General features: G+C 66.7%; 201 protein-coding genes and 4 pseudogenes (2 of these 205 running past the window's edge). 88 read left to right on the plus strand and 117 right to left on the minus strand.

The features are described from left to right. The 3 genes from CAL13_RS10005 to arsC all read left to right on the plus strand — a co-directional run. Positions 1–47: the 3' portion of a tetratricopeptide repeat protein gene (locus tag CAL13_RS10005; RefSeq protein ID WP_086072267.1), read on the plus strand. Its footprint begins 274 nt before the window's first position; only the last 47 of its 321 coding nucleotides appear in the window; its start codon lies off the left edge, out of view; the stop codon is at positions 45–47. Positions 48–465: 418 nt separating this feature from the next. Beyond that, entirely contained in the window at positions 466–1,824 is a 1,359-nt protein-coding gene (locus tag CAL13_RS10010) for a CoA transferase (RefSeq protein WP_420042426.1), read from the plus strand. A gap of 107 nt (positions 1,825–1,931) precedes the next feature. Further along, the gene (gene arsC, locus CAL13_RS10015; RefSeq protein WP_086057277.1) at positions 1,932–2,279 is read left to right on the plus strand and encodes an arsenate reductase (glutaredoxin); all 348 of its coding nucleotides are present in this window, start codon (positions 1,932–1,934) and stop codon (positions 2,277–2,279) included. Between the two features lie 7 nt (positions 2,280–2,286). On the opposite strand, the gene CAL13_RS10020 is transcribed toward arsC, so the two are convergent. The 5 genes from CAL13_RS10020 to rocF all read right to left on the minus strand — a co-directional run bounded on the left by CAL13_RS10020 (position 2,287) and on the right by rocF (position 6,612). Continuing rightward, the gene (locus CAL13_RS10020) at positions 2,287–2,808 is read right to left on the minus strand and encodes a peroxiredoxin (RefSeq protein ID WP_420042444.1); all 522 of its coding nucleotides are present in this window, start codon (positions 2,806–2,808) and stop codon (positions 2,287–2,289) included. A 91-nt stretch (positions 2,809–2,899) separates the two neighbouring features. Beyond that, complete coding sequence (locus CAL13_RS21325) at positions 2,900–4,603, minus strand: adenylate cyclase (RefSeq protein WP_232467803.1); 1,704 nt, start codon at positions 4,601–4,603, stop codon at positions 2,900–2,902. Between the two features lie 29 nt (positions 4,604–4,632). Continuing rightward, the gene (locus CAL13_RS21330) at positions 4,633–4,773 is read right to left on the minus strand and encodes a hypothetical protein (protein WP_198297759.1); all 141 of its coding nucleotides are present in this window, start codon (positions 4,771–4,773) and stop codon (positions 4,633–4,635) included. Between the two features lie 298 nt (positions 4,774–5,071). After that, a complete protein-coding gene (locus CAL13_RS10030) occupies positions 5,072–5,476 on the minus strand; it encodes a DoxX family protein (RefSeq protein ID WP_086057280.1) in 405 nt (134 codons plus the stop codon). A 218-nt stretch (positions 5,477–5,694) separates the two neighbouring features. Continuing rightward, on the minus strand, positions 5,695–6,612 hold the full coding sequence (rocF, locus tag CAL13_RS10035) for an arginase (protein WP_086072269.1): 918 nt from the start codon (positions 6,610–6,612) through the stop codon (positions 5,695–5,697). Positions 6,613–6,688: 76 nt separating this feature from the next. Between rocF and kefF the strand changes: the two genes are divergently transcribed. Together kefF and kefC are read left to right on the plus strand one after the other, a co-directional pair. After that, positions 6,689–7,243, plus strand: a complete 555-nt coding sequence (gene kefF, locus CAL13_RS10040; RefSeq protein WP_086072270.1) for a glutathione-regulated potassium-efflux system oxidoreductase KefF — start codon at positions 6,689–6,691, stop codon at positions 7,241–7,243. Next, positions 7,236–9,074 (plus strand): glutathione-regulated potassium-efflux system protein KefC, encoded by a 1,839-nt coding sequence (gene kefC, locus CAL13_RS10045; protein ID WP_086072271.1) that lies wholly within the window; start codon positions 7,236–7,238, stop codon positions 9,072–9,074. Before kefF ends, kefC begins: the two co-directional genes overlap by 8 nt. A gap of 148 nt (positions 9,075–9,222) precedes the next feature. Here kefC and CAL13_RS10050 read toward each other — a convergent pair whose 3' ends face one another. The 4 genes from CAL13_RS10050 to ugpB all read right to left on the minus strand — a co-directional run bounded on the left by CAL13_RS10050 (position 9,223) and on the right by ugpB (position 13,879). Continuing rightward, positions 9,223–10,311, minus strand: coding sequence for a sn-glycerol-3-phosphate import ATP-binding protein UgpC (locus CAL13_RS10050; protein ID WP_086057284.1), 1,089 nt, complete (start codon positions 10,309–10,311; stop codon positions 9,223–9,225). A 28-nt stretch (positions 10,312–10,339) separates the two neighbouring features. After that, positions 10,340–11,191, minus strand: a complete 852-nt coding sequence (gene ugpE, locus CAL13_RS10055) for a sn-glycerol-3-phosphate ABC transporter permease UgpE (protein ID WP_086057285.1) — start codon at positions 11,189–11,191, stop codon at positions 10,340–10,342. 281 nt (positions 11,192–11,472) lie between these two features. Beyond that, positions 11,473–12,354 (minus strand): sn-glycerol-3-phosphate ABC transporter permease UgpA, encoded by an 882-nt coding sequence (ugpA, locus tag CAL13_RS10060; protein WP_086057286.1) that lies wholly within the window; start codon positions 12,352–12,354, stop codon positions 11,473–11,475. Between the two features lie 211 nt (positions 12,355–12,565). Beyond that, complete coding sequence (gene ugpB, locus CAL13_RS10065) at positions 12,566–13,879, minus strand: sn-glycerol-3-phosphate ABC transporter substrate-binding protein UgpB (RefSeq protein ID WP_086057287.1); 1,314 nt, start codon at positions 13,877–13,879, stop codon at positions 12,566–12,568. 221 nt (positions 13,880–14,100) lie between these two features. Here ugpB and proC point away from each other — a divergent pair, with 221 nt between their 5' ends. Further along, complete coding sequence (proC, locus tag CAL13_RS10070) at positions 14,101–14,937, plus strand: pyrroline-5-carboxylate reductase (protein ID WP_086057288.1); 837 nt, start codon at positions 14,101–14,103, stop codon at positions 14,935–14,937. Positions 14,938–14,987: 50 nt separating this feature from the next. On the opposite strand, the gene ygfZ is transcribed toward proC, so the two are convergent. After that, positions 14,988–16,040 carry a CAF17-like 4Fe-4S cluster assembly/insertion protein YgfZ gene (gene ygfZ, locus CAL13_RS10075; protein ID WP_086072272.1) on the minus strand — a complete coding sequence of 351 codons (1,053 nt, stop codon included), beginning with the start codon at positions 16,038–16,040 and terminating at the stop codon, positions 14,988–14,990. A gap of 141 nt (positions 16,041–16,181) precedes the next feature. Here ygfZ and mltG point away from each other — a divergent pair, with 141 nt between their 5' ends. The 11 genes from mltG (at position 16,182) to glnQ (ending at position 28,747) form a co-directional block, all read left to right on the plus strand. After that, positions 16,182–17,204 (plus strand): endolytic transglycosylase MltG, encoded by a 1,023-nt coding sequence (mltG, locus tag CAL13_RS10080; RefSeq protein WP_086072273.1) that lies wholly within the window; start codon positions 16,182–16,184, stop codon positions 17,202–17,204. Continuing rightward, positions 17,201–17,827 carry a dTMP kinase gene (tmk, locus tag CAL13_RS10085; protein WP_086072274.1) on the plus strand — a complete coding sequence of 209 codons (627 nt, stop codon included), beginning with the start codon at positions 17,201–17,203 and terminating at the stop codon, positions 17,825–17,827. The genes mltG and tmk overlap by 4 nt, the downstream gene beginning before the upstream one ends. Beyond that, positions 17,824–18,882 (plus strand): DNA polymerase III subunit delta', encoded by a 1,059-nt coding sequence (holB, locus tag CAL13_RS10090; protein WP_086057292.1) that lies wholly within the window; start codon positions 17,824–17,826, stop codon positions 18,880–18,882. Before tmk ends, holB begins: the two co-directional genes overlap by 4 nt. A 43-nt stretch (positions 18,883–18,925) precedes the next feature. Next, a complete protein-coding gene (locus CAL13_RS10095; protein ID WP_086072275.1) occupies positions 18,926–19,696 on the plus strand; it encodes a TatD family hydrolase in 771 nt (256 codons plus the stop codon). A 133-nt stretch (positions 19,697–19,829) separates the two neighbouring features. Then, a complete protein-coding gene (locus CAL13_RS10100; RefSeq protein ID WP_086072276.1) occupies positions 19,830–20,759 on the plus strand; it encodes an ankyrin repeat domain-containing protein in 930 nt (309 codons plus the stop codon). A gap of 59 nt (positions 20,760–20,818) precedes the next feature. After that, positions 20,819–21,136 carry a YnfA family protein gene (locus CAL13_RS10105; protein ID WP_086072277.1) on the plus strand — a complete coding sequence of 106 codons (318 nt, stop codon included), beginning with the start codon at positions 20,819–20,821 and terminating at the stop codon, positions 21,134–21,136. Between the two features lie 906 nt (positions 21,137–22,042). Then, the gene (locus CAL13_RS10110; protein ID WP_086072278.1) at positions 22,043–22,564 is read left to right on the plus strand and encodes a winged helix DNA-binding protein; all 522 of its coding nucleotides are present in this window, start codon (positions 22,043–22,045) and stop codon (positions 22,562–22,564) included. A gap of 124 nt (positions 22,565–22,688) precedes the next feature. After that, on the plus strand, positions 22,689–26,312 hold the full coding sequence (locus tag CAL13_RS10115; protein WP_086072279.1) for a hydantoinase B/oxoprolinase family protein: 3,624 nt from the start codon (positions 22,689–22,691) through the stop codon (positions 26,310–26,312). Positions 26,313–26,442: 130 nt separating this feature from the next. After that, complete coding sequence (gene glnH / locus CAL13_RS10120; RefSeq protein WP_086072280.1) at positions 26,443–27,207, plus strand: glutamine ABC transporter substrate-binding protein GlnH; 765 nt, start codon at positions 26,443–26,445, stop codon at positions 27,205–27,207. A 155-nt stretch (positions 27,208–27,362) separates the two neighbouring features. Continuing rightward, the gene (gene glnP / locus CAL13_RS10125) at positions 27,363–28,022 is read left to right on the plus strand and encodes a glutamine ABC transporter permease GlnP (protein WP_086057299.1); all 660 of its coding nucleotides are present in this window, start codon (positions 27,363–27,365) and stop codon (positions 28,020–28,022) included. Continuing rightward, entirely contained in the window at positions 28,019–28,747 is a 729-nt protein-coding gene (glnQ, locus tag CAL13_RS10130) for a glutamine ABC transporter ATP-binding protein GlnQ (protein WP_086072281.1), read from the plus strand. The genes glnP and glnQ overlap by 4 nt, the downstream gene beginning before the upstream one ends. Before the next feature lie 117 nt (positions 28,748–28,864). Here glnQ and CAL13_RS10135 read toward each other — a convergent pair whose 3' ends face one another. Genes CAL13_RS10135 through gmk form a run of 3 tightly spaced genes read right to left on the minus strand, consistent with a single transcriptional unit; the run spans position 28,865 to position 32,099 of the window. Then, positions 28,865–31,165, minus strand: a complete 2,301-nt coding sequence (locus tag CAL13_RS10135; RefSeq protein ID WP_086057301.1) for a RelA/SpoT family protein — start codon at positions 31,163–31,165, stop codon at positions 28,865–28,867. 22 nt (positions 31,166–31,187) lie between these two features. Next, the gene (gene rpoZ, locus CAL13_RS10140; protein WP_086057302.1) at positions 31,188–31,391 is read right to left on the minus strand and encodes a DNA-directed RNA polymerase subunit omega; all 204 of its coding nucleotides are present in this window, start codon (positions 31,389–31,391) and stop codon (positions 31,188–31,190) included. A gap of 57 nt (positions 31,392–31,448) precedes the next feature. Further along, positions 31,449–32,099, minus strand: coding sequence for a guanylate kinase (gene gmk / locus CAL13_RS10145; RefSeq protein ID WP_086057303.1), 651 nt, complete (start codon positions 32,097–32,099; stop codon positions 31,449–31,451). Between the two features lie 166 nt (positions 32,100–32,265). Here gmk and CAL13_RS10150 point away from each other — a divergent pair, with 166 nt between their 5' ends. Beyond that, the gene (locus CAL13_RS10150) at positions 32,266–33,039 is read left to right on the plus strand and encodes an SDR family oxidoreductase (RefSeq protein WP_086072282.1); all 774 of its coding nucleotides are present in this window, start codon (positions 32,266–32,268) and stop codon (positions 33,037–33,039) included. 26 nt (positions 33,040–33,065) lie between these two features. Here the strand turns inward: CAL13_RS10150 and CAL13_RS10155 are convergent, their stop codons facing one another. The 3 genes from CAL13_RS10155 to CAL13_RS10170 form a co-directional block, all read right to left on the minus strand. Next, complete coding sequence (locus CAL13_RS10155) at positions 33,066–33,653, minus strand: C40 family peptidase (RefSeq protein ID WP_086057305.1); 588 nt, start codon at positions 33,651–33,653, stop codon at positions 33,066–33,068. A gap of 289 nt (positions 33,654–33,942) precedes the next feature. Further along, positions 33,943–36,069 carry a TonB-dependent receptor gene (locus CAL13_RS10160; RefSeq protein ID WP_086072283.1) on the minus strand — a complete coding sequence of 709 codons (2,127 nt, stop codon included), beginning with the start codon at positions 36,067–36,069 and terminating at the stop codon, positions 33,943–33,945. Positions 36,070–36,293: 224 nt separating this feature from the next. Then, positions 36,294–36,698 carry a hypothetical protein gene (locus CAL13_RS10170; RefSeq protein WP_157664840.1) on the minus strand — a complete coding sequence of 135 codons (405 nt, stop codon included), beginning with the start codon at positions 36,696–36,698 and terminating at the stop codon, positions 36,294–36,296. Between the two features lie 237 nt (positions 36,699–36,935). Here CAL13_RS10170 and CAL13_RS10175 point away from each other — a divergent pair, with 237 nt between their 5' ends. Next, complete coding sequence (locus CAL13_RS10175) at positions 36,936–37,604, plus strand: bestrophin family protein (RefSeq protein WP_086072286.1); 669 nt, start codon at positions 36,936–36,938, stop codon at positions 37,602–37,604. On the opposite strand, the gene CAL13_RS10180 is transcribed toward CAL13_RS10175, so the two are convergent. After that, positions 37,601–38,668: a VWA domain-containing protein gene (locus tag CAL13_RS10180; protein WP_086057309.1), complete on the minus strand. Its 1,068-nt coding sequence runs from the start codon at positions 38,666–38,668 to the stop codon at positions 37,601–37,603. The genes CAL13_RS10175 and CAL13_RS10180 overlap by 4 nt on opposite strands. Positions 38,669–38,741: 73 nt before the next feature. Here CAL13_RS10180 and CAL13_RS10185 point away from each other — a divergent pair, with 73 nt between their 5' ends. From CAL13_RS10185 to CAL13_RS10200, 4 genes are read left to right on the plus strand one after another with little or no spacing between them, the layout of a single operon-like run. Further along, a complete protein-coding gene (locus CAL13_RS10185; protein WP_086072287.1) occupies positions 38,742–39,809 on the plus strand; it encodes a S1C family serine protease in 1,068 nt (355 codons plus the stop codon). A gap of 28 nt (positions 39,810–39,837) precedes the next feature. Beyond that, positions 39,838–40,851 (plus strand): AAA family ATPase, encoded by a 1,014-nt coding sequence (locus CAL13_RS10190; protein ID WP_086057310.1) that lies wholly within the window; start codon positions 39,838–39,840, stop codon positions 40,849–40,851. Continuing rightward, the gene (locus CAL13_RS10195) at positions 40,829–41,857 is read left to right on the plus strand and encodes a DUF58 domain-containing protein (RefSeq protein WP_086072288.1); all 1,029 of its coding nucleotides are present in this window, start codon (positions 40,829–40,831) and stop codon (positions 41,855–41,857) included. Before CAL13_RS10190 ends, CAL13_RS10195 begins: the two co-directional genes overlap by 23 nt. Next, the gene (locus CAL13_RS10200; protein ID WP_086072289.1) at positions 41,854–42,966 is read left to right on the plus strand and encodes a VWA domain-containing protein; all 1,113 of its coding nucleotides are present in this window, start codon (positions 41,854–41,856) and stop codon (positions 42,964–42,966) included. The genes CAL13_RS10195 and CAL13_RS10200 overlap by 4 nt, the downstream gene beginning before the upstream one ends. Before the next feature lie 75 nt (positions 42,967–43,041). Here the strand turns inward: CAL13_RS10200 and CAL13_RS10205 are convergent, their stop codons facing one another. Further along, on the minus strand, positions 43,042–43,974 hold the full coding sequence (locus CAL13_RS10205; protein ID WP_086073592.1) for a YicC/YloC family endoribonuclease: 933 nt from the start codon (positions 43,972–43,974) through the stop codon (positions 43,042–43,044). Positions 43,975–44,224: 250 nt separating this feature from the next. Between CAL13_RS10205 and rph the strand changes: the two genes are divergently transcribed. Both rph and CAL13_RS10215 read left to right on the plus strand, forming a co-directional pair. Continuing rightward, a complete protein-coding gene (gene rph / locus CAL13_RS10210; RefSeq protein ID WP_086057313.1) occupies positions 44,225–44,968 on the plus strand; it encodes a ribonuclease PH in 744 nt (247 codons plus the stop codon). Between the two features lie 115 nt (positions 44,969–45,083). Continuing rightward, a complete protein-coding gene (locus CAL13_RS10215; protein WP_086072290.1) occupies positions 45,084–46,808 on the plus strand; it encodes a methyl-accepting chemotaxis protein in 1,725 nt (574 codons plus the stop codon). Here CAL13_RS10215 and CAL13_RS10220 read toward each other — a convergent pair. Then, a pseudogene (locus CAL13_RS10220) lies at positions 46,710–46,946 on the minus strand (EAL domain-containing protein); the annotation flags it as partial. The gene CAL13_RS10215 and the pseudogene CAL13_RS10220 overlap by 99 nt on opposite strands. Positions 46,947–47,297: 351 nt before the next feature. Here CAL13_RS10220 and CAL13_RS10225 point away from each other — a divergent pair. Then, the gene (locus CAL13_RS10225) at positions 47,298–50,297 is read left to right on the plus strand and encodes an autotransporter family protein (RefSeq protein ID WP_157664841.1); all 3,000 of its coding nucleotides are present in this window, start codon (positions 47,298–47,300) and stop codon (positions 50,295–50,297) included. Between the two features lie 138 nt (positions 50,298–50,435). Here the strand turns inward: CAL13_RS10225 and CAL13_RS10230 are convergent, their stop codons facing one another. Next, positions 50,436–52,271, minus strand: a complete 1,836-nt coding sequence (locus CAL13_RS10230; RefSeq protein ID WP_086072292.1) for an EAL domain-containing protein — start codon at positions 52,269–52,271, stop codon at positions 50,436–50,438. Between the two features lie 149 nt (positions 52,272–52,420). Here CAL13_RS10230 and rdgB point away from each other — a divergent pair, with 149 nt between their 5' ends. From rdgB to ntrC, 5 genes are all read left to right on the plus strand, one after another. Beyond that, entirely contained in the window at positions 52,421–53,047 is a 627-nt protein-coding gene (gene rdgB, locus CAL13_RS10235; protein WP_086072293.1) for an RdgB/HAM1 family non-canonical purine NTP pyrophosphatase, read from the plus strand. Between the two features lie 21 nt (positions 53,048–53,068). Further along, on the plus strand, positions 53,069–54,283 hold the full coding sequence (hemW, locus tag CAL13_RS10240) for a radical SAM family heme chaperone HemW (RefSeq protein ID WP_086072294.1): 1,215 nt from the start codon (positions 53,069–53,071) through the stop codon (positions 54,281–54,283). A gap of 162 nt (positions 54,284–54,445) precedes the next feature. Then, complete coding sequence (gene glnA, locus CAL13_RS10245; RefSeq protein ID WP_086057317.1) at positions 54,446–55,858, plus strand: type I glutamate--ammonia ligase; 1,413 nt, start codon at positions 54,446–54,448, stop codon at positions 55,856–55,858. 130 nt (positions 55,859–55,988) lie between these two features. Beyond that, positions 55,989–57,050, plus strand: a complete 1,062-nt coding sequence (gene glnL / locus CAL13_RS10250) for a nitrogen regulation protein NR(II) (protein WP_086057318.1) — start codon at positions 55,989–55,991, stop codon at positions 57,048–57,050. Continuing rightward, positions 57,047–58,525 (plus strand): nitrogen regulation protein NR(I), encoded by a 1,479-nt coding sequence (gene ntrC, locus CAL13_RS10255; RefSeq protein WP_086072295.1) that lies wholly within the window; start codon positions 57,047–57,049, stop codon positions 58,523–58,525. The genes glnL and ntrC overlap by 4 nt, the downstream gene beginning before the upstream one ends. Before the next feature lie 25 nt (positions 58,526–58,550). Here ntrC and CAL13_RS10260 read toward each other — a convergent pair whose 3' ends face one another. After that, positions 58,551–59,573, minus strand: a complete 1,023-nt coding sequence (locus tag CAL13_RS10260; protein WP_086072296.1) for a LysR substrate-binding domain-containing protein — start codon at positions 59,571–59,573, stop codon at positions 58,551–58,553. Positions 59,574–59,690: 117 nt separating this feature from the next. Between CAL13_RS10260 and CAL13_RS10265 the strand changes: the two genes are divergently transcribed. Both CAL13_RS10265 and CAL13_RS10270 read left to right on the plus strand, forming a co-directional pair. Beyond that, positions 59,691–60,389, plus strand: a complete 699-nt coding sequence (locus CAL13_RS10265; RefSeq protein ID WP_086072297.1) for a pirin family protein — start codon at positions 59,691–59,693, stop codon at positions 60,387–60,389. A 122-nt stretch (positions 60,390–60,511) separates the two neighbouring features. After that, positions 60,512–61,438, plus strand: coding sequence for a pirin family protein (locus CAL13_RS10270; protein WP_086073593.1), 927 nt, complete (start codon positions 60,512–60,514; stop codon positions 61,436–61,438). 98 nt (positions 61,439–61,536) lie between these two features. On the opposite strand, the gene CAL13_RS10275 is transcribed toward CAL13_RS10270, so the two are convergent. From CAL13_RS10275 to CAL13_RS10345, 15 genes are all read right to left on the minus strand, one after another. Beyond that, positions 61,537–62,490, minus strand: coding sequence for a Bug family tripartite tricarboxylate transporter substrate binding protein (locus tag CAL13_RS10275; RefSeq protein WP_157664842.1), 954 nt, complete (start codon positions 62,488–62,490; stop codon positions 61,537–61,539). 202 nt (positions 62,491–62,692) lie between these two features. Further along, complete coding sequence (locus CAL13_RS10280; RefSeq protein WP_086072299.1) at positions 62,693–63,625, minus strand: NAD(P)-dependent oxidoreductase; 933 nt, start codon at positions 63,623–63,625, stop codon at positions 62,693–62,695. A 98-nt stretch (positions 63,626–63,723) separates the two neighbouring features. Next, positions 63,724–64,767: a Bug family tripartite tricarboxylate transporter substrate binding protein gene (locus tag CAL13_RS10285; RefSeq protein WP_086072300.1), complete on the minus strand. Its 1,044-nt coding sequence runs from the start codon at positions 64,765–64,767 to the stop codon at positions 63,724–63,726. 39 nt (positions 64,768–64,806) lie between these two features. Further along, positions 64,807–66,285, minus strand: a complete 1,479-nt coding sequence (locus CAL13_RS10290; RefSeq protein WP_332459904.1) for an aldehyde dehydrogenase — start codon at positions 66,283–66,285, stop codon at positions 64,807–64,809. A 107-nt stretch (positions 66,286–66,392) separates the two neighbouring features. Next, entirely contained in the window at positions 66,393–67,346 is a 954-nt protein-coding gene (locus tag CAL13_RS10295; protein ID WP_232467804.1) for a LysR substrate-binding domain-containing protein, read from the minus strand. Between the two features lie 109 nt (positions 67,347–67,455). After that, on the minus strand, positions 67,456–68,859 hold the full coding sequence (locus CAL13_RS10300; RefSeq protein ID WP_086072303.1) for an MmgE/PrpD family protein: 1,404 nt from the start codon (positions 68,857–68,859) through the stop codon (positions 67,456–67,458). 40 nt (positions 68,860–68,899) lie between these two features. Next, the gene (locus CAL13_RS10305; protein ID WP_086072304.1) at positions 68,900–69,706 is read right to left on the minus strand and encodes an N-acyl homoserine lactonase family protein; all 807 of its coding nucleotides are present in this window, start codon (positions 69,704–69,706) and stop codon (positions 68,900–68,902) included. A 22-nt stretch (positions 69,707–69,728) separates the two neighbouring features. Further along, a complete protein-coding gene (locus tag CAL13_RS10310; protein ID WP_086072305.1) occupies positions 69,729–70,442 on the minus strand; it encodes an ABC transporter ATP-binding protein in 714 nt (237 codons plus the stop codon). Then, on the minus strand, positions 70,429–71,208 hold the full coding sequence (locus CAL13_RS10315) for an ABC transporter ATP-binding protein (protein WP_086072306.1): 780 nt from the start codon (positions 71,206–71,208) through the stop codon (positions 70,429–70,431). Before CAL13_RS10315 ends, CAL13_RS10310 begins: the two co-directional genes overlap by 14 nt. After that, positions 71,205–72,200, minus strand: coding sequence for a branched-chain amino acid ABC transporter permease (locus tag CAL13_RS10320; protein ID WP_086072307.1), 996 nt, complete (start codon positions 72,198–72,200; stop codon positions 71,205–71,207). The genes CAL13_RS10315 and CAL13_RS10320 overlap by 4 nt, the downstream gene beginning before the upstream one ends. A gap of 2 nt (positions 72,201–72,202) precedes the next feature. Then, positions 72,203–73,072: a branched-chain amino acid ABC transporter permease gene (locus tag CAL13_RS10325; protein ID WP_086072308.1), complete on the minus strand. Its 870-nt coding sequence runs from the start codon at positions 73,070–73,072 to the stop codon at positions 72,203–72,205. A gap of 7 nt (positions 73,073–73,079) precedes the next feature. After that, a complete protein-coding gene (locus CAL13_RS10330; protein WP_086072309.1) occupies positions 73,080–74,273 on the minus strand; it encodes an ABC transporter substrate-binding protein in 1,194 nt (397 codons plus the stop codon). Between the two features lie 70 nt (positions 74,274–74,343). Next, positions 74,344–74,667 carry a DUF4387 domain-containing protein gene (locus CAL13_RS10335; RefSeq protein WP_086072310.1) on the minus strand — a complete coding sequence of 108 codons (324 nt, stop codon included), beginning with the start codon at positions 74,665–74,667 and terminating at the stop codon, positions 74,344–74,346. Positions 74,668–74,675: 8 nt separating this feature from the next. Beyond that, positions 74,676–76,040 (minus strand): acyclic terpene utilization AtuA family protein, encoded by a 1,365-nt coding sequence (locus CAL13_RS10340; protein WP_232467805.1) that lies wholly within the window; start codon positions 76,038–76,040, stop codon positions 74,676–74,678. A 9-nt stretch (positions 76,041–76,049) separates the two neighbouring features. Beyond that, positions 76,050–77,411: an LLM class flavin-dependent oxidoreductase gene (locus tag CAL13_RS10345; RefSeq protein WP_086072311.1), complete on the minus strand. Its 1,362-nt coding sequence runs from the start codon at positions 77,409–77,411 to the stop codon at positions 76,050–76,052. A gap of 106 nt (positions 77,412–77,517) precedes the next feature. On the opposite strand from CAL13_RS10345, the gene CAL13_RS10350 reads away from it, so the two are divergent. Continuing rightward, on the plus strand, positions 77,518–78,453 hold the full coding sequence (locus CAL13_RS10350) for a LysR family transcriptional regulator (RefSeq protein ID WP_086072312.1): 936 nt from the start codon (positions 77,518–77,520) through the stop codon (positions 78,451–78,453). Between the two features lie 180 nt (positions 78,454–78,633). Continuing rightward, positions 78,634–79,707 carry a flavin reductase gene (locus CAL13_RS10355; RefSeq protein WP_086072313.1) on the plus strand — a complete coding sequence of 358 codons (1,074 nt, stop codon included), beginning with the start codon at positions 78,634–78,636 and terminating at the stop codon, positions 79,705–79,707. A gap of 74 nt (positions 79,708–79,781) precedes the next feature. Here CAL13_RS10355 and CAL13_RS10360 read toward each other — a convergent pair whose 3' ends face one another. From CAL13_RS10360 to CAL13_RS10370, 3 genes and pseudogenes are all read right to left on the minus strand, one after another. After that, on the minus strand, positions 79,782–80,579 hold the full coding sequence (locus tag CAL13_RS10360; RefSeq protein ID WP_086072314.1) for an ABC transporter ATP-binding protein: 798 nt from the start codon (positions 80,577–80,579) through the stop codon (positions 79,782–79,784). A gap of 79 nt (positions 80,580–80,658) precedes the next feature. Continuing rightward, positions 80,659–82,251, minus strand: a pseudogene (locus CAL13_RS10365) (ABC transporter permease); the annotation flags it as partial. Further along, on the minus strand, positions 82,251–83,291 hold the full coding sequence (locus tag CAL13_RS10370) for a Fe(3+) ABC transporter substrate-binding protein (protein ID WP_086072316.1): 1,041 nt from the start codon (positions 83,289–83,291) through the stop codon (positions 82,251–82,253). The gene CAL13_RS10370 and the pseudogene CAL13_RS10365, both read right to left, overlap by 1 nt. A 446-nt stretch (positions 83,292–83,737) precedes the next feature. On the opposite strand from CAL13_RS10370, the gene CAL13_RS10375 reads away from it, so the two are divergent. After that, positions 83,738–84,514, plus strand: a complete 777-nt coding sequence (locus CAL13_RS10375) for a ferredoxin--NADP reductase (RefSeq protein ID WP_086057325.1) — start codon at positions 83,738–83,740, stop codon at positions 84,512–84,514. Positions 84,515–84,724: 210 nt separating this feature from the next. Here the strand turns inward: CAL13_RS10375 and CAL13_RS10380 are convergent, their stop codons facing one another. From CAL13_RS10380 to CAL13_RS10390, 3 genes are all read right to left on the minus strand, one after another. Continuing rightward, on the minus strand, positions 84,725–85,693 hold the full coding sequence (locus CAL13_RS10380) for a Bug family tripartite tricarboxylate transporter substrate binding protein (RefSeq protein WP_086057326.1): 969 nt from the start codon (positions 85,691–85,693) through the stop codon (positions 84,725–84,727). Between the two features lie 95 nt (positions 85,694–85,788). Further along, positions 85,789–86,253 carry an AtuA-related protein gene (locus tag CAL13_RS10385; RefSeq protein WP_232467806.1) on the minus strand — a complete coding sequence of 155 codons (465 nt, stop codon included), beginning with the start codon at positions 86,251–86,253 and terminating at the stop codon, positions 85,789–85,791. Next, positions 86,250–87,674 carry an acyclic terpene utilization AtuA family protein gene (locus CAL13_RS10390; RefSeq protein ID WP_086072317.1) on the minus strand — a complete coding sequence of 475 codons (1,425 nt, stop codon included), beginning with the start codon at positions 87,672–87,674 and terminating at the stop codon, positions 86,250–86,252. The genes CAL13_RS10385 and CAL13_RS10390 overlap by 4 nt, the downstream gene beginning before the upstream one ends. 93 nt (positions 87,675–87,767) lie before the next feature. Here CAL13_RS10390 and CAL13_RS10395 point away from each other — a divergent pair, with 93 nt between their 5' ends. The 4 genes from CAL13_RS10395 (at position 87,768) to CAL13_RS10410 (ending at position 92,269) form a co-directional block, all read left to right on the plus strand. Then, positions 87,768–88,703, plus strand: coding sequence for a LysR family transcriptional regulator (locus CAL13_RS10395; RefSeq protein WP_086057328.1), 936 nt, complete (start codon positions 87,768–87,770; stop codon positions 88,701–88,703). A 40-nt stretch (positions 88,704–88,743) separates the two neighbouring features. Continuing rightward, positions 88,744–89,130, plus strand: a complete 387-nt coding sequence (locus CAL13_RS10400) for a Rid family detoxifying hydrolase (protein WP_086057329.1) — start codon at positions 88,744–88,746, stop codon at positions 89,128–89,130. 117 nt (positions 89,131–89,247) lie between these two features. Then, the gene (recG, locus tag CAL13_RS10405) at positions 89,248–91,254 is read left to right on the plus strand and encodes an ATP-dependent DNA helicase RecG (protein WP_232467834.1); all 2,007 of its coding nucleotides are present in this window, start codon (positions 89,248–89,250) and stop codon (positions 91,252–91,254) included. Positions 91,255–91,318: 64 nt separating this feature from the next. Next, positions 91,319–92,269 (plus strand): LysR substrate-binding domain-containing protein, encoded by a 951-nt coding sequence (locus CAL13_RS10410; protein WP_086057331.1) that lies wholly within the window; start codon positions 91,319–91,321, stop codon positions 92,267–92,269. Here the strand turns inward: CAL13_RS10410 and CAL13_RS10415 are convergent. Beyond that, positions 92,260–95,346, minus strand: coding sequence for a hypothetical protein (locus CAL13_RS10415; RefSeq protein WP_086072319.1), 3,087 nt, complete (start codon positions 95,344–95,346; stop codon positions 92,260–92,262). The two genes, CAL13_RS10410 and CAL13_RS10415, sit on opposite strands and share 10 nt — an antisense overlap. Positions 95,347–95,588: 242 nt before the next feature. Here CAL13_RS10415 and CAL13_RS10420 point away from each other — a divergent pair, with 242 nt between their 5' ends. After that, positions 95,589–96,086, plus strand: a complete 498-nt coding sequence (locus CAL13_RS10420; RefSeq protein WP_086072320.1) for a Dps family protein — start codon at positions 95,589–95,591, stop codon at positions 96,084–96,086. Positions 96,087–96,133: 47 nt separating this feature from the next. Here the strand turns inward: CAL13_RS10420 and CAL13_RS10425 are convergent, their stop codons facing one another. Continuing rightward, on the minus strand, positions 96,134–96,730 hold the full coding sequence (locus CAL13_RS10425; protein ID WP_086059377.1) for an RBBP9/YdeN family alpha/beta hydrolase: 597 nt from the start codon (positions 96,728–96,730) through the stop codon (positions 96,134–96,136). 60 nt (positions 96,731–96,790) lie between these two features. Between CAL13_RS10425 and CAL13_RS21600 the strand changes: the two genes are divergently transcribed. The 3 genes from CAL13_RS21600 to CAL13_RS10435 all read left to right on the plus strand — a co-directional run bounded on the left by CAL13_RS21600 (position 96,791) and on the right by CAL13_RS10435 (position 99,722). Beyond that, positions 96,791–96,925, plus strand: coding sequence for a hypothetical protein (locus CAL13_RS21600; RefSeq protein ID WP_269768196.1), 135 nt, complete (start codon positions 96,791–96,793; stop codon positions 96,923–96,925). Positions 96,926–97,010: 85 nt separating this feature from the next. Next, entirely contained in the window at positions 97,011–98,135 is a 1,125-nt protein-coding gene (locus CAL13_RS10430) for a branched-chain amino acid ABC transporter substrate-binding protein (RefSeq protein ID WP_086057334.1), read from the plus strand. A gap of 138 nt (positions 98,136–98,273) precedes the next feature. After that, the gene (locus tag CAL13_RS10435) at positions 98,274–99,722 is read left to right on the plus strand and encodes an AMP nucleosidase (protein ID WP_420042445.1); all 1,449 of its coding nucleotides are present in this window, start codon (positions 98,274–98,276) and stop codon (positions 99,720–99,722) included. A 38-nt stretch (positions 99,723–99,760) separates the two neighbouring features. On the opposite strand, the gene CAL13_RS10440 is transcribed toward CAL13_RS10435, so the two are convergent. Together CAL13_RS10440 and CAL13_RS10445 are read right to left on the minus strand one after the other, a co-directional pair. Then, positions 99,761–100,204 (minus strand): aconitase X swivel domain-containing protein, encoded by a 444-nt coding sequence (locus CAL13_RS10440; RefSeq protein ID WP_086072322.1) that lies wholly within the window; start codon positions 100,202–100,204, stop codon positions 99,761–99,763. Beyond that, positions 100,194–101,471, minus strand: a complete 1,278-nt coding sequence (locus CAL13_RS10445) for an aconitase X (RefSeq protein WP_086057337.1) — start codon at positions 101,469–101,471, stop codon at positions 100,194–100,196. The genes CAL13_RS10440 and CAL13_RS10445 overlap by 11 nt, the downstream gene beginning before the upstream one ends. A gap of 345 nt (positions 101,472–101,816) precedes the next feature. Between CAL13_RS10445 and CAL13_RS10450 the strand changes: the two genes are divergently transcribed. The 3 genes from CAL13_RS10450 (at position 101,817) to CAL13_RS10460 (ending at position 105,282) form a co-directional block, all read left to right on the plus strand. After that, positions 101,817–102,968: an iron-containing alcohol dehydrogenase gene (locus CAL13_RS10450; protein WP_086072323.1), complete on the plus strand. Its 1,152-nt coding sequence runs from the start codon at positions 101,817–101,819 to the stop codon at positions 102,966–102,968. Positions 102,969–103,164: 196 nt separating this feature from the next. Beyond that, positions 103,165–104,052 carry a LysR family transcriptional regulator gene (locus tag CAL13_RS10455; RefSeq protein ID WP_086072324.1) on the plus strand — a complete coding sequence of 296 codons (888 nt, stop codon included), beginning with the start codon at positions 103,165–103,167 and terminating at the stop codon, positions 104,050–104,052. Between the two features lie 117 nt (positions 104,053–104,169). Further along, positions 104,170–105,282, plus strand: a complete 1,113-nt coding sequence (locus tag CAL13_RS10460) for an NAD(P)H-dependent flavin oxidoreductase (protein WP_086072325.1) — start codon at positions 104,170–104,172, stop codon at positions 105,280–105,282. Here the strand turns inward: CAL13_RS10460 and CAL13_RS10465 are convergent. The 7 genes from CAL13_RS10465 to CAL13_RS10495 form a co-directional block, all read right to left on the minus strand. Beyond that, on the minus strand, positions 105,225–107,072 hold the full coding sequence (locus tag CAL13_RS10465; protein WP_086072326.1) for a chloride channel protein: 1,848 nt from the start codon (positions 107,070–107,072) through the stop codon (positions 105,225–105,227). The genes CAL13_RS10460 and CAL13_RS10465 overlap by 58 nt on opposite strands. A 236-nt stretch (positions 107,073–107,308) precedes the next feature. After that, positions 107,309–107,818, minus strand: coding sequence for a MarR family winged helix-turn-helix transcriptional regulator (locus CAL13_RS10470; protein ID WP_086072327.1), 510 nt, complete (start codon positions 107,816–107,818; stop codon positions 107,309–107,311). A 53-nt stretch (positions 107,819–107,871) separates the two neighbouring features. After that, positions 107,872–109,014 carry a mandelate racemase/muconate lactonizing enzyme family protein gene (locus CAL13_RS10475; RefSeq protein ID WP_086057342.1) on the minus strand — a complete coding sequence of 381 codons (1,143 nt, stop codon included), beginning with the start codon at positions 109,012–109,014 and terminating at the stop codon, positions 107,872–107,874. Positions 109,015–109,078: 64 nt separating this feature from the next. Beyond that, positions 109,079–110,053, minus strand: coding sequence for an NAD(P)-dependent oxidoreductase (locus CAL13_RS10480; RefSeq protein ID WP_086072328.1), 975 nt, complete (start codon positions 110,051–110,053; stop codon positions 109,079–109,081). After that, complete coding sequence (locus CAL13_RS10485) at positions 110,050–110,961, minus strand: fumarylacetoacetate hydrolase family protein (protein ID WP_086057344.1); 912 nt, start codon at positions 110,959–110,961, stop codon at positions 110,050–110,052. Before CAL13_RS10485 ends, CAL13_RS10480 begins: the two co-directional genes overlap by 4 nt. 10 nt (positions 110,962–110,971) lie before the next feature. Further along, entirely contained in the window at positions 110,972–112,114 is a 1,143-nt protein-coding gene (locus CAL13_RS10490; protein ID WP_086072329.1) for a mandelate racemase/muconate lactonizing enzyme family protein, read from the minus strand. A gap of 54 nt (positions 112,115–112,168) precedes the next feature. After that, positions 112,169–113,131: a Bug family tripartite tricarboxylate transporter substrate binding protein gene (locus tag CAL13_RS10495; protein ID WP_086072330.1), complete on the minus strand. Its 963-nt coding sequence runs from the start codon at positions 113,129–113,131 to the stop codon at positions 112,169–112,171. Positions 113,132–113,397: 266 nt separating this feature from the next. On the opposite strand from CAL13_RS10495, the gene CAL13_RS10500 reads away from it, so the two are divergent. Then, positions 113,398–114,117 carry a GntR family transcriptional regulator gene (locus tag CAL13_RS10500; RefSeq protein WP_086057347.1) on the plus strand — a complete coding sequence of 240 codons (720 nt, stop codon included), beginning with the start codon at positions 113,398–113,400 and terminating at the stop codon, positions 114,115–114,117. A gap of 28 nt (positions 114,118–114,145) precedes the next feature. Here the strand turns inward: CAL13_RS10500 and CAL13_RS10505 are convergent, their stop codons facing one another. The 9 genes from CAL13_RS10505 to CAL13_RS10545 all read right to left on the minus strand — a co-directional run bounded on the left by CAL13_RS10505 (position 114,146) and on the right by CAL13_RS10545 (position 123,383). After that, complete coding sequence (locus CAL13_RS10505) at positions 114,146–115,300, minus strand: mandelate racemase/muconate lactonizing enzyme family protein (RefSeq protein WP_086072331.1); 1,155 nt, start codon at positions 115,298–115,300, stop codon at positions 114,146–114,148. A gap of 28 nt (positions 115,301–115,328) precedes the next feature. Further along, positions 115,329–116,951: a GMC family oxidoreductase gene (locus CAL13_RS10510; protein WP_086072332.1), complete on the minus strand. Its 1,623-nt coding sequence runs from the start codon at positions 116,949–116,951 to the stop codon at positions 115,329–115,331. Continuing rightward, the gene (locus CAL13_RS10515) at positions 116,948–117,952 is read right to left on the minus strand and encodes an ABC transporter substrate-binding protein (RefSeq protein ID WP_086072333.1); all 1,005 of its coding nucleotides are present in this window, start codon (positions 117,950–117,952) and stop codon (positions 116,948–116,950) included. The genes CAL13_RS10510 and CAL13_RS10515 overlap by 4 nt, the downstream gene beginning before the upstream one ends. 58 nt (positions 117,953–118,010) lie before the next feature. Continuing rightward, the gene (locus tag CAL13_RS10520) at positions 118,011–118,853 is read right to left on the minus strand and encodes an ABC transporter ATP-binding protein (protein ID WP_086072334.1); all 843 of its coding nucleotides are present in this window, start codon (positions 118,851–118,853) and stop codon (positions 118,011–118,013) included. 3 nt (positions 118,854–118,856) lie between these two features. Beyond that, complete coding sequence (locus CAL13_RS10525; RefSeq protein ID WP_086072335.1) at positions 118,857–119,636, minus strand: ABC transporter permease; 780 nt, start codon at positions 119,634–119,636, stop codon at positions 118,857–118,859. A gap of 22 nt (positions 119,637–119,658) precedes the next feature. Then, a complete protein-coding gene (locus CAL13_RS10530) occupies positions 119,659–120,414 on the minus strand; it encodes a GntR family transcriptional regulator (protein ID WP_086072336.1) in 756 nt (251 codons plus the stop codon). 83 nt (positions 120,415–120,497) lie between these two features. Continuing rightward, complete coding sequence (locus CAL13_RS10535; protein WP_086059379.1) at positions 120,498–120,866, minus strand: TraR/DksA family transcriptional regulator; 369 nt, start codon at positions 120,864–120,866, stop codon at positions 120,498–120,500. 57 nt (positions 120,867–120,923) lie between these two features. Continuing rightward, entirely contained in the window at positions 120,924–121,112 is a 189-nt protein-coding gene (locus CAL13_RS10540) for a hypothetical protein (protein ID WP_157664448.1), read from the minus strand. 465 nt (positions 121,113–121,577) lie between these two features. Next, positions 121,578–123,383 (minus strand): PHA/PHB synthase family protein, encoded by a 1,806-nt coding sequence (locus tag CAL13_RS10545; RefSeq protein WP_086072337.1) that lies wholly within the window; start codon positions 123,381–123,383, stop codon positions 121,578–121,580. A 276-nt stretch (positions 123,384–123,659) separates the two neighbouring features. On the opposite strand from CAL13_RS10545, the gene phbB reads away from it, so the two are divergent. The 5 genes from phbB (at position 123,660) to CAL13_RS10570 (ending at position 129,095) form a co-directional block, all read left to right on the plus strand. Beyond that, on the plus strand, positions 123,660–124,403 hold the full coding sequence (phbB, locus tag CAL13_RS10550; protein ID WP_086072338.1) for an acetoacetyl-CoA reductase: 744 nt from the start codon (positions 123,660–123,662) through the stop codon (positions 124,401–124,403). A 139-nt stretch (positions 124,404–124,542) separates the two neighbouring features. Next, positions 124,543–126,021, plus strand: a complete 1,479-nt coding sequence (locus CAL13_RS10555; RefSeq protein ID WP_086072339.1) for a hybrid sensor histidine kinase/response regulator — start codon at positions 124,543–124,545, stop codon at positions 126,019–126,021. Beyond that, positions 126,011–126,652 carry a response regulator gene (locus CAL13_RS10560; RefSeq protein ID WP_086072340.1) on the plus strand — a complete coding sequence of 214 codons (642 nt, stop codon included), beginning with the start codon at positions 126,011–126,013 and terminating at the stop codon, positions 126,650–126,652. The genes CAL13_RS10555 and CAL13_RS10560 overlap by 11 nt, the downstream gene beginning before the upstream one ends. Before the next feature lie 150 nt (positions 126,653–126,802). Next, positions 126,803–127,576: a helix-turn-helix domain-containing protein gene (locus CAL13_RS10565; protein WP_198297948.1), complete on the plus strand. Its 774-nt coding sequence runs from the start codon at positions 126,803–126,805 to the stop codon at positions 127,574–127,576. 88 nt (positions 127,577–127,664) lie between these two features. Further along, on the plus strand, positions 127,665–129,095 hold the full coding sequence (locus CAL13_RS10570) for a tetratricopeptide repeat protein (RefSeq protein ID WP_157664843.1): 1,431 nt from the start codon (positions 127,665–127,667) through the stop codon (positions 129,093–129,095). Here CAL13_RS10570 and CAL13_RS10575 read toward each other — a convergent pair. Together CAL13_RS10575 and CAL13_RS10580 are read right to left on the minus strand one after the other, a co-directional pair. Continuing rightward, the gene (locus CAL13_RS10575; RefSeq protein ID WP_232462563.1) at positions 129,073–129,741 is read right to left on the minus strand and encodes a phosphoribosyltransferase; all 669 of its coding nucleotides are present in this window, start codon (positions 129,739–129,741) and stop codon (positions 129,073–129,075) included. The two genes, CAL13_RS10570 and CAL13_RS10575, sit on opposite strands and share 23 nt — an antisense overlap. A 142-nt stretch (positions 129,742–129,883) precedes the next feature. Continuing rightward, on the minus strand, positions 129,884–130,588 hold the full coding sequence (locus CAL13_RS10580; RefSeq protein ID WP_086072344.1) for a GntR family transcriptional regulator: 705 nt from the start codon (positions 130,586–130,588) through the stop codon (positions 129,884–129,886). 138 nt (positions 130,589–130,726) lie between these two features. On the opposite strand from CAL13_RS10580, the gene araD reads away from it, so the two are divergent. The 3 genes from araD (at position 130,727) to CAL13_RS10595 (ending at position 134,319) form a co-directional block, all read left to right on the plus strand. Next, entirely contained in the window at positions 130,727–132,457 is a 1,731-nt protein-coding gene (gene araD, locus CAL13_RS10585) for an L-arabinonate dehydratase (protein WP_086072345.1), read from the plus strand. A 94-nt stretch (positions 132,458–132,551) separates the two neighbouring features. Then, positions 132,552–133,271, plus strand: coding sequence for a ribonuclease activity regulator RraA (locus tag CAL13_RS10590; protein ID WP_420042427.1), 720 nt, complete (start codon positions 132,552–132,554; stop codon positions 133,269–133,271). A 49-nt stretch (positions 133,272–133,320) separates the two neighbouring features. Beyond that, a complete protein-coding gene (locus CAL13_RS10595) occupies positions 133,321–134,319 on the plus strand; it encodes a Bug family tripartite tricarboxylate transporter substrate binding protein (RefSeq protein ID WP_086072346.1) in 999 nt (332 codons plus the stop codon). 119 nt (positions 134,320–134,438) lie between these two features. Here the strand turns inward: CAL13_RS10595 and CAL13_RS10600 are convergent. Then, positions 134,439–135,545, minus strand: a pseudogene (locus CAL13_RS10600) (NADH:flavin oxidoreductase/NADH oxidase); the annotation flags it as partial. Between the two features lie 186 nt (positions 135,546–135,731). On the opposite strand from CAL13_RS10600, the gene CAL13_RS10605 reads away from it, so the two are divergent. After that, on the plus strand, positions 135,732–136,757 hold the full coding sequence (locus tag CAL13_RS10605; protein WP_086072347.1) for an L-dopachrome tautomerase-related protein: 1,026 nt from the start codon (positions 135,732–135,734) through the stop codon (positions 136,755–136,757). A 735-nt stretch (positions 136,758–137,492) separates the two neighbouring features. Then, positions 137,493–139,850, plus strand: a complete 2,358-nt coding sequence (locus tag CAL13_RS10610) for an ATP-dependent DNA helicase (RefSeq protein WP_086072348.1) — start codon at positions 137,493–137,495, stop codon at positions 139,848–139,850. Between the two features lie 56 nt (positions 139,851–139,906). On the opposite strand, the gene CAL13_RS10615 is transcribed toward CAL13_RS10610, so the two are convergent. Next, positions 139,907–141,031, minus strand: a complete 1,125-nt coding sequence (locus CAL13_RS10615) for a porin (protein ID WP_086073595.1) — start codon at positions 141,029–141,031, stop codon at positions 139,907–139,909. A 207-nt stretch (positions 141,032–141,238) separates the two neighbouring features. Beyond that, positions 141,239–141,631 (minus strand): DUF4148 domain-containing protein, encoded by a 393-nt coding sequence (locus CAL13_RS10620; RefSeq protein WP_086072349.1) that lies wholly within the window; start codon positions 141,629–141,631, stop codon positions 141,239–141,241. Between the two features lie 203 nt (positions 141,632–141,834). Here CAL13_RS10620 and CAL13_RS10625 point away from each other — a divergent pair, with 203 nt between their 5' ends. Further along, the gene (locus tag CAL13_RS10625) at positions 141,835–142,737 is read left to right on the plus strand and encodes a LysR family transcriptional regulator (RefSeq protein WP_086073596.1); all 903 of its coding nucleotides are present in this window, start codon (positions 141,835–141,837) and stop codon (positions 142,735–142,737) included. A gap of 30 nt (positions 142,738–142,767) precedes the next feature. Here the strand turns inward: CAL13_RS10625 and CAL13_RS10630 are convergent, their stop codons facing one another. The 10 genes from CAL13_RS10630 to CAL13_RS10675 are packed head-to-tail and all read right to left on the minus strand — an operon-like array spanning position 142,768 to position 153,461. Then, the gene (locus tag CAL13_RS10630; protein ID WP_086072350.1) at positions 142,768–143,952 is read right to left on the minus strand and encodes a CMD domain protein; all 1,185 of its coding nucleotides are present in this window, start codon (positions 143,950–143,952) and stop codon (positions 142,768–142,770) included. 9 nt (positions 143,953–143,961) lie between these two features. Further along, entirely contained in the window at positions 143,962–145,266 is a 1,305-nt protein-coding gene (locus CAL13_RS10635) for an acyl-CoA thioesterase/bile acid-CoA:amino acid N-acyltransferase family protein (protein WP_086073597.1), read from the minus strand. A gap of 28 nt (positions 145,267–145,294) precedes the next feature. Next, positions 145,295–146,866 carry an ABC transporter substrate-binding protein gene (locus CAL13_RS10640; protein WP_086057372.1) on the minus strand — a complete coding sequence of 524 codons (1,572 nt, stop codon included), beginning with the start codon at positions 146,864–146,866 and terminating at the stop codon, positions 145,295–145,297. Positions 146,867–146,894: 28 nt separating this feature from the next. Further along, a complete protein-coding gene (locus tag CAL13_RS10645) occupies positions 146,895–147,896 on the minus strand; it encodes an ABC transporter ATP-binding protein (protein WP_086057373.1) in 1,002 nt (333 codons plus the stop codon). Continuing rightward, positions 147,893–148,912 carry an ABC transporter ATP-binding protein gene (locus CAL13_RS10650; protein ID WP_086072351.1) on the minus strand — a complete coding sequence of 340 codons (1,020 nt, stop codon included), beginning with the start codon at positions 148,910–148,912 and terminating at the stop codon, positions 147,893–147,895. Before CAL13_RS10650 ends, CAL13_RS10645 begins: the two co-directional genes overlap by 4 nt. Beyond that, positions 148,909–149,817: an ABC transporter permease gene (locus CAL13_RS10655; protein WP_086057375.1), complete on the minus strand. Its 909-nt coding sequence runs from the start codon at positions 149,815–149,817 to the stop codon at positions 148,909–148,911. Before CAL13_RS10655 ends, CAL13_RS10650 begins: the two co-directional genes overlap by 4 nt. Next, positions 149,814–150,788 (minus strand): ABC transporter permease, encoded by a 975-nt coding sequence (locus CAL13_RS10660; protein WP_086073598.1) that lies wholly within the window; start codon positions 150,786–150,788, stop codon positions 149,814–149,816. The genes CAL13_RS10655 and CAL13_RS10660 overlap by 4 nt, the downstream gene beginning before the upstream one ends. Continuing rightward, positions 150,785–152,251, minus strand: a complete 1,467-nt coding sequence (locus tag CAL13_RS10665) for a SidA/IucD/PvdA family monooxygenase (RefSeq protein WP_198297827.1) — start codon at positions 152,249–152,251, stop codon at positions 150,785–150,787. The genes CAL13_RS10660 and CAL13_RS10665 overlap by 4 nt, the downstream gene beginning before the upstream one ends. Then, positions 152,248–153,231, minus strand: a complete 984-nt coding sequence (locus CAL13_RS10670; RefSeq protein ID WP_086057377.1) for a LysR family transcriptional regulator — start codon at positions 153,229–153,231, stop codon at positions 152,248–152,250. The genes CAL13_RS10665 and CAL13_RS10670 overlap by 4 nt, the downstream gene beginning before the upstream one ends. A gap of 38 nt (positions 153,232–153,269) precedes the next feature. Beyond that, complete coding sequence (locus tag CAL13_RS10675; RefSeq protein ID WP_157664844.1) at positions 153,270–153,461, minus strand: hypothetical protein; 192 nt, start codon at positions 153,459–153,461, stop codon at positions 153,270–153,272. Between the two features lie 119 nt (positions 153,462–153,580). Between CAL13_RS10675 and CAL13_RS10680 the strand changes: the two genes are divergently transcribed. From CAL13_RS10680 to nadS, 3 genes are all read left to right on the plus strand, one after another. After that, positions 153,581–154,804: an HPP family protein gene (locus tag CAL13_RS10680; RefSeq protein ID WP_086072353.1), complete on the plus strand. Its 1,224-nt coding sequence runs from the start codon at positions 153,581–153,583 to the stop codon at positions 154,802–154,804. A gap of 351 nt (positions 154,805–155,155) precedes the next feature. Then, positions 155,156–155,467: a type II toxin-antitoxin system RelE/ParE family toxin gene (locus tag CAL13_RS10685; protein WP_086072354.1), complete on the plus strand. Its 312-nt coding sequence runs from the start codon at positions 155,156–155,158 to the stop codon at positions 155,465–155,467. A 2-nt stretch (positions 155,468–155,469) separates the two neighbouring features. Further along, positions 155,470–155,766 (plus strand): NadS family protein, encoded by a 297-nt coding sequence (gene nadS / locus CAL13_RS10690; RefSeq protein ID WP_086072355.1) that lies wholly within the window; start codon positions 155,470–155,472, stop codon positions 155,764–155,766. 13 nt (positions 155,767–155,779) lie between these two features. Here nadS and dkgB read toward each other — a convergent pair whose 3' ends face one another. Beyond that, positions 155,780–156,583, minus strand: coding sequence for a 2,5-didehydrogluconate reductase DkgB (gene dkgB, locus CAL13_RS10695; protein WP_086072356.1), 804 nt, complete (start codon positions 156,581–156,583; stop codon positions 155,780–155,782). A gap of 329 nt (positions 156,584–156,912) precedes the next feature. On the opposite strand from dkgB, the gene CAL13_RS10700 reads away from it, so the two are divergent. After that, entirely contained in the window at positions 156,913–158,541 is a 1,629-nt protein-coding gene (locus tag CAL13_RS10700; protein ID WP_086072357.1) for a methyl-accepting chemotaxis protein, read from the plus strand. Positions 158,542–158,553: 12 nt separating this feature from the next. On the opposite strand, the gene CAL13_RS10705 is transcribed toward CAL13_RS10700, so the two are convergent. The 5 genes from CAL13_RS10705 to CAL13_RS10725 all read right to left on the minus strand — a co-directional run bounded on the left by CAL13_RS10705 (position 158,554) and on the right by CAL13_RS10725 (position 163,075). Beyond that, entirely contained in the window at positions 158,554–159,936 is a 1,383-nt protein-coding gene (locus tag CAL13_RS10705) for a sulfite reductase subunit alpha (RefSeq protein ID WP_086072358.1), read from the minus strand. Next, entirely contained in the window at positions 159,933–160,838 is a 906-nt protein-coding gene (locus CAL13_RS10710) for an FAD:protein FMN transferase (RefSeq protein ID WP_420042446.1), read from the minus strand. The genes CAL13_RS10705 and CAL13_RS10710 overlap by 4 nt, the downstream gene beginning before the upstream one ends. A gap of 203 nt (positions 160,839–161,041) precedes the next feature. Further along, entirely contained in the window at positions 161,042–161,839 is a 798-nt protein-coding gene (locus CAL13_RS10715; protein WP_086072360.1) for a DUF4198 domain-containing protein, read from the minus strand. Between the two features lie 74 nt (positions 161,840–161,913). Beyond that, positions 161,914–162,429, minus strand: a complete 516-nt coding sequence (locus CAL13_RS10720; RefSeq protein ID WP_086072361.1) for a DUF2271 domain-containing protein — start codon at positions 162,427–162,429, stop codon at positions 161,914–161,916. A gap of 16 nt (positions 162,430–162,445) precedes the next feature. Then, on the minus strand, positions 162,446–163,075 hold the full coding sequence (locus tag CAL13_RS10725) for a PepSY-associated TM helix domain-containing protein (RefSeq protein ID WP_086057387.1): 630 nt from the start codon (positions 163,073–163,075) through the stop codon (positions 162,446–162,448). A 233-nt stretch (positions 163,076–163,308) separates the two neighbouring features. Here CAL13_RS10725 and CAL13_RS10730 point away from each other — a divergent pair, with 233 nt between their 5' ends. Together CAL13_RS10730 and amaB are read left to right on the plus strand one after the other, a co-directional pair. After that, complete coding sequence (locus CAL13_RS10730; RefSeq protein ID WP_086057388.1) at positions 163,309–164,187, plus strand: isocitrate lyase/PEP mutase family protein; 879 nt, start codon at positions 163,309–163,311, stop codon at positions 164,185–164,187. Between the two features lie 54 nt (positions 164,188–164,241). Beyond that, a complete protein-coding gene (gene amaB, locus CAL13_RS10735) occupies positions 164,242–165,756 on the plus strand; it encodes an L-piperidine-6-carboxylate dehydrogenase (RefSeq protein WP_086072362.1) in 1,515 nt (504 codons plus the stop codon). A 7-nt stretch (positions 165,757–165,763) separates the two neighbouring features. Here amaB and CAL13_RS10740 read toward each other — a convergent pair whose 3' ends face one another. From CAL13_RS10740 to CAL13_RS10765, 6 genes are read right to left on the minus strand one after another with little or no spacing between them, the layout of a single operon-like run. Beyond that, the gene (locus CAL13_RS10740; protein ID WP_086072363.1) at positions 165,764–166,735 is read right to left on the minus strand and encodes a Bug family tripartite tricarboxylate transporter substrate binding protein; all 972 of its coding nucleotides are present in this window, start codon (positions 166,733–166,735) and stop codon (positions 165,764–165,766) included. A 46-nt stretch (positions 166,736–166,781) separates the two neighbouring features. Continuing rightward, the gene (locus tag CAL13_RS10745) at positions 166,782–167,711 is read right to left on the minus strand and encodes an SMP-30/gluconolactonase/LRE family protein (protein ID WP_086072364.1); all 930 of its coding nucleotides are present in this window, start codon (positions 167,709–167,711) and stop codon (positions 166,782–166,784) included. Between the two features lie 7 nt (positions 167,712–167,718). Continuing rightward, positions 167,719–168,519, minus strand: a complete 801-nt coding sequence (locus CAL13_RS10750; RefSeq protein WP_086072365.1) for an SDR family NAD(P)-dependent oxidoreductase — start codon at positions 168,517–168,519, stop codon at positions 167,719–167,721. A gap of 31 nt (positions 168,520–168,550) precedes the next feature. Next, entirely contained in the window at positions 168,551–169,102 is a 552-nt protein-coding gene (locus tag CAL13_RS10755; RefSeq protein WP_086057393.1) for a carboxymuconolactone decarboxylase family protein, read from the minus strand. A gap of 2 nt (positions 169,103–169,104) precedes the next feature. Beyond that, the gene (locus CAL13_RS10760) at positions 169,105–169,659 is read right to left on the minus strand and encodes a DUF4286 family protein (RefSeq protein WP_086057394.1); all 555 of its coding nucleotides are present in this window, start codon (positions 169,657–169,659) and stop codon (positions 169,105–169,107) included. Positions 169,660–169,669: 10 nt separating this feature from the next. Then, positions 169,670–170,548: an amidohydrolase family protein gene (locus CAL13_RS10765; protein ID WP_086072366.1), complete on the minus strand. Its 879-nt coding sequence runs from the start codon at positions 170,546–170,548 to the stop codon at positions 169,670–169,672. 107 nt (positions 170,549–170,655) lie between these two features. Between CAL13_RS10765 and CAL13_RS10770 the strand changes: the two genes are divergently transcribed. Then, on the plus strand, positions 170,656–171,555 hold the full coding sequence (locus CAL13_RS10770) for a LysR family transcriptional regulator (RefSeq protein ID WP_086057396.1): 900 nt from the start codon (positions 170,656–170,658) through the stop codon (positions 171,553–171,555). 65 nt (positions 171,556–171,620) lie between these two features. Here the strand turns inward: CAL13_RS10770 and ggt are convergent, their stop codons facing one another. After that, positions 171,621–173,222 carry a gamma-glutamyltransferase gene (gene ggt / locus CAL13_RS10775; protein WP_086072367.1) on the minus strand — a complete coding sequence of 534 codons (1,602 nt, stop codon included), beginning with the start codon at positions 173,220–173,222 and terminating at the stop codon, positions 171,621–171,623. Between the two features lie 39 nt (positions 173,223–173,261). Then, positions 173,262–174,287, minus strand: a complete 1,026-nt coding sequence (locus tag CAL13_RS10780) for a Bug family tripartite tricarboxylate transporter substrate binding protein (RefSeq protein WP_157664845.1) — start codon at positions 174,285–174,287, stop codon at positions 173,262–173,264. Positions 174,288–174,432: 145 nt separating this feature from the next. Between CAL13_RS10780 and CAL13_RS10785 the strand changes: the two genes are divergently transcribed. Then, positions 174,433–175,332 (plus strand): LysR family transcriptional regulator, encoded by a 900-nt coding sequence (locus CAL13_RS10785; RefSeq protein ID WP_086072369.1) that lies wholly within the window; start codon positions 174,433–174,435, stop codon positions 175,330–175,332. 142 nt (positions 175,333–175,474) lie between these two features. On the opposite strand, the gene CAL13_RS21335 is transcribed toward CAL13_RS10785, so the two are convergent. The 5 genes from CAL13_RS21335 to CAL13_RS10805 all read right to left on the minus strand — a co-directional run bounded on the left by CAL13_RS21335 (position 175,475) and on the right by CAL13_RS10805 (position 179,056). Beyond that, positions 175,475–175,639 carry a hypothetical protein gene (locus CAL13_RS21335; protein ID WP_198297828.1) on the minus strand — a complete coding sequence of 55 codons (165 nt, stop codon included), beginning with the start codon at positions 175,637–175,639 and terminating at the stop codon, positions 175,475–175,477. Between the two features lie 81 nt (positions 175,640–175,720). Then, positions 175,721–176,401 (minus strand): acetoacetate decarboxylase family protein, encoded by a 681-nt coding sequence (locus CAL13_RS10790; protein ID WP_157664846.1) that lies wholly within the window; start codon positions 176,399–176,401, stop codon positions 175,721–175,723. Continuing rightward, on the minus strand, positions 176,398–177,822 hold the full coding sequence (locus CAL13_RS10795; protein WP_086072371.1) for a hydroxysqualene dehydroxylase: 1,425 nt from the start codon (positions 177,820–177,822) through the stop codon (positions 176,398–176,400). Before CAL13_RS10795 ends, CAL13_RS10790 begins: the two co-directional genes overlap by 4 nt. Positions 177,823–177,870: 48 nt before the next feature. Next, positions 177,871–178,359 carry a GlcG/HbpS family heme-binding protein gene (locus CAL13_RS10800; protein WP_232462564.1) on the minus strand — a complete coding sequence of 163 codons (489 nt, stop codon included), beginning with the start codon at positions 178,357–178,359 and terminating at the stop codon, positions 177,871–177,873. Positions 178,360–178,393: 34 nt separating this feature from the next. Beyond that, positions 178,394–179,056 (minus strand): N-acetyltransferase, encoded by a 663-nt coding sequence (locus CAL13_RS10805; RefSeq protein ID WP_198297829.1) that lies wholly within the window; start codon positions 179,054–179,056, stop codon positions 178,394–178,396. Positions 179,057–179,653: 597 nt separating this feature from the next. On the opposite strand from CAL13_RS10805, the gene CAL13_RS10810 reads away from it, so the two are divergent. Both CAL13_RS10810 and CAL13_RS10815 read left to right on the plus strand, forming a co-directional pair. After that, positions 179,654–180,457, plus strand: a complete 804-nt coding sequence (locus CAL13_RS10810) for an alpha/beta fold hydrolase (RefSeq protein WP_086072372.1) — start codon at positions 179,654–179,656, stop codon at positions 180,455–180,457. Continuing rightward, a complete protein-coding gene (locus CAL13_RS10815; protein WP_198297830.1) occupies positions 180,454–182,127 on the plus strand; it encodes a PAS domain-containing hybrid sensor histidine kinase/response regulator in 1,674 nt (557 codons plus the stop codon). The genes CAL13_RS10810 and CAL13_RS10815 overlap by 4 nt, the downstream gene beginning before the upstream one ends. Positions 182,128–182,158: 31 nt before the next feature. Here the strand turns inward: CAL13_RS10815 and CAL13_RS10820 are convergent, their stop codons facing one another. Beyond that, a complete protein-coding gene (locus CAL13_RS10820) occupies positions 182,159–183,733 on the minus strand; it encodes an MFS transporter (protein ID WP_157664847.1) in 1,575 nt (524 codons plus the stop codon). A gap of 306 nt (positions 183,734–184,039) precedes the next feature. On the opposite strand from CAL13_RS10820, the gene CAL13_RS10825 reads away from it, so the two are divergent. Further along, complete coding sequence (locus tag CAL13_RS10825; RefSeq protein WP_157664848.1) at positions 184,040–184,831, plus strand: hypothetical protein; 792 nt, start codon at positions 184,040–184,042, stop codon at positions 184,829–184,831. Positions 184,832–185,136: 305 nt separating this feature from the next. On the opposite strand, the gene CAL13_RS10830 is transcribed toward CAL13_RS10825, so the two are convergent. From CAL13_RS10830 to CAL13_RS21700, 5 genes are all read right to left on the minus strand, one after another. Further along, a complete protein-coding gene (locus tag CAL13_RS10830; RefSeq protein WP_086072375.1) occupies positions 185,137–185,718 on the minus strand; it encodes an SLATT domain-containing protein in 582 nt (193 codons plus the stop codon). Then, positions 185,696–186,574, minus strand: a complete 879-nt coding sequence (locus tag CAL13_RS10835) for an SMODS domain-containing nucleotidyltransferase (protein ID WP_086072376.1) — start codon at positions 186,572–186,574, stop codon at positions 185,696–185,698. Before CAL13_RS10835 ends, CAL13_RS10830 begins: the two co-directional genes overlap by 23 nt. 33 nt (positions 186,575–186,607) lie before the next feature. Beyond that, positions 186,608–189,262, minus strand: a complete 2,655-nt coding sequence (locus CAL13_RS10840; protein ID WP_086072377.1) for a DUF2726 domain-containing protein — start codon at positions 189,260–189,262, stop codon at positions 186,608–186,610. 367 nt (positions 189,263–189,629) lie between these two features. Next, positions 189,630–189,821 (minus strand): hypothetical protein, encoded by a 192-nt coding sequence (locus CAL13_RS10845; RefSeq protein ID WP_198297831.1) that lies wholly within the window; start codon positions 189,819–189,821, stop codon positions 189,630–189,632. Positions 189,822–190,010: 189 nt separating this feature from the next. Beyond that, the gene (locus CAL13_RS21700; RefSeq protein WP_086072379.1) at positions 190,011–190,598 is read right to left on the minus strand and encodes a DNA-binding protein; all 588 of its coding nucleotides are present in this window, start codon (positions 190,596–190,598) and stop codon (positions 190,011–190,013) included. A gap of 245 nt (positions 190,599–190,843) precedes the next feature. Between CAL13_RS21700 and CAL13_RS10855 the strand changes: the two genes are divergently transcribed. Beyond that, positions 190,844–191,842 carry a site-specific integrase gene (locus CAL13_RS10855; protein ID WP_086073601.1) on the plus strand — a complete coding sequence of 333 codons (999 nt, stop codon included), beginning with the start codon at positions 190,844–190,846 and terminating at the stop codon, positions 191,840–191,842. 45 nt (positions 191,843–191,887) lie between these two features. On the opposite strand, the gene CAL13_RS10860 is transcribed toward CAL13_RS10855, so the two are convergent. Beyond that, on the minus strand, positions 191,888–192,880 hold the full coding sequence (locus CAL13_RS10860) for a hypothetical protein (RefSeq protein ID WP_157664849.1): 993 nt from the start codon (positions 192,878–192,880) through the stop codon (positions 191,888–191,890). Between the two features lie 377 nt (positions 192,881–193,257). Here CAL13_RS10860 and CAL13_RS10865 point away from each other — a divergent pair. Continuing rightward, positions 193,258–193,605, plus strand: a pseudogene (locus CAL13_RS10865) (ArsR/SmtB family transcription factor). Between the two features lie 52 nt (positions 193,606–193,657). Here the strand turns inward: CAL13_RS10865 and CAL13_RS21215 are convergent. Genes CAL13_RS21215 through CAL13_RS10875 form a run of 3 tightly spaced genes read right to left on the minus strand, consistent with a single transcriptional unit; the run spans position 193,658 to position 198,184 of the window. After that, positions 193,658–195,160, minus strand: coding sequence for a hypothetical protein (locus CAL13_RS21215; protein ID WP_157664850.1), 1,503 nt, complete (start codon positions 195,158–195,160; stop codon positions 193,658–193,660). Between the two features lies 1 nt (position 195,161). Further along, entirely contained in the window at positions 195,162–196,145 is a 984-nt protein-coding gene (locus CAL13_RS10870) for an ATP-binding protein (protein WP_086072381.1), read from the minus strand. A 2-nt stretch (positions 196,146–196,147) separates the two neighbouring features. Next, complete coding sequence (locus CAL13_RS10875; RefSeq protein ID WP_086072382.1) at positions 196,148–198,184, minus strand: hypothetical protein; 2,037 nt, start codon at positions 198,182–198,184, stop codon at positions 196,148–196,150. 242 nt (positions 198,185–198,426) lie between these two features. On the opposite strand from CAL13_RS10875, the gene CAL13_RS21220 reads away from it, so the two are divergent. The 4 genes from CAL13_RS21220 (at position 198,427) to arsH (ending at position 201,171) form a co-directional block, all read left to right on the plus strand. After that, positions 198,427–198,831 (plus strand): hypothetical protein, encoded by a 405-nt coding sequence (locus tag CAL13_RS21220; RefSeq protein WP_157664851.1) that lies wholly within the window; start codon positions 198,427–198,429, stop codon positions 198,829–198,831. A gap of 527 nt (positions 198,832–199,358) precedes the next feature. After that, positions 199,359–199,700, plus strand: a complete 342-nt coding sequence (locus CAL13_RS10885) for an ArsR/SmtB family transcription factor (protein WP_086072384.1) — start codon at positions 199,359–199,361, stop codon at positions 199,698–199,700. 72 nt (positions 199,701–199,772) lie between these two features. Further along, a complete protein-coding gene (locus CAL13_RS10890) occupies positions 199,773–200,267 on the plus strand; it encodes an arsenate reductase ArsC (protein WP_086072385.1) in 495 nt (164 codons plus the stop codon). Positions 200,268–200,454: 187 nt separating this feature from the next. Beyond that, entirely contained in the window at positions 200,455–201,171 is a 717-nt protein-coding gene (gene arsH, locus CAL13_RS10895) for an arsenical resistance protein ArsH (protein WP_086057407.1), read from the plus strand. Between the two features lie 604 nt (positions 201,172–201,775). Here arsH and CAL13_RS10905 read toward each other — a convergent pair. Both CAL13_RS10905 and CAL13_RS10910 read right to left on the minus strand, forming a co-directional pair. Beyond that, positions 201,776–202,228, minus strand: a complete 453-nt coding sequence (locus CAL13_RS10905; protein WP_086072386.1) for an SRPBCC family protein — start codon at positions 202,226–202,228, stop codon at positions 201,776–201,778. Further along, complete coding sequence (locus CAL13_RS10910) at positions 202,221–202,556, minus strand: ArsR/SmtB family transcription factor (protein WP_086072387.1); 336 nt, start codon at positions 202,554–202,556, stop codon at positions 202,221–202,223. The genes CAL13_RS10905 and CAL13_RS10910 overlap by 8 nt, the downstream gene beginning before the upstream one ends. 439 nt (positions 202,557–202,995) lie before the next feature. Here CAL13_RS10910 and CAL13_RS10915 point away from each other — a divergent pair, with 439 nt between their 5' ends. Further along, complete coding sequence (locus CAL13_RS10915) at positions 202,996–205,845, plus strand: autotransporter family protein (RefSeq protein WP_420042392.1); 2,850 nt, start codon at positions 202,996–202,998, stop codon at positions 205,843–205,845. A gap of 75 nt (positions 205,846–205,920) precedes the next feature. On the opposite strand, the gene CAL13_RS10920 is transcribed toward CAL13_RS10915, so the two are convergent. From CAL13_RS10920 to CAL13_RS10945, 6 genes are all read right to left on the minus strand, one after another. After that, positions 205,921–206,787, minus strand: a complete 867-nt coding sequence (locus CAL13_RS10920; protein ID WP_086072388.1) for an HpcH/HpaI aldolase/citrate lyase family protein — start codon at positions 206,785–206,787, stop codon at positions 205,921–205,923. Beyond that, positions 206,787–207,983, minus strand: coding sequence for a CaiB/BaiF CoA transferase family protein (locus CAL13_RS10925; protein ID WP_086072389.1), 1,197 nt, complete (start codon positions 207,981–207,983; stop codon positions 206,787–206,789). Before CAL13_RS10925 ends, CAL13_RS10920 begins: the two co-directional genes overlap by 1 nt. Beyond that, complete coding sequence (locus tag CAL13_RS10930) at positions 207,980–208,810, minus strand: FAS1-like dehydratase domain-containing protein (RefSeq protein WP_086057418.1); 831 nt, start codon at positions 208,808–208,810, stop codon at positions 207,980–207,982. The genes CAL13_RS10925 and CAL13_RS10930 overlap by 4 nt, the downstream gene beginning before the upstream one ends. A gap of 123 nt (positions 208,811–208,933) precedes the next feature. After that, the gene (locus CAL13_RS10935; protein WP_086072390.1) at positions 208,934–209,725 is read right to left on the minus strand and encodes an enoyl-CoA hydratase-related protein; all 792 of its coding nucleotides are present in this window, start codon (positions 209,723–209,725) and stop codon (positions 208,934–208,936) included. After that, positions 209,722–210,822, minus strand: coding sequence for an acyl-CoA dehydrogenase family protein (locus CAL13_RS10940; protein ID WP_086072391.1), 1,101 nt, complete (start codon positions 210,820–210,822; stop codon positions 209,722–209,724). Before CAL13_RS10940 ends, CAL13_RS10935 begins: the two co-directional genes overlap by 4 nt. 52 nt (positions 210,823–210,874) lie before the next feature. Then, complete coding sequence (locus CAL13_RS10945; RefSeq protein WP_086072392.1) at positions 210,875–212,083, minus strand: acyl-CoA dehydrogenase family protein; 1,209 nt, start codon at positions 212,081–212,083, stop codon at positions 210,875–210,877. Between the two features lie 240 nt (positions 212,084–212,323). On the opposite strand from CAL13_RS10945, the gene CAL13_RS10950 reads away from it, so the two are divergent. Further along, entirely contained in the window at positions 212,324–212,722 is a 399-nt protein-coding gene (locus tag CAL13_RS10950) for a Zn-ribbon domain-containing OB-fold protein (RefSeq protein ID WP_086057422.1), read from the plus strand. Beyond that, positions 212,719–213,891 carry a thiolase gene (locus CAL13_RS10955; protein ID WP_086072393.1) on the plus strand — a complete coding sequence of 391 codons (1,173 nt, stop codon included), beginning with the start codon at positions 212,719–212,721 and terminating at the stop codon, positions 213,889–213,891. Before CAL13_RS10950 ends, CAL13_RS10955 begins: the two co-directional genes overlap by 4 nt. A 20-nt stretch (positions 213,892–213,911) precedes the next feature. On the opposite strand, the gene CAL13_RS10960 is transcribed toward CAL13_RS10955, so the two are convergent. Beyond that, entirely contained in the window at positions 213,912–214,910 is a 999-nt protein-coding gene (locus CAL13_RS10960; RefSeq protein WP_157664852.1) for a DUF3626 domain-containing protein, read from the minus strand. Between the two features lie 303 nt (positions 214,911–215,213). Here CAL13_RS10960 and CAL13_RS10965 point away from each other — a divergent pair, with 303 nt between their 5' ends. Continuing rightward, a complete protein-coding gene (locus tag CAL13_RS10965; protein ID WP_086072395.1) occupies positions 215,214–216,182 on the plus strand; it encodes a Bug family tripartite tricarboxylate transporter substrate binding protein in 969 nt (322 codons plus the stop codon). A 180-nt stretch (positions 216,183–216,362) separates the two neighbouring features. Then, the gene (locus tag CAL13_RS10970) at positions 216,363–217,343 is read left to right on the plus strand and encodes an NAD(P)H-dependent flavin oxidoreductase (protein ID WP_086072396.1); all 981 of its coding nucleotides are present in this window, start codon (positions 216,363–216,365) and stop codon (positions 217,341–217,343) included. Here CAL13_RS10970 and CAL13_RS10975 read toward each other — a convergent pair. Together CAL13_RS10975 and CAL13_RS10980 are read right to left on the minus strand one after the other, a co-directional pair. Then, entirely contained in the window at positions 217,324–218,316 is a 993-nt protein-coding gene (locus tag CAL13_RS10975; protein ID WP_086072397.1) for a Bug family tripartite tricarboxylate transporter substrate binding protein, read from the minus strand. The genes CAL13_RS10970 and CAL13_RS10975 overlap by 20 nt on opposite strands. Positions 218,317–218,504: 188 nt before the next feature. Beyond that, a complete protein-coding gene (locus CAL13_RS10980) occupies positions 218,505–219,407 on the minus strand; it encodes a LysR family transcriptional regulator (protein WP_086072398.1) in 903 nt (300 codons plus the stop codon). Between the two features lie 171 nt (positions 219,408–219,578). Between CAL13_RS10980 and CAL13_RS10985 the strand changes: the two genes are divergently transcribed. The 7 genes from CAL13_RS10985 to CAL13_RS11015 all read left to right on the plus strand — a co-directional run. Further along, entirely contained in the window at positions 219,579–220,490 is a 912-nt protein-coding gene (locus CAL13_RS10985) for an SDR family NAD(P)-dependent oxidoreductase (RefSeq protein ID WP_086072399.1), read from the plus strand. 10 nt (positions 220,491–220,500) lie between these two features. Continuing rightward, positions 220,501–221,355, plus strand: a complete 855-nt coding sequence (locus tag CAL13_RS10990) for a MaoC/PaaZ C-terminal domain-containing protein (protein WP_086072400.1) — start codon at positions 220,501–220,503, stop codon at positions 221,353–221,355. Next, on the plus strand, positions 221,356–222,567 hold the full coding sequence (locus CAL13_RS10995) for a CaiB/BaiF CoA transferase family protein (RefSeq protein WP_086072401.1): 1,212 nt from the start codon (positions 221,356–221,358) through the stop codon (positions 222,565–222,567). 55 nt (positions 222,568–222,622) lie between these two features. Then, positions 222,623–223,783 carry an acyl-CoA dehydrogenase family protein gene (locus CAL13_RS11000; protein ID WP_086072402.1) on the plus strand — a complete coding sequence of 387 codons (1,161 nt, stop codon included), beginning with the start codon at positions 222,623–222,625 and terminating at the stop codon, positions 223,781–223,783. Beyond that, positions 223,784–225,148: an MmgE/PrpD family protein gene (locus CAL13_RS11005; protein WP_086072403.1), complete on the plus strand. Its 1,365-nt coding sequence runs from the start codon at positions 223,784–223,786 to the stop codon at positions 225,146–225,148. A 120-nt stretch (positions 225,149–225,268) separates the two neighbouring features. After that, on the plus strand, positions 225,269–226,237 hold the full coding sequence (locus CAL13_RS11010; protein ID WP_086057433.1) for a Bug family tripartite tricarboxylate transporter substrate binding protein: 969 nt from the start codon (positions 225,269–225,271) through the stop codon (positions 226,235–226,237). 2 nt (positions 226,238–226,239) lie between these two features. Beyond that, positions 226,240–226,884: the 5' portion of a 3-oxoacid CoA-transferase subunit A gene (locus tag CAL13_RS11015; protein WP_086057434.1), read on the plus strand. It continues 60 nt past the right edge of the window; only the first 645 of its 705 coding nucleotides appear in the window; it begins with the start codon at positions 226,240–226,242; the stop codon falls past the right edge of the window.

Raw genomic sequence — 226,884 nt, forward strand, 5'->3', positions numbered from 1 at the left:
AGGTGGTCAAAGAGGTCGCCGTGTTCTTGCGGCGTCTCGATCGTTGATGGTGGATCGTCAAGGGTCAAGGAAGCTCGGATTCCGGTCCGGTTTCAATGTTGAACTGGCCGAATGGCGGCGGCGTTTGCGGGCAGGGCGCCATTGCACTGTTGGCCCGACGACACAAGTAGGGCGGCACATAAGTAGGACTAAGCGACTAAAGGAAAACATATGTGTCGCGTGAGGCGGTGTCCCGTGCGCGCGTACCCCGGCGCAACGCCACACAGCGCGATGCGGCGTCAAACAGTGAAACACGCGGTGCGCCGTATGATGTTGACGCTGCCGTTGCCGCGGATTTGTAATGCGCTGGGATAAGTACGGCCAGCCGCAATGGGATATTTGATGGATCTACGTCCGCCCTTCTTCAGAGGGGCTTCCTCTGCTCGTAAATCGACGCACGGCGCGCTGACTGCTTTATGGCAATCGATGGACATGCCCGAGGAAGCCCTTGGCTACATCGATCTGCCGGGAACCGATCCCGTCCTTCCATCTTCCTTCTCCGTCGGCATGGCGGCGCAATGCAGCATCGCCGCGGCCGCGCTTGCCGCAGCGGAGATATGGGCCATGCGGGGCGGCAAGCGCCAGCGCGTATCCGTCGATATGCGGCATGCGGCGCAGGAGACCCGCGGCTATTTCACCCTGGATGGCACGCAGCCCAATATCTGGGACAAGATCACTGGCGTGTACCGCTGCGGCGACGGCAACTGGGTACGCATACACGCCAACTTCGCGCATCACCGCGATGGCGCACTGGCTTTGCTGGGCTGTCCAACGGGCGCCACGGTCGACCGGGGCGCCGTCGAAAGAGCGCTGGCGCGCTGGAATGCGCTGGAATTCGAACAGGCCGCGGCGGAAGCAGGGGTGGTGGTGGCCGCGCTTCGCAGCTTCGATGAATGGGATCGCCACCCGCAGGGTGTCGCGGTCTCGCAGTTGCCGCTCCTTACCGTCGAACGCATCGGCGATGCCGCGCCGCGCCCCCTGCCGCGCTATGGCACCAACGCGCGTCCGCTGCAGGACATCCGCGTTCTGGACCTGACCCGCATCATCGCGGGACCGGTGTGCGGCCGCACACTGGCTGCCTACGGTGCGGATGTGATGCTGCTGAATTCGCCCAATCTGCCGAACATCGCGGCCATCGCGGAAACCAGCCGGGGGAAATTGTCGGTGCTGGCGGACCTGGACACGGCGACCGGCCGCATCACGCTTGGCAACCTGCTGCGCAGCGCGCACGTCTTCGTGCAGGGATACCGTCCAGGCGCGCTGGACGCGCAAGGATTCGGGCCGGAAGACGTGGCGCGCCTGCGGCCCGGCATCGTGTACGTTTCCTTATCCGCTTATGGACACGTCGGTCCCTGGGCGCGCCGGCGCGGGTTCGATTCGCTGGTGCAGACGGCCAGCGGTTTCAATCACGCGGAGGCGCAGGCCGCCGGACAGGAAGCCCCGCGCCCGATGCCGGTGCAGATTCTGGACTACGCCACCGGGTACCTGATGGCGTTTGGCGCGCAGGTGGCCTTGGCAAGGCAAGCCACCGAAGGCGGCAGTTGGCATGTGCGGGTGTCGCTGGCGCAGACTGCCCGGTGGCTGCGCAGCCTGCCGCGCGTACCGAATGGCTTGTCCTGCCCCATGCCGTCCCTGGACGGGTATCTGGAAGAGACGAACTCCGGCTTCGGCAAGCTTGCGGCGGTGCGCCACGCGGCGCGCTTCTCCGCAACACCCGCTGCGTGGTCGCGGCCGTCGGTGCCGCCCGGCACCAATCCGACCGTCTGGCCATTCAATCAGAACTAGGCCCTGTCAACGTCAGCAGGGGCGTTGCGCGGCCCGCCGCGCCAATTCCGGTAGACTTCGGGCTCGCGGCCGAACGGGCGCCCGCCAACATCGCCATCGAACTCGCCATGTCCACCACCATCTATCACAATCCCCGCTGCGGGACGTCGCGCAATGTGCTCGAACAACTGCGTCAGGCCGGCATCGAGCCTGCCATCGTCGAATATTTGAAGACGCCCCCTTCGCGGGAGACGCTGCAGGCCATGATCGCCAGGGCCGGGCTGACGGTGCGCGACGCGGTGCGGGTCAAGGAGCCGCTGTACCAGGAACTGGGGCTGGACGCGCCGGACGTCGGCGACGACCGCCTGCTCGACGCCATGATGGCGCATCCCATCCTGATCAACCGTCCCTTCGTCGTCACGCCCAAGGGCGTGCGGCTTTGCCGGCCTTCCGACGTGGTGCGCGAGATCCTGTAGCCGCTGCTCAGTCCCGCCGGTGCTGTTCACGCCACGTGCGCAGCGCGTTCAGCGTGTTGGCGACGTGATGGTCCGGGTTGCTGTCGGTATAGGAATAGATGACCCGGCCGGGCGGCACGATCACATACGAGATGCGTTGCGCGCGCTGCGGGTTCCGGTCGTGAACCGCGTCGTAGGCGCGCATGATGCGCTGGTCGGCGTCCGCCGCCACCGCGAATTTGCTCTGGCAGGCGCTTACCGAAAAGCGCTGGAGCACATCGATGTCGTCGGCCGATACGCCGACGACGCGCGCACCGAGCGCGCGATACTGGTCCGTGGCTTCCGCAAAGTCGTGCGCTTCGATCGTGCAGCCCTGCGTGAATGCGGCTGGGTAGAAATACAGCACCACCGGTCCGTCGCGCAGGGCATCCGCGAGTTTGAAGGGATAGACCTCGCCGCCCATCGCGGCCTGGGTCGAGAAGTCGGGCGCCGGCGCGCCGATGGGCAATGCGCTCCAGGCGTGCTGAGCAGCGAACAAGGCAGCAACCATAGACAAGGCAACGACGGCTTTCCTCATGGCGACCTCGCAAGGGGATGAACGGCTGGCCGCCGGGGGCCGCCACGCCGCAGGTTCGCCGATTTTAGCGCCGCGCTTCCTGCATGCGCCGCGACGGCTCGAATTGCCTCTGGAAGCTTTGTCTTTCGCGGGCCTGCCGTTGCTGCGCCTGTTGCCGCGCGATCTGCTGCTGTTGAGCGTTGTGCTGTCGATAAAGCTCCTGCCGCGACTGTTGCAGTTCCGATTGCCACTGCCGGCGCGCCTGCTGCTGCTCGCGTTGGCGGTATTGCTGTTGTTGCTGCAAGTGCCGCTCGCGCGCTTCACGCTGCTGCGATTCCGCGAGCTGACGCCTCAGCGATTCCTGACGCAGCGCCTGCTGGCGCGCATCGCTTTCGCGCTGGTTCAACCGCTGCTGCTGTTGCCGCAATTGCTGCTGGCGCAACTGCTGCTGGAATTGCTGCTGCTGTAGCTGCTGCTGTTGGAATTCCTGTTGCTGCTGACGTTGCTGGAATTGCTGCCGCTGCAGCTCCTGCTGACGCGCGCGCATGTCTTGCTGCTGTTCCAGGCGCTGGCGTTGTTGGAGCTGTTGCTGGCGCAACAGCTCCTGCTGCTGAAACTGCTGTTGCTGCAACAGCTGCTGTTGCTGCTGCTGTTGTTGTTGCTGGCGCAGCTGCTGCTGGAACTGGGTTTCCGCCTGCGATTGCGGCAGTTGGGGGGAAAGCGGCGGCCGCTGCAGCTGGCGTTGCTGCAGTTGCTCCTGTTGGATCCGCTGTTGAAACTGCTGTTGCTGGAGCTGTTGCTGCTGCTGCAGTTGCTGTTGCCGCAACTGCTGTTGGAATTGCTGTTGCCTTCCCGGTTGCACGGACTGGGAGGGCGCGGGCTGCGGCCGCAGCGCGCCGTTGGCGCGTTGCGCAAGTTCCTGGCGGCGCTGCTGGGCTTGGACCGATTGGCGTTGCCGCCGCTCCTCCAATTCCCGTTGCTGTGCCTGCATTTGCGGCCAGGGGCCGCTTCGGCGTTCCCAGCCGCCAGGCCCGCTGTCATAGCTGATCCGCGCGCGCGGCGGAGGCCGGAACTGCGCCGGCTGCCCGTATACGTATCGCGAGCGGCCGGTATCGACCCGGGTGACCGATCGGTTGTAATGAAAATGCCGGTCTCGCCAATAGCCGCCGGCATAGCCGGCGCCGGTGTAGCCGAATCCGTAGTCGATGCCGCCGTAATAGCCGACTGCCGGTCCCCAGTATCCCGGTTTCCAGCGGTACACCGGCGCCGCATAAAGCCAGTAGCCCGGTGTCCACAGCGCGCCTGCGTAAGGCGGGCGGACCCACGCACCGGGCGCCCAATAGAAGCCATAGGCATTGCGCGCCCAGTAACCCGGCATCCAGATATAGTCGTCGCCGGGCGCCGGCGGCTGATCGTAGTCCGGCAGGGCAGGTGGCGGTTCGGCGGAGGTGTATATCGGCGTGGCGCTGCCGTTCTGCTCGCTGGTCTTTGCGTCGGCATCCGTGTCGGCGTCGTCTTCCTCCACGGCATCCGCGGGCGGGGATCCGTATAGCGGCGCTTCAGGCGCTTCAGGCGCTTCAGGCGCTTCAGGCGCTTCAGGCGCCTCTGGCGTCACGGAGTTTGGAAGCGTGGCGCCGCCGCCCGATGGCATTGACCCGGGCGCCGGGACGGCCGCCGGCTCGGGGGAGGCGGTCTGGGCGCACACCGGCGCCATGCAGGCGCAGCCCGCCGAAAAAAGGAGCGCGCCGATGGCCGCCTTGCGCACGCGTCCCGGAATGTTCGCTTCCATGGGATCTCCCACTTCCGCTCATCGCCGCTTCAGTAGCCGTAGTAGTGATAGTGGTAGGGCGCGGGGTAGTAATACACGGGTGCCGGCCGATAATGCACCGGACGGGCCGGAACGATCACGCAACCACTCAACGTACTGGTAACCGCCAAGACTGCAATGAGCTTCTTCATGCCTGACTCCTTTCGTGCGTTCACGGATGCGGCGCACGAAGTCAGTGTAGGTATGCTGTCCCGAAGCGGCTGACTTTGAAATCGTTTTGAAATGCCTGCAGCGTTACCAATTCCTACTCGGCGCACAGGCTGTGTCCGGGAAGCTCGGATGTGCTTCCATGCGTTAGCGCAATGACAGGAACGTTAAAAAGCCGGCGGACTCCGGCTGCGGTGGCCGGCATGGCGCCGGCCGGTATCGGCACGCGGCACGCGGCAAGCCGCCGGCCCGTGCGCGGGCCGCTTGCGGCCCGCCTTCTGGTCAATTGAAGCGTCCGCTCGTGCCGCCCACGCTGAAGCGGCCCGCGCCCATCAAGGCCACGGCAAGCGCGGTGAAAAGGAACATTCCCTGCAGTTCCAGCTGCCATCCGCCCTGGCCATTGAGCATGAAAAGCTGGTTTTGATGGACCAGCACGATCGCAACGATCATGTTGATGAATATCAATAGCGCGCCCAGGCGGGTGAAAAGACCGGCGATGACCAGGATCGGCGCGACGACTTCGCCGATATAGACAAAATACGCCATGAAGGCCGGCCAACCGTGCGCCTGCACCATGCCGACGATATTGCCCACGCCGTGGGTCATTTTCGATATGCCGTGCAGCAGGATCAGGAGGCCCAGAACCAGGCGTAGTATCAATTTGGCTGCGTCATCGTGTCGATTCATTGTCTTCTTCTCTTAGGTTCGGTTTGAGAGGGCGGTGGTGCGGACCATCCGCCGCCATGGCGGCGATGTTCGGGGCGGAGCAGCTTCGCGTCCCGCGATTATTGCAAATCTTCCCCGCCGCGCCGTCATCGTGCCTGGCGGATATTACATGGCGCGGGCGACCCCGGGCGCCATCCGCGCAAGCGGCCGCCATACGGATGTTCCCATCGTACGCCGGCCTATGCGCGGATCAGAGTGGACTTGCCGAACAGGCTTTCGACCAGATCGACCACGACTTCCGCTGTTTGATTGCGCATGTCCCGCGCGGGGTTGAGCTCCATGAGATCGAGCGATCCCAGGCGCCCGGTATCCGCGATCATTTCCATGCAAAGCTGGGCCTCGCGGTAGGTCGGGCCGCCCAGCACGGGCGTGCCGACGCCCGGTGCCACGACCGGGTCCAGGAAATCGGCGTCGAAGCTGACATGCAGGTGGGTGTTTTGCGTCATGCCCGACAGGGCGGCCTCCATGGTGAAGCGCATCCCGTTCTCGTCGATATAGCGCATGTCGAAGACCTTGATGCCCAATTCGCGGAGCTGGCGTTTTTCCTCGGCGTCGACGCTGCGGATGCCGACCTGCCGGATCGCTCCGGGGTCCGGGACGGCGGGATAGGCGTCCCCCAGGCGGGTCAGCGCGTCGGGCCCGTCGCCGCACAGGCATGCCACGGGCATGCCGTGGATGTTGCCGCTGGGCGTAATGACATGGGTATTCGCATCCGCGTGCGCGTCCAGCCATAAAACCACGAGGTCGGCGCCTGCTTCGCGGCAATGTTGCGCGATGGCGGTGATGGACCCGATCGCCAGGCAATGGTCCCCGCCCATCAGGATGGGAAAGCGGTTGCCGTGGCGCGAGGCGAGTACGGCTTCATAGACGGCCCGGTTCCATTGGACGACTTCATCCAAATGACGAAAGCCCTGTTGCGGCGGGTGCGAGGGATTGGGCGGCCCCGATAGATTCGCCGCGTCGGTCACCTGCAGGCCATGGCGTTCCAGGGCCGTCTGCAAGCCGGCGACACGCAAGGCTTCCGGGCCCATCGACGCGCCCCTGATACTGGCGCCCACGTCGGTGGGCGCGCCGATGAGGTCGATTGCTTGCTTCATGCCGTGTTCTCCCAAAGCGCCGGCTGGCGGCTAACATCCCGTTGACGAAGCCGCATCGCGGCAAACCGGACACCCCATGATCCTAATCGTATACGCACACCCTTATCCCGCACATTCCCGCGCCAACCGGGCACTGCTCGATGCGTTGGCCGGCATGCCCGATCTGCAGGTCCGCTCGCTCTACGACCTGTACCCGGACTTCCACATCGATGCGGCGGCCGAGCAGGCGGCGCTGGCCCAGGCCGGCATGATCGTGTGGCAACACCCCATGCACTGGTACGGCGCGCCGCCCTTGTTCAAGCTTTGGATGGACAAGGTCCTGCAGCACGGCTGGGCGTATGGCGCCGGCGGCACGGCGCTGCGTGACAAGGCGGTGATGTGGTCGGTGACCACGGGCGGCGCCGCGGACGATTTCATGCGCTGCGCCGATACGGATCTGGCCGTGCTGGCGCAGCCACTGCGCAGCGCCGCCGAACTGTGCGGCATGCGCTGGCTCGCCCCTTTCGCCGTGCACGGCGCGGCCACGCTGGATGCGGCGGCCCTGCAATCGGCGGCCGCCCGCTACCGCGAACGCCTGGCCAGCCACGACGCAGGCGCACGTCCCGCGATGATGGAGGCCGCCCATGGATAAGAACCTGCTGTTGCAGGGGCTGGTCTATCTGGCCGCCGCCGTGGTCTTCGTTCCCTTGGCCATGCGCGTGCGCATGGGCTCGGTGCTGGGCTATCTGATCGCGGGCGCGGTCATCGGGCCGTGGGGGCTGCGACTGGTGGAAGACCCGGCGCAAATCCTCGACTTCGCCGAGATCGGCGTGGTGCTGATGCTGTTCCTGATCGGGCTCGAACTGGACCCGCGGCGGCTGTGGCGCATGCGGATCCCCGTGTTCGGCGGTGGCGCCCTGCAGGTGGCGCTGTGCGGCGTGGCGCTGGCGGCCGGCATGGCGTGGCTGGGCCTATCCTGGCCAGTGGCGGCGCTGGTCGGCGTGACGCTGGCCTTGTCGTCTACCGCGGTGGCCGTCCAGGCAATGAGCGAGCGCGGCCTGCAGCAGACCGCCCTGGGCGAACGGGCGTTCTCCATCCTGCTTTTCCAGGATCTGGCAGCCATTCCGCTCATCGCCATGATTCCGCTGCTCGCCGGCGGGGAGGCGGGCGAGGGCGGCGATACGCTGGGGCTGGCGACGCTGAAAGTGGCGGGCGCCCTGACCGTCGCGGTGCTGGTGGGCCGCTACCTGGCGCGTCCGCTGTTGCGCTTCGTTGCGCGGTCCGGCTTGCGCGAGGTATTCAGCGCCGTGGCGCTGCTGCTGGTCATCGGCGTCGGAGAACTCATCGAGCATGCCGGCCTGTCCATGGCGATGGGCGCGTTTCTGGCGGGCGTCCTGTTGGCCAGCTCCGAATACCGCCATGCCCTGGAAAGCGACATCCAGCCGTTCAAGGGACTGCTGCTCGGCCTGTTCTTCATGGGTGTGGGCATGTCGGTGGACTTCGGCACGCTGCTGGGCCGCCCTCTGTTGGTGCTGGCGGTCCTGGGCGGCTTCCTGCTCATCAAATTCGCGATCCTGTATGGGCTGGGCCGATTGTTCGGCGCGCAGTCGGGCCGCTGCGCGCTGTTTGCGACCCTGCTGGGGCAGGGCAGCGAATTCGCCTTCGTCGTGTTTTCCACCGCGCGCGCGGCCGACGTGCTGCCGGAAGACTGGGCGCGCGTACTGACGCTGGCGGTCGCGCTGTCCATGGCGGCCACGCCCGTGGTGCTGGCCGTCATCGACGGGCTCGAGCGGCGCCGCCCGCAACGCTCGCGTGCCGCCGACCGCATCGAGGACGATGGCGCCCAGGTCATCATCGCCGGCTTCGGCCGCTTCGGCCAGATCGCCGGCCGCCTGCTGCTGGCCAACGGCGTGCGGGTCGTCGTGCTGGATCACGATCCCGACAACATCGATACCCTGCGCAAGTTCGGCATGAAGGTGTTCTACGGCGATGCCACGCGCGGCGACCTGCTCGAAACCGCGGGCGCCGCGCGCGCGCAGGTGCTCGTGAATGCGATCGACGACGTGTCGGACAACCTGCGCCTGGTGGACCTGGTGCAGCGCGATTTTCCGAATCTGCGGGTGGTGGCGCGCGCCCGGGACGCCGTGCATTACTTCCAGCTGCGCAAACGCGGCGTCGAAGTGGTGGAGCGCGAGTTGTTCGAGTCGTCGCTGCGCGCGGGGCGCAAGGCGCTGGAGGCTCTGGGCATGGGCGCTTACGAGGCAAGGGAAATCGCCGATGCCTTCCGCCGCAACAACATCGACATGCTGGAAGAGACCATGCCGCGCTTCGAGGACGACGGCTTCCGCATCACCGTCGCGCGACGGGCGCAGCAGACGCTGGAGACGTCCATCGCGCGCGACCGCGCGCTTTCGATATCGGCGCATCGCGATGGCTGGGGCGGCGAAGCGGTCAAGCGGGAGGAAGCGGACCAGGCTGCCTAGGGGCGGGCGGGCAGGGCGGACGCCCGCTGCGACCGGCACGGCGGCCGCGCCCGTTCAATGCCGCAGCAGGATGCGGCGGTGGCATGCGGAGGCATGCGGAGGCATGCGGAGGCACGCCACCCCGCGCTGGGCGGGTGGGGCGCCCTGCTTAGATGCCTTGGACGCGCTTGCCGCTATCGGTTTCGAACCAATGCAGCGGATGGCGGCCGTCCGAGCCGATGCTCAGCTGGTCGCCCGGCCGGATCGTGGCTTCCTGCAATTGCCGCGTCGTGCAGCGCACGACCAGTTCCGCGTCGCCGCAGCGGCCGTGGACCAATTGCTCCGAGCCCAGCGTTTCCACCATTTCGACTTCCACCCGGATGCCGGGGGCATTGAGCACCATGTGTTCCGGCCGGATGCCCAGCATGACGGCACGGCCGCGTACCGCCGCCGGCACCTCGGTGGGCGGGATCGCCAGGTCGATGCCGCCGGCCGTCTTCATCGTGCCGTCTCCCTGCACCTGGACCTGGATCAGGTTCATCGGCGGCGATCCGATGAAGCCGGCGACGAAGGTGGACGCTGGACGCTCGAACACTTCCATGGGCGTGCCGATCTGCTCGGGCACGCCTTTGTTCATGACGATCATGCGGTGGGCCAGCGTCATCGCTTCCACCTGGTCGTGCGTCACGTACAGGCTGGTGGTGCCCAGGCGGCGGTGCAGCTTGAGCAGTTCCAGCCGCATGGCCACGCGCAGCTTGGCGTCCAGGTTGGACAGCGGTTCGTCGAACAGGAAGACCTTGGGTTCGCGCACGATGGCACGCCCCATGGCGACCCGCTGCCGCTGGCCGCCGGACAACTGGCGCGGGCGACGCTCCAGCAGCGGGCCCAGTTCCAGGATCTCCGCCGCCGCTTCCACGCGCCGTCGGATCTCGTCCTTGGGCATCTTGCGGATCTTCAGGCCGTACGCCATGTTCTGGAACACGCTCATGTGCGGATAGAGCGCGTAGTTCTGGAACACCATCGCGATATCGCGCTCGGCGGGTTCCAGGTCGTTGACGGTGCGCCCATCGATCGCGATCTCGCCGCTGGTGATCGTCTCCAGGCCAGCCACCATGCGCATCAGCGTGGATTTGCCGCAGCCGGAAGGCCCGACGATGACGACGAACTCGCCGTCGGCGATGTCCACGTCAATGCCATGGATGACGGGGATATTCCCCGCGTAGGTTTTCTTGACGTTGCGAAAGCTCAGAGTAGCCATACGGAGTATCGGTGAGTTGCGGCCGCGCTTATTTCTCGCTGTCCACGAGGCCTTTGACGAACCATTTCTGCATCAGGATGACGACCAGCGCGGGCGGCAGCATGGCCAGCATCGCGGTGGCCATGGTGATATTCCATTCGGTCACGCTGTCGCCGCCGCTGACCATGCGCTTGATGCCGATGACGACGGGGTACATGTCTTCCTGCGTCGTGATGAGCAGCGGCCACAGATACTGGTTCCAGCCGTAGATGAACTGGATCACGAACAGCGCGGCGATGCTGGTGCGCGACAGGGGCAGCAGCACGTCGCGGAAAAAGCGCATGGGACCCGCGCCGTCGATGCGCGCCGCTTCGACCAGTTCGTCAGGCACGGTCAGGAAGAACTGCCGGAACAGGAAGGTCGCGGTGGCCGACGCGATGAGCGGCAGCGTCAGGCCGGCATAGCTGTTGAGCAGTCCCAGATCGGCAACCACCTTGTACGTGGGCGCGATGCGGACTTCCACCGGCAGCATCAGGGTGACGAAAATCATCCAGAAGAAGAACATGCGGCCGCGAAAGCGGAAGTACACCACCGCGAACGCAGACAGCAGCGAAATCGCAATCTTGCCGATGGAGATGCACAGCGCCATGACGAGGCTGACCCACATCATGCGGCCCACCGGCGTACCGCTGGAGCCGCCGCCCGACCCGGCGAACAGCGCCTGCAGATAGTTGTCGACGAAGTGCGATCCCGGGATCAGCGACATCGGCGCGTTGGCCACTTCCTGCGCAGTCTGCGTCGACGCCACGAAGGTGACGTACAACGGAAATGCCACCACGGCAATGCCGCAGAGCAGTATCACGTGGGCCAGGACATCCAGCCAGGGACGGCGTTCAACCATTGCCTAAAGCCTATAAAAAACGTACACGAGTCCCCCCATCGGGAACGCCCCACACCACCACCGGCTCCGCCGGTCCACCAGCGCCCCCCTGGCCGCACACGGCTGCCCGCCGACCGGGGCGCCGCGGATCCGGCTTTGCCGGTCCGCCGGCGCGCCCCCTTGAGGGGGAAGCGCGTAGCGCTTCGGGGGTGGGCCTTCCCCCCACCGCGGATCCGGCTTCGCCGGTCCGCAGGCGCGCCCCCTTGAGGGGGAAGCGCGAAGCGCTTCGGGGGTGGGCCCCATCAATACTGCACCTTCCGGTCGATATACCGGAACTGGATCACCGTCAGCGCCACGACGATGGCCATCAGCACCACCGATTGCGCGGCCGACGATCCCAGGTCCAGCCCGCGGAAACCGTCGCTGTACACCTTGTAGACCAGGATGGCGGTGGACGTGCCGGGGCCGCCCTGCGTCGTGGTATCGATGACGGCGAACGTATCGAAGAAGGCGTAGATGACGTTGACTACCAGCAGGAAAAAGGTCGTCGGCGAGAGCAGCGGAAAAACGATGGTCCAGAAGCGCCGCGCCGGGCTGGCGCCATCGATCGCCGCCGCTTCGATCAGCGAGCGGGGGATGGACTGCAGTCCGGCCAGGAAAAACAGGAAGTTGTAGGAAATCTGCTTCCATACCGAGGCGATCAGCACCAGGGTCATGGCCTGCGCGCCGTCCAGCCGCGGATTCCAATCCACGCCCAGGTTGCGCAGCAGAACGGCCAGGATCCCGACCGCCGGAGAAAACAGGAACAGCCAAAGCACGCCCACCACCGCGGGCGCCACCGCGTACGGCCAGATCAGCAGCGTCTTGTAGATGCCTGCGCCGCGCATCACGCGGTCGGCCATGACGGCCAGCAGCAGCGACACCGACAGGCCCACCACGGCCACCAGCAGTGAGAACACCGCGGTGACCTTGAACGACTCGAGATAGGTCTGTTGATGGAAGAGGTCGATAAAGTTCGACAGCCCGGCGAACTGGGAGGACAGTCCGAACGGATCCTCCACGTGCAGCGACTGCCACATCGCCTGCCCCGCCGGCAGGAAGAAAAACACTACCGTTATCACCAGCTGGGGGAGCAGCAGAAGATAAGGCAGGACTTTGTGGCCGAAGACGACGCGTTTTTCCATGTTCGGGAGCCATCGCCGCGCGGTATGCCGCGAGCGTAAAAAACCTGAAATATTCGGGCGCCGATACGGCGCCCCGGTCGTCCCGGGCGCCCTCTATGGGCGGCCCGGCCGGCCTGGACGGACCCACGGCATAGGCCCCGGGTATACCGGGGCCTATGCACCGATACCCCAAAAACCGGGGATCGGTCCTACGTCGGTCCAAAAAAGGCCGCTACTTTACACTCTTTTCGAACTTCTCGAGGAGGTCGTTACCGCGCTTGACGGCGTTGCTCAGGCCTTCCTTGGCGCCGACCTTGCCCGAAACGATCTGTTCGATGGTAGCGTCTTCGATCTCGCGGATCTGCGGCAGATAGCCCAGCCGGACGCCGCGCGATTGCGCGGTGGTTTCCACGTTCAGCTGCTTCACGCCCACGTCCGTGCCGGGATTCTTTTCATAGAAACCCTGCTTCTGCGTCAACTCGTACGCGGCCTTGGTCACCGGCACATAGCCGGTCTGCTGGTGCCATTTGGCGGCCACTTCGGGGCTGGACAGGTACTTGAAGAACTTCGTCACTCCCTTGTAGACCTCGGGCTTCTTGTTGGCGAAGACCCACAGCGAGGCGCCGCCGATGATGGTGTTCTGGGGAGCGCCCTTGACGTCCGAGTAGTAGGGCAGGGTGGAGGTGCCGAACTCGAACTTGGCGTTCTTCATGATGTTGGCGCGCAGGCCGCTGGAGCCGGTGATCATCGCGCACTTGCCCGAGATGAACAGCGCGTTGGGGTCGTCGCCGCGGCCGCCGTACATGAATTCGCCGTCCTTGGCCAGCTTGGCCAGGAACTCCAGATGGCGCACATGCAGCGGGGAATCGATGGCCAGGCGGGCGTTCAGCCCCTTGAAGCCGTTGTCCTGCGTGGCGTACGGCACGTTATGCCAGGCCGAGAACGTTTCCAGCTGGACCCAGGAAGGCCAGGAGGTCGTATAGCCGCATTCCTGTCCCGCCGCTTTCAGCTTCTGCGTCGCCTCTGCCAGTTCCTGCCAGGTCTTGGGCGGCTTGTCGGCATCCAGCCCGGCTTTCTTGAAGGCGTCCTTGTTGTAGTAGAACACCACGGTCGAGCTGTTGAACGGCATCGAAACGAGCTTGCCGTCCGCGGAGGAGTAGTAGCCGGCCACCGCGCCGATGAAGTCCTTGGGGTTGATCGGGTCGCCCGCTTCCTCGGACATTTGCTGGACAGGCTTGATGGCGCCCTTGGCGTACATCATGGTGGCCGTGCCCACCTCGAAGACCTGGAGGATTTCGGGGGCGTTGCCGGCGCGGAAGGCCGCGATGCCGGCGTTCATGGACTCGCCGTAGTTGCCCTTGTAGACGGCCTTGACCTGATAGTCGGACTGGGTCTTGTTGAAATCGTTGACGATTTCGTTGACACGGTCGCCCAAAGCACCTTCCATGGAGTGCCAGAACTGGATTTCGGTGGCCGCATTGGCCGAAGCGGCGCTGAAGGCCGTCAGCAGGGATGCCGCGACGAGCGCGAGGCGGGGGGATCGCATGGATGGTTCCTCCTGGGTTGGAATGCCGCAGTCCCCCGGGGGCGGGGAACAAACAGCCCGACACCATATGACTTGTTTGTGACGAATCCGTGACTGTTACATCGCGTTCCGTCCCTGTCAAATAGGACTTCTCCTAGCCTGCCAGGCGGATCGGCCCTGCGCCGCGGGCAGTGGCGCGCGGATCGCGCGGGTGATGCGCCGCCCCGTTTACAATTCCTGCCATGGACACGAACCTGCGTATCGCATTCATCGGCGGCGGCAATATGGCCTCCGCGCTCGGCGCCGGCATGGCGGACAAGATCGCTCCGGCCGGCAATTTCCACGTCATCGATATCAATCGGGACGCCCATGCCGGCTGGCTGCAGCGGGGCGCGTCGGCCGCCACGGCCGCCGACGACAGACTGGCGGGCTGCAACGTCTGGTTCTACGCGGTGAAGCCGCAATTCATGCACGACGCGGTCCGGGCCACGCAGCCGTTTCTCCGGGACGGGACCTTGGTCATCAGCGTGGCGGCAGGCATCCGCGGCGATGTGCTGGCGGCATGGCTGGGCGGCGATAAGGGCCCCTGGCCGAAGCTGGTGCGTTGCATGCCGAATACGCCGGCGCTGGTGGGCGAAGGGGTGACGGGCATGTTTGCCCTGCCGGGCGTTGCGCAAGCCGAGCGCGACCTGGCGCAAGCAATGCTGGCGTCGGTGGGCAAGGTCGTCTGGGTCGAAAACGATGCCGCCATCGATGCGGTGACGGCCTTGTCAGGCAGCGGCCCTGCCTACGTGTTCCGATTCATCGAGGCCCTGATCGAAGGCGGCATGAAGGTAGGGTTGGACGCTGCGCAGGCGCGCGAACTGGCGCTTGGCACCTTGTCCGGCGCCACGCGTCTGGCGCGGGAATCCGACGATCCGCCAGCCGTGCTGAGAGAACGGGTGACCTCCAGGGGCGGCACCACGGCCGCCGCTTTGAAGGTGCTGGAGGACGGCCACTTCATGGAGCTGATCGCGCATGCCATGCAGGCCGCCGCGCATCGTTCCCGTGAGCTGTCGGACGAATTCGGCCAGGTTTGAGCCGCCGCCGGGCGGACGCCGCAACGGCGGCGCCACGGCCGGTCTTGCGTTTATTCCTGGTCCTGGCGCAGCGGATAGGGCAGGGGGCGGACGTCAATGGCGGGGCCGTCCGCACTGCCCAGCCGCAACTGTCCGGAAGACAGCGCGCTGAGCGTGGTTTCGAACAGAACGGCCGTATCCCCGGCGCCAGCCGCGTCGACGATGCGTCCGCAGGGTTCGTTCGGATCCGTGGCGTCGAACACATCGGTGCCGGCCGGGATGTCGCCGCCCGAGCGGCCCGCCACGATGCCGTAGGCCATCCGGCGCTTCACGGTCCCGCGATAGTGGCTGCGGGCCACCACTTCCTGACCCGGGTAGCAGCCCTTGGTGAAGCTGACGCCGCCGATCAGGTCCAGGTTCACCGTCTGCGGAATGAAAAGGTCCTGGGTGGGCGTGCCAACCCAGGGCAACCCTGCCGCCAGGTCGGCGGCCAGCCAGGCGTCGGGGCTGCCCTCGCTCAGCACCGGGCGCAAGGCGGCTTCCGCCGCCCGGATCTGCGCGTCCGTGGCGATCCACCACCAGCGCAGGCCTTGCGCCGCCGGCGCGGCGATCCAGGCGCCGCTGGCGAGCTCGGCGCGGCGCCAGGGCTGGCGCGGCAGCGCGCCGCCTGCGGCGGCTTCCAAAGCCGTGCCGTCGCCCTGCGTCCAGACACCGGCGACACGCAGCGGCGCAGCCGCCAGTTTGACCTTGGCGCGCAGCACGAACATCCGCAGCCGCTTCAGCAAGGGTTCGGCGACATCGGCGCGGACCAGGGCGTGCAATCGAGGGGTATCGGCATCATCCGGGCGATCGGGGGCCTCCGTGGCCGGCCGCCACATGACCAGGGTGGCGAGCAGGCGACCCTTGGCCGTGCAGTAGCCCGCCAGCGCAGCGCTATCGGCGGCCAGGCCCCGCACGTCCTGCGTCAATTGCCCGTGCAGGAATTCGATGGCGTCTGCGCCGCTGGCGGCGATGACGTGGAAGGCCGGCAGGACGGCGCAATAAGCCGGTGCGCGGCCCGCCGTAACGGGCGCGGCGTCGGCGCCGGCGGAATCAGGGGTAAGTGCGGTGTGCGAGTCAGTCATAAGCAAACCGGTTGCGGCAAAGCTTTGCGAAACAGGGATGATACCGCCCGGCCTGCCGTTGGGGCTCCTTCCAGCGTTGACAGGGCGAGGCCCGACCGCGCTCAGGGTTGAGCGGCTTTCTCCTTTAAACTGCGTGGTCTCATGAAGAAGCGTTCGTTTTCCTACTTTCTGCTTGCCGCGCTGCTCGTCCTGATCGTCGCCGCGGCTGCTGCCTGCGGCGCGGCCTGGCTGTGGATGCATCACACCGTGCGGCTGCCGGCCGAGCGCGTCGATTTCGTCGTCGATCCCGGCAGCAGTCCGCGCAGCGTCGCCCGAACCTTGAACGCGGCCGGCGTGTCGGTATGGGAAGACGGTTTTGTCTGGATGGCGCGGCTGAGCGGGCGCGACAAACTGATCAAGGCGGGGGGATATCAGGCGCTGCAGGGCGACACGCCGTGGCGCCTGCTGGAACGGCTGGCGCGCGGCGACATGACTCAACGCCAGATCACTTTCGTCGAAGGCTGGACCTACAAGCAGATCCGCCAGGCGCTGCGCGAGAATCCCGACGTGAAACAGACACTGGGCGACGTCGACGACGCGACATTGCTGCGCCGCCTGGGGTCGGACGCGCCCAGCATGGAAGGACTCATCTTTCCCGATACCTACGTTTTCACCCCCGGCAGCACCGATTTCGATCTGCTGCGCAGGGCCTATGAAGAGGGGCAGCGCATCCTGGCGCAGATCTGGGCCGGCCGCGATCCGGACCTTCCCGTCGCCACGCCCTACGAGGCGCTGATACTCGCTTCGATCATCGAAAAGGAGACCGGCGACGCGGGCGATCGCGCGCGGGTGGCGGGCGTGTTCGTCAACCGGCTGCGCGAAGGCATGCCGCTGCAGACCGACCCCACGGTCGTTTATGGCATGGGCGACGCCTACCAGGGCCGCATCCGCAAGCGCGACCTGCAGGCCGATACCCCATGGAACACCTATACGCGTCCGGGCTTGCCGCCCACGCCCATCGCAAGCCCGGGACGGGCTGCGCTGCACGCGGCGGTCCACCCGGCGCATCACAATTACCTGTACTTCGTCTCGCGCGGCAACGGCACCAGCGAATTTTCCTCGACGCTGTCCGACCACAATCGCAACGTATCGCGCTACATACTCGGCCGGGAGCGGAATCCATGACGACACGCGGGAAATTCATCACCCTCGAAGGTGTGGACGGCGCCGGCAAGAGCACGCATACGGCGTGGATTGCCGACGCCCTGCGGGGCCATGGCGTCCGTGTCGTCGCGACGCGCGAACCGGGGGGCACGCCCTTGGGCGAACAACTGCGCGACCTGGTGCTGAGCCAGCCGATGACGCTGGAAACCGAAACCCTGGTGATGTTCGCCGCGCGCTGCGAGCACGTGCGCCAGGTGATCGAGCCGGCGCTGGCCCGGGGCGACTGGGTCGTGTGCGACCGCTTCACCGATGCCACCTATGCCTACCAGGGCGGCGGCCGGCGACTCGGCGCGGAGCGGGTCGCCGCGCTGGAGGCCTGGGTCCACCCGGGCCTGCAGCCCGACCGAACGTGGCTGTTCGATGTGCCGTTGGATGTCGCGCGGGCCCGTCTGGCCGATGCCCGCACCCCAGACCGCTTCGAAAGCGAGGGCGCAGCCTTTTTCGAGCGCACCCGCGACGCCTACCGGGCCCGCGCCCACGCGCACCCGCAGCGCATCCGCGTCGTGGACGGCGCGCAAGACATCGCCGCCATCCGCGCCCAGCTGCAGGCCGATATCCAGGAACTGGTGGAAGGCGCCCGATGAGCCTGGCGCAATTCCTTCCGTGGCAGGTCGACACCGCACGCGGCTGGCTTGAAAACCGGGACCGTTTCGCGCACGCATGGCTGATCCATGGCCTTGCCGGCATCGGCAAGCTGCAGTTCGCCGCCGCCGCCGCCGCCAGCCTGCTTTGCGAGTCGCCGAGGCAAGGCCTTGCCTGCGGCCAGTGCGCCGCCTGCACCTGGGTGGCCGGCGGCAATCATCCGGATCTGCGGCGTATCCGCCCGGAAGCCGTCGCGCTGGAAGAGGGCGCCGACGCAACCGGCGAAGCGGAGGATGGAGAGTCGGCTTCCGGTGGCGGCGCATCGGCCAAGCGCGCGCCGTCCAAGGACATCCGTGTGGACCAGATCCGCGCGCTGGAGTCCTGGTTCAACACGGCGACGCACCGGGGCGGTTGGCGCGTGGCGCTGCTGTATCCGGCGCAGGCGCTGAACGTGATCTCGGCCAACGCGCTGCTGAAGGTGCTCGAGGAGCCGCCGGCCCATACCGTATTCCTGCTGGTCGCCGACGCGCCGGATCGCCTGCTGCCGACGCTGCTCTCGCGCTGCCGCCGCCTGCCGCTGGCGACGCCGGCGCCGGAAGCCGCGTTGCAATGGCTTCAATCCCAGGGCGTGCAGGACCCGGGCTCCTGGCTGGCCGCCGCTGGCGGCGCGCCGCTGGCGGCGCTGCGGCTGGCCCAGTCCGAGGAAAGCGCCTGTCCGGCCTGGCTGGACCAGTTGGCCGCGCCCCTGGCCCAGGGTCAGCCGCCGGACATCGGCGCGCTGGCGGACCAGCTGGAAAAAATGCCGGCGGTCCAATGGATCGACGCGCTGCAGCGCTTCTTCGTCGACCTGATGCTGGCGGGCGCGGGCGCATCGCCGCGCTATTTTCCGTCCCTGGCACAGGCCATGGCCCGCACCGCGGCACGCGCGGACGCCGCCCGTGTCGCCGAAGCCGCGCGCTGGCTTACCCGCCAGCGCGCGGTGGCGGGCCATCCCCTGAACGGCAAACTGTTCGCGCATGCGGCGCTGCAGCGCGTGGTGCTATCCTGCCAAGCTTGACTCCCGGGCGGGCCGCGCGGCGGCGCCCATCGCATAAAGAACCATGTACGTCGATTCCCACTGTCATCTGAACTTTCTCGAGCTTGCGGAAAACCTGCCCGACATCCTGGATCGCATGGCCCAAAACCAGGTCACGCATGCCCTGGTGGTCAGCGTCGCGATGCCCGACTGGCCCGGCCTGATGGCGCTGGTCCGGCCGCATCGCAACCTGTGGGCGTCCGTCGGGGTACATCCCGACTACGAAGACACCCAGGTGCCCACGGCCGATGAACTCGTGGAACTGGCGGCCGATCACAAAGTCGTGGCCATCGGCGAAACGGGACTCGACTACTACCGCTTGAGCGAGCCCCTGGACTGGCAGCGCGACCGTTTCCGCACCCACATCCGCGCCGCCCGGGATGCGGGATTGCCGTTGATCATCCACACCCGCGCCTCGGCGGAAGACACCCTGAAGATCCTGCGCGAAGAAAAGGCGGAAGAAGTGGGCGGCGTCATGCACTGCTTCACCGAATCGTGGGAGGTTGCGCAGGCGGCCATGGATTTGAACTTCCACATCTCCATGTCCGGCATCGTCACCTTCAAGAACGCCAGCGTCCTGCAGGACGTGGCCGCGCGCCTGCCGCTGGACCGGCTCCTGATCGAAACGGATTCTCCTTACCTGGCGCCGGTGCCGCACCGGGGCAAGCTGAACGACCCCTCAAAGGTCATCCACGTCGCCGAAAAGATCGCCGAGCTGCGTGGCGTCCCCGTGGCGGAAGTAGCGGCCGCCTCAACCGAAAATTTCTTCCGTCTCTTCAGCAAGATAGAGCGTTAACCCAGAAATTACTTTACATCTGACCGAGCAGTGTTCGCGGGGGCTGCGCCTGCTGCCCACGGGTCCGCCGACCCCAGCGCCGCTCCCCGGTATGTTCGGAAGTCACTGCAGCTAGCTCCTCCAAGAGGCTGATATGAAAAGGAAATCTATATTCAGACCGCACGTCGCCGCCCTCGGCGCGGCGCCTATCCTCGCCTGGAGCCCGCTGTTGCCGGCCTTTGCCGCCGATCTTGGCAGTGCCCCCGTCTATGTCGCCAATGACCGCGCGAGCGACGTGCGCGAGCTGTTGGCCCGCGGCTGGGATCCCAATACCCGCATCAACGGCCAGCCGGCGATCATGCAGGCCGTCCGGGACGGCGCGTGGGCGGTCTTCGACGTCCTGGCCGCCGACCCGCGGACCGACGTCAATGCCGCCAACCCGCACGACGAAACCCCGCTCATGTACCTGGCCATCCAGGGCCAGACCCAACGCGCCAAGGCGCTCATCGCCCGCGGCGCCCAGGTCAACCGTCTGGGCTGGACCCCCTTGCATTACGCCGCATCCAAGGGACAGCTCGACGTCGCCAAACTCCTGCTCTCGAATCGGGCCATCGTCAATGCGCCCGGCCCGGATGGCACGACGCCTCTCATGATGGCCGGCCTGTCCGGCAGCGCCGACATGGTCAAGCTGCTGCTCGATGCCGGCGCCGATCCCGCCATGCGCAACCTCCAGGGCCTGGACGCCGCCGCTTGGGCGCACTCCGCCAGACACGAGACCCTGGCCGCCGAGCTCGAGCGTGCCGCTGCCGCGCGGCAGAGCCAGCTGACGGGCCAAAGCCCGCCCGCCGGCGCGCACCCAGAGCGGGACGCCGCGCCTGTGTCCGTCCCCGGCGGCGCCGCTGCGGCTTCCCCGGCCAATGGCGCCACGCACCCCACCATTTCGCCGCCTGCGTCCACCGGTCCGACCGGCGCAAGCCCTCCCACGTCGCAGGGCGGCCAGCCCGGCAGAGGGGAAGATCAGCCGATGCTCAAGGGCGTGGAAGGCGTGCGCCTTGGCACGCCCGGCAGCGGCGCCACGGACTGATCCGCAAAACCGGCAGGCCGCCGCCCAGCACGGCGCCGTCGCGACTCCCCGAAGCCGCCATGAACACGCTGCTCCTCTACATCGCCACGGCCATTGCAGAAATCGTCGGCTCCTATCTCCCCTACCTTTGGCTCAAGGAGGGCAAATCCCCCTTGCTCCTCCTGCCCGCGGCCGCGGCGCTCGGGCTCTTCGCCTGGCTCCTCACCCTGCATCCCGCCGCGGCCGGCCGCGTCTACGCCGCCTATGGCGGCGTCTACATCGCCACCGCCCTGGCCTGGCTATGGTTCATCCAAGGCATCAAACCTTCCCCCTGGGATTGGGCCGGCGTCGCGCTCTCCCTGACCGGCATGGCCGTCATCGCATTCCAGCCACGCTAAGAAGCCCCGTACGCCGAAGCCTGGAAGCCCGGAACCTCGAAAGCCTCAAAGCCCGAATCTCGGAAGTCCCAAAGCGCGGACCCTCGGAAGCCTCAGAGCGCGGACCCTCGGAAGCCCCAAAGCGCGGGACCTCGGAAGCCTCAAAGCCTGAAAGCCTTAAAGCTCGCACCTCCCAAAAACAGCCGCCGTCGCACACCGCGTATGCCGCTCCAGGCCCCCCGCGGGGCCTGGAGCGGCGGGCACCGCAAGACCTTCCAACCGACCCCGAGGCCCCATCCGAAGCGCCAAGCACCCAACCCGTCCCAGATGTCCGCGGCTGAGATATCCCGGAGTCCGGTGGGGGCGGCCTCTGCCGGGGGCGGCCCGTCGGAGGCCGAGCAAGCGACGCTGAGGAAGGCGTGCCGCCCCGCTTTCCAGAGGAACGCGCACCGTCAACGGCCGCCGGACGAAGCAAGCGATGCGGTGTCCGGCGCGCAGGGCGCCGGACCGGCCGACCGGGCCGCCCGCGGCAGAGGCCGCCCCCGCCGGACGCCCCCTCGGCAGAGCCGCCCCCGCCGGACGGCCCCTCGGCAGAGCCGCCCCCGCCGGACGGCCCCTCGGCAGAGCCGCCCCCACCGGACGGCCCCTCGGCAGAGGCTGCCCCACCGGACGGCCCCCCGGCAGAGCCGCCCCCACCGGACGGCCCCCGGGCAGAGGCCGACCCCCACCAGACGGCCCACGGGCAGAGGCCGCCTCCACCGGACGGCCCCCGGCAGAGGCCGTCCCCGCCGGACGCCCCCCACACCACCACCCACCCCCACAACCGGCAACCCCAGGGAAAACCCCATATCATCAACAATTCGTTGATAAATTATCAACGAAACGCTAGCATCCAACCCGACATGACCTAAACCCAAGGCCCTCGCGATGCCACCCCCCGACAGCCCCAAGCCGACAATCGCCGCTTCCGCCCATCTGGTCTCCGACCGCGCCCCCGACCTGTCGGCCGTCGAATTCGGCCTGATGATCGCGAGCCACGCCTTCAACCGCTGGATCGTCCGCTGCATGGCCGCCGCCGGCCTTCCTGACCTGACCGCCATCGACGTCATCGTCCTGCATCACGTCCACCATCGCCAGCGCGGCAAAAAACTCGCGGACATCTGCTTTACCCTGAACATCGAAGACACCCACATCGTCAACTACTCCCTCAAGAAGCTGGAACGCCTGGGCGTCGTCCAAGGTCAGCGCAGCGGCAAGGAAGTCGTCTATTCCGTCACCGCCAAGGGCAGCGAAATCATCACCCGCTACGTCCAGGTGCGGGAACGGTGTCTCATCGACGGTTTGCCGGCCGCGAGCAACGGCCTGGAGTTCTCGCAACAACTCGCCAACCTCCTGCGCGGCCTGTCCGGCGTCTATGACCAGGCCGCGCGCGCGGCCACCTCGCTGTAGCGGCATCGTCTTCCCGCCGGCCGCGGCCAGTGTGGACGCCGGCCGGCAGCAGTCTCGGCAGTTTCTTCGTCTTCCATCCGCCGCCGGCTTTCCGCCGTCCCGGCGACACAGCATAGGAATCGGTATGAAGTGGCAATTCTGGGTTGACCGTGGCGGCACGTTCACGGATATCGTCGGCCGCCGGCCCGATGGCACGACAACCACCATCAAAATGCTTTCCGAGAACCCCGAACAGTATCGCGATGCCGCCGTTGCCGGCATCCGCAAGCTGCTCGGGCTGGCGCCGGGCGAACCGGTGCCGGCGGACCGCGTCGATTGCGTCAAAATGGGCACCACGGTGGCCACCAATGCGCTGCTCGAACGCAAGGGCGAGCGCACCGTCCTCGTCACCACGCGTGGTTTCCGGGACGCGCTGCGCATTGCTTACCAGAACCGGCCGCGCCTTTTCGACCGCAACGTCGTGCTGCCCGAAATGCTTTACGACGGCGTCATCGAGGCCCAGGAACGGCTGGATGCCGACGGCCGCGTCGTGACGCCCTTGGACGAAGCTGCCTTGCGCCGCGACCTGCAAACGCAGTTCGACCGCGGCGTGCGCGCCGTCGCCATCGTCTTCATGCACGCCTGGCGCGAGCCGCGGCACGAACAATCGGCCGCCGAGATCGCGCGGCAGATCGGCTTCACGCAGGTGTCGGTGTCGCACGAAGTCAGCCCGCTCATCAAGTTCGTCTCGCGCGGCGACACCACGGTGGTCGATGCGTACCTGTCTCCCATCCTGCGGCGCTATGTGGACCAGGTGGCCGGCGAGCTGCCCGGAATCCGCCTGATGTTCATGCAGTCCAGCGGCGGCCTCACGGACGCGCATCGCTTCCGCGGCAAGGACGCCATCCTGTCAGGACCGGCCGGCGGCATCGTCGGCATGGTCCGCACCAGCGAGCTGGCGGGGTTCAGGCAGGTCATCGGTTTCGACATGGGCGGCACGTCCACCGACGTCTCGCATTACGCCGGCGAATTCGAGCGCGAATTCGAAACGCAGGTGGCAGGGGTGCGGATGCGCGCTCCCATGATGAGCATTCATACCGTGGCGGCCGGCGGCGGCTCCATCCTGCACTTCGACGGCGCGCGGCTGCGCGTCGGTCCCGATTCGGCGGGCGCCAACCCTGGGCCGGCTTGCTATCGCCGGGGCGGTCCGCTGGCGGTGACCGACTGCAATGTGCTGCTTGGCAAGATCCAGCCCGACTTTTTCCCGCGCGTTTTCGGGCCCCACGCCGATCAGCCGCTGGATCGCGATGCAGCCGAGCAGGGCTTCCGCGACATGGCCGCGCGCGTGAAGGCCGAAACGGGCAAGGACATGACGCCGGAGCAACTGGCCGAAGGCTTTCTGGAAATCGCGGTCGGCAACATGGCCGAAGCCATCAAGCGCATTTCGGTCCAGCGGGGCCATGACGTCACGGAATATGCGCTGACGGTGTTCGGCGGAGCAGGTGGCCAGCACGCCTGCCTGGTCGCCGACGCTCTCGGCATGACGACGGTATTCGCGCACCCCCTGGCGGGCGTGCTGTCGGCCTACGGCATGGGTCTGGCCGACCAGACCGAGATGCGGCAGAAAACCGTGGAAAAGGTGCTGGACGACACGCTGGTTCCCGAACTTGGGGCCGAACTCGACGCCCTGGCGGCGGACGCGGTGTCGGAACTGCGGCGCCAGCATGTCGCCGAATCGGCGATTTCCGTGCAGCGCCGCCTGCATCTGAAGTATCGCGGCACGGACACGGCGCTGGAAGTGCCATTCGGTTCGGCCGCGCAGGCGCGCGCCGATTTCGAGGCAGCGTATCGTCAGCGCTATTCCTTCCTGATGCCCGGCCGCGAGCTGGTCGTTGAAACGATCTCCGTCGAAGCGACCGGCGGTGGCGAGCCGGTGTCGGAAGCCCCCGTCTCCGCGCGCCGGGATGGTCCGCTGCAGGCGCGCCGAACGGTGCGCATGTACAGCGGCGGCCAATGGCGCGACACGCCGCTTTACGTTCGCGACGACATGACCCCTGGCGACCAGATCGACGGCCCGGCCATCATTTCGGAGCAGAACCAGACCACTGTGGTCGAGCCGGGCTGGCGCGCGGAGCTGACGCCGCGCGACCACCTGGTTCTGCGCCGCGTCGCCGTCCGGCCGCAGCGCCGTGCCGTGGGCACCGAGGCCGATCCGGTCATGCTGGAGGTCTTCAACAATCTCTTCATGTCCATCGCCGAGCAGATGGGCTACCGGCTGCAGAACACCGCCTACTCGGTGAACATCAAGGAAAGGCTGGATTTCTCCTGCGCCATTTTTGACGACCAGGGCAATCTGATCGCCAACGCGCCGCACATGCCCGTACACCTGGGCTCCATGGGCGAATCGATCCGCACCGTGATGATGGCGAACGCGGGCAAGATGAAGCCCGGCGATGCCTACGTGGTGAACGACCCCTATCACGGCGGTACGCATTTGCCCGACGTCACCATCATTACCCCCGTCTTCGACCGCGAAGGCCGAAACATCCTGTTCTATGTCGGATCGCGCGGCCATCATGCGGACATCGGCGGCACCACGCCCGGCTCCATGCCGCCCGACTCCCGCACCGTGGAAGACGAGGGCGTGCTATTCACGAACTTCCAGCTCGTTCGGGATGGGGAATTCCGCGAGCAGGCGGCGCGCGACATCCTGAGGTCCGGCAAGTGGCCGGCCCGCAATCCGGACCAGAACATTGCCGACATGCGGGCGCAGATCGCCGCCAACGAAAAGGGCGTGCAGGAGCTGCTGCGCATGTGCGATCACTTCGGGCTGGATGTGGTGCGCGCATACATGGGGCACGTGCAGGACAACGCCGAAGAGGCGGTGCGCAGGGTCATTTCGGTGCTGAAGGACGGCAGCTATGAGTACCCGCTGGACAACGGCGCGGTGATACGCGTGGCGGTCCGAGTCAATCACGCCGAACGCAGCGCCGTGGTCGATTTCACCGGCACGTCGCCCCAGTTGGACAACAACTTCAACGCGCCCGGGGCCATTGCCGTTGCGGCGGTTCTGTATGTTTTCCGGACCCTCGTGGACGATGAAATCCCGTTGAATGCAGGGGGGCTGAAGCCGCTGGAGATTATTCTGCCGCAGGGCTCGATGCTGCGCCCGAATCCTCCGGCATCCGTGGTGGCCGGCAATGTGGAAACGTCCATGTGCATCGTCAACGCCCTCTATGGGGCGCTTGGCGTGCTCGCCGCGAGCCAGGGCACGATGAACAACCTGACCTTCGGCAATGCGCGGTACCAGTATTACGAAACCATCTCCGGCGGAACCGGGGCCGGGCCGCTGCGCGTCGATGCGCCCACCGACATTTCACAGGGTTTCAACGGCCAGTCGGTTGTCCAGGCGCACATGACCAATTCGCGCCTGACGGACCCGGAAGTTTTGGAGCTGCGATTCCCGGTGCGCCTGGAGTCCTATGAAATCCGTCACGGTTCGGGCGGGAAGGGCAGGTTCCGCGGCGGCGACGGCGGCATCCGGCGTTTGCGATTCCTGGAACCCATGACGGCGGCCATTCTGTCCAACAACCGCCGCTACGCGCCCTTCGGCCTGCACGGCGGCGAACCGGGTCAGGTGGGCCGCAACTATGTGGAGCGCGCGGACGGCCGCATCGAAGAGCTGGGTCCGCAGGACAGCACGGAACTGCAAGCTGGCGATATCTTTGTGGTGGAAACACCGGGCGGCGGAGGTTTCGGCAAAATTTAACGGTGCCGCACCCTCCGACGGGGGGCGGGCCGGGGCGCTGTGGGGTAACATCCCTCCCGTTCCGGCCGCCACCCCGCGGTCGGGCTTGCCGCCTGTACCCCAGGCGCAGTTCAACCAAGGAGAGTCGAACATGCTCAATAAAAAACTCGCAGCGGCGATTGCCGGCGTATCAATGGCGTGGTTCGCCATCGCATCACCGGCATCGGCCCAAAGCAGCAGCGGCAAGGAGCTGGTGGTCGCGACGGATACGGCCTTCGTGCCGTTCGAGTTCAAGCAAGGCAACACCTACACCGGCTTCGACATTGACCTGTGGACGGCGATTGCCAAGGAATTGAACCTGAAGTTCAGGTTCCAGCCGATGGATTTCAACGGCATCATTCCTGGCCTGCAGACGCGCAATATCGATGCAGCGCTGGCCGGCATCACCATCCGCGACGACCGCAAGAAGGTCATCGACTTCTCCGACCCCTATTACGAAAGCGGTCTGTCCATCCTCGTCAACAACGCCAACAACGACATCAAGGGCGCGAAGGACCTGGAAGGCAAGACGGTGGCGGTGAAGACCGGCACGGCCACGGTCGACTACATGCAGAAGAACGTGCCGTCCGCCAAGCTGAAGCTGTTCCCCAACATCGACAACGCCTATCTGGAGCTGGCGACCAACCGCGTCGATGCGACCGTGCACGATACGCCGAACGTGCAGTACTACGCCAACACGGCCGGCAAGGGCCGCGTCAAGGTGGTCGGCAGCGTCAAGAGCGGCGACTTCTATGGCATCGCGTTCCCGAAAGGCAGCCCGTTGGTCGCCGACGTGAACAAGGCCCTGGCCACGCTGAAGTCCAACGGCCAGTACGACGCCATCTACGCCAAGTGGTTCGGCAAGCAGCCGCAATAAACCACTTGCCTTGCGGCCGCCGCGCTGCTCATATCGCCGATATGGGCGGCCGGCCGGCGGCCCGCTGATCTTTCGTCCGAGCCCGCCGCGGCAGCGCCGCATTTCCCGGATTGCCGCGCCAATCCGGGCGCGGGTCTTTTCCACAGGGGAAACATGTGAATTTCGATTGGTCCGTAATCGGGGCCGCCTTGCCCAATCTGCTCGATGGGACGCTGATGACCATCAAGATCACCTTGTGGGGCTTGGCGGGCGGCTTCCTGCTGGGCGCACTGGCCGGCGTGACGCGCGCGTATGCGCCACGCTTCCTGGCTTCCATTGCGCTGATCTATGTCGCCGTCATCCGGGGCACGCCCATCGTGGTGCAGGTGATGTTCATCTATTTCGCACTGCCGCTGATGGCCCAGGGCCTGCGCATCGACGCCGAGCTCGCCGCAATCATTACCCTCATGATCAATTCGGGCGCGTATATCGCCGAAATCGTGCGGGGCGCGCTGCTATCCGTGCCGAAGGGACTGAAAGAAGCCGGCCAGGCCATGGGGTTGCCCTTCTACAAGATTCTGCTGCACATCATCGGCCCGGTGGCCGTGCGGCGCATGATTCCGCCGCTGGGCAACCAGTGCATCATCAGTCTGAAGGACTCGTCCTTGTTCATCGTCATCGGAGTGGCCGAACTCACCCGCCAGGGGCAGGAGATCATGGCCAGCAACTTCCGCGCGGTCGAAATCTGGTCCGCCGTCGCAATCATCTATCTGGTTATCACCGGCCTCATGGCCACGGCCCTGCGGATGGCCGAGAAAAGGATGCGAATTCTATGAGCATGGTCGAATTCAAAAACGTCATCAAGCGCTTCGGTGATTCCACGGTGCTGAACGGCATCACCCTGAGCATCGAGGCTGGGGAAGTCGTGGTCGTGGTGGGCCCGTCCGGTTCCGGCAAATCGACGTTTCTGCGCTGTATCAATGTTCTGGAATCGATCCAGGAAGGCGACCTGCTGGTCGATGGCCTGAGCGTGAAGGGCGACGCCACACAGGTCCGAGAAATCCGCCGCGAGGCGGGCATGGTGTTCCAGCAGTTCAACCTGTTTCCCCAGATGACGGCGCTGGAAAACGTCATGTTCGGGCCGATACACACGCGCGGCACGGCGCGCGCCACGGCTCGCGCCGAGGCGGAAGCGCTGCTCGCCAAGGTGGGCCTGGCCGAGCGGATGAACCACTATCCTTCGGAGCTGTCGGGCGGTCAGCAGCAACGCGTGGCGATTGCCCGCGCGCTGGCGATCAAGCCCAAGCTGATGCTGTTCGATGAGCCGACCTCGGCGCTGGATCCGGAGTTGCGCCACGAGGTGCTGAAAGTCATGCGCGACCTGGCCGAAGAGGGCATGACCATGGTCGTGGTCACCCACGAGATGGAATTCGCGCGTCGCGTCGGCAGCCGCTTGATCTTCATCGATGGCGGCAAAGTGGCGCACGATGGTCCCCCGGAAGCGCTGCTGTCGAACCCGCCGAGCCAACGCCTGAAGGATTTTCTCCAGCACGTGGCTTGATCGCCGACGCGGGCGGGGCCCGGGCGTGGAGGCTTCCGCCTTGGTCGGGCCCAGGCGTCGCGGGGCCAGAACGAGGGGGCGGGCCCCGGAGTCGCGTGGCCCGGGGGCCGGCCGCGCTCAGCCTTTCACGCGGACGATTTTCTGTACTTGCGGCACGTGGCGGATCGCGCGGATCACCTGCGCCAGATGCTTGCGGCTGTCCACTTGCACCGTCACATGCAGCGCGACGGTGGATGCGGCGTCGTCGTGCATCGACACATGGACGATATTGGCGTCGGTGGCGGTGATTTCCGCCGCCAGGCGCCCCAGCACCCCGCGTTCGTTGCGCGTGACGATGTCCAGCCGGGTCGACAGGTGCTTGGCGGTCTGCGTGTCCCAGGCGACATTGATCCAGCGTTCGGGTTCGCGGGTGCGTTGCCGCAGCGCCACCGGGCAATCCGCCGTATGCACGACCAGACCGTGGCCCAGCCGCATGCCGGCAATGATCGGGTCGCCGGGTAGCGGCCCGCAGCAGGGGGCTAGCTGCACGGCCTGGCCTTCATTGCCCTGGATCAGGATGGGCGCGCTGCGCGCCGCGGTAATTTCGTCGACGTCGGCCGCGGTGGTGGCGATGAGCTCATGCTCCGGCGCGAAGCGCCGCGCGACCACTGCCGCCAGGCGCTTGCCCAGCCCGATGTCGGCCAGGATCTCGTCGCGCGAGCTGGCGCCCGAACTGCGCGCCAGTTTCTCCCATGCCGGATCGTCGGCCGGCGGCAGCGAAAGATGCAGTTCCTGCAGGGCCTGGGTGAGCAGCCGTTCTCCGAAAGCGACGGATTCCGCGTATTTGACCGTGCGCAGGTAATGGCGGATCTCGGAGCGGGCTCGCCCCGTCCGCACATAGTTGAGCCACTGCGCGTTGGGCCGTGAAGCCGGCGAGGTGATGATTTCCACCGTATCGCCGCTGGACAGCTCGGTGCGCAGCGGGATGAACTCGTTGTTGACCTTGGCCGCCACCGCATGATTGCCGATGTCCGTATGGATGGCGTAGGCGAAATCGACCGGAGTGGCGCCGCGCGGCAGCGAGATGATTTTGCCGTGCGGGGTGAACACGTAGACCGCATCGGGGAACAGGTCCACCTTGACGTGTTCCAGGAATTCGCTGGAGTCGCCGGTCTGGCTCTGAATGTCCAGCAGCGATTGCAGCCACTGGTGCGTGCGCTTCTGCAGGTCGTTCAGCGACACGTCGGCGCTCTTGTACAGCCAGTGCGACGCCACGCCTTCTTCCGCCACATGGTGCATGTCCCGCGTGCGGAACTGGAACTCCACGGGTGTGCCGTAGGGCCCTACCAGCGTCGTATGCAGCGACTGGTAGCCGTTCACCTTCGGAATGGCGATGTAGTCCTTGAACTTGCCCGGCACGGGCCGGTAGAGCTGATGCAGCGTGCCCAGGGCAAGATAGCATTCCGGCAAAGTATGGACGATGACCCGGAATCCGTAGATGTCGAGCACTTCCGAGAAGGATTTCTTCTGGTCGACCATCTTGCGGTAAATGCCGTACAGCGTTTTCTCCCGGCCGCTCACTTCCGCTTCGATACCGGCGGCCGGCAGCGCGGCACGCACCGCGTCTTCGATCTTTGTAATGACTTCCCGCCGGTTGCCGCGCGCCGCAAGCACCGCCTTGTACAGCACCTGGTAGCGGTTCGGATACATGGCCGCGAAGCAGAGATCCTGCAGTTCGCGGAACAGGACGTTCAAACCGAGACGGTGCGCGATGGGCGCGTAGATTTCCAGGGTCTCGCGGGCGACGCGCCGCCGCTTTTCCGGCGTGACGGCGTCCAGCGTGCGCATGTTGTGGACGCGGTCGGCCAGCTTGATCAGGATGACGCGCACGTCGCGCGCCATTGCCAGCAGCATCTTTCGGAAGCTTTCGGCCTGCTGCTCCGCCTTGGTGGCGAAGTCCAGACGGTCCAGCTTGGACAGGCCGTCCACCAGCTCCGCGACTTCGGGACTGAAGCGTTCGGCCAGTTCGTGCTTGGTGACGCCCTGGTCCTCCATCACGTCGTGGAGCAGGGCGGCCGACAGGGCGTTGGCGTCGAGCTTCCAGCCGGCGCAGATTTCCGTGACGGCGATCGGGTGGGAGATATAGGGTGCGCCGCTGGCGCGGAACTGGCCCAGGTGCGCCTGGTCGGCGAAACGATAAGCTTCGCGGACCCGTTCGACGTCCTTCGGGTCCAGATACTTGCTGATGATCTCAGTGAGCGGGGCGAGCGACGCGATTGGGGTGGAAGCGGGCGCTTCCGCGGCCTGCTGGACGGCCGCCGCGATGGGAGAGGGCGCTGTCTTGCTGCGTTTTTTCGCTGGCCGCCTGCCCAGGCGGGAGCCGGCCCGCAGCGCGGCCAGCAAACCCGAGGAGGCGTATTTGAGTGCGGGGAAGGCCATGCGCGACACCGCCCGGCCGGGATCAGGTCGGTACTTTACGCAGCATCTCGGAGCCGGTCAGACCGGCGGCGATCTCGCGCAATGCGGTCACCGTGGGCTTGTCCTTGCTATCGAGCCGGGGGGCATGGCCCTGGGCCAGTTCCCGGGCGCGATAGGTGGCGGCCAAAGTCAGCGTGAAGCGGTTGGGAATGTTGTTCAGACAATCTTCAACGGTAATTCGGGCCATAGTGGACTCAGATGATGACGACGGTGGAAGGAAAACAGACCGGGTTGCGCCCTGTGCTCAGTGGGGCGCCGAGATACCCAATTGGGAGAACAGCTGGGCGTGGCGGACGGCTTGAGAGGAAAAACGCAACCGGGCTGCATTGACGATTTGCGTAAGTTCGTCCAATGCGACGCTAAATTCTTGATTAATAATAACATATTCGCACTCTGGCGCGTGCGCGATCTCGCCGCCCGCAGCCAGCAGCCGGCGCGCGATCACCGACTCGGGATCCTGGCCGCGCGCCCGCAGCCGGCTTTCCAGTTCGTCGATGGACGGCGGCAGGATGAAGATGCCGATCGCGCCGGGAAAGCGCTGGCGGACCTGGCGCGCGCCCTGCCAGTCGATCTCCAGCAGCACGTCATGGCCTTCCCGGGTCGCCTGGGCGATGCCGTCGACCGGGGTCCCGTAGTAATTGCCGTGCACCTCCGCCCATTCCAGCAGGGCGTCCTGCTCCCGCAGGCGCTCGAATTCCGCCACGCTGACGAAGCGGTAGTCCCGGCCGTCCACTTCGCCTGGCCGGGGCGGGCGGGTGGTGCACGAAATGGAAAGCCGTATGGCGGCATCACGCTGCAAAAGGGCGCGCACCAGGCTGGATTTGCCGGCGCCGCTGGGCGCGACAACCATAAAGACGTTTCCCGGCGAGGCGGGACTTCCGGCGGAAGCAGGCATGGGGGTCGATGAAACGTTGTCTAGACAAAAGGCGCCGCGATGGCGGCGGCTTCTTGAGCCGACTCGGACCAGAAGCGAAACTTGTACAAGACAGGAAGGATAACAAAATACCGCCATGTGCCGATCTTGGGAGTAGCATGCGCGGTACTTTTTCAAGGAGACAGGCATGAACCAGATCGGCAGGCGAGGCGACGGCAAGGTGGCGGTGGTGACCGGCGCGGGCAGCGGTATCGGGCGCGCGGTGGCGTTGCAGCTGCTGGCGGAAGGGTATCGTGTCGTGCTGGCCGGCCGCCGCGCCGATGCGCTGGAGGAAACCCGCACGGCCGCGGGCGACGATGCGGTCCGTGCGATGGCGGTGCCTACGGACGTGTGCAGCGAGAATTCCGTGCGGGCGCTCTTCGACGAGACGCAGCGCGCCTACGGACGGCTCGACGTCCTGTTCAATAACGCCGGCCGGGGCGCGCCCGCGGTGCCCATCGAGGAACTGCCCGTGGACGTCTGGCGCAGTGTCGTGGATACGAACCTGACCGGCATGTTCCTATGCGCGCAGGCCGCCATCCGCATCATGAAGGATCAGCAACCCAGGGGCGGACGGATCATCAACAATGGCTCGATTTCCGCCCATGCGCCGCGCCCGTATTCCATCGCCTACACGGCAACCAAGCATGCCGTCACAGGCCTGACGAAGTCGATCTCGCTGGATTGCCGGGAGTACGACATCGCTTGCGGACAGATCGATATCGGCAACGCCGCCACGCCCATGACCGAACGCATGGTTGCCGGTGTGCTGCAGCCCGACCATACGGTGCGTCCCGAGCCGCGCATGGACGTGGCTCACGTGGCGGAAGCCGTCGCCGCGATGGCGGCGCTGCCGTTGGACGCCAACGTGCAGTTCATGACCATCATGGCCACGAAGATGCCGTTCCTGGGCCGCGGCTGAGCGGCCGTGCCCGCCGGGAGCGGGCTTCAGCGGTCGTTCGAAGCGACGGCGATGCCGGTATCGCGGCCCGGGCCGATATATCGCCGCGCGCCATTGAAGCGCTTGGCCCAATAGGCGCTGTCGAGCGTATCGATGCGCACGCGCTCGCCGCGCGTGGGCGCGTGGATGAATTCGTTGTTGCCGATGTAGATGCCTACATGCGACGTCTGGTTGCGGCGGTGGATGCCGAAGAACACCAAGTCGCCCGGCTGCAGCTGGCTTGCCTTGACGGGCTTGCCTTCCCCGCGTTGTTCCCGGGCGCGGCGGGGCAGGTCCAGCCCGGCGACTTCCTTGTAGATGAAGCTGACCAGCCCGCTGCAGTCGAACCCCGTGTCGGGGTCGTCGCCGCCCCAGCGGTAACGCGTGCCCAGCGCGTCCAGCCCGGCCGCCACCACGCGTTCGCGCAAGGTGGGGACGGTGGGCAGATCGGTGGGGGAAAGGCCGTTCAGGGAGCCGACCGCGTCGGAGGAAACCATCGCACCGGCGGTGCCGGGCGCGGCGGTCAGGGCAAGGGTGAGGAGGGCGGTCGATAGGAAAAAGCGAGGAGAAAGGCTGCGTCTCGTCGGCGGCGTCATAACTTCACTTCGAATGCGGAGTGGAATGGCGCGGCTTCAACTGGGTTCAAGCCGGCGGGCGTTTAATTCGGATCGGCAGGATTATATACCCGAAATATTTCTTACATCTTTGGGGATCCCGCCGGCATCCTTCGTCATCTTGCGTTCAATTTGCAATCCTGTATAGAGAGCGGCCCTCGTAGGGGGCGCCCGGCGGCGCTGGCCATGATGCCGTCGAACGGGTGGCCAGGGTTGCCACCGGGCGGTTCCGGCGCGCCGGAAGAGACGGCGCGCAGGGCCGGGCCACGGGTCAGAAATTGGCGCGGACGCCCACCATCACCGCGCGGCCGCCTTCGGGCGCGACGTCGCGCAGGATGGAGGTCGCGTAGCGAATCTCCTGGTTGGTCAGGTTGATGCCGCGCACATAGGCCTGCCACCGGGTGCTATCCAGGCGGAAGGCATAGGTCAGATCCGCATCCAGCCTGTAGTACCCGGCGGTGCTGTCGTCATTCTCCGGATGACGATGTTGGGAGAAAGCCTTGGTGAAGGACACGCCCGCGCCCCAGGGGCCCTTCGCATAGGCCAGGCCGATGCCAAGCCGCAGGGGCGGTATGCGCGGCAGCGGTTCTCCCGTGCCGCGGTTGCGCGCGTAGGTGTAGTCGCCCGAAAGCAGGAGATCCAGCTTATTGCCGCCACGTTCCAGGACCCGGAAGCTGCCGTCCGCTTCGAAGCCATAAAACTCCGCGGGTACGGCGCGGTAGACGGCCTGCGACAAGGCATCGTCCGTGCCGCTGTCCACGATTTCGCCGCTGTCGTCGGTGAAAAGGCCGGTGTTCATTTCGGTGATGTAGTTGCGGAAACGGCTGTAGAAGACGCCGAAGCTGCCGTGGTTGTCGCCATCCTTGAAGCGCAGGCCCAGATCGCCGGAGAACGCGCGCTCTTTCGATAGAGACGGGTCGCCGATCAGGAACTGGCCCGTCGCTTCGTGCGGACCGTTCGCGTACAGTTCGTAGAAGGTCGGGGCCCGCTCGGTGTAGGAGAGGTTGGCCGCCACGGACCAGACGCCGTCGAGCCTGTACAGCGAACCCAGGGCCAGGCTGCCGGCGGTGAAGTCGCGTTTCCTGGCGTCGGCGAACTTCGTGTCGCCGTGCGCGGAAGGCGCGAGCCGACTGTACTCCAGCCGCCCGCCGGCGGTCAACGTCAGCCGGTCGGTGACTTCCCACTGCTCCAGGTCGAACAGCGCGAAGGAGTCCGTCTCCGTGGTAGGGACCAGCGTCTCGTCGCCAAGGGCGGAAAACCGGGTTTGGCTGACCTGCAGGCCCGAGGTGCCCCGCAATGGGCCGATGTCGCGGTGCGTCGCTTCGACCCGTGCTTCGTAGCCGTGGTTCTTGAACGTGGTGCCGGTTACGCCCTCATCGACCTCGCGGTGCCGGTAGTCGGTGTAGGCGAAGTCGAACTTCAGGCTTTTGAACGCGCCGTCCAGGTTGTCGATCCTGCCGGCCGCGCCGAAGCGCTCCTGCCGCATCTTCAGGCGGACGCTGTCTTCCGCCACCGAGCCGTAGTCCGAGTCGTAGCCGCTGTAGGAAAGGCCCGCATAACCGTCGGCCCCCGTCCAGGCCATGCCGACGCCGCCTCCGCGCACGGAGCCGTCGCTGTTGGGCAAGCGATCGCGCGGCTGATCCATGTCGGCAGGATCCTGGGCGCGCAGCCCCGAAGCGCGCGCATAACCCGGGATGCGCAGTGTGTCGGTAAAGCGCGCATAGCCGTCCGCGCGGATGGCGAACCTGCCGTCGCCGCCCTCCACCCGCAAGGCCCCGGACCGGCTGTTGTTTGCGCCGCCCCAGTCGCCCTGCATGCTGCCATGGATGCCATTGATCGGCTCTTCGGGGATGCGGTCGTCGATGACGTTGACCACGCCCCCCACCGCATTGCCGCCGTAGAGCAGGGCCGCCGGGCCGCGCACGATCTCGATGCGGTCGGCGGCCATGGGGTCGAGCGGAAGCCCGTGGTCGAAAGACAGCGAGGACGCATCGACCGAGCCGAGGCCGTTGTTCATGATGCGGATGCGGTCGCCGTCCATGCCGCGAATGATCGGCCGTCCCACCATGGGACCGTAGGTCGTCGTGGAAATACCGGGCAGCCCGTTCAGGGTCTGTCCGAGGGTGTCCGCCCGCCGCAGGTCAAGGGCGGTTCCCTGCAGGACCGTGGTGGGCGATGCAAGCTCGGTGCTGCCCAGGGGATTGGCCGTGGTAATGACCGTGGGAAGGGTCACGGCGCGGGCAGCGGCGGCCGGTTCGTCGGCTGCATCCGGGGCCGCCTGGGACTGGACGGGCGCCGCAAAGGCGGCGCTCAGCCCGAGCGCGATGGAGGACAGGCGTGCAAAGGCGGTAGAGCGTGGTGCGCGCGATGGGGGCGCGAAAAGAGAAGAGGCTGGCATGGATGAGGTGAATATCGTCGTCTGCCGTCCGCGGAAGCGGCAGCGGCAAGAATTGGGGAATGCACGAGGAAGCACGCAGATTCCGCACGGCGCAGCGCGGCGCGGCAACGCCGGGGCAAGCGCCGGCGTCATGCATGCACCGCGTCATGCACGCACGGCGTCATGTGCGGAAATCGCGGGCGCGGCGTTGCGCCGGGACGCAAGCCCGGCCCGCGTCAGTGCGGTCAGCCGCTGAAAGCAGCGTGCGCGGCAGGCGGGGCGCGCGGCAGGATCCACGGAACGTCCGTGTCCGATCGCCATCCGGCATGCGCGACGCGCAGGGGTGCGGCATCGGGTCCGGCGTCGCCCGGGATGAAGACGTGGGGGAGGGCGTGGTCCAGGAACTGCCATTCGTCGCACAGATGGCAGTGATCTGCCGCGGTGTGCTGCAGCCCGCCGGTCTGGTTATCGGCAGGCGCATCCGCGTGCGTTCGCTGGGGGCCGCCAAGGGCCGGCCCCAGGTGCGACATGGCGTGCAGCGTCGCGCCGGCCGGCGCCAGCGCGGCGACCAGGCAAAGCCATATCAATGCGGCAAGGCGCGCCGCGCGCCGCAAAGTGCGGCTACCGGAAGCGCGATGGATACGCGGCAAGGAATTCCCCTTCTGGCCCGGGACGGCCTTCCGTTACGTCGGGCCTGCTCATTTTTGTAATGATATATTATTCTAAATCGGAGTTGGTACGGGATATTGGCCAAGGGGCTGCGCGGTACCGGCGCGTTGCTATGATGCGCCCCGTTTCTACGTCGCCCGCACGTTCGCCGCCATGATCGTAGTTTTCGCAACAACGCGTGCTACGACCGCTATTGGGAAGGCCGCAAACTATGGGGCGTGATCGGCGCGTGCGCCCGCGACCTGACCCGATATGTGGTGACGATGCCGGCGCTCGGCGCCGGCGATCCCGATCCTGAAGCGCGCCGCGTCGTGAACCTGCTGTTGGGCTTCGTCCATGCCCTGAAGCACCAGCTGCGCGGCTCCGATCCGGCCGCCGCGCTGCGCGCCCTTTTGGGCGAGCCTGACGCGCGGGAAGCGCTGCGGCACGCCTACCGGCCGCATTTCTTTTTGGTGCAGGTGCAGCGGCAACTCGCCGAGTGGCGCCATCGCGGCCGTATCGGTGAAGTGGCCGCCGTCGCCGCCCTTGAGCACCTTGATACGTTGAACCGGTCGGCCGGCGCCTGCGAGCGGATACGGACGACGCCCGTGCCCTATCCGTACGAGGTGCTGCTGCACCGGACGACTTACTTCTACTGCGCGCTGCTGCCCTTCGGCCTGGTCGAAAGCGTCGGATGGGCGACGCCCATCGTGGCGGTGTTCATCGCGTATGCTTTTCTGGCCTTGCACATCATTGCGGGCGAATTGGAGGATCCTTTCGGCTGCGACGCCAACGATCTGCCGCTGGATGCGCTGACCGTCCATATCGAGCGGTCTGTCCTTGAAACGGCCGGGGCAACCGACCTGCCTCCCGTGCCGGTGCCCGATGCCCGCTATCGGCTGGACTAACGCCTGAACCACAGCGCCGACAGGATGGACGCCGCCGCGATCAGGACGGCGGCCAGCGCCGCCAGCAGCCCGCCGATTTCGGTATTGCGGCGCTCCAGGGAAAAGCGCGTACTCAGGTTGCGGTAGACCTGGCTCAGATCGCCGGCGGAACCGGCCTGGAAGTACTCGCCTCCAGTCAGCTTGGCGACTGCGCGCAGCGTGGTCTCGTCGAGCTGCATGAAATACGACCAGCCTTCCTCTCCGGGCGGCACGCCGCCTTGGCGTGTACCAAAGCCCACCGTGTAGATGCGCACGCCTCGCTTGGCCGCCATTCGCGCGACGTCCAGCGGATCCGGCCCCGTCGTCCTGCGTCCATCGCTGAGCAGAATGATTGCGCCGTTGCGATAAGAGCCTGGCTGCACGGATGGCCGTTCCTGTTCGCGTTTGCGCGCCGCATCGGCTTGCCCGGCGTTGCCAAGCGCGGCGGCGGGCGCTCCGAAGCGCGACGAGGGGTCGTTGAGCAGCAGCGCCTCCAGGTCGGCGCGGTCTTCGGGGAACAGCGTGCCGAGCGCCACGATAAGACCGCTTCCCGTCGCGGTCCCGCGTTGCAGTTCGAAGCGGTCGATCGCGTCCAGCGTGTCCTGGCGGTTGTCGGTGGGCGGCTGCACCACGGCGGCAGAGGCGGCGAAGGCGACGATGCCGAGCCGCACGCTGGGAGGCAAGTCGGCGACGAAATTGCGCGCCGCCTGTTGCGCCGCGCTCAGGCGCGTGGGTGGCACGTCGGCGGCTTCCATGCTGCGCGATACATCCATCGCAAGGATGACGGTCAGCGTGTCGGCGGGCAGGGTCACCGTCGCGCTGGGACGCGCGCAGGCCAGCAGCGCGGCGGCCAGGCCGAGCAGGAAGAGGGCGGGCGGGACATGGCGACGCAACCGCTGCCTGGGACCCAGCGCGCTGCGGGCAAGCGCAAGGCTGGGATAGCGGACGGCGTTCTTTTTGCGCCGGACCAGCAGATAAATGTAGGCCCCGGCCAGAAGCGGCAGCGCAAGCAGCAGCCAGAGCATTTCCGGCCAGAGAAACCGCATACCGTTCTCCTTGGCGCGTCGATGCGACGATGGTACTGTACTCCCACGGCGAGACGGGACTCCGGTGGCAACCATGAAACGAGTTGCGATCTACGGATGGGCGGCGACGGCGCTTGCGCTGGTCTTCGCCGCAGGCTTGGCGTCCGCCTGGCTCATGCAGCCGAAGCTGCGCGTCCTGACGCAGGACGACATCGACCAAGCCGTACTCCATACCCTGCAAACCCAAAGCCTGCCGTCCCGCGCGGCGCGTGTCGCGGATGCCGTGCATGCCTCCGTGGTGGAGATTCGCGGCTACCCGGACGACGACAGGCCGGACGCGTCGCGTACGCCGCGTCCTTCCGATCCGAAAGCCGGCCCGGACAGCGCGCCGAAGCCTGACGATCCTTCCGGCCAGACCCGCCCGGACGGCGTTGCGCCTGACCGCCAGGCCGATGCGAAGCCGCCGGATGGCAGCCAGCCTGATGCCAGAACGCCGACTCCGGGACAGCCGGACGCCACGCCCAAGGGCAATGGGCCGGGCAATCCGCCTGACGGCAAGCGGCCCGATGCGCAAATGCCGGGTGCGCCGCAGCCGGACGGCAAAGCGCCGGAAAACCGCCACGTATCGGTCAATATCGGATCGGGCGTCGTCGTCACGGACAAGGGCATCATCCTGACGAACTACCACGTCATCGCCGGCGCGCGCCGTTTGCGCGTGACGTTCTACGACGGGCATGAATCGGAGGCATCGGTGGTCGGCGTGCAGCCGGAGAAAGACCTGGCCGTCATCCGCGCGTTTTCCCTGCCCGACGACCTGCCCGCCGCCACGCTGGGATCGAGCCGCGATCTCGCGCCAGGCGATGAAGTGGTAGCCGTGGGATTTCCGTTTGGCGTCGGCCCCTCGGTATCGGCGGGCGTGGTGTCCGGCCTGGACCGGGAATTCGTGTCTCCCGACAACAAGCAGGACCTGGACCATCTGATCCAGTTCGACGCGGCGGCGAACCCCGGCAACTCCGGCGGTCCGCTGGTCAACATGGATGGCGAAGTGGTCGGCATCGTCACGGCCATCCTGAATCCCACGCAAAGCAAGACCTTCATCGGCATCGGCTTTGCCACCACCATCGAAAGCGCGGGCGGGGCGGTGGGCATCTCACCTTTCTGACGTCATTCCCCTTGCGGGCAGGAGGCGTATGAACGACCAAGCTTTGAGCGCCACGGATAGCGCCAATCTGATGGAACGCCTGCTGTACGAGGTGAAACGGGTCGTCGTGGGGCAGGACCGCTTCCTGGAACGGGTGCTGGTGGCCATTCTGGCGCGCGGACATCTTCTGGTGGAAGGGGTGCCGGGGCTGGCCAAGACCTTGACGGTGAACACGCTCGCCAAGACCATGCGGGGCACCTTCAAGCGGATCCAGTTCACGCCAGATCTGCTGCCGGCGGATCTGGTCGGCACCCGCATGTACAACCAGCGCAGCGGGGAGTTCTCCACGGTGCTGGGGCCGGTGTTCGCCAACCTTCTGCTCGCCGACGAGATCAACCGTGCGCCGGCCAAGGTGCAGAGCGCATTGCTGGAAGTCATGCAGGAAAGACAGGTCACCATCGCCGGCGAGACGCATCCCGTGCCGACGCCGTTCCTTGTGATGGCGACGCAGAATCCGATCGAGACGGAAGGCACGTATCCGCTGCCCGAGGCGCAAGTCGACCGCTTCATGATGAAGGTGCTGGTCGGCTATCCCAGCGAGGAAGAAGAGGTCGTGATCGTGAATCGGGTGACCGGTCCGAAGATCGCCGTCAATCCCGTCGCGATGCCGGAACAGCTCGCCCTGCTGCAGGACGAGTGCCGCAAGGTGTACGTGGATCCGGGGCTGATCCAGTACGCGGTGCGCGTGGTCGCCGCCACGCGAGCGCCGGCGCTGTGCGGCTTGTCGGACCTGGCGCGTTATGTGTCGTTCGGCGCAAGTCCGCGCGCGACCATCGGACTGATCGAAGGCGCGCGGGCGCTGGCCTACCTGCGCGGGCGCGACTATGCCTTGCCCGAAGATCTGATCGACCTGGTGCCCGATGTGTTGCGCCACCGCCTGGTGTTGTCGTACGAAGCGCTGTCCGATGGCATCGACGCGGACCAGCTCATCGGCAAAATCCTGCGCGCCGTGCCCGCGCCCGAACGTCCGCTGGAATCCCATGTTCGCGTGGCGGCGGGATAGGGCGCGCCGAAGCGGCGTCGCAGCCCTCGGCGAAGCGGCGCCGACGCCGGCGGCCGAGCGCGCCCGCGCCGCCCGCGATCGCACCGAAGCGCTGGTGCGCCGCCTCGAGTGGACGGTGATCCGCCGCCTGGATGGTCTGCTGCAAGGCGACTACCGCACGCTGTTCCGCGGCTTCGGACTGGACTTCGCCGACCTGCGCGAGTACCGGCCCGGCGACGACGTGAGATATATGGACTGGAACGTAACCGCGCGGCTGCAGACGCCCTATGTGCGCGAATTCCAGGAAGACCGCGAGATGTCCGCCTGGTTCCTGCTGGATCTGAGCGCGTCCGTGGACTTCGGCTCCGGCGGCGTAACCAAGCGCGAATTGTTGAACGACTTCACAGCGGTGATGGCGCGCCTGCTTACCGGTCACGGCAATCGCGTTGGCGCCATGCTTTACACCGGCGCGGACGAAGCCTTCGCGACGGTGGTGCCCGCGCGCGCCGGACGCCGCCATATGCTGCATCTGCTTGAACGTGCGAACGCCGTATCGGCCGCCCCGCGCGGCGAAACGCGCCTGCGGCAACTGCTGGACCTTGCGCGGGTGTCGGTGGGGCGGCGTTCCGCCATGTTCGTGGTTTCCGATTTCATCAGCGCGCCCGGATGGGAGACCTCGCTCGGGATGCTCGGCAGGCGTCACGAAGTCGTGGCCGTACGCCTCGCCGATCCTCTGGAAATCGCCTTGCCCGATCTGGGGCTGGTCGTATTGCAGGACGCCGAAACCGGCGAGCAGATGTTCGTCGATACGCACGACGCTTCATTCCGCCAGCGTTTCGCCGAGGCTGCGCAGGCGCGGGAAGCCGGACTGCGGCACGCCCTGCAAGGCGCCGGCGTAACATGCCTGGAGCTGCGCACCGATCAGCGGCTGGATCTGGCGCTGCTGGCCTTTGCGCGGCGCCGCAGCCACCGGGGTGGCGCCGGCGGAAGGGCGCAGGACCCGACCGCGCGGGCCTTGCCGTCATGAACGGCGTGCCCGCACTCGATTTCCTGTGGCCCAGAATGCTCTGGCTGCTGACGCTCGTGCCGGTGCTGGCGGTGTTTTATGTCTGGCACGACCGGCGGCGCCGGCGCGTGGCGGTGGCGTATCCAACCTTGCAATTGGCGGGCGCGGCCAGCGGCGCGCGCTGGCGCCGCCATGTGGCGCCGGTGCTGATGCTGTTCGCCCTGACCGCTTTGACCGTTGCCATTGCACGGCCGCAGGCCATGATGATGCTGCCGTCGCGGATCCAGACGGTCATGCTGGCCATGGACACGTCCGGCAGCATGCGGGCGGAAGACATCAAACCCAATCGCATCGAGGCCGCGCGGCAGGCAGCCAAAATATTTCTGGACGATCAGCCGGAAACCGTGAGCGTGGGCGTAGTGTCGGTGGCGGGCACGGCGGCCGTGGCGCAGGCCCCGACGCGCCGCAAGGAGGAAGTCATCGCGGCGCTGGACCGTTTGCAGCCGCAGCGTGGCACCGCCTTGGGCAACGGGCTGATCATCGCGCTGGCGACCCTGTTGCCGCAGGCCGGCATCGACGTCGACAAGTTCATGAACGAGGGCGTGGGCCAGTCGCCGGACAAGCGCGCCAGCGCCGGCAAGGCAGGGGCGAACGGATCGCCGGGCCCGGCGCGCGATGCACCGCCCGCGCTGGGCCGTCCCTTGCCTGGTCCGGACGAGGCCGCGCCGGGATCGGAGGCTTCGGTCGCGATCGTGTTGCTGTCCGATGGCCAAAGCAATACCGGACCGGAGGCCATGGAGGCCGCGCGCGTGGCGGCGGCCCACGGCGTGCGTATCTATACGGTGGGAATCGGTACGCCGCAGGGTGTGGTGATTTCCGTCGAAGGCTGGTCGGCGCGGGTCCGGCTGGATGAGACCGTCTTGAAGAAGGTGGCCGACGTCACAGGCGGCGAATACTTTCGTGCGCAGGACGCTCCGGAGCTGAAAAAGGTGTACCGGCAGCTCAGCGCGAAGCTGGCGTTCGACAGGCGCGACCACGTGGAAATCACGGCGCTTTTCGCGGCGCTGGGCGCGCTGCTGGCGGCGTTTGCCGCCATCCTGTCATTGGCTTGGTACGGGCGGGTGCTGTGAGCCGGTCTGCGCCGGAGCTTCCATCACCCCTTGGGGATTCCCGTCGATGATGTCGAGCAGTGCGAATGCCGGTCCTTACTCCAGGTTCTGCGCCTGCTCGCGCATTTGCTCGATCAGCAGCTTCAGGTCCATGGCGGCGCGCGTCACTTCGACGCTGCCGGCCTTGGATCCCAGCGTATTGGCCTCGCGGTTCATCTCCTGGAACAGGAAGTCCAGGCGCTTGCCGGCGCTGCCGCCGCCGCGCTTGGCCGGCTTCGGCGCCGCATCGCCGTCGCTCAGGATGTGGGTCAGTTCGGCCAGATGCGAGCGTAGCCGCGACAGTTCTTCGGCGACGTCGATGCGCAGCGCGAACAGATTTGCTTCCTGAGCCAGGCGTTCGGTGAGTTCGGGGCCGGAGATGTGGCTGAAGCCGCCGGGGAAGGCCGCCTCGACGGTCTCCCGCAGCTTGGCGGCCAGCTTCTCGCGATGATCGGCCAGAAGCTGCGGCAGCAACTGTTCGACATCCGTCACGATCTTCCCGATACTGACCGCGCACTCGCGCATCATTGCGGCCAGCCGTTCGCCTTCGCGCACGCGCGCCTCCTGCAATTGCGTCAGGGCCTCCTGAGCGGCCTGCATGCCGGCCGCTCCCCAGGCTTGCGGATCGAGCGCGTCGTTATTGCGCTGGCCGGGCCAATTGAAGAGTTCGACCAGCCGGGGCGATTCGGTTTCCGGCAGGATCCTGCGGGCGGTTTCGAGCTGCTCGGCCAGCATTTGCAGCCATTGCGTGTCCAGCCGATCCAGGCCGGCGGCGGCGTTGCGCGTGTAGGTGACGCGCACTTCGATCTTGCCGCGGCCAAGGTTGGCGGTGAGCAGTTCGCGCAACGGCGATTCCAGGTGCCGCAGATCGTCGGGCAACCGGAAATACAGGTCCAGGAAACGGCTGTTGACGCTGCGCAGTTCGAGCGTCAGCGATCCTTGTTCCAAATCGGCGCGGGCGCTGCCGAATGCCGTCATGCTTCGTATCATCGTGATGGTCCTGAAAAAAGGCGCCCCGCAGGCGCGCATCGACGCAGAATAACCGAAGGACCCGTGCGGCGCGACGCCGCACCGGCTCGCGCATTGGCTGCCGGGCGGGCAGCCGCATTGCCCCCGCGCTCGTTGGTATCGACGCCCAGCGTTCGGCAGTGCTTGAAATTCGGCATGCCGTTCGCGCCGGCCGAAGGTTCATGCGCATGCGGCCCGTACAATCCGCCGACGAGCCCAACAGGAGAGTCCCGTGAATGCTTCCCCCTCCCAGTCCGCCCGGCCTTCCGGCCGTGCGCCCGATGAATTGCGTCCGTTGTCCCTGACGCGCGGCTTTACGCGCTATGCGGAAGGTTCGGTACTGATCAAGGCCGGCAATACCCATGTGCTGTGCACGGCCAGCGTGCTGGACAAGGTGCCGCCGTTCCTGAAGGGGCAGGGACAGGGCTGGGTGACCGCGGAATACGGCATGCTGCCGCGCGCCACGCATACGCGCGGCGACCGCGAGGCGGCCCGGGGCAAGCAGTCCGGCCGCACGCAGGAAATCCAGCGCCTGATCGGCCGCAGCCTGCGCGCGGTCATCGACATGACGGCGCTGGGCGAACGCACCTTGCATATCGACTGCGACGTGCTGCAGGCCGACGGCGGCACGCGCTGCGCCAGTATCACGGGCGCGTGGGTCGCCATGGCCGACGCCATCGCGTTGCTGATGAAGCGCGGCGACCTGGCGGCCAATCCCCTGCGCGATCACGTTGCCGCCGTATCGGTCGGCATGGTGGGCGGACGCCCCGTGCTGGATCTGGATTACGAGGAAGATTCCGGCTGCGACGCCGACGTGAACGTCGTCATGACCGGATCGAACGCCTTCGTCGAGGTGCAGGGCACCGCGGAAGGCGTCACGTTCAGCCGCGCCGAACTCGACGCCATGCTGGCGCTGGCCGAAAGCGGCATCGCGCGTCTGGTGCAGGCGCAGAAGGACGCTCTGGCGGCAAGCTGATTCCCGCCGGGCCGGACTCATCGGTCCGCGCCCGGGGGATGTCACGAAAAAGCCAAGTTTTCGCAACATAATCCCTGCCGCATGCAAGGCGCGTCGAAGCGCACATAGGGATGTGATGCGGAATAGATTCAGTGTAAGTGCGGCCCTGTCCATCGTGCTGGCGGTGTTCGTCGTCCTGTTCGCGGGCGCCGGCGCGGCGGCGATCAAGCTGCTGCGCGACAACCAGGAATGGATCGAGCAGTTGGGGCGCGACAACATCGAGCGGGCCAGCGAGCTCGGCAATGTCAGCAGCGCGGTGTTCCAGGCGCGCGCGGCCCTGGTCGATGCGAAAACCTATATGGAGGGCGGGCGCATCCCGGACCGCGACCAGATGCTCACGGTGGTGGACCGGTTCCTGGCCGATGCGGAAAAAGGCGCCGCCCGCCTGCGCGCCATGCCTTATGCCGATGGCGCCGGCAGGCCGCTGTACGACGCGGTCATGGCGGCCTACGGGAAACTGGTGGGCGATACCCTCATTCCCATGCGCAAGGCCATCCAGGGATGGAACGGCGTCGAAGTGAACCGCCTGAGCGATCAGGTGCTGCCCGCGGCCGCCGCGGCCTATGTGAAGGCGGAAGGGGATTTCCAGCGCTATACCCGCGCGCAAGGCTCGGCGGCCATCGCCGAGGTGGCCCATATGCAGGGTGTGGCGGTCTACACGGCGATCGGGCTGGCAGCCTTCGTCCTGTTGCTCGCCGTGGGGATACGGATGGCGCTGCGGCGCGCGTTGCTCGATCCCTTGCGCGATGCGGGCGGGCACTTCGACCGCATCGCCGACGGCGACCTGACGCGTCCCATCGATACGCGCGGCGACAACGAAATCGGTGTGCTGTTTTCCGCGATGAGCCGCATGCAATCCGGCCTGGCCGGCGCCGTGGACGCGGTGCGCACGGCGGTGGACGATATCCATGGCGATATGCGCGCCCTGGCCGCGGGCGGAGTGCAGTTGTCCGACCGCACCGCGGAACAGGCCGGCATGCTGCAGGAGACCGCGGCCGGCATGTCGGCGTTGGCCCAGACCGTTCAGGCCACCTCCGATAACGCGGACGAAGCCCGGGTCCAGGCGCAGTGCGCCGAAGCTTTGGCCGAGGAGGGCGCGCAGGCCGTGGACCGCGTGGTGCGCCGCATGCGGGATATCTCGGACAGCGCGCGCCGCATCGGCGACATCGTCGGCGTGGTCGACGGCATCGCCTTCCAAACCAATCTGCTCGCGTTGAACGCGGCCGTGGAAGCCGCGCGTGCAGGCGCCGCGGGCCGGGGTTTCGCCGTGGTGGCCGGCGAGGTGCGGACGCTCGCGCAGCGCAGCGCCGCCGCGGCGCGCGAGATCCAGGCCTTGATCGCCGATTCGGCGAGTCACGTGCAGGCGGGCGTGCAGGAAGTCGGATCGGCCGGCCAGACCATCGGTGCGATGCGCCAGGCCGTGGCCCGGGTGGCGACACTGGTGGAGGAGATCTCCCACGCCGCGGCCGAACAGGCAGGCGGGATAGGCGCCATGCACGAAGCCATGTCGGGCCTGGACCGCAACACCCAGGAGAACGCCGCCCTGGCGGAGGAAACGGCCGCCGCGGTGGCGTCGCTTGAAGGACGCGCCGAGCGGCTGCGGCAGGCCGTCGCGGTCTTCCGCCTGCGCCGCGACGCCGAGGCCGGCGTGCAAGGCGAAACGCCGGCTACCGCACCGTCAGCCGCTGTTCCCGTCCGGCAGGTAGGGTTCGACGGCGAGCGGAACGTTTCCGTGCTTGACCTGGTGCTTGACGCGGGCGGCCGCCGAGGCAATGTCCTCGGGGCGGATGCGCACGCCTGATACCGGCGCCACGTGCAGGGCGCCGATACTCAGCGTGACGAAGGGAAAGGCGCGCATGACGCCATAGCGGTCCTCGGCTTCGATGCCGCCGCGGGCGCGTCCCGCGTCGTCGTACAGGGCGATGGCATCGCGATTCCAGATCACGTCGAGGTGCCCGCCTTGCTGGCTTGGCTCGGACCTCTCCATGTTGTGATTAAACAACCCTGCCCCTCTTTTTGCCGCGCCGTGGTAACTTCCGCAACGTTCTATTGCTTTATTGCAAATAGAAAGTAATTTGCCGTCCAAAAGTAACGTTTGCTTTCAAAACTTGGGCGCTTGCCGGTCGTTGTAGTGGGTGCCGGGTGCTCCGGCCTATCGCTGCAGCAATCTGTTTCTCAGTAACCAACATCAATGGAGCGACCTGTGTCTCAGTTGTACGCCCGCGCTCGCCGTGGGACCCCCCCTGCGCAAAACAAACGGCCCGGTGCGCGCACTTTCCGCCTCACGCCCTTGCTTACCGCGCTCGTGGGTACCTGGTTTGCATTGCCTGCTCACGCCCTCATCACAGCCGGCGCTGGCGAAAATATTCAGGTGGGCGGTCCCATAGTGACTACGGGGCAGGCCTTGCGCGCTGAGGATGGCGGAGTCATCAACGGGGATGCCACATTGGCGGTGCAAGTTTCGAGCACGGCCATGTATGCCCATGGAGCAATAGCATTGAACGGAGGGGCCATCAACCTGACGGGAGGGGCGGTCGCTACTGACGGGCCGATGGCTTTTGCAATGGACGCGGTAGCCGGCACATTGAACGCGACAGGCACAACCATCACCACATTGGGGAATAACAGCCACGGCGCGTACCTTTCCAGCGGTTCGACCGGCGCGTTTTCCAACGTCGTCGTGGATACGAGCGGCCGATACAGCAATGGGATCGATATATCCAGCGGATCGACCGCGGCGATTGCAAGTTCCGGGATTACTATCCGCGGGCTAGAGTCCTACGGTGTCGTTGCGCAAGGCGCGGGTTCGACAGCCACCATGACGCAAGGCAGCATCATGCAGCTTGGCGAGCGAGGCGTCGTATATGGCGCAGGGGCGGGCGCGATCGCGGGCGGAAGTCTGGCGTTGATTGGAACCACCGTCACGACCTCGAACAATGTGGACGCGGGGCAGGTCTCCGATCCCGGTTCGACGCTCCGTCTGGATGGGGCCGCACTCACGACGCAGGGCGACAATGGCCGGGGCGTTCACGCGTCGTCGGGCGGCGTTGCAACGCTTTCGGCGGCCAGCGTGAAGACTTCTGGCGCCAACGCCTTCGCCCTGTACTCGGAAGGCTCCGGTGGCGGCGTATCCAGTGCGATCAAAGGCGATGCGCTGGTTAGCACTGCCGGAGCCGGTGCAAGCGCACTGGCCGTCTCCAATGGCGGTGCGATCGACCTCACCGGCTCGACCGTGACGGCAGCAGCCGCCGACGCGCACGGCGTGTATGCATTTGGAGGAACCGGCGCTCCGAATGCAGTCACGTTAACCGGCTCTGAATTGCACGCAGGCGGCGATCTCGTACGAGCGGATGGGGCGGCCCTTTCCGTTACGTTGAATGCGATGAACGATACTTCCTCGGGAAGCGGCCTCGTGTTGAATGCGTTGAATGGCGCCAACGTGAATTTGATCGTTGACGCCACTGCCTTGACCGGAGATATAAAGGCGGACAGCGGCAGCACGGCATCCGTAGTCTTGAACCGGGGTTCCGTTCTGACAGGGAGTATTGATCCGGTCTCTCTATCGATAGACGGCACGAGCACCTGGAACGTGACGGCAAACTCGAGTTTGACGTCCCTGAGCAATGCCGGCACCATCGCTTTCCAGGCGCCTACCTCGGCCGGCTACAAAACCATTACGACCAACAACTATGTGGGCTCGGGCGGCACAATCGCCATCCATACCTTTCTTGGCGCTGATGCCTCGCCGACGGACAAGCTGATCATCGATGGAGGGGCAGCCACCGGCGCGACTACGCTGCGCGTCATGCCAACGGGCGGCGGTGGTGCCGCCACCACGGGCGATGGCATTCAGGTGGTCGCTGCGATAAACAATGCGACGACCGCGCCGACGGCATTCGCCCTTGGCAACCGCGTTGCTGCGGGAGCGTACGAATACACTTTGCAGCGCGGTGGCAGTTCAAACGCCGAGAGCTGGTATTTGCGGTCGACATATCAGGCGCCGAGTGTGCCACCGGAAGTTCCTTCCACGCCTCCGACCGAACCTCCGGGCGGTACCCCCTCCACGCCGCCAGCCGACCCGCCCGGTGGTACCCCCTCCACGCCGCCAGCCGAGCCGCCCGGCGGTGCCCCATCCGTGCCGCCAGCCGACCCGCCCGGCGGTGCCCCATCCGTGCCGCCAGCCGACCCGCCCGGCGGTACCCCGTCCGTACCCCCTGCCACGTCGGCACAGCCGGCGGAGCTGCCCAATCTGCGTCCGGAGGTGGCGGTTGACATGGCTGTACCTGCGCTCGCCAGCCGACTGGGGCTCGCCATGCTGGGAACATACTGCGATCGTTATGCCGATGCACGGGACAGCAGCGGGGCAGCCTCCCTCAACTCAGCTTGCATGCCGTTTGCGGCCGACACGGACGCTGGCCGCGGGAAGGCGGTGTGGGCACGCGGATTCTACGAGAACGGATCCACGGGCAGCCGGAACGGAAGCGCCCAGCAGCGTTGGAGCTCCTTCCGCGACGACGGTCCCTCTTACGACTACGACCTATCAGGGGTGCAAGTAGGCGGCGATTTGTACCGCCTGCAACGGGACGACGGCAGTCGCGAAGTAGCCGGTCTTTATCTCGGGGCGGCTCACATTGACGGCAAGGTAGACGCGGTTTACAGCGGTTCCGCCGGCAAGACATCCATGGACGGCTATGCGCTCGGTGCGTACTGGACGCATCATGGCGCGAGTGGTTGGTATGCCGATACTGTGCTACAGGGTGTCCGATTCGAAAGCATCAGAGCAAGGTCGAGTCTGGGACAGACCTTGAAGTCGCAAGGATGGGGCGTAACAGGTTCAGCTGAAGGCGGGAGGGCGTTCCAACTCGGCTCCGGTTGGTCAGCTGAGCCCCAGGCGCAGTTGATCTATCAGTGGATTTCGATTGATGGCGGCAAGGACGATTATGGCCAGGTCGACTTCCGATCTGTGAGCAGTGTGTTTGGCCGAGTGGGGGCACGCTTGGTCAAGTCCGCGCACACGAGTAGTGGCCGGCCCGTGAACGCGTGGCTCCGTGCCAACCTCTGGCACGGCTTCGGTTCCGATGCGAAGACGGTTTTTCGGGCCCCCGACGGAAGCAACGGCGTCGCACTCGAGTCACGCCTTGGGGGCAGTTGGACCCAAGTGGGTCTCGGCGTATCGGCGCAGGTCGCACGCAATGTAAGTGTGTTCGGCAGCGGCGACTACAGTTTCTCGGTGGATAGCGGTCGCGGCCACGCCGTGCAGGGTCTGTTGGGAGTGAAAGTCGTGTGGTAGGACTCCGAGCGGGCCGCAGTCGTCTTCTTTAACTCGCCGGTCCGGGCGGTCTGTTCATGATCAAGGGAAGCTTCAAATGAAAGCTCACCCTCGACAGCATACTGCCCGGCCCAAGCGCTGGCAGCCGTTACCGCACCGTCAGCGGCTGTTCCCGTCCGGCAGGTAGGGTTCGACGACGAGCGGAACGTTTCCGTGCTTGACCTGGTGCTTGACGCGGGCGGCCGCCGAGGCAATGTCCTCGGGGCGGATGCGCACGCCTGATACCGGCGCCACGTGCAGGGCGCCGATACTCAGCGTGACGAAGGGAAAGGCGCGCATGACGCCATAGCGGTCCTCGGCCTCGATGCCGCCGCGGGCGCGTCCCGCGTCGTCGTACAGCGCGATGGCATCGCGGTTGAATTCGGCGATGATGCGTTCTGCGCGTTCGCGCCAATCGGCGCTGCGAAAAAGGATGACGAAGTCGTCGCCGCCAACGTGGCCGACGAAATCCCGTTGCGGATCGCAATGGGCGCGGATCACCGTGGCGCACAACTGGATCATGTCGTCGCCGCGCCAGTAGCCGTAGACGTCGTTGAACGGCTTGAAGTAGTTCAGGTCGCAATAGCAGGTGACGAAATCGATCCCGCCATCGAGCAGGGTGGCGATGTGCTGGCTGATCGGGATGTTGCCGGGCAGGGACGTGAGCGGATTGGCATAGCGGGCGGCCTCGATGCGCATCTCCGTCACCGACCGGACCAGCGCTTCGCCGGTGCCCAGCCCATGGTAGAAGCCGTCGCGCGTAATGATGAAGCCGTCCACCAGGTAGCGTTGATCCTCCGACACCAGGACGTGGCTCAACTGGTCGATGGAGGCGTGCACGTCCACCAGCACGGGCTGGTTGTTCATGAAGGTGGTGCAGGGGTCGCGGCCGAACAGCTCCCGCGAGTAGCGTTGCGCATAGTGCTCGGTGAAGTCGCGCCGGTTGATGATGCCCAGAGGCCGGTTGTCCTCGTCCACCACGGCTACGGCATGCAGGCTTTTGCGCTCGTCGAACAGCCGGTGCACATCGTCGTTGGTGTGGCGTCCGGGCGAAACGGGCGGAGCATCCACCCGCAGCGAGGCCGCGGTGGCCCCCGTCATGCGCGCCGGCGTGCGGGACGGCGCACGCTGGCTGAGCACCTGCCGCACGGCAACCGGCAGTTCGGCGGCCAGGACTTCGCCGGGACGGCCCAGGAACCAGCCCTGGGCATACCGGATCCCCAGGTCGCGCACGACCGCCAGGTCCTCGGCCGTTTCGATCCCTTCGGCGATGGTCGGCGTTCCCAGGCACTGGGCGACCGACAGCACCGCGCGCACCAGCTTCTGCCGGCGCTCGTCATGGGCGATGCCTTGGAAAAAGTAGCGGTCGATCTTGACCAGATCCGGTTGCGCTTCGGACCACAGCTGCAGGCTGGCATGGCCGACACCATAGTCGTCCAGCGCCAGACGCACGCCGTGCGCGCGCAGCGCACCGAAGATTTCGGTCAGAACGCGCAGGTCCGGACAGACGGGATCGTGTTCGGTCAATTCGATGACGATACGGGCGGGCTCGATGTCGGCGCCGTCCAGCAGGCGCATCGGCATCGAGGGGCCCCATTTGGCCCAGAAATGCAGCAGGGCCGACGCGGACATGTTCAGGAAAAGATAGGCGCCCTCGGCCGCAACGCTATCCTGGAAACCGCGCAGTCCGCGCGCCACGCTGGCATGTTCCAGCAGGGGATGGACGCCCCGGCGCCGCGCTTCGCCGAACAACGCATCGGGCATGTGAAGCTGGGTGTCGATCGGGCCGCGGATCAGACTCTCGTAGCCATGAACCCGGCCTTGCGCCAGGTCGACCACGGGCTGAAAAAGGGGAGTCAGACGCCTCGCGCGCAGAATGTCGTCCAACAGCCCGGGCGGGGAGGGAGGCGCGTCCCGGCCGGCGGGCGGGACGGCGAGATGGTCAGACGCGTGCATGACTCGAGCATCGAATGAAGACCCGGTATGGTGAGGGCCGCATATTGCGGAACTGTGTCAATCTGTGACTCGCGCGCGGGCGATACACTAGCGGTTTGCGTCCGGCCTCAGCGGTTTGCGCCTGGCGCGGCATCCTTCGTTACACCGTCATGAATGTTTCCTCCCGCCGGCCTCTGGGCCGCGTCGTGCTTGCCTCCGGCAACGCCGGCAAGCTGCGCGAGTTCGCCGCGCTTTTCGATCCATTGGAGATTGAACTGATTCCGCAGGGCCAGCTCGGCGTCCCCGAGGCGCCCGAGCCCCATGGAACGTTTGTCGAGAATGCGCTGGAAAAAGCCCGTCATGCCAGCCGCCTGACCGGGCTGCCCGCGCTGGCCGACGATTCCGGGCTGTGCGTCGATGCGCTGGGCGGCGCCCCGGGGGTCTATTCGGCCCGCTACGCCAGCCTGAAGGGGGGCGAGAAATCGGACGCCGCGAACAATGCGCGCCTGATCGCCGAGCTGCGGGACCATGCAGACCGGCGCGCGTGCTACGTGGCCGTGCTGGTGCTGGTCCGGTCGGCCGACGATCCGCGCCCCCTGATCGGCGAAGGCGTGTGGGATGGCGAGATCGTGGACACGCCGCGCGGCGAGCACGGTTTCGGCTACGACCCGTATTTCCTGTTGCCGGATCTGGGCCGCACTGCCGCCGAACTGGCGCCAGCGGAGAAGAATGCCGTCAGCCATCGCGCCCGCGCCCTGCGCGAACTGCTGGCAAAACTGGACGGCGGGGCGCGCTGACGGCCTGGGCCGGGGTTCATCATGCCGATCACCATTCCTATCCGGCACGCCGCGGCCTCGGCGGTCCCGGCGCCGCGCGGCGCTTCCGGCCTGGCCAGCCTGCCGCCGCTGTCGCTCTATGTGCACGTGCCGTGGTGCGTGCGCAAGTGTCCGTACTGCGACTTCAATTCGCACGCCGCCGCCGGCGAAATTCCCGAACGGGCCTATCTTGACGCGCTGCGCGCCGATCTTGAACAGGCGCTGCCCGCCATCTGGGGGCGTCAGGTCTTCACGGTATTCATCGGCGGCGGTACGCCGAGCCTGCTGTCCGCAGCAGGCCTGGACGAGCTGCTCGCCATGCTGCGCGCCTACCTGAATCTGTGGCCGGACGCCGAGATCACGATGGAGGCCAATCCCGGCACCGCGGAAGCCGGCCGTTTCCGCGACTACGCCGCGAGCGGGGTGAACCGCTTGTCGCTCGGCATCCAGAGCTTCGACGATGCGCAGTTGCGCGCGCTGGGGCGGATCCACGACGCCGGCCAGGCCCGGCGCGCGATCGCCATGGCGCAGGCCGCCGTCCCGCGCGTCAACCTGGATCTGATGTTCGCCTTGCCCGGCCAGTCGCTGGAGGCGTGCGAGGCGGACGTGCGGGAAGCCTTGTCATACGGCACCGAGCATCTGTCGCTGTATCACCTGACGCTGGAGCCGAACACGGTCTTTGCCAAGTACCCGCCCGAGGTGCCCGATGACGACACGGCGGCGTCCATGCAGGACCGGGTAGAGGCGCTGGCCGCGGAAGCCGGCCTGCTGCGCTACGAAGTCTCGGCCTACGCACGCGCCGGCGCGCGCTGCCGCCACAACCTGAACTACTGGGAATTCGGCGACTACCTGGGCATCGGTCCTGGCGCCCACGGCAAGCTTTCGTTCCACGACCGCATCGTGCGCGAGGCGCGCACCCGCAACCCCGAGCGCTGGATGGCCGCGGCCCTGGCCCGGGACGGTTCGCACATTGCCGAATCGCGCCAGGTCGGCGCCGATGAGCTGCCTTTCGAATTCATGCTCAATGCGCTGCGCCTGAAGGACGGGGTTCCGGCGACGCATTTCGCCGAGCGCACGGGGCTGTCGCTGGCCACGATCGCGCACCAATTGGAGGCGGCGGTCAACAAGGGCCTGCTGGATCCGGACCCGACCCGGCTGCGCGCCACGCCCCAGGGTTGGGCGTTCCTGAACGACCTGCAAGCACTGTTTCTGCGCTGATGCACCAAGTTGGAACGGCGCAGCCCCAGAAAATGCACTATAACGGTGCGCAAGCGCGTATTCACCCTTCGGGATTCCCAGGGGAAAATGTGGCATGGATGTTGCTTCTAATGCCAGTGCCAGTCGAGTTGCAGCACTCGACCTTTATTCAACGGAGATGACATGGCAAGCCCACAAGAAGTCCTGAAACAGATTGCTGAGAACGAGGTCAAGTTCGTCGACTTCCGGTTCACCGATACCGCCGGCCGCGAGCACCACGTCTCGGTGCCGGCCCGCACGGTCGATGAAGACAAGTTCGAAAGCGGCCATGCTTTCGACGGTTCGTCGATCCCTGGCTGGAAGGGCATCGAAGCGTCCGACATGCTGCTGATTCCCGACGCCGACACCGCCCGTATCGATCCGTTCATGGAAGAGACGACGCTGGTCATCACCTGCGACGTCGTCGAACCCTCGGACATGAAGGGCTATTCCCGCGATCCCCGTTCGCTCGCCAAGCGCGCCGAGGCCTATCTGAAGTCCTCCGGTATCGGCGACACCGCCTACTTCGGTCCGGAGCCCGAATTCTTCGTGTTCGACGGCGTGACGTGGAACACCGACATGTCGGGCACCTTCGTGAAGATCAAGTCGGAAGAGGCCCCCTGGTCCACCGGCACGGAATTCGAAGGCGGCAACATGGGCCACCGCCCCCTGATCAAGGGCGGGTACTTCCCCGTGCCGCCGGTCGATTCCTTCCAGGACATGCGTTCGGAAATGTGCCTGCTGCTGGAGCAGCAGGGCGTGCCCGTCGAAGTGCACCACCATGAGGTGGCCGCCCCGGGCCAGCTCGAGATCGGCACCCAGTTCAGCACGCTGGTCAAGCGCGCCGACTGGAACCAGATCATGAAGTACGTGATCCGCAACGTGGCGCATGCCTACGGCAAGACGGCGACCTTCATGCCCAAGCCCGTGGTCGGCGACAACGGTTCCGGCATGCACGTGCACCAGTCGATCTGGAAGGACGGCCAGAACCTGTTCGCGGGCAACGGCTACGCCGGCCTGTCGGAGTTCGCGCTGTACTACATCGGCGGCATCATCAAGCACGCCCGCGCCCTGAACGCCATCACCAACCCCGGCACGAACTCGTACAAGCGCCTGGTGCCGCACTTCGAGGCGCCGGTCAAGCTGGCGTACTCGGCGCGCAACCGCTCGGCGTCGATCCGCATTCCGTACGTCGGCAACCCCAAGGCCCGCCGTATCGAGACCCGCTTCCCGGATCCCCTGGCCAACCCGTACCTGTGTTTCTCGGCCCTGATGATGGCCGGCCTGGACGGCGTGCAGAACAAGATCCATCCGGGCGACCCGGCCGACAAGAACCTGTACGACCTGCCGCCGGAAGAGGACGCCAAGATCCCGACCGTCTGCGCGTCGCTCGAGCAGGCCCTGGAAGCGCTGGACAAGGATCGCGAGTTCCTGACCCGCGGCGGCGTCTTCACCGACGACATGCTCGATGGCTACCTGGCCCTGAAGGAGCAGGAAGTGCAGCGTCTGCGCATGACGACGCACCCGGTCGAGTTCGACATGTATTACAGCCTGTGATTCACGGCTGATTTCCCGGGTGCAGCGGGGGCTTGCCGGCGGTGAAGGAAGCTTTGCTTCCTTTGCGCCGGCGGGTCCCACGGGCGGACCGGGTTGCCGGTCCGCCTACCAACCGCCCCGGGTGACAACGATGAATGTGGATGCCTTCGATCTGCTCGCGACAGCGGTTCTACTGGTCAACGAGCAGGGGTTTGTCGTACATGCCAACGCGGCGGCCGAAGATTTGTTCAGCCGGTCGCGCCGCCAGTTGATGGGGCAGGCGGCCGCTGGCTTGTTCGACGACCGCGAGGCGCTGCAGTCTTCCATCGACCAGGCCAACGCCGGCAACTTCGCCGACGCCCGCCAGCTCGCTTCGCTGCGGCGGGGCGCGGAATCGGTCAGCGTGGCAGTCACCACCGTCGCGCTGATGGGCCAGGAATGGCCGGTTCTGATCGAAGCCCGCGAAATCGAGCAGCGCGTGCTGGCCGATCGCAATCACCGTCTGTTCGACGAGATCGAAACCCATCGGCAATTGCTGCGCAATCTGGCCCACGAGGTCAAGAATCCGCTCGGCGGACTGCGCGGAGCGGCCCAACTGCTGGAAGGCGAGCTGCCTGACCCGGCGCTGGCCGAATACACCCAGGTCATCATTTCGGAGGCCGATCGCCTGCAGGCGCTGGTCGACCGCCTGATCGGACCGCAGCGCGTGCCGCTGCACGCGCGACCGGTCAATATCCATGAAATCTGCGAACGCGTCGGCGCGCTGATCCAGGCCGAATTCCGCGACGCCGTAGCGATCGTGCGCGACTACGACGCCTCGATGCCGGACCTTCAGGGGGACGCTGCGCGCCTCATGCAGGCCGTCCTCAACGTCGCACGCAACGCGGCGCAGGAACTGTCCATGCAAGGCGCGGGCGAAGACGTGCCGCCGCCGCAGATCGTGCTGCGCACCCGTGTCGCGCGGCGCGTGATGCTGGCGCACCGGCAGCATCGCCTGGCGGCTGTGCTTTCCATTATCGACAACGGACCCGGCGTGCCGGAACATATCCGGGACCGCATCTTCCATCCGCTGGTTACCGCGCGCCCCGGCGGCACGGGTCTGGGCCTGAGCCTGGCGCAGGACTTCGTGCAACAGCACGGCGGCATCATCGAATTCGAATCACGACCCAGGCACACCGAGTTCCGCCTGGTATTGCCGATGGACACCGCATGAAACCCGTATGGATCGTAGACGACGACCAGGCCATCCGCTGGGTGCTTGAAAAAGCCCTGGCGCGGGCCGGCATGAATACGCGAAGCTTCTCCGAGGCCGGCGACGTAATGGCCGCGCTGCAGACGGAGACGCCGGCGGTGCTGGTTTCCGATATCCGGATGCCGGGCGGCAACGGCCTGGACCTGCTGCGCCAGATCAAGGAGCGTCATGCGGCCTTGCCGGTCATCGTGATGACGGCCTTCGCCGACCTGGACAGCACGGTTTCCGCCTTTCAGGGCGGGGCCTTCGATTACCTGGCCAAGCCGTTCGACGTCAACGAGGCGGTAGCCCTGATCCAGCGCGCCGCTCATGAGTCGGCTGATTCGCAGGCCGGCGAGGCGGCGGCCGCCCCGGGCGAAAACGGCTCCGAGCGCTGGATGATGACCCAGTCCGCATCGCCGGCGATGCAGGAGATTTTCCGCGCGATCGGCCGGCTGGCGCAGTCCAAGGTGACGGTGCTCATTACGGGCGAGTCGGGCACCGGCAAGGAGCTGGTGGCCCGCGCGCTGCATGGTCACGGCGCGCGCGCCAACGGCCCCTTCGTCGCCCTGAACGCGGCGGCGATACCGCGCGATCTGCTGGAAGCGGAATTGTTCGGCCACGAGCGGGGCGCATTCACGGGCGCCAATACCTTGCGGCGCGGCCGCTTCGAGGAAGCCCACGGCGGTACGTTGTTCCTGGACGAAATCGGCGATATGCCGATCGAATTGCAGACGCGCCTGCTGCGCGTGCTGGCCGAAGGCAGCTTCTACCGCGTGGGCGGCGCGCAGCCCGTGCGGGTGGACGTGCGCATCGTGGCGGCTACGCACCAGCCGCTGGAGCAACGCGTGGAGCAGGGGCTGTTCCGCGAAGACCTGTTCCACCGCCTGAACGTGATCCGTCTGCGCTTGCCGCCGCTGCGCGAGCGCGTGGAAGACATTCCCGCCCTGGCGCAGCATTTCCTGACGCAGAGCGCGCGGCAGCTGGGCGTGCCGGTCAAGCGGCTGACGCCCGAGGCGCTGGCGGCGCTGACGCGCTTCGACTTTCCGGGCAATGTGCGCCAGCTGGAGAACTTCTGCCACTGGCTGACGGTGATGGCGCCGGGCCAGACCATCGAACCCGCCGATCTGCCGCCCGAAATCCGCGCCATGGATCACCAGGGCAGCCAGGCCGTCGCGCGCCCGTCCGGACAATCGGCGGGGCCGGCGGGGGAATCGGGCACGGCGGCTTCGCCCGGCGAGAACTGGCAGGAGTCGCTACTGCGCGACGCGCAGCACCGGCTGGACCGCGGCGAGCCCGCCATTATGGCGACGCTGACGCGGCAATTCGAGCGCATCCTGCTGCAGAGCGCGCTGGAGGCCAGCCGCGGCCGGCGCGTGGAGGCCGCTTCCCGTCTGGGTATCGGCCGCAATACCATTACGCGCAAGCTGCGCGACCTGGGCATCGACGACGAGTGACGCAGCGCGGCCGGCAGCCGCGCGTTCAGGCGCCTTGACGCCGCCGGTCGGCGCCGCGCCCGCGCGACCGGTCCGCCGGCAGGCTGTCCGCTCGCGCTTCCTCGGCCCACGGGCTGTCCGTCAGGCAGGCGCGCAGGCGCTCGGATTCCAGCTTCCTGATCCACCACTTCAGCGCTTCGCCGCGTGCGGGCGCGCGCCAGGCACAGACCTGCCGCTCGCAGATTTCGCCATCGCGGGTGGCCTTTTCCACCAGCAGGCCCTGGTCCAGATAGGGCCTGGCCAGAATGCGAGGCACGTACCCGCAACCGACGCCGCGGATCTGCGCATCGATCTTGGCCTGCATCGTCGGCATGACCACGCGCTCCTGCATGTCGAGCAGGCCGCGCGTCAACGGTGCCAGGGCGCGCGAGGTGTCGGCCACCACGACCGCGCAGTACGCGCCGATGTCCTCGGGCGTCAGCGGGCGGTCGATGGACGCCAGGGGGTGGTGCGGCGCCACGCAAAAGGCCAGCCGCACTTCGCCGAGCGGCCTGGCGGCAAAGCGGCCGCCCGGCGCGTGGGCGGCGTCGCCGCCGATCAGCAGGTCGGCCCGCCCGCTGGTCAGCGCGTCCCAGGCCCCGCTCAGCACCTCATGCGAGAAACGCAGCTTGGTGCCGCTGCCCAGCTGCTGGAATTCTTCGATCAGGTCATGCAGCGGCGGCCAGGGCAGCACGCCGTTCACGGCGATGCGCAGTTCCGGCTCCCAGCCCGTGGCGATGCGGCGCACGCGCCGGGTCAGGTCCTCCAGCGACTTGAGCAGGATCCGTCCGTCCTCCAGCAGCGCCTCGCCCGCGGGCGTCAGCACGGCGCGATGGCCGCTGCGGTCGAAAAGCAGCACGTCCAGCCGGTCTTCCAGGTTGCGTATGGTGTAGGTGACCGCCGAGGGCACCTTGCCGAGTTCGCGCGCCGCCTTGGCGAAGCTGCCGTGGCGCGCGATCGCGTCCACGAGCAGGAGCAATTCGGGGGTCAGCAATGCGTCGGTGGCCGACGCCGGGTGGGATTTGGGCATGGGTACGCGGCGGGCATTCAAATTTCTTGAATGATGTCTTCAATACGGCGGGTCCGCAAGGGCGGCGCGCCGGCGCAGAATGACGTTCATCGACAACATCGACCGGGAGCCAACAACATGCTTACCCTGCGCCGCAGTGAAGAACGCGGATACGCCGACCACGGCTGGCTCAAGAGCCACCATACGTTTTCCTTCGCCAACTACTACGATCCCCGCCACATGGGTTTCGGTCCGCTGCGCGTGATCAACGACGACCTGATCGCCGCCGGCCGCGGCTTCGGCACGCACGGCCATCGGGATATGGAAATCATTACCTATGTGTTGGACGGCGCGGTCGCGCACAAGGACAGCATGGGCAATGGCTCGACCATCCGCCCGGGCGACGTGCAGCGGATGAGCGCGGGACGCGGCGTGCTGCATTCGGAGTTCAACCCTCAGCCGGACCACGGCACGCACCTGCTGCAAATCTGGATCGAGCCCAATGTGACGGGTATCGATCCCAGCTACGAAGAGAAGCGCTTCGAGGAAGCCGACAAGCGCGGCCGCCTGCGCCTGGTGGCGTCGCCGGATGCGCGGGACGGTTCGGTCCTGATCCATCAGGATGCGCGCCTGTATGCGGGCTTGTTCGACGGCGATGAAAGGGCGGCGCTCGCGCTGGATGCCGGCCGGCGTGCGTGGATCCATGTCGCCCGCGGCAAGGTGACCGTAAACGGCAAGGCGCTGGTGGCCGGCGACGCGGTGGCCGTGGAAGAGGAAAAGGAAATCGTGCTGGAACAAGGCGAAGGCGCCGAAGTCCTGGTTTTCGATTTACCGTGATGATTGGTCTGCGTCCGCCTGCATTCGCGGGCGGGCGCCGGGCGCCTGCGCCGCCGTCGCCGAACGCCCAGGCCGATTGAAAACGTCCCATGCTCGTCCACCGCAATCCCAGGGAGCACACCATGTCCCAGCTCACACCGCCGCTTCCTTCGTCCGTCGAATCCGTGGTGATTCCGCGCACCAGCGATATCGGCAACTTCGAGGTGCGGCGCGCGTTGCCGTCGCGCGAACGCCGTACCGTGGGACCGTTCGTTTTCCTGGATGAAATGGGCCCGGCCATGCTTGCGGCCGGCGCCGGCATCGACGTGCGTCCGCATCCGCACATCGGCCTATCCACTGTGACGTACCTGTATGAAGGCGCCATCGTGCACCGCGACGGCGCGGGCAATGTGCGCACCATTCTGCCAGGCGAGGTCAACTGGATGACGGCGGGCCGCGGCATCGTGCATTCCGAGCGTTCGTCAGTCGAGAGCCGCACCCGGGCGCAGCCGCTGGCCGGATTGCAGTCCTGGGTGGCGCTGCCGGCCAGCCACGAGGAAACCGATCCCGGCTTCGTGCACTACGACCGCGACGCGCAGGCGGTGATGGAAGGCGAGGGTGTCCGGGCGCAGATCGTGGCGGGTTCGCTGTTCGGACGAACGTCGTCCGTGCGCACGCTGTCGCCGCTGTTCCTGGGCGACGTCGCGCTGAACGCCGGCGCGCGCCTGCAGCTGGACGCGGAATATGAGGAACGGGCCGCTTATATCGCGCGCGGCGAAGTGGAGATCGACGGCCAGCGCTTCGGATCCGGCCGTTTGATCGTGTTCGCACCGCGCAAGCCGGTGACGCTGAAGGCCTCGTCGGCAGCGCGCGTGGCGGTACTGGGCGGCGAACCGCTGGATGGTCCCCGCTACCTGTGGTGGAATTTCGTATCGAGCCGCCGCGACCGCATCGAGCAGGCGCGCGAGGACTGGGTGCGCAACCGTTTCGGCCAGACCGTGCCGGAAGACACCACGGAGTTCATTCCCGCACCCGCATGGGCGCCACTTGCGCCCATGCCCGCGCGCTAGAACGCCGCGGATGTAAGCCATATCGGACGCGCCGCCACAAAGATGCGCCAGCAGAAAAGCCCCGCGCCGGTTGATCCGGGCGGGGCTGCTTGGTTTTGTCACTCCGGTTGTATGCCGGCGGCCTTTACCATGCGCGCCCACTTGTCGGTTTCCAGCTGGCCGAAGCGGGCCAGTTCTTCCGGACCGGCAGGATAGGGAATCAGGCCGGCCTTTGCCAGGCGGGCCTTGGTTTCTGGGCTGTCCATGCCTTTGATCAATACCTTGGCCAGGGTGTCGACAATCTGCGGCGGCGTCTTCGCGGGCGCGTACACGCCATACCAGCCGAGCAGCTCATAGCCTTGCAGGGTATCGCCCAAGGGCGGTACGCCGGGGAATTGCTGCAACGGTTGGCCGCTGGTCACGGCAAGTGCGCGCAGCTTGCCGGCCGCGACCTGGGGCCCGGCATTGGTTGTGTCGATAATGCCGAAGTCCAGCCGGTGGCCCAGCATGTCGACGACCATCTGCGGCACGCTGGTGTAGGGCACGGCCACGGTGTCCATCTTCGAGGTGTACGTCATCATCGCCGCCGCGGCCTGGTTCGCGGCGTTGGCGTAGCCCCAGTTCAACTTGCCGGGATGCTGGTGGCCGTAGTCGATCAAGGCTTGCGGCGTATCGACGGGCAGGTCCGCCCGGGCGACCAGAACAAAGGGCACCGCCCCGATGCGCGCCACTGCCTGCAGGTCGGTCAAGGGCTTGTACGGGACCGATTTCAGCAGAAAGGGCGCCGCGGCGATCGACGTATTGCTGCCGATCAGCAAGGTATAGCCGTCGGGCTTGGCGCGGGCCACCTCGGAGGCGCCGATGGTGGATTGCGCTCCCGGACGGTTTTCGACCACGAAGGACTGGTGCAGGCCTTCGCTGAGCACCCGCGCGGCCTCGCGGCCGATCAGGTCCGTGGAAGAGCCGGCCGCGAAGGGGACGACCACCTTCACCGGCCCGGCGGGATAGGTCTGGGCTTGGACGGCGGGCGCAATAGCCAGCGCCAGCACACAGAACAGGGTTTTCATACGCATCGTTGTCTCCATCTTCGTCGCCGAAAAAATGCGCGAGCTGTCCCTGGCCTTCGTCGTCGGAAGACCCATTGCGGCGTTTTCTTGAGCCGCGAGACCGGGTTATTTGTTCGGTTTGCCTATCCGGCTTGGCTTATCCGCTCGCTACTTATGCCGCTGCGTGCCCGGCGCCACGCTTATGCCGGCCAGCGCTTGGCGCGCAAATTCATGCCGCGGCCGCCGTGCCGCTCGCCGCTACCGTGGGGCCCGTCGCCGCGACCTTGACCCGGCCGTCGATCAGCTGGATGACGGCCGGATGGTAGTTCTGCGCGTAGCCCGCATCGCGCGTGTGGCACAGCATGTCGTACGTGTATTGCGCAATGCGCGGCTGGAAGCCGCCTTCCTTGGCCAGCGCCAGCGCCAGGCTGGCGTCCTTGATCGCATAGACCGTCGGGAAGACCTTTTCGGGGAACTGGTCTTTCACCAGCGATTTCATGCCATGGTTGCGCAGCGCGAAGCTGTCGCCCGATCCCTGGGACAGCAGCTGCAGCAGCTTCTCGCCATCCATGCCGGCGCGGCGGCCGATGGTCAAGACTTCCGACAAGGCATTCACCGTCATGAAGACCATCATGTTGTTCAGGATCTTCAGAATCTGTCCGCTGCCCAGCGGGCCGCAATGCAGCACGTCCGAACCCATGCAGTCCAGCAAGGGCTTGAGCGCCGTGAAATCCCGCTCATCGCCGCCGACGCTGATCATCAGCGTACCTTTCTGCGCGGCTTCCGCGGTTCGCGCCACCGGCGCGTCCACATAGGCCACGCCCGCCGCGTTGACTTCGCGCGCCAGTGCGCGCGTCCTGGCCACGTCGCTGGTGCTCATGTCCACGATCATGCGCGGCTTGGCGGATGCGCCCAGCATCTGCCGCGTCACCGTTTCGACCTGATCTATGGACGGCAGCGACAGGAAGACCACGTCGGCGTTCTCGGCCACGCTGCGCGCGGACTTCGCGGCGATGCCGCCGGTTTCGACCACGCGGCCGACCGCGTCGTTGTTCATGTCGAAGACGTGCACCGGCAGCGCGGATTTGCGCACGAGGTTCTTGCACATGGGCTCGCCCATCACTCCCAGGCCGACAAAGCCGAGACTCTTGTAGTCATGCATGATTGACCTTCCGTTCTATGGATATGGATCGCTGTGCGGCGATTGCCGAGTACGCGTCCCCCAGGGATCCCGATGCCGGGATCGCCCCGGGATGACGTTCAGTCATCGACCTTGATGTTGGCCTTGGATATCAGGTTGCGGTACTGGGCCAATTGGCCGGCCTGAAACTTGGCGAATTCGGCGGGGGTGGAGGCAATCGGCATGAAGGAGATTGCCGCCAGCCGCTTGGCCACAGCGGGATCTTTCAAGGCCTGGTCCACCGCCTGATACAGCCGATCGACGATGGGTTGCGGCGTGCCGGCCGGCGCCCAAAGGCCATACCAGCTGGGCATGTCGTAGTCCGGGAATCCGCTTTCGGCCACGGTCGGCAGGTCTGGCAGCGAGGGCAGACGCTGCGCGCTGGTTACGGCCAGCGCGCGCAGGCGGCCCGATTCGACGTGGGGATAGGCCGAAGCCATCGGTTCGATCATGGCGGTGACGTGGCCGCCCATCACGTCCACCAGGGCCGGTCCGCCGCCCTTGTACGGGATGACCGGCATTTTGATATCGGCCTGGACGTTGACGAGTTCGCAGGCCAGGTGTCCGGCCGCGCCGAAGGCGGCGGTCGCCCAGGTCAGTTCGCCCGGACGCTTGCGCGCGTCATTGACCAGGTCCGCCACGGTCTTGTATGGGCTGTCTTTTTTCACCACCACGATCTGCGGCAGCGCGCCGATCTCGCTGATGGGAACGAAGTCCTTGATCGGGTCGTAGGTGGCGGTGCGCAGCAGCACCGGATTGGCGACCTGCAGCGAGGCGTTCAGCAGAATGGTATAGCCGTTCGGCTTGGCCTGCCTGACGTGCTGCGCCCCGATCACGCTGTTGGCTCCACCGCGGTTCTCGACCACGAGGCGTTGGCCCAGCGATGCTTCGAGCCGTGGCGCGATGACGCGCGCGACGGTGTCCACCGATCCGCCCGGCGGGAAGGGAACCACCAGATAGATGGGCTCGGACGGGTAATCGGCCGGGGCAGCGGCGGCGGCGCCGGTGCCCACCACCGCCGCCATGCAAGCCGCGGCGATCAGGGCGCGCCGTGTCGCGCCGGGCCTTGCCGCGCCGTCGCGGCCGCGCCGCACGGATTCGCGGCCGTTTCGTTCCTGCTTCATGTTTGTCTCCTCTCGTCTTGTTATGGACCTCTGCCGGGGTCAGGTCCGGATCGCGAAGGGATCGCGAACCTCGGTGGAATAGTCGATCATCACGTTGCGCGTGGTCAGGTATTCGCGCAGCCCGGCCTCGCCGCGCTCGCGCCCGATGCCGGATTCCTTGAAGCCCCCAAATGGCGCCTGTGCAGCCAACGCGCGATAGGTGTTTACCCAGACGGAGCCCGCCTGCATGGCGCGCGATACTCGCATGGCGCGCGACAGGTCGCGCGTCCACAGGCCCGCGGCCAGGCCATAGCGGCTGGCGTTCGCCAGCCGGATGGCTTCATCCTCGGTGTCGAAAGGGATGATGGCCAGCACCGGCCCGAATATCTCTTCCTGGGCGAGCTGGCTGGCGTTGTCCACGTCGGTGAAGATGGTGGGCTGAATGAAATAGCCGGATTGCAGCCCAGGCCCTTCGGCGCGGGCGCCGCCGGTGACCAGCCGCGCACCCTGCGACCGGGCCTGTTCGATGGCCGCCAGGATGCGGCGGAATTGCGGTTCGTTGGCGACGGTGCCCATTTCGGTCGCCGGATCCAGCGGATCGCCCATGCGTATTTGCGCGGCGCGCGCCGACAAGCGTTGCGTGACCTCGTCCAGCACCCCGCGCTGCACCAGCAAGCGCGAGCCCGCCACGCAGGTCTGGCCGGTGGCGCCAAAGATGCCCGCCAGGGCGCCGACCACGGCGCGGTCCAGATCCGCGTCATCGAAAACAATGTTGGGAGACTTGCCGCCCAGTTCGAGCTTGACGGGGACCAGGCGCCGGCCGGCCATGGCCGCGATCTCCCGTCCCACCCCAGGACTGCCGGTGAAGCTGACGAGGTTGACGCCTGGATCCTCGACCAAGGCGCGCCCGGTTTCGGCGCCGCCGGTCACGACGTTGAAGACGCCTGGGGGAAACCCGGCTTCTTCCACCAGGGAGGCGAATTCCAGCGTGGACGCGGATGCGTGCTCCGACGGCTTGACCACGACGCAATTGCCGGCCGCCAGTGCCGGGGCCAACTTGTTGGCCAGCAAGGCCAGGGGCGAATTCCATGCGGTGATGAGGGCCGCGACGCCGTAGGGTTCCAGGGACAGGTAGTCCAGCACATCGGCCTGGTCCACCGGCACCTGCTGTCCGAAAAGCTTGTCGGCATAGCCCGCGAAATAGCGCAGCTGGCGTCCCACCCACAGCATTTGCGGGCGGGTTTCGCGGATGATCTTGCCGTTGTCGGTGCTTTCGATGCGCGACATGCGGTCCGCATCGCGCTCGATCAGCCCGGCCAGCTTGATCATCAGCGCGGCGCGCTTGATGCCGGCGGTATGGCGCCATTCATGTTCGAAGGCGCGGTTGGCGGCGGCGACGGCCCGCGCCACATCGTGCTGGTCCGCATCGGGGATTTCGGCCCACACTTCACCGGTATAGGGATTGGTGCTGGGCAGCATGCGGCCGGCGGCGGGCGCGACGCGGCGCCCCTCCATGTACAGCTGGTACTTCTGGATCACATTCGTCTCCTGATATTGAGGCGGCTTGGCGTGGCGCTTGCGCCTTGGCCACCGGCCTTGCCGCATCGAGGCAGCCCAGGAAGTGTAGGGATCCGGAATTCGTGGGTCTAATACTGTTTCTGACCTTCAGTTATAGGGAAACGCCGCGCTTCAGGCGCCGTGCCGCAAGCCCGGGCGGCGCCGTCGGGATGCAGCTTGGGAAAGATCTGGCGGGCGATTTTCAGCGTCAGTTCGGAAGCATGCTTCTCGCTCCAGATCGCTTCCATATGCACCTTGCCGGCGGTGGGCGGAAGGTCGCGGAAGCACACGCCGGGATAGGCGCTGGCGGCATACGAGCGCGGCACCAGGGCGACGCCGAATCCCAGCCGCACCATCTGGAAAATCGTCAACGGGCTGCGCGCCGTGTGCTTGAAGGATGGGCTGAATCCGGCTTCGTAGCACGACGCCACGATGGCGTCGAACACGGCGGGACCGTGTTCGCGCGACAGCGCGATCATGGGCTCGTCAGCCAGCGCGGCCAACTGGAAGTCGGGCAAGCCCGCAAGGCGATGGCCTTCAGGCAGTACGGCCATATAGTGCTCGCGGAACAGGGGCGCATGCATCAGCTTGTCACGGTCGGGCTGGCGATGCACCAGGCCGATGTCCAGCAACCCATGGCTGACCGCGGACACCTGGTCCTGGGACTGCATGTCGCGCACCGATACTTCCACGTTCGGAAACGACGCCTTCACCATGGACATCAGGACAGGCAGCACATGGAAGAGGGCGGAGGTCGCGACACCCAGGCGCAGGGTGCCGGCGTCGCTTTGCGCGGCGCGCATCGTGGCCCCTACGGCCGTGCGCATCTGGTTCAGGATGAGCCGGCTCTCGCGCAGGAACACGGCGCCCGCGTCGGTCAGCGTTACTTCGCGGCGCGTCCGGTTGAACAGCCGCGTGCCGAGCTCTTCTTCGAGTAGTTTGATGTGCTGCGAGAGCGGTGGCTGCGATATGTGCAGGCGCTCGGCCGCGCGGCTGAAACTGAGTTCTTCCGCCACCATGACGAAGTAGCGGAGTTGCTTCATGTCCATGTTGTCTCGCTTCCAGTCCCTGTCCGGCCGGGCGCGGGCGGCATCCCTGCCGTCTTATCGTTGTCGTGAGGACCGCAGGATAGCCGGACTGGCACCGGCCCTGTCAAGCCAGCGCACGGGCGATTTCGCGTACCGGCGTATCGGGCCGGGCCGAGAGCAACGCGTCCAATACCTGTTGGGTGCGGGACTCGGAAAGCACCAGGGCCGTATTGCCGCGGAACTTGGCCAGGATGTCGTCCAGGTCCAGGGCGCGCTCGCCGCTGCCCAGGTTCATCGGGATGTGGTGATGCACGCGGCCGCCGTCGGTCTTGTGCACCGTCACCGCGCCGGAAAAATACTTCGGGAAGCTGGTGTCGGCCTGTTTCACGCAGTCCACCTTGGCCGCCAGGGCCAGGATTTGCGGATCGGCAAGGCTGGCGTCCTCCAGCTCCAGCAGCGTGAAGCGGCCCCGTGCGAGGCAGGCGGCCACCACGAAGTGCGCGCTGAACTTGGCCTCGTAGTCGGATCGGGGTATCCGTTTGGCGGAGGGGGGTTCCGCGACGATGGGCAGGGTGGCTTCGGGCAGCTCGCAGACGATGCGTTCGATCCGGTCCGGGTCGGGCAGCTGCGCGCGCAGGGAGAGCGCGGCTTCGGCGCAGCCGTGGATGAAGTGGCATACCGGATATGGCTTGATGGACGTGTCCAGCAGCGTCCAATCCTGGCCCAATCCCAGCAGCACGGATTCGGGATCCACCTGGCCCGCCCGTTCCTGCATATGTGTGTCGAACAAGGCAAACTTGCCCTCATAGGGCCGGTCCGGACCGTGGAAGCCGGCCTGCGCCAGTTGTGCCGCGGTGATGCCCGCCAGCGCGCCCCAACCGGGATGCATGCGCTTGGTCCAGGCTCCGGTTTCCAGGAAGACCTGCACGCCCGACGCGGTGCTGGCGGCGATGCCCTGGGCCGCCACGATCTGGTCGACGGACAGTCCGAGCAGCTTGCCCGCGATCACGGCAGAGCTGAAATGCGACACGATGCCGGTGGCGTGGAAACCCGTGTGGTGAAAGCCGCCCTTGACGGCGCGGCCGATGCGGATGGCGGTTTCCATCCCGGCCGCATACGCCGCCAGCAGTTCTCCCCAGGTCGCGCCGGCGGACTCGCCCACCGCCAGGGCGGCGGGCAGGCAAGCCACGGTCGGGTGCACGATGCTGCCCGGGTGCGTGTCATCGAAGTCCAGGCCATGGATGAGGTAGCCATTGGACAGTGCGGCATCGCGCGGCTGCAGTCCTTCCGCGCTACCGATTACGGTGGACGCGCCGGGCGCGCCGGCGGCGCGGAATCCCGCCAGGCCCGGCGCCGCGAAAGGGAAGTGGCGGGATGCGAAAGCCAGGCCGATGGCGTCCACGATGTGGTGTTGCGATTTGCGTTTCACCGCGTCGGGCAGGTCTTGGTGGCGCAGGCCGTGGGCGAATTGGGCGATGGCGCGGGCCAGGTTGGCGGAAGGCTGCGGCAGGACGGAGGCGCTATGCATGGATTTCTCTACTATGCGGGGCAGATGTCAGGACGGACGATCAGGCGGGTGTCGGTTCGCGGTGCAGGCAGGCGATTTCCACGGGAAGATCCGGCAGGCGGGGGTAGCGCGCCAGCACCAGCGGGTCATGACCGGGGACGAAGTGGTCGACGGATGCGGCGCTCTTGAGCAACCTGGCATGGCCGGTCAGCATCGCTTCGACGTCGACCACGACCGGGAAGGGGATGCGGCGCGTCACGTTGGCGTAGTAGTGCGCCGCGTCGGAAGCCAATACCACCCAGCCTCTTGCGGTGTGCACGCGTACCGCCTGCAGGCCCTTGGTGTGGCCGCCCACGTGCAGCAGCTCGATGCCGGGCGCCAGGACGTCGTCGCCATCGTGGAAGCAGACGCGCTCTTCGTACACGCGGCGCACGAAGTCGCATACGTCTTCGACGGCGAAGGCCCGGCGCAGCGCCGGCTGGCACATGCACCGGCCGGTGGCGAACGATGCTTCGGCATCCTGGACATGGAAGGTGGCGTTCGGCAATTTGTCCAGATTGCCGGCATGGTCCCAGTGCAGGTGCGTGATCACCACGTCGCGGATGTCGGCCGGATCGACATCGAGATGCCGCAGGGCTTCGATGGGGCAGATGTCCAGCGGGCGCCTGCGTTCGGTGGCGCTGCGGTCGCCGAAGCCGGTGTCCACCAGGATGGCCTTGCGCCCGTCGCGGATGAGCCAGACGAAGAAATCCATATCGACGGCGCCGTCGTGTTCATCGCGGAAGATGAAGTTTTCCGACGCGCGGCGCTGCATGCGGGCGAAGCGCAGCGCATAGACCTCGTATTGGGGTAGCTGGTTGGTTTGCATGGAGTGTCCTGCGGATAAGGGTTCAGGCGCCAAGATAGGACTTGCGCACAAGATCGTCGGCCAGCAGTTCCGCGCCCGTCCCGTGACGGACGACGCGGCCCTGCTCCAGCACATAGGCGTGGTGCGACAGTTGCAAGGCCAGGTTGGCGTTCTGTTCGACCAGGATGATGGACAGGCCGGTCTCGCGGTTCAGCTTCTGTATGGCGTGGGCGATCTCGGCGATGATCTTCGGCGCCAGGCCCAGCGAGGGCTCGTCCAGCATCAAGAGTTTGGGCCGCGCCATCAGCGCGCGGCCGATGGCCACCATCTGCTGTTCGCCGCCAGACAGCGAGCCTGCCAGCTGACGGCGGCGTTCCGCCACGCGCGGGAAGAGGGCATAGACTTCGTCCACGGCGCGCTGGCGTGTCGTGGCGCATCGTATGGTGTGCGCGCCCACCTGCAGGTTTTCCAGCACGGTCATGCGCGGGAACAGGCGCCGTCCTTCCGGCGAGAGCGAGATGCCCCGCGCCACGCGCGCGGCCGCCGGCATGTGAGTCACGGCCTCGCCGTTCCAGGCCAGCGTGCCGCGTTCCAGCTGCTTCAACCCCATCAGTCCCTTCAGCGTGGAAGTCTTGCCCGCGCCGTTCGAACCGACCAGCGCGACGATCTCGCCCTTGCCGACCGTGAGCGAAACATCGTGCACTGCCTGCAGTGGCCCGTACCGCACGGCGATTCCCTTGGCCTCAAGAGTGTGCATAGTCAGGCGCTCCAAGATAGGCTTCGATGACGTCCGGGTTGGCGCGGATTTCGTCGGGCGTGCCTTCGGCGATCTTGCGACCCTGCACCAGAACGACGATGCGATGGCACAGCCCCATGACGAGCGCCATGTGGTGTTCGACCAGCAGCATGGGCAGCTTGCGCTGCTGCTGCAGCTGCTTGAGCATGCGGCCGAATTCGGCGCATTCCTCTCCGTTCAATCCGGCGGCCGGCTCGTCCATCAGCAGCAGGGCGGGCCGCGTGGCGATGCCGATGGCCACGCCCAGCTTCTTCTGGTATCCGTAGGCCAGGCTGCCGGCGGGCGTGTCGCGGTACGCGGACAAGCCGGTCAGTTCGAGGATTTCCTCGACATGCCGGGCGATGCCGGCCAGCGAGCGGCGCAGCCCGGGCGTCACGAGGCCATGGGTCCAAATGCTGCCCGGCAGGGTCGACAGCGCGCCGCGATACAGGTTTTCCGCGACGGTGGCGGCCGGATAGACCGAGGTCGACTGGAAAGTTCGCGCCAGGCCGTGACGGACCACCTCGCTGGGCGGCAGGCCGGTGATGTCGCGGTCCCGCAGTACGACGCTGCCCGCGCTGGGCCGCGTCGCGCCGCTGATCAGGTTGAAGGCGGTACTTTTGCCGGCGCCGTTCGGCCCGATGATGCCGACCACTTCATCGGGGCCGACGTCGAAGGAGAGATCCGAGACGGCGCTGAGACCGCCGAAGCGCTTGCTCAATCCGCGCACCTGCAGGATGGGTTTCATGGGCGCTCCCCGGCTTTGTTCGCGCGCCCGGCCAGGCTGGCCAGGCCGCCCGGCAGGAAGCGCAGCATGAGTATGAGCGCGACGCCGTAGAAGATGTTCTGGCTTTCGACTGCCCCGCGGAACAGCTCCGGCAATGGCGTCATGACGAGTGCGCCGATCAGCGGTCCCAGCAACGCCTTGCGGCCGCCCACCACCATGATGATGATCAGCGTCACCGACAGGTGCATGTTGAAGGACTCGGGCGAGATGAAGCCCTGGTAATGGGCCGTCAGGGCGCCGCCCAGGCCCGCCAGGGCGCTGGCCAGCGTGAAGGCGAAGAGCTGGGTGCCGCGTACGCTGATGCCGCTCGCCTCTGCCAGCTTGGCGTTTTCGCCGACAGAGTCGATGGCATGGCCGGCCGGCGACCGGTACAGCGCGTGCAGCAGCATCAGCACGATTGCGACCGCTGTCAGCGCCAGGCCGTAGAAGGCGTATTTCTCGTTCAGGTCCACGCCGAACAGCCGGGCGGGGACGATATCGGGGATGCCGTTGGCGCCGCCGGTGATATCGGCCCACTCCAGCAGCACCAGGCGGACGAGTTCGCCGAACGCGAAGGTCACCAGTACGAAGTAGACGCCGGTCAAGCGCAGCATGATGGCGCCCAGCAGCCATGCCGTCAGGCCCGCCGTCGCCATGGCGGCCAGCACGCCCACCGGAAAGGGCAGGCCCAGGCCCATCACCGCCAGCACCGCCATATACGCGCCCACGCCGACGAAGGCGCCATGGCACAGGGAGAGCTGGCCGGCACGGGCCAGCAGCGACAGTCCGCTGACCGTGATCGTGTTGATGCAGACCATGATCGCAAGGTGCAGATAGAAGGGGTCGCGCAGCGCCAGCGGCGCGATCGCCAGCACGGCAAGCGCCAGGCCGCCCGCCCAGGTCCTGGCGGCCGTGCGGGCGCAGGCGCCGCGCTGGGGCCGCAACGGCGGAACGAAGACTTTGGTGTCGTTCATGGTCAGGCCTCCGCGCGTCCGAGCAGGCCGGAAGGCCGCACCAGCAGCATGGCGATCACCAGGGCGAAGACCAGGATGTCCGCGATGCTGTTGCTCATGAAGGTGCCGGCCACGCTTTCGACGATGCCCAGCATCAGGCTGGCCAGCGCCGCGCCCGGGATACTGCCCAGCCCGCCGAGGATGACCACGATGAAAGCCTTCAGCAAGGGCGTGGCGCCCACGAAGGGCGACACCGAAAACAGCGGCGCCATCAGCGCCCCCGCGACGGCGGCCAGTCCGACCCCGATGCCGAAGCCCAGCGGGTACATGACGCGAGCGCGTATGCCCTGCGCGGTGGCGATCTCCATATCCTGCACGACCGCGCGCAGCGCGCGGCCGGTTCGGGAGTGGCCGATGAACAGATAGAGCCCCAGCAACACGAGCACCGAGAAGACCACCACATAAAGCCGCGACATCGGCAGGGCGACGCCGCCCAGGAAGACCGCGCCCTCCGCGACCGACGGCATGACCTGCGTTTCCGGCCCGTACAGCATGAGGGCGCCGGTCTGCAGGACCATGGCCAGGCCGATGGTGGCGATCATGCCGTTCAGCTCGTCATGGCGGAAGGGCTTGAGCACGACCTCCTCGACCAGCCACCCCAGGATGAGGGCCACCACGAAGGCCAGCCCCACCGCCGCGACGAAGGGCAGCTCCCATCGGGTCACGAAGAAATAGGACGCGAAGGCGCCCACCATGTAGAACTCCCCATGGGCGAAATTGACGATACGCATTACGCCGAAAACCATGGTGAAGCCCACCGCCATCAGCAGATACAGCAGGCCGATGATGACGCCGTTGACCAGCGCCTGGATAAGAAGGGTCGAGAGGCTCATACAGGGCTCACTGCTTGGCGTCTTCGCAAGCCTGGACATTGCAGACGGCGCGCACGACTTCCACGCCGTTCCTGATTTCCGAGACGAAGAAGGGCGCATCCATTTGATGGTTGATGCCGTACTTGTCCTTGCCGGTCCAGTTCAGGGTGCCCTGGATGCCCTTGTAGTCCTTGATGCGTTCGAGTTCCTCTCGGACGCGCTGCGTGTCGGTGACGGTGCCTGCCTTCTGCATGGCGACGAACAGCATGTGCGTGCCGTCATAGAAGGCGGGGCTGAACCCGTTCATCTTCCTTTTGTACTTGTCCTGGTAGCGCTTGGCGTAGGCGTTCACCGCTTGGTTGCCGGAGTCGGTCAGCGAGCTGACCATGACGCCCTCTGCCGCCTTGCCGGCCACCGCGACGATTTCCGGCGTGCCCGGACCGCCATTGCGTACGATGGGGCCCTTGAAGCCGAGTTCGCGCGCCTGCTTGACGATCAGGCCGGCCATGTCCGGCGGGTCGCCGTTCAGGTCGATGGCGTCGATGCCGGAAGCCATCATGCGGGTCAGCAGGGGCACCATATCCACCCGTCCGCGTTCGAAGGTTTCCTTAGACGACAGCGCGGCGCCCGCCTTGGTGTAGGCCCTGTCCAGGTCGCCGGACATCTGCTGTCCGGTTTCATCGTTGGGGAACATGGCGCCGACTTTCTTCAGCTTGAAATGCTTCACCATCCAGGCGACGGCGGGATACGAGGTTTCCTCGGTGGTCAGGTTGGGGCGGAAGGAATAGGGCTTTTCCGGGCTCAGGGCCTTGGCGGTAAAGCCGAGCGCCAGGACGATGATCTTGTTGCGCTCGGTGATGGGCTGCACGGCCAGCGTGGGCGCCGAGCCCATGGGGCCGATGATGTACTTGACCTTGTCGTCCGTGACCAGGCGGTTGGCCGCGGTGACGGCCTCGCCGGACTGGTATTTGTCGTCGTAGGGGATGACGACGACCTTGTAGCGCTTGCCGCCGACCTCCAGGCCGCCCTGACTGTTGACGTCGTCCGCGGCGAACTGCGCGGCGTAGAGCATGGCCTGGCCCCATGCCGCGCCGGGGCCCGAAAGCGTCACCAGGGCGCCTATCTTCAGCTCGTCCTGGGCCTGCGCCTGGGCGGTGAAGGGGAAGAGCAGGGCAGCGGGCAGTATTGCGGCGGGCAGCAGGGCCCGGATGATGCGTTTCATCGTTGTCTCCTCGGTTTATGTAGGTATTGAGGCCGCCGCTCACGTGGGCGGCTCTTGGCGCCTGGCGCCGCTATGCCGCGATGTCCAGCGGAATTTCGATATCGAGCAGGGGCGCGTGCTGCTGGGCGCCGTAGATGTCGGTGTCGCCCACCGCGCCCGATGGAATGCGACGGGCAAAGGTGGCCTTCCATGCCAATGCCGGCGGGTACTCGGTGAACAACACGTCCTTCGGATCCACGCCATAGAGCGACGCGATCAGTTCGGCGGTGATCACGCCGGTTTCCCGCACCCGCTCGAATAGCGCGGCGTTGTCGAACATGATGTCCAGCGTGATGTAGAAGGGTCCCGCGTTCTTGCTCTTGCAGGCCTTGGCGATGTGCTTGAGTTTGACCATGGCGGCTCCTAGACCTGTTCGTAGCGGATGGGGAACATGCGCAACGGATCGTCGATTTCGATGACGTGATGCAGCATGAACTCGTAGATGGGACCGCGTTCGATATCCGACGGCGAGAAGGGGAAGGCCATGTTTCCTTCGCGGCACATGCGCCCGGGGAAATCGGAATGCAGCAGCGTCACCCGTGCCAGCGCCAGCGCCGCATTGGCGACGTCCTGGCTGCGGGCCACGACCTCCGCAATGATCGCGACCTCGGTCGGTGCGTCGTCCGGGTGCGGTTCCCAGTCACCCATGACGCCGTCGCGGCCATACAGGCGCAGCACCAGCTGATAGTCTTCCGGCGCGATGCCCAGCGCCCTGACCTTGGTGGCAGTCGACTCGCGCACGAAGGCCATGAAACTGTCGAGCTGGCCGATCAAGCCGGGGTCGCGGGTGGCGGCGATGGCGATGGCGCTGTAGCCGGCCTGCCGTGCGCCTTCCAGCTTGATGGTGTAGGGCCGTTCGAGCCAGCGCATGCCCGTGATTCGCACGCGGCGGTCGGTCAAGGCTTCGATGCGGCATTCGCTGGAATCGACCACGCCGCCCGGCTCGTGGCGGATGACGGGGCTGGCGTTTTCGTGCAGCGCCTGGACGGCCACGGAAAGCGGCGTGCAGCGCAGCTCCGGGTTCAGCGGCTCTGTTTCGACGTAGTCCTCGCCCACAGTCACCATCAGGCAATCGTGCTTCTTCGGGATGGCGGCGTTGCAGGCGCATTCCAGAATCTTGCCGGCGTACCAGGCCGGCGCGGGCGGCAGGCCGTGGTGCATGGCCAGCGCCGCCCAGGGCGCGGGATCGGTGCCGCGTCCGCCCAGGATGACCTGGGCGCCTGCCTCCAGGGCCGCAAGGTAGGGCTCGGGCCCCATCATGCCGACGATGCGTACGGCCCCTTCGATATCGGCCGCCGTCACCTGCGCGGCATTGCCAAGCGGCTTGATACGGCCGGCCTCCAGCTGCTCCAGCAGGAATGCCTTGTCCTGCTCCGCTTCGATCAAGGCCATCTTGAAGTGCAGACCATGTTCGGCGGCGACTTCACGGATGATGTCGGCGCAGGCCGTCAGGTGCGGCGCGCCGCCGGCGCCCCCGCAGGTGCCGACCATCATGGGGATGCCGTTGGCGATGGCGCCGCGCAGCAGCAGCCCCAGGTCGCGCTTCATGGCCAGGCGCGAGTTCAGCGTCTTGCCCGAGCCCAGATAGTGCGGACCGGGATCGCTGCTACCGCCGTCCACGCCTATCATGTCCGGCTTCAGCGCCAGGGCGGCGTTCAGCGAGGCTTCCGGGAAGCCGTAGCCGAGGATGCCGCTGGCCGACATCATGCGCACGCTCTTGCGGGTCATGGCGTCTCCTCAGGCGCGGCCGCGCCAATCGCCGGCGCGCGGCTTGTGGATGCCGAGGTTGCCGCGCAGCGTGGTGTCGGCGTATTCCTTGCGGAACAGGCCGCGCTTCTGCAATTCCGGCACGACCAGGCGCACGATGTCCTCGTAGGTGCCGGGCACCGAGGTGCCGGACAGCACGAAGCCGTCGCAGGCGGTCTTGAACCATTCCTCCATCTGGTCTGCCACCTGTTTGCCGGTGCCGCAGAACACCGGGCCATCGTTGAGCGTGCCGCGGCCGGATGCTTCGACGAAGTCCTTGACCGAAGGATTGCGCTTGCCGCTGACCTGCACGACCTTGTCGCGCAGGCTTTGCCAGGACACCGCCGCCAGTTCTTCGTCGGTGAACGGTTGTTCGTAGGGCCGGCCGGAGAAATCGATGTTCAGGGTTTCCCCGATCATGGTCAGGCCGTCGATAGGGCGGGACAGGCTGGCCACCAGGTCGCGCTGTTCGCGCGCCAGGCTTTCCGTCTCGGCCACGATGATCTTTACTTCGGCGGCGATCTTGGTGCCGTCGGGGTCGCGTCCGGCATTGGCCACGCCATCCTTCAGCGCCTGGTACTGCTTCTTGCCGTTTTCGAGCGTCGGGTACTTGGCGAAGACGACTTCCGCCCAACGCGCGGCGAAGGCCAGACCGCGGCCGCTCTGGCCCGCCTGCAGGATCACCGGATGCCCTTGCGGCGACCGCGGAACACTGAGCGGACCGCGCGAATTGAAGAAGCGCCCCTTGTGGTCCAGGCGCGTGACCAGGTCGGGGTCGGCGAAGTAATTGTTTTCCTTGTCGGCGACGATGGCGCCTTCCTTCCAGGTGTCCCAGTGGCCCATCACCACTTCCATGAACTCGTCGGCGCGGTCGTAGCGCAGGTCATGTTCCAGGTGTCCGGCATGCCCGAAGTTGGCAGCCTCGGAATCGTTCATCGAAGTCACCACGTTCCAGGCGACGCGGCCCTTGGACATCAGGTCCAGCGTGGCGAACAGGCGCGCCACGTGGAAGGGTTCGTAGTATGTGGTGGAGTAGGTGGCGCCCAGGCCCAGGCGCGATGTCGCCATGGCCATGGCCATCATCACCGACGTGGGCTCCAGCTTGATCGCGCGCACGCCGTGCTTGACGGTATCGCGATGGCTTGCGCCGTAGATGTCGGGCATCGCGAGACGATCATCGAAGAAAGCCATATCGAATTTGCCGTCTTCCAGCGTGCGCGCGATGCGCTGGTAGTACTCCGGCGAGAGGTAATCGGTCATGCTTGACGGATGTCGCCAGGAGCCCACATAGTTCGTGCAATTCTGGGCCTGGAGGAATGCGACCAGGGTCATTTGGCGTTGCGGCTTGGTCATGTCGGGGCTCGATCGGGTGCGTGAAGGATGACGAAAATTCGATAGGCAGTATTGGCTCGCCCTACCTCGAAGACAATTTCCACGCTGTGATACATTCATAACCGATATGAATAAATCCCCCGACCCGACCTCGCTGACCCGCCTGGAGCTGGCGGAACTTGAAACCTTCCTGTGGGTCGTGCGGGAAGGCAGTTTCAGCACCGCGGCGCGCAAGCTGCACCTGTCGCAGCCGGCCGTGACGAATCGCGTCCGGCGGCTGGAGGACAAGCTGGGGGTCAAGCTATTGATGCGCACCACGCGGCGCGTCGAAACGACGCCCGATGGCCTGCTGCTTAGCGAGGCGTCGGAAAAAGCGGTGGCGGGATTGCGCGAGGTGCTGGGCCGCTTCCGCGCTGCGTCCGATCACGAACGCAATACGGTGACGGTGGCGGTGACGCCGATGCTGTCGGCCACCGTCATGCCCTCATTGATTCATGCCTATACCCAGCGCTATCCCGACGTTCGCGTGGTGCTGCACGATCTGCCCTACGAGCAGGTGCTGCGGGAAGTGGCCGAGGGCCGCGCGGACCTGGCGGTCGCCGCGCTGGACGGTACGCCGCGCGGGCTGCGTTTCCAGCTGCTGGCCGAAGAGCCCATGTTGCTGGTCGTGCCGGCGCGCCATACCCTGGCGTCGGCGAAGCGGGTCACCATGGACATGATCCTGCCGTATCCGCTGATGATGCTGGACAGGTACAAGCTGCTCTGGAAGCGCCTGAAGGATGAATACGCGGCGCGCGGCGCGCCCTTCAATCCGGCGAGCATTGCCACGTTGCCGACGCTGCTGGGCATGATAGACGCGGGCAACGGCATCACGCTGCTGCCCCGCAGCATGGCGCAGAACAACGGACGCCGGACGCGCATCACGCTCGAAGTGTCGGACCTGGATGCGTCGCGGCGCTACGGGAGCCTGGTGGGACGCAAGGCCGAACTGAACGCGGCGGCGAGCACCTTCCAGACCTATTTGCGCAAGCATTTCAAGGCGACGCTGGAAAGCATTGCTTGAGCCGGCTGGTTTCGCACTTTGCGCCACGGCGGGAAAAAAACCCTGGGGCGGCGCGCAAGGCTTTCATTCCCGTTCGCTATAGACGCATTCAATTCCGCTAATTGTCCCCGCGCATCGGCGCCTCCTAGACTGTGCGCAGTCTGACCAAAAGGAGGGGGCCGCGCCGGCCCGGGACTATTCATGGACACATTCGATCATCGGGAATTCCGCCGCACGCTGGGCGCGTTCACCACGGGCGTCACCGTGGTCACCACCGTGGATGCCGCGGGCAAGGCCTACGGGGTGACGGCCAATTCGTTCAGTTCGGTGTCGCTGGACCCCCCGCTGATCCTGTGGAGCCAGTCGCTGACGTCCAGCAGTTATCCCGCCTTCCGCGAGTGCGAGCGCTTCGTGGTGAATATCCTGGCGGACCACCAGGTGCACGTCTCCAACCAGTTCGCCAAGTCCGGCGATGATAAGTTCGCCGGCATCGCGGTCCGCGCCGGATTGGGTAGCGTGCCCATCATCGAGGACAGCGCGGCGCATCTGGAATGCCGCAGGATCGCTGCGTATCCGGGCGGCGATCATGTGGTGTATATCGGCCAGGTCGAGCGCATACACCGCAGCACGCACCGGCCGCTGGCGTTCGGCGACGGACGCTATCGCGTCACCTTCGCGCATGACCTGGGCGAGATCAAAGGGACCTCGGGCGAGAACGCCGGCATGGCGGCGCTGGAAGCGGTGCGCATGGCAGGCGCGGCGCTGTCCGAGGTCTGCGAGGGCATCGGTCAGCGCACGGTAGGACTGGCGGTGTGGGGCAACAAGGGCCCGACCATCATCCGCTGGGAACCGTCGGCCATGCCCGTCAGTCCGTTTCTGCAGACAGGCGTGGTGGTCAGCTTGACGCAGTCCGCGACCGGCCTGGCTTTCGCGGCCTTTATGCATCCCAGCGCAGTCGAGGAAGCCGTGCAGCGCGAATTGCGCGAGCGCGCCAATGAAGGCAGCCCGGACGACGGTCAATTCGCCTTGCGCCTGGCCGAGGCGCGCCAGCACGGCATGGCGCGAGCGGTAGGGTGCGCGCCATCGCCCCGGCACAAGGTCGTGGTCAACGCCTTCAGCGCGCCGGTGTTCGATGCGCGGGGCGACATGGTGTTGGCGATATCGACCACATGCCAGGCCGAGCGCCTGGGACCGGATTGGGATGGCGAAGTCCCGCAGGCGCTGGGGCAGGCGGCCGCGAGACTTTCGGCGCGCCTCGGATATCGAGGGAAATAGAGCGGTGGCGCGCCTGCGCCGCGCCGTTGCACGGCGGTGTCGTTACCCGGCAGCGTCGTTAACCCGCCGTGCCATTACTCCGCAGCGACCGCCGGGCGTGCGCCACGGGCATAAGCCGCGGCGCGGCGCTCGGCCAGCGCTTCGCGGCGGATGAAATCCGCCACGAAAGCCGTGGCAGGATGATGCCGCAGGTTGTACGGCGTATCCCACTGCGCGACGCGGCCTTCGGTCATGATGCCGATGCGGTCGGCGATGGCGAAGGCCTCCGCCTGGTCATGCGTGACCAGTATCGCCGTGTGCCCCGTGTGCTTCAGGATATCCCGCACTTCGAACGCCAGCCGTTCGCGCGCATCCGCATCCAGATTCGAAAACGGTTCGTCCAGCAGCAGCAGGTCGGGCGAGGGCGCCAGCGCGCGGGCCAGCGCGACGCGCTGCTGCTGGCCGCCGGACAGTTCATGGGGATAGCTGTCGGCGGCCTGCGCCAATCCCACCATTTCGAGCATTTCGGCGACGCGGCGTTCCTGCTCCGCGCGCGGCAGGCGCCGCAGCCCGAAGGCGACATTGCGGCGCACGTTCAGATGCGGAAACAGGGCATAGTCCTGGAACATCATGCCCACGCGGCGCCGCTCCGGCGCTATGCAGAGCCCGGGGCGGGACAGCACCGCGCCATCGAGCAGGATACGGCCGCCGATGGGAGGCTCGAAACCCGCGATGGCGCGCAGCACCGTCGTTTTGCCGCAGCCGGAGGACCCCAGCAGGCAGCCGATATGGCCGCCCGCCAAGGTCAGGGACAAGTCGTCGACCACGCGCAGCATGCCGCGCGGCGTGTCGTAGGCCAGGCTCAGGCGATCGAGTTCAAGCGATGCGGTCATGATGTGCGGTCATGTTGGGATTGCCCTGCGGCCGGGCGCGCGAGCAGGGCTTGCGCGGCGCGGGCAGTCGTTCCTGTCCGCGCGCCAGCAGGATCACCGGGATGAGGCCGGCGGCGACGATGGCCAGCGCGGCCACCGCGCCTTCTTCGTAGGTGCCGCGCGCGGCCTCGGCGTACAGCCAGGTCGCCAGCGTATCGAAGTTCATCGGCCGCAGCAGCAGCGTGGCCGGCAGTTCTTTCATGGCGTCGACGAACACGAGCAGGGCCGCCCCGGCGATCGCCGGGCGCAGCAGCGGCAGATGCACGCGCCGCAGCGTGCCCCCCGGGCTTTCGCCCAGCAGACGCGCCGCCTGTTCCAGCGATGGCGGGATGCGCGCCAGGCCGGCCTCCAGCCCGCCGGAAGCGATGGCCAGGAAGCGGATCGCATAAGCGCAGACCACGGCCGCGACCGATCCCATCAGAACCAGGCCGCTCGCGCCCAGCGTGGCCGACAGGGCGCGATCGAACAGGCTGAACGGCATGAGCAGCCCGATGGCCAGCACGGTCCCGGGCACCGCGTAGCCCAGCCCGGCCACCCGCGCATACAGCTGCGCCGGCCGGCGGCGGCCGCTGTCGCGCGTGGCGCGCGCGGCCCAGGCCACCACCACCCCGCAGGCCAAGGTCACCACCGTAGCCGCCGCGGCGATGCAAACCGTGTTCCCCGCCGCGGCCCACAGCTGGCGCGACACGCCGCCGGCCAGATGCAAGCGCTTCTGTGTTTCCCACAGCAGGTACAGGGCGGGCGCCAGGAAGCCGAGGGTGACAGGCACCGTCCCCAGGCCGGCCGCCATCGCCGCGCGCCAGCCGTGCAAGCGCACCGGCTGCATCGGCCGCATGCGCTGCGCGGCCGCATAGCGCTGGCGCCGCCGTCCATGGCGTTCCAGCAGGATCAGGGCCACTACGATGGCCAGCATGGCCAAGGCGATCTGCGCCGCCGACGCCAGGTCGGAACGGGTGATCCAGGTGGTATAGACCGAGACCGTCAGCGTCTGCACGCCCAGGAATTCCGACGCGCCGATGTCGTTCAGCGTTTCCAGCAAGGCCAGGCTCAGGCCCACCGCGATGGCGGGACGCGCCATGGGCAACGCAACGCGCCAGAACGCCGTGACGCGGCCCGCGCCCAGCGTACGCGCGGCCTCCAGCACGTTGGCGGCCTGCGTCATGAACATGGCCCGAGTGGTCAGGTAGACATAGGGATACAGCGCGCAGCCCAGCACGAAGATGGCGCCGGGCAGCGAACGCAGATCTGGCAATCGGAACTGGCGCGGGCTGTCGTAGCCCAGCAGTGTACGGATGGCGCCTTGCACCGGGCCGATGGGATGCAGCAGGTCCAGGTAGGCGAAGGCGACGATGTAGGTTGGAACGGCCAGCGGCAGCAGCAGCGCCCAGCTAAGGATGCGGCGCCCGCGGAATTCATAGGCGCTAACCAGCCAGGCGCTGCCCGTGCCCAGCACGGCCGTCACCGCGCCCACGCCCAGTAGCAGCAGCCCCGTATTGGCAGCCGCCTGCGGCAGGACGTAATGCGCCAGATGCGACCAGTGGCCGGCATCGGCGCCCAGCGCCTGCCATCCCAGCGCCGCCAAGGGGGCGCAGACCAACAGCGCGATCAGTGCCGCGCCCCAAGACCAAGCCATCAGTTATCGAAGCCCACCTTATCGACGAGCTCGCTCGCTTGTTTGCGGTGCTTGGCGATGTCGGCGACCGACAGTGCATCGACCTTCAGCGGACCGAAGCTTTCCACCACCGGATCCAGCTTTACGCCGGCGCGGATGGGGTATTCGTAATTGGCCTGGGCATACAGGGTTTGCGCCGGCACGGACACCAGGTATTCCAGCAGTTTCACCGCCTGGTCCTTGTTGGGGGCGTGGCGCGCCACCGCGGCGCCGCTGATGTTCACGTGCGTGCCGCCGTCTTTCGCCGTGGCGAAGGTCGGTCGCACCACCTTGATCGCATCGCCCCATTTGCGCGCGTCGGTACCGGGCTCGGCGTTCTTCATGTGGCCGACGTAGTAGGCGTTGGCCAGACCGATATCGCAGATGCCGCCCAGGATGTCGCGGGCGACGTCCCGGTCGCCGCCGGCGGCCTTGCGGGCCAGGTTTGCCTTGACGCCGCGCAGCCATTTTTCGGTGGCTTCGGCGCCGTCGTGCGCGATCATGGCCGCAATCAGGCCGGTGTTATAGGGATGCTGGCCGGACCGGATGCATACCTTGCCTTTCCACTTGGGATCGGCCAGATCCTCGTAGTGGAAGGAGGTGACGGGCAGATCCTTTTCGACGTAGAGCACGCGGTCGCGCAGCGACAACGCGTACCAGGCGCCGTCGGCGCCGCGCAAATTGGCGGGAACCACGGATTCCAGCGTCTTGGAGGGCGCGGGCTGGGTGACGCCGCCGTCCACCAGGTCCAGCAGGTTGCCGATGTCCACCGTCATCAGCACGTCGGCGGGCGACTTGTCGCCCTCGGCCTTGACGCGTTCGAGCAGGCCGTCCTTGACGAACACCGTGTTCACCTTGACGCCGCTGTCCTTGGTGTAGGCGTCCAGCAGGGGCTGGATCAGCTTGGGTTCACGCGTGGTGTACAGCGTCACTTCCTGGGCCGCCATGGCGGGCGCGATGCAAGCCGCCGCAAGGGCGACGGCGCCCGCCAGCCTGGAAAGCGAGAAACGAGGGGATGTCATGAGGTGAGCTCCGGACGGGCCGGCCGGGCGCCCGCGACGCGCCCACGGCCGACTGTTGAACGAAAATTATTATCAGTCAGAGGAGCGGGACGATACCAAGAATCGCTGTTTTGTTCAACTTTCTGTCAGTTTTTGGGGGTGTCGCGAATGCGCCCGTGCCATGCCGGAAGCGGCGAAGCGACACGAACAGCGACGAGGGCTGGGCCCCGCCGCCCGCTCCCCCCGAAGCGGGGCGCCGACTTAGCGCGATGCGACTCCAAGCATGAGCGGCGTTATTTGCTTAGAACGAATCTGTCTCTCCAAATGGCAATTCCTGGGCTCAATTGAGAACCCTTATCAACGAATCCGTATAAAATCGGCGTTTCCCTTATCTCGGACGGCCCTTTTATTCCCCGTCCGGCGGCCGCGCCCGGAACGCTGCCGCGCGACATCCTCGATCACCCCCTATGGCAGCCTTCAACACCGAGCGCGTCCTGAGCGTGCACCACTGGAACGACACTCTTTTCTCCTTCAAGACGACCCGCGATGCGGCGTTGCGCTTCCATAACGGTCACTTCGTCATGATCGGGCTGGAAGTCGACGGCAAGCCGCTCGTGCGCGCCTACAGCATCGCCAGCGCGAACTACGAGGAAAACCTGGAATTCCTCAGCATCAAGGTGCCGGACGGCCCCCTGACATCGCGCCTGCAGCATCTGAAGGAAGGCGACACCATTCTCGTCAGCCGCAAGCCGGTCGGCACGCTGGTGGTCGATGACCTGAAGCCCGGCAAGCACCTGTACCTGTTCGGCACGGGTACCGGTCTGGCGCCGTTCATGAGCATCATCAAGGATCCGGACGTCTACGAGCGCTTCGAGAAGGTCGTGCTGGTGCATGGCGTGCGCTGGAAGAGCGAACTGGCCTACGCCGACTACATCCAGAACGAGTTGCCGGCCAACGAGTTCTTCGGCGACATGGTCAACGGCAAGCTGATCTATTACCCCACCGTCACGCGCGAGCCTTTCCGCAACCAGGGCCGGATCACGCAATTGGTGGAAAGCGGCAAGCTTTTCGAAGACATCGGCCTGCCCCCGCTGAACCCGGAAACCGACCGCGCCATGATCTGCGGCAGCCCGCACATGCTGGCCGACATCAGCGCAATGCTCGATGCCCGCGGTTTCGTGATTTCCCCGGGAGTGGGCGAACCCGGCGACTATGTCGTCGAACGAGCCTTTGTGGAGAAGTAAGGCCCACCCCGGGGGGCCCACCCCCGAAGCGCTGACGCGCTTCCCCCTCAAAGGGGGCGACGCTGGCGGACCGGCGGAGCCGGATCCGCGGCGTCCCCGATCGTGTGGCGCCCGGGTGTGGTTTGGGGCGGCTCGTGTGGGAACGTGTCGCTTCCGGGGCGATGCCGGCGGGGTGGATTCGCGGCGCCTTCGATCGGGTCTCTTGCCGCTTTATTCCGGTTCGATGCCGGCCTGTTTGATGATGGTTTGCCACTTGGTCGATTCCGCCTTTTGGAAGGCGGCGAGTTCGGCGGGTGTCGACGTTGCCGGTTCGGTCCCGGTGGTGGCGTAGAACTGCTTGGCGGCGTTGCTTTCGGTGGCCTTGATCAACAGGGCGTTCAGGCGCTTGACGACCGCGGGCGGCGTGCCGGCGGGGGCATAGGCGGCGAACCAGTAGCCCATCTCGTAGCCCGGCACGCCGGCTTCGGCGATGGTCGGGACATCCGGCGCCAGCGGGGATCGCTTCAGGGTCGTCACGCCGAGCGCGCGCAGCTTGCCCGACTGCACCTGCGGCAGGCCGGTGGCCATGTCTGTGATCATGGTGCTGATCTGGCCGCCCATCAGGTCGGTGACCGCTAGGGGATTGCTTTTGTACGGGACGTGCAGCAGCTTCACGTTCGCCATCTGCTGCAGCAGTTCGCCCGCGATGCGGCTGCTGGAGCTGCCGCTGCCGAAGCTGAGCTTGCCCGGTTCCTTGCGGGCCATATCCAGGAATTCGGCGACGGTCTTGGCGGGGAAGGACGGGTTCACCACCATGATCTGGCTGCCCTTGCCGAGCAAAGTCAGCGGTTCGAAATCCTTGACCGGGTCGTACTGCAGGCGCTTGTACAGGTGTTCGTTGGCGGCGTGCGTGGTGTTGGTGGTGATCAAGACGGTGTAGCCGTCGGGCTTGGCGCGGGCGACGGCCTGCGCGCCGATCATGGCGCTGGCGCCGGGCTTGTCCTCGATGACCACGGGTTGGCCGGTCTGTTCGGTCACGCCCTGCGCAAGGGCGCGGGCGATCTGGTCGGTGGCGCTGGCGGCGGCGAACGGCACGACGAAGGTGATGCTGCGGCTGGGGAAGTCGTCGGCGTGGGCCGATAGCGGCGCGCACACGGCGGCGAGCAGGGCGGCCATGGCCGGCAAGGCGCGGGTCTTCATGATGAGTCTCCTTTGGTCGTTATCGATGTTGTAGGGCTTGCAGGTTGGCGCGGGGCGATGCGGCTGCTCCCACGCCGGTAAAGGTGTTCGCCGCCTCAGGGCGCCGGCGGCGCGGCCGGACCGCCCGGGCGTCCGCGCACGGCGTCGCGCCACGAATCCGTACCGCCGGGAACGTCCGGCAGGCGCGCCGCCAGCCCGGGACTGACCGGCACCGGCATATCGAGCAGCCAGAAGGACAGCGACTTGCCATGCGCGTCCAGGTTCAGCGCGTCATTGACGCCGCCGTCCAGTACGCCGTCCAGAACGAAGTTCATCGCATGCAGCCTGGGCAGGTCGTAGCGGGTGACGGCGCGGGGGCGCCGGTACGAGAACCATTCGCGCACGCGTTCCGCCGTCACATACGCGTCGATGACCGCGTAGCAATCGGCGTCCCACGCGATCAAACTCAAGTTCGAGATATCGCCCTTGTCGCCGGAACGGCTGTGCGCCAGCCGGTAGAGCGGGACACAGACGTCCGCGTTCGCGGCTGCCGCGTCCGCTGAAGGTGTCATATTGCTCATTGCAGCTCCCTGGCCGGATCGAACATTCTCCAGCCCGCCTGCACCGCCGCGCGGTCGATGGTGCAGGAAATCATGTTCAGACGCGGGCGCAGGGAAGTGCGTACGCCGCCGCCGCCGGCCGGACCACAGCAATAGAGGGCGGTCACTTCACGCAGGATGCCTTCGGCAACGGCGCGTTCGGCATGCGCGCCGGCTACGCGCAGCCGCACGTCGCGCGCGTGTCCGTCGGGCAGGGCGTCTCGCAGGACGCCCGCGTCGTTGTCCAGGATGCTGATCGCCCCCAGCAGGTCGATGCGCAGCGGCATCGCGCCCTTCAGGCGCCGGCGCACGATATCCGCGGCCAGGCGCGCGCGGGCTTCGGCCTGCACGCCGGCGTAGGAGATCTCCGCTTCGGCGAGCCATCCGCCGCGATGACAGACATTCACCTTGAGGGTGTCCGGCCGCGCATGGCCGGTGATGCCGGCCAACCGGACGCGGTCCCCGCCCAATTCGATCACTTCGGCGCTGGAAATGTCCGCCACCACGTCGGGGGTCAGGTAACGGGCAGGGTCGTGGACCTCGTACAGCAGTTGTTCCTTGGCGGTGCGCGCGTCCACACGGCCGCCCGTGCCGTCCGCCTTGCCGACGATGAAGTCGCCATCGGCGCCGATCTCGGCGATGGGAAAGCCCGTCTGGTCCAGTCCGTGCACGTCCTTCAGCCCCGGAACGCAGAAATAGCCCCCGCTGACCTGCGTGCCGCACTCCAGCATATGTCCCGCCATGGTGGCGCGTCCGAGCTTTTCCCAGTCGTCTTCGCGCCACCCGAAATGCGCCAGTGCGGGGCCGACGGTCAGGGATGGATCGGCGACGCGGCCGGCCACCACGATGTCGGCGCCGTTGCGCAACGCGTCCGCGATCTGGCTGGCGCCCAGATAGGCGTTGGCCGCCACGACGTCCATCGCGTCGAGACGTTCGCCCAACTGCTCACGCAGCAGCGCGCGTTGGTCGGGGGACGAAAGATCGTCGCCATGCACGATGGCGATGCGGGGCAGGGGAAGCTTCTGTTCGCGCGCCAGTTGCGCGATGCGGCGCGCCGCGCCGGCGGGGTTGGCCGCCCCGAAGTTGCTGACGATGCGGATCCCGTGCGTGTGGCAGCGCGCCAGCACGGGACCGACCAGGTCGTCCAGCAGCGGTTCGTAGCCCGCCTGGGGATCCTGCTGGCGCGCCAGCTGGGCCAAGGCGAGCGTGCGCTCGGCCAGGGTTTCGAAAATCAGGGTGCCGCCGCCACGCGCGGCGAGCGTGTCGACCACGGGGCCCGCGCCGTCGGTGCGGTCGCCGGAAAAGCCGGACGCACAGCCGATCAGCAGCGGCGCCGCCTCGCTCGGGCCGGCCTGTTCAGGCGTTGCGGCGCCTTGCCTGGATGGGCTTTTCTCGTTGGACATGGCGTTCTGTCTGCAGGGTCTCCGGCGGCCACTATAGGGAGGGCTCGCTCATACGTAAAATAGAAATAAAAGATCGATTGATAGAGAAACCCCATGAATCTGTCGGCCCGGCATCTGCGCGCTTTCGTCGCCCTGGCGGAGGAAAAGCACTTCACGCGGGCCGCCCAGCGCTGTCACCTGACGCAGCCCGCTTTCAGCGCCCTTATCCGCGCCATCGAGGACGCCGCCGGGATGCGGCTGTTCGACCGCACGACGCGCCACGTGGAATTGACCGCCGAAGGGCGCATCCTGGAAGCATCCGCCCGCCGGCTGCTCGCCGACTTCGACCTCGTCATGGAAGACCTGCGCGATCATGCGGCGCGCCGCCGCGGACGCGTCGCCGTGGCGGCCCTGCCATCCCTGGCGGCCGGCTGGCTGCCGCCCATCCTGGCGGACTTTCACCGCGCCTATCCCGGCATTGCATTGACGCTGCGCGACGCGCTGCTGGACGCCTGCCTGGACATGGTCCGCAACGGCGAGGTCGATTTCGCGGTGGCCGCGCGCCGTGCCGACATGTCGGATCTGGACAGCGAGTTCCTGCACGCCGACCGCTTCCACCTGGTCTGCCGGGACGACCACCCGCTGGCCGCGCAACCGGCGGTCACGCTGGCGCAGGTCGTCAAATGGCCGCTGATCCAGCTCGCGCCGAACAGCAGCGTGCGCCAACATCTGGACGCGGCGCTGGCGCGGCGCAAGCTGCGGCCCCTTGTGGAAGTCGAGCATCTGGCCACCGTAACCGGGCTGGTGGCGGCCGGGATGGGCGTAAGCATCGTGCCGGCGATGACGCTTTTCCATTTCCGCCGCCCGGGCCTGGCGATACGCCCGCTCGCGGGCAAGGCCCCGACGCGGTCGCTCTACCTGGTCAAGCGCGCCGGGCGTACGCTGCCGCTGGCCGCGCAGACCCTCTACGGCGCGCTGTTGGCCCAGCGTGAACATATCGCCGCCATCGAGGCCGCCCCGGGGGTTTCGCGGCGGTCTATGGATGATTAAACTTCGATAGATTCCCTATTCACTTTTTGAGGACCGCGCCATGAGCAAGCAAATCATCCACACCCAGGACGCGCCCAAGGCCGTGGGTCCCTATGCCCAGGCGGTCGCGGTCGCCGGCGCCAAGACGGTGTACCTGTCGGGCCAGATCGGCCTGGAGCCGCACAGCGGCGAGCTGGTGTCCGAAAGCTTCGAAGGCCAGGTCAAGCAGGCATTCGCCAATATGTTTGCCGTCGTGCAGGCGGCCGGCGGGACCAAAGAGAACGTCGTCAAGCTGACGCTGTTCCTGACCGACCTGTCGAAATTCGGCACGGTCAACGCGATCATGGAAGACCTGTTTCCGCAGCCGTATCCGGCGCGATCCACCGTCGGCGTGGCCAGCCTGCCCAAGGGGGCCCAGTTCGAAGTGGAGGCGGTGGTCGTCCTGTAGCGAACCCCGGCTTTCATCGCGCCGATCACCATGCCAGCTGCCGTGGCCACCGGTAAGGCTCGCGCCCCGGCCAAGCCCGAAGCCGCCGCCGCGCCGCGCAGCGATACCGCGCGGCGCATGCACGCGTTGGGACTGAAGGAGCCGGCCGACCTGGTGCTGCACCTGCCGTTGCGCTACGAGGACGAAACGCGGATCACGGCGATTTCCGCGTTGCGGCCAGGCTATACCGCGCAGGTGGAAGGCGAAATCACCCGCTGCGAGGTGCAATACCGTCCGCGGCGGCAACTGACCGCGGCCATCGCGGACGACACCGGCGAGCTGCAGCTGCGTTGGCTCAATTTCTATCCCAGCCAGCAGCGCCAGCTGACGGTGGGGCGACGGCTGCGGGCGCGCGGGGAAGTGCGCGGCGGCCTGTTCGGGCGCGAGATGGTGCATCCCCGCATGGCCAGCGCCGACACGCCGCTGGCCACGGCACTGACGCCGGTGTATCCCACCACCGAAGGTTTGCATCAGTCTGTCCTGCGCAAGGCCGTTGCACAAGCGCTGGCGCAGGTCGATCTGACCGATTCGCTGCCGGCGCCGGTGCGCGAACGGTATGATCTGGCGCCCTTCGACGAATCGATCCGCATGCTGCACATGCCGCCGGCCGGCGTCTCCGAGCAGGCGCTGGCGGAGCGGGCGCATCCGGCGTGGCGCCGCATCAAGTTCGACGAATTGCTGGCGCAGCAATTGTCCCTGGCGGAAGCGCGCGCGGCGCGGCGCACGCACAAGGCCCTGCCGCTGGCCTTGTCCGCCGACCCCGACGGACTCGTTGCCAGGCTGTATCGCGCGCTGCCGTTTTCGCTGACGGCCGCGCAGGCGCGGGTCGTGGCCGAAATCGCCGCCGACCTGGCGCGGCCATTTCCAATGAATCGCCTGCTGCAGGGCGACGTGGGCAGCGGCAAGACCGTGGTGGCGGCCATCGCCGCCGCGCAGGCCATGCAGGCCGGCGCGCAGGTGGCGCTGATGGCGCCGACGGAAATCCTTGCCGAACAGCATTTCCGCAAACTCGTCGATTGGCTGCAACCGCTGGGGGTGCGCGTGGCCTGGCTCAGCGGCAGCGTTGGCGCCAAGGCGCGGCGCGAGGCTGCGGCAGCGGCCGCGGACGGCAGCGTCCAGCTTGTCGTGGGGACCCAGGCGCTGATCCAGGACCACGTGTCCTTTCAGCGGCTGGGCCTTTCCATCGTCGACGAACAGCATCGCTTCGGGGTCGGCCAGCGCCTGGCCTTGAACCGCAAGGGCGAGTCCGCGCATGGGCGCATCGTGCCCCACCAGCTCAACATGAGCGCCACGCCGATTCCGCGCACGCTGGCCATGACGTTTTTCGCGGACCTGGATGTGTCCGTCATCGACGAGCTGCCCCCGGGCCGTACGCCGGTCGTCACCAAGCTGGTTTCGGACGCGCGCCGCGAGGAGGTCGTCGCCCACGTGGCGCAGGCCGTGCGGGGCGGCCGGCAGGCGTACTGGGTATGTCCGCTGGTGGAAGAAAGCGAAGCGCTGGAGCTGCAGACGGCGGTCGACACCTACGAAGCGATGCGCGCAGACCTGCCGGACCTGCGCATCGGCCTGGTTCATGGCCGTTTGCCGCAGAACGAGAAGGCAGAGGTCATGCAGGCGTTCCGGCAGGGCGGGATCGATGTGCTGGTGGCGACCACGGTGATCGAAGTGGGGGTCGATGTGCCCAATGCCTCGTTGATGGTGATCGAACACGCCGAACGCTTCGGGCTGGCGCAGTTGCACCAGCTTCGGGGGCGGGTCGGCCGGGGCACGGCCGAATCCGTGTGCGTGCTGCTGTATCAGACGCCGTTGTCGCGTATCGCACGGGAACGGCTGCGCGCCATGTTCGAAACCGCGGACGGCTTCGAGATCGCCCGGCGCGACCTCGTGCAGCGCGGTCCCGGCGAGTTCCTCGGCACGCGGCAGTCGGGGCTGGCGCTGCTGCGCTTTGCCGACATCGAGCTGGATGCGGCCATCGCGGAACAGGCGCGTGAAGCCGCAGCCTGGCTGCGCAAGGATTTCCCCGACGCGGTGCAGCTCCATCTGACGCGGTGGATGCGCGGCCGCGAAGATTTTCTGCGCACATGAGCGTGAAACCGAAGCGACAGACTTCATCCGGCCGCGGCGCGGCCATCCCAACGGAATCGCCACCATGACCCTGACCGAGCTCAAATACATCGTCGCCGTGGCCCGCGAGCGCCATTTCGGCCGGGCGGCGGAGGCCTGTTTCGTCAGCCAGCCGACCCTGTCGGTGGCAATCCGCAAGCTGGAAGACGAGCTTGGCGTGACCATCTTCGAGCGCGGCGGCGCGGAAGTGGGCGTGACCGCGATCGGCCAGCGCATCGTCGCACAGGCCCAGAAGGTGCTCGAAGAAAGCGCCAGCATCAAGGAGATCGCGCGACAGGGCCATGACCCCCTCGCCGGGCCGCTGCGCGTGGGGGTGATCCACACCATCGGGCCGTACCTGCTGCCCAGGCTCGTGCCCGTGCAGATCGAGCGCACGCCGCAGATGCCCCTGCTGCTGCAGGAGAACTTCACGCTGCGACTGGTCGAACTGTTGCGGCAGGGCGAGATCGATTGCGCGATCATGGCCTTGCCGCTGCCCGAAGCCGGCCTGGTGATCCAGCCGCTCTATGACGAGCCTTTCCTGGTGGCGGTGCCCAAGGACCACCCCTGGGCAGAACGCAAGGCGATTCCTGCGCAGGACCTGAAGCAGCAGACCATGCTGCTGTTGGGAAGCGGCCATTGCTTCCGCGATCAGGTGCTTGAGGTCTGTCCCGAGCTGTCGCGTTTTTCCGCAGCCAGCGACGGCATCCAGCGCACCTTCGAAGGTTCCTCGCTGGAGACCATCCGCCACATGGTCGCGGCCGGCATCGGCATCACGGTACTGCCGGTGACCGCCGTGCCGGAGAATCCGCCCGCGGACAGTCTGCTGCGCTATGTGCCGCTGGAGGCGCCCACCCCCGATCGCCGCGTCGTGCTGGCCTGGCGGCGCAGCTTTCCGCGCGTGGCCGCCATCGAAGCGCTGGCGCAATCGGTCTATGCCACGCCGCTGCCGGGCGTGCGCATGCTGGAAGGCGCCATCGCGGCGCATCAGGACTGAATGGCGTCGCCCGTCCCTTCATCGCTGGCATAACCGGCGTCCTGCGCATCCGGCGGGGCCGGGTACACGGCGGTGTTCGCGGGCGGGTAGGCCTGCCGCAAGTCCGGGATGCCCTGCAAGTTTGGCGGCACGCCGAGGGAGCCTGCATCCGCGGGCGGGTACACCTGGCGCATGGCCGGCACGTAACCCACGTCGGGTGGATAGTCATACTCCGCATGCTTCGGCGTGCGGCCGCTCGCGCGGCTCACGCTTATTTCAGAGGCAGCGTAAGGCGAGGGGGCTGCCGTTTCCGGGTCTGCCGGTATGGACCCGGTGCGCGATCTCGACCCGGACGCCGCCTGCGGCGTTGCGCCCGCCGCCGCGTCCGGAGTTGCCGGCAAGGCGGCATCGGCGGGCCTGCCGTGCGCCGGCCGGACCGGCGCCAGCTTTCCATCCTGCCGCTGCATCCGCTGCAGGATGCCGCTATGGTTTAGAACGGTTTCCTGCAGGTTGGTCAGCATCGCGTCCATATCGACCCGGGCGCCCGAATGGCCGCACACCGCGACATTCAAATGCTGGAAATCGCCGTAAAGATCCCGCCAGAGCGCGTCGAAACGTCGCCTGAGATGCGTCGTGAGCGCGCCGGCCGTTTCGTAGTGCGTTCCCGTGAAAATGAAAGGCGGGTCGACCGGTTTACTCGTATCGCGGGCATGGTCGATGAGGCGCGACACCACATCGGCGGCCGCCAGCCCGTTGCGCCGGCGGCTGGCCGGGCTCGCAACGGCGGCGTACAGGCGCTGGATTTCCGGCTCCGCTTGCGCCCGGAACGCCGGGGCGCGGGCCAGCGCCCTGCGGCGCAGTCGCGCCAGCGCCTCCTGGCTCAACGTGCGGAACATGGCGTCGTGCAGGGACGTCCGGTCCGCTGCGCTGCCGGGCGCGGCCATGGCGATGGCGTCCAGTTCTTCGCGCAGCGGACGCTGCCCGCCCGTTGCCGCATACGGAGAGAAAACGTTCAGGAGCATCGCAAGCGCCCCGTCTTCCAGCGAGCTCCACAGCAGTTCCAGCGCCTCATCCCGTTGCAGGTAGGATCGTTGGAACACCCACGTCGTGGTGACGGCCAGGGATTGCGTGGCCGCATGGATTTTTTCCAGGGACCTTGCGCCTGGGCGTGCGGCAGGCGAGGATGCGCCGATCAGGGGGCTTGCTTCGCGCAGTATGGCATTGATGGAATCCAGTCCCGTGGCTTTCGCCTGGGCAACATGCACGCGCTGCCAAAGGGTCGCCAGAACCTCCTGCGCCTGTTCCCGCTGATCGGCCGGGATGTGCCGAAGCAGGTCGCCTTTGCCGCGGCCCTTCAGGCCCCGCGCGAGCCCGTCGGGACCGAAATGATTGCCGAGCGGTCCGTTGTAGACAAGGTCGAATTTCACCAGACCTTTCAGCGCCTCGTCGATCGCTTCCGTCTGGCGCCGTTGCGCGTTATCGAAGCGCTGCAAATCCGCCCATGCCTGCAGAATGCGGGGCAGCTTGCGGCCGACCGCCTTTTCCGCGTGCCTGTCCGATCCGTCGAGGAAGGCATCGAGCAGCCCCTTGATTCCGTTGTGGACCGCGTTCATCGCCGTCCCCGGGGACCGCACGATTTCCGGCGCCGGCTTGCCGGGCAGGACCTCGCGAGCGGCTTCCTGTTGCGCCGCTTGCGTGGCCAGCCAGGCCGATCCCGGCACGGCATCGATCGCGCGCTGGACGCCCATGCCGTCCAACACCACGCCCAGCATCTGTGCGCGCAGGGCATTCAGCTCCTTTGGCTCAAGGATTTGCGGCGCGTTCAACATGGCCAGATGTCCATCCACTTTCTGCGTCACTTGCGCCAGCGCCTCGGTCAAGGGCGCGGCGAGCCGGTGGATGCCATCGAAATCCCGCTGGTGCGGCGGGACCAGGGCGTTGCGGACGGCGTGCGCAAACAGCGCCTTCATGATCTGGTCGAGTTTGCCCTTGCCTGCGTGCGGTTGCAGCGCCGCCACGCTCCCGTACAGAATCTGCAGGCCCTCGGCCGTCGGCTGCAGCGATGGGGCGGCAAGCCTTGCCGAATGCTCGCAGGCGGCCTCTTTCAATACCTCGATCGCGGCGGACCGGAAGCCGCCAGGTATGTCTTTCAAGTCGTTCAGTGCGGCCGCGACGGTTGTTTCCGTGGCGTCAGAGCGGCCGCCGGCCCGGCACTTTGCCCACTCTGCGACGGCGCTTTTCCATGCCTGCATGGTTTCGTCGCTGGAGAAAGCCAGCACGGCGCGGCTCAGCGCCGCGGCGCCATCCGGTTCGCGGCTGAGCAGCCTCAGCTTCGGCATCAGAAAGGCTTGCAGATCGCCGTCGGGCCGCAGCATGCGGCGTGCGGTCAGGATACGTTCGAACGCAGCCACTGCCTCGGGCGTTATCGCGGCGGGGGAGCCTGCGCTCAGTGCCTGGGCAAGGAAATCCAGATCCTTGCCCGTGGCGCGCAAGGCGGCTTCGGCGTCGATGGCCGTGCCCAGGGCCTGCCGGGCGGTGGCGACGTGCTCGGGCGAGGCCTGCGTGCCTTCGGCCGGCATCGACGCCGCCCAGCGCTCGAAACCCATCTTCAGTTTGGCCAGGCGACGGCAAGCCTGGGCATCGGCGCTGGGGCTGTATGCCGATGTGCCGGCGCCGTACTGCCGCAGAAGCTGATCCTGCATGAAGCGCAGCAGGCCCGGACCATCGTCGGGCCGCTGCGCGGCGTGCGGCGGCAGGGCATCGCCCAGGCGGGCGGTGCGCTCGGCAAGGCGGGCGAGCCGGTCATGCGCTTTATCGCTCAGCGCGCCGTCCCCGGTCTTCGCCAGGGCCTGCCTCAGCTTGCCTGCATCATGCGCCAACTGACGCTCCGCCGCCCTGGCTGCGCGGCGGCTTCGGCCCGGGTTGCCCGCGTTCACCAGGCTGAACGGCTGGCGCGCACGGCCGGGTGTGGGCTTGTGCCGTTTGCCTGGCCCCGCCAGGACGCTGAAGACGAGATTTTCCAGGCGTCCGCGCGGGCGGTCTGCGCACGACGCCGTCGATTGCCCGAGTGATGCCTGTATGCCGATTGGATTGGTCATGTCCGGTGTGCTTCTCCGTTGCCGCCGGGCTCGTGCCCGGCATCCGATGCTCGTCCGCGCCTGGGGACAAGTCGCGGAGGGCAGTCTACGGAGCGGCGGCCTGCGCGGCCATAAGGGGCGCTTACGCTGGCCGGTCGACTGCATGACCGGAACACGGCGAGTCATGGACGCGGCATGTAGGGATCCGGCGCTGCGGCGATGCTATTCTTCCGTCATACCCGTTCATCAAGGAGAGTTGCGTCATGTCCGAACTTGCCAAATCCCAGGCCCCCCGCATCAACATCGGCATTTCCGATCAGGATCGCGCGGCGATCGCCGGCGAGCTTTCCAAACTGCTCGCCGATTCGTACACGCTGTATCTGATGACGCACAATTTCCACTGGAACGTCACCGGGCCGCTGTTCAACACGCTTCACCAGATGTTCATGGAGCAGTACACCGAAGCCTGGAATGCGCTGGACAGCATCGCCGAGCGCATCCGGGCGCTGGGTCATCACGCGCCCGGGACGTATCGGGAATACGCCGCGCTGTCGTCCATCGACGAGCCCACTTCAGTGCCCGCCGCGCTGGACATGGTCCGCATGCTCGTCGCCGGCAACGAGGCCGTCGCCAAGACGGCCCGGGCGGCTTTCCAGAAGGCCGACGCCGCCAACGACCAGCCGACGGCGGATCTGCTGACGCAGCGCCTGGACATCCACGAAAAGAACGCCTGGATGCTGCGCAGCCTGCTGGAAGGCTGAGCGGCCGGCGCGCGGCGAAGACCGCCGCGCGATGCCGGGGCTTGCCGCTAGCCCTGTGCCGGCTGCGCCATGGGCGGGATGCGCCGCGACGGCGGCCGCACGCGCCATGCGGCACGCCGCCGCAAGGCGCGCAGCGCGTTCAAGCCCTGCGGCCAGGCGCCGAAGCCGGCTTCCGCGTTGATGTGTCCGGCGCCGGGCAGCACGATCAGGCGGCTTCCCCATTGCTCTGCCAGATGCCGCGCCCGCGCCAGGCTGCAGTAGGGATCGTTGTCGCTGGCCACGACCACGCTCTGGAAGGGCAGGGAACGCGTCGCGATCGGCGCGAATGCGCCCAGGCAGGCCGGGGCGCCCGGCCGCTCGACATCGGCGGGCGCTACCAGCAGCGCGGCGGCTATGCGGCCATGCAAGGCGGCAGGCAGCGCCGCCGCCGCGATGCAGCCCAGGCTGTGCGCAATCAACAGGGCGGGCCACGGGGCGGCTTCCACGCAGGCGGCCAGGGTGCCGATCCAGGACTGGGGATCGGGATTTTCCCAGTCGCGCTGCGGCACGCGGACGGCATGCGGCAGGGTCCGTTCCCACAGGCTTTGCCAGTGGTCCGGGCCCGAATTCCGCCAGCCGGGAACGATGATCGGTTGAAATCGCATGGAGCGATAATGCAGGCGCAGCCTCATTGCGCAAACGAATTAATGCGCTTGTAGATATATTTGGCGCGTTATAAGCGCCGCGACCGTGCGGTTGCGTTGAAAGTTCGCATGACGCTCGGGCGGCGGGGCGCCGGTTTTCTTTTTGAGGATTTTCCCGACGGCAGTTTCTCCGCCGCGCTTTCAGGTATTCTTTGAGCCCTTTCGCCGGCCCTGGCAGGCGAAACGCCCAGGAGGACCACGCGTCCGTTATCTGGCATGGACCGTGCCATAGGAGATGACAATGAAAAAACCCCTTCGACTGACGGCCGCCGCGGCGGCGCTTGCGATAACGTCCGGATTGCTCGCCAGCGCCGCCGGCGCGCAGACCATCAAGATCGCCGCGGTGGGTCCGACGACCGGCGCGGTGACCCAGTACGGCGATATGGTGCGTGAAGGCATCAACACCGCGGTGGAGCAGGTGAACGCCGCCGGCGGTGTCAACGGCCGCAAACTGGAAGTCGTCGTGGTGGACGATGGCTGCGAACCGAAGCAGGGGCCGACCGCGGCCAACCGCGTGGTGAACGAGAAGATCGGCTTCGTGGTCGGCGGCGTGTGCTCGGGCGCCACCATTGCCGCGGCGCCCATCTATGAGCAGGAAGGCGTCGTCATGATCACGCCTTCGGCGACCGCGCCGGCATTGACCGACGGCAAGAAGTACAACTTCATCTTCCGCACGATCGGGCGTGACGACCAGCAGGGTCCGGCCGCGGCGGCCTACATCATCGACAAGGTCAAGCCCAAGCGCGTCGCCGTGCTGCACGACAAGCAGTCGTATGGGCAAGGCATCGCCACGGCCGTCAAGGCCAAGCTGGACCAGGCCAAGGTGCCCGTGGCGGTGTTCGAAGGCATCAACGCCGGCGACAGCGACTATTCCGCGGTAATCACCAAGCTCAAGAGCGAGAACGTCGATTTCGTCTACTACGGCGGCTATCATCCCGAAATGGGCCTGCTGATGCGCCAGGCGGCCGAGCAGGGGCTGAAGGCGCGCTTCATGGGACCGGAAGGCGCGGGCAACCCCGACATCAACGCCATCGCGGGCCCGGCGGTCGAAGGCATGCTGCTGACCCTGCCGGCCGACTTCTCGCAGGACCCGAAGAACGCCGCGCTGGTCCAGGCGTTCAAGGACAAGAAGCGCAATCCGTCCGGGGCATTCCAGCTGACCGCATACACCGCCACGATGGCCATCGTCGATGGCATCAAGGGCGCCGGATCCACCGATCCCGCCAAGGTGGCGGCCTGGCTGCACAAGAACAGCATCGATGCGCCCATCGGCAAGGTATCCTGGAACAGCCAGGGCGATTTGAACAACTTCCAGTTCGAAGTGTTCGAATGGCATAAGGACGGTTCGAAAACCGCCGTGAAGTAAGCGCGCGGCACACCGGCCCGCCCCCGCGGCGGGCCGGAATGTGACCTCGACGCCGGAACGCATGGCGGCGCGAGGCAGACAGGAGATCGATTCATGCGTATCGGCGATGCACCTTCTCACACCGTTCGTCCCGATTTCATGCCGTTCCAGGCATTCGACAGCGCGGAAGCCGCCGTCGAGCGGCTGACTGAAATCTACGCCCGCAATACCGCATATTTGCGCGCCGCCTTCGATCGCGTCGCGCGCGGCGAGGACCTGCAGGGCGGCAGGGTGCGCGCCTGCTATCCCGCCCTGCGTATCGCCGTGCACACCTACGACCGCGTGGATTCGCGTTTGTCGTACGGCCATGTGGCGGAGCCGGGCGTCTACCAGACCACCATCACGCAGCCGCGCCTGTTCAAGGATTACCTGACCGAGCAGATCCGCCAATTGCTGCACAACCACAAGGTGCCGGTGGAGGTGGGCGAGTCCAACGTACCGATTCCGCTGCACTTCGCGTTTCCCGACGGCGCCTATGTCGAAGGCGAGCACCTGGAGGCGATGAAGCGGCCGCTGCGCGACATTTTCGACGTGCCGGACCTGGCCATCACGGACGATGCCATCGTCAACGGCACCTGGCATGGGCGCGAGAACGAACCGCGTCCGCTCGGGCCCTTCACCGCCCCGCGCATCGACTACTCGCTGCACCGGTTGCAGCACTACACGGCCACCGCGCCGGTGCATTTCCAGAATTTCGTCCTGTTCACCAACTACCAGTTCTACGTCGACGAGTTCTGCGCGCGCGCTCGCGCCATGCTGAGCGCCGGCGAAGGCGATTACGACGCGCTGGTGGAGCCGGGCAACCGCATTCTGCGGCGCGGGGAACCGATTGCGGCGGAATCGCCGGTTGGGCGGCTGCCCCAAATGCCGGCGTATCACCTGACCCGCGCCGACCATTCGGGCATCACGCTGGTCAATATCGGCGTGGGTCCCTCGAACGCCAAGACCATCACCGACCATATCGCGGTGCTGCGGCCGCATGCCTGGCTGATGCTGGGCCATTGCGCCGGGCTGCGGGCTTCGCAACGCCTGGGCGATTATGTGCTCGCGCACGGGTACGTGCGCGACGATCACGTTCTGGATGCGGACCTGCCGACCTGGGTGCCGGTGCCGCCGCTGGCGGAGGTCCAGGTGGCGCTGGAGCAGGCGGTGGAGGAAGTGGCCGGCCTCTCAGGCTGGGAGCTCAAGCGCATCATGCGCACCGGGACGGTGGCCACCATCGACAACCGCAATTGGGAACTGCGCGACCATACGGAGCCGGTGCAGCGCTTCGCGCAATCGCGGGCGATCGCGCTGGACATGGAGTCGGCCACCATCGCGGCCAACGGCTTTCGCTTCCGCGTTCCGTATGGAACCCTTCTATGCGTGTCCGACAAGCCGCTGCACGGGGAATTGAAGCTCCCCGGCATGGCCTCGGAGTTCTATCGCAAGCAGGTGGGCCAGCATTTGGAAATCGGCATCCGGGCGCTGGAACGCCTGCGCGAAATGCCGCCGGAGCGCCTGCATTCGCGCAAGCTGCGCAACTTCATGGAAACGGCGTTCCAATAAACGGCGTTTCAATAAAGGGCGTTCCAATAAAGGGCGTTTCAATAAAGAATGCGGCAGCCGTGCGCGCCGGCCTCCACCTGCAGCGGCGTGCCGGCAGGCAGCGCGGACAGCGTCCGCCAGGGCGCTTCATCGGCCAGTGCGATCGGCACATCGATGCCATACAGCTCGCCGGCCACGATACAGCCAAGCGCCACGATGAGATCCCGGTCGCGCATCACGATGGCCGCGGGGCCGGTGCCGTTGCGTATGGCTTCGGCCAGCACGCTGCTGCTGGAGCTCGATCCCTTGGCGCGGGCCATCAGCAGCACGCGGCCCGCAAGACCCTGTCCGCATTGCGGATGGCGCGGCTCGATGATGACGCCGGCGGCGGCGTCGTAGCCGCCCCAGAAACTCAACGGTTCGGCCAGCGCCAGCACGGGGCCGCCTCCGGCGCCCGGCACGATGGTCGTTGCGGAGAGCGCGCGCGCGGAATCAGGCGTCATCGAGGCACACCTTTCCTTCCACGGCGGACCGTACGCATTCGCGCAGACTGCCGTATGCAACGCTTACGCCGATGTTCGCAGGGGCGTAGTGCGCCCACTTGCCGGAATTCGTCATGACCAGGCCCTGGGTCTGCCGCATGATGGGGGTGATGTAGGTGCAGGTGTCGGTGACGAACTGCACGCCCGCGCCGCGCAGGCGCGCAGCCAGTCCCGACGACTCCAGTTCCCACAGGATGTAGCGGCTGGTGTTCACATAAAAGTCCACCGCGCACGGGCGGCCCATCCCGGACAGCAGGCGCTCCAGCGCCGCGCATTCCGCCAGCGAAAAATGCGGCGTTCCGACGCTCACGGCTGCCAGCGGATCGCCGGGGCGGGCCTGGTTTAGCGAGGCGCGGACTGCGCGCAGGTCCGCGCGGCGGACGACCACCGTCGGGGCTGCCGGTATGGCGGAATTGTCCTGCTGCTTGTCCACGCCCAGGGCCGCTTCGAGCGTGGACGCTTCCGGGGTGATGCCGACGGCGTGGAAAAGCGCCACGGCCCCGCTGGAAGCCGCTGCCGCGCCCAGCGCCTTCAGCTCGTCCTCCGTCGTATCGGCGGGCAGGCCGGTGATCGCGGGAACAATGCCGCCGGCGCGCTTTCCCACCAGTAGCCCGAGCGCGGCATACCAGATGTCGCGGCCGTCCGGTTCGCGGGGGAAATCCTCCACGGCAAACACGAGGCCCGCGCGGCGGTTCTCGTCCAGATGCAGGCCGCAACAGGGTGCACGGCCGGTGAGCGCGGCGCACAGATCCATGAAATCGCCGTAGCGGTTCGTGCGCGCGCCCAGGACGGAATTTGCGAACACGATCGCATTGGATTCCGCCCAGGCAATCTGCTGGCCCAGGCGCGGCCGCCGCTGCAATTGGTAAGGCGCGCAGGTGAAGGTCGATTCGCAGCCCAATTCCAGGTGCGCCTGCATCAGGCGCGTGCCGGCGTCGCGCAGGGCGTCGCCGCCGCGGAACAGTTCGGGATGGATCAAATCCATGGACCCGACGTTCAAGGTGGTTGGAACGACGACTTTGCCGCCGGCGCCGACCAGTTTTTCCACGAAGTCCAGACTGGCCTGTCCGTGATACAGGCAGCCGTCGATGTGTGCGCTTTCGATATCCAGCAGGCGCGGGGCGCCCATGACGGCGGCCGCGCGCACGAGCACGCGCATCGCCATGGCCGCCGCTTCGCCTTGCGCGCCGTCGAGCAGGGCCTGGTCATGGTCGGACAGGGCAATCATGGTGTTGGACCTCGTGGGGATGATGCGGCCGGCTCCGCCGCCGGCCGGGTGCGTCCGGGCACGACGGCACCGCGGACGCGAGCGCGCCCATTACTGCGGTGAGCAGATGAGGATTGTATCGGGGCGGCACCCGCGACAGACGGCTGCTGCGCCAGGGGGCGACCAGGGCGGGGCGCAATGGCGGGGGTGGCGAAGTCCCGGGTTGCTGAGCCCCCGCGACGCGCGTAACGTGATGGCGCCAAAGCCGCCGAAGAAATCGGCACGAAGAAATCGGCGCGAAGAAATCGGCACGCAGAAATCGGCACGAATCGGCACGCAGAAATCGGCACACAAGGAGACATCGCCATGCAACCCTTTGCTTTCCATGCCGCCAAATCGGTCCTGGTCGCGCCGGGCGCCGCCTTGCAACTGGCCGACCACGTCGCGCGGCTGGGCGCGCGCTCGGTGCTGGTGGTCACCGATCCAGGCGTCGCGCGCGCGGGGCTGCTGGAGCCGGCCCTGGAAGGGATGCGGCGGGCCGGCCTGGGCGTGCATTGCTACGCGCAGGTCGTGCCCGAGCCGCCCGTGCACGTCGTCCTGGCTGCCGCGGAACAGGCGCGCGCCACCCGTGCGGACTGCATCGTCGGTTTCGGCGGCGGCAGTTCGCTGGACACGGCCAAGCTGGCCGCCCTGCTGGCGAGCGGGGAGGTGGATCTGGAATCGGTCTATGGCGTGGACAAGGTGCGCGGCGCGCGTCTGCCGCTGATCCTGGTCCCGACCACGGCGGGCACCGGCTCCGAGGTCACGCCCATCGCCATCGTCACGACCGGTGAAAACATGAAGCAGGGCGTCGTCTCGCCCGTGCTGCTCCCCGACGTCGCGCTGCTGGACGCCGACCTGACGCTGGGCCTGCCGCGTCCGGTCACCGCCGCCACCGGCATCGACGCGATGGTGCACGCCATCGAAGCGTATACGAGCCGGCGGTTGAAGAACCCCCTGTCCGACAGCCTGGCGCGCGAAGCGCTGCGCCTGCTGTCCGCCAATATCCGGCGGGTGTGCGACACGCCCGGGGACAGGGATGCGCGCCAGGCCATGCTCATTGGGGCCTGCATGGCCGGTATGGCTTTCGCCAATGCGCCGGTGGGCGCCGTGCACGCGCTTGCGTATCCCGTTGGCGCGCGCTTTCATGTGCCCCACGGGCTTTCCAATTCGCTGGTGCTGGGCCCGGTGTTGCGCTTCAACCTGCCGGCCGCCTTGCCGCAGTACGAGGAGCTGGCCGAACAGGTGCTGCCGCGCGCGCCCGGCTCGCCCGAGGCTCGCGCCGTCGCGCTGATCGAATGGCTCGAAGCCTTGCCGGCGGCCGTGGGACTTCCGAGCCGCCTGACGCAAACGGGTATTACGGCGAATGACGTGGACGCGCTGGCCGATGACGCCATGCTCCAGACGCGCCTGCTGGTGAACAACCCGCGCGAACTTTCGCGTCAGGATGCCGTGGCGCTGTATCGGCAGGCGCTTTGAGGCGCCCGCCGCGGCGGCGCCAGGCCATGACATGAGCAGCTTCCGGCGCATCGGGCGCCTGGGGGCGTAACCGTGTGCGGTCCGTCCGTGTTCGGCCCGCGCCGAGCGCCCAGGCCCTGGCTGGGGTGCCGCCCCAACTATCTCGAAAAGAGAATCTGTTTGGGAGTAGCATTCCTCAAACAGATTGGAAAATGCCATGGAAATCGCCGAATTGGAGATCTTCCGCGCGGTGGCTCAGGAGCAGAGCGTGACCCGGGCGGCCAGGCGGCTGCGGCGCGTGCAGTCGAATGTGACGACGCGGGTGAAGAAACTGGAAGAGAACCTTGGCGTGGCGCTCTTCGTGCGAGGCGGCCGGCAGATGGCGCTGACGCCGGAGGGGCGGCGCTTTCTGGACTACGCCGAACGCATCCTGGCGCTGGCGACGGAAGCGCGTCAGGCGGTGCGCGACGAGGCGCCATCGGGGCGGCTCAGGCTCGGGTCGATGGAGGCGGCGGCCGCCAGCCGGCTGCCGGGGCCATTGGCCAGTTTCCATCGCAAGTGGCCGGCGGTGCAGATCGATATACAGACGGGAACCACGCAGGCGCTCGCCGACGCGGTCGTGGCCCATCGGCTGGATTGCGCCATCGTGGCGCACCCGGCGCAGGGCCGGCCCGAGCAGGCGGACATGGCCAGGCTGGGCCCCGCGCTGCAAGGCGATTATCTGTTCACCGAGCGCCTGTTGCTGGTGGCGCCGCCATCGCATCCGCGCATCCGGCGGGCGCGCGATATCCGCGTGCGCACCATTGCCGCATTCACGCAGGGCTGCACCTATCGCAACTGCGTGGACGAATGGCTGGCGCGTGATGGGGAAAGCCTGGACGGCTGGGGCGTGGTGGAGCAGAGCTCCTACGCCGCCATTCTGGCCTGTGTGATGGCGGGCACCGCAGTGGCCGCGGTGCCGCAGTCGGTGCTCGCGATGCACCCCGCTGCCGCGGGCGTCAATAAAACGCTGCTGCGCACGGTCAACAGCTTCCTGATCAGCCGCGCGGGCTTCCGTACGTCGGCCTGCAGCGCTTTCTATCAGGAGATGCGGCGTGCGGCATGAGACGGCCTGCCGCCATGGGCGCGCCACGCCTGCCTGCCGGCGACGCCGTGCTTACCGATGAACCGCCGCGGGCGCCGGGTCGGCGCTTTGCGGCCTACCCTTGCAAGGAGCCGAATCATGCCCGATATCCGCACCCCGCTTGCCACGCGGCTGGGGATCTCCACCCCGATCATCCAGGCCCCCATGGCGGGCGTCAGCACGCCGGCGCTGGCCGCGGCCGCCGCGAATGTCGGCGCGCTGGGCTTTCTGGGGGTGGGAGCGATGAATGCCGAAGCCGCGCGCAAGGCCATTGCCGACACACGGGCGCTGACGGACAAGCCCTTCGGCGTGAACGTGTTCTGTCATGCGCCCGCCAAGGCGGACGCCGGAGCGGAGGCGGCGTGGTTGGCCTACCTCGCGCCGGTCTTTCGTGAATTCGGCGCCGAGCCGCCGGCAGGGCTGAAGGAAATCTACAAGAGCTTTGTCGTTGACGACGACATGCTGGGCGTCTTTCTCGAGACGCGGCCGGCGGTGGTGAGCTTCCATTTCGGCCTGCCGGATGCGGCGCGCATCCGGGCGCTGCACGATGCGGGCATCTTTCTGATGGCTTGCGCGACCACGCTGGAAGAGGCGCGCCGCGTGCGGGATGCCGGCATCGACGCCGTCGTCGCGCAGGGCTACGAAGCGGGCGGCCATCGCGGCATGTTCGACCCGTCAGAGCGGGACGAACAGCTCGGCACGCTGGCGCTGACGCGCCTGCTCGCGCGCAATCTGGATATTCCGGTGGTGGCGGCGGGGGGCATTATGGATGGCGCCGGCATCGCCTCCGTCCTGGCTCTGGGCGCGCAGGCCGCGCAGATGGGAACGGCCTTCATCGCGTGTCCGGAAAGCGCGGCCGATGCCGCCTTCCGCGCCGCGCTGCAGGACGGCGGCGCCGTGACGTCCATGACAGAGGCGATCTCCGGGCGGCGTGCGCGGGGCCTGTACAACCGCTTGATGCAGCTGGGTGAAGCGGCGGGCAGCCCGCGCGTGCCCGATTATCCGATCGCCTACGATGCCGGCAAGGCCCTGCACGCCGCCGCCAAGGCGCGCGGCAGCAGTGCGTTCGCGGCGCAGTGGGCGGGGCAGGGCGTGCGGCTGTCGCGCAGCCTGCCGGCCGGCGAGCTGGTGGCCGCGCTCAGCGCGGAACTGGCTCAGTCCCTGAAGGCGCTGGCGGCCTTGGAAGGCGCCAGCGAAGCCGCGTCCGCCTGAGCGGCGGGGCGGGCGCGCAACAGATAGCGTTCGCGCACGCTTTCTTCCTCGCGGCGGCGCGCGCGCACCTGCATCAGGTCGGCGCGGCTGACGATGCCGACCAGGCGGCCGTCGCGCCGGTCCACGATCGGCACGCGTCCCACGCCGGTGGCCGCCATGCGGTCGGCCAGCGCGCCGGCGGTCTCGTCGGGGTAGCCCAGCATGGGCGCGCGGTCCGCCAGGACTTCGCCCAGCGGCTGCTCCACCGGCGCGGTGTCGCTCGTCCAGGCCAGGATGTCCGCCTGCGTCACCACGCTGCGCACGCGGCCCGCCGGGTCGACGACCGGATAGGCGGTGTGGCGATGCGCGTCGGATTCGAAGAAGGCCAGCGCCTGGCCCATCGTCATATCGCCTGGCAGCGTCATGACGTCCTGGCGCATGATCGCCTGCACCCGCACCAATTCCAGCGGATCGACGTGGTATTCACGCACGACGTGATGACCGCGGCGCGCGATCTTTTCCGTCAGGATCGAACGCTTGAGCAGCAGTACGGTGACGCCGTAGGCCACGGTGCTGGCAGTCAGCACCGGCAGCAGCAGGCTCGAATTTCCCGTCAGCTCCACGCAGAACAGCGTCGCCGTCAGCGGCGCGCGCATCGTGCCGCCCATCATGGCGGCCATGCCCAGTGCAGCCCACAGCCCCGTTTCCGCGTGCGGCATGAAGCCGGTCGCCAGCGCGCCCAGGGCGCCGCCGAAAATCAGCAGCGGGGCCAGGACGCCGCCCGACGTCCCGGATCCCAGGGCGATGGCCCAGATCACCGCCTTCACTGCGAGCAGCAACAGAACGGCGTGCGACGTCAGCGTGCCGTCCAGCAGGTGGCGGATATTGTCGTAGCCCACACCCAGCGCCGCCGGTTCGATCAGCCCGCCGATGCCGATGGCGAGGCCGCCGATCGCCGGCCACCACATCCAGTGCAGGGGCAGTTTCTGGAAGACGTCTTCCGCGCCATACACCATGGCGGTCAGCACCCCGGAACCGATGCCGGCCATCAGGCCGATGCAGGCCCAGGACAGGAAATGCGGCGCGGTCAGGACCGCGTGGCCCGCATAGGGAAAGAGCGGACCGGCATCCAGCAGCAGCGTGCGGCTGGCGCCCGCCACGGCCGCAGCGGTGGCCACCGGCAGGAAGCTGCGCGGCTTCCATTCAAACAGCAGCAGCTCCACCGCGAGCAGCACCGCGGCGATCGGTGTGCCGAACACGGCCGTCATGCCGGCGGCCGCGCCGGCCACCAGCAGCGTCTTGCGCTCGGCAGCGGTCACGTGAAACGCCTGCGCCAGCAGCGAGCCCAGCGCGCCGCCCGTCATGATGATGGGACCTTCGGCGCCGAACGGGCCGCCGGTGCCGATGGATACGGCCGAGGACAGCGGCTTGAGCAGCGCGACCTTGGGCTGGATGCGGCTTTTGCCGATCAGGATGGCTTCCATGGCTTCGGGAATGCCGTGGCCGCGGATTTTTTCGGAGCCGTAGCGCGCCATCAGGCCGATGACGATACAGCCCGCCACCGGCACCAGCACGGACCAGGCGCCGTAAGGCGTGCCGGCGATGGGTAGCGGCTCCAGCGTGAAGCGTCCGTAATACGCCACGTTCGTGCACAGCGTGATCAGGCGCAGCAGCACCCAGGCGGCGGCCACGCCCATGCCGCCGGCGACGGCGGCCATGAGCATCATGGCGAGTACGCGTTTGTCGGTGGTGAAATCGCCCAGCCGGGGTGGCGCGCTGTGGCTGCTGGGATGGGAAGGAGAGGCGGACATAGGGGAGGAGGCGGGCGCTCGGGGGCCGGATTTGCGGACGAGGTTGGCGGGATCGAAAAACGCAATTATATCGTAGAGCGATATATTTGGGCGAGCGTGCGCGTGCGCCGCCATGCTGCGCGCAAGGGAGTTGTCAGGTAAAGGGCACGGAAGCGGCGGCGCCTGGAATGCGGCTTCCGGCGCGGGGATGCCGCCGGGGCCCGGCGTTTCGGCCACCGGGCCGCGGGTGGGAACGGTCAGCCGTCCCGGTCCGACTCGAAGTGCGTCAGCAATTGCCGGAGCATCGGCCCGATGGCGCGCAATTCCTCGAAATGCGCAGCCGACAAGGCGTCCAACTGGTCCTGGGCGGCGGGCGTCAGCGCCACGCGCACCCGGCGGCGGTCGGACTCATCGGCCTGGCGGCGCACCAGCGCCATGCGTTCCAGCCGGTCGACCAGCTCGCCAGCGCTGTGCGGGCGCAGCAGCAGCCACTCCGCGATCTCGCCCACCGTCATTGTTTCTCCGGGAGCGGCCTTGATGGCCAGCAGCGCCTGGTGCTGCTGCGGCGTCAGGCCGCGCTCGGCCGCCGCCGTTTCGCTGAAAGCCGTAAAACGGCGCAGCGCGTAGCGCAACCGGGCGAGGGCGACGAAATCGTCCGGTGCGAGTCTGCGTCCCGCCGCGGGCCTGCGTCTCGTGGACGTTGCCGCGGGCGATGGTTCGGCAGCGGCTTTGGATTCGGCGGGGGTGGAAGCGTTCGAGCGAGGCATGGCGACATCGTACAGCGCGAAGGCGCCGCCCGGCCATGCCTCCGGGCCGCCCGTCAGACGTAGCAGGGACCTTCGATGAGCGGATGGGCGGCAAGGAAGTCCTGGTCGATGTTCAGTCCGATGCCCGTGCCTTCGCGCGGATGCACGTGGCCGCTTTCGTCCAGAACGTAAGGCGGCTGGTCCATCATTTCGTCGCGGAAGGGATTCAGGGCCGTGACGTCCGCCTCGAAATAGCCCGGGTTGTCGACGGCGCACAGGTAATGGATCGTGGTGGCCATGTTGATGGCCGTCGCCGACGTATGCGGGTTGACCGATATCTTCGACGCGCTGGCCATCGCCGCCACCCGCATGCCCTCGGTCACCCCGCCCACCTTGGACAGGTCCGGCTGCACGTAGCCCACGCTGCCGGACGCCAGGAGCGGCCCGAACTCGTAGCGGGTGTAGTGGTTTTCGCCGGCGGCCAGGGCCACGCGGCCCAGACGCGCGGCGCGCGCGTAGGCCTCATGATCATGGGCGGGGAAAGGCTCTTCCAGCCAGATGACCTGGCATTCCTCATACGCGGGCATCACCCGGCGCACGTCTTCCAGGGTGTAGGCGGTATTCGCGTCCACCAGGATGTCGATGTCATCGCCCACGGCCGCCCGCACCGCGCGCACCCGGGCGACGTCGCGCGCCGGCGTGTCCCCCACGCGCAGCTTCAACGCGCGGAACCCTTGCGCCACCAGGCCCGCCGCTTCCTCGGCCAGTCCCTCGGGGGCCTGCCAGCCCAGCGCGATGCCCCCCGCATAGGCCTTGATGGGGCGGGGCGCGCCGCCCAGCAGCCGGTACAAGGGCCATCCGGTCGCCTGGCAGCGGATGTCCCATAGCGCCAGATCGATGCCGCTCAATGCCAGCGCGGCGGCCGCTCCCATGCCATGGCTGGCGAACTGCATCTTCAGCACGCGCGCGGTGACGCCGTTGACGTCGCGCGGATCCATGCCGAGCACCAGCTCGCGCATCGTGGTGTCGATGAGTTTTGCGATGGCGCCGGGGCAGCGGCCGTGATGGGCTTCGCCCCAGCCCACCAGGCCCTCGTCGGTCTGGACCCGCACCAGCACGGCGTCGCGCTTGACGCTGCGCCCGATGCCGAGCCGCACGGACTTGTTTTCCGGCACGGGAAAGGAAATGGGCACGGCCTTCAGGTCGGTAATGCGCATGGTGTCATCCTCGCTTTGTGTTGGTTTCCATGGCGCTGTCTGCGCGGCCGCGCAGGAGCGCCCTTCATGCATTCCGGCGCGCCGCCGCGCAGGCATCCCGGTTCACCCAATTCAACGGCGGCTCGCCGCGCAGGATGCGCAGGACTTCCTCGACGGCGCCCTGGCTCATGCGGCGCATGCTGGCCGTTGTCGACCCGGCAAGATGCGGCGTCAGCAGCACGTTGGGGAGCGCGAAAACCGGCGCGTCGGCCGGCAGCGGCTGGATGTCGTGCACGTCCAGCGCGGCGCCGCCCAGGCGGTTTTCCCTCAGCGCGGCCAGCAGGGCGGCGGAATCCACCACCGGGCCGCGCGCGACGTTGATCAGAATGGCTCCCGGCTTGGCGCTCCGCAGCGCGGCGGCGTCGATCATCCCCCGCGTTTCCTCGGTAAGAGGACAGGCCAGCACGATCACGTCCGACTCGCGCATCAGCGTCTCCTTGTCGGCCGCGCGCACGCCGGCCGGCAGGGTTTCCGGACGCCGGGTCAGGCCCAGCACCTGCATGTCCATCGCCTGCGCGATGGCGGCCAGCCGCTTCCCGATGGCCCCCACGCCCACGATGCCGCACACGGATCCGGCCAGTTCTGCGCCGCCCTCGCCATACGCGCGGGCGGGCGCCCAGCCTTCCTTGCGCAGCATGGCGTCGATGCCCGCCAGACGGCGGCGCAGATGCAGCATGGCCGCCACGCAGTACTCCACGACCGAAGCGGTGTTGGCGCCCGGAATGTTGGCGACCACGATGCCGTGCCGGTTGGCCTGCTCCATGGGAATCATGTCCAGCCCGACGCCATGGCGGACGACGCCTTTCAATTGCGGGGCGGTTTCGAAAATATCGGCGGGCAGGGGATTGCGCACGATCAAGGCATCGGCGTGCGCGGCCACCGCTTTCAGCGCATCCGCGCTGGCGTTGGCGGCCACGCGAACCTCGGCGGATTGCGCCAGCCGCGCGTGTTCGTCCGGATGGATGGCGCTGGTCAGCGCAACGATGGGTCGGGAAGTCATGAAACGTCGCTCGTCAGGACAGGGTTGGTCAGCACGCCCAGGCCCTGCACTTCGGCCGACATGGCCGAGCCGGGCCGCAGCCATGCCGGGGGATGGTGCGATGCGGCCACGCCGGCAGGCGTGCCCGTGGCAATGATATCCCCCGGGTCCAGCGGCATTTGCGTGGAGGCATAGGCGATCAGCTCGGCGATGCCGAACACCAGGTCCCGTGTGCTGCCCGCCTGCCGCACGATGCCGTCCAGGCGCAAGGACACGGCCAGCGCTTCCGGATCCGGCACTTCGTCTGGCGTGGCTATCCATGGCCCGCACGGGCAGAAGGTGGGCTGGTTCTTGCCGCGCACGAAAGCCTTGTCGGCGCGCACCATGTCGCTGGCGCTGACATCGTTCAGCGTCATATAACCGGCCACGCAATCGAAGGCCTCGTCCGGTCCGATGCGCAAGGCGGTACGGCCGATCACCACGGCCAGTTCCGCTTCATACGTGACGTTGCCCACGCCGGGCGCCAGCCGTACGGCTTCGCCGGGGCCGATCACGGTGCGGCCGGACTTGATGAAGATGACCGGCGCCGCGGGTGGCGCCATGTCGCGTTCGCGCAGCGCGTCGTGGTAATTGAACGCCGCTCCGACGATCTTGCCCGGGCGCGGCAACGGTGCGGCCAGGCGCGCGCGCGCCAGCGGCATGCGTGCCGGCGGCGGAAACTCGCACGCCGCCAGCCGCCCGGCCAGCGCCGCCAGACCCATTTCCGTCCACGCCAGCATATCGGCGGGCAGGGCGGCGGCCCACGGCGCGTTGCCCGGCCGCGTCACGTCGACGACCCAGGGCCCGCCGGGCGTGCGGTCGTCGATGAAGCCGGGCACGATCGTGCCGGCGCCGTCCGCGCCATCGCGATGGAAAGAGACGAATCGCATCGCGCGGACCTCAGGCGACGCGATAGCGATCGAGCACGTCGCGCTTGACGTCGATGCCCAGCCCTGGGCCGGTGGGTATCTGCACGATGCCGTTGCGCTGCTCGATTGGCGTTGCCGTCAGCGTGTCCCGGAAGGGGTTTTCGCACTGCTCGAATTCCAGCAGCGGGGGCATGGGGCGGAAGCTCGGCGGCTGGTCGGGCAGCGCGGCCAGGAAGTGCAGCGTCGCGGCCAGGCCGATGGCCGATCCCCACGCATGGGGCACGCATTCGACGCCATGGGCGAGCGCCAGCGCGGCGATCTTGCGGCACTCGCTGATGCCGCCGGCGGCGCACACGTCCGGCTGCACGATGTCCATGGCCTTGCGCGCCACGATGTCGCGGAAACCCCAGCGGGTGAATTCGTTTTCGCCGCCCGCCACCGCGATGTCGAGCGCCCGCGATACTTCCACATAGCCGTCCAGGTCTTCCGGGGAAATCGGTTCCTCGAACCACTCCACGTCCAGGCGTTCGAGTTCGCGTCCCAGGCGGATCGCCGCAGGCACGGTAAAGCAGTGATTCGCATCGACCATGAGCCGCACGTCATCGCCCACGGCTTCGCGCACGGCGGCCACCCGCTGGATGTCCAGCTTGGGCGAGCCCAGGCCGATCTTCATCTTCACGGCCTTGAAACCCTGGCGCACGTAGTCCGCCGCTTCCTCCACCGCCTCTTCGATCAGACGGTCCATGTCGATGAAATACAGCCCCGTCGCATAGGCCTGGACTTCCGTCCGGTGCGCGCCGCCGATCAGTTTGTGCACCGGCTTGCCGCAGGCCTTGCCGATGATGTCCCACAGCGCGATGTCGATGCCGCTGAGTGCGGAAATCGCCATGCCCGTGTTGCCGTAGTCCTTGATCCGGTTGTACAGGTCTTCCCAGATCACTTCCACGTCGAAGGCATCGCGCCCGACGACGCGGGGCGCGTATTGCGATTCGATGTAGGCGCGCGCCACTTGGGCAGGCCCATAGCATTCGCCCCAGCCGACGACGCCGTCCGCCGTTTCGATCTCGACGATGCAGGACCCGCGCGTCTTGTACAGCCAGCCGCGGGAAGACGTGAAGGGCCGCTGCACGGGCGCCGCGACGACGTGGCAGGTGACTTTCTTGATGATGCTCATTGGTTTCCTCGAAAGAGATGCGCCGGCGCCGGTTCCTTCCGGCCTGGGCCGGCCTTAGTGCTTGAATACCTTGGTGGCGACGCTGTTCAGGGTCGTTTGCACGTCGCGCACTTCGGCGTCCAGGGCATCGCCGGTCAGGTCATCGACCAGGAAACCGTTTTGATCGCCGAAGGTTTTGAACTTGTCGCTCTGGATGGCGCGGGAGAAGATTTCGATCAGGCGGGCGCGCACATCGGGCGGGATCCCGGCGGGCGCGACCACGTAGGCCATCTGCACCAGCGGGCCGTAGGGATAGACGTCGTAGCCTTTTTCCTTGAACGTCGGCACGTCGGGATACACCTTCAGCCGCTCGTTGCCGAACACGCCGATGGGCTTCACGTAGCCGGCGTCGATCTGGCCCTTGCTTTCCGACGGCTTGAGCACCGCCGCCTGGATCTGCTTGCCGGCCAGGTCCGCGATGACGCGCGAGCCGCCGGGGTAAGGCACGTTCACATAGCCTACGCCGGCGGCGCGGGCCGTCATTTCGGCGAAGATGTGGTTCAGGTTGTTGGTGCCCGGCGTGCCGATGGACACCTTGCCCGGGTTCTTTTTCATCTCGGCCAGGAAATCCTCCAGCGTGGCGGGACCGTCCTTGGGCACCAGCAGCATCAGCGGATCCGTCGAGACCCGCGCGATATGCGTGAACTGTTCGTTGCGCAGCGTCGTCAGGTTCTGCGCGATCTGCGCCAGGGTGGAGCTGGTGCCCATGCCCACGACATAGCCGTCCGGCGGCGCGGATGCCACCTTGCCCAGGCCGATGGCGCCGGTCGCGCCCGGGGCGTTTTCGACGACAAGGGTGATCTTCTGCTGCTCGGCGACGATCTGCTGCAGCTCGCGCGCCGCGATGTCGTTCGAGCCGCCTGCGTTCCAGGGAATGATGAAACGGATGCTGCGTTCGGGAAAGGCGTCTTTGGCGGCGGCCGTGGAAATGGCGCAGACGCAGGCCAGTGCGGCCATCGTGCGGGATAGCAAGGACATGGGGTCTCCTCCGGTTGCAGGGGCGCCTGCCGGCGCATCGCGTGCCTCTCTGGGCGACGTCGTGCGGCCATACTATCATTCGTTATAACAAATAACAATGCTGGAAACGGGCCGCCGGTTGGGGCGGAAGACGGCATACGTGCGCCGTCCTACCCGGACGCGCCGGAAGGGGGAATCGGGCGTGCGAGGTCCGGCGCGCACTACGCACTGGCGGCGGGAATGCGAAAATGAGGCGTTTGGAGGAGCGAATGAAAGAAGGTGGGCAAATGCCTCAAGCGAAAGCCGCTGGCGCGGCCGCCGGTCCCAAGCCGGCCGCTTTACAGCCGATCGACCGCGGGACCCTTTGGGATCGCGCGTATGCGGCCTTGCGCGAGGCGCTGCTGACCGGGCGGTACGAGCCGGGACACCGCATCCTGCTGCGCGATATCGCCGCCGAGCTCGGGATCAGCCTGACGCCGGTGCGCGACGCGGTGAATCACCTGATTGCCGAACGCATCCTGCGGCGCGGCACGGGCGGGCAGGGCGGCGGCGCGGTGGTGCCAGAAGTGGACGCCGGCCAGCTGCGTCAATTGCTCATCATGCGCGCCGAGCTGGAAAGCCGCGCGGCGCATGAAGCTGCCGCGCACGTGACGCCCGCGGATCTCGAAACGCTGCGCGGATTGCTCGCGGACATGAAGCGGCTGATCGATGCCGACGGCCACCAGGGTTATCTGGACGTGCATCGCCGCTTCCATTTCCACATCTATGCGATGAGCGGGATGGATATCCTGGAGGACGCCATCGAAACGCTCTGGCTGCGCTGCGGGCCGGTGCTGAACCTGGTTCTGCCGGAATACGTGCCCTACCTAAAGCGCATGGACTACCACGCGGAAGCCGTGGCGGCGCTTGCCCGCGGCGACGCCGACGGCGCGGCGCACGCCATCCGCTGCGACATCCTGGAAGCCGGCCGCTACATCCAGGCCCTGCTGGACCGCGCGCAGGCCTGATTCGGCAGCGCCGCGGCGTCCGGGGCCGCTATTTTTGGACCAGGCGGCTGACGAGATAATCCTGCGCCGCCGCCAGATCGGGCTCGATGCCCAATCCCGGCGCGTCGGGCAGCGTGACCACGCCGTCGCGCGGCCGCAGGCAGCCGCCAGCGAAAAGATCGCGCAGGGGATTGGGATTGGAATCCACTTCCGCATAGCCGGAGCCGCCGGCCGCCGCCTTCAGGTGCAGCGAGGCGACCTGTCCCACGCCGCCGCCCAGCCAGTGCGGGCAGAACAGCCGGCCGCGGTCCATCGCCCGGCGCGCGACCGGCAGGCAGCCGCTGAACCCGCCCCATTTGCCCAGGTCGGGCTGGATCACTTGCAGCGCGCCGGCCGCGATGGCTTCGTCGAAGGCCGCGTCACCGCGCAGGTTTTCGCCGCCGGCCAGCGGAATCGGACTGGCCGCGGCCAGCTCGCGCCAGTCGTCCTGGCCGTGGTCGGCCGGGATGGGTTCTTCAAGCCATTGCGGAGCGAATTCGGCGAGCCGGCGGCTCATCTCGGTTGCGGCCGCGGGCGCCCAGGCCTGATTCGCATCCACCATCAGGGCGGTGTCCGGGCCGAATTGCGTGCGCAATGCACGCAGATTGGCCACATCGCGCTCGGCGCCGAAACCGACCTTCAGCTTGAAGGCGCGATACCCTTCCCGATGCTTCGCCTCGGCGAGCTTGCCGGGCTCGGTGGGATTCAGGCCCGAGGCATAGACGGCCACCGTCGATTGCCCTCCCAGCAGCCGCCACAGGGGTTGCCGCAGCCTGCGCGCGGCCAGATCCCACAGCGCCACATCCAGGCCGGCGGTGGCCTGCGCCAGCGTGCCCGGCTCGCCGCTCTGGATCGCCAGCACGCGCAATTGGACGTCCAGGGCCTGGAATGCCTGAGCGGGGCTCGCCCAGGATTTCCCCATGACCAGCGGCGCCACGCAACTGTCCAGCACCCGAGCGCGATGCTCCGCGCCCACGTTGGGGAAGTTGCACCAGATCTCCCCCCATCCGTGCGCGCCGTCGCGGTCCTCGATTCGAACGAGCACGGCCGGACGATCGCGCATGATGCCGAACGAGGTCTGCACCGGCTGGTCGATGGGTGCGCGAAACACAAAAGTCTCGATCTTGGCGATGGTGAAAGGGGTCGAGCCAGGCAGGGAATGCATAACGTGGGGCCTTGTGCGGAAAAGGGGGTCAAGCCGGATCGGCAAGCACGTGGTGCGCGCCTTTCTCGCCGATCATGATGGCGGCGGCGTTGGTATTGGCGGAAACCATGTCGGGCATGACGGAGGCGTCGATGACGCGCAGCCGCCGCACGCCGCGCACCTTCAGCGTGGGGTCCACGACCGAGCCCGCGTCGGAACCCATGCGGCAGGTGCCGACGGGATGGAAGACCGTGCCGCCCATCTTGCGCGCGAAGTCCACGATGTCGGCGCGGCTCGCGCGCTCGGCGCCCGGCAGCACCTCGGCTTCCACCAAGCCGGCGAAGGCCGGCTGCCGGTAGATGTCGCGCAGCATCTCCACCCCCGCCGCCAGGGTGTCGCGGTCGAGCGGCTCGCTGAGGTAACGGGTTTCGATGCGCGGGGCATCCAAAGGATCGGCGGAGCGGATGCGCAGCCGTCCCCGCGAGCTGGGCCGGCATTGGCAGGCGGACGCGGTGAAGCCCGGATAGTCGTGCAGCGGCGTGCCGGGCTTGTCCACCGAAAGCGGCATGACGTTGAACTGCATGTCGGCGCGGCCATCGCGGGCGTAGGGGGTGCTGGCAAAGCCGCCCACCTGGCCGGCGCCGACCGTCAGCGGGCCGCTGCGCTTGAACAGCCATTCCATGCCCATGGCCGCCAGGTGGTAGGGGTGGCGCACGTGGTTGTTCAGCGACATCTTTTTCTTCAAACGCACGATCGTGCGCGCCTGGTAATGGTCCTTCAGGTTTTCACCGACTTCCGGCGCATCGACGACCACCGGTATGTCCAGGCTGCGCAAAAGGTCGGCCGGCCCGATGCCCGATAGCTGCAGCAATTGCGGCGACTGGATGGAGCCGGCGCTCAGGATGACTTCGCGTTCGGCGCGCGTGCGTTGCACCGCGCCTTGGCGCACCCACTCGACACCCACTGCCTGTTCGCCTTCGAACAGGACGCGATTGACGTGCGCCTCGGTGACGACGGTCAGGTTCGGGCGCGCCATGACCGGCCGCAGGAATGCCACCGCGGCGCTCGACCGCCAGCCGTTGCGGATCGTCAGCTGGTATGCCCCGACGCCGTAATCCGTGGCGCCGTTGAAATCCCGGTTGTGCGGCAGCCCGAACTGCTGGCCGGCCTCGACCCAGGCCTGGCAATACGGATGGTCGTTCTTAAGATCGGACACGCCCAGTTCGCCGGAGCCGCCGTGATACTCGCTTTCCCCGCGCTCGTAGCCTTCCGAGCGCTTGAAGAACGGCAGCACGTCGCGGTAGCTCCATCCCTGAGCGCCCAGTCTTTCCCAGTCGTCGTAGTCCTGGTGCTGCCCGCGGATATACAGCAGGCCATTGATCGAGCTGGATCCGCCCAGCACGCGGCCGCGCGGCCAGACGATGTTGCGTCCGCCGGTGCCTTCGCAGGGCTCGGTATCGAACAGGCGCGAAAAACGCGTGTCGTAGATGGTCTTGAAGTAGCCCACCGGCAGGTGCAGCCAGAAATTGCGGTTGGCCTTGCCGGCCTCCAGCACCAGGACCTTGACGCCGGGATCGCGGGACAGCCGGTTGGCCAGTACGCAGCCGGCGGAGCCGGCGCCCACGATGATGTAGTCATAGGCGCCGGCCAATTGCGGATGCGCGGCGCTCATGCCTTGACCGTCTCCAGGTAAAGTTTGGGGTCGAAGTACTGCGAGGCCGGTACCGGGTTGGGGATGCTGGCGAACTCGACGAAAAAGTCGGTGACCTGCTGCAGCCATTTCGTCACCGTGCCGTCTTCGTACAGCTTGACCCATTGGCGCGAGTCGAACATCTTCTGCGCCTTGTACTGTTCCTTGATGTCCGAAAGCGGCACATTCGGGTAGTACTTCGTCTGCAGCAGCGCCAGGGCTTCGTCCGGGTGGGCGGTCATATAGTCGTTGGCCTGGACCCAGGCCTGGATGATGCGGGCCAGCGCGTCCTTGTTGCCGGCGTAGTAGTCGTTGCGCGCCGCCCAGCCGCCCACGATGGCGGCATCGGGATAGTAGGCCGACGCGTCCACCAGCATTCTTGCCGTCGGCACGCGGTTGCGCACCGCGATGTTGAAGGGCACCCACAAGGCCACGGCCGGCACCGCCTTGGAAATGAACGCGGAGGTCGCGTCCTGCATGCGCTGGTTGACGATCTGCACGTCCTTGCGCGGATCGATGCCGGCCGCGCGCAGCGCCTTGTCCAGGAACACGTGAGCCGTGGTGCCGGTGGTGGTGGATATCTTCTTTCCCTTCAGGTCGGCGATGCTGTTGATTCCCATGTCCGGATGCACCCAGAGCTGCGCCGTGGCGAACTCCACGTCGTTGATCAGGAAGACCTTGCCCTGGCCGCGCGCCGGAAAGTTCGACATGACCGCGCCGGTGCTCAGCACGTCGATGCTGCCGCCGCTCATGGCCTGGAACAGCTCCAGGCCCGTCTGGAACTGGATGAATTCCGGGTCCAGGCCGGCTTTCTTCCACAGGCCCATATGGTCGGCCAGCCACAACTGGCCGTCGACGGCCAGCGTGTGCAGATAACCCACCTTGATCCTGCGCGGCGTCTGGGCATGGACCAGCGGCGCGTATGGAGCGGCGATGGCCGCGGCGCCCGCGGCGGCCATCTGTATGAAGGCGCGTCGTTTCATGTCTGTCTCCTGGTGGCTTTCGTTTTATGCGTTGTGCGTCGTGGGGATGTCGCTTCGGTCAGCCGGCGGCCGCCGGCCGCGCCTGGGCCTCCTGCGCCGCGTATTCGCGCATCACGGAATCGTGGATGCGCGCCCGCAGCGCATTGAATTCCGGCGTTTCCTGCAGACCGCGCCGGCGCGGATAGGGGAAGGGGATATCGACCACTTCGCGGATGCGCGATGGCCGCGCCGAAATGACCAGCACCTTGTTCGACAGGTAGACCGCCTCTTCGACCGAATGCGTGATCAGCAGCACGGTTTTGCCTTCCGCATGCAGCACGTCCAGCAGCAGGTCGTGCATGGCGCTGCGGGTTTGCGCATCCAGGGCGCCGAAGGGCTCGTCCATCAGCACGAATTCGGGGTGCACGGCATAGGTGCGGGCCAGCGCCAGCCGCTGGCGCATGCCGCCCGACAGGGTCTTGGGATAGGCCTTGCGAAAGTCGGCCAGCCCCATGCGGTGCAGGTAGCGCTGGACGATCTCCTTTTTCTCTGCCGCCCCCAGGCGGGCGTTGTGTTTCAGGTTCAGCCCGAAGGCGATGTTCTGCTCCACGGTCAGCCAGGGAAAAACGCCGTACTCCTGGAACATCACCCCGCGGTCCGGACCCGGCCCTTCGATGGGTTTGCCGTCCAGCCGCACTTCGCCGCGTGTGGGCTTGACGAAGCCCGCCGCCATGTTCATGAGCGTGGTCTTGCCGCAGCCAGAGGGCCCCACCAGGGAAACGAAGTCGCCCTGGTTCACGGAAAACGTCATGTCCTGCACCACGTCCAGCAGTCCCTGCGGCGTGCGGAACTGCATGGACACGTTCTCGAACCGGATGCGCTCCCGGGGGGCGCGGACGGACGACTGATGGATCGCGTGCATCGATCAGCCCTCCGCCTTGTCCTGCCAGCTGACCAGCCGCCGCGACACGGCGCGCAAGGCCAGATCCATCAACAAGGCGAGCGCGCCGATGCAGATGATGCCCAGATAGATGGTGCGCAGGTCGAAGAAAGCCGAGGCGTTCTGGATCATGGCGCCCAGGCCCTGCTGCGCGGCCACCAGTTCCGAGGCGACCAGCGTGGCCCATGCCACGCCCAGCGCCACGCGCAGCGCCGTCAGCATGTGGGGCACGGCCATCGGCACCATGACCTTCAGGAAGATTTCCATATCCGTGGCGCCCAGGGTGCGGGCCACGCGGACATAGACGGGGCTGATCTGCGTCATGCCTTCGTACATGACGATGACGGCGGCAAAGAACGAGGCATAGAAAAGAATCGCGATCTTGGCCAGCTCGCCGATGCCCAGGTACACGATGACCAGCGGGATCAGCGCAATGGGCGGCAGCGCCCGGAAGAAGTTGATGAGCGGATCGATGAAGCGGCGCACCGGCGCGTACCAGCCGATCAGGAAGCCCACCGGCACGGCCGCAAGCATGCCCAGCAGCAGGCCGGCCAGCACGCGCTGCACCGACATCACGATGTTCATCAGCAGCTCGCCTGCCGTCAGGCGGCTCCAGAACGTCTGCAGGACTTCGAGCGGCGAAGGCAGCAGCGCGGGATTGATCAGCCCCGAGGTGCGCAGCGCCGTCCAGGCCAGGATCAAAAATACGAAAGGGAGAAGGGCCCAGCCGATGCCGGCGGCGGGGCGGGTGCTGCTTCTTGCCATGGGTTGTCTCCTCGGTGTGTTCTCATGGTTTTTGCCCGCCCCGCATCAGGTCGGTTTCTATCTGGATCATCTGGGCCGGATACTGGATGTGCGCGTAATAGACGATGCGGCCGTTCTGATCCACCAGAGTCCGGCAGACATCGGCGATGGGGTCGCTGACGCCGATGCCCAGATGCGCCGCGGTGTCCTCGTCGGACACCGTGATGCGCATGATCTGCCTTGCGCCGGCGATGGTGATGTCCTTGCGCGCCGCCAGTTGCGGCACCACGGTGGCCCGCCTGAACGCCTGCGGGTCGGAGTCGAAAATGGCCTTGTCCAGGAAGATCTCGATCAGGCAGTACGGCACGTCGTTGTGGTAGTGCACCCGGCGCAGGCGGTGATAGGCCGGTCCGACCTTTCCGAAGGGAAAAGCCGGCACCAGGGGATGCGCCGCCTGGTCGATGTGCAGCAGGCGGATCTTCAGGCTGGCGACCGTCTCGACCAGCTCGTCAAACGTATTCGGCAGCTTGAACCAGCGCTGCGCGGACAGGTCCTTCGCCACGAAAGTGCCGCGCCCGCGCGTGCGCCGGACGATGCCGGTCTCCTCCAATTGGTTCAGCGCGGCGCGCAGGGTGATGCGCGATACGCCGTATTCGGCCTCGAGTTCGTCCAGGGTCGGGATCTGGCTTCCGTAGGGCCAGGCCTGGCTTTCGATCTTCTGGCGCATCAGGCTGGCGACCTGCAGGTACAGCGGCACGCGGCTGCGGCGCAGCACGGACGCCGCGGCGGCATTGTTCATAAAGTCATATATTCAAGCACAATGCGGCCATTCTAATGCCTGCCGCGCGCGCGGCTACGGTGGTTTTCCCTGAGGCGGGCGGATCAGGCGCGGCGCGTCGCCTCGGCGATGGCCTGGCAGGCCGCGCACCGGATCGCCGCGGGCTGCGCGAACAGCCGGCCCTGAGGAATGGCGGCCTGGCAATCGACGCAGATGCCGTATTCGCCGTGCGCCAGACGGGTCAGCGCGCGTTCGACGTCGGCCAGGGTATGGCGGTCGATCTCCATTTCGGCCCAGCGCACTTCTTCCTGTCGCAGCGGCTCGGCCAGGTCGGCGCGATCGCGCGGCTCCGGCCCGGAAGGCAACGCGGCGTCCATGCCGGCCTCGCTCTGGATTTCCTGCAGCGCGCGCGCCCGGATTTCGCGGAGTCTGCGGCCAAGGGCGTCGAGTTCCGCGGACGATAAATGCGACATGCCTTTCTCCAGCCGGTCCACCCATTCTCCGCCTTGGGGGTGCGTCGCCGGGTCGTGTCAGTGGAGCGCCGGATATTCCAGCGCGTGCTCTTCAGCCAGGCCGCGCTCGGCGTCATAGGCCTCCCGCAACATGCGTTCGGCGGTTTCCAGGGCCTTGATCGCGTCCTCCACGGGGACGCCCGAACCGAGCACGACGTGAATGATCATCGCGGCCGAGCGTGCGATATCGTAGGGTTCCGCGGACATTGCCTTCCTCCTTTGGGTCATGCGCAGCGGCCGCAACCGCGCGGTGCCGCCCATGCCTGTCATTGGCTGGTCGCCTGTAATGGCATGACTTGCATCTTCCGCACCTTCGGGCGCCGTTCTTTGATCTGAATCAATCCGGGTGGATGAGACCAGGTCCGTCCTAGGGCGGGACGGCGGTGCTAGATCATTGGTAGCCATCCGGCGCCGCATGTCGTTGACCGCCGCCATGTCCCGACTCCAGGTACCGGATGGTGCACGCAAGGAAATTCCTCGCGGTGGGCGACAGGCGGATGTAGGTGTCCTCCGGTATGGCGAAAGCCGGCCCGCGCCGAAGACCGGCCGCCGGGTTCGCCGCAGGCGCGCCCCATGGGCGGGGGCGGGTCAACGGTGCTTCATGCTTTTCCATCTTCGATCCTCCTTGCGGTTTGCCTGCCGGGCGCGTTTTTGCGGTAGCCGCGCCGCGGTCTATTGCTCCATGACGTATCTGCCGGGCGCGGCGCACAGCGCCGTCTCAGGGGGGTAGTCGGGCGGCGGCCCTTTCTGGCCGGAGTGCCGGCATAGCCACGCTTCCCAATGCGGCCACCAGGATCCTTCGACGACCGGCGTGCGGGCCAGCCATTCGGACGGCGGCAGGTACGGGTCGCCCTGATGCCGCAGGGCCGACCGGAAATGCCGGTTCGGCCGCCCCGGTTCGCTGACGATGCCCACGTTATGGCCGCCGGAGCAGAGCACGAACGTCAGGTCCCTGTGGTTCAGCAGATGCAGCTTGTAGACGGACTGCCACGGCGAGATGTGATCCCGTTCCGTGGCCACCGCCAGCATGGGCACGCGGATATCGGCCAGCGCCACCGGCTCGCCTTCCACGCAAAGCCGGCCGGCCGCTAGATCGTTGTTCAGGTAAAGCCAGCGCAGCGTCTCGCTGTGCAGCCGATAGGGCAACCGGGTGGTGTCGGCGTTCCAGGCCATCAGATCGGAGATCGGGCGCTGACGGCCGAGCAGGTAGTCGCGCACCAGCCGCGACCAGATCAGGTCGCGCGAGTTGAGCAGTTGGAATACGCCGGCCAGTTGCCGGCCATCCAGATAGCCTTGCTGCCACATCAGGGCGTCCAGGCACGCCACACCGCCAGGACTGATGAACAGGCCCAGTTCTCCGGGTTCGTCGAAGTCGGTCTGCGTGGTCAGCAGCGTCAGACTGCGCAGCCCCGGCCGCCGCTCGCGGCGGGCCAGCGCCGCCGCGCCGGCAGCAAGCAGCGTCCCGCCCAGGCAATAGCCCACGCCGTGAACGCGCCGGCCGCCGCATGCCTGTGAAACCTGTTCCAGCGCGGTGAACAGGCCGTCGCGCAGATAGCGGTCCATCCCCCAGTCGCGCGCTTCTTCATGCGGGTTCTTCCAGGAGATCGCATAAACCGTATGGCCGCTCTGAACCAGATAGCGCACCAGGGAATTGTGCTCCGACAGGTCCAGGATGTAGTACTTGAGCAGCCAGGAGGGGACGATGAGTACGGGTTCGCGCCAGGTTTGCGGCGTGGCGGGCGCGTACAGAATGAGTTCGAAGAGCTGATTGCGATAGACGACCGCGCCCGGCGTGGCCGCGACTTCGCGTCCCACGCGATAGACGTCGCGGCGGCTGGCCGACGCGCCGGGCGCGCAGCCCGCGGCCGTATCGCAGGCGTCGCCATAAAAGCGGCGCGCGCCCTGCAGCAGATTGAAGCCCCGGGTTTCCGCGATGGCCTCCAGGACTTCGGGGTTCGCGAACCAGAAGTTGCTGGGCGACAGCGTATCCAGCCACTGGCGCCCCATGAAGTTCACCACGCGCTGGTGATGGGGCGCGGCGCCGCTGACGTCCTGCGTGGCCGCATCCCAGCACGCCTCGGCGCGCTGGAAGGCGGATCGCCACAGCGTGTAGGGCCAGCGGTTCCAATCGGGATGATCGAAGCGCGGGTCGGGCCGGCGGCGGCCGTTCGCGGCGGGCGCCGCACCGTCCGGTCCGGCCTGCAGCGCGGTTTGCAAAAGGGAAAGCTGCTTGCCGGGTGAAATCGCCAGATGCATGGCCCAATCGGCCCAATCCAGGCAGACGGCCAGCGGCGAGACGCCGCCCGACGCGCGCGCAACGGCTGCGTGGCTCAGACGATCCCACCCGCGCCATGGCGGCTCGGACGATGCCGGCGCGCAGGATGGCGCGGATGGCGCGGCGGTAGGCGGCGGCATGGGCGCGCCGGCCGCCGCGCCGGCCGGGCTTGCATCGTTCGGTGTCGCTGCACGCTTGGACATGGACCTGCCTTGGTCATCCCGCATTCGTTCGCGGCATGATGGGACCATCCTATGCCGCTTGCCCGGCCACGCTTTGATGTAGCGCAAGTCCGCGGCATGCGGGCATCTCGCCGCCTGCGCATTGACGCGCGTCAAGCGCCTCTCGGGACGATCGGTCTAGGCTCGCCGAATGGATGTATGCCTTCGCAGAAAGGCGTACCGATAGGCGCCGGCAACGAACGGCGTACCGCGGTCCCGCCGTCCGGCGCGGCCCGTCAGGCAAAGGAGGAAAGGATCATGGACAACAGAATCGCGTTGATCACGGGCGGCATGGGCGGACTCGGTGAGGCCATCGTGGCGCGTTTCCATCGCCGCGGGTATCGGATCGTGGTCACCATGTCGCCCGAGAACCATCGCGCGCCGGAGTGGATGGAATCGCGCCGCCGCGAAGGCGTCGACGTCGCGGCCTATCCCGCCGACGTGGCGGATTACGGCAGCTGCCGGGACTGCGTCCATCGCATACGTGAAGAAGTCGGCCCGGTGGATATTCTGGTCAACAACGCCGGCGTCACCCGCGATGCGTCCTTGCGGAAGATGGCGCAGGCCGACTGGGAGCGCGTGGTGCGGACCAACCTGGACTCGGTGTTCAACATGACCCAGCCCGTGCTCGATGGCATGGCGGCGCGCCGCTGGGGCCGCATCATCAATATTTCGTCGGTCAACGGGCAGCGCGGCCAGTTCGGCCAGGCCAACTACGCGGCGGCGAAGGCCGGGATGCACGGCTTCACCATGTCGCTCGCATTGGAGATGGCGCGGCATGGCGTGACGGTGAATACGGTGTCTCCCGGCTATCTCGCGACCCGGATGGTGACCGCCATGCCAAAGGAGGTACTGGAGACGAAGATATTGCCGACGATCCCGCTGGGCCGCCTGGGCGAACCCGACGAGATCGCCGCTTTGGTCGACTTCATTGCATCGGATGAGGCGGCGTACATCACCGGCGCGAATTTCGCGGTCAACGGCGGGCTGCATATGCAGTAGGGGACAGGCGGCCAAAGCCCGCTTAGAATCCAAAGCGTCGCTTCATGCTGCACGACGCGCCACGTCGAAGTGCGCGGTTTCCGCATGTTCACCGGCATGGCGCGCGAATCCACGGAGCGCACAAGCACGAGGGCCCGCCATGGCCGAAACGCGCGTCCGCATATTGCTCGTCCAGAACGATGCCGGGGAGCGCATCGCCTGCAGGCGCGCATTTGCCGCGGAGCCGGGACCAACGGTGGAAATAACGGAAGCGGGGACCCTTCAGGAGGCCTTGCGGCATATCCGCACCGGGGATTTTCATGCGGTGCTGGCCGACAGCCGGCTGCCGGACGGCACCGGGCTGGACCTGCTCGTCTCGCTGGCCGATGCCGGCGGCGAAGTCGCGCTTCCCGTACTCGTGCTGACCGCGGACGACAACCCCGATGCCGTCGCGACGCTCATGCGTCATGGCGCGCGCGACCACCTGCACAAAGACCCGGACGGCCGCTATCTGCTGGCCTTGCCAGCGGCAGTGGAGCGCTTGTTGCGCGGCCAGCAGCTGCTGGAAGAAAAGCGGCAGGCCGAAGCGATGTTCCGCACGCTGGTCGAGCAGATCCAGGCGATCTGCTACGTGCGCGAACTGGGCCAGGGCCGCCTGCGCTACATCAGCCCGCAGGTGCGCTGCCTGGGTTTTTCGGCCGAGGAATGGCTGGCCGATCCCGCGCTGGCGCTGCAGCGGATCCACCCTGCGGACCGGTCGCGCGCGGCTGCGGCCATTGCGCGCAGCGCGGCCCAGGGCAGTTCGCTGCGGCTGGAATACCGGCTGGTCGCCCGGGATGGGCGGGAATGCTGGTTCCGGGACGAGGCGGAAGTCGTGTCCGATGCCGCCGGCCGCAAGCTGTTCCTGCAGGGCATCCTGGTCGACATCTCGCGGAACAAGCTGACCGAGGCCGCGTTAAGGGAATCGCGCGAGGCGCTGCGGCGCCTGGCCGCGCATCAGGAGAGCATCAAGGAAAGCGAGCGCAAACGCATCGCGCAGGAAATCCACGACGAGCTGGGCGGCTTGCTGACCGGCATCAAGGCGCATGTCTCGGTATCCATCGAACGCGCCGCCCAGGCCGGCACGCCGCCGGATCCGCTGCTTGCCGAGGCCGCGCGGCTGACGGAGGACGCCATCCAGTCGGTGCGGCGCGTGATCAACGACCTGCGTCCAAGCGTGCTCGACCAGTTGGGGGTATGGGAAGCCATCGAGTGGTATGCCGGCCAGATCGAAGCGCGGTTCGGGCTGGCGTGCGACTGCATCATCGCGCCGACGGCCATGGCGGTGCACCTGGATCCGGACCGCAGCACCATGCTGTTCCGCATCGTGCAGGAATCCTTGACCAATGTTGTGCGGCATGCCGACGCATCGCTGGTATCGGTGTACGCGGCCGCCAGGGATGGCGTGATCACCGTGGAGATTGCCGACGACGGCAAAGGGTTCGCGGCCGGCCAGGCGACGGACCGCCATTCCTGGGGCATCCAGGGCATGCAGGAACGCACGCGGCACTTCGGCGGGCAGCTGACCGTGTCCAGCGTCGTGGGGCAGGGGACCCGCGTGACGCTGCGACTGCCCTTGGAGAACGGCAATGGCGGGTGAAACCATCGATGTGCTGCTCGTGGACGACCATACGGTGGTGCGCAACGGCTTGCGCCTGATGCTGAGTTCGGCCACGGACATCCGTGTGGCGGCCGAGGCGGAGGACGCCCAGCAGGCGATGGAGCGCGTGCGTGCGCAGCGCTTCGACGTGGCGCTGATCGACATCGCCATGCCGGGCAGGAACGGGCTGGAGCTGCTGCAATGGCTGCGGGCGGAAACGCCGCACCTGGCCGTCCTGGTGTTGAGCACTTATGCCGAGGATATCTACGCCGTGCGCGCGTTGAAGCTGGGCGCGGCCGGCTATCTGACCAAGGACAGCCCGACGGCGGTGCTCATCGCCGCGGTGCGCAAGGCTGCTGCGGGCGGCAAGTACGTCAGCCCGGCGCTGATGGAGCGCTTCGCCACCATGATGAGCGGCGCGCCGGCCGCCACGCACGAATCGCTGTCCAATCGGGAGCTTGAGGTGCTCAAGCGCATCGCCAAGGGCGAAAGCCTGACGGCTATCGCCGACGCCCTGCATCTGAGCCCCAAGACGGTCACGACCTACCGTGCCCGCATCATGGAGAAGATGGGCCTGCACAGCAATGCGGAGCTGGCGCGCTATGCCGCCGAAAACGGCTTGCTGGCGTAGGCGATTCCCTACACAAACTGTCCCGGAAATCCCGATACCAGCGCCGGAGGGCGTTGCGCAGAATGGATGCGTGCCGCTCGCGCGGGCGCAGGGCCGCGTGCGTCCCATGCGAGCGATAAAGAGAACGTTTGCTTCCGAGGAGCGCGTGTTATGGACAGTTCCCCCAACCCTACCGTTCCTCTCGCCGATCTGATTCCCGATCTCGGTCCGTGGCTGGATCGCGATGACCCTGCCGCCGCCCAATATCGCGCCCCGTGCATCGGCTGCGGCGCGCGCCGGCTGTGCCAGGGCGCGATGCTGGGATGCAGCACGCCATCGTTGCGCGACTTCCACGTCGGCGCCCGCAAAGTGCGCGCCGGTGAAGCGATCTACCGCGCCGGCGATGTGTTCCGCAATCTGTACATCCCGCGGGCGGGCGCCTGCAAGAGCGTGCGGCTGCATCGGGACGGCCGCCAGCAGATCACCGGTTTCAGCCTGGGCGGCGAATGCCTGGGCATGGACGGCATCGCCAGCGGCCGTCACGAGATCGACGCCATTGCGCTGGAAGACATGGTGGTGTGCGTGCTGCCTTACCACGAGATCGAGACCGTGGCCGACGAGGTGAGCGATGTCCGCCGCGGTTTGGAACGGATACTCAGCAAGGAAATCGTGCGGGTCTCTTCGCTGCTCATGCTGATGGGGCATCTCAGCGCGGAAGAGCGCATCGCGGCCTTTCTGTGCGATCTGGCGGAGCGTTATGCGGCGCGCGGGTATACGACGCTGTCGTTCACCTTGCCGATGAGCCGCGAAGAGATTGGCTCGCATCTGGGCATGAAGCTGGAAACGGTAAGCCGCATGCTGTCCCGGCTGCAACAACGCGGCCTGATCGAACTGCACGGCAAGGACGTGCGCGTCCTGGATCTGGCCGCGCTGAAACAGGTGTAGGCCGCCGCGGTCATTCTCAGATGTCCGTAAGCCGCCGCTCGCTATGCTCGCCGCTTCGCGCGAGCGCGCATCCGGCTTCACCCGTTTCATGGCGAGCACACTCCAGGCGGAATCCGCCGCCCAGCCGGGCGGTGAGCAGTGGTTGTCCCTGGGACGCGCGCTGACGGCGGCGGGCAGGGCGCGCGAGGCCATCGCGCTGCTGCAGCGCGCCGCAGCCGAATCGCCGCTGGACGTGGACGTGTACCGTGCCCTGGCCGCCGCCCTGCAGGCGGACGGTCAGCAGGCCGATGCGGCGTCCGCCCGCATCGCGGTGGATGCGATTTCGCGCCGTTGCGCCGTGGACCTTTATCACGTGGGATGGGTATATGCCAACCACCGCCAATGGGCCGCTGCGGGCCACTGGTTCGAGCGCGCCATCCTGATCGAGCCCGGCCTTTTCGCGGCGCATATCGGGCTGGCGTGGGCGCTGCGGCAGTTGGACAAGCTGGCCGGGACGTCGACGTGCCGGGCCTATCGCCGCCTGCCCGCCTTCATGCAGGCCAGGTCCGCGCCAGGGCGCCGCACGGTGCTGCTGCTGTGTTCCGTCGCCATGGCGAACATTCCCTTCAGGCATTTCCTGCCCACGGCCCGCAACCGGCTGCTGCGCCGGGTGCTGGATGACCCGTCGGCCAAGCCGCGCGGCCGCGAGGCGCGCCATGACGTGGTGTTCAACGTCATCGGCGAGCCCGATCTCGCCGCGCCGAGCCGGCAGGCGCTGGCCCGGATCGCGCAGAGCAGCGACCGTCCGCTGCTGAATCCGCCGGCGCGCGTGGACCGCACCTTCCGGCCGGCCATCGCGTCCTTGCTCGGCGGGATCCCGCACCTGTGCATACCTGTGACCGTGCGGTGGCGGCGCGACGCCGCCGCAGGCGGGGTGCATGACGCGATCGGGCGCGCTGGTTTGGGCTATCCCGTCATCGCGCGGCCCATCGGCTCGCATGGGGGCGAAGGCGTCGTGCTGATCGCCGGCGCGCACGACCGCCAGCCACCTCCGGATGCCGCGGAGGTGTATCTGACGCGCTATTGCGATTACCGGTCCGCGGACGGCTTTTTCCGCAAGTACCGCGTGATCTTCATCGACCGCGAGCCATATCCTTATCACCTCGCTATCGGCAGCCATTGGCTGCTGCACTACGCGACGGCGGACATGTTGTCCGCGTCATGGAAAACCGAGGAAGAGCATCGCTTCCTGCGCGATCCCGCAGCCGTCCTGGGGCGGCGCGCATGGGATGCGCTGCATGCCGTCGGCCGGCGCATGGACCTGGATTACTGCGGCATCGACTTCTCGCTGCTGCCGGACGGCCGGGTGCTGGTCTTCGAAGCCAACGCGACCATGCTGGCGCGCATCGAACCGGAAGACGACGCGCTGCGGTTCAAGAACGCGTATGTGCAGCGCATCCACGACGCCGTCGAAACGATGCTTGCCAAAAGGGTGGCGGCGCAGGGAGCGCGCCGCCTCACCCGGGATGACGCGCTTTGACGCGCACCGGAAAGCGTTCCAGCGCGTCCGCGACCTCCTGGTCGCTGACCTGGTGGAAGTCCTCGTAGAACTTGCCGATGGCATGAAAGGCGTCCGGCGTCAGCAGGCAGATGACGCGGTCGGCTTCCGCGCGCAACGCCGCCACCGCCGCCGGCGGCGCGACCGGCACGGCGAGGGTGATGGAATGCGGCTGCCGCGCGGCCACGCTGCGCAGGGCGGCCTTGATCGTCGCGCCCGTGGCGATGCCGTCGTCGACCAGAATGATGTCGCGGCCTTCCAGCGGCGCGCGCGGACGGTCGCCCAGATAGCGCTGGCGCCGCCGCTCGATTTCCGTCAGCTCATGGCTATACACCGCATCGAATTCGTCTTCCGAGATGCCCGCGACGCTGATGATGGTGTCGTTGCGGACCACTTCGGGCGAAGCGCCTTCGGCGGCGGCTCCCATGGCGAGTTCGGGCTGGCTCGGCACGCCGATCTTGCGTGCGATGAGCAGGTCCAGCGGCGCGCCCAGCGCCGCCGCGATTTCCGCAGCCACCGGCACGCCGCCGCGGGGCAGGGCAAGCACCACCGGTTGCTGCAGGCCGCAGGCGGCCAGGACCTTCGCGAGCCGGATGCCCGCATCGGTGCGATTTGCGAATCGGCTCACGGTTTGTCTCCCGGCGCGCAAGGGCGCGGCCCCCGCTGCGCGATACTCGCGATTGCCGCGGCGCGACAAGCCCATCTTAGTCAATTGCGGCGTGAAATCCGCGCGGGGTTTCCCGTATGGAGAGCCCGGCAGCGTTCTGCCGCTACGTCGCGATCCGCACGTAATCCGGGTAACGCTTGCAGATGTCGTCGATCTGGTTGAGGGTGCCGGACAGATGTTCGCGCAAGGCCGCCTGGGCGGCGGCGGCATCGCGCGCGGCGATGGCGTCGAGGATGCGCTGGTGATCCTGCAGGATGCGCTGGGCCTTGCCGGCTTCCGGCAGGTGCAGCCGGCGCAGGCGGTCGACGTGGCCGCTGTAGCGCTGCTCCAGCTCCCACAGGCCGGCGACGCCGGCCGCTTCGTGCATCTCGCGGTGAAAGGCCTGATCGGCGGCGATGAATTGCGGATACTGGTTCGCGTCCAGGCTGGCGCGCTGCATATCGATATGGGCCTGCAGACGGGCGGCCAGCAACGCATCGTCGCGCTGCGCCAGGACGTGCACGATCTCCAGTTCGAGCGAGCGCCGCAGGAAGTGCGCCTGCCGTGCGGCCGCGATGTCGATGCGGCTGACTTCGGTGGTGTGCTGCGGAAAGATGTCGACCAGGCCTTCCTCGCTCAGGCGCAACAGGGCGTCCCGGATGGGCGTCTGGCTCAGGCCGAACGCTTCCGCGAGCTCGGGCCGCGGCAGCACGGTGCCCGGCGCGAGTTCCAGCGACACGATCAGTTCGCGCAGCTTTTCGAAGACCTGGGGCGCCGCGTGGCGCGAACGGTCCAGGCGCAGCGAAGATAAAGCTTCCGACAGGGACATAAGGCGAGTAGGGATATCCGGACCGCGATTGTAGCGAGGACGTTGCGTTGACATACTAATACATTAGTGTTTCAATGCCACCGAGACAAAGCCCTGCCGGTCCGGACCGGCAGCCACGACCAACGACAAGTGGAATCCATGAAACGCACCTACGAAAGCCTGCGCAGCGCCCGCTGGATGGCCAAGGACGACCTGCGCTCGTTCGGCCACCGTTCCCGGATGATGCAGATGGGATACGGCCCCCAGGATTGGAACGGCCGTCCGATCATCGCCATCATCAACACCTGGTCCGACCTGCAGCCGTGCCATCTGCATTTCAAGGAGCGTGTGGAGGACGTCAAGCGCGGCGTGCTGCAGGCCGGGGGCTTTCCGGTCGAGCTGCCCGCGCTGTCGGTGTCCGAGTCCTTCGTCAAACCCACCACCATGCTCTATCGCAACATGCTGGCGATGGAGACGGAGGAACTGCTGCGCAGCCACCCGGTGGACGGCGCCGTGCTGATGGGCGGCTGCGACAAGACCACGCCGGGCCTGATCATGGGCGCCATCAGCGCGGGACTGCCCTGTGTCTACGTGCCCGCCGGCCCCATGCTGCGCGGCAACTGGAAGGGCAAGGTGCTGGGTTCGGGCTCCGACGCCTGGAAGCTGTGGGACGAGCGCCGTGCGGGCAACATCACCAAGGAACAATGGACCGAGGTGGAGGGCGGCATCGCGCGCAGCTACGGCACCTGCATGACGATGGGCACGGCCAGCACCATGACGGCCATCGCCGAGTCCATCGGCATGACGCTGCCCGGCGCCTCTTCGATTCCCGCGGCGGACGTCAACCATATGCGCATGGCTGCGGAGTGCGGCCGCCGCGTGGTGGACATGGTTTGGGAAGACCTGACGCCGAAGAAAATCCTGACGGTCGCCTCGTTCAAGAACGCCATCAACGTCGCGATGGCGATGGGCTGCTCCACGAACGCCATCGTTCACCTGGTCGCCATGTCGCGCCGCGCGGGCTGCGCCGTCACGCTGGACGACTTCGACGCCGCCAGCCGCAAGGTGCCCGTGATCGCCAACATCCGGCCCAGCGGCGATACCTACCTGATGGAAGACTTCTACTACGCGGGCGGCTTGCCCGCGCTGATGTCGCGCCTGACCGCGCATCTCGACCTGTCGGCCATGACGGTCACCGGCAAGACCCTGGGCGAGAACATCGCCGGGGCAGAGGTCTATAACGACGACGTCATCCGCCCGCTGGACAATGCGATCTACCAGGAAGGCGCGCTGGCCGTGCTGCGCGGGAACATCGCGCCGGACGGCTGCGTCATCAAGCCCAGCGCCTGCGCGCCGCGCTATCTGCAGCACACCGGCCCGGCACTGGTCTTCGACGACTATCCCAGCATGAAGGCGGCCGTGGAAGACGAGAACCTGGACGTCACGGCCGACCACATCCTGATCCTGCGCAATGCCGGCCCGCAAGGCGGCCCGGGCATGCCGGAGTGGGGCATGCTGCCCATTCCCACCAAGCTGGTGAAGCAGGGCGTGCGGGACATGCTGCGGCTGTCCGACGCGCGCATGAGCGGCACCAGCTATGGCGCCTGCATCCTGCACGCGGCGCCCGAAGCCTATATCGGCGGACCGCTGGCGCTGGTGCGCACCGGCGACTTGATTACCGTCGACGTGCCCGCGCGCCGCATCCACCTGAACATCAGCGATGAAGAGATGGCCGCGCGCCGCGCCGCCTGGAAGCCGCCGGCGCCGCGCTACGAGCGCGGCTACGGCTGGATGTATTCCAAGCACATCCTGCAGGCCAACGACGGCTGCGATTTCGATTTCCTGGAAACGGGATTCGGCGCGCCGGTGCCCGAGCCCGATATTTTCTGAGCGGCTGCACGCCGGCCGGTTTTCCCATTCCCACGCGGGCGCACGGGCACCTTACGGCATGCCCGGCGGGCCGCTCACTGCTTCGGAGCTTTCCGTGTCGCAACTCAAACCCGAAACCCGGGCCAAGCTGGCGCAGGTCAGCACGGCCACGCTTTGCACGGCCCTGTTCAAGCGCGGCCTGCGCAACCAGTTCATCCAGAACGTGCATCCGTTGAACCCGACGCTGCCCAACATGGTGGGCGAGGCCTTCACGCTGCGCTACATCCCGGCGCGCGAGGATCTGAACACCATCAAGGTATTCGAGGACCGCACGCACCCGCAGCGCGTGGCCGTCGAGACCTGCCCCGCGGGGGCGGTGATGGTCATCGATAGCCGCAACGATGCCCGCGCGGCGTCGGCCGGCTCGATACTCGTCACGCGCCTGATGAAGCGGGGCGCCGCCGGCGTCGTGACCGACGGCGGCTTTCGCGACTCGCCGGAAATCGCCCGCATGGGCTTTCCGGCCTACCACCAGCGCCCGTCGGCGCCGACCAACCTGACGCTGCATCAGGCGCTGGACATCAACGTGCCCATCGGTTGCGGCGACGTCGCGGTGTTCCCGGGCGACGTGGTGGTGGGCGATGGGGAAGGGGTGGTCGTCATTCCGGCGCACCTGGCCGACGAGATCGCCGCCGAGGCCACCGAAATGACCGCTTTCGAAGACTTCGTCACGGAGCGCGTGCGGGAAGGGGCGTCGATCCTCGGCCTGTATCCGCCCACCGATCCGGCCTCGCGCGAGGCCTTCGCCGAATGGCGCAAGAAAAACGGCCGCTGAACCCGCTGAACTGCTTCATACCAAGAACAGCCATAGACTGGAGACAATCATGACATTCCAACGACGCAAGGCGCTGGGCGCCCTGGCGGCATTCGCCGCGGCCGGCGCATTCGGCGCCATCCTTCCCCAGGCGCACGCCGCCGATTGGCCGCAGCAGAAGCCGATTTCCTATGTCGTGCCGTTCACGCCCGGCGGATCCACCGACGTGGTGGGCCGCGTCATCGCGCAGAAACTGTCCGACCGCCTGCATCAATCGGTCGTCGTCGAGAACAAGCCCGGCGCAGCGGGCGCCATCGGGGCCGCCTATGTCGCCAAGGCGCCGCCCGATGGCTACATGCTGTTCGGCGGTACGATCAGCACGCACGCCATCAACCCCAGCCTGTACAAGAACCTGAGCTACGACCCGGTGAAGGACTTCGAGCCGGTGTCGCTGGTGGCGACGCTGCCGAACGTGCTGCTGGTCGACCCGCACCTGAACGTGAATTCCGTGGCGGACCTGATCGCGCTGCTGAAGAAAGATCCCGGCAAGCGCACCTTCGCCTCGTCCGGCGCCGGAACGTCGACGCACCTGACGGGCGAACTCTTCGCGCAGACCATCGGCGTGCCGCTGACGCACATCCCGTACAAAGGTACGCCGCCGGCCATGGTGGACGTGTCCTCGGGCAACGTCACGTTCATGTTCGATCAGATGACCGCCGCACTGCCGCTGCTGCAGCAGGGCAAGCTCAAGCTGCTCGCCGTGACCACCGCCAAGCGCATTGCGCTTGCGCCGGACGTTCCCACGCTGCAGGAAGCCGGCGTGCCGGGCTTCGACGTATCGTCGTGGCAGGCCATCTACGCACCCAAGGGCACCCCCAAACCCATCGTCGACCGGCTCTCCAAGGAAATCGCCGAGATTTTGAAAGAGCCCGACGTGCAGGAGAAGCTGGGCAAGACCATGGGCATGGACCTGGTCGGCGGATCGCCGGAACAGCTGCGTGACCTGATGGCGCGCGAAATCCCGCGCTGGGCCGACGTGGTGAAAAAATCCGGCGCCAAGGTGGAATAGGCGGCAATAACCGCCAGCTACGCCTTGCGCCCGCCGCGCGCGTGCGCGGCGTCCACGTCTTCCTCCAGACTGAGCCGGCTGTTGTCGCCGGCCGTCCAGCGCGGCTCGGGGCTGAAGTGGCTCATGTCGCCGAACAAGGCCTTATGGCGCGACGGCTGGGAACGCAGGTATTGCTTCGGCGCGCGCACCTGCGCGCCCAGCTCGGCGGCCGCATGCCATGGCCAGCGGGGGTCGTACAGAATGGTGCGGGCCAAAGCGATCATGTCGGCATCGCCGGTCGCCACGATGGCTTCCGCCTGTTCCGCGCCGGTAATCAAGCCCACCGCGACAACCGGTATCCCCACCGCCGCCTTCACGGCGCGCGCCAGCGGCACCTGGTAGCTCGGGCTTACCGGAATCCGCTGACCGGGATGCAGCCCGCCGCTGGACACGTGGATCGCGTCGCAGCCGCGCGACTCCAGCGCCTGCGCGAAAGCGGCCGTCTGCTCGATATCCCACCCGCCTTCGAACCAATCGGTGCCCGACACCCGCACGGTCACCGCCTTGTCGGCCGGAAAGGCGGCGCGCACCGCCTCGAACACCTCCAGCGGAAAGCGCATCCGGTTCTCCAGCGAACCGCCGTACTCGTCCTCGCGCCGGTTCGAAAGCGGCGACAGGAACTGGTGCAGCAGATAACCGTGCGCCGCGTGCAGCTGGATCGCATCGATGCCCAACCGCACCGCCCGCCGCGCCGACGCCGCGAAGGCATCGCGCACGCGCCGCAGACCATCCGCGTCCAGCGCCGTGGGCGGCGTCTCGCCCTCATGGCCGGCAATGGGCGAGGGCGCCTCCGTCTGCCATCCGTGCGGCGTACCGGGCGCCAGCTGCGCCCCGCCGGCCCACGGCACCTCCGTCGACGCCTTGCGGCCCGCATGGGCAAGCTGCACAGCGATGGGCATGTCCGACCATTGCCGGATGCCCTGCAGCACGCGGCCCATCGCGGCTTCCGTCTCGTCGTTCCACAACCCCACATCCGCCCAGGTAATCCGGCCTTCCGGCACCACGGCTGTCGCCTCGATCGTCAGCAATGCCGCGCCGGAAAGCGCCAGATGGCCCAGATGAATCAAATGCCAGTCATTCATGCAGCCGTCCTCGGCTGAGTACTGGCACATCGGCGCAATCACGATGCGGTTGGCCAACCGCAGATTTCGGACACGCAGGGGTTGGAACAGCACGGGTTGCGGCATGGCGGTCTCCTGGCTCGGGCTCATTCGATGGGGCCGCGTCAAGCGCGGCGATCGCGCTGCCTCACAAGAAGCATGCCGAAGAAGCACGCCGAAGAAGCACGCCGAAGAAGCACGCCGGGCCGCATCGCACAGGTACGACACGTGCGGCCCGCGCCAGCCAACGAGCCGTCATAACGGAGCCTGCCCATGACCACGCTGACCCCCGTCGCCGACTTCGATCATCAGGTCACCGGCGTCACCGCCACCGCCGATGGCCGCATCTTCGTCAACTTTCCGCGGTGGACCGAGGACAGCCCTGTCTCCGTCGCCGAACTCATGGCCGACGGCACGCTCAAGCCTTATCCCGACCAGGCCTGGAACGGCTGGCGCAATGCCACGGCCTTCCAGAAACCGGTGGACCGCCACTTCGTCTGCGTCCAATCTGTCGTCGCCGACTCGCACGGCGGCCTCTGGGTCGTCGACCCCGGCGCGCCCGGCAACGAACGCGTATTGCCCGGCGCCGCCAAACTCGTCCGCATCGAACTCGGCAGCGACCGCGTCAGCCGCGTCATCCCCATCCCGCCCGACGTCGCCAAACAGGGCAGCTACCTGAACGACATCCGCGTCAGCCCCGACGGCAGGACCGGCTACCTTACCGACTCTGGCGCCGAGGGCGCCATCATCGTCGTCGACCTCGACACCGGCGCAAGCTTCCGCGCTCTGGCCGGCCATCCCTCCACCCAGCTTGAAAAAGACGTCGTCGTCGAAATCGCCGGCAAACCCCTGCGCCGCCCCGACGGCCGCCAACCCATGTTCGCCTCCGACGGCATCGCGCTGTCCAACGACGGCGCCACCCTCTACTGGCAAGCACTCACCGGCCGCACGCTGTACTGCATCGACACCGCCTTGCTCAATAACGACATTCCCGAACCCCAACGCCAGGCCGGCGTGCGCAAACTCGGCAGCACCCACGTCGCCGACGGCATGCTGATGAGCACCGACGGCACCCTTTACATCACCTCTCCAGGCGACAACGCCGTCACCCGCTGGACCGGCCACGGCGCCGCCATCGTCGTCCAGGACGAACGCCTACGCTGGCCCGACACCCTGACGCAAGGCCCCGACGGCCGGATATACGTCACCGCTTCCCACATCCAGGACACCTACTGGTTCAAACCCGCCGCCCCCGCCGCCGTCCGCACAGCCCTGTTCTGCTTCACGCCCGGCCATTGACCATCGCATCCCCCCGATCGACGCCCGGCCCGCTACCGCACCCCCGTGGCCAACCAAACCAGGCTCCCCCGCAACAACGATCAGCGCGCACCAAACGTCACCAATCGAACAGACCAGCCGGACGGCACCAGCCAAATAGCGCCAGCCCGAGCCAGCACTACCCGAATAGCACCACCCGAATATCACCAGCCCCGAACAGCGCGAACAGCACACGCCGAACCACTCCGCACAGCAACCCCGGACCGCTCCGCACAGCAACCCCGGACCGCACCGCACAGCAACCCCGAACCGCACCGCACAGCAACCCCGAACCGCACCGCACAGCAACCCCGAACCGCACCACAAACCACCACCCCGAACCGCACCGCAGAGCGTAAGGTCAAGACGCCCGCGCAGGGCGGGCGTCTTGACCGGGCCCCGCAAAACCTTCCACCCCAAGACTCGCCAACCGACGAAGCGCAAGAACACCACCCGCGCCAGACCCTCGTGGCTGAGATATCCCGGAGTCCGTTGGGGTTGGCGTTTGCCGTGGCCGGGACGTTGAGGACGAGCAAGCGATAGCGAAGCGGTGTCCGGCGCGCAGGGCGCCGGACCGGCCGATCGGCCCGGCCACGGCAAATGCCAACCCCGACGGACGTCCCAAAAACAGCCGCCCCAAAAACCGGCGCCGAAAGAACCCCACACCTCAAAAGCTATACTGGATAAAAATCCAGCATCCGCAAAAACGCCTCCAGCGTGCCGCCAACTTCCTACACCATCGCCGTCCGCACCCTATGCGAATTCAGCGCCCGCACCGGTGACCTGGACCTGCGTTTCGCCCTCACACCCTCGGGAGCAGAAGGCCAAACCGGCCACGCCACCGTAGCCGCCCGCCGCCCCGCCGGCTATCAAACCGAAATCTCCCTCACCGGCACCCACGAAACCGTCCGCGTCCGTGGCCGCGCCGACGGCTACGATCCCGTCCGGCACCGCCTGGAAGAAATCAAAACCCACCGCGGCAACCCCGCAGCCATCCCCCAGAACCAGCGCGCCCTCCATTGGGCGCAAGCCCGCATCTACGCCCACCTTCTCTGCGAAAAGCTCCAGACCCCCGCCATCGAAATCGCGCTCGTCTACTTCGACATCGCCACCCAGAACGAAACGGTCCTGACCGAGTCCCGCACCGCCGAAGACCTGCGCGACTTCTTCCAAACCGCCTGCGACCGCTTCCAGGCATGGGCCAACAGCGAGATCGCGCATCGGGCCGCGCGCGACCGGGCCCTGGCCGCGCTGCGGTTTCCCTACGACGCCTTCCGCCCCGGCCAGCGCCAGCTCGCGACCGCCGTCTATCGCGCCGTCAGGGATGGCAAATGTTTGATGGCGCAGGCGCCCACCGGCATCGGCAAAACCATGGCGACGCTCTTCGCCGCGCTCAAGGCCGCGCCCGGCAGGCTCGACAACGTCTTCTTCCTCTGCGCCAAAACCGCCGGCCGCCAGCTCGCCATTGAAGCGCTCGCGCGGCTGCGCCAAGCGCATCCCGGTCTGCCTTTGCGCATCGTCGAACTGCAGGCGCGGGACCGGGCCTGCGTGCATCCCGACAAAGCGTGCCACGGCGGTTCCTGCCCGCTTGCCCGCGGCTTCTACGACCGCTTGCCCGCTGCGCGCGAGGCCGCGCTCCAGGAGCCCGCATGGGATGCGCCCGCCGTGCGCCGGCTGGCGCAGGCCCACGAAATCTGCCCGTACTTCCTGTCCCAGGAACTGGCCCGCTGGAGCGACGTGGCCATCGGCGACTACCACTATTACTTCGACCATCACGGCATGCTCCACGGCATGGCGCAGGCCAACCAATGGCGCACCGCGATCCTCGTCGACGAAGCGCACAACCTGCTCGAGCGCGGCCGCCGCATGGCGTCCGCGGAATTGGCGCTGTCCGATGTCCGGCGCGTGCGCCGCGCCGTCCCGCGGCCGTTGCGCCGCCGTTTCACCGCAATCGCCGCGGCGTGGCGCAAGACCGCGTCTGCGGCCGCGCCGTCCGGCGCATCGGCAGCCCCCGCATCGCCGCGCCATACGCAGGCCGCCAACGGCGGTGCCTATATCGCGCTGCCCGAACCGCCCCCCGCCATCGTCCAGGCCGTCGAGCAGGCCGTCGCTGCCATTGCGGAATATCTGGCCACCCTCGGCCGCGTCGATGCCGACGACGAAAAGAGTTTGCTCCAGTTCTATTTCGATGCGCTGCGCTGGCTGCGCGTCGCCGAGCAGCGCGATGCCGACTGGGTCGTCGACCTCATGGAGCAGCGCGGCGTGCAGCCGCGCGGACAGGCCCTGTGCATCCGCAATGTGGTGCCCGCGCCGTGGCTCGCTCCCCGATTCGCCACCGCGCATGCCGTCGTGCTTTTCTCCGCGACCCTCAGTCCGGGCCGGTTTTATGCCGACATGTTGGGTGTGCCCGCGGATACCGCTTGTGTTGACGTGCCGCCGCCGTTCGACCCCGCGCGCCTGGCCGTGCGCGTCGTCGGCGACGTCTCCACGCGATACGCCGAGCGGCGCGACAGCCTGGCGCCCATCGCCGCCCTCATGGCGCGCGAGTATGCGAAACGGCCCGGCAATTATCTGTGCTTCGCCAGCAGCTTCGAGTATCTGAACGCGCTGTACGCGCAGTTGCGCGACCGTCATCCCGCCGTGCCCGCGTGGATACAGACCGCCGGCATGTCCGAGCTCGAGCGCGGCGCCTTCCTGGAACGCTTCCAGGCAGACGGGCAGGGCATCGGCTTCGCGGTGCTCGGGGGCGCGTTCGGCGAAGGCATCGACCTGCCGGGCAAGCGCCTGATCGGCGCGTTCATCGTGACGCTGGGCCTGCCGCAGGTCGGCGCGGTCAACGACCGCATGAAGCAGTGCATGCAGGAACGCTTTGGCCCGGACCTGGGTTATGCCTATGCCTACCTGTATCCCGGCATGCAGAAGATCGTGCAGGCGGCCGGGCGGGTCATCCGATCCGAATCGGACGAGGGGTCGGTGTACCTGATCGATGCCCGCTATGCGCGCGCCGCCGTGCGGCGTCTGCTGCCGGCATGGTGGCGTCTTGCGCCGCTGCGGGCCCAAGGTGGCGCGGGATAGGGCCTGTCGCCGGCGGGGGTTCGCTGCAATGGAATGGTCGACAGGCCCGTGCGCCGCTAGAAGCGGTGGCGGATGCCGGCTGCGACCGCCGTGTCCGTCACGCCGTCGTGAAACGCATAGTTGTCGCCGTAGGACGCGTACACGTACAGGTTGGTGCGCTTGGTGAAGGCATACGTCGCGCCCAGCGAATACACGTTGAACGTCTTGTCGTCGCCCGTCAGGCTGCCGTTGTTCGGCGCGGCCCGCTGCCAGGAACCGAAGACTGCGGTCGAGCCGCTGGTGGGCACCGTGAAGCCCAGCATCGTGGACGTGGCGCGAAAGCCGTCGCGCAGCTTGTACGTGCCCAGGTCGGCGTAGTCGCCGCCGGGGGACATGTTCAGGCCCTGGCCCAGGAACCAGCCGTCGTACGTTTGGCCCACCGCCGCGGCGATCTTCACGACTTCGAAATCGTAGGTGCCGCCCAAGGCCCATTCCTGCAGCTTGGCGGAAGATTGCCCGCCCACGGCAGCATCGGTGGGGTTCACGCGGTCATACGAGGCGGCCAGATAAAGCGGCCCATTGGTGTAGGACAGGCCCGCCGTGATCTGCCGGTTGTTGTCCGCCGTCTCGAACCCCGTGACCTGGCCGTCGTTGTTCGTGCGGCCGTCGTCGGCATTGAAGGAATAGCCCAGGCCGAACTTGAAGCCGCTGATCGTCGGCGTCTGGTACAGCACCATGTTGTCCAGCCGCAAGGTGTTCATCGCCCCGAAGGTCGTGCCCTGGTTGGCGACGTTGAAACTCAGCGCAAACGGGTCGATGGTTCCGAACAGCTTGGACGCCATATTGGTCTGGCGGCCGAATTCCAGGCGGCCCCAATCCACCGAGTTCAGGCCGACGGTGGCCTGGCGGCCCCACAGGCGGCCGCCTTGCAGCGTCTGCCCGTTCTTGGGGCCGAAGCCGTTTTCCAGATTGAAGACTGCCGACAGGCCGCCGCCCAGGTCTTCCACACCCCGTATGCCAAAGCGGGATCCGTTCTGCGTGCCTTGCACCATGCCGACCTTGCTCGCGCTGAAGCCGTCGCCATGGATGCGCTCGTAGCCCACGCCCGCGTCCAGCACGCCGTAAAGCGTGACCGAAGTCTCGGCGTGCGCGGCGGCCGTAAAGCCCGCGGCCATGGCCGCCAGGATGACTGTCTTTCTCATGATTTCCCAAACGATTGAAATGAAATGCGCGCCCGGATCCCGCGGGATGCGAAGCACGGGCGCAAGTGTCAATTCATTTCGATTTGGGAAAAAGCCGGAAATTTGGCGAATACTTTTCCGCGAATGGAAGGATCCGGCCTTGCGGCCGCGGCCGCCATGACGCCGAATGCCGGCAGCCGCGCGGCCGCGTCGTGCGTTGGCCGCGGATCAGTGAGCGGCGGGCGGATAATCCAGTTCGCCAAAGGTGTATTCGCCGTTTGCCTTGGCGCGGGCGAGCTCGGCGACCACTTCATCGCGCGACTTCGGGGCCGTTCCGGCCGTTGCGGCGCGCGGGGGATAGTTCAATTCGCCGAAGGTATATTGGCCGTTGTACTTGGCCTGACGCAGTTCCTCGCGGACCTGGTCGCGCGAAGCGCCGGCGTCCTGGCGCGCGGCCGGCGGATAATCGAGTTCACCGAAGGTATAGCGGCCGCTGGCCTTGGCCTGACCGAGTTCGGCGCGCACCTGATCGCGCGTCTTGTCTTGCGTTTGCGATTGCGCGTGCGCGGCGGTGCAGCCCAGCGCGGCGGACAACAGTAGTGCGGTGGCCAGGGTTTTCATGGCTTCTCCTTCGATGCAAGGCGCCTGCGCGAGCCGCTGCTTCAGCGGACAAGGCCGGGGCGCCGGTTGAGACGGCACGAATTATGTGACCGCCGCTCGTACGGAAAAACCCTGATTTCGGCGAACAGATTTTCATGATTGGCATAAATCGCCATGACCTTGCAGAACTAGAATTTCCGCAAGGCATGCAGGACCGCAGCATCATGAACATCAAGTTGAACGACATCGCCCTCTACGTCGAGGTGGCCAGACGCAAGAACTTCAGCCGCGCCGCGGAGGCGCTGAACATTCCGGCTTCCACGCTATCGCGCCGCGTGGGCGAACTGGAGCGCAGCGTGGGCATGCGCCTGTTGAACCGCAGCACGCGCCGCATCGAACTGACCGATGCCGGGGCGCTTTACTACCAGCGCTGCCGCGGCCTCATCGAAGAGGCGCGCGTGGCGCATGAGCAGCTGATCGATATGAACCGCTCGCCCAAGGGGCTGCTGCGGATTTCGCTGCCGAACAGCCTGGCGCAGTTGTTTTTGCCTGCCGTCATGGAAGAATTCAGCGAAAAGTATCCGGACATCGAGTGCGACTTCGACATGAGTTCCGAGGCGATCGACCCGGTTTCCAATCAATTCGACCTAGCGCTGCGGTTCGGCCAGCAGCCCGACTCGGACCTGGTGTCGCGCAAGATACTGATGATGCCGCGCGAGCTGTACGCATCGCCGCGCTATCTGGCCAGGCGCGGCACGCCGCGCACGCCTGCGGACCTGGCTTCGCACGAGTGCCTGCGCAACAGCCATACGGACGACCGTTCCGTGTGGGAACTGCGCAATGGTTCGCAGGTAGAACGCGTGGTCGTCAGCGGCAAAATGGCGGCCAGCCATTCCGGGGTACAGGCGCGCCTGGCGGCGTCGGGCCTGGGCATCGCGCCGGTCCCGGTGTTCGACATGATGCGGCAGGCGGTGAAAAGCGCGGGGCTGGTGCCTGTGCTGCCGGGATGGAGCCTGGCGCCGGTACCGCTTTACGCGCTGCTGCCCACGCAAACGATACCGGCCAAGACCCGCGCCTTCCTCAGCTTCATCGAGCCCAGGCTGATCGGCGGCATGCGGCTCAACTGACGCATGGCTTCGGGCGGGGCGCCGGCGGCGCTATGCCGCCGGGAAGACCGGCTCGCCCAGATTGAGCATCAGCCGGTTGGCCCACGCGAAAATGGCGTCGGCGTGGAGCAGGTCCAGGATTTCGGCTTCGTCCAGTCCCACGCGTTTCAGGGCGTGCATGTCGGCCCCGCCGATCTCGCCGGGACGCTGGGTCAGGGCGATGGAAAAGACCGCGATGGCGCGCTCGCGCGCCGTCGTGCCGGCGGTGGCGGGATCCTCGAAGACCTGTGCGATGACGTCGTTGCGCTTGGCCAGCTGCTCGAAACGCTGCGCGTGCACCGACGCGCAGTACACGCAGCCATTGACGCGCGACACCACGGTGGCGCCCAGTTCGCGTTCGGCGCGCGACAGGCCACCGGGGGCATACATGATCGCGTTGAAGGCCGTTGAACGCTGGCGCAGGATTTCCGGCTGGTGCACCAGGAACAGGTAGTAGTCGGACACCTTGGCCTTGGGATGGCTTTCTTCCAGGACCGCGATCTGTTCCGGCGTGGCGCGTTCCAGATCGACGACGTCCAGCCATGCCTTCCAGCCCAGCGTTTCATTGGTGAAGCCATGCGACTTGATGATGGCGCCCGGCGCTGCGCCCGCGGCCCGGGCTTGCGCGCTTGCCGCGGATTCGGGCGAAGACGGGGCGCCGGCCGGCGCGCCGATGCCATCGCCCTCCAATCCCTTCATGGCTTTCAGTCCGGCAACCAGCCGCACCTGATACGAAAGAAAGGCGATCAGCTGGGCCAGCGCCACCACCGACGGCGTGTCGATGCCCGCCGCGGGCAGGGTCTGCAGCGCCGCGCGGTCGCCTTCGACCGGTTTCTCGATGAGGGCGCGCGTGAAGGCGAGCATCGCCTTCAAACGCGGGTCCGCGGCGTCTCCCGGACTGCCATGCTCGCCCACCGCGATCGTCGCCGCGTCGGCCCCCAGATCCGCCAGGCGTTGGCGATAGTGCGCCGCCAATTCGGGCGCCGGGGTCAGGCGGCAGGCGTACAACGCCACCAGCAGGCGCTCGGCCAGCGTCAGGCCCGGCAGGGCCGGGTCGAACAGGGCCTCATAGCTGCCCTGGGTGGCGGCGACGACCTTGTCGCGGCGGTGGCGCACGGCGTACAGGGGGCTGCCGGCGTCCAGACCGGCCAGCCGGTCGACCAGGTCGGCCACCGTGGAGGAAGTTTGCAGTGCCATGGGTTCTCCTTACTGTGCTGCCCGGGCGCGCACCGCGTCGTCCAGGAATTGAAGTACGCCCGCCCACGATTGCTCGTCGGCGCGCGCGTTGTCCTTGGGGTTGCCCCCGCTGGTGCTTACCTTGCCGGAGACCGGATGCGCGTACACGAGCTGCGTGGTGGGCACGTAGGGAAAGAGGATGGCGTGCCCGGCGTCCTGGAAGTCCAGCCACTGAACCGGGTAGGGATGTCCTGCCTGCCGCAGCGTGTCCCGCACCATGGCCGAGTAGCGGCTGGACGGCCAGGAGCCGTCGTCCGTGCCAGACAGCAGCATGACGGGGCCGCGTATGTCCTCCACGCGGATGCGCGCGCGGGCCACCGCTTCCGGATCTTGCAGGGCCGTGAGGATGGCGCGCTCATGGCGGTGCGGGGGCGGGCCTTCATCGAAGGGCGCCCAGCTTGCCGTGCGGTTGTTCTCCCACAGATGGGGCAGCGGCTTGCCGCCCAGGAGCCACGTGGGGCCGTTGCGTCCCACCTTCGGATCGGCGGCGTTCTGGCCGCTGTGCACGACGGCGCCGGGCACATAGGCCACGACCGCCGATACGTCCTGCGGGAAGGTGGCGCCCAGCAGCAGCACCAGCTCGCCGCCGCGCGACTGGCCGCTGAGCGCCACGAAGTCGTGCGCCGGCCGCACGGTGCGGCGCAGCCATTGCATGCCGGCCTGGAAATACTCCAGCGGCGTATTCGAGATGTAGTCGGACAGGCCCGGCGCCTTGAAATACGCCAGCGCGAAGGCGGCATAGCCGCGGGACGCATACAGCGCGGCGCGCGGCTCGTTGATGCCGCCGCCCGAGCCGTTCAGGATCATGACGGCGGGATGGGGGCCGTCGCCGGGCGGCAGGTACAGCGTTCCCACCAGACCGTCTTCGCGCACCTCGCGCCGCGTCACGCCGTCGGCGGCAAGCCGCTGGACCAGGGTGGCGCGGGCCTCGCGCCCGGCCACGCGCGCCACGATGCGGGTTTCCAGGGGCTGGTCCATCGACGCATGGAAAAGCTCGCGGCTGCGCCCGCCCGCCGGCTGCTGCGACCAGAGCAGCCCCATGGCGCTGACGCCGGCATAGTCTCCCGCAAGCGGCGCGTCGCGCGTCAGGTCCACCGTGCCGTCGGCGGCTGCGCGGCACACGACGCGGCTTTCCCACGTCACGCCGGCGCGCAAGGTACTCGCTGCCAGCTCCACTTCGGCGCCCGGCGGGGCATCGTGGACGCAGATTCTGCGAGGCACGTCGACCAGCGCATCGGCGGGCGTGACGGTAAGCGTGGGGGCGAAGTTCGTCATGGCGATTCCCGGTTGGGTCATCCCTTGCTTATTGCTTGCTGTCGCGCGTGACCATCATGGCCGCGGTGCGGTCGCTGGTAAGCGGCGTCACTTTCAGGCCCTTTTTGGCCGCCCAGATATTGCGGTAGTGATACAGCGGGATCACGCCGACGTCGTCGGAGACGATCTGCGCGGACTTGCGCAGGATCGCTTCGCGCCTGGCCACGTCGAACTCCGCAGTGGATTCGTTCAGCGCCTGATCCACGGCGGGATTGCTGTAGTGGCCCCAGTTGGAGGCGCCCAGGCCTTTCTTGATGTCGACGGTGGCCAGCACGTTGACCAGCGCATAGCTTGCCTCGCCGGTGCCGTTGCCCCAGGCCAGCATGCTCACGGCGTACTCGTTCTTGTTGGCGCGCCCGGAATAGACCGCCCACGGCACCACCTCGACATGCGTCTTCACACCGATGCGGGTCCAGAATTGAGCCACCGCCTGCGCGGTTTCCGGGCCCTGCGGATAGCGGTCGTTCGGCACGTGCAGCGTGAGCTGGAAGCCGTCCGGATAGCCCGCTTCGGCCAGCAGCTTCCTGGCCTGCGCCGCGTCATAGGGAATGTTCTTGATGTCCGGGTTGTAGCCGAAGGTATTGGCCGGCATCCACTGGTTGGCCTCGGTCGCGGCGTCCTGCAGGATGCGGTCGATGATCGCCTTGCGATTGATCGCCAGGTTCAAGGCGCGCCGAACGCGCACGTCCAGCAGCGGATTCTTGGACAGCGGCTTGCCGGCGTTGTCCGTGATGTAGGGATTGGGCGCGGGATTGAAGCTGGGCTGCAGCAGCATCACGCGCAGGCCGTCGTAGGGGAACACCGTGACCGACGGCGATTGCTTAAGCCGGGCCAGGTCCGACACCGACACCTTGTCGATGACGTCCACGTCGCCGGACAGCAGCGCGGCGGTGCGGGCGGCCGCGTTGTTGATGTAGCGGTAGTTCACCGTCTGCCATTCCGGCTTGCCGTCCCAGTAGGCATCGTTGCGCGTCATCACCACGCGGTCGCCGGGCGCGTAGGAGACGAACTTGTACGGCCCCGTGCCGACCATGGCGCGGCCGGCGTTGTAGTCCTCGGTGCTCGACTTCTCGCCCACGTGCTTGCTGACGATATGCACCGACGCCAGGTTCAAGGGAAGGTCCGGGTTCGGGATATTGGTCTTGATGATCAGGGTGTGCGGGTCGGGCGCCGTCACCGACTCGATGGTGCGCAGGTAGCCGCCGAAGGTGGCCACGCTGCCCGGCACGTTGCGCGCGCGCTGGTAGGAGAAGATGACGTCATCGGCGGTGAAAGGCACGCCATCGTGCCACTTCACGTCCTTGCGCAGCTTGAACTCCCAGGTCTTCGGGTCCAGCGGCTTCCAGCTTTCCGCCAGGCCGGGCTGCAGCTTGTTCCACTTGTTCTCGACCAGCAGGTCCCAGAAATGCAGGTCCACGGAGCGGTCCCCGGCGTGGTTGTTCAGCTGGGGGTCCATGGACGAAACGGGGTCGGCGAAACCGATGTTCAACGTCTGTGCGCCTGCCTGGGCGCCCACGGCCAGCAGGGCCGCGGCCAGTCCGGTAAGTATGCGTCGTTTCATGGGATGGGGTCCTTGTCTGGGAAGCGCGTCACTGCCCGTCGTTCAGATGGCAAGCGCTCAGATGGTTGATGGCGATTCCCTTCAGCGTGGGAACCTCGGTACGGCACCGCGGCATCGCATGCGGACAGCGCGGATGGAAATGGCAGCCGCCGGGCGGGTGCAGGGGGCTGGGGATCTCGCCGCGGATGGCGGTATAGGTTTTGTGGCGCGCCTGCAGGGTGGGGGCCTCGGCCAGCAGCGCGCGCGTGTACGGGTGGTTGGGGCGTTCGAAAATATCCGCCACCGGCGCCGTTTCGACGACACGCCCCAGGTACATGATCATGACGCGGTCGGACAGGTGCTCCACCACGCCCAGGTCATGGCTGATGAACAGATAGGTCAGGTTCAGCGCCTCGCGCAGGTCCATGAACAGGTTCAGGATCTGGGCCTGGATGGAAACGTCCAGCGCCGCCACGGCCTCGTCGCAGACCAGCATGGAAGGCTGCACCGCCAGGGCGCGGGCGATGCCGATGCGCTGGCGCTGGCCGCCGCTGAACTGGTGCGGATAGCGATGGCGCAGGGCGGGGTCAAGCCCCGCGCGCTCCAGCTGCGCGCAGACGTAATCGTCGGTCTGCCGTGCGCCGACCAGGCCATGGATGCGCGCGGCCTCGCCGACGATTTCGTCCACGCGCAGGCGCGGGTTCAGGCTGGCATAGGGGTCCTGGAACACCATCTGCACCGCCAGCCGCGCCTTGCGCGCCTGGCGCGCATCCATGTCCGCCGGGCGCATGCCGTTGAACAGCACGTCGCCCGATGTCGGCGGCAGCAGGCCCGCGGCGATGCGGCCCAGGGTGGACTTGCCGCAGCCCGATTCGCCCACCAGGCCCACCACCTCGCCGGGCTGGATGGCCAGATCGACACGGTCCACCGCATGCGTCACGGCGGGCGGCCGCGACCATCCCAGCGACTGCAGCAGCCGGCCGGCCGGGCCGGTCCTGCGTTCGCCGAAACGCTTGCTGACCTGGCGCAGTTCGATCAGGGGCGCATTCATCCGGCGGCCCTCCCGGCGCCGGCCGATACGGCGCCCGCGTCGTCGGCAGGCGCGGCGGCAAGCGGATGGAAGCACCGCGCCGCGCGGCCCGGCAGGGGCGACGTCAGCGCGGGCGGCTGACCGCATACCGCGTCGGCGCGCGGGCAGCGCGAAGCGAAGGCGCAGCCGGGCGGCAGCGTCAGCAGGTTGGGCGTCATGCCCGGGATCTGGCGCAGGCGCTGCCCGCGCCGGTTGTTGCGGGGCAGGCTGGCGATCAGGCCGGCGGTATAGGGATGCAGCGGATGGTCCAGCACGTCGTCCACCGGACCCTGCTCGACGATGCGGCCCGCATACATCACGGCGATTTCGTCGGCCAGTCCCGCCACCACCGACAGGTCGTGCGTGATCCATATCAGCGACGTGCCATGCTGGCGGGCCAGCTTCTGCACCTCGGACAGGATCTGGGCCTGGATGGTGACGTCCAGCGCGGTGGTCGGTTCGTCGGCGATGATCAGGTCGGGCCGGTGCAGCATGGCGATGGCAATCGCCACGCGCTGGCGCATGCCGCCGGATAGCTGGTGCGGATAGGCGAGCAGGCGTTCCTCCGGGCTGGGAATGCCCATCATGCCCAGCGTGTCGCGCGCCAGCGCGCGGGCTTGCGCGCGGCTGACGCGCCGATGCGCGCGCACCGCCTCGATCATCTGCGCGTCCACGCGCAAGACGGGATTGAGCGTCATCATCGGGTCCTGGAACACCATGGCGATGCGGTTGCCCTGCAGGGCGCGCAGTTCGCGCGCGGGCATGCCGACCAGATCGCGGCCCTGGAAAAGAATCCGGCCGCCGACGATGCGGCCCGGCGGGTCGACCAGCCCCATGATGGAAAAGCCCGTGACGGATTTGCCGGAGCCGGACTCCCCCACCAGTCCCAGGATGCGGCCGCGTTCGAGCGTGAACGACACATCGTCCACGGCGGGCAGCACGCCGGCGCGGGTATGGAAGTGGGTGCGCAGGTTGCGCACTTCGAGCGTGGCGGTCACCGGTGCGTCCTTGGATTGAGCACGTCGCGCAGGCGGTCGCCCACCAGGTTGATGGCGACGATGGTAATGAGCAGCGCAATGCCGGGATAGAAGCTGATCCAGTACTGGCCGGACAGCATGGTCTGGTATCCGTTCGAAATCAGCAGCCCCAGGGAAGGTTCGGTCACGGGCACGCCCAGGCCAAGAAAACTCAGGGTCGCTTCCAGCGTGATCGCCCGCGCGATCTGCAGCGTGCCGATGACGATGAGCGGCGGCAGGCAGTTGGGCAGGATGTGCCGCAGCATGATGCGCCATGGCGGAATGTCCAGGCAGCGCGCGGCTTCCACGTACTCGCGGCGGCGTTCGACCAGCGCCTGACCGCGCGCGGTGCGCGCGTAATAGGCCCACTCCAGTATCACCAGCGTCAGGACGACGTTGCCCACGCCCTTGCCCAGGTAGGCCAGGATCATCATCGCCACCAGGATGGAAGGGAAGGAGAGCAGCAGGTCCACGGTGCGCATGATCAGCGCGTCGACACGGCCGCCGGCGTAGGCGGCGAGCAGTCCCAGCAGCGTGCCGGCGATGCCGGCGATCAGCGCCGAACCCACGCCCACCATCAGGCTGATGCGCAGCCCGTAAAGAATGCCGGAATACAGGTCGCGGCCCTGGCCGTCCGTGCCGAGCAGGTAATGAAAGGTGCCGGCGCCGTTGGCCGAGCCCGGCGGCAGCCGCGCGTCCAGCACGTCGAGCTGCAGCAGGTCGTAGGGGTTCTGCGGCGTGATCCACGGCGCCAGCACGGCGGCCAGGATCAGGGCGACGGCCACGGCCAAGCCCGCCACCGCGGTTTTCGACGCGAAGAATTCGGCGACATGACGGCGCCACGGCGATTCGCGCCGGAGGGGCGAGGCCAACGTACGACTGCTCATGCCGCCCCCTCCAGCCGCACGCGCGGATCCAGCACTTTGTACAGGATGTCGACGATCAGGTTCAGCAGCACGAACAGACACACCACGACCACCAGATAGGAAACGATCACCGGCCGGTCCAGGGCGTTGATGCTGTCCAGGATCAGCTTGCCGGCGCCGGGCCAGGCGAAGATGCTTTCGGTGACGACGGCGAAGGCGATGGTGGACCCCAGCTCCAGTCCCAGCACCGTGACGAGCGGGATGAGCGTGTTGCGCAATACGTGCACGATGGTCACGCGCAGCGGCGACAGGCCCTTGGCCCGCGCGAACCTGACGTAGTCCTGCGGCAGCACTTCGCGCACGCCGGCACGGGTCAGACGGATCACCAGGGAGATCTTGAACAAGGACAGGTTGATGGCCGGCAGGATCATGTGCCGCAGGCCGTCGGCGGTCAGCCACGACCACTGCACGCCGAACAGGGTCGCCGTCTGCCCGCGTCCGCTGGACGGCAGCCAGCCCAGCGACACGCTGAAGGCCATGATCAGCATCAGGCCCACCCAGAACGTGGGCAGCGAAAAGCCGACGATGCTGCCCGCCATCAATGCCTTGGCGAAGGGACTTTCCGGGTAGAGGCCCGCCAGCAGCCCCAGCGGCACGCCGATGACGATGGCAAGCAGCAAGGCCGCCACCGCCAATTCCAGGGTGGCGGGCAGCCGCTGCAGAATCAGTTCGATCGCCGGCACGTTGTACACGAAGCTATTGCCCAGGTTCCCGTGCAGGGCGCCGGACAGGAAGCCCAGGTACTGGCGCCACAGCGGCTGGTCCAGGCCCAGTTCGGCGATGATGCGCGCCCGGTCGATCTGGTCCACGTCCTGGCCGATCAGAATGTCGACCGGGTTGCCGATGGCGTGCAGGCCGGCGAAGACGATCAGCGTCATCAGCAGGACCACCACGATGGCCTGCGCAAAGCGGCGGGCGAGCCAGGCCGTCATGCGCGCTGCTCCGGCGGCGGCGCGGGCGTCCACTCGTCGCCGTAGACTTCCGGCTCGGCGTAGGCCTGCATGGCCGCGTAATGGTGTTCGACGTCCTCGGCATAGAGCAGGGCGGCGATGCCCTGCGCCAGGCGCCTGGCGCCTTCGCTGATGGCGGGGATGTCGCCGGAAACGGTGCCGTGCGTCAACGCCGCCGGATAGCAGAAGCAGTGCACGCGTTCCAGTCCCGGACAGGCGCCGGGCTCGCGCGGCTGCAGTTCGAAGGCAGGCCCGAGATCCGGCGAGTCGGCCAGCTCCTGGTCTTCCTGCCCGGGCGGCGGCGCGTAGCGGTCCTTCCACAGGCGCACATAGGGCGCGAGCGATGCGAATTCCGGACGGAAAGTCCAGTCGACGCGGAAACCGGTGGCAAAGATCAGAAAGTCCAGGATGAAATCGCCCTTGGGCGTGCGCGCGCGGATGGCGCCGTCTTCCAGCCGCGCCTGCAGCAGCGCGCAGCCCAGGTTGAAGCGCGCGTTGGGATGGCGGGAGACCCGCAGGGTGCTGCCGCGTGGCGGCGGGACCTGCTGCACGTTGATGTAATGCCGGATCTTCCACTTCCAGTCATCCGGCAGCGTCAGGTGTCCGTGGGTCAGGCCGGGATTGCCCGCGCCCTTGCCCTTGTTCACCCGGGGGATGTCCTGGCGGCGTATCAGCAGATCGACGCTGGCGGCGCCCGATTCCAGCGCCGTCGCCGCGCAGTCCATGGCCGACGCGCCCGCGCCCACCACGCCGACGCGCTTGCCGGCCAGCGCGGCATAGTCCAGGTCGTCGGAGGAATGGGCCCAGCGATCGCGCGGCAGGGCGTCGGCCAGGGGCGGCACATACGGGCCGCCCAGGCCGTCGCGGCCGGTCGCCAGCACCACGCGGCGCGCCAGAACCGTGCGGGCGCCATCCGGCGTTTCCATATCCAGGGCGACCAGGCGGTCGGCGCGCGGCCGGACGGCGGTGACGCGATGCCGGTTGCGCACATCCAGGTCCAGCACGCGCCGATACCAGCGCAGATAGTCCATCCACTGCAAGCGCGGAATCTTGTCCAGCGCTTCCCAGGCCTGGACGCCGAACTGCGCTTCGAACCAGGCGCGGAAGGTCAGGGCGGGCAGGCCCAGCGCCGGTCCGGTCAGTTGCTTGGGCGACCGCAGCGTTTCCATGCGCGCGGTCGTGGCCCAGGGACCTTCGTAGCCTTCCGGCGCCCGGTCGAAGATGACGGCGCGCACGCCCAGATGGCGCAGCGAGGCCGCGGCGGCCAGCCCTGCCATGCCGCCGCCGATGATGGCGGCGTCCAGCACGTCCTGGCCATCGGCCTGGCGCGGCGGCACCCACGCCTTGGCCGGCAATTCCAGCCACGACAGGTCCTGGCGCAGGCGGGCTTCCAGCGCGGCCAGGCCGGGCGTCGATGGGGAAGAAGTCGGATCGGACAGGGTCATGATGCGGGCAACTCCGTGGCGGGCGGTTCGTCGCCGTAGATTGATTGCAGAAGGGCGCCATGCTCGCCGGCCTCGTGCTGCCGGAAGCCGGGCAGCAGCGCCCGCGCGGCGTCGGCCAGCGCGGCGGCCAGGGCTTCGATGGCCGGCGTCGGCGGCTTGGCCTGGGGCGTGATGACGCCGAAGAAGAACGGAATGTCGGTATCGATCGGGCGAATGGCCACCCCCGCCGGCGCCGCGCCATATGCGGTGACCGGCTCCAGGACGGACACCCCCAGGCCGGCCCGGACCGCGGCCAGCGCATTGACGGAAGAATTGGTTTCGATCAACCCGCCGGCGAGCTGGCCGTTCGCGCGGGCCAGCGCCTGGTCCAGCCGGCGCCGCAGGCGGTATGGATTCGCCATGGTGATCAGGCGGCGGCCCGCCAGGGCGGCCAGCGGGACCTCATCGCGGCGGGCCAGGGGATCCGTTGCCGGCAGCGCCACGACGCACGGAGCCTGACCGATCCAGTGCACGTCCAGGCCCCGGTGTTCCAGCGGCAGGCTGGTGGCCCCCAATTGTGCCGAGCCCGTCAGCACGGCGTGGACGACGCGTTCCGGCGAGGCGCTGCGCAACTGCACGGAAACGCCGTGGGCCTGCGTGCCCATGCGCGCGAGCGCGGCGGGCAGCAGCCCGGCCGACAGGGCGGAGGTTGCCGCCACGCGCAGGGGGCGTCCCTCGCCGCGAGCGATTTCATCGGCGCGGCTACGTATCTGCTGCAGGCTGACCAGCGCCCGTTCGACGTCCTCGTACAGCAGAAATCCCTGTTCGGTCGGCGTCACGCGCGGGCCGCTGCGGGCGAACAGCGCATAGCCGATCTCGCCTTCCAGTTCCTGGATCAGACGGCTGATGGCAGGCTGCGACCGCCCCAGCAGCCGGCCCGCCGCCGTGACGCTCCCGGTGGACATGACGGCGGCAAAGGCTTCGAGTTGGCGTAATTCCATGGGGCTTTGTATTCGTTATGCGGATTCTTTCACGGCCATCATGCGTATTCCAAATAATTAAAGACGATAAGCAAATTCCGCGATATAGGCGGAATCCCCACGGCGGCGGTCGCCTGCAACGATTGCCGCAACCGGTTGCGGCAATCGAGCGCCGCCACGAGCGCCGCCAAGCGCCGAAACCGATTGCCGCAACCGCCGAGACGGCGCGTTTCCCGCATGTCCGGCGTCATGACCGTTCGCGTCCAGGCCGCATAAAGGTATGCCGGAGGGGCATAACGCACGTGATAAATTTCCGCCGCGCGCCGGCCCGGCCCGTTCCATTCATTCAGGGCCGTGCGGCGTTGGAGGCATGGTGTCGACTGCTTTGAAGAATTGGCTGGCCCGGTTCGCGCCCGTGCCGGTGGGCGCGAACGCGCGCGAAAGAATCTACGGTTCGCTGGGCGCGCTGCTGGGTCTGCTTTGCACGGAATGGGTCGGCCGGCATGCACTTGGGGTGTCCAGCCCCTGGTTCATTGCGCCGATGGGCGCGTCTTCCGTGCTGCTGTTCGCCGCGCCCGCGAGTCCGCTGGCGCAGCCCTGGTCCCTGCTGGCCGGCAACGTCAGCGCCGCGCTGGTCGGCGTCTTCTTCGCGCAGGTCATCCCGGACGCGGGACTGGCGGCCGCCTGTGCCGTCGCGGCCGCCATCGCCGTCATGTTCGCGCTGCGTTGCCTGCATCCGCCCAGCGGCGCGGTCGCCCTGACCGCCGTGCTGGGGGGCGCGCCGGTCGCCAAACTGGGTTTTGCCTTTGCCTTGTACCCGGTGGCGCTGAATTCCGCGGTGCTGCTTTGCATCGCCGTCGTCTTCAATGGGGTCCTGAAACGCAATTACCCCCATCGTCCAGCCGAACGGCCGGCGCATGGGCGCGCTCCCGTCGCGGCGACCGCGGCGCCCCTGGGCTTCACCGCGGCGGATTTGGACGCCGCCCTGCAGACGCACGAGCAATTGCTGGACATCAGCAGGGACGACCTGACCGATATCGTCATGGAGGCGGAACGCCGCGCCAGCCTGCGCCGGTTCGGCGACCTGTTGTGCCGCGACGTCATGTCGCTGGATGTTCCGATCATGCGTGAAGACGACAGCCTGGAAGAAGCGGCCCGCCAGTTCGACCGCTACCGGGTGGTGGCGCTGCCCGTGGCCGACGCGGAAGGCCGCATGCTCGGCACGGTCGCGCAGGCCGACGTGCTGGCCCGCACGCACGCGCCCAAGCTGGCCGCCTTGCATGGCGAGCCGGCTCCCGCGCCCACCGTCCGCGACTGCATGCGGACCGAAGTGCCATTCGCAACGCTGGTCACGCCGGCGATCGAACTGGTGCCTCCGATGGCGCGCCGGATCACCTGCGTTCCGGTGGTGGACGACGCAGGAAAAATCGCCGGCGTCGTCACGGCGGCGGAAATGGTACAGGCCTTGTATCAGCTGACACTGGCAGCGCCCACGCTCGCCGAAGGCCGTGGCCGGGGCGTGGCGCGGTCAGACGATCAGTCAGGATCCGCCGCACCACAAAGCTCGCGATCCCTTCGGGGAAATGCGGCGTAGGGCGGCTTACCGCTGCGATACCGCGCCGCGAGCACCCGGACGCCGGCCTGGAAGCAGGTGCCGGGAAGAAAAACCGAGACCAAACAAAGAGACCTGGGGCGCAACAATGCGTGCGCGCAAAAAGCAGCACGCCGCCCCGACGAAGGTGGGGAACCTTCGTGAGCAGGTCACCAACGCAAGCGGCGAACTGTGTGCGTGCGACCAAAGTCGCCACGGCCAGATCACGAAACGGACTCGGGCACCATGGTGAACCGCGAGAGCGCGTGAACCTTGTGCATTCCTTCTCTCCCGTGTGGTGCCGCCTGCGGGGCTCCTCCGCTTGAGTAATACGTCATTGACGTAGTAAGATTTATGGAATTCATAGAAACCCCGGTATTCACGAGGTTGATCTCCTCGTTGTTGTCGGATCAGGAATATGCCGGGCTGCAGCAGCTGCTGATTGAGAACCCCGAGCGGGGCGATCTCATTCGAGGCGGTGGCGGCATACGGAAGGTACGGTATGGTCGGCAAGGCATTGGAAAAAGCGGCGGGATCCGGGTCATTTACTACTGGATCAGTGAACACCATCGGATCTACATGCTCGCGGCCTATCCAAAATGCAGGAAAGACGATCTGACACCCGGCGAGATTTCGATCCTGCGCGACTTCGTCAAGGAGCTGTGACCATGAAGAAAGACGATACGTTGTTCGACGAGCTTCACACCAGTCTGAAGCAGGCAGTGGCCATCCGCAAAGGTGAGATGCAGCCGTCGCGCGTGTTCAAGGTGGAGACGATTGACGTCAAGGCTACGCGTGAAAAAACGCGCTTGTCTCAAAGGGAATTTGCCGAGGCGATCCAAGTCAGCGTCCGCACATTGCAGAACTGGGAGCAGGGGCATAGGAACCCGACCGGCCCGGCGGTTGCTTTGTTGAAGATTGTGGCGAGCGCACCGGATGTCGCGGTGCGCGCGTTGCGAGCGTGATCGAGCTCAGCTCTCAATCCCAATCGGGAGCCAGTCCGCCGGGGGAGACCAAACGTTCGCCACGGTCGAGGGCCGCAATCTCGCGCATGTCGTCGTCGCTGAGTTTCAGGTCTCGCGCGAGCAGATTGCTGGCCAGGTTTTCCCGCTTGGTCGATGACGGAATGACGGCATAGCCCAATTGCATCGCCCACGCCAACGCGACCTGCGCGGGCGTAGCGTGGCGGCGATCCGCGATTTCACGTATGACGGGGTCGGCCAGCACCTTGCCGTAGCCCAGCGTCATGTACGAAGTAATGCGGATACCATGCCGGGCGGCGAAATCCGTGACCTTGCGGTTCTGCAGGTAAGGATGCAGTTCGATTTGATTGGTCGCGATCGCCCCCGCGCCGACCGCATCGATGGCCCGCTGCATCAGCGCCACGGTGAAGTTGGATACTCCGATCTCGCGGGTCAATCCCTGCTGGCGTGCGTCGCGCAGCGCTGCCAGGCTGTCTTCCAGCGGCACCGCGTCATCCGGCGAAGGCCAATGGATCAACGTCAGGTCGACGTGATCCGTGCGCAGCCTGGCCAGGCTTTCTTTCAGACTTGGAATCAACTTTTCCGGCGACAGATTGTCCGTCCAGATCTTGGTGGTCAGGAACAGCGCGTCGCGCGCGACGCCGCTATCCGCGATGGCGCGGCCGATCTCGGCCTCGTTTCCGTAGATCTGGGCCGTGTCGATGGCCCGGTAGCCGAGTTCCAGCGCCTGGCGCACGGAATCAATGACGGTCTGGCCTTGCAGGCGATAGGTGCCTAGGCCGAAAGCGGGCAGGGACATGAAACACTCCAAAGGTGAACAGGTTGCACTATCGGTACGGCCGTTAGTTTGACGGCCCGACGGGCGAGCAAAAAGCCGTCCCGGGGACAATCACCTTTGCTTCCTGGTCAACAGTATTTGCAGTCCGGGTTCGGATGCGTCGCATATCAGCTTCAACCGCGCGCGACTTGGCAGCGCTACCTCCGCGCCCATGGCGGATGTACCGTGTTCGCCTATCTGCGCGAGGGGCGGCTGCGCCGCCCGCGCATGGGTAGACCAGGAGGGCATTGCATGACCGCTTAATTTCTCCGTGGAGAGGCCGTAAACAGGGCGTCTCTTGGAGTTGTTTCATGTTCCGCAATTTGAGTGTCCGCGCGCTGCTGACATCGGCCTTGGCCATCTTCTTCGTTCTTTTCGTTGTGCTGGGCGCGGGCGCTTATCACATGCTTGCGGCAAACCGCGCCGCGATCCAGCAGATGCTGGAGACCAACGTGGTGCGCGGCGACGCGGCGCGCCAGATTGCCGGGGAACTGCTGCGCGGGCGTCTGGCGGTGACGATTTCGCTGACCCAATTGAAGGATGGCGACAAGGCCGCTGCCATCAAGACTGCCGGCCGTACCCAAAGCTATACGAAAAGCGCCGACGACCTTATCGGCCGCCTGCGCGGCCACGAGGACACCTCCGCCGAAGGCGGGCCGCTGTATCGCAAGATGATGGAGGCCTACGAGATCTACCGGACGCAGGCCTACGATCCGCTGGTCGCGGCCGCCATGGCGGGCGACCTGGCGCTGGCCCTGCGGCTCACCGACCAGAAGGTGACGCCCATGGGCACCGCTTTTACCAAGGCGATCAACGACTATGCCGAGTACGCCAGCCGTTCCGGCCAGCACGTGGCCGAGACATCGTCCGCGCGGATCGGCATGGCCCTGGCGATTGCGGCGGTGGCGGGCATCGTCATCGTGCTCATCATCGCCGGGCTCTTCGTCACCTTCTCGCGCACGGTGTTCATGCCGCTGCGCCTGGCGGGCGAGTTGTGCGACCGCATCGCGGGCGGCGACCTGACGCAACGCATCCAGGTCGGCGCCAAGAATGAAATCGGCATGCTGTTCCAGGCGCTGAAGCGCATGCAGGACAGCCTGGCGCGCACGGTGTCGGCCGTCCGCTCCGGCGTGCATGAGATCCACGGCGGCGCGCGGGAGATCTCCGCGGGCAATCAGGATCTGTCGTCCCGCACGGAGCAGCAGGCCGCCTCGCTGGAAGAAACCGCCGCCAGCATGGAAGAGCTGGCGTCGACGGTGCGGCAGAATGCCGACAACGCGAGGCAGGCGAACCAGATGGCGGTGGAAGCCTCGGAGGTCGCCCGGCGCGGCGGCGAGGCGGTCAGCCATGTCGTCGACACCATGCGCGGCATTTCGGACAGTTCGCAACGCATCGCGGAAATCGTCAGCGTCATCGACGGCATCGCGTTCCAGACGAACATCCTGGCCTTGAACGCGGCCGTGGAAGCGGCCCGCGCAGGGGAACAGGGCAAGGGCTTCGCGGTGGTGGCGAGCGAAGTGCGCGCGCTGGCGCAGCGCAGCGGCCAGGCCGCCAAGGAAATCAAGAGCCTGATCGACGATTCCAGCGGCAAGGTGTCCGTCGGGTCGGCCCAGGTCGAACGCGCCGGCGCCACCATGCAGGAAATCGTCGCGTCGGTGCGGCGCGTCAGCGACATCGTCGCGGAAATCGCCGCGGCCTCCGAAGAACAGTCCACCGGGATCGGCCAGGTCAACCAGGCCGTATCGCAGATGGACGCCGCCACGCAGCAGAATGCTGCGCTGGTCGAACAGGCGGCCGCGGCCGCCTCATCCCTGGAGGACCAGGCCAGCCGCCTGCAAGAGGCGGTGGCGATCTTCCGCCTGAGCACGGGCGACGTGATCGACGCCCCCGCGCCGGCCCTCGAAGGCGGGCCGATACGAGCGCTGCCCGCGATGGCCTGAGCGGACCCCGCGTCAGTAAACGTCGCGGCGGTAACGGCCTTCGCGCGTCAGCTTCGCAAGGGCTGGCGCGCCCAGGATGTCGCGCAGGACGGCGTCGACGCCGCCCGCCATGCCGCTTGCGCTGCCGCACACATACACCGCCGCGCCGGCGCCGATCCAGGCGCGCACCTGGTCCGCCGCCGCGGCCAGCGCGTGCTGGACATAGCGCCGCTGCGCCGTCTCTCGCGAGTAGACCAGGTCCAGCCGTTCGATGAGGCCTTGGCTGCGCCAGGTTTCGAGATCATCGGCATAAGGGCGGTCGTGGGCCGCGTGCCTTTCGCCGAACAGCAGCCAGTTGCGGCGGCGGCCGGCGTGGGCGCGGGCCTTCAGGTGTGCGCGCAGCCCCGCGATGCCGGTCCCGTTGCCGATCAATATCATGGGCCGGTCGTCGGCCGGCGTGTGGAAATTCGGGTTGGCGCGGATGCGCAGCCGCACCTCGGCGCCCAGCGGCGCGTCCGCGGTCAGCCAACCGCTGCCCAGCCCGGCGCGGCCGTCAGCCATGCGCCGCTGCCGCACCAGCAAATGGATGGCGCCGTCGGCGGGCAGCGATGCGATGGAGTAGTCGCGCCTGACCGGTTCGCCGCCGGGGCCGATAACGAAGATCTCGGCGATGTCCCCCGCCTGCCAGTTGACCGGTGTGCGTGGCGCAAGCGCCAGGTGATAGCAAGGGTCGCCGCTGCTGCCGGGGTTCACCAGCACGCGCTCGGCCAGTTCCCAGACGGCATGGGACGATTGCGATCCGGCGCCGCAGGTCCAGTCCGCATCCGCATCCGCATCCGCATCTGCGTCCGCCGCCGTGTCGGCGCGGCCGGCCAGCATCGCGAGCTGCCGGCGCCAGTGCCGCAGGGCGGCAGGGTCGCCACGGTCGACCTCCACCGTGTCGAACAGCGCCGCCGCGCCGCTGGCCTGCAGCCAGCCCGCCAGGCGCCGGCCGAAGCCGCAGAAGTTCGCATAACTGCGGTCCCCCAGGGCCAGCACGGCGTAACGCAGGCCGTCCAGCCGGGCGCCCGACGCCATGACCGTGCCGGCGAAGGCGGCCGCCGCGTCGGGCGGATCGCCTTCCCCGTATGTGCTGGCCAGGAAAAGGGCGCGCGAACAGTTCGCCAGTTGCCGCGCGTCGATGCGATCCAGGCTTGCGACGTGCGCGGGCACGCCGTCCTGGCGCAACGCGCGGGCGCTGGCCTGCGCCAGCTCCGCCGCCATGCCGCTCTGGCTGGCGTGCAGCACCAGAACCGCGTTGGCGGCCATGGCGGGCGCATCGGGTTCGCGCTCGCGCCGGTACCGCTGCCATGCGCACAGGCACAACAGCAGCCAGGCAAGCACGACCGCGCAGGCGCAGCATGCGCGCAACATCATGAGACGCGCTCCTGCCGCGCGCGCCAGAGCGCCGTGGACTGCATGTCGAGCTTTCCTTCCCGGCGCACGATGAACAGCGCGGCCAGGCCATGCCGATCGGCACAGCGCCGACCTTCATCCGGGCCGAGCACCGTCAAGGCGGTGGCCCATGCGTCGGCCTGCATGCACTCCGGGTGAAGCACCGTGACGGACGCGACGCCGTTGTCCACGGGCCGGCCGTTGCGCGGGTCCAGCGTGTGCGAATGCCGCTTGCCGGCATGCAGGAAATAGCGCCGGTAGTCGCCCGACGTGGCAATGGCGGCATCCTGCAGCACCACGTTGGCCGCATGCGCGCCGCTGTCGGGCCATTCCACGGCCACGCGCCAGGGCAATCCGTCCGGGCGCGCGCCGCGAGCGCGCAGCTCGCCGCCCACTTCCACCAGATAGCCGGTGACCCCCAGCGCGTCCAGCGCGGCGGCGGCGCGGTCCACGCCATAGCCCTTTGCAATGGAAGAAAAATCGAGGTGCACGCCGCCATCCTGCCAGGCGTTTTCGGCGTCGCGCCGCAGCCGTCGCCAGCCGCAGCGCGCCAGGGCCGCGGCGATGGCGTCGCCCGACGGCGGCTCATACGCGCGTTGGTGCGGCGCGAAGCCCCAGGCCTGCGCCAGCGCGCCGATGGTCGGGTCGTAGGCGCCGTCCGTGTGCGCCGCGACGGACAGCGCGCAATCCAGCACGACGCGCATGCCGGCAGGCAGGGGCACCCAGCCGCGGCCGGCGCGATTGAAGCGGCTGATGGCCGAGCCGGTTTCCCAATGGCTCATCTGCGCCACGACGCCGTCCAGCGCGTCCTGCACGGCGCGGCGCACGGCCGCCTCGTTCACGCCCAGGGGCAGCGCCAGGCGCGCCGACCAGGTGGTGCCCATGGTGGCGCCGGCCAACGCGCAGGCAAGCCCCCGCACGCCGTCGTAGCGCGCCCGGATGGGCGCGATGCGCGGCGCGGACACGCCGCCATCGGTCGGCCGGTTCAAAGCGGGCAGGCGGTAGGTCTGCATGATGCGTCGTGGCGGGGCGCTCGGACGGGTGGCTTCATCGGGCTGGCGTCATTGGGTTGGCGTCATTGGCTGCGTCATTGCGCCAGCACTTCGAAGGTGCCCGCATACGACAGATGGCGCTTGGCGGCGCGCGGCACGGTGGTCTTGTCATCCTCGGCGGAGGCTTCGACCCAATACATGCCGGCCTGCGGCCATTTCACCGAAAAGCTGCCGTCATTGCCCGTGGTCACCTTGATTTCGTCCAGCCGGTCGCGATAGCGGCTGCCGCCCGGCACGATGTTCACCGTCATCCCGGGCGCCGGCTTGCCGTCCAACTGCAACTGGAACGTCGCCGACTCGCCGGCGTACAGGTCGTTCGGATGCGTGACGGCGACCAGCTCCAGGCCTTTGCCGACCGGCTTGACCGGCGTGGGCTTGCCTGCCGTGACGAAGGTTTCGATGCGCCCCACGTTCTGCTGGATCACCAGATCCTGCGCGCCGGCGGGCACCGCGCTCAGGCCATCCGGTTTGCCGAAGTAGCGCCGGGGCTTGCCGTCTTCCTTCCAGCGGGCAAACACGCCGTCGTTGACCACCGCGACCCGATAAGTCCCTTGCTGCTTCAACTGCAGGTCGAAGCTGCTGCGCAGCTTGCCGCGAGTGACGTTCTCGGGCTGCGCCGCCGTGCCGTCCGGCGCGACGATATCGAGTCCGTCCAGCCGCAGGGGCGCATGGTTGAAATAGAACTTGTCGTTGCCGACCGCGCCATCCACGGTGATCCAGTTCTGGTCTCCCGACAGCACGGTGGACGAAGGCAGGATCCACATATCGTGCGCGTGCGCCAGGGCGGGCAGGGTGAACGCCAGGATGGCGGCAATACGACGGGCGTGCTTCATGTTCGGGCTCCAGGTCATCAGGATGGAATCGGTCGCGGGGTCGGCGGGCAGGGGGCGGCGGCAGGGGCGGGAAGTCACGGGGCCACGCGCACGGCGACGGCGCCCAGTTCGTGTTCGCCGCGTTGGGAATACGCCGCCGGCTTGCCGGGCGGCCAGTCGAAGGGCACGCGCACCAATTCGCGGCCGCCCACCTCGCGGGCGGCTTCAACCACGACCGCGTACTTGCCCGGCTTCAGCGCCGCCAGGGCGGGCGCCTGGCTATCGAGCCGCACGGCATGCGTGCCCACCGGCTTGGTGGCGCCGCTTACGCCGTCCACCGGAAACTGCTGGTTGCGTCCGCTGCGGCGCCACCACTGGCGCAGGTCCTTCAGCCATTCCTCGCCTTCATGGTTGCGCTTGGCCACGTCGTACCAGACCGCCAGGTCCGCGGCGACGCTCTGGTCCGCGTTCTCGATCCAGATCGCCACATAGGGCCGGTGATATTCCGCGACATCGAGCCGCGGAATCTCCACGTTGACGTCCAGTTCGGCGCCATGGGCCGCACGGGCGACCGTGCCGGCCAGAAAGGCGGTGACGATGAGTTTGCGCATAGGGTCCTTGATGGGGTCAATGAATGAAAAGCAGCGCGAGCACCAGCGGAACCGCCAATCCCAGCCCGACCACGGGCCACGTGGCCAGGCGCCGTCCGGCATGCATGGCGAGCAGGAACAGGCCGGTCAACGAAAACACCAGACAGGCGGCGGCGAAGACATCGATGAACCAGCTCCAGGCCTTGCCGGTATTGCGGCCCTTGTGCAGGTCGTTCAAATAGGCCACCCAGCCGCGGTCGGTAAGTTCGTGTTCCACGGCGCCGCTCGCCAGGTCGATGGATAGCCAGGCGTCGCCGCCGGCGCGCGGCAGCGATACATAGATTTCGTCGGGAGACCACTCGGCGGGCTTGCCCGCGGCGTCCACGTCCAGGTTCGCGGCCAACCATCGCGCCGCGTCCTCCGGCAGGGGATCCTTGGCGCGGCGATGCGCGGGCGCTTCGCGTTCCAGCCGGGCGCGCAGCGGCTCCGGCAATTCGGCGTGGCGGGTGGACACCCGGGGCCTGGCGTCGATCAGCCCGGCGTTGTTCAGCGTCAAGCCGGTCGCCGCGAACAGCAGCATCCCGATCAGGCATAGCGCGGCGCTGATCCAATGCCATTGGTGCAAGGTTTTGAGCCAGTAGGCCCGGCGGGTGGACGGGGACGTCATCGAAATATCGGGGTACGCGAAACCGTAAGCATAGTTTATGAGAATGAATCTCACTAGCAGGTTTTTGCGCTGGCCCCGCCGCGGTGTTTCAGCGCGTTGCCGAAACGCCCGGCTCGCCGCTGCCAAAGGGCGGCAACGCGACATCGCCGCCGGGGCATCGGTCCGGCGCGCGCCGCGGCCCCGGCGCGGTCCAGCCATCGGCTATCCTTCATGACTTTCATCGGAGAACCACCATGTCTGATTCCGCCAAACGCCGCGCCGGTTTCCGCGCCGCCGTCGAACGCCGCCAGGGCCTGCTGATGCCCGGCGCCTTCAATGCACTGAGCGCCCGCGTGGCGGCCGATGCCGGCTTTCAGGCGCTCTACCTGAGCGGCGCGGGCGTCACCAATATGTACCTGGGCTTGCCCGACCTCAGCTTCATCGGGCTGAGCGATATGGCCGATCACACGGCGCGCGTGCGCGACGCGGTCGACCTGCCGCTGCTGGTTGACGCGGACACGGGCTACGGCAATGCGGTCAACGTGGGCTTCGCGGTTCGCACGCTGGAGCGGGCAGGGGCCGACGCCATCCAGCTCGAAGATCAGGTCAATCCCAAGAAGTGCGGGCACTTCAACGGCAAGGCCGTCATTGAAACGGCCGAAATGCTCGGCAAGATCCGCGCGGCCGTCGACGCCCGCACCGATCCCAATCTGCTCATCGTCGCGCGCACGGACGCCTGCGCCATCCATGGTTTCGATGCCGCGATCGAACGCGCGCAGGCCTTCAGCGAGGCGGGCGCCGACGTGTTGTTCGTCGAAGCCGTGGAATCTCTGGCCGAGGTGGAAAAGCTGCCCTCGCTGCTGCCGCGGCCGCTGCTGATGAACATCGTCATCGGGGGCAAGACGCCCGCGCTGCCGCAGGCCCGCCTGGCCGAACTGGGGTTCGGCATCGTGCTGTACGCGAATGCGGCCTTGCAGGGCGCCGTTCTGGGCATGCAGAAGGCGTTCGCGGCCTTGAGCCGCACTGGCATGCTGGATGAAAATCCCGACCTGGTCGTGCCTTTCCAGGAGCGTCAACGCCTGGTGGACAAGGCCCGCTACGACAAGCTGGAGCAGCAATACGCGGCGCCTTGATGCGTCCGCGTCCGGCAACCCGCCAGAATCGAACCGCATCGGAGACAGAACCGCATGACCTCGCCCGCACAACTTACGCGCACCCTGCTCGAACGCCTGGGGGTTGACCTGACAGCCCACGCAGGCGGCGCCCTGCGGGTGCAGTCTCCCATCGATGGCAGTGCGATCGGCACGGTCGCCGAAGCAACGGCCGAGCAGACGCGGCAGGCCGTGGATCGCGCCCAGCAAGCCTTCCTGGACTGGCGCAACGTGCCGGCGCCGCAACGCGGCGAACTGGTGCGTCTGCTCGGCGAAGCCCTGCGCGCCGAAAAGGAAGCGCTGGGCCAGCTGGTGTCGCTGGAGGCCGGGAAAATCCTGACCGAGGGCCTGGGCGAGGTTCAGGAGATGATCGATATCTGCGATTTCGCCGTTGGCCTGTCGCGTCAGCTCTACGGTCTGACCATCGCGTCCGAACGACCGGGCCATCGCATGATGGAGACCTGGCATCCGCTGGGCGTGGTCGGCGTCATCACGGCCTTCAATTTCCCGGTTGCCGTCTGGGCCTGGAATACGGCGCTGGCCCTGGTGTGCGGCAATTCCGTCGTCTGGAAACCCTCGGAGAAGACGCCCCTGACCGCCTTGGCGTGCCAGGCGATTTTCGATCGCGCCGCGGCAAGCTTCGGCAAGGCGCCCGCGCATCTGTCGCAGGTGGTCGTTGGGCAACGCGAAGCCGGCGAGGCGCTGGTCGACCATCCCAAGGTTGCGCTGGTCTCCGCCACGGGCAGCACGCGCATGGGCCGGGAAGTCGGCCCCCGCGTCGCCCGCCGCTTCGGCCGCTCCCTGCTCGAATTGGGCGGCAACAATGCGGTGATCGTCGCGCCCTCGGCGGACCTGGATCTGGCGGTACGCGGCATCGTCTTCGCGGCCGTCGGCACCGCTGGGCAGCGCTGCACCACGACGCGCCGCCTGATCGTCCACCACAGCCTGAAGGCCGCATTGGTGGAGCGCCTGAAAAAAGCCTATGCGGGACTGCCCATCGGCAATCCGCTGGAATCCGGGACGCTGGTCGGTCCCTTGATCGACCAGGGCGGCTTCGATGGCATGCAGCGCGCGCTGGCCGCCGTACGCGAAGAGGGCGGCCGGATCACGGGCGGCGAACGGGTGCTGCAGGACCGCTATCCGCAGGCTTACTACGTGAAGCCGGCCATCGTCGAAATGGACCGGCAGACCGACACCGTGCGCCATGAGACCTTCGCGCCCATCCTGTACGTGGTGGGCTATGACACGCTGGAAGAGGCGCTGCGGATCCAGAACGACGTGCCGCAGGGCCTGTCGTCCGCCATCTTCACCAACGACCTGCGCGAAGCGGAAACCTTTCTGTCGGCCAGCGGTTCGGATTGCGGCATCGCCAACGTCAATATCGGCACTTCCGGCGCGGAGATCGGCGGCGCCTTCGGCGGCGAAAAGGAAACCGGCGGCGGCCGGGAATCCGGTTCCGACGCATGGCGCGCCTATATGCGCCGCGCCACGAACACCGTGAATTATTCGCGGGCGCTGCCGCTGGCGCAGGGTGTGAAGTTCGACATCTGAGCGCCGCTCAATTGTTCATCTGTATGCCTTCGGCGCGGCTCAGATCGCCCCATTTCCGGGTGTCGGCCGCGACCAAGTCCGCGAATTGCCGCGGCGTGGTCGGCGACAGCTCCACGCCCGTCGCCGCCGCATAGTTTTTCAGCGCCTGGGAATCCATTGCTTCGCGCACCATGCGGTTCAGTTCCTCGATCTTTGCATCCGGCGTGCCCTTGGGCGCGAACAGCCCGTACCAGTTGTTCGCGTAGACGTTCGGCACGCCCAGTTCGTCGAACGTGGGAACGTCCGGCAACAGGGGCGAGCGCTTGGGGGCGGCGATGGCCAGGGCGCGCGCCTTGCCGGACTGGATCTGCGGCATCAGGCCTGAGATGTCGCCGATGAAACCGGCGACCTGGCCTCCGAGCGTATCGGTAATGGCGGGGGCGGCGCCCTTGTAGGGCACGTGCAGGATCTTGGCGCCGGTGGCGTTCTTCAGCTGGACGATGGCCATATGCGGCATGCTGCCCACGCCCGACGATGCCATCGACAGGCCTTCGCCCTTGGCCTTCGCCAGGAAATCCTGCGCTGTCTTGTAGGGGCTGTCCTGCCCCACGATCAGCACCTCGGGCACCGACACCAGCAGCGAGATGGGCTTGAAGTCGTTGATGGGATCGTAGATCAGCTTGGGATACAGGCCGGGGTTGATCGAGATGGCGCCGACCGAGCTCAGAAACAGCGTCTGCCCGTCGGGGCGCGAGCGGCCGACAAAGGTTGCCGCGATGGCGCCGTTGCCGCCGGGTTTGTTTTCCACCAGCACCGGCTGCTTGAGCTTTTCATTCAGCTGCTGTGCGATCACGCGCGCCAGCGAATCGGCCGGGCCGCCCGCGGGAAACGCCACGACCAGGCTGGTGGCGCCGGATTGCGCCTGGGCGGCTGGGGTGGCCGCCAGGCCGGCCAGGCTTATCAGGCCGGCGGCGGCGCATTTGAGCATGCGGGTATACATGTTTTCTTCTCCTCGCTTTGTTTATTGATGAAACGGAAGACCCGCGTCAAAGCGGGGTCGCGCCTTGGGTATTGACGAACAGGGCGTAGATGGACGTGCAGGACGCCATGAAAAGGCGGTTGCGGTGCGTGCCGCCGAAGCAAAGGTTCGCGCAGCGTTCGGGCAGGGCGATGCGGCCCAGCGGTTCCCCTTCGGGCGAGTACACATTCACCCCGTCCAGTTCAGGCGCGCCCATGCCCCAGCCGCACCAAAGATTGCCTTCCGTGTCCACGCGCATGCCGTCGGGCGTGCCGGCGCCCGCGTCGAACAACACCCGCTGTCCGGATAGCGTGCGGCCGTCGCTGGCGACGTCGAACACCAGCATGTTGCGCGGCCGGGCGCGCGACTCGATGACGTACAGGCGTTTCTCGTCGGGCGAGAAGGCCAGCCCGTTCGGGCCGTTGACCGTGTCGCAGACCACCGTCAGTTCGCCCGTTTCCGGGCAAAGGCGGTAGACCGCCGCCGGCAATTCCTGCTCGGCTCTCTCGCCCTGGTAGTAGCCGACGATGCCGAAGGGCGGATCGGTGAACCATATCGAGCCATCCGACTTCACCACCACGTCGTTGGGCGAGTTCAGCCGCTTGCCCCGATAGCGGTCGGCCAGCACGGTGATGCGGCCGTCATGCTCGGTGCGCGTGACGCGGCGGCCCAGGTGTTCGCAGGTGATCAGCCGGCCCTGGCGGTCGCGCGTATTGCCGTTCGCGTAGTTGGCGGCATGCCGCCACACCGCGGTCTGGCCGGTGACCTCATCCCAGCGCAGGATGCGGTTGTTCGGGATGTCGCTCCACAGCAGGTAGCGGCCGTCGCCGAACCATACCGGCCCTTCGGCCCAGCGCGAGCCGGCCGCCAGGCGCTCCACCGCCGCCAGGGGCAGCACCAGTTTTTCGAAACGCGGGTCCAGCGCGACGACCGCGGGGTCGGGATAGCGCACGGGCATGGCCCCCTCAATCGCAGCGTGCACTCATGCCTCCGTCCACGACGATTTCGGCAGCGGTGATGAAGCGCGCCTCGTCCGAAGCCAGGAATAGCGCGGCATTGGCGGTGTCGCGTCCGTCGCCCATGAAGGGCAGGGGAATGCGCGACTGCCGTTGCGCGAGCAGCGCCTGCACGTCGCCCCCGGCGCGCTGGCCCGCCAGGCGCGCCTCCACCATCGGGGTGTGCATCTGGCCCGGGATCACGGTGTTGCAGCGGATCTTCTGCTTGGCATACTCCAGCGCCACCACACGGCTGAGCTGGATGACGCCGGCCTTGGCGCTGGCGTAGCCCACCTGGGCGGACCCGGTCCAGCGGATGCCGGAGGTCGAAGCGATATTGACGATGGCGCCGCCGCCCTGGCGCGTCATCACCGGAAGCACGTGTCGGCAGCCGAGGTAGACGCTTTTCAGATTGAAGTCGATCTGCCGGTCCCAGCCGGCCTCGTCCAGATCCACCGGGCCGCCCTTGCGCGAGCCGCCCACATTGTTCACCAGGATGTCGACCCGGCCCCACGCGTCGAGGCAGGCCTGAACCATGTCGCGCACGGCGTCGGACGCCGTAACGTCGGCGCGGTGCGTAAGGATTTCCCCGCCGCTTTCGCGCACCAGGGAAACGGTCTCTTCCATGGACGCCGGGTCCAGATCCACGGCGAACACGCGCGCGCCTTCCTGCGCGAAGCGGCACGCGATCGCGCGGCCGTTGCCCCAGCCCGGGCCGACGCTGCCCGCGCCGGTGACAATGGCGACCTTGCCTTGCAAGCGTCCCGTCATGGTCTCCTCCTTTTCATCGTCGCAAAGCGCCTCAGCGTTCGAAGCTCACCGCGCTGCCATCGTTGGGCGGGATCTCGAAGACGTTGATGGTCATCGAGATCAACGTGTAGTAACCGGCGATGCCGACCAGGTCGACCACGCCGTCGGCTCCCAGCGCCTGCACCGCCTCGCGGTACAGCGGATCGGGCACCACGCGGGTTTCCAGCAGGCTGCGCACGAAGCGGTACACCACCGATTCGTCCGCCTGCACGAAGTCGGGCGCCTCGCCCACGCGGATCTGTTCCGCCACGCCGGCGTCCACGCCGGCGCGCAAGGCGATGGGGTGATGCGCCCACCATTCATAGCTGGAGCGCCACCACGCGGCGATGGTCAGGATGGCGAGTTCGGACAGGCGCGGCGGCAAACTGGAGTCGTAGCGGCAGTAGCGGCCCAGCGCCTGCGCGTGCTCGGCCAGACCCGGCCGGTGCAGCCAGATCGCCAGCGGCCCCCGCACGCCGCCGCGCGGGCCGCTGGCGATGGCGTCGTGAATGCGCCGCTGGTGCGCGCTCATCTGCTCGACCGAAGGGGGATCCATACGCGGCATAGTCAAGCCTCCGGCTGGGCGGGCGCGGCACGGAACATCGTGCGCTTGGTGTTGATGAAGTTCGGCCGCACGCGGCTGCTCCAGTCGGAAGCCCGCACGGCAAGCCACGGCGGCGATCCGAAGGTCTCGCGCGTGGCCAGCTCATAGAAGGCGTAGTAGCGCGGCGACCCCGCGCGCGCCAGGTAGCGGCGCGCGCGCACGGTGCCCGGCACGGACGCCAGCCCGGGCAGGTGTTCTTCTTCGTACCAGCGGTTGAAGTCGTCCTCGGCGGCCGTCTTCACATCCGTTTCGACGACGTAGAACCACGGGGCCGCGTGGCCCGCCGACGCGCCGGCCAGGTCGGTGGTCAGCGTAAGGGGAACGAGGCGGGCGCGCGGATGCGCCTGGCGCAGCGCGGCCGCCATGCTGTCCGGCGCTGCGGTTTCGAGCAGGGCATAGCTTTCGGCATGCTCGACCGCGTGGTAAAGCCAGGCGGCGTCGGGCAATGCGCCGGGCAGGGCGAGCAGGGCGGCCCTATCGATAGTCTCTTCCGGAAATTTGATCAGCACGTGATCCATGCTTGTTCTCTCAGGCACGCAGGGGGGCGAAACGATAGAGCCGGTCCGGGTTGTCCACCAGGATGCGACGCCGCATGGCGGGGTCCGGACACAGGCGCAGGAAGGTGTTGAGCAATTCCCCGTCGTCCGGCATCTCGCCCGCAACGTTCGGGTGCGGCCAGTCCGTGCCCCACAACAGGCGGTCCGGCATGGTCTCCAGCAGCGCGGCCACCAGCGTTTCGCCGTCCTGGAACGGCCGCGCGCCCGTGCTGGAGACGCGATCCAGGCCGGATATCTTGACCCACGCGCCGGGGTGGCTGCGCAGTGCGAGCAGGGCCTGGAAAACGGGGTTGGCCGCGCCGCCCGAGGCCGCCACGCGGCCCATGTGGTCGACCACGAAAGGCACGGGCAGTGTCTTCAGCCGCGGCAACAGCGCGGGCAGCGAAGCTTCGTCGCTGTGCACGCAGACATGCCAGCCGAACGGCGCGATGCGCGGCGCCATGGCGGCCAGTTCCTCCCAGCCCGAATTGCCCAGATGGGCCACGAAGTTGTAGCGCACGCCTCGCACGCCCTGGCGGTCCAGTTCGGCGATGCGCGCAGGTGTGGCGTCCGCCGGCAGCAGCGCGATTGCGCGGTACTGGCCCTGGCCCTTGCGCAGCGCATCCAGCGTTGCCGACATGTCGTAGCCGTGGCAACCCGGCTGCACGATCACGCCACGGGTAAAGCCCAGTTGCCGGTGCAGCGCGCGCAGTTGCTCGAAGGGCGCATCCGGCGGCGTATACGGGCGGGGCTCGGCGTAGGGGAAAACGCTGGCCGGACCAAACACGTGGAAATGGCTGTCGCAAGCGCCGGGCGGCAGCGCGTCGCTGGGCGGGGTGATCCGGGCGAGGGGAGGGGCGCAATCTGGCATGAAGGAATCGGGCCTGCAATCGAGACCCGCATCATCCCCAGGCCCGCCAGATCGGGCAATGGCGAACGCCGGATTTCAGATATAGAAAAAACGTATACCATTGCGCGATGGACCTGAAGCAAATCCGCTCCTATATCGTGGTCTGCGAGACGCAGAGCCTGTCGCGCGCCGCCGACGTGCTGGGTCTGTCGCAGCCGTCGCTGAGCCGGCAGATGCAAATGCTGGAAGCGGAACTGCGCCATCACCTGCTGACCCGTACGGGCCGCGGTGTGGTGCCCACCCCGGCCGGGCTGCGCTTCCTGGAGCATGCAAAGGCGCTGGATGACCTGGCGGCCCATGCGCGTCAGGACATGCGGTCGTACGCCGGCACGGCGCAGGAGCGCGTGCGGTTGGGGATGCCGCATCGCGTGGCGCGGCGCCTCGCGCCGCGCATCGTCCAGACCTTCCGCCGTCAGCACGCGGACGCCGCCTTGACGGTGGCCGAAGGTCTCAGCTCCGAGATGAGCGAATGGCTGCTGAAGGATCGCGTCGACCTGGCGCTGTTGTATGACCCGCAGCCTTCGCGGCGGGTGCGTTTCGAATCGGTCTATCGCGAGGAGCTGGTGCTGGCCTACGTGAAGGCCTGCCGGCCGGCGCCGCCGCGCCGCGTGCGCGCCAGCGAACTGAGCCGTTATCCCCTCGTGCTGCCCAGCGCGCCGAACACCATCCGTGCGCTGGTCGACAAGACCTGCCGGGAGCTGGACGTGGAGCTGCATATCGCGGCCGAAGTCGACGTGGTGCACACCATCCTGGAGACCGTTACGCAGGACAACCTGTACACCATCCTGCCGCGCAGCGCGCTGCATGACTCGCCGGGCCAGCACGAACTGGCCTGCTCGGAGATCATCGACCCGGTCATCATGAACAATCTCACGCTGGCGACGCCCATGCGCGATCCGCTGCCGCCCCTGGTGGAGGCGACCGCGAAAATCATCCGCAGCCTGGATATGCGGCAGTTGTTCGCCTAGCCGCGGAGCGCCTTGGCGCGGCCCAGGAGGTTCATCGCGGCGACGGGCCGCCGTCCGGGCGCGTATCAGTAACCGACGGGGTAGCCGTCCTTGCGATGGTCGGAAGCCGCCACGTAGCCGCCGTTCAGACGCATCGCCATCTGGGCGCTGCCGAACTCCAGGTTGAAGCGCGGCGCGACCTCGATGGTGTGCCCCATGTCGCGCAGGCGCGCCACCACATCGGGCGGCGTATTCCATTCCACCGCCACGCGCAGGTTGTCGTCGGTGATGCGCCAGCGCGGCGCGTCGCTGGCCGCTTGCGGATTCTGGCCGAAGTCCGCGATACGGCTGGCGACCTGCAGATGCCCCTGCGCCTGCATGGAGCCGCCCATCAGGCCGAAGCTCATGAGCGGCTCGCCGTTCTTCATCAGAAAGCCCGGAATGATGGTGTGGAAGGGTCGCTTGCCCGGCGCCACGACATTCGCATGGCCGGCGCGCGTGCTGAATCCCCAGCCGCGGTTATGCAGGGCGATGCCGGTGTCGGGCACCACCACGCCGGAGCCGAAGCCTTTGAAGTTCGACTGGATGAACGACACCATGGTGCCGTTGCGATCGGCGGCGGTCAGGTAGACCGTGCCGCCGCTGTGCGGGGACCCTGGCAGCGGCGCGCCGGCCCGCTTCGGATCGATCAGGCGCGCGCGATCGGCGAGGTAGGCGGGATCCAGCAGATGTTCCGCCGTCACCGTCGCCATGTGCGCGGGGTCGCCTACGTATTCGTACATATCGGCGAAAGCGAGGCGCATCGCCTCGATCTGCAGATGCAGCGTTTCGGCGGTGTCCATGCCCGTTTCGCTCAGATCGAAATGGCGCAGCATGCCCAGCGCCATCAGGGCGCCGATGCCCTGGCCGTTGGGGCCGATTTCGACGAGCTCATGGTCCCGGTAGCGCATGCTGATGGGCTGCACCCAGTCGGCCGTATGCGAGGCCAGATCGGCTTCGGTCATCAGGCCGCCGGTGTCGCGCGCATGGCGGGCGATGGCCGCGGCCAGCTCGCCGCGGTAGAAGCTTTCGCCCTTGGTGCGGGCAATGCTTTCCAGCGTCCCGGCCTGTCCGGGGCAGCGGAAGCGCTCGCCCGGCAGCGGCGCGCGCCCGTTGGGGGCGAAGGCTTCGCGATAGCCCGGCTGCCCGCTGAGCTCGTCGACCTGCTTCTGCCATTGGCGGTGCACGGTAGGCGAAACCAGGTAGCCGTCGCGCGCATAGCGGATGGCCGGTTCGAACAGATCCTCGAAGGGCAGGGAGCCGAATTTTTCCCAGATGGCCCGCCATCCGGATACGGCGCCCGGCACGGTTACGCTGCCCCAGCCGATCTTGTCCATGCTGTCCATGCCGGCAAACCGCGCCGTTTCCCACGCCGCTGGCGCGCGTCCGGACGCATTCAGCCCGTACATCTCGCCCTGATGCCAGACGATGGCGAACATGTCGCCGCCGATGCCGTTCATGCAAGGCTCCACCACGGTCAATGCGATGGCCGTGGCGAGCGCCGCATCGACCGCATTGCCGCCGCGGGCGTACATCTGCAGGCCGGCCGAACTGGCGAGCGGCTGCGACGTACTGACGACGTTGTCGGCCAGCAGCGGCATGCGCTGGGAGGGATAGGGAAGGGTCCAGAAGGGGTCTGCGATCGGCATGGCGGAAACGGGGAAGCTGATGAAGTAAGGAAGCGCCGGTTACTGTGCGGCGGTGATGTTCAGGCTTTGCACCTTCTGCTTCCAGAATGCGCGCTGGTCCTGGATGAACCGCGGCGTGTCGGCGCCGGAAATATCGCTCACCTCGAAGCCCGGCACCTCGATGGCTTTCTGGAAGGCGGGGTCGCTCTGGACACTCTTCAGCGCCTTGGCCAGCGTGGCGATGCGGTCGGGCGGCGTGCCCTTGGGCACCATCAGCGCGAACAGGTTCTCGGACTCCAGGCCCTTGATGCCCAGCTCGCTGAGCGTCGGCACGTCGGGCAGCGAGCTCAGGCGCTTGGCCGACGCCACGGCCAGCACGTTGATGCGGCCGGCCTTCTGCTGCGGCAGCGAGCTGGACGGACTATCGAACATGAAGATCGATGAGCCGGAGATCACTTCCGGCAGCGCCTGGCTGCTGCCCTTGTACGGGATCTGCAATGCCTGCACGCCGGTCTGCTCCTTGAAGATCTCCGCCTCCAGATTGGACAGCGTGCCGGCGCCCATCGATGCATAGTTCGATGCGCCGGGCTTGGCCTTCAGGTACTGGACCAGGCCCTTGACGTCCTTGATGCCGGAGTCCGCGGGCGTGACGAGGATGTGCGGCGCGCTGGCAATGCCGCCCACCGCGTCCAGATCGTCCAGCGAGATGCGCTGCGGCCCATTGATGGCCTCGTTGATCGTCGTCGACCCGACCGAGGAGATATAAAGCGTGTAGCCGTCCGGCTTGGCGCGGGCCGCGGCCTGCATGCCAATCAGGCCTGCGGCGCCGGGGCGGTTCACCACCACCATGGACTGGCCCAGCGCCCCGCCCATCTTCACGGCAAGCTCGCGCGCCAGCACGTCGGTGGCGCCGCCGGGCGGAAAGGAAATGACCAGCTGGATGGACTGGCTGGGATAGTCGTCGGCCGCCGCGGGCTGCGCGACGGCCAGACCGATGGCCGCCGCCAGTACGGCAAACAGCCGGCGGCGCGCGGAAACCTTCTGGACATGGGCGCCTTGGACGGCGCCGGCTTGCGAGTACTTCACGAAATTCCCCTTGTGTCGATGCGGTGGCGTTCTGGCCATCCTGCCTGCCTTGTGCCGGCAGGCCGCCCGAAAATTCTACGAATTGCGATTTCAGCAATCAAATTCTATATTTCGAACCCCGATTGCCATTTTGTGAACCCAGCCGATGCTCGACACCGCCCACCGCTATTTCCTGGAAGTGGTCCGCACCGGCAGCGTGAAAGAGGCCGCCGCCAACCTTCATGTGGTGTCCTCCGCGGTCAGCCGCCAGATCGCCAAACTGGAGGAAGCGACCGGCACGCCGCTGTTCGAACGGCGCCCCAACGGCATGACGCCGACCCGCGCCGGACAACTGCTGTTCGATTACGCGCAGCGCGCCGCAATCGAGGCGCAGCGCGTGCGGCATGAGTTGCGCGGCCTGCGCGGGTCGGAACTCAGCACCATCCGCATCGGCGTGAACGAGACGGTGGGCCGCAACCTGCTGGCGAACATCCTGGGGCCGTACCGCACCCGGCATCCCGACGTGGTGTTCCGCTTGCGGACCGCGTCATCGGCCGGCGTGATGCAGGCCGTGGCGGACGGCAGCGTCGACATCGGCCTGGCTTTCCGCATCAAGACCGGCAGCGCCAAGTCCGGCGCCATCGCGGTGCGCCACGAGGTGGATTCGCCATTGAGCGCGATCATGGCGCCGGGGCATCCGTTGGCGTCGCGCGCCCGCGTGTCGATCGATGACCTCAGACCTTATCCGATCGCCTTGACCGATTCCGGGGCCACCGTGCGGCTGCTGTTCGACGCATTCGCGGGCGGCGGCGAAGGGCCGCCTTTCGACGTGGCGTTCTCCAGCAATTCTTCTTCCGTCATCTATTCGATTGTGAAGACGGGGCATGCGATCACGCTGGGCGGCGAGATCATCCTGCGCGGGGAGCTGCAGCGCGGCGAGCTTGTCGCCGTGCCGCTGGCCGCGCCCCCATTCGCCCGCCGCACGCTACAGGTGCAGACCGCGGCGGAACGCGAGCTTCCGGAAGCGGCGGAACGCTTCATCGCGGCGCTGATCGCCGCGCTTTGAGGTACCTGGCTTTGCACGCGCAAGGCCTTGCACCATGTAGTGAACCGTGACGACCTTGCTGGTCCTGGGCGTGTAGGCACGTGCGGTCAGGTCACGAATGAAAAGAGCCGCCCGAAGGCGGCTCCTGCAGCAACCCCAACGCTTATTCGCGGTTTTGGTTGCGCTCGTTGCGGTCCTGCTGATTCTGCTGCCGGTTCTGCTGGTTCTGCTGGTTTTGCTGCCGGTTCTGGTTGTTCTGCTGATTCTGCTGGTTCTGGTTGTTCTGGTTCTGCTGGTTTTGCTGGTTTTGCTGGTTCTGCTGGGACATGATGATGAGCTCCGAAGAAAGCGCACGGGTGAACGGCGAGACTGCCGCGGGGCTATCACAGCAATGCCCGTGCCGCTCGCCCTATACCCCGAACTGCGCCGATAAGCTGTCCACCCGGACGCTGAGCAAGGGCGTACGCTCGCGCAGAAAGGCCAACGGTCCCTCCGGTTCGAAGCGCCATCGCGCGTAGCCCAAGCGCACGCGTCCCTGCAACAGGCAGCGCGTACGCACCGGCCCTTCAGGGCCGCGCTGAATCGTCCATAGCGGCACACGGATCGGCATGACCAGCCCTTGCCGGTCCTGGAAGCGCAAGCTCGCGACGAATCGGCCCTGTTCGTTCAAGCTCGCTTGGAACAGAGCGCCGGGATCCCCATGAACGGCCTGAGCTGGCCCCTTGCCGAACGCAGCGACCCGTTTCGGGATGCGCCACAATTCGCGCCCGCCGGCGGCGGCGGTTTCATCGTCGACCCAGATCGGCCCCACAGTGCAGGCGGGCGCAATCAAACCCGCCGTCCGCACCGCCACGGCGAAGAGCATCTCGCGATAGGCAAGGGTCCCGCTGGGGTCGTACTCCGCCCACGCGGTGACGCACAGGGCTCGGCCGGCGAACGACAGGAAGCGGGCGCCCGGCACCGCGGGCAAGGGCAGGGCCCGCACAGGCACACGCCACAGGCTGACGTAAGCGGCGCCGTGCAGCCGCCACGGTGCGGGGGGGCCGGCGTAGGAATGCGTTGCCGCCGCCGTATCGCGATCGTCCGTCATCGATCCCCGCTCCTGCGCCTGAGCAGGCGCGTCAAGCCGCCCGGCACGGGCGGCGGCAGCGCCAGCGTCCGTGGCCGTCCGAGCTCGGCAAGCACCGCTTCCGCAGCCAGGGCGCCGGCGCGAGTGGCGCTTTCCATGCAAAACGGCAGCCCCGTATCCACCCAGTCGCCGGCCAGGAAAAGCCCCGGCTCCCATCGCGTCGGCGGCCGTATCGTTTCGATGCCGGGCCGGGCGCAGGGCACCGACATGGGAATCCGGTGTACCGCCGTGGCGAGCAGCGTCGCGCGCCCCGCCAGGGCGGAGAACTCCGCGATTTCCTTCAGCGTGGCGTCGATCAATTGCCCATCGGAACAGTCATCGACGCGGTGGCTCCAGATGATGTTGGTGGCAACCAGCGATCCAGCGCCCGGCACGGTCGGCCGCACGTTTGAAAGATCGTAAAAGTCGGTGTTGTACGCGGCGGGCGACCAGGGCCGCGCCCAAAAGGGCGACGTCGTGATCTTGCGATCGAACCACAGGAAGCAGCTGACATAGGGGCTGGGCGCGAAGCGCCGCGCCAACGCCGCCATGGGGTGGGCCGCCGGCAGCAACGGCGGCACGGCGGTGGGCGGAACGGCCAGGACGACGGGCGCGTCCACGCGGCTGCCGTCGGCCAGGACAATGCCGCTTGCCCTGCCATGCTCCCAGACGACGGCTCGCGCCGCGCAGCGGCACCGCACCTGTCCGCTCCCTTCGATGATCCGTACGCAAGGCCAGGCGTACAGATCGCTCAGCCCCACCTTGGGAATGCCGAAGGCCACGTCGTTGTGGCCGAGCATCTGCGAGAACAGCCGCATCAACGCCGCCGCGGAGCACGCTTGCACGGGAAGGTTCAACAGGGCGATCGAGGCCGACGCCCAGAACCAGTCGATGAATGCCGGGCTTACCCCACATCGCAGCAAGTAATCGCGGCCGTTCTCGTTGTCCAAAGAAAGGATGTCGGCGGGCGTACTGCGCATCGTGCGCCATGCCACCGGCACGTTGGACAAAAGCTGGCCCAGCGGCACGCTGGGCAGGATGCGCGGCAGGTTGCGCAGGTAGTGCAGGGGGGCCGGCAAGCCGCCCACTCTGAAATGGATGTGCCTGCCCTTGTCGAGCACGGTCAGCAGTTCTTCGGTCTGCCAGTGGACCTGCGCCTCCGTCCCAAGGCGGCGCAGCAGCGCACGCATGTTGGCGTACTTGTTCAGTAGGATGTGCGGGCCGATGTCGATTGTGTCGCCGGTGGCGTCGTGGCGCCAGCTTCTGGCGCGTCCGCCCGGCGCATCACTGGATTCGACGACCAGCACCTTCAGCCCCATTTCGGCAAGCAGCGCGGCGCACGCCAGCCCGGCGATGCCCGCCCCGACGACGACCGTATCGGGATGCAGCGCCGGGGTTGGCATGGGGGGAAGTGTGCTGAAGCGGCGTGGACGGATGCGGCCGGGAAGCCGTCAGTTCTTCAGGGCGGCTGCGCCAGCCTCGGCAATGTCTTCGTCATGCTGCGGCGTATCGGCGGACACGCCGATGGCGCCCACGACGTGCCCGTCGACGACCAGCGGCACGCCGCCGCGCATGAGCACGAAGCCGCGCGCGGTAATGGCGGCCTGGCGCGGACCGTTGATGGCGTCTTCCAACGCGCCGCTGGGCCGGCGGAACATGGCGGCCGTGCGAGCCTTGCCCGGCGCCAGCTCCACGCTGGCCGGCATCGTGTTGTCCATGCGCAGCAGGACGATGGGCAGGCCATCGCTGTCGGCCACCGCGATCACGCCGGGCCAGCCCGCCTGCGTCGCCCTGGCCTGCGCGGCCGCCGCCACTTTTTGTGCGGCCTCCAGCGTCAGAACCGGCCGCGTGGGAAGATCGGCCGCCGTCGCCGCGGGAATCGAGACGATGAGACCGGCGGTCAGGCAAACGGTTGCCGCCGTGCGCATAAGAACGTGCATGATGAAGCTCCTGTTTGGCGGCCAGGACGAAACGTCACGGATTCTGCGTGCCGGGCCGCATGGGTTCAAGCTGAAACGGCGCGCCGCGCGGGCGCGCATCGGTTACATCGTTTCCAGGGATTGTCCGGCGGGGCAGGCCGGACAGGATGCGCGCGCGGCTCCTGTCGTCCTCCCAACCGCGGCCCCACAGGATCATGCGGGTGCCGAGCCGATCGAGCAAGGTTCGTTCCACCTCGCTGCCCAGGCAGATCAGCGGCCCGCGCCGCAACGCCACATAGCTCGACGGGTACTTCGCCGCCAAGGCATGCCACAACGCGTGCGCGCCGCGCGACTGCCGCGCGCCGCTGACCAGGCACCAGCCGGCGTCGAGCTCGCGTGCGTACAGGTATCGGGCCAGGCCGCGACGCTGGTATTCCGGCGCAAAGCGCGAATGCGGCGACCGCACGTGGCGGTCTGTCCGCCGATCGACCTCGACTAGCCGGTTGAATACGGTACAACCGGCCAGCCTGCCGTGCCGGGTGTCCTCGACGTAGACGTACGATTCGCCGTCGGCCTCGCGGCGGCGCACGACGAGGCCAGGGTGGGGCAGGGACGCGATTACAGGCGCGAAGGCATCGCCGCCATCGCGCACGCGCGCGTAGAGCGCGTCCAGTTCGGCCCGCAAGGCGTCCGCCTGCAGTTCCACGTCGACCCTCATGGGTCGTCGGGCAGCGCGGCGGGATGATGGGACGAGTCGACGCCAGGCGGCGTGGGGACGCGCCGCCAGAGGCCGCGCGGCGATCCGGAGATCCCGCAGGCGCGGCACAGGGCAGGGGGCATGGAGCGCTCCTGTCAGGTCGCACGCCGCAGCAGCGGCGCAACGGTCTATGCGCGGGGCGGGCCCGGTGACCTGAAAGAGTGCGCTTGGGAAGAATGCTGGAGGTCGCCGGGCCTAATCATGTGCGGCGAAAGCCGCGGCAGGTCCGGTCCGGTGAATCCGATGCGGGCGGGCACGCGCGCCGCCGATTCGCGGGTGCGAATCGATGCCTTCGTATAAAGCGCGCGGGGCATGCCGTTCGATCATGGCGGCGATTGTAGGCCGTCCACGCCCCGTGGTCCAACGCGGCCGGACGGCAGGATTGCCGTGCCTGCCCGGCAGCACGCCGCTCCGCCGCGGCACAGCGCAAGAACGCGGCATGCGCGTAACGGCGAGATATGGACAGGCGCCGGCCCAAAGCGGTGCCGGGCGTACAATGCCGCAACGAGAACGCGCTTGTCCCCGCCCCCTCGTGACGGCAGCAGCAGGGAGAATGCGTTGAGCATCCTGGAAAGGAACAATGTCATCATGCGCGGCCATGGCGCCAGGCCCATGATGTTCGCCCACGGCTTCGGCTGTGACCAGAACATGTGGCGATACGTCTGGCCCGCGTTCGCGGACGACTATCGCATCGTGCTGTTCGATCACGTCGGTTGCGGCCAATCCGATCTGGCCGCCTACGACGAAGCCAGGTATGGCTCGCTCGAAGGCTATGCCGACGACGTCATCCAGATCTGCCGCGATCAAGGCATCGCGGGCGGGGTATTCGTCGGCCACTCGGTCAGCGCCATGATCGGCGCGATCGCTTCGATCAAGGCGCCGGAGCTTTTCGACGATCTGGTGATGATCGGACCATCGCCACGGTACATCGACGATGCCGGCTACGCCGGCGGATTCACTGAAGCGCAGATTCACGAGCTGCTGGATTTCCTCGATGCCAACCACATGGGCTGGTCGCAGGCCATGGCGCCGGTCATCATGGGCAACCCCGACCGCCCCGAACTCGGCGAGGAACTGACGAACTCCTTCTGCAGGACCGACCCTGAAATCGCCCGAAAATTCGCGCGGGTGACCTTCCTTTCCGATAACCGCGCCGACCTTCCTCGCGTTGCGGCCCGCTCGCTCGTGCTGCAGTGCTCCGAAGACGTGATCGCCCCTGAAGCCGTCGGCGAGTTCGTACATCGGCACCTGCCCAACAGCCGCTATGTGCGGCTGCAGGCCACCGGACACTGCCCGAACCTGAGCGCACCCGAAGAAACGGTTGCCGCGATGAAGGCATTTCTCGACGAGACTGGACGGTGACCATCCCGGCGCAAGGCGGCCCGCCCCACGTCGACGACTTCGAAGACCTTTTCGAAAACGCGCCGTGCGGCTATGTGTCCGCCGCGGGCGACGGGCGCATCATCCGGGCGAACCGCACGTTGGCGCATTGGCTGGGACGGGACAGCAGCGAATTCGCCGGCCGGCGATTCCAGGATTTTTTGAACATCGCCGGCAAGATCTACTACGAGACACATTTCGCGCCGCTGATCCGCATGCAGGGCTTCTTCCACGAGGTGGCGCTGGACCTCGTGCGCGCCGACGGCACGACGCTGCCCGTGCTCGTCAATGCGGTGGAGCGGCGCGACGGCGAAGGGCGTTTGCGCTTTCTCCGCATCACCGTCTTCAATGCCTCGGACCGGCGGCGTTACGAGCGGGAGCTGCTGCAAGCGCGCCGCGCGGCCGAGCAGGCCAATGCCGAGTTGCGCGAGCTGAGCCGCACGCTGGAGGCGCGCGTGGCCGAAGCCGTGGAGGAGCGGATGAAGGCGGAAGCGACGCTGCGCCAGGCCCAGAAAATGGAGGCCTTGGGCCAGCTCACCAGCGGCGTCGCCCACGATTTCAATAATATGCTTGCGGTCATGGTGTCCGCGCTGAATCTGATCGAACGCCGGCTGGGCAAGGACAGCGGCGTCGAGAAATACCTGGCCGCCGCAAAGGCAAGCGCCGCGACCGCCGGCGCGATGATTCACCGCATGCTGGCGTTCGCGCGTCAACAGGACCTGGCCCCGCAAGCGCTGGATCCGAACCGGTTGGTCGCCGAGATGTCGGAGCTGCTGCGGCGCGCGCTGGGCGAAACCGTGCGGCTGGAAACCGTGCTTGCGGAAGGACTGTGGAACATCCACGCCGACAAGAATCTGCTCGAGAACGCCATCCTGAACCTGGCGGTGAACGCCCGGGACGCCATGCCTGAAGGCGGGCGGCTGACCATCGAAACCGCCAATTGCCAGTTGGCAGAGGCCTATGCGGCCGAACATGGCATCGCGCCGGGCCCCTATGCCATGATCGCGGTCACCGATACGGGAACCGGCATGACGCCGGAGGTCATCGCCAAGGCGTTCGACCCGTTCTTCACCACCAAAGGCCCCGGCAAGGGTACAGGGCTGGGGTTGAGTCAGGTGTTCGGTTTCGTCAAGCAATCGGGCGGCCACATCCGGATCTACTCGGAGCCCGGCCAGGGCACCTCGATCAAGATCTATCTGCCGCGCCTCGATGGCGCCAGCGGCGGCGCGCACGCGGCGACGTCACAGGCGATGGCCCGCGGCGAAGCGTCCGAGGTGATTCTGGTCGTCGAAGACGACGAGCACGTGCTGTCGCTGACCGCGGAAATGCTGCGCGACCTGGGTTACGGCGTGCTGCAGGCACGCGAAGGGGCGCAAGCGTTGGCCACGCTCGCCGCCCACCCTGAAATCCGCCTGCTGCTGACAGACGTGGTCATGCCCGACATCAATGGCCGCCGCCTTGCCGAGGAAGCCCAATCGCGCCGCCCCGGCCTGCAAGTGCTGTTCACCAGCGGCTATGCGGGCCATGCCATCGTGCACAACGGCATGCTGGACGCGGCGGCGAACTTCCTGCAAAAGCCGGCGTCGCCGGAGCTGCTCGCGGCAAAGGTAAGGGCGATCCTGGATGGCGGCGCTGCCGGCCGCAAAGCGTGAAAACATCCGCGTAAAGCGGCGGCGTCATCGTTCACGGCCTTGCGTGCGACGCGGCGCGCCGCGCGCGGCGGCGGCGAAAAACGTAGGGCGCCAGCAGCAGCTGCCGGATCCGGTTGCGCCGTGTCTTGCGCGGCCGCCGGCGCAGCAGCGCCCTGGCGAGCCGATCGAAGGCGAACATGCCGCCCACCGCGCCGCCGATCGAAGATAGCTGGTTGACCGTCCGCAATGCTTCCAGCGCGAGCTCCTGGATTACCACCCGCTCGCTATAGTCGCCGCCTTCGCGCACCCGGGACACCGCGTGGATCGCGTATAGCCCGAGCACCGCAGATATGCCAAAAAGAAATTCCCAATGCGCGAAGCTCGCGACGGAAAACTCGTTGCTTCCGCTCACGGACGTCCAGCGGATCACCACGGCAAGCTGTGCGGACGCGAACCATTGCGCCATCGCACCCCCTGCGATGGGAGCGAGACCGCCGGCAATGGAAGACACGACGCCGGTGGCGGCGAGATATGCCGTGCCATGTTCGCGCGGCGCGAGCTTCAGCGACAGATTGCCCGTCGCCAGCGCGATGCCGCCCGACGCCGCGCCCATCACGGCGTGCACGAGGTACAGCAGGACCAGCTGCACCGCCGTATCGGCCAACCCGGTGAACACCAGCCCGATCGTGCATAGAAAGTAGGCGGGCAGGGCCACGGCCAGCACGGCCCTGTTGGAAAGCCGGTCCGAAACGGGCCCCCACAGATAAAGCGTCAGCGCATTCGAGAGCTGGCTTGTCACCCACAGCGTGGTGACCGTGCTCAGGCTGTAATGCAGCTGTTCCAGCAGGTAGACGGCCAGGAAAGGCGCGGCGAAATTGGTCGCTAGATTCCACGCCGCGAGCAGCACCAGCAGACCGCGGAACCCGCGATCCTGAAGGGGCATCCGCAACAGGCTGCGCAGCGACGCCCGGCGCCTGGCCGGCGCCATGGCGGGCTCCGGCGTGCTGGCCAGGCAATACGAACTTGCCAGCCCGGCCAGCGCCGCGGCGCTGAATATCACCGCGTAGGCATTCAGCGCATCGCCGCCCGGAGGGTGGTCCACCAGCACACCCGCCGACAATATGCAGATGCAGCCCACAATGCTGGCGACAAACAGGCGCTTGGAGAAGAACGCGCCCAGTCCTTCCGCCGGAAGCAGCTGATGAAACCAGGAATTGATTGCGCACGATGCCATCGCGCCCAATACCGATATCGCCAGGTTGGCCAGAATGAGCAGCCAGAGCCGATGCTGCGGCGGGACAACGTAGGGCAGGGCGGCCATGGTGAGCATCATCAGGCGCGCCACCGTCAGACTGGCGACCCCGAACCGCTTCCGCTCGCGGATCCGTTCCACCACCACGATGGCGGGCAGTTGCGCCGCCTGCGCCATGAACGGGATCGCAGCCAGCAAACCGATCTGCATGGGCGCGGCGCCAAGCAGCAACGCATAGGCCAGCAGAACCACGCCGCCGGATAGTGCGCCCGTGGCGCTGGCCCAGGCCGCATCCATCACCAGCGCCCGCTTGCCCGCGGCGAGCTGTTCCGGACGGACTTCGGCGACGGGGTTCAGGCTCAGGGAACTCGGCATGGGCGCACCGCGCTGAACAAGGCGGCGCGGTGGCGCAAGAGGCGCGCCCATATGGCCGTTCGGCGCGGCGAGGGCGCGTCACGCGTCCGAGCACCCAAGCACGCCTTTTGAAGGGACGTCGAGCCCGTCCCAGCCGGTACAGCGCACCGCGCTTATGGCAGCATAATGATATTTCCACTTACAAAAGCCATATGCGGGCCCGGCGTTCGGGATACCGCCGCCAACCGTCGCCCGGTCCGATGCAAAGTCGGCAGCGTTGTCCGGGCAGCGGTCCGGAGGCGCCGCTGATGGCAAATCGTTGAGAGCATGAAAACCCTTACTGACGTTTCGATGCACCAAGCGCTGGACCCGGTGGTCGAGATGCTGACTGTCTACCGCCGCGCTTCCCGGTGGCGCGCCATAAGAGAATGCTGGAAAGCCGGTTCGCGGGGCGCGAGAACGCTGTGTCTGGCGCTGCTGATCGCCGCGCTGGCACTGGCCGCAATGAGCGTCGTCGCAGATTGGGCGACTCGTTGGGGGCTGGGGTATTTCTGCGGCTGCGCGATCTGCACTGTTGCTGCATCCGTCTTGTACCAGACGCGGATGGTGGCCTCGCATCCGCTGCTGCAAGGTTTCAAGCCATACGACCGGCATTTCGGCCTTCATTACCGGATTCTTCGGTACCGTATGTTCCGCGCTGCGCTGTTGCGCAAGAACACCGGGCGCAGCGACGTGGCCAAGGCCCTGGCGACATTGAATCCAGACCTGCGTTTCGTTGAAAGCAGGCCGGTTGATATCGGTCCAGGAGCGGTCGTCCTGCTGTCTGCCGCGTGCGGAACCGTCACGTCGGCGAGTATGCGTGACTCCTGGTTCGAAGCCGGTCTGCCGGTATTCATCGTGTGCTGCTTCATCATCGCGGCGTTTCTTCTGTGCGTTCTGCGGTTCGGTCTTCCCACCGAACGTCAGCGCCATTCCGAGCTCGCATGCTTCCTGCAGTGGTATGTGCACGAACTGAAACTGGCTCAGCAGGCCGGTTCGGCTGCACGCAGCCGCAAGGCGAGAAACCCGGAAGTTCTACAGGCAGGACGCCAGGCAACGGCTGAAGAATCCAGAGCGTGACGCACCCGAGCAATCCGCATAATGTATATTATGTAAAGTCAATTTGATTGTTTGATTGCCGGTTAGCTTGTCGTCCGTTTGCATAATTTTGTTCCCGCTTTGTGCGTAATTTTGTTCCTGTCCCCTTATCAGCCGCTTGCCCGGACTACACACATTATTTAATAGAGCGACCGACTTCCCGTGTGACTGCCTCCCCCGTTGAGATCCAAGGCGACCTGCGGGGGGCGGGCTGGAAATGCCTGCCGGGCCATTGTCTATGGGGGGCTGCTTGCCTAACGGTGCCTCGATACGTCAGCCATCGCTGTTCAGGGCTTGCCGAGTGACGTGCTGCGGAGTTGTTTGGGCAACATCTTGTTCAGCTCCTCATCGGTAAAGAACAGCTCTTCCGCCTGCTTAAGCGCCCTTTGCGCTGCGGCGTATGCCTTGCTATTCGTTCGCGGCGCAGCTTTGTAGATCTCTTCCAGTACGCCGTTCAGCCGGTCTCTCTCCTTGCGAATATCATCCACGGGCCGACCGTCTTGCAGGTCTACCAGAAGGCTCAGAAGGGCTTCGCGTGCTCCCCAAAGCTTGGCGCCTACTTCGGTATGCCGCTGGGCTTGCTTGCCCAGCGACGCCTCCTTGAAGTACAGCGTGAACCCCAGCAGGATGGCCGACAAAATGGCCCCTATCACGGTGCCGATTATCGTGTCGCCAAAAATTGACGATAACAAGCTACCCGCGGTTGCTGCGGACAAAACGATTTCCGCGATTTTGACGCGTTTGTAGCGCGTGACGTACTGGTCTGCCATCTTCTGGTGGGTCTTGTGTGTGTAGGCGGCCCGGCCGTACATCTCGCGCAACTGCCCTTCCAGGGCGTTTGTCGCGCTAGCTGGGGAAAGCGCTGCCATAGATTCCTCTGTAGATTTGCTTTGCGGTATAGGCGTAGTTCTGCCGTTCATAGTCAATGGCCTCCTTCGTGCGCAGCTCGGCCTGACGCGCCTTGTATTGGAACCCACCGCCGTAGACCCAAGAGCCGCTGCCCGGCGCCGTCCAATACGTCTTCTGGGCATCTTGGCCGGCAAGGAAGCCGAAGAAGTCCCTTGTCATCCAGTCGTAGTACACGTAGGACTTGTCCTTGTGTGCCCAGCCGTCGATGAACTGATAGGCCAAAGTATCGATGAGCATGCCGCTCATGGAGACGTTGTTTTGGTCGCGCCATGCGCGCGCCATGCGTGAGAGCTGAACCAGGTTGCCGTTACACAGAGTGTTCCGCATGCTGAAGGCACTAATTTCTTGCTTCGGTTTGCAGGTACGCCACGACCCGCCATTGTTAGTGTCCGCGAACGTGTAGCCGCCGTCCATATTCGGGAATGCGGGTAGTACCTCAAACTTCACTCCATCATCAAAACGAAGCACAACGACCTGTCCATCGCCGCCGATTTCGGTGATGGAGTAGGTCTTCATGATGGACGCGCGTACGTGGGCCAGTAGGGCCGACTGCCCATTGCCAACGTGCACGTTGAAGCGGGCGTACAGGTCACTGGGCAATTCGTACAACAGGTCGACGTCGCTCACACTCGGGATGGCGGTCGAGCGCCCATACGAGCCCACGTAAAATCGGTAGCTCGTCTTTGAAGCCAGTCCGCGCAGATCTGCGTTCAGCTGACCGACGATGCGCCCGGTTCTATACCCAATGGAACTTCGCTTATCGGGACTAATGCGGAGGTTTCCGCAGAACGTTTGGAACCAGTCTCCTACCCCCATAACCGCGGCTTCTCCTTTGTTGTACAGGCCAATTCAAGTTCGAACGCAAGACAGGTCTTCTAGTAACCCCCGCGCTTGCTCGTACCCAGGTAGGTCGGCGCGCAAGCTGCGCACCAACTCGTCAACGTGCTGGGCAACCTGGGCGCGGATCGTGTTCTCGGAGGGGCTGCCGACCGGCCTAAGTCGGATAAATGGGATGCCGGCGGCTGCGAACAGCCGGTCCTTCTTGTCATCATTGCGTTGTTGGCGCTCCGTGTCGTGCCAGACCGAGTCGACTTCGATCGCCAACATAGGCAGGTACATCGTCGAAGACACAACGACGATGTCTACGCTCGCTCGTAGGTAGTAGCCAAAATCATCTTCGCTCACGAGCTCCTTCATACGTTCGTAGCTCATGATGCTTTGCAGTGAGCAGTTCGGAAACACAAGATGGTTTGGACATAGCTGCACGAGCACTTGGTAGATGCTGAACTCTCGCTGGCTATTGAACACTTGCTTGACAGCACTGGTGCCTTGAGCACGGACAATCCTCCCGATGACCGCATGCTGCGCCTCGCGTTCGAGTAGCGGAGCAATGTGCGGGTTGACACGGAAGGTCGTGTCCGTAACCAACAGCATCCCCAAGTCGACCAGCTTGTCATAATGGCGCTTGGCCCATGTCAGTTCCATGCCGGCGTACTCGGCTACCTCCGCCAAGCCCTTGTAAGTTTTGATGCTCGCGAACACGGTCAGGAGCTTGCGTGCCGGCGCGGTCAGCGATGGCCATCGACTCACTGCGGTCCGTTCGAACTGGTCGCGCTTGTTCAGCGTGGCCAGCCGCGCCTTCGCGTCCGCCAGTAACTGCTTGACCACGTCGGCACGGCTCGACCTCGTTACCTGTTCCTGAAGCTTGTCGAGGAAACTCTGGATTTGTTCGAGGTCACTGGACCGGGCCCATAGCAGCTTGGCATTGTTCATGCCGACTTCAGACAGAGGCTCGGCGGTCTCAATGTCGATGAGGTAATAACTCAATGCGCTCTGAGGGTCGCCGACTACCTGTTCGAGATAGGCCAAGCGAAAGGCATGGCCGACCTCAAGAAGATCGTCGCTGAATGCGCGGGCCAAGGGCAGTAGCTGAGTTCGTACTTCGTCGCTAACTTTGGATAACGCATTAAATATGTCTCCCGCGACCTGCAGCCAGATACTTCGGGTGGCCTTGTCCATCTGACCCCGCACCGCGGCCAGCCGTCCCAAGGCATCCAGCACCAGGCGGGCCTGCGGCTCGTCGAGTTCCTCGCCGTCGAAGTCGCCCGCGTAGTAATTCTGCTGCGGCGGCACGCCTGCGAGTATGGTTCTACGCATCGCATCGAGCAGCAGCCGCATGCGGCCTGCCACTCCCTGCACTACGTTCGCCGCCGCAAACTGGAACGAAATGCTTTGCTCGCATAACCAGGCCAAGCCCGGCATGTCTTGATCGCCGTGGGCCTCGTCCTCCAAGGGAGAAAACTGGATGCTCGCGGCGAAGATACGGTAGAGGCTCTGCAGCTCTGCCCGGCGGGAAAATCCTACGGGCGCCTGCTCGTACAGGCGCCAGAGCAGGTCATCGACCGATGCCATGCGCAGCCCAGGCTGCCCAACGTAGATTTGGCACGGCCCTTGCCCCAGAATCTTAAGGTAGGTGCCAAACCAGTGCGTGCCCTCATCGGCGAAACGCATCAAGCACTGCACAGCGAGCGACAAATGTGCCTCTATGTTCTCGGCTGCAGCCGACAGGGCACAAACTACACGACGAAGCCCTTCGCAGGCGTTGTCAGCAAAGGGCTCCGGGAACTGCTCCAGCAGGTCGGCGTAGTCTTCGCCCGCGGTGTACTCGAGCATCCATATGAAAGCCCAGCCTCGCGGTGTCAAACGTTGTTGAACGGCCCCTTCCGACTCATCTACAGGCAGGGCGACCAGTTCGCTTTCACTGGGACTCTGGAGTCGAAGAAGCGGCTCTGCGGCCGAAACGTGGTTTCCGGGACCTGCCTGTATGAGGTTGAGTTCATGCCGCAATACGTCAACGAGCGCGTGTCCAGCGGCATCGAGAGCGCCGCTCTGTTTCGCGGCGGTATAGGCGTTACTTAGGACGAGAGGCAAGTTCGCGAGGGCGGACAGCGCTTGCTGCTCGGCAACGGTTAGCTCTTCCCCGGGATTTTCCTGAGCGCGCAGCAACCGCAGCGCCCGCGCGCGAAGTTTTCGGAGCCACTCGATGTTCGTCGCTTCACTGCAGGCTCGTGAGAGTCGATGCAGCGCTTGCGCGCAGTCCTCAATAGACCAGTTCAGGCTGTCTATGTAGATGTCGAATTCGGGCAACGTATGCAATGACTCAACCCGTACGGCGAGTTGCTTCAGTGCCGTCTCTAGCTCCTCGCGGGCCTCTTTTGCCAAGTCGTAACGCGATTGCACCCCGGGCGGATAGAGAGCAAGGATTTGGAGGCGTAACAACCACACCTGCGCCGATTGGCGATCGTCCTCATGAATCGCTGTCAAGGGGATCTGGGCAAGCGCAAGAGCATCGGTCCATGCTTTGTTCTCTATGTGCGCTCGAGCAAGAGACTGGATGTGCGCCAAGCGCCAGCGTTGCGGCACGCCAGCGGATTCGACGGCAACGACATTCGACTTCGCGATGAGCGAAGGAGGCGGGCGCTTTTTCTTAGACTTCTTCGTCACGCCCCCTCCTCCATGCGTCCCCTGCCCCAACTGACGCGGTGCGCCGCGTAGCTTCCCATATCGGGCGGTGCAACGACGGCCTCGGGGAAAACGGGTGGCACCACGCCGACATACATCTCTGACCCCAGCTCTTATAGCTTCTCTTTAGCGCCATCACCGAGTGCCCCACATGCGGCTGGGGTGAGAAAGCTGCCGAAGGTGGCGTCGTTCTCTGGTGCGCATCGAAGCGGCTTGCGTACCGGAGAGCAGCCAAGGGGGGCGATGACGGGCGCCGACGTGCCCTGCACCCGGCTCTAACTGGCCGTGATCGTAAGTAGAAGAAACTAAGCTTGTCAACTGCCTCAGGGGCTGAGGGTGCCGCCTTCGCTTATTGCGCAGCGGCCGGCGGGCCTGAACGGCGCCCGCCGCTGCGCTTGCCCATGGTGCTCAGTATTGCGTCAAGTTGCTTCTCCTTGGCAGTCAGCCGCGCCGTGAGTTCGGCGATTTCCTTCGCATGTTGGGTTTGCAGGGATGCGGCGGCGGCCGTCGTTGCCTGAGCTTTTTCTTCCATGGCCTGCACCCGAACGCCGGCGCTGACCAATTCGGCCCGCATGGCCAGTTCGCTTCGTTCGGCTAGGCGCAACTGTTCAGCGAGCCTCGCGTGCTCGGTTTGAAAGTGCGCGCGGTCCTCTTCGGCGGCTCGACGCAGGCGGGCGAGCTCGGTTTGAAGCGCTTTGAGCTGTTGCCGCTCGGCGTCGAGTTCGGTGAGCTAACGCCGCTCTTGCGCGGCATGGCGATCGAGCGTTCGGGCAAGTTGCGCGGCGTGCGCCGCCTGTTCCTGCACGCGCGCCTCGTGCATGCCACGCACTTGCTCTTTGGCCTCCTGTACCGCAGCCTGCGCCTGCGCGCACTGCGCTTCAGCGGCATCGCGCTGCTCGGCCAGCAACCGCATCTGTTCGCCTGTGGCGGTCAATTGCTCGCGCAGGGCTGTCACCGCCACTTCCAGGTCCGCTTCCCGCGCGGCGAGCCTCGCTGCGCTCGCTTCCAGTTCCCGGGCGCGGGCGGCCAGCGCTTCTCGTTCCCGGACGAGTTCGGCTTCATGCTCGGCGTGGTCCGTTTGTGCCTGGGCGCGTGCCGCGTCCTGGGCGCATCGCCACAGCTCGCGCGCGGCCGCGATCACCGGTTCGGGCACGTCCGTCGCGCCTCGTCCGGCCAATCGGGGGCCAAGCTGCGCAAACCAAGTGTTCAAAAACCCCGTGATCGTATTTGGCGAGCCGCGGCCCAGCTTTAACCGCACCCGCTCGATGGTGGGACGTTCTACCCTCGAGCAATAAGGCGTCGGCGGCGCGGTGAACATCCTTTTCAGTGATGGCCATGGTCTTCCCTCTCTCGCTATCGATACGGCGCATGTTAGGGTTCGATAACAGAAACTTATCCGCGCATAAGCGTCAAAATTGACTTATATGCTACGACATATGTATGGAAAATAATGAGCGTCCGCACCCGCCGGAAGGTCTCGTGACGCGTGCGTCGGAGCCGAACGGCACCTTGGCCGAGCTGGATCTGGCGAGCCTAGGTGCCAGCGCCGACGCAGTGCGTGCGCTGTTGCGCGAAGGCAGCTCACCCAACACGGTGGCCGCCTATCGCGCCGCCGTGCGGTACTGGGCCGCGTGGTGTACGGCGCGGCTCGGTCTGCCATTTACCCTGCCGCTGCCGGTGCGCGCGGTGGTGCAGTTCATCGTCGACCACCTCGAACACGCGACGCCGGATGGCTTGACCCACGACCTGCCGCCAGAAGTGGATGCGGCGCTGGTGGCCGCGCGCGTGAAGGCGCGCCGCGGCCCCCTGTCGCTCGCTACGGTGCGTCACCGCTTGGCCGTGCTATCCGAGGCCCATGAAACCAAGGGCTTGCCAAACCCTTGCCGCAGCCGCGCCGTACAGACCCTGCTATCCAAGACCCGCATCGCCTATGCGCGGCGTGGGGTGCAGCCCGCGAAAAAGCCGGCGCTTACCCGCGAACCCCTAGAACTGCTGCTCGCGACTTGCGAAGATTCGCTGATTGGCCTGCGCGATCGGGCCCTGCTGCTCTTCGCTTGGGCCAGCGGCGGGCGGCGCCGCTCGGAGGTAGCCACCGCGCGCATGGAAAACCTGCGTCGGATTCCCGAGGGGTTTATCTACACCCTAGCACACTCCAAGACGCAACAAGACGGCAATGACCGGCCCGATATGGCCAAGCCGGTACTCGGGCCCGCAGCCGATGCCCTGGCGGCCTGGCTGGAGGCCGCGCACATCGCCGAGGGGCCAATTTTCAGGCGGATCCGACGGGGCGGTGCGGTGCAGACCGCTGCCCTGTCGGGAGAGGCCATCCGGCGCATGGTGGCGGCCCGTGCTGTCCAGGCTGGTCTTGAAGAACGCTATGCCGCGCACAGCTTGCGCTCCGGATTCATCACGGAGGCCGGGCGCCAGGCAGTGCCACTGGCCGAGACCATGGCCATGAGCGGCCACGCCAGCGTCAACAGTGTCGTGGGGTATCACCGCGTGGGCGCCGCCGCGACCTTGCGGGCGGCGCGCTTGCTCGAACCGGGACCCCGCTCAGAATAGGCAGGGCCCCTCGACTTGGCATGAAGGCAACGCCCCTGCCCTGTGCTAGCTGTCGATCTGGCGACGCTGCGTGGGCGACGGGGCGCCGATGGCCTTCAAAGCGCTTTGCACGACCGCATTGGGCAGTTGGGCGGCCCTAGCGCTGCGCGCGAGATACCGCGTAAACGCGCCCTCCCCGATGTACTTGGCCTCGATCCAGCGCTTGAATTCCGCATACGCCTCGTTGGGGTAGGCCCAAGGCTGTTGCGGATTGGAGGCGGCCTGCGGGAAATAGTCTGGGTAATCGTGCCGATATGACAGACGTGGCCCGAAGCGTAGATCACCCCCCATCGCCACCCAGTGGTCGGACCAGAACCGGCCCACGCTGATATCCGGGACGAACTTCGCGCCCGTATAGATGCCCGACTGGCCGAGCGTCACCATGATGTCCGCAATGGCGTGAAAAACGCTGAAATAGCCCTTGGGCACGACATCGGTCAGCCGCGAGACCCGGTCGTGATACTCCTTCCAGCGCTGATCGAGCGGGACGGGCGTGTAGCCCACGCTTTTATAGATGTAGTCGCGCAGAGCCTGTCCGGCCAGGCGCCGGAAATTGCGCTGAGCGACCTCCTTGACCCGCGCGCCGGCATCGAACGCGTAGTACTCCAGCACGGCGACACAGAGCGCGTCCGGGTATGCATGGAATTCGCCGTGCCCCGCCTTCCGGATGGGGAGATAGGGCCGCTCCAGATACAAGTCGTGGGAAGCGAGGATTTCCCGCAGCTTGGTGACGCGAGGCGGCGCAACCTCCAGGGACCACTCTGTACTGATGTCCTGAATCACGCCGTGGGTGACCCCGCACAATTGCGCGAGGCCACGGCCCGTGAGAAACGGCGTGCCGTCTGTCAGCACGCCCATGCCGATACCGTCGATCTCCGCCTCTCGCTCGACCGCGAAATCGAAGACCTGTTGTTGCACGCCCGCCTTCGCGGCCGCCAGAGTGGCGGGTTTGGCGGGCATTTTTGCGACTAAGTCACTGTTTTCAAAGCGTTTAACCATGGCGGGTTCTACCCTTACGTTGATGTGTAAAAGCGATTGCGGTGCCATCAACGCTCAGGCAGAATCCGATCTGCAATGAGGCTACCCCAACGTTGATGGGTCTAGTCCATACTCCGCCCCGGGCGACGTTGGCGCGTCGCTTCGGGGCATTTTCTTGCCCAACAGCTTTACTCAACCACAACATCTTGTGTCTTTGCTTCAAGACACCACCAATTATCGCTGTGCTCGGGCTCGCCACCAAGCGCGAAGTGAAACGCCATACTTCTTTAAGTTGAAACGATAGGTTTCGGCGTGTCCAGTTCTTGGTCTGAGCGATAGCGTCTACTTACCGCCATCCTTACCTTGGTGTCGAGGTTCAATAAAACATGAATTCATGCATGGGTGAATTGCGGGCGCGCGTGATCGCGCCGGCGGCATTAGCCCACCCACAACGACTCAGGGCATTTCGTGCGCTCGTGCTGGCGGGCCCTGCGGGCATGGCGCCGAGCGTCCTGGCCGAGCAGTTGGGCGTGGCTCGCATGCCCTCTCCTTACACCTCAACAAGCTATCGCGTGCGGGCTGGATCCACAGCGAGCAACAGGGGTCGCTACCTGATCTATCGCGTCAACTACGACCGAATGAATGGCTTGCTCAGCTATCTGACCGAGCATTGTTGTCCAGGGGGCGTCTGCGAGATCAGCACGGCGACGCCTGCCAAACCTGTTGATGACTGGCGCTCCCTATGAAGCGCCTACACGTACATGTCCATATCGCCGACCTGGCCCAGAACATCGCCTTCTATACCATCGGCCTAGCTCGCTTGCCTGACCAGTTTTGCCGATCAACGGTGACTTTTTTTGCCGTGGTCCAATGTAAGAGCGATAAGCCTGCGCCGACGGCATGCAGGCTGACACAATACCGCGGATCGTTACGTTCGCTGGGTACGCGTCCCGCTTCGATGCCGTCAAGCCACGCCTGCACCGCACGCGAGGCCGACTCGATTTCCCACCTGGCGGCTCTATCGAAAAGTTCGGTCAAAAGCGAGTCTTGCACCCATTCCCATGGGTAGCTTGCGTAGCGGTAGTCAGATGTCCATGTGAGAGACCGGCGGCGGCACAGGCCGCGCGCTGCGAGCATCTCGCCCAGGCCCAGGAAGCGAAAACGCTCTTTCTCGGCAAGCCGAGGGGACAACGCGAGATCAAACCGTCCCCAGCCACACGCGAGCTCTTGTAGCGCAACATTGAATGGACAAAGCGCGCCCGCGTACGGGATTCGAGGGTCGGTTCGGGCCCACTGATATTCCCAACCGTTACGCACCAGCGTCCACTGGCACTTACAAACTCGGTGGCGCTGGCGTAACCGCCGCTGAACCACCTTCAGGCGAGTTACAAACGGCGCACGGGGCGCGCAGACCGCGCCGAGCCGGTTGTAAACGTAAAAGAGGGGCTCCACCCCAAGGCCCGGCATGGCTTTGATCAGCGCATCTCGCACCGCGGGAGAAAAGTGCTGAACCTCGAGTCGCCAAGCCGGGCCGCACGGCGGGGTTAGCGGTGCGGTTAATGACTCAGCCGAGGACTTACCCCATGGCGCGACCGGTGGCGTCACCAAGGGTGCCACGGTATCCGGGATAGGACAAAGTGCATGCAGTTGCCCGAGCGTTTGTGCAAGCAGATCGCCGCCGCCATAAGGATCTGGATCCGATTTCCACAAGCAATTCCCTTGCGTCCTGGCGACGGTGCGACCGACCCTGCGCACCCATTGCTCAAGGGCGGCCACGCGGCACGCGCCCTCAAGCAATTCGCTACTGGTTCGAGGCCACGCCGCACACCTCGCCTGCATCGCTCTCGAAAGAGCTGTCACGCGCGAGCCCATGATGCTCAGATTGAGCCGCCAACTGCCTTCAGCGGTGCTCAGCTCGGTCAGATGGAACGGGCATCTGAACAACCACGGGAGTTCATGTAAGTAGCTATGGTAGCCGAACCGCGCGCAGCCTTCGCAGTACCTGAACGAGCGGCACCTCTCGTTGATGGGCGGCAACCGATATTCCCCTAGCGACGGCCGTTCCAAGGGCGAGCGAAATACCGTTTTGACGACGTCAAGATCCTCGTTCAGCAAGCATGCGATCCGCTTTACCTGGCTTGCAGCAAGCAACACGGGGCTGCCAAAATCGATTGAGAAATAGTCCTTGCATTGGGCGACCGTGATGCCATTAAGCGCACAAAACTTAGCGACCAGGGAGAGGCGCGACTCGTGCGGCCGAAGCAGACCTGGCCACCAATTGACCGATGGATAGGACTGCATCCTATGCCCCTGTCGAGATGATGCGCATATGGTCGGAGAAGTTGGTTTTTGCAAGCTCGCCGAGCCAAGTCTCATAGGCCGTCGCGCTATCCCAATCTTCACCATTGGCCAAGCGAAACAGAATGGCCTCTGTCGCCCGGGCGATATGCTGCATCGGGAACTCGGCGTTCCGACGAGGCAAGCCCGGTGGAGCCAGTGCCTCCAAGGCTTGCCACAGGATATTGGCGCTGTCGGCCAATCGACGCCCCGCGGCGAAATCGCGCGGTGCAAAGTACGCAAGGTACGACATGCCACTTTCTGGCGGCCATTCTGAATCGGTGTCGTAGCCGGTCAAAACATACGCAAGTTCTGCCGCGGACCGCAACCCGTGGAATTGCGCATGCGCGGCCATAAAGCGTGCTGCGACATGCGCATTTCCGCTGCTGGCGAGGTATTCATGGCGGTAGTTCAACTGGTGCGACCCCACCGAAAAAATACTCAGCAGGTACCCTTCGTAGTCCAGCGCATTCTGCAGCCCTAGCAACCACTTCCATTCGACAAACGTCACGTCCTGCGCTTCATCGATGAGCAGCACGACATAATTGCACATGGCATTGCGGGCAATCGAGATGAAGCGCTGTGTACACAGATGCACTGCTTCGGCACGCTTGGGTGGCTTGTGTGGAACGACAAACTCGAAATGCGACGCCAGCAGCAGCTGATGCCAGAATCCGGTTTCGCTGCGATGGGCTTCCGGCCTACGGTTCCACACCACCAAGGGCAGCACGGCGTCAAAGCGATCCTCGAGCGCTTCACGCAGATACCACTGTATGCATCGCGACTTACCCAGGCGCGACGCGCCGTATATGTAGCCACCAGGCTTTTGCTGGTCGATCCAATCGCCCACCTGAGCAATCATCGCGTCCATGGGCGGGGTGTACACCGCATATTGTTTGGTGAGCATGCAGTGCCGCGTGTCAATGCGGTCCGGAAGCGCGGATTTCATGGCTATTTTGACTTGGCCATACGGCGCGCAGGCAGTGGGCTGGTCATCGTGCCCATCCGAGCGGCCGCTGCGCCCTCCCCGCCCGAAGCACGCGCAGGCTTGCGGTGGGTTTCGTGTTTGAGGCCGCCGTTGGTCCGGCTGGCCATCGCTTTCTCTAGCATGGCGTCGCCGATAAAGGGATTTTCGGCGCACGCCAATATCCGTCTAGCTTCCAAATAGGCGGGGTGCACGGGCAGTCGCTTGTTGGGCTGTCGCTCAACGTACTGCATGAATGCGGCGATGGCGTCACTGCCCGCGGGAATATCGAATTGGCCGCGGGCGTTGGCTTTGCAGATGGCCGTGCGCACCGACAGACTATGGGGCGAGGCGTTCCAAGGCGGGGCCGCCCTTAAAACACCCAGTGAGAGGCCATCGAGCGTTGCGGCACGAACCACACGGCAATCGTCTTCTTTGTGGCAAATTACCCAGATGTCAGAGCCGACCAGGTCCTGCCGGTTTTGAAGTGTCTCGTTGGTGTAGCGCGCGTAATAGAACTCGACAAAGGGCATGCGTCCGGTCCTCGCCCCACCGCGGACAGCACATCGCCTGCGCACGCTGAAGTAGGATTCGACCGCGTCGGCGTCGACGCGCCGGAAGCGCTGGTTGGACTTCTCATAGAGAAATTTTGCATAGGCAAGCGGCGTGCGATAGCCAATTCCCTTATGGCCAGTGCAGTTGTAGTTTGCGATTACGACATCCAACAGCTCCTCGGCATACTCATACTGGAACCGGCTCGTTACCGCGATTTCCTCAGGCTGCCGCCCTTTGCGCTGAGTTGTATTGGCTCCGGTGGTGTTGGACAGGCGTTGAAGGCCACCGCCGGCCGAACGACGAAAAAACGCCTCGATGAATGGACGGTCATCTTTGCTGCGCCGCTTTGAAAACGCCGTCTTCGGCTCGAGCAAGGCGGATCCGACCGCATCGCGCAATAGGGTGCGAACCGTCGCGCACGTCTCGGCCAGGGCGCCATCTACGCTGGTTTCGTCCCAGCACAGTCCGACGAACTCCTCGCCAGCCGAGGAGAGAAGCCCGGCCCCGGGGAGATAGGCAGTTTTGCAATAGCTCACGGGTCTGGGTGGCCACCTGCCCAGCGCGCGCTTAATTGCGCGAAGCACGTCGTCCACCGAGACTTCTCGTCGCAGGCTGAAGTAGTACCCGATAACGGCACGCGAGACGACTTCCAGCAGGACGATGACCCATAGGCGATGAACGATCTTTTCCTTGTAGCCGCCAGCCTCGTCCGCAATCGACACGCAGAACCGGCCATCAAGCTTGTGCGCGTCCATCTCCACGCGTTGCATGAATTTCAGCACCGGGCGGTCCGCTCCATCGCCTGTCTTGAGTTTTGTGACGAGATCGGGGCCACCCGTCACGCCGGCTAGGGCCCGGGGATCCTCGTTCAGTACCCTATCGATGTATCGGCGTATCGAGTAGTAGCCTCTGCTCACCGTGTTAAAGGGCCATTCGCCGCGCGCTTCATATCCCAAGCCGCGAAGCTGATCCAGAAACCACGCGGCGTGTCGCTTTCTCGACTGGTTGATTTCATGCAGTCTCGTGCCCGAGCTCCAAGACCGCCGGATGCGGGTGTCAAAGGCCTCGCGCAGGTCAGGATGCAGATCCAGTACGGCTTGCAGCGCGCCCGCGGCGCCGGCGCCAGATGCGCCTACGTGGACCGCCTTCCGGCGCTCGTAGGGCCTGAGCCGAAGATAAGGAATGAGCCCTCTCCACCCATAGGGCTGGCCATCCGGGTGCGTTGCCAAACAGCGCTCACGGATGAGGCGATAGACCTGTTTTGCGCCAAGCGAAGTGCTTTGCTTGATGGCGACTGATGGAGCGCCAGACAGGTAGAGCAATACGGCCCGTTTTCTGGCTAGATAGAGCGTTCGAAGGGCCTCAGGCAAGCCTGCCTCGTCGGGTGTGGCCCATAGGGACAGGTCAACGGCGCGCCCTCGCACCCGACGGGCTGCTTCGATATCGGCATCGGAGTCGTGAGGTTGCACGGAGCGACCTCCATAGACGTCACGCGTTGCGCAGCGGCCTTGTGAGGCGTCGCAGACGCGTTCTGTTCGGTGTGCTAGGTGTACTATATTCTGAATAACCGTTCAAGATCAGTGACTTGCATGCATTTTGCATGTAAATCGAGACGTAACAGGAGCGGAAAACCATGTGCCCACGACCTCGAGAAGACCGGCCGATATCCGCGCTGGGCGCAGTGCCCGGCGTGCAGCCCAAGGTATTGGTCATGATTGAGGGTGCCCGGTACGTCGAAGCGGGCTCTGGCGTCATCGACCAGGAGCGATGGGACGCGTGTCTGGATCTTGCGGATCAGCTGGTCACGTATGGCCGACGCAAGCTCGCGGCCGATCCAACGCTGCGCCCAGATCGGCTGGTTCCCCGCATGCGCCTGGCCCTTGAAAAGAAAAACTGTGGGCTTGCTGAAAACGAGCTGGATTGGGTGATGGCCCATGTGGCAGGCGCCCTGAAAACGACCGTCGCGGGTAGTTGCACGGTTCCGCCGGAAATGCTTGCCCGTCTGTTTGACAACTCGCCGGCCCCATATCCGCCACCCAAAACACGCATTCAGGTCGCCGAAGAGCAACTACAGGCGCGGCTTCAGAAGGCAAGAGCCGACCGAGCTCGCTCCTGAGCCGTTGCGCTGCCTGATGTTCCGTCGCGATTTTTCATCGTCGTTCTGTCGACCCTCCCTGCTTCTGGGAAACCTTGCCCTTATCGCGGCCGCTTCCGTCGGTCCCCAGGAGCCCGTCGGAAAAGGAACAAAATCACTTACGCCGTCCGGGAAAGGAACAGTTTTCTGCAAACTTTTTATAAGTAAATTTGTTCCCTCGAATGCAGACCACTCTATGGTGATGGGCCCCCATGGCGGGCACAAAATTATGCAAACCGACGCTTGTCGACTGCGCGGCAAGCTGGGGGCCCTGCGCCAAGGCCTTGCATATCCAGACCTACCAGGACGCCTGCCGCGTAGCTCGACACGCCGGCCGCCTAAAGGACGGCCGGACCTTCGTGATTTCGCGAACATGAATTCGAACGCTACGGCGTCATCGGCAGGAAGATCGGCCTGGATCTACTCAACCCCGCATCAGCCAGCACGTTCCGCACACGAGATCGTCGTGCTACAGTTCAACAAAACATGAATTCATGTATAGGTGAGTCATGGAAGAGAACGATGCAGTGGTCGCCTTGGCGGCTTTGGCGCACCCGCAACGCCTCAGGGCGTTTCGTGCCCTTGTGGTGGCCGGACCGGATGGTGTGGCGCCCAGCGTTCTGGCCGAGCATCTGGGCGTGGCGCGCAGTGCCCTTTCCTTCCACCTCAAGGAGCTGTCGCATGCCGGGCTGGTCCGCAGCGAACAGCAGGGGCGCTTTCTCATCTATCGCGCCAGCTACGAGCGCATGGACGGCTTGCTCGGTTACTTGACCGAGCATTGTTGCCAGGGAGGCGTCTGCGAACCCGCCGACGCATACCGCAGCCGGCTATGCCAAATGGATGCTGGATGACCGGCCTTCGGATTTCACCATTTCGACGCGGGAACCCGCATCCCATTCCCCAACCGTTGCTGCCGAGGCACCATGGAAGACAAGGTCTATAACGCCCTCTTTATCTGTACCGGAAATTCGGCGCGGTCCATCCTGGCAGAAGGGCTGCTGAACGGCCTGGCCCAGGGACGCTTTCGCGCGTACTCCGCGGGCAGCCAGCCCAAGGGCGAAGTGCACCCCCTGGCACTGGCCACGCTGGAGACGCTTGGCATGCCCACGACGGGCTATCGCAGCAAGAGTTGGGACGAATTCACCTTGCCGGATGCGCCCCAGTTGGACTTTATCTTCACGGTGTGCGACAACGCCGCCGGTGAAGTATGCCCGATCTGGCCGGGCCAACCGATGTCGGCCCATTGGGGCGTACCCGATCCTGCTGCCGTAGAAGGCTCCGATGACGAAAAGCGCAAGGCTTTCCAGAACGCCGCACGCGTGCTCAAGCGCCGCATCGAGCTGTTGCTGTCCCTGCCGATGGACCGGCTGGACACGATGTCGCTGCGCAAGGAACTGCACGGCATCGGCAAGGCGTGAAGCGCGCCATGTCCGTCAACGCCACCCCCCTTCCCCGTCCGGCGCCATCGAGGAATCCCTTCGAGCGCTGTCCGCCCTCATGGGTCGCGCCGGGCATCGTCGCCGCTTGGAAAACCCGGCACGCAATTGAGTTCTGTCCAGATACCGCCGCGTTGACGACGCGTGCGATCACGCTTTGAAGCTTCCAATGGTCAAGCTCGACGATCTACCCAACGTACAGACGGACTGCTTTGACGGCGGCATTGCCCGGCGGCTGCATGCGTCCCGGTCCGCACATCCGCCCCGCATCCTGCTGCTCTATGGATCGCTGCGCGAGCGGTCGTTCAGCCGCTTTGCCGCCGAGGAAGCGTCCCGGCTGCTGCGCGCGATGGGAGCCGAAACATGCCTGTTCAACCCCGCTGGCCTCCCCCTGGTGGACAGCGAGCCGGAAAGCCACCCCAAAGTCGCGGAGCTGCGCGAGCTGGTGCAATGGGCCGAGGGCATGGTGTGGTGCTCGCCGGAACGGCACGGCGCCATGACGGGGCTCATGAAGACGCAGATCGACTGGATTCCCCTGTCGCTCGGTGCGGTGCGGCCCACGCAAGGCAAGACGCTCGCTGTCATGCAGGTCAGCGGCGGCTCGCAGTCCTTCAATGCCGTCAATCAGATGCGCGTGCTGGGCCGCTGGATGCGGATGATCACCATCCCGAACCAGTCGTCGGTGGCCAAGGCCTGGCAGGAATTCGATGAGCACGGGCGCATGCGGCCTTCGGCCTACTACGACCGCATCGTCGACGTCATGGAAGAGCTTGTGAAATTCACCCTGCTTACTCGCGATGTTGCGCCCTATCTGGTGGACCGCTATAGCGAACGCAAAGAAAGCGCGGATCAGGCATCCAAGCGCGTCAATCAAGCGAAGATCTGATGCGTCTGTCTCAGCGTGGCGATGTGGCTGCCCGGGGCAGCCTTTGATTTCATGGCCGGATGCAGCCGGTATGCGTAGCCGCATGGTCCGTCGCGGCTGGCTCGCGGAGGCGGCCGCCCCGGGCCGGGAATCGAATGCGATCTATTCGGTCATTTCTTCTTCGCTTGGTCGCGATGCCACTTGATCGCGAAGAACATGCCCGTGCCGAACACGAGGACTTTGAAGGTGATGAAGACTATCGGGACCCAATCCATTATTTCGACTACTTCCAGGCTACGATTTCACGCATTTCAACGTGCGGGGCATCCCCGAACATGCTGCTTCAGCAGCTTCCTGTCCTAGTTTAATCCCCGAGGGTCCCCGGCAAGCGGAGCAGTTCAGGGTCGAAATGGGGCCCATGTGATGTCCATGTGAAGCCCATGCCGCGTGCCGGCGATCCGCGCCCGTCTCCGCCCCTCTCCGCCCGCGTGTTTTGCAGTGCCCCCTGCCCCGCTGCCCGTCTTCACCAGCCACGCGCCGCCACCGTGAAAGGGCTCGTCATTCGATGAGGCGCGTGGCGGCGAAGCTCCGTTTGGATGCCAGGGGCTGATATCCGGCGCCAGGATCAGCGCTTATCCGACGGCCGCAGCACGACGGTGCCGGTCTCCAGCAGCGACTTCAGGTTCGAAAGGATCTTGGGCCAGCCTCCCGACACGGCCTTGATGAATTGCGATCCCTCCCGCTCCATGGTGTGAATGATCGAGAGTTTTATGGCGTCGCCCTCCGGCTCGATCTCGATCGTGCAGCGCGAATCGCCTTCGGCCTGCAGCTCCGGCTTCCACTGGTTCTGCCAGCGAATCACCAGACGCCGTGGCGGATCGGCTTCAAGGATCTCGCCGGCGTCGAACAGCTTGCCGTCGCCGTCCAGCAACCTCCAGGACGAGCCGGCCTTCCATTCGCTTTCGCAGTGCATGCCAAACCAGTACTGCTTCATGAACGCCGGCTCGGTCAGCGCGGACCACAGCTTTTCCGGCGTGGTGCGTATGTAGATGACGTACGCAAAGGTCGATCTAGTCATCGGATTTCTCCAGTCGTCGTTTGAGATTCGAGAGCGCCTTCAGGCGAGGCTTCTCGAACTTGGCAATCCAGCGTTCGTAGATTTCCTGCAGCGGTACTGGATTGAGGAAATGCAGCTTTTCGCGGCCGCGACGCACCGTGGCGATCAGATTGGCGGCCTCCAACACCTCAAGGTGCTGCGTTACCCCCTGCCGCGTCATGTCCATGTGCTCGCACAGCTCGCCCAGGGTGCGGCCGTCATGCGCATGCAGCAGATCCAACAGCATTCTGCGATTGGGGTCGGCCAGGGCTTTGAACAATAAGTCGATGTCGTCGCGGCGTTGGGCCATGAGCTCATATGCAAGTATCCACTTGCATGAATGATATGCAACCAAACGCTTGCACGTCAACCCCGCTTTTTGCCTTTTTCGGAGGCGAGTACGTCGGTCCCGAGGCTTTCCCTTCTGCCCACCCCGCGACATCCAAGATACCTGCGCCGACGGGTTCGCTGCCGGGATGCGGGGGGGCTTATCCCGGATGGTATCCGCTACGCGCGGATGGTATCCGCTGTGCCGATCTACATATTTCGGATAGCCCTATTTATCTATCTTCTGCTATCTGGATGGTATCCAGCGATCAAGTTCTTTGATCTCCATCAAAAGACGTATACATTGCGTCTTTTTCCGAAAAGGAGCTCATCCGTATCGCCCGGAAAACGCGGGCCGCCAGGACCGCGGCTGCAAAAGGTCCCCCACTGGGACTCCACCGACCGACTTACAAGGATCCACATTGACAAACGGCACAAAAATAAACGCCACCAGAAAGTGGCTTAAGGCGACTCTCGCGATCAGCGCGTCCTACTGCGCCGGCGCCGCCGCTGCGGACCTGACGGTCTCGCCCGGGGACACCCAGGTGTTCGACAGTTCCGCCCGCTTTCCTGGCGGCGTCGACGTCAACGGCGGCACGCTCGTGGTGGGCGGCAACGGCCCCGGCGCTGGCGTGACGATCGGCGGAAACATCAATGCCAACGCCAATGGCGCCGTCGCGGGCTTCGGCGCCGTCGATGGCGATCTGAACCTCTCCGGCAATGCGGCGGTTGCGCCGGGCTATCCCGTCGGCACGCCGACCGGCGTCTCCAATGGCAACCTCGTCGTCAAAGGCAACCTGTCGATGAGCAACGCCGCATTCAACTTCGAGACCGGCTATGCGGGCCTGCCCATCACCCAACCGGGCACCGGGGACAACATCACGGTCGGCGGCGATGTCGCGCTGAACAACGCGACCCTGAACGTCACCGTGAACACCGTGGGCGTCTCCGCCGGCTACTACCGCATCCTTTCCTACGGCGGCGCTCTGAGCGGCAACGGGCTGTCGCTGGGCACGGTCAGCGGCGACTCCCAGCCCGCCGCCACCATCCAGTCGCTCAGCGGCGACAAGCAGATCAACCTGATCCTGGGACCCGGCACGACCAATCTGTGGAACGGCAACGGCGTGGCGTCCGCCGCGCGGGCCGGCGGCGGCGACGGCACCTGGAGCGCGGCCAGCACCAACTGGAACAGTCCAGGCAACGCCACGGGCGCCCTGCCCGACGGCGGCTACGCGATCTTCACGGGTGCGCGCGGCACCGTAACGGTGGACGGCAGCGCGGGCCCGGTGCGCGTGTCGGGCATTCAATTCGCCACCGACCGGTATCGGCTGCAAGGCGCTCCCATTACCCTGGTGCCCAACGGCGGCAACCCGCCTGCCATTGTCGTCGGCGACGGCACCTATGCCTCCGGCCAGTTCGTCGACACGATCGACAATCCCTTGCAGGGCACGAACGGCTTCGTCAAGACCGGTCCGGGGTCGGTGATCCTGACGGCCGACAGCAGCGGCCTGACGGGCCCCATCCTGATCGCCGACGGCGCGCTGGAAATCGACGGCAAATTGAACGGACCGGTCGACATCGGCCGTGAAGTCGTGCTCGCGGGGGTGGGCCAGCTCGGCAGCACCACGCTCTACCCCACCGCAGTGATCGCGCCCGGCAACGACGGATCGCCCATCGGCACGCTGACCATCCAGGGCAATCTCACCTTCGGCCAGAACACCGTCTATCGCGTGCATGCGGACCCGGCCAGCAGCGCCAGCGACCACATCCACGTCACCGGCGTCGCCTCCCTGGACGGCACCGTGGCCCACATCGGGCCCGACGGCAACTATGCCCCTCGCACGACCTACAACATCCTGACGGCCGACGGCGGGATACAAGGCCGCTTCACGGGTGTTTCGAGCGCCTATGCTTTCCTGACGCCGTCGCTCAGCTACGACGCGCACAGCGCGTTCATGACGCTCGCGCGCAACGACGTGCCTATCGGCAGTGTCGGCGATACGGGCAACCAGGGCAGCGTGGGCGGTTCGCTGGACAACGAAGCGCCCCCCGCAGCCGGGGGCGGATCGCCACCGCCGGGCCAGACCGGAACGCCATCGGGTCAGAGTCCCTCCCCTGCGACGCAAACGGGGGCTCCTTCGGGGCAAAACGGGCCGTCCCCGGCGGCGGCCGGCAGCGCTCCCGCCAAACCGGCCGGCGTCAGCCAGGTGGCGGCAGCCGTCCTGTCCATGACGCCGGAGCAAGCGCGTTCGGCCCTGAATATGCTTTCCGGCGAGGCCTATGCCAGCAATATCAGCGTGCTGCAAAGCCTTGGCGACACCGTCCGCACACTGCCGCTCGCACACTTGCGCAGCAACCTGGATGCGCCTGCGCTGGCCGGTGCGCCCACGGCGCAATGGGGCCGGCCGTCGGCCGACGCCATGCCGGGAAGCGCCGCGCATCCGGTTTGGGCTCAGGTGTTCGGCAACTGGCGCACGTTTGACGGCGACGGCAACGCCTCGCGCGTACGTCAATCCGACGGCGGAATCTTCGTCGGCGGCGATGGCGCGGTGGGCGGCGGCTGGCGATTGGGCGGCGCGCTGGGCTACATCGGCAGCCATGCTTCGATGAGCGATACGTCTTCGCGCACCAGCGTTGACAGCTATACGGCCAGCCTGTTCGGGGGACGGAATTTCCAAGCCGGCGCCGGCCATTTCCGCTTCACGGCCGGTGCGGCGTACACCTGGCACGACATCGAGACCAAACGCGACGTGGCGGCCGGCAGCCTGAACCAGCGGCTCGAATCTTCCTATCGCGCCTCTTCGACCCAGGTGTTCAGCGAACTCGGCTACAACCTGCCGCTGGGCGATGCCTACAGCATCGAACCGTTTGCCGGCGTGGCCTGGAACCAGCTGCGCACCCGGGGCTTCAGCGAATCGGGTGGTACGGCCGCGCTGCACGGCGCGGGGAGCACCGACGACGTGACGAGCACCACGCTGGGGCTGCGCGGCGCCTGGCAGTTCGCGTCCGATGGCGCGCCGGGCCGCCTGACCGCCTCGCTGGGCTGGCGCCATGCCGCCGGGGACGTCAGACCGAGCCAGGCGCTGGCTTTCGACGGGGGCACCGGGTTCTCGGTGGCCGGCGTTCCGATTGCGCGCAATGCCGCCGTACTGGGCCTGGGCGCCGAAATGGCGATCGCGCGCAACACGACGGCGGGCATTTCCTACGATGCGCAGTTCGGCGGGGGCAACCGGCAGCAGTCGGGGGTGTTGAAGGTGGCGGTGCGTTTCTAGGCAAGGAGCCGAATCCCGCTGCTCATCATCAAAGAGATGTTGCTGACGAGCAAGGGATGCGGTGAGCGCCCGGGATCATGCCTGCGCCCGGGCCAGCACCTGCCGCGCGCGCGCGAGCACGGGCGCGTCGACCATCTGCCCTTCAAAGCGGAACGCGTTCACGCCGGCCTCGCTGGCGGCGGCCAGGACGCGGCGCGCCCAATCGACCTCGGCCTGCGCGGGACTGAACGCGTCCCGTATCGTCGCCACTTGCGACGGATGGATGCAGAGCATGCCGCCAAATCCCATGCGGCTGGCCCTGGACGCGGCGGCCTGCAGGCCGTCGAGGTCGTCGATGGCCGGATAGACGCCGTCCAGCGGCGCCGGCAGGCCCGCCGCCCGGCTGTGCAACAGGACCTGGCCGCGCGCCTGGTCCAGCAGCACCGCCTCGGCCTCGGAGCCATGGGCCAGGCCCAGATCCACGCCATAGTCCAGGCTGCCGAAGGCAAGCCGCGCCACGCCCTGCGCGGCTGCGATCGCCGCCACGTTGACCAGACCGCGCGCGCTTTCGATGATCGGGACCACGGGCACACCCGCGCCCGCCTGCGCGGCCTGGGCCGCGCATTCCGCCTTCGGCAGCATGATCGCCGCGACGCCGGCCTTGCCGCGCAAGGCGGCCAGGTCATCGCCATGCCAGGGCGTCGTCGCGTCGTTGACGCGCACCCAGATTCGAGCCTGCGGATGTGCGGCGAGAAACTCGACAAGCGCCTGCCGGGCCGCCGGCTTGGCGGCGGGTTCGACCGCGTCCTCCAGGTCGACGATGACCGCATCGGCGCCGCTGTTCAGCGCCTTCGGAATACGTTCGGGCCGGGAGGCCGGAACGAACAGGGCGCAGCGGACGGTGGCGGGGCCCCTCGGCGGTTCGCCTTGCGGCGGCGTTGCGTGCGTGGATTCCTGGCCCATTACACCGCCCCCTCCGCATGCAGCCGGCTGATCTGCGCGGCGTCATAACCCAGGCCCGCCAGTACCGCGTCCGTGTGCTGGCCGACCGCGGGAATCGCGTCCATGCGCGGCTCGAAGGCGCTGTTCGAACCGGGCGGCAGCAACGCCGGCAAGGCGCCCTTCGGGCTGTCGACCTGACGCCACCTGCCCCGCTCGCGCAATTGGGGGTGCGCCCATACGCCCGCCATATCGTTGACGCTGGCGTTGGCGATGCCGGCCTGCTCCAGCTTGTCCGTCACTGCGCCCAGGTCCATTTTGGCGAAGGCCTGCACGATCAGCCCGCGCAGGGCGTCGCGGTTCGCCGCGCGCGCGGAATTCGACGAAAAGCGATCGTCCAGGGCCAGCCCCGGCTGTTCCAGGACGCGATCGCAGAACACCTGCCATTCCCGTTCGTTCTGCAGCCCCAGCATGACGGTGCCGCCGTCGCCAACAGGGAAAGGTCCGTAAGGATAGATGGTGGCATGCGCGGCGCCGGCCCGCGGCGGGGGTGGCGCGCCATCGAAGGCGTAGTACATGGGGTAGCCCATCCACTCCACCATGCTTTCCAGCATGGAGACGTCGACGCGGCTGCCCTCCCCGGTTTTCTGGCGCAACAGCAGCGCATTCAGAATCCCCGAATAGGCGTACATGGCGGCGGCGATATCGGAGATCGAGCAGCCTGCCTTGGCCGGCGCATCAGGCGACCCGGTGACGGAGACGAAGCCGCTTTCGCTCTGGATCAACAAATCGTAGGCTTTCTTGTCCCGATACGGCCCGCCCTCGCCATAGCCGGAGATGTCGCACACGATCAGCCTGGGGTGCGCGGCATGCAGCACATCGAAGGACAGGCCCTGGCGCGCTGCGGCGCCGGGCGCCAGGTTCTGCACCAGCACGTCCGCATCGGCCAGCAGGCGCCCCAGCACTTCGCGCGCGGCGGGGTGCTTCAGGTCGAGCGTCAGGCTTTCCTTGGAGCGATTGGTCCAGACGAAGTGCGAGGACAGGCCCCGCACGCGCTCGTCGTAGTTGCGGGCGAAGTCGCCCACGCCGGGGCGCTCGACCTTGATGACGCGCGCGCCCATATCGGCCAACTGCCGCGTGCAGAACGGCGCGGCGATGGCATGCTCGAAACTGACGACGGTGATGCCGTCCAGGGGGCGAAGCGTAGCGGCGGCGGTCATTCCGAGAACCTCAGTTGGGCCAGGTGGGCCAGCGTGCCATCCTGCTCGGCCCACAGTTCGGCCTGGCCGGAGGCCGTGACGCGGCCGGCAACGTCGAAGGCCTGGGGCGCGATCAGCGGACGCAGGCCCCGATAGGAAAGGTGGTCCAGCCGCCTGCCCGGGTTCGCACGGCGAAAGGCGGCGACCATCATGGTGGCGATCAGCGGGCCGTGCACCACGAGTCCCGGATAGCCCTCTGTCCGCGTGACGTAGGGATGGTCGTAGTGGATGCGATGCCCGTTGAACGTCACGGCCGAATAGCGGAACAACAGTACGGGCGTCGGCACGACGGTCTCGCGCCATGCCGCGCTCGGGGCGGGCTCGCTGCCCTGCAGCCTGGGCGGCGCGGGCTGGCGGTAGACGATGTCCTGTTCTTCCGCGATGGCCAGCGCGCCCGCCTGCCAGTACTCATGTCGAACGGTCACGAACAGCAGGGAACCCGTGCGGCCCGCCTTCTCCTTGACGTCGGCGATGGTGGAGCGGCGCTCGGCGGGCACGCCGACACGCAGCGGCTCGCGGAAGTCGATGCGGCCGCCCGCCCACATGCGGTTGCGATCCGCAGCCGGCGGCAGGAAGCCGCCGCGGGCCGGGTGGCCGTCCTCGCCCAGTCCGTTCATCGGCGCGGCCGGGATGAAAAATGCCCATTGCCACAGCGGCGGCAAGGCTTCGCCAGGCCCGGGCGCGGGCTCGCCCAGCGTGACCGCGACGCGGCCGGCCAGCGTCGGGTCCAGGCCGTCCGCCATGGTCTCCGTACGGCCGATCCACGCAGTCGGATCGGGATGGTTCATTGTCTGTCTCCCTTCATGGTGATGTCGTGGCGTTCATGGCGATGTCGCACCCTTCTGGCGATGCCGCAGCGCCAATGGCCGCATCGAGGAACCGGCAAGGCATGGCGCACGCGCGTCGCGCGATCAGCGCCCCGCGAACCGGGCGGCGCGCTTTTCGGCGAAGGCCTTCATGCCTTCCAGATAGTCATCGGTATAACCCATCGCGCGTTGCAGGTCCGCTTCCAGGTCGAACTGCTGCATCAGCGTGTTGGCGCGCGAGGCGCGCAGCGCCTGCTTGGCGGCATTCAAGGCAAGCGTGGGCGCCTGCGACAGCGAGGCCTGGATGCCGGCCAGCGTATCGGGCAGATCGGCGTCCGGCACGCAGCGCCAGATCAGGCCATACTCCGCGGCCTGCCGCGCGGTCAGAGGTTCGCCGAACAGCGCCAGACCCATCGCCCTGCCCTCGCCCAGCAGGCGCGGCAGGAACCAGGTGGCCCCCATGTCTGGCACCAGGCCGATTTTGCTGAAGGCCAGCACGAACTTCGCCGATTCCGCGGCAAACACCACATCGCAGGCCAGCGCCAGGCTCATTCCCGCGCCGGCCGCCACGCCGTTGACGACGCAAACGACGGGCGCCGGCATGGATTGCAGTCGCTCCATGAGCGGACGATAGCTGGTGCGCAGGCCTTCCGACAGGTCGCGCCGTTCGCCCGCCGGCAAGGGCTTGCGATCGGCTAGGTCCTGTCCCGCGCAGAAGCCCCGCCCCGCGCCCGTAAGAATCACGCCGCGCAGGCCCGGCTCGGCGCCCGCCTGCGCAAGCGCGTCGGCGATTTCAGCGCGCATGACGTCGGTCAGGCTGTTGAGCCTTTCAGGACGGTTCAGCGTGATGCGGGCCACGCCTTCCGTCACGCGATAGAGAATCTGTTCGTAACTCATGCCGTCTCCGCCATGATGGCCAATTGTTCGTCCGTATCCCCGAACAGCAGCTCCACCACGGTCAATCGTTTGAAGAAGTCGCCCACTTCCAGTTCGTCGGTCATGCCCATGCCGCCGTGCAGCTGCACCGCCTTCTGGCTGACGAAGCGCGCGGTCCGCGCCGCCTCGATCTTCGCCGCCGCGATCATGCGCCGCCGCGCGCGTGCATCCGTTTCGGTCAAGGCGGCCACGGCAACATAGGCCATGGAAAGCGACAACTCCTTCGCCACGGCCATGTCGGCGATGGCGTGCTGCAGCGCCTGAAAGGCGGCCAGCGGCTGGCTGAACTGCCTGCGCGTGCGCAGATAGTCGGCCGTGATTTCCAGCAGCCGGGCGGTCGCGCCCGCGGCATGGGCGCACAGCGCAGCCGTGCCCCATTCCAGCGCCCGGGTCAGCGCCGCGCTGGCCGCCGCGCCGCGCGCCAATACGTTTTCGGGCGTCACCCGCACCTTGTCGAATTCGATGCGTGCGCAACTGGAACGGTCCAGCGTGCCGAAGCCGGCCGACGTGGCGCCCGGGGCGTCCGCCGGGACGACGAGCAGCACCGGCTCGCCGCTTTGCGTGTCCAGCGCTGAGACCACCCAGGCATGGGCATGCGCGCCATGCCACACCAGATGCTTGCATCCTTCGAGCATATCTCCGGACAGCCGGCAGTCCACCGGGTCGGTTGCGTAGCGCCGGCCCGGCTCCTGGTAGGCCACCGCAAGCACCGCCTGGCCGGAAGCGATGGCCGGCAGCCAGCGGCTCGCGGCGGCGGCATTGCCGCTGGCAGCGATTGCGGCAGCGCTCATCACGCCGCTGGGAATGACCGGCTCGTCGGCCAGCCCGCGCCCCAGCTCCATGTGCACGGGCAGCAGGCTGGCCGGCTCTTCCCCGAATCCGCCGTGTTCGGCATCGATCGTCAATCCCAGTACGCCCAGTTCCGCCAGGGCGTTCCAGGCGGCGGCGTCCAGGCGTCCCTGGCGCGCGCGCCGCCGCGCCTGCGACCACTGCTCGGTGACCAGGCGCCGCAGGCTGTCGGCCAGCATGCGCTGTTCAGTGCTGTATTCGAAATCCATGGTGTCCCGTCGTGTGGATAGCGGCTTCGCGCCGCGAAATGCGGCGCCCGGATCAAGCGCCGAGAATCATCCGGGCGATGATGCCCTTCTGGATCTCGGTCGTGCCGCCATAGATGGTGGTCTTGCGCATGTCGGCGTAGGCGGCGCCCGCTGCCGCCGTCATATCGCCGCCCGGACCATGGAAGCTTGCGTCCGCTTCCATCCAGTCCGGGTCGTAAGGCCACGCTTCTGGGCCGGCCACCTCCATCTGCAGCATGGCGAGATCCTGCTGGATCTCCGAGCCGCGAATCTTCAGCACCGAGGCTTCCGGCCCCGGCGGCGCGTCGCCGCGCGCAGCCGCGACCCGGTACAGCAGCATCTCGAGCGCCATGATGTCGACCTCCACGCGCGAGATGCGGTCCCGCATGCGCGGCGCTTCGATCATCGGCCGGCCGGAAGACGACGGCATGCGCGACGCCATTTCCTTGAGGATGCGCAGTTCGCGGTGGCAGTGGCCAAGGCCTGCAATGCCGGTACGCTCGTGACCCAGCAGATATTTGGCGTAGGTCCACCCCATGCCTTCATCGCCGACGCGCTGCGTGACCGGCACCTTGACGTTGTCCAGCCAGACCTCGTTGACGTCGTGCCCGCCGTCCAGCGTCTTGATGGGCCGCACCGTGACGCCGGGTTGACGCATGTCGATCAGCAGCATCGAGATTCCGGCCTGCGGCTTGACGTCGGGGTCGGTGCGCGCCAGGCAGAACATGTGGTCGGCGTACTGGGCCAGCGTGGTCCAGGTCTTCTGGCCGTTCACCAGGTAATAGTCGCCGTCGGGGCCGCTCACCCGCTCGGCCCGCGTCTTCAGCGATGCCAGGTCGGATCCCGAGCCGGGCTCCGAGTAACCCTGGCACCACCAGTCGTCCACCCGGATGATGCGCGGGAGCAATTCTTCCTGCTGCTGCGCGGAGCCGTACTTCATCAGCACCGGCCCCAGCATGGACAGGCCGAAAGGCAGCAGGCGCGGCGCGCCGCCGGCATAGCATTCGATTTCGAACAACAGGCGCTGCACCGGATTCCATCCCGTGCCGCCGAACGCCTTCGGCCACGTGGGCGCGCCCCAGCCATGCGCGTCCAGGATACGGTGCCAGCGCACGTAATCGTCGCGATGCAGGCGCCGATGCCGCATCACCTTGTCGCGGATGTCGGCGGGCAGATTGGCGGCCACGAAGGCGCGGACCTCTTCCCGGAAGCGGCGCTCTTCAGGCGTCCACGTCAATTGCATCGTCTCTCTCCATGGCTCCCGTCGTCGATCTCGGGCGGGCACCCAGCTTACCGGCCCGCCCGCCGCGCGGACAATCTTGCTCTGCGAAAGCCCCGCTTTCGTTCAAGCGAAGCGCGCACGCTTGCGCGCAAACGAAGCCCTGCTTCAGCAATGCAAAATGGTCAAGCCGGCGCCACCCGATACACACTGCGCGCAGGGCGCCCGCGATGGCGCTGCCCGCGACAACATCCGGTGGAGACCATGACACAGCCCAGCCCCGGCCCGCAGACCGGCGCCGACCTGCATTACCAGCAGGCGCTTGCCCAAGGCCAGTTCCTGATCCAGCAATGCGACGCCTGCGCGCGCGCCGTCTTCTATCCCCGCATGCTCTGCCCGCATTGCGGCAGCGATCGCCTGGCCTGGCGCGAGCCGAGCGGCCGCGGCACGGTGTATTCGACCACCGTGGTGCGCCGCAAGCCGGAAGCCGGCGGCGACTACAACGTGGCGCTCGTCGACCTGGACGAAGGCGTGCGGCTGATGAGCCGTGTCGAGGGCATGCCGCCCGCGGACGTGCGTATCGGCATGCCGGTCCAGGCCAAGGTGGTCGTACGTGAAAACGGCGGCCTGCTGGTATTCGTCGCACGGGAGCAACAGGCATGAATCTGAAGGATCTGCGCGGGCGTACCGCCATCGTCGGCGTCGGCCACGCCGGCCTGGGCCAGGCCCACGGCTACACGGAAATGGAAATCCTGGCGCAGGCCGCGCATCGCGCCGTCGCCGACGCCGGGCTCACCATGCAGGATATCGACGGCATTTGCACGGCCAGCGTGGCGGCCACGATGTGGGCCATGCCGGTGATCGAGCATCTGGGCATCCGCCCGACCTTCATCGATTCGACCATGCTCGGCGGCTCCAGCTTCGTCGCGCACCTGCTGCCGGCCATGCATGCGCTGGAAACGGGACAGTGCAATGCGGTGCTGGTCTGCTACGGGAGCACGCAACGCACGTCGACGCTGTCGCGCGCCGAGATCGGTCGCGTCCGCAAGAACTTCGATCCGCAGCCTTACGAGACGCCTTACGACCCGCTCAGCCCCCTCAGTTCCTATGCGCTGGCCGCCGCGCGCCATATGCACCAGTACGGCACCACGCGCGAACAACTGGCCGAGGTGGCGCTGGCGGCCAGCAAGTGGGCCCAGCTGAATCCCGAAGCCCAGCGCCGCGATCCCATCACGCTCGATGAAATCCTTGCCTCGCCCATGGTGTCGGACCCGCTGACCGTGCGCGACTGCTGCCTGGTGACGGACGGCGCCGGCGCCTACGTGCTGGTGCGCGGCGACCGCGCCCGCGACATGCCGCGCAAGCCGGTGTACGTGCTGGGCAATGCCACGGCGGTGTGGAACCGGCAGATTTCCTCCATGCACGACCTGACCGTCACGGCGGCGCAGGCGTCGGGCCGGCGGGCGTTCGACATGGCCGGCCTGCGGCCGGCCGACATCGACGTGCTCGAGCTTTACGACGCCTTCACCATCAACCCCATCCTGTTCCTGGAAGACCTGGGCTTCTGCGCCAAGGGCGAAGGCGGCGCCTTCGTCTCGGGCGGCCGCATCGCGCCCGGCGGCGAACTTCCCGTGAACACCAATGGCGGGGGCCTGTGCTGCGTGCACCCGGGCATGTACGGCATCTTCATCACCATCGAAGCCGTGCGCCAGTTGCGCGGCGGCTGCGGCGACCGCCAGGTGCGGGACGCGCAGCTCGCCCTGGTGCACGGCAACGGCGGCACGCTATCGAGCCAGTCCACCGCCATCCTTGGGACCGCCGATACCTTATGAACATGAACTCCGTTTCTACATCATTCGACCATATACATCCTGAAGCCATGCCGGTAGGCGAAACTCTCCGCGTGCTTGATGATCTGGTCGCGTTGATAGGCCTCATGCACGAACGGGGCGGCCGTGTCAAACACATCGCTCCTCGATATCACCATGTAATCGATATCGCGTGAGAACACGACATCGGAATGCAGCTGAATCTCGATATAGCTGAGAAGCTTCTCGCTGTCGGGGAATTTCGGCACATAGGCTTCCGACAGGTACTGTTTCTGGCCAGTGGTATAGGCATACACCTCCTTCAGCGTAAAGGGATGCAGGTAATAGAGCAGCTTCGGCATCTCGTGATAGCGCGCGATGGTCTCAGATGAACTCCGCACTTGTCCGCCGTACTCGTGCCTGCGCCGGCGCAGATCATTATTCGCGGCGAACGTATCGCAATGACAGTAGGTGCCTACCGTTTTCATGTACTCCTTCAGGACGAAAAATGAGGTCCCATAGTAGCCAGTCCCCGCACCGCCGTGACGGTAGTAGGCATAGTCCAACGCCGCGTAGCGCGGCCGCATCATGGGATACGCCCGCCAATTCGAGCCGTAGTGCGCAATCTGCTGTCTTACCGCGGCAACGTTTCCGCCGGGCGGCGCCGGCCTGTACCTGGCCTTGCCCTGGTAGTCGAAAAGACGTTTTTCCACTTCGTCGCGCGGCTTTACCGAATGCGTTGCACCTATGCCGCTCGCGACACGTTCGAACGTATTGATGTAATTCTCGTAGGGGCAAGGCTTCAGGAAGAAGTTCTTCACGGAGAAGTTGATCGTCGCCCGCCCATTCTGCAGCGTGTAGATCATGCCCCTGTACCAATGGAGTTCTTCCCCCTTGGGAGGACGACAAATTTCCACGAAGCGCTTGAATGCTGCCTGGTTGTAGTCCCTATCGTCGGCTTGATAGCTGATCATCCCGACGACATGATTACGCGCAAGGCGCGCGTGGGCGTAGGCGTAGGCTTTGGGAATCGGGCCGGTCACAGTTACCTCCATCGCGATAGATTGCGTAAACGTTTTCCACTCGTTGATTGCCGCTTCGCGCACGGGTCAGAACGAGCGAAAGACAGGAAAGAACGATGAGAGAAGTTAAGGTATCCAGTCGCCGCCGCACATACGAAATTTCTAGTGTGTTACGGATAGTCGTTACCGCGCCGCCGCTCGAGTCGGCCCGGAACGCGTCATCGTGACTGCCGGAGCCTCGGGGGCCCTGGCGCTGGCCTGCGCCGTCGCCACGCGGCTGTTGCTTCGCAGGAAAAGAGTGGGCCCTTCCCCAGGAGACAAACGATGAAACGCCACATGCTGTTCGCTGCCGCCATTATCATCGCCTGCGCGCCATCGGCGCCCGCGCAGGCGGCCTATCCGGATCGTCCTATCCGGCTGCTGGTCGGCTATGCGCCCGGCGGCCCGGTTGACACCACGGCGCGGGTATTCGCCAAGTATCTGACGGACAAGCTCGGCCAATCCGTCGTCGTCGAGAACCGGTCGGGCGCGAGCGGCATGATTGCCCTGGACGCCACCGCCAAGGCGGCGCCGGACGGCTACATCCTGGCCTTTGCGGCCAGTCCACCATTGACCATGTCGCCGCATGTGCAGCAAAGCAAGCTGTTCGATCCGCGCACGGACTTCACGCCTATCGGCATGATCGTCGACTACACCAACGTCCTGCTGCTTGGACCGCAGGCGCCGGTGAAGACCGTTCAGGAGCTGATCGCGTATGCCAAGGCGCATCCCGGCAGCGTCACCTTCGGGTCCGCGGGCAATGGCGCGTCCAACCATCTGTCCGCCGAACTGCTCAAGCAGCAATCGGGCGCGCCCATGATGCATGTTCCCTACCGCGGCAATGCGCCCGCCATGTCGGACGTGATCAGCGGCCGCATCACGTTCATGTATGACATCACCAGCACAGCCATCCCTTTCATCAAAAGCGGCAACGCCAAGGCCCTGGCCGTCACTTCCAAGGCCCGCAACCCCGAACTGCCTGACGTGCCGACGATGATCGAATCCGGCCTGAAGGACTACGAGGTCGTCGGCTGGTACGCGCTGATGGGCCCGCCGAAGCTGCCGGAAGACGTGACGGCAAGGCTGGTCAAGGCGCTGAACGACGTGCAGGCCGATCCGGCCTTTCGCAAGACCATGGTAGACGGAGGGTATACGTTGAATAATGGCGACGCGAAGGCGCTGCGGCAACGCATCGGCCATGAATACGAGCTTTGGGGCGACGTGGTCAAAAAGGCGCACATCACCACCAATTGAAGCCCACCCCCGAAGCGCTGGCGCGCTTCCCCCTCAAGGGGGCGAGGCCGGCGGACCGGCGAAGCCGGATCCGCGGCGTCCTGGCTTGGGGGCGCCTGTGCGGTTGTGGGGATGGTGCTTCGGCCAAGAAAACCCATCTGATCTGACGCCGGCGGACCGGCGGAGGGTATAGGAGCTTCTATGAACGCCCTGCAACGTCTGCGCGCTCGGACGCGTCTTCCGGTCATCGCGGCGCCCATGTTCCTGGTATCGGGGCCGAATCTCGTTGTCGCACAGTGCGTCTCGGGCGTGATCGGCGCCTTTCCGTCGCTCAACGCCCGCCCGCAGGAGCAGTTGCCCGACTGGCTGTCGCGCATCGAACGCGGTCTGGCCAAGGCCCGGGAAGCGGATCCCGGACGGCTCATCGCGCCGTATGCGGTGAACCTGATCGTCCACGAGTCCAACCCGCGCTGGCGCGGGGACTTGGCCATATGCGTCGAACACCGCGTGCCGCTGGTCATCACTTCGCTGCATCCGCCCGACGCGGTGGTGAAGGCCGTGCACGATTACGGCGGACTCGTGATGCACGACGTCACCACCGTGCGCCACGCGCGGCGCGCACTGCAGGCCGGCGTCGACGGGCTGATCCTGGTGGCGGCGGGCGCCGGCGGCCACGCCGGACGTATCAACCCCTTCGCGCTGGTGAACGAGGTCCGCGCCTTCTACGACGGTCCCTTGGCGTTGGCGGGCTGCATCGGCCGCGGCAAGGACATTCTGGCCGCGCAACTCATGGGCTGCGACTTCGCCTACATGGGCACCCACTTCATCGCCACCGAGGAGTCCCTGGCGTCCGCCGGCTATCGGGACATGGTGGTGGCCGCAACGGCGGACGACATCGTCTATACGCCCTACTTCTCGGGCGTGCCGGGCAACTATCTGCGGCCCAGCATCCAGGCGGCCGGCCTGGATCCGAGCGCGCTGGACGTCCGCCCGGCGGCCGCCGTCAACCTGGACAAGAGCACCCGGCCCAAGGCCTGGAAGGACGTCTGGAGCGCCGGACAGGGCGTGGGCGCGGTGCAGGAAGCCCTGCCGGTTTCCGTGCTGATAGACCAGCTGGCCATGGAATACGACGCGGCGCTGCGCGCCGCGCGCGAGCTGCCCTTCAGCTCCCCTCTTCGATGACGATGTTGGCCTTGGTGATCACGTCGTGCCACTTGGCCAGCTCGGACGCCAGGAAACCGCGGAATTCCTCGGGCGTACCGGGCATCGGCTCGGCGCCGGCGGCCAGCATGCCCTTGGCCGTTTCGGCATCGCTCAGCGCCTTGACCAGGTCGGCATTCACGCGCTTGATCACATCGGCCGGCGTGCCGCGCGGGGCCAGCAGGCCGCTCCAGGAATACGCCTCGTAGCCCGGCACGCCGGCTTCGGCGATGGTGGGCACCTCGGGAAACAGGGCCGACCGCTTCAGGTTGCCGACGCCCAGCGCCCGTATGCCGCCGTTCTTCAGGTGCGGTACGGCGGAAGGTCCGTCGGCGAACATCACTTGCACCTGCCCGGCCAGCACGTCCTGCATTGCCGGCGCGCTGCCCCGATACGGAATGTGCTTGATCTTCGTGCCCGTCATGCTGTTGAACAGCTCGCCTGCCAGATGCGTGCCGCCGCCCGTGCCGGACGACGCAAACGACAATTCGCCGGGATGGGCCTTGTCGTAGGCGATCAGCTCCGCCACGGATTTCACCGGCAATTTGGGGTTGACCACCAGCACGATGGGAAATACCGCCGCCATGCCCACGGGCTCGAAGTCCTTCTGGATGTCGTAGCGCAGGTTGCGGCGCAGGCTGGGCAGCACGGCGTGGTGGATCGACGCGAAGAAGTAGTGATAGCCGTCGGGCTCCTGCTTGGCCGCGTTCTGTGCGCCCACGATGCCGCCCGCGCCCGCGCGGTTGTCCACGATGGTCGGCTGCGACCACATCTGGCCGAGCGGGCGTGTGACAAAGCGCGTCGTGGTGTCGACCGGCCCGCCCGGCGGAAACGGCACGATGAAGTTCACGGGGCGATCGGGCCAGGCGGCCGCGCGGGAAAGAGATGGAAGCGAGGGCATCGCCAGGGATGCGCCCAGGCCCGCAAGGATGCGGCGGCGGTGCGGGTTGTGCATGGTGGTCGTCTCCGAATATTTTTGTTGTGGCGCACAAGGACATGCGATGCCCCGGCGCACCCGCGCATTATTCGCCGAGCCGCGATGGAATCCGCTTCTTTTTTGCCTAACCCCGGCTTCAGTTGGGCCGCATGCGCCGCACCGCGCCCGGCCGATGGGTGCCCGCGCCGGCGACCCGCGTCCCGGCCCTAGTTGTCCGCGGCGGCGGCCCGCGCCAGGTGTTCGATGAATTTTTCCGCGAAGCGCGGCAAGTCCCGCCCACGCTGCCGGCACAGCAGGCGCTCGCGCTGTGCCCACGGTTCCTCGATCTTGAGCACGTGCAGCGCGTTCGGCTCGCTGTGGTGGCGCATGCATCCACGCGGCACGACGGCCACGCCCACGCCGGCCGCCACCATCCGGCACACCGCTTCGAAGCTGTTCACATGCACGCGCTGCATGATGGTCTTGCCCAGCCCCGACGCAATGTCCTCCAGGAAAATCTGGATGGCGCTATCCGGGTGGATGCCCACGAACTGGTAGGTGTCGAGCAGGTCGGCGAAGCGCACGGATGTCTTTTCGGCCAGCGGGTTCTTCACCGAAGTCACGACCACGAGTTCATCGCGGAACAAGGGCATGACATCCAGTCCTTCCACGTCCACCGTGCCGGCGACCAGCCCGAGATCGCCGGCGCCGGCGCGGATGGCCAGCGCGATGTCGCCGGAGATCTTCTCCTGCAGCTCGATGTGCACGTCGGGATACTCCGCCAGGAAAGACGACAGCGCGTCGGCCAGGAAGGAATTCGTCGACGTGGTGTTCGCCAGCAGGCGAAGGCGTCCCTTGATCCCGCTGGAATACGGCTGCAGGTCCGCGTTCAGGCATTCCAGTTGGCCCAGCACCACGCGCGCATGTTTGAGCAGCACCTCCCCCGCCGGCGTCAATGCCACACCGGTGGCCTGGCGCACCAGCAGGCGGGTCTTGAAGGCCTCCTCCATATGCTTGATGCGCGCGCTGGCGGCAGGCAAGGACAGGAAAGTTCGCTCCGCCGCGCGGGTAAGACTGAGCGTGTCGCCCACGTTCACAAACAGGCGTAGGTCTGTCAGGTCATGTCTCATTGCCGCACCGTTCCACCACACAAAAGGGGGGTGTCTCGAATATTGAATTCTGTTGTCTCGGCCGACAATCTACCATGCGGGCAGCGATTCCTGGATCGGGCAAAGCCCGTAAGCGCCGAGCCCGGCGCTGCACCGGCGGCCGGATAACACCTCAAGGCAGTGGAGAGACGAATGAACGGAATGGTTTCCGGCAAAGTGGTCGTGGTAACCGGCGCCGGTGGCGGCGTGGGCCGCGGCGTTGCCCTGGCCATGGCCAAGGCAGGCGCCAAGGTGGTGGTCAATGACCTGGATCTGAAGCAGGACGGAACGGGCGGCCCCGCCGCCGCCGTCGTCAAAGAGATCATCGACGCGGGCGGCCAGGCGGTGGCCTGCACCGACAGCGTCGCCAGCTACGAAGGCGCGCACAACAATATCAAGACCGCGGTCGACGTCTTCGGCCGCATCGACGCCGTCGTCAACAACGCCGGCAATCTGCGCGACCGCGTTTTTCACAAGATGAACGAGGAGGAGTGGCGCCAGGTGCAGGACGTGCATCTGAACGGCTCCTTCTTCATGAGCCGCGCCGCCGCGCCCTGGTTCCGCGAGCAGGAGTCGGGCGCCTTCGTCCACATGACCTCCACCTCCGGGCTGATCGGCAACTTCGGCCAGGCGAACTACGCCGCCGCCAAGATGGGGATCGTCGGCCTTTCCAAGTCCATCGCGCTGGACATGGCGCGCTACAAGGTGCGCTCCAATTGCATCGCGCCCTTCGCCTGGACCGCGATGACCAGCTCCATCCCCGCCGACACGCCCGAGGAAAAAGCGCGCGTGGAAAAGCTCAAGAAGATGGAGGCCGGCAAGATCGCCCCGCTGGTGGTCTATCTGATCAGCGACGCGGCGGCCCAGGCCGGCATTACGGCGCAGATTTTCTCGGTGCGCGCCAACGAGATCATGCTTTTCTCGCAGCCGCGCCCCCTGCGCACGGTGCATCATGCCGAAGGCTGGACTCCGGAATCGATCGGCGAGATCGCCATCCCCGCGATGCGCAAGCACTTCTACGCGCTGGAACGCTCCCCCGACGTCATCGACTGGGATCCGATCTGAGGCCGCCATCATGCCGTTGGACTACGACACCATCAAGCACTGGCGTTTCGAGGATTTGCCTCATCGCTACACCGAAAAGGACACCATGCTGTACGCCCTGGGCATCGGCCTGGGCGAGGACCCGGTGGATCCCGCCCAACTGCGCTACGTGTATGAGCAGGGGCTGCGGGCGTTTCCGACCATGAGCGTGGTGCTGGGCTATCCCGGCTTCTGGATGCGCGACCCGCGCGCGGGCGTGGACTGGGTGCGCGTCGTGCACGGCGAGCAGCGGCTGACCATGCACGCGCCGCTTCCCGCGCACGGTACGGTGGTCGGCAAGAACCGCATTACGCATGTGATCGACAAGGGCGCGGACAAGGGCGCGCTCGTCGTCACGGAACGCACGCTGCACGACGAGAGCGGGCGCTGCCTGGCGACGCTGGCGCAGACCAGTTTCTGCCGCGGCGACGGCGGCCTGGCGCGCAGCGATGCGCCGCCCCCGGCCTTGCCCGACGCGCCCGACCGCGCGCCCGATCGCCAGGTCAGCCTGCGGGTGTCGCCGCGCGCGGCCTTGATCTACCGGCTCAGCGCGGACATGAATCCCTTGCATGCCGACCCGGCGGTGGCGCGCAAGGCCGGCTTCGAGCGCCCCATCCTGCATGGCCTGTGCTCCTACGGCATGGCGGCCAGGGCGGTGGTGCAGGCGTGGGCCGATGGCGATGCCGACCGGCTGGCCCGCCTGGACGTGCGGTTCCGCTCGCCGGTCTATCCCGGCGAGACCCTGACCTTCGACATGTGGCGCGAAGGGGATGAGATCCGCTACACGGCGCGCAGCGCCGAACGCAACATACTGACGCTGACCGGCGGCGTCGCAAAGGTGAACTAGTTGAGCAGCAACCGCCCTCCCCCTCTAGACGGCATTCGGGTGCTGGACCTCAGCCGCATTCTGGCCGGTCCGTGGTGCACCCAGAACCTGGCCGACCTCGGCGCCGACGTCATCAAGGTGGAACGCCCCGGCGCCGGCGACGACACGCGCGGCTGGGGGCCGCCCTATATGAAGGGCCCCGACGGCAAGGATACGTCGGAGGCCGCCTATTACCTTTCCTGCAATCGCAACAAGCGCTCCATCACGGTCGACTACGCCAGCCCGGAAGGCGCCGATCTGATCCGCCGCATCGCCGCGAAGAGCGACATTCTCGTCGAGAATTTCAAGGTGGGCGGCCTGAAGAAGTACGGCCTGGATTACGACAGCCTGCGCGCCGTCAATCCGCGGCTCATCTACTGTTCGGTGACCGGGTTCGGACAGACGGGACCCTTTGCCCAACGCCCGGGATACGACTTCATGATCCAGGGCATGGGCGGACTGATGAGCATTACCGGCGAGCGCGACGACCTGCCCGGCGGCGGTCCGCAGAAAGCCGGCGTCGCCGTCACGGACATCATCACCGGGATGTACGCGACGGTGGCCGTGCTTGCGGCGCTGCAGGAACGGCATCGCAGCGGCCTGGGCCAGCATCTGGACATCGCCCTTTTCGACTGCCACGTCGCGATGCTGGCGAACCAGAACTCCAACTATTTCACGAGCGGCAAGGCGCCGCGCCGCGCGGGCAATGCGCACCAGAACGTCGTGCCCTATCAGGTCTTCGCCACCAGCGACGGCCACATGATCGTCGCCACCGGCAACGACGCGCAGTACCGCGCGTACTGCCAGGCGATCGGCGCGCCCGAACTCGCCCAGGATCCGCGTTTTCTCACCAACAGCCTGCGCGTCACGCATCGCGACGCGCTGATCCCGCTGCTCGCCGAGATCATGGCCACCGGCCGGCGCGACGACTGGATCGCCCGGCTGGAGGCGGTCGGCGTGCCTTGCGGCCCCATCAACGACATCGCGCAGGCATTTGCCCATCCGCAGGCCACCGCACGCGGTTTGCGGCAGGAGATCCCGCACCCGCTGGGCGGCACCGCCCCCGTCACGGCCAGCCCCTTGCGTTTTTCCGGGTCGCCGGTCCAGTACCGCCGTGCGCCGCCCCTGCTGGGCCAGCACACGGAAGAAGTGCTGGCGGAACTGCTGGGCACACCCCTGGACGCATCGCGGTAGCCGCCGCCGTGCCCGTGCCGGCCTTTCATCGAATCATTTTTGCGCTCACCCTCCCATGACCGACGCCTCCAACGACTTTCAAGACATCCGCGAAGCGGTGCGCGACCTCTGCGCGCAGTTTCCGGCCGAATACTTCCGCAAGATCGACGCGGAACAGGGCTATCCCGAGGCCTTCGTCGACGCGCTGACCAAGGCCGGCTGGCTGGCCGCGCTGATTCCGCAGGAATATGGCGGGTCGGGGCTAGGCCTGACCGAGGCCTCCGTGATCATGGAGGAAATCAATCGCGCCGGGGGCAATTCCGGCGCGTGCCACGGCCAGATGTACAACATGGGCACGCTGCTGCGCCATGGCTCGGCCGAACAGAAGCGCCAATACCTGCCCCACATCGCCAGCGGCGAACTGCGGCTGCAATCGATGGCGGTGACCGAACCGACCACCGGCACGGATACCACCAAACTCAAGACCACCGCGGTCCGAAAAGGAGACCGCTATGTCGTCAACGGCCAGAAGGTGTGGATCTCGCGCGTGCAGCATTCGGACCTGATGATCCTGCTGGCGCGCACCACGCCAATCGACCAGGTGCAGCGCAAATCCGAGGGCATGTCCATTTTCCTGGTGGATCTGCACCAGGCCATCGGCCACGGCATGGAGGTGCGCCCCATCGCCAATATGGTCAACCACGAGACCAACGAGATCTTCTTCGACAACCTGGAAATCCCCGCGGAGAACCTGATCGGCGAAGAAGGCAAAGGCTTCAAGTACATCCTGGACGGGCTCAATGCCGAGCGCACGCTGATCGCGGCAGAATGCATCGGCGACGGCTACTGGTTTGTCGACAAGGTGTCGGCCTATGCCAAGGAACGCGTGGTTTTCGGGCGTCCCATCGGCCAGAACCAGGGCGTGCAGTTCCCGATCGCCCGCGCCTTCATCAACGTGGAGGCCGCGAGCCTGATGCGCTATGACGCGGCGCGGCGCTTCGACGCCGGTCTGCCGTGCGGCACGCAGGCCAACATGGCGAAGCTGCTGGCCGCCGACGCGTCGTGGGAGGCCGCCAACGCCTGCCTGCAGTTCCACGGCGGCTTCGGCTTCGCGCACGAGTACGACGTCGAGCGCAAGTTCCGCGAGACGCGCCTGTATCAGGTTGCCCCCATCTCGACCAATTTGATCCTCTCCTACGTCGCCGAGCACGTGCTGGGCTTGCCGAGGTCCTTCTGAATGACGACAGCCTCTCACCCAAGCGCCGAACTGGCGGCCTTCGCCAGTGCGCTGCGCTTCGAAGACATTCCCGGCCACGTGTTGCGCCGCTGTGAAGACCTGTTCCTGGACACGCTGGGCTCCATCCTGGCCGGCGCCCGCGCCCGCCCCGTGCTGTCGATCGACCGCTACGCCGCCACGATGGGCCCGGGCGGCGGCCAGGCCGAAGTGCTGGTGACGCGGCGCAGGACATCGCCGCTGTTCGCCGCCATGGTCAATGCCGCCTCGGCGCACATGGTGGAACAGGACGACGTGCATAACGGGTCCGTGTTTCATCCCGCGGCCGTCGTCTTTCCCCCCGTGCTTGCGGTGGGCCAGGCCATCGGCGCATCCGGGCGCGAGCTGTTGACGGCCGCCGTGGCCGGCTACGAAGTCGGCATCCGCGTCGGCGAGTTCCTCGGGCGCTCGCATTACCGGATCTTCCATACGACCGGCACGGCCGGCACCGTGGCCGCCGCCGCGGCGGTCGGCCGCCTGCTGCGCCTGGACGCGCAGCAAATGCTCAACGCATTCGGCTCGGCCGGGACCCAAGCGGCCGGGCTCTGGGAATTCCTGCGCGACGCCGCCGACTCCAAGCAGCTGCACACCGCCAAGGCGTCCGCCGATGGCATGACGGCGGCCTATCTGGCCCAGGACGGCTTCACCGGCGCGCGGCGCATTCTGGAAGGCGCCCAGGGCATGGCGGCCGGCATGTCGTCCGATGCCGACCTCGCGCGGCTCACCAGCGGCCTGGGCACGCGCTGGGCGCTGGCGGAAACCTCGTTCAAATACCACGCCTCGTGCCGGCATACGCATCCCGCTGCCGATGCCTTGTTGCAGGCGCTGCGCGAACATGGGCTGCGGGCGGCGGACATCGCGCGCGTGGTCACGCACGTGCACCAGGGCGCCATCGACGTGCTCGGTCCGGTGGTGAAACCGCAGACGGTGCATCAGTCGAAGTTTTCCATGGGCACGGTCCTGGCTCTGATCGCGCTGCGCGGTTACGCCGGCCTGACCGAGTTCGACGAGGGCCTGCACGATCCCGAAGTGGCCGCATTCCGCGACAAGGTCAGCATGCAGCTGGACCCCGAGGTGGATAGTGCCTATCCAACGCGGTGGATCGGCAAGGTAACGGTGATTACCACCGACGGCCGCGAAGTCCAGGGCCGGGTCGACGAACCCAAGGGCGATCCCGGCAATACGCTGACGCGCGAGGAGATCGAGGACAAGGCCATGCGTCTTGGCACCTACGCGGGGGCCGCCACGCAGCAGGAGGTCCGGCAACTGATCGAATGGGCCTGGGGGCTGCAGGATCTGGATCGCGCCGGCATATTGCTCCCGGCGTAAGACGCGCTTTGCCCGAGCAAAAGCGGGCGTTCCGGAATCGCGAATGGCGCCTGAGCAAAAGGCCCCGGATACTGAGGCCACACAATAAAGCCGGCCGTACGCCGGCACATGGAGACAGTGATGGCAGCGACGCGACACCTGTGGGTGGCCGGCGCCGTGCTGCTGGGTGCCTGGCATCCGGCGCAAGCGGCCTTTCCCGATCACCCCATCACCATCGTCGTGCCGGCCGCGCCGGGCGGCACGACCGACATCTCGGCGCGCCTGCTGGCCGAGAAGATGTCCGCAAGTCTGAAGCAGACCATCGTCGTGGAAAACCGTGCCGGCGCGGCGGGCATCGTCGGCTCGCAGGCGGTGGCGCGCGCCAAACCCGACGGCTATACGCTGGTCATGGGCAATATCGGCCCCAACGCCATCAACTACAGCCTGTACAAGACGCTGCCCTACCAGCCGCAGGATTTCGCCCCTATCACGCTGGTGATCTCCGTTCCCAACGTGCTGGAGGTCAATTCGGCGCAGACGCCGAAAACGGCCGCCGAACTGATCGCCCTGTTGAAGAGGGATCCGGCCGCCCGCACTTTCGGGTCCTCCGGCGCCGGGCAGTCTCCGCATATGTCCGCCGAACTCTTCAAGCAGCGCGTCGGCGTGGAGGCCACGCACGTGCCGTACAAGGGCGCCGGGCCTGCCGTCGCCGCGCTGTTGGCCAACCAGTTCACCTTCATGATCGATAACCTGCCCAGCTCGCTGCCGTCGATCAAGGCCGGCAAGCTGCGCGCCCTGGCCGTCACCGGCGAGAAACGGTCGCCGCAGTTGCCCGACGTTCCCACGATGAAGGAAGCCGGCATCGACAACATGGTCGTCACCGCCTGGTTCGGCCTGCTGGCGCCGGCCGGAACGCCCGCGCCCGTCATCGACAAGCTGTACCAGGCCGCGCGGGACGGTTTGCAGTCGCCCGACATCATCGCCAAATTCCGCGACATGGGCGGCGAACCGGGGGGCAACACGCCGGCGGAATTCGGCGCCTTCATCGACCGCGAGCGCGCGATGTGGGAGCAGACCGTCAAAGGCGCCGGCATGTACAAGGAGCAGTAAGCGTGATCGACAAGATCGTGCCTTCCATCACCGAGGCCCTGCAGGTCATTCCCGACGGCGCAACCATCCTGGTCGGCGGTTTTGGCGAGGCGGGCATTCCGTTCGAACTGCTGCATGCCCTGCGCGATCTCGGCCGGCGGGACCTGACCATCGTCAGCAACAATGCCGGCACCCTTCAGACAGGCATCGCTGCCCTGATCGCCGCCAACCGGGTTCGCAAGATCATTTGCTCGCATCCGCGTCCGCCCAACGCCGAAGTCTTCGCCCAGGCGTATCGCGCCGGCCGCGTCCAACTCGAAGTGGTGCCGCAAGGTACGCTGGCCGAGCGGCTGCGCGCCGCCGGCGCCGGCCTGGGGCCCTTCTTCACGCCCACCGGCTACGGCACGCGGCTGGCGCAAGGCAAGGAAACGCGCGTGGTCGACGGCGTGGGCTATGTGCTGGAACAGCCATTGCCCGGCGACTTCGCGCTGATCAAGGCCCACCGGGGCGACCGCTGGGGCAACCTGACCTATCGGTGGGCCGCCCGCAATTTCAACCCGGTCATGTGCATGGCCGCGCGCCACGCCATCGCGCAGGTTGACCACGTGGCGGAACTGGGCGAATTGCCTCCGGAGCATGTGATGACGCCGGGCATCTTCGTCAAGACC

It is taken from the genome of Bordetella genomosp. 9, assembly GCF_002119725.1.
GTDB lineage: Bacteria > Pseudomonadota > Gammaproteobacteria > Burkholderiales > Burkholderiaceae_B > Bordetella_C.

Bases quoted from the DNA above. Each gene is read 5' to 3' on its own strand.
- CAL13_RS10010 (WP_420042426.1), top strand. From the start codon at position 466: ATGGACATGCCCGAGGAAGCCCTTGGCTACATCGATCTGCCGGGAACC.
- arsC (WP_086057277.1), top strand. From the start codon at position 1,932: ATGTCCACCACCATCTATCACAATCCCCGCTGCGGGACGTCGCGCAAT.
- CAL13_RS10020 (WP_420042444.1), bottom strand. From the start codon at position 2,808: ATGGTTGCTGCCTTGTTCGCTGCTCAGCACGCCTGGAGCGCATTGCCC.
- CAL13_RS21325 (WP_232467803.1), bottom strand. From the start codon at position 4,603: ATGGAAGCGAACATTCCGGGACGCGTGCGCAAGGCGGCCATCGGCGCG.
- CAL13_RS21330 (WP_198297759.1), bottom strand. From the start codon at position 4,773: ATGAAGAAGCTCATTGCAGTCTTGGCGGTTACCAGTACGTTGAGTGGT.
- CAL13_RS10030 (WP_086057280.1), bottom strand. From the start codon at position 5,476: ATGAATCGACACGATGACGCAGCCAAATTGATACTACGCCTGGTTCTG.
- rocF (WP_086072269.1), bottom strand. From the start codon at position 6,612: ATGAAGCAAGCAATCGACCTCATCGGCGCGCCCACCGACGTGGGCGCC.
- kefF (WP_086072270.1), top strand. From the start codon at position 6,689: ATGATCCTAATCGTATACGCACACCCTTATCCCGCACATTCCCGCGCC.
- kefC (WP_086072271.1), top strand. From the start codon at position 7,236: ATGGATAAGAACCTGCTGTTGCAGGGGCTGGTCTATCTGGCCGCCGCC.
- CAL13_RS10050 (WP_086057284.1), bottom strand. From the start codon at position 10,311: ATGGCTACTCTGAGCTTTCGCAACGTCAAGAAAACCTACGCGGGGAAT.
- ugpE (WP_086057285.1), bottom strand. From the start codon at position 11,191: ATGGTTGAACGCCGTCCCTGGCTGGATGTCCTGGCCCACGTGATACTG.
- ugpA (WP_086057286.1), bottom strand. From the start codon at position 12,354: ATGGAAAAACGCGTCGTCTTCGGCCACAAAGTCCTGCCTTATCTTCTG.
- ugpB (WP_086057287.1), bottom strand. From the start codon at position 13,879: ATGCGATCCCCCCGCCTCGCGCTCGTCGCGGCATCCCTGCTGACGGCC.
- proC (WP_086057288.1), top strand. From the start codon at position 14,101: ATGGACACGAACCTGCGTATCGCATTCATCGGCGGCGGCAATATGGCC.
- ygfZ (WP_086072272.1), bottom strand. From the start codon at position 16,040: ATGACTGACTCGCACACCGCACTTACCCCTGATTCCGCCGGCGCCGAC.
- mltG (WP_086072273.1), top strand. From the start codon at position 16,182: ATGAAGAAGCGTTCGTTTTCCTACTTTCTGCTTGCCGCGCTGCTCGTC.
- tmk (WP_086072274.1), top strand. From the start codon at position 17,201: ATGACGACACGCGGGAAATTCATCACCCTCGAAGGTGTGGACGGCGCC.
- holB (WP_086057292.1), top strand. From the start codon at position 17,824: ATGAGCCTGGCGCAATTCCTTCCGTGGCAGGTCGACACCGCACGCGGC.
- CAL13_RS10095 (WP_086072275.1), top strand. From the start codon at position 18,926: ATGTACGTCGATTCCCACTGTCATCTGAACTTTCTCGAGCTTGCGGAA.
- CAL13_RS10100 (WP_086072276.1), top strand. From the start codon at position 19,830: ATGAAAAGGAAATCTATATTCAGACCGCACGTCGCCGCCCTCGGCGCG.
- CAL13_RS10105 (WP_086072277.1), top strand. From the start codon at position 20,819: ATGAACACGCTGCTCCTCTACATCGCCACGGCCATTGCAGAAATCGTC.
- CAL13_RS10110 (WP_086072278.1), top strand. From the start codon at position 22,043: ATGCCACCCCCCGACAGCCCCAAGCCGACAATCGCCGCTTCCGCCCAT.
- CAL13_RS10115 (WP_086072279.1), top strand. From the start codon at position 22,689: ATGAAGTGGCAATTCTGGGTTGACCGTGGCGGCACGTTCACGGATATC.
- glnH (WP_086072280.1), top strand. From the start codon at position 26,443: ATGCTCAATAAAAAACTCGCAGCGGCGATTGCCGGCGTATCAATGGCG.
- glnQ (WP_086072281.1), top strand. From the start codon at position 28,019: ATGAGCATGGTCGAATTCAAAAACGTCATCAAGCGCTTCGGTGATTCC.
- CAL13_RS10135 (WP_086057301.1), bottom strand. From the start codon at position 31,165: ATGGCCTTCCCCGCACTCAAATACGCCTCCTCGGGTTTGCTGGCCGCG.
- rpoZ (WP_086057302.1), bottom strand. From the start codon at position 31,391: ATGGCCCGAATTACCGTTGAAGATTGTCTGAACAACATTCCCAACCGC.
- gmk (WP_086057303.1), bottom strand. From the start codon at position 32,099: ATGCCTGCTTCCGCCGGAAGTCCCGCCTCGCCGGGAAACGTCTTTATG.
- CAL13_RS10150 (WP_086072282.1), top strand. From the start codon at position 32,266: ATGAACCAGATCGGCAGGCGAGGCGACGGCAAGGTGGCGGTGGTGACC.
- CAL13_RS10155 (WP_086057305.1), bottom strand. From the start codon at position 33,653: ATGACGCCGCCGACGAGACGCAGCCTTTCTCCTCGCTTTTTCCTATCG.
- CAL13_RS10160 (WP_086072283.1), bottom strand. From the start codon at position 36,069: ATGCCAGCCTCTTCTCTTTTCGCGCCCCCATCGCGCGCACCACGCTCT.
- CAL13_RS10180 (WP_086057309.1), bottom strand. From the start codon at position 38,668: ATGCGGTTTCTCTGGCCGGAAATGCTCTGGCTGCTGCTTGCGCTGCCG.
- CAL13_RS10185 (WP_086072287.1), top strand. From the start codon at position 38,742: ATGAAACGAGTTGCGATCTACGGATGGGCGGCGACGGCGCTTGCGCTG.
- CAL13_RS10190 (WP_086057310.1), top strand. From the start codon at position 39,838: ATGAACGACCAAGCTTTGAGCGCCACGGATAGCGCCAATCTGATGGAA.
- CAL13_RS10195 (WP_086072288.1), top strand. From the start codon at position 40,829: ATGTTCGCGTGGCGGCGGGATAGGGCGCGCCGAAGCGGCGTCGCAGCC.
- CAL13_RS10200 (WP_086072289.1), top strand. From the start codon at position 41,854: ATGAACGGCGTGCCCGCACTCGATTTCCTGTGGCCCAGAATGCTCTGG.
- CAL13_RS10205 (WP_086073592.1), bottom strand. From the start codon at position 43,974: ATGATACGAAGCATGACGGCATTCGGCAGCGCCCGCGCCGATTTGGAA.
- CAL13_RS10215 (WP_086072290.1), top strand. From the start codon at position 45,084: ATGCGGAATAGATTCAGTGTAAGTGCGGCCCTGTCCATCGTGCTGGCG.
- CAL13_RS10230 (WP_086072292.1), bottom strand. From the start codon at position 52,271: ATGCACGCGTCTGACCATCTCGCCGTCCCGCCCGCCGGCCGGGACGCG.
- rdgB (WP_086072293.1), top strand. From the start codon at position 52,421: ATGAATGTTTCCTCCCGCCGGCCTCTGGGCCGCGTCGTGCTTGCCTCC.
- hemW (WP_086072294.1), top strand. From the start codon at position 53,069: ATGCCGATCACCATTCCTATCCGGCACGCCGCGGCCTCGGCGGTCCCG.
- glnA (WP_086057317.1), top strand. From the start codon at position 54,446: ATGGCAAGCCCACAAGAAGTCCTGAAACAGATTGCTGAGAACGAGGTC.
- glnL (WP_086057318.1), top strand. From the start codon at position 55,989: ATGAATGTGGATGCCTTCGATCTGCTCGCGACAGCGGTTCTACTGGTC.
- ntrC (WP_086072295.1), top strand. From the start codon at position 57,047: ATGAAACCCGTATGGATCGTAGACGACGACCAGGCCATCCGCTGGGTG.
- CAL13_RS10260 (WP_086072296.1), bottom strand. From the start codon at position 59,573: ATGCCCAAATCCCACCCGGCGTCGGCCACCGACGCATTGCTGACCCCC.
- CAL13_RS10265 (WP_086072297.1), top strand. From the start codon at position 59,691: ATGCTTACCCTGCGCCGCAGTGAAGAACGCGGATACGCCGACCACGGC.
- CAL13_RS10270 (WP_086073593.1), top strand. From the start codon at position 60,512: ATGTCCCAGCTCACACCGCCGCTTCCTTCGTCCGTCGAATCCGTGGTG.
- CAL13_RS10275 (WP_157664842.1), bottom strand. From the start codon at position 62,490: ATGCGTATGAAAACCCTGTTCTGTGTGCTGGCGCTGGCTATTGCGCCC.
- CAL13_RS10280 (WP_086072299.1), bottom strand. From the start codon at position 63,625: ATGCATGACTACAAGAGTCTCGGCTTTGTCGGCCTGGGAGTGATGGGC.
- CAL13_RS10285 (WP_086072300.1), bottom strand. From the start codon at position 64,767: ATGAAGCAGGAACGAAACGGCCGCGAATCCGTGCGGCGCGGCCGCGAC.
- CAL13_RS10295 (WP_232467804.1), bottom strand. From the start codon at position 67,346: ATGAAGCAACTCCGCTACTTCGTCATGGTGGCGGAAGAACTCAGTTTC.
- CAL13_RS10300 (WP_086072303.1), bottom strand. From the start codon at position 68,859: ATGCATAGCGCCTCCGTCCTGCCGCAGCCTTCCGCCAACCTGGCCCGC.
- CAL13_RS10305 (WP_086072304.1), bottom strand. From the start codon at position 69,706: ATGCAAACCAACCAGCTACCCCAATACGAGGTCTATGCGCTGCGCTTC.
- CAL13_RS10310 (WP_086072305.1), bottom strand. From the start codon at position 70,442: ATGCACACTCTTGAGGCCAAGGGAATCGCCGTGCGGTACGGGCCACTG.
- CAL13_RS10315 (WP_086072306.1), bottom strand. From the start codon at position 71,208: ATGAAACCCATCCTGCAGGTGCGCGGATTGAGCAAGCGCTTCGGCGGT.
- CAL13_RS10320 (WP_086072307.1), bottom strand. From the start codon at position 72,200: ATGAACGACACCAAAGTCTTCGTTCCGCCGTTGCGGCCCCAGCGCGGC.
- CAL13_RS10325 (WP_086072308.1), bottom strand. From the start codon at position 73,072: ATGAGCCTCTCGACCCTTCTTATCCAGGCGCTGGTCAACGGCGTCATC.
- CAL13_RS10330 (WP_086072309.1), bottom strand. From the start codon at position 74,273: ATGAAACGCATCATCCGGGCCCTGCTGCCCGCCGCAATACTGCCCGCT.
- CAL13_RS10335 (WP_086072310.1), bottom strand. From the start codon at position 74,667: ATGGTCAAACTCAAGCACATCGCCAAGGCCTGCAAGAGCAAGAACGCG.
- CAL13_RS10340 (WP_232467805.1), bottom strand. From the start codon at position 76,040: ATGACCCGCAAGAGCGTGCGCATGATGTCGGCCAGCGGCATCCTCGGC.
- CAL13_RS10345 (WP_086072311.1), bottom strand. From the start codon at position 77,411: ATGACCAAGCCGCAACGCCAAATGACCCTGGTCGCATTCCTCCAGGCC.
- CAL13_RS10350 (WP_086072312.1), top strand. From the start codon at position 77,518: ATGAATAAATCCCCCGACCCGACCTCGCTGACCCGCCTGGAGCTGGCG.
- CAL13_RS10355 (WP_086072313.1), top strand. From the start codon at position 78,634: ATGGACACATTCGATCATCGGGAATTCCGCCGCACGCTGGGCGCGTTC.
- CAL13_RS10360 (WP_086072314.1), bottom strand. From the start codon at position 80,579: ATGACCGCATCGCTTGAACTCGATCGCCTGAGCCTGGCCTACGACACG.
- CAL13_RS10370 (WP_086072316.1), bottom strand. From the start codon at position 83,291: ATGACATCCCCTCGTTTCTCGCTTTCCAGGCTGGCGGGCGCCGTCGCC.
- CAL13_RS10375 (WP_086057325.1), top strand. From the start codon at position 83,738: ATGGCAGCCTTCAACACCGAGCGCGTCCTGAGCGTGCACCACTGGAAC.
- CAL13_RS10380 (WP_086057326.1), bottom strand. From the start codon at position 85,693: ATGAAGACCCGCGCCTTGCCGGCCATGGCCGCCCTGCTCGCCGCCGTG.
- CAL13_RS10385 (WP_232467806.1), bottom strand. From the start codon at position 86,253: ATGAGCAATATGACACCTTCAGCGGACGCGGCAGCCGCGAACGCGGAC.
- CAL13_RS10390 (WP_086072317.1), bottom strand. From the start codon at position 87,674: ATGTCCAACGAGAAAAGCCCATCCAGGCAAGGCGCCGCAACGCCTGAA.
- CAL13_RS10395 (WP_086057328.1), top strand. From the start codon at position 87,768: ATGAATCTGTCGGCCCGGCATCTGCGCGCTTTCGTCGCCCTGGCGGAG.
- CAL13_RS10400 (WP_086057329.1), top strand. From the start codon at position 88,744: ATGAGCAAGCAAATCATCCACACCCAGGACGCGCCCAAGGCCGTGGGT.
- recG (WP_232467834.1), top strand. From the start codon at position 89,248: ATGCACGCGTTGGGACTGAAGGAGCCGGCCGACCTGGTGCTGCACCTG.
- CAL13_RS10410 (WP_086057331.1), top strand. From the start codon at position 91,319: ATGACCCTGACCGAGCTCAAATACATCGTCGCCGTGGCCCGCGAGCGC.
- CAL13_RS10415 (WP_086072319.1), bottom strand. From the start codon at position 95,346: ATGACCAATCCAATCGGCATACAGGCATCACTCGGGCAATCGACGGCG.
- CAL13_RS10420 (WP_086072320.1), top strand. From the start codon at position 95,589: ATGTCCGAACTTGCCAAATCCCAGGCCCCCCGCATCAACATCGGCATT.
- CAL13_RS10425 (WP_086059377.1), bottom strand. From the start codon at position 96,730: ATGCGATTTCAACCGATCATCGTTCCCGGCTGGCGGAATTCGGGCCCG.
- CAL13_RS10430 (WP_086057334.1), top strand. From the start codon at position 97,011: ATGAAAAAACCCCTTCGACTGACGGCCGCCGCGGCGGCGCTTGCGATA.
- CAL13_RS10435 (WP_420042445.1), top strand. From the start codon at position 98,274: ATGCCGTTCCAGGCATTCGACAGCGCGGAAGCCGCCGTCGAGCGGCTG.
- CAL13_RS10440 (WP_086072322.1), bottom strand. From the start codon at position 100,204: ATGACGCCTGATTCCGCGCGCGCGCTCTCCGCAACGACCATCGTGCCG.
- CAL13_RS10445 (WP_086057337.1), bottom strand. From the start codon at position 101,471: ATGATTGCCCTGTCCGACCATGACCAGGCCCTGCTCGACGGCGCGCAA.
- CAL13_RS10450 (WP_086072323.1), top strand. From the start codon at position 101,817: ATGCAACCCTTTGCTTTCCATGCCGCCAAATCGGTCCTGGTCGCGCCG.
- CAL13_RS10455 (WP_086072324.1), top strand. From the start codon at position 103,165: ATGGAAATCGCCGAATTGGAGATCTTCCGCGCGGTGGCTCAGGAGCAG.
- CAL13_RS10460 (WP_086072325.1), top strand. From the start codon at position 104,170: ATGCCCGATATCCGCACCCCGCTTGCCACGCGGCTGGGGATCTCCACC.
- CAL13_RS10465 (WP_086072326.1), bottom strand. From the start codon at position 107,072: ATGTCCGCCTCTCCTTCCCATCCCAGCAGCCACAGCGCGCCACCCCGG.
- CAL13_RS10470 (WP_086072327.1), bottom strand. From the start codon at position 107,818: ATGCCTCGCTCGAACGCTTCCACCCCCGCCGAATCCAAAGCCGCTGCC.
- CAL13_RS10475 (WP_086057342.1), bottom strand. From the start codon at position 109,014: ATGCGCATTACCGACCTGAAGGCCGTGCCCATTTCCTTTCCCGTGCCG.
- CAL13_RS10480 (WP_086072328.1), bottom strand. From the start codon at position 110,053: ATGACTTCCCGACCCATCGTTGCGCTGACCAGCGCCATCCATCCGGAC.
- CAL13_RS10485 (WP_086057344.1), bottom strand. From the start codon at position 110,961: ATGCGATTCGTCTCTTTCCATCGCGATGGCGCGGACGGCGCCGGCACG.
- CAL13_RS10490 (WP_086072329.1), bottom strand. From the start codon at position 112,114: ATGAGCATCATCAAGAAAGTCACCTGCCACGTCGTCGCGGCGCCCGTG.
- CAL13_RS10495 (WP_086072330.1), bottom strand. From the start codon at position 113,131: ATGTCCTTGCTATCCCGCACGATGGCCGCACTGGCCTGCGTCTGCGCC.
- CAL13_RS10500 (WP_086057347.1), top strand. From the start codon at position 113,398: ATGCCTCAAGCGAAAGCCGCTGGCGCGGCCGCCGGTCCCAAGCCGGCC.
- CAL13_RS10505 (WP_086072331.1), bottom strand. From the start codon at position 115,300: ATGCATTCCCTGCCTGGCTCGACCCCTTTCACCATCGCCAAGATCGAG.
- CAL13_RS10510 (WP_086072332.1), bottom strand. From the start codon at position 116,951: ATGAGCGCCGCGCATCCGCAATTGGCCGGCGCCTATGACTACATCATC.
- CAL13_RS10515 (WP_086072333.1), bottom strand. From the start codon at position 117,952: ATGAAACGACGCGCCTTCATACAGATGGCCGCCGCGGGCGCCGCGGCC.
- CAL13_RS10520 (WP_086072334.1), bottom strand. From the start codon at position 118,853: ATGCACGCGATCCATCAGTCGTCCGTCCGCGCCCCCCGGGAGCGCATC.
- CAL13_RS10525 (WP_086072335.1), bottom strand. From the start codon at position 119,636: ATGGCAAGAAGCAGCACCCGCCCCGCCGCCGGCATCGGCTGGGCCCTT.
- CAL13_RS10530 (WP_086072336.1), bottom strand. From the start codon at position 120,414: ATGAACAATGCCGCCGCGGCGTCCGTGCTGCGCCGCAGCCGCGTGCCG.
- CAL13_RS10535 (WP_086059379.1), bottom strand. From the start codon at position 120,866: ATGTCGCATTTATCGTCCGCGGAACTCGACGCCCTTGGCCGCAGACTC.
- CAL13_RS10540 (WP_157664448.1), bottom strand. From the start codon at position 121,112: ATGTCCGCGGAACCCTACGATATCGCACGCTCGGCCGCGATGATCATT.
- CAL13_RS10545 (WP_086072337.1), bottom strand. From the start codon at position 123,383: ATGTCCAAGCGTGCAGCGACACCGAACGATGCAAGCCCGGCCGGCGCG.
- phbB (WP_086072338.1), top strand. From the start codon at position 123,660: ATGGACAACAGAATCGCGTTGATCACGGGCGGCATGGGCGGACTCGGT.
- CAL13_RS10555 (WP_086072339.1), top strand. From the start codon at position 124,543: ATGGCCGAAACGCGCGTCCGCATATTGCTCGTCCAGAACGATGCCGGG.
- CAL13_RS10560 (WP_086072340.1), top strand. From the start codon at position 126,011: ATGGCGGGTGAAACCATCGATGTGCTGCTCGTGGACGACCATACGGTG.
- CAL13_RS10565 (WP_198297948.1), top strand. From the start codon at position 126,803: ATGGACAGTTCCCCCAACCCTACCGTTCCTCTCGCCGATCTGATTCCC.
- CAL13_RS10570 (WP_157664843.1), top strand. From the start codon at position 127,665: ATGGCGAGCACACTCCAGGCGGAATCCGCCGCCCAGCCGGGCGGTGAG.
- CAL13_RS10580 (WP_086072344.1), bottom strand. From the start codon at position 130,588: ATGTCCCTGTCGGAAGCTTTATCTTCGCTGCGCCTGGACCGTTCGCGC.
- araD (WP_086072345.1), top strand. From the start codon at position 130,727: ATGAAACGCACCTACGAAAGCCTGCGCAGCGCCCGCTGGATGGCCAAG.
- CAL13_RS10595 (WP_086072346.1), top strand. From the start codon at position 133,321: ATGACATTCCAACGACGCAAGGCGCTGGGCGCCCTGGCGGCATTCGCC.
- CAL13_RS10605 (WP_086072347.1), top strand. From the start codon at position 135,732: ATGACCACGCTGACCCCCGTCGCCGACTTCGATCATCAGGTCACCGGC.
- CAL13_RS10615 (WP_086073595.1), bottom strand. From the start codon at position 141,031: ATGAGAAAGACAGTCATCCTGGCGGCCATGGCCGCGGGCTTTACGGCC.
- CAL13_RS10620 (WP_086072349.1), bottom strand. From the start codon at position 141,631: ATGAAAACCCTGGCCACCGCACTACTGTTGTCCGCCGCGCTGGGCTGC.
- CAL13_RS10625 (WP_086073596.1), top strand. From the start codon at position 141,835: ATGAACATCAAGTTGAACGACATCGCCCTCTACGTCGAGGTGGCCAGA.
- CAL13_RS10630 (WP_086072350.1), bottom strand. From the start codon at position 143,952: ATGGCACTGCAAACTTCCTCCACGGTGGCCGACCTGGTCGACCGGCTG.
- CAL13_RS10635 (WP_086073597.1), bottom strand. From the start codon at position 145,266: ATGACGAACTTCGCCCCCACGCTTACCGTCACGCCCGCCGATGCGCTG.
- CAL13_RS10640 (WP_086057372.1), bottom strand. From the start codon at position 146,866: ATGAAACGACGCATACTTACCGGACTGGCCGCGGCCCTGCTGGCCGTG.
- CAL13_RS10645 (WP_086057373.1), bottom strand. From the start codon at position 147,896: ATGAATGCGCCCCTGATCGAACTGCGCCAGGTCAGCAAGCGTTTCGGC.
- CAL13_RS10655 (WP_086057375.1), bottom strand. From the start codon at position 149,817: ATGAGCAGTCGTACGTTGGCCTCGCCCCTCCGGCGCGAATCGCCGTGG.
- CAL13_RS10660 (WP_086073598.1), bottom strand. From the start codon at position 150,788: ATGACGGCCTGGCTCGCCCGCCGCTTTGCGCAGGCCATCGTGGTGGTC.
- CAL13_RS10665 (WP_198297827.1), bottom strand. From the start codon at position 152,251: ATGACCCTGTCCGATCCGACTTCTTCCCCATCGACGCCCGGCCTGGCC.
- CAL13_RS10670 (WP_086057377.1), bottom strand. From the start codon at position 153,231: ATGGAATTACGCCAACTCGAAGCCTTTGCCGCCGTCATGTCCACCGGG.
- CAL13_RS10675 (WP_157664844.1), bottom strand. From the start codon at position 153,461: ATGACGCCGGACATGCGGGAAACGCGCCGTCTCGGCGGTTGCGGCAAT.
- CAL13_RS10680 (WP_086072353.1), top strand. From the start codon at position 153,581: ATGGTGTCGACTGCTTTGAAGAATTGGCTGGCCCGGTTCGCGCCCGTG.
- CAL13_RS10685 (WP_086072354.1), top strand. From the start codon at position 155,156: ATGGAATTCATAGAAACCCCGGTATTCACGAGGTTGATCTCCTCGTTG.
- nadS (WP_086072355.1), top strand. From the start codon at position 155,470: ATGAAGAAAGACGATACGTTGTTCGACGAGCTTCACACCAGTCTGAAG.
- dkgB (WP_086072356.1), bottom strand. From the start codon at position 156,583: ATGTCCCTGCCCGCTTTCGGCCTAGGCACCTATCGCCTGCAAGGCCAG.
- CAL13_RS10700 (WP_086072357.1), top strand. From the start codon at position 156,913: ATGTTCCGCAATTTGAGTGTCCGCGCGCTGCTGACATCGGCCTTGGCC.
- CAL13_RS10705 (WP_086072358.1), bottom strand. From the start codon at position 159,936: ATGATGTTGCGCGCATGCTGCGCCTGCGCGGTCGTGCTTGCCTGGCTG.
- CAL13_RS10710 (WP_420042446.1), bottom strand. From the start codon at position 160,838: ATGGGCACCACCTGGTCGGCGCGCCTGGCGCTGCCCCTGGGCGTGAAC.
- CAL13_RS10715 (WP_086072360.1), bottom strand. From the start codon at position 161,839: ATGAAGCACGCCCGTCGTATTGCCGCCATCCTGGCGTTCACCCTGCCC.
- CAL13_RS10720 (WP_086072361.1), bottom strand. From the start codon at position 162,429: ATGCGCAAACTCATCGTCACCGCCTTTCTGGCCGGCACGGTCGCCCGT.
- CAL13_RS10725 (WP_086057387.1), bottom strand. From the start codon at position 163,075: ATGACGTCCCCGTCCACCCGCCGGGCCTACTGGCTCAAAACCTTGCAC.
- CAL13_RS10730 (WP_086057388.1), top strand. From the start codon at position 163,309: ATGTCTGATTCCGCCAAACGCCGCGCCGGTTTCCGCGCCGCCGTCGAA.
- amaB (WP_086072362.1), top strand. From the start codon at position 164,242: ATGACCTCGCCCGCACAACTTACGCGCACCCTGCTCGAACGCCTGGGG.
- CAL13_RS10740 (WP_086072363.1), bottom strand. From the start codon at position 166,735: ATGTATACCCGCATGCTCAAATGCGCCGCCGCCGGCCTGATAAGCCTG.
- CAL13_RS10745 (WP_086072364.1), bottom strand. From the start codon at position 167,711: ATGCCCGTGCGCTATCCCGACCCCGCGGTCGTCGCGCTGGACCCGCGT.
- CAL13_RS10750 (WP_086072365.1), bottom strand. From the start codon at position 168,519: ATGACGGGACGCTTGCAAGGCAAGGTCGCCATTGTCACCGGCGCGGGC.
- CAL13_RS10755 (WP_086057393.1), bottom strand. From the start codon at position 169,102: ATGCCGCGTATGGATCCCCCTTCGGTCGAGCAGATGAGCGCGCACCAG.
- CAL13_RS10760 (WP_086057394.1), bottom strand. From the start codon at position 169,659: ATGGATCACGTGCTGATCAAATTTCCGGAAGAGACTATCGATAGGGCC.
- CAL13_RS10765 (WP_086072366.1), bottom strand. From the start codon at position 170,548: ATGCCAGATTGCGCCCCTCCCCTCGCCCGGATCACCCCGCCCAGCGAC.
- CAL13_RS10770 (WP_086057396.1), top strand. From the start codon at position 170,656: ATGGACCTGAAGCAAATCCGCTCCTATATCGTGGTCTGCGAGACGCAG.
- ggt (WP_086072367.1), bottom strand. From the start codon at position 173,222: ATGCCGATCGCAGACCCCTTCTGGACCCTTCCCTATCCCTCCCAGCGC.
- CAL13_RS10785 (WP_086072369.1), top strand. From the start codon at position 174,433: ATGCTCGACACCGCCCACCGCTATTTCCTGGAAGTGGTCCGCACCGGC.
- CAL13_RS21335 (WP_198297828.1), bottom strand. From the start codon at position 175,639: ATGTCCCAGCAGAACCAGCAAAACCAGCAAAACCAGCAGAACCAGAAC.
- CAL13_RS10790 (WP_157664846.1), bottom strand. From the start codon at position 176,401: ATGACGGACGATCGCGATACGGCGGCGGCAACGCATTCCTACGCCGGC.
- CAL13_RS10795 (WP_086072371.1), bottom strand. From the start codon at position 177,822: ATGCCAACCCCGGCGCTGCATCCCGATACGGTCGTCGTCGGGGCGGGC.
- CAL13_RS10800 (WP_232462564.1), bottom strand. From the start codon at position 178,359: ATGCACGTTCTTATGCGCACGGCGGCAACCGTTTGCCTGACCGCCGGT.
- CAL13_RS10805 (WP_198297829.1), bottom strand. From the start codon at position 179,056: ATGAGGGTCGACGTGGAACTGCAGGCGGACGCCTTGCGGGCCGAACTG.
- CAL13_RS10820 (WP_157664847.1), bottom strand. From the start codon at position 183,733: ATGCCGAGTTCCCTGAGCCTGAACCCCGTCGCCGAAGTCCGTCCGGAA.
- CAL13_RS10825 (WP_157664848.1), top strand. From the start codon at position 184,040: ATGAAAACCCTTACTGACGTTTCGATGCACCAAGCGCTGGACCCGGTG.
- CAL13_RS10830 (WP_086072375.1), bottom strand. From the start codon at position 185,718: ATGGCAGCGCTTTCCCCAGCTAGCGCGACAAACGCCCTGGAAGGGCAG.
- CAL13_RS10835 (WP_086072376.1), bottom strand. From the start codon at position 186,574: ATGGGGGTAGGAGACTGGTTCCAAACGTTCTGCGGAAACCTCCGCATT.
- CAL13_RS21700 (WP_086072379.1), bottom strand. From the start codon at position 190,598: ATGTTCACCGCGCCGCCGACGCCTTATTGCTCGAGGGTAGAACGTCCC.
- CAL13_RS10860 (WP_157664849.1), bottom strand. From the start codon at position 192,880: ATGGTTAAACGCTTTGAAAACAGTGACTTAGTCGCAAAAATGCCCGCC.
- CAL13_RS21215 (WP_157664850.1), bottom strand. From the start codon at position 195,160: ATGCAGTCCTATCCATCGGTCAATTGGTGGCCAGGTCTGCTTCGGCCG.
- CAL13_RS10870 (WP_086072381.1), bottom strand. From the start codon at position 196,145: ATGAAATCCGCGCTTCCGGACCGCATTGACACGCGGCACTGCATGCTC.
- CAL13_RS21220 (WP_157664851.1), top strand. From the start codon at position 198,427: ATGATTGAGGGTGCCCGGTACGTCGAAGCGGGCTCTGGCGTCATCGAC.
- CAL13_RS10885 (WP_086072384.1), top strand. From the start codon at position 199,359: ATGGAAGAGAACGATGCAGTGGTCGCCTTGGCGGCTTTGGCGCACCCG.
- CAL13_RS10890 (WP_086072385.1), top strand. From the start codon at position 199,773: ATGGAAGACAAGGTCTATAACGCCCTCTTTATCTGTACCGGAAATTCG.
- arsH (WP_086057407.1), top strand. From the start codon at position 200,455: ATGGTCAAGCTCGACGATCTACCCAACGTACAGACGGACTGCTTTGAC.
- CAL13_RS10905 (WP_086072386.1), bottom strand. From the start codon at position 202,228: ATGACTAGATCGACCTTTGCGTACGTCATCTACATACGCACCACGCCG.
- CAL13_RS10910 (WP_086072387.1), bottom strand. From the start codon at position 202,556: ATGGCCCAACGCCGCGACGACATCGACTTATTGTTCAAAGCCCTGGCC.
- CAL13_RS10920 (WP_086072388.1), bottom strand. From the start codon at position 206,787: ATGGGCCAGGAATCCACGCACGCAACGCCGCCGCAAGGCGAACCGCCG.
- CAL13_RS10925 (WP_086072389.1), bottom strand. From the start codon at position 207,983: ATGACCGCCGCCGCTACGCTTCGCCCCCTGGACGGCATCACCGTCGTC.
- CAL13_RS10930 (WP_086057418.1), bottom strand. From the start codon at position 208,810: ATGAACCATCCCGATCCGACTGCGTGGATCGGCCGTACGGAGACCATG.
- CAL13_RS10935 (WP_086072390.1), bottom strand. From the start codon at position 209,725: ATGAGTTACGAACAGATTCTCTATCGCGTGACGGAAGGCGTGGCCCGC.
- CAL13_RS10940 (WP_086072391.1), bottom strand. From the start codon at position 210,822: ATGGATTTCGAATACAGCACTGAACAGCGCATGCTGGCCGACAGCCTG.
- CAL13_RS10945 (WP_086072392.1), bottom strand. From the start codon at position 212,083: ATGCAATTGACGTGGACGCCTGAAGAGCGCCGCTTCCGGGAAGAGGTC.
- CAL13_RS10950 (WP_086057422.1), top strand. From the start codon at position 212,324: ATGACACAGCCCAGCCCCGGCCCGCAGACCGGCGCCGACCTGCATTAC.
- CAL13_RS10955 (WP_086072393.1), top strand. From the start codon at position 212,719: ATGAATCTGAAGGATCTGCGCGGGCGTACCGCCATCGTCGGCGTCGGC.
- CAL13_RS10965 (WP_086072395.1), top strand. From the start codon at position 215,214: ATGAAACGCCACATGCTGTTCGCTGCCGCCATTATCATCGCCTGCGCG.
- CAL13_RS10970 (WP_086072396.1), top strand. From the start codon at position 216,363: ATGAACGCCCTGCAACGTCTGCGCGCTCGGACGCGTCTTCCGGTCATC.
- CAL13_RS10975 (WP_086072397.1), bottom strand. From the start codon at position 218,316: ATGCACAACCCGCACCGCCGCCGCATCCTTGCGGGCCTGGGCGCATCC.
- CAL13_RS10980 (WP_086072398.1), bottom strand. From the start codon at position 219,407: ATGAGACATGACCTGACAGACCTACGCCTGTTTGTGAACGTGGGCGAC.
- CAL13_RS10985 (WP_086072399.1), top strand. From the start codon at position 219,579: ATGAACGGAATGGTTTCCGGCAAAGTGGTCGTGGTAACCGGCGCCGGT.
- CAL13_RS10990 (WP_086072400.1), top strand. From the start codon at position 220,501: ATGCCGTTGGACTACGACACCATCAAGCACTGGCGTTTCGAGGATTTG.
- CAL13_RS11000 (WP_086072402.1), top strand. From the start codon at position 222,623: ATGACCGACGCCTCCAACGACTTTCAAGACATCCGCGAAGCGGTGCGC.
- CAL13_RS11005 (WP_086072403.1), top strand. From the start codon at position 223,784: ATGACGACAGCCTCTCACCCAAGCGCCGAACTGGCGGCCTTCGCCAGT.
- CAL13_RS11010 (WP_086057433.1), top strand. From the start codon at position 225,269: ATGGCAGCGACGCGACACCTGTGGGTGGCCGGCGCCGTGCTGCTGGGT.